Annotated in this window: 193 protein-coding genes and 10 pseudogenes (2 of these 203 running past the window's edge); 118 read left to right on the top strand and 85 right to left on the bottom strand. The window is 41.4% G+C overall.

The features are described 5' to 3' along the window. Both ANSO36C_RS03090 and ANSO36C_RS03085 read left to right on the top strand, forming a co-directional pair. A protein-coding gene (locus ANSO36C_RS03090) for a helicase HerA domain-containing protein (RefSeq protein WP_251960237.1) crosses the window boundary here: on the top strand, positions 1 to 240 show its 3' portion. Its footprint begins 1,491 nt before the window's first position; 240 of the gene's 1,731 nt are visible here — the last part of the coding sequence; the start codon falls outside the window, past its left edge; the stop codon is at positions 238 to 240. A gap of 817 nt (positions 241 to 1,057) precedes the next feature. Further along, positions 1,058 to 2,041: an RNA polymerase sigma factor, RpoD/SigA family gene (locus ANSO36C_RS03085; RefSeq protein WP_251958338.1), complete on the top strand. Its 984-nt coding sequence runs from the start codon at positions 1,058 to 1,060 to the stop codon at positions 2,039 to 2,041. A gap of 280 nt (positions 2,042 to 2,321) precedes the next feature. Here ANSO36C_RS03085 and ANSO36C_RS03080 read toward each other — a convergent pair whose 3' ends face one another. Then, the gene (locus ANSO36C_RS03080; RefSeq protein ID WP_251958337.1) at positions 2,322 to 2,780 is read right to left on the bottom strand and encodes a hypothetical protein; all 459 of its coding nucleotides are present in this window, start codon (positions 2,778 to 2,780) and stop codon (positions 2,322 to 2,324) included. A gap of 251 nt (positions 2,781 to 3,031) precedes the next feature. On the opposite strand from ANSO36C_RS03080, the gene ANSO36C_RS03075 reads away from it, so the two are divergent. Next, the gene (locus ANSO36C_RS03075; RefSeq protein ID WP_251958336.1) at positions 3,032 to 3,178 is read left to right on the top strand and encodes a hypothetical protein; all 147 of its coding nucleotides are present in this window, start codon (positions 3,032 to 3,034) and stop codon (positions 3,176 to 3,178) included. Between the two features lie 152 nt (positions 3,179 to 3,330). On the opposite strand, the pseudogene ANSO36C_RS03070 reads toward ANSO36C_RS03075, so the two are convergent. The 6 genes and pseudogenes from ANSO36C_RS03070 to ANSO36C_RS03045 form a co-directional block, all read right to left on the bottom strand. Continuing rightward, positions 3,331 to 5,527, bottom strand: a pseudogene (locus ANSO36C_RS03070) (CHASE2 domain-containing protein). A 249-nt stretch (positions 5,528 to 5,776) separates the two neighbouring features. Beyond that, a pseudogene (locus ANSO36C_RS03065) lies at positions 5,777 to 6,062 on the bottom strand (hypothetical protein). 286 nt (positions 6,063 to 6,348) lie between these two features. After that, positions 6,349 to 6,534 (bottom strand): hypothetical protein, encoded by a 186-nt coding sequence (locus ANSO36C_RS03060; protein WP_251958335.1) that lies wholly within the window; start codon positions 6,532 to 6,534, stop codon positions 6,349 to 6,351. Beyond that, positions 6,495 to 6,734 carry an acyl-CoA dehydrogenase family protein gene (locus tag ANSO36C_RS03055; protein ID WP_251960236.1) on the bottom strand — a complete coding sequence of 80 codons (240 nt, stop codon included), beginning with the start codon at positions 6,732 to 6,734 and terminating at the stop codon, positions 6,495 to 6,497. Before ANSO36C_RS03055 ends, ANSO36C_RS03060 begins: the two co-directional genes overlap by 40 nt. Beyond that, positions 6,730 to 7,401 carry an acyl-CoA dehydrogenase family protein gene (locus ANSO36C_RS03050; RefSeq protein WP_251958334.1) on the bottom strand — a complete coding sequence of 224 codons (672 nt, stop codon included), beginning with the start codon at positions 7,399 to 7,401 and terminating at the stop codon, positions 6,730 to 6,732. The genes ANSO36C_RS03055 and ANSO36C_RS03050 overlap by 5 nt, the downstream gene beginning before the upstream one ends. 45 nt (positions 7,402 to 7,446) lie before the next feature. Continuing rightward, the gene (locus ANSO36C_RS03045; RefSeq protein WP_251958333.1) at positions 7,447 to 7,692 is read right to left on the bottom strand and encodes an acyl-CoA dehydrogenase family protein; all 246 of its coding nucleotides are present in this window, start codon (positions 7,690 to 7,692) and stop codon (positions 7,447 to 7,449) included. A 2,084-nt stretch (positions 7,693 to 9,776) separates the two neighbouring features. On the opposite strand from ANSO36C_RS03045, the gene ANSO36C_RS03040 reads away from it, so the two are divergent. The 17 genes from ANSO36C_RS03040 to ANSO36C_RS02960 all read left to right on the top strand — a co-directional run bounded on the left by ANSO36C_RS03040 (position 9,777) and on the right by ANSO36C_RS02960 (position 32,305). After that, positions 9,777 to 12,860 carry a peptidase domain-containing ABC transporter gene (locus tag ANSO36C_RS03040; RefSeq protein WP_251958332.1) on the top strand — a complete coding sequence of 1,028 codons (3,084 nt, stop codon included), beginning with the start codon at positions 9,777 to 9,779 and terminating at the stop codon, positions 12,858 to 12,860. Between the two features lie 109 nt (positions 12,861 to 12,969). Continuing rightward, positions 12,970 to 14,517, top strand: a complete 1,548-nt coding sequence (locus ANSO36C_RS03035) for an HlyD family efflux transporter periplasmic adaptor subunit (protein ID WP_251958331.1) — start codon at positions 12,970 to 12,972, stop codon at positions 14,515 to 14,517. Between the two features lie 90 nt (positions 14,518 to 14,607). Beyond that, complete coding sequence (locus tag ANSO36C_RS03030; protein WP_251958330.1) at positions 14,608 to 15,390, top strand: peptidylprolyl isomerase; 783 nt, start codon at positions 14,608 to 14,610, stop codon at positions 15,388 to 15,390. A gap of 458 nt (positions 15,391 to 15,848) precedes the next feature. Further along, positions 15,849 to 16,124, top strand: coding sequence for a hypothetical protein (locus ANSO36C_RS03025; RefSeq protein ID WP_251958329.1), 276 nt, complete (start codon positions 15,849 to 15,851; stop codon positions 16,122 to 16,124). Between the two features lie 1,051 nt (positions 16,125 to 17,175). Beyond that, complete coding sequence (locus tag ANSO36C_RS03020; protein ID WP_251958328.1) at positions 17,176 to 20,142, top strand: tetratricopeptide repeat protein; 2,967 nt, start codon at positions 17,176 to 17,178, stop codon at positions 20,140 to 20,142. A 293-nt stretch (positions 20,143 to 20,435) separates the two neighbouring features. After that, the gene (locus ANSO36C_RS03015) at positions 20,436 to 20,810 is read left to right on the top strand and encodes a hypothetical protein (RefSeq protein WP_251958327.1); all 375 of its coding nucleotides are present in this window, start codon (positions 20,436 to 20,438) and stop codon (positions 20,808 to 20,810) included. Then, positions 20,785 to 21,699 (top strand): calcium-binding protein, encoded by a 915-nt coding sequence (locus ANSO36C_RS03010; RefSeq protein WP_251958326.1) that lies wholly within the window; start codon positions 20,785 to 20,787, stop codon positions 21,697 to 21,699. The genes ANSO36C_RS03015 and ANSO36C_RS03010 overlap by 26 nt, the downstream gene beginning before the upstream one ends. Before the next feature lie 391 nt (positions 21,700 to 22,090). Beyond that, the gene (locus ANSO36C_RS03005; RefSeq protein WP_251958325.1) at positions 22,091 to 23,914 is read left to right on the top strand and encodes a tetratricopeptide repeat protein; all 1,824 of its coding nucleotides are present in this window, start codon (positions 22,091 to 22,093) and stop codon (positions 23,912 to 23,914) included. Positions 23,915 to 24,287: 373 nt separating this feature from the next. Then, entirely contained in the window at positions 24,288 to 24,458 is a 171-nt protein-coding gene (locus ANSO36C_RS03000) for a hypothetical protein (RefSeq protein WP_251958324.1), read from the top strand. A gap of 199 nt (positions 24,459 to 24,657) precedes the next feature. Then, positions 24,658 to 25,824 (top strand): tetratricopeptide repeat protein, encoded by a 1,167-nt coding sequence (locus tag ANSO36C_RS02995; protein WP_251958323.1) that lies wholly within the window; start codon positions 24,658 to 24,660, stop codon positions 25,822 to 25,824. A gap of 29 nt (positions 25,825 to 25,853) precedes the next feature. Further along, positions 25,854 to 26,882, top strand: coding sequence for an NAD-dependent epimerase/dehydratase family protein (locus ANSO36C_RS02990; RefSeq protein WP_251958322.1), 1,029 nt, complete (start codon positions 25,854 to 25,856; stop codon positions 26,880 to 26,882). Between the two features lie 35 nt (positions 26,883 to 26,917). Continuing rightward, complete coding sequence (locus ANSO36C_RS02985) at positions 26,918 to 28,183, top strand: class I SAM-dependent methyltransferase (protein ID WP_251958321.1); 1,266 nt, start codon at positions 26,918 to 26,920, stop codon at positions 28,181 to 28,183. Positions 28,184 to 28,222: 39 nt separating this feature from the next. Beyond that, on the top strand, positions 28,223 to 29,020 hold the full coding sequence (locus ANSO36C_RS02980) for a sugar phosphate nucleotidyltransferase (protein ID WP_251958320.1): 798 nt from the start codon (positions 28,223 to 28,225) through the stop codon (positions 29,018 to 29,020). Beyond that, positions 29,017 to 29,670, top strand: coding sequence for a PIG-L deacetylase family protein (locus ANSO36C_RS02975; protein ID WP_251958319.1), 654 nt, complete (start codon positions 29,017 to 29,019; stop codon positions 29,668 to 29,670). The genes ANSO36C_RS02980 and ANSO36C_RS02975 overlap by 4 nt, the downstream gene beginning before the upstream one ends. Positions 29,671 to 29,711: 41 nt before the next feature. After that, the gene (rfbC, locus tag ANSO36C_RS02970; RefSeq protein ID WP_251958318.1) at positions 29,712 to 30,251 is read left to right on the top strand and encodes a dTDP-4-dehydrorhamnose 3,5-epimerase; all 540 of its coding nucleotides are present in this window, start codon (positions 29,712 to 29,714) and stop codon (positions 30,249 to 30,251) included. 49 nt (positions 30,252 to 30,300) lie between these two features. After that, positions 30,301 to 31,632: a DUF4910 domain-containing protein gene (locus ANSO36C_RS02965; protein ID WP_251958317.1), complete on the top strand. Its 1,332-nt coding sequence runs from the start codon at positions 30,301 to 30,303 to the stop codon at positions 31,630 to 31,632. A 505-nt stretch (positions 31,633 to 32,137) separates the two neighbouring features. Further along, positions 32,138 to 32,305, top strand: a complete 168-nt coding sequence (locus ANSO36C_RS02960) for a CopG family transcriptional regulator (RefSeq protein WP_190943171.1) — start codon at positions 32,138 to 32,140, stop codon at positions 32,303 to 32,305. A gap of 577 nt (positions 32,306 to 32,882) precedes the next feature. Here the strand turns inward: ANSO36C_RS02960 and rpsU are convergent. The 3 genes from rpsU to ANSO36C_RS02945 all read right to left on the bottom strand — a co-directional run bounded on the left by rpsU (position 32,883) and on the right by ANSO36C_RS02945 (position 34,478). Beyond that, positions 32,883 to 33,074, bottom strand: coding sequence for a 30S ribosomal protein S21 (rpsU, locus tag ANSO36C_RS02955; RefSeq protein WP_109007426.1), 192 nt, complete (start codon positions 33,072 to 33,074; stop codon positions 32,883 to 32,885). Between the two features lie 229 nt (positions 33,075 to 33,303). Beyond that, positions 33,304 to 33,624 carry an RNA recognition motif domain-containing protein gene (locus ANSO36C_RS02950; RefSeq protein WP_190943173.1) on the bottom strand — a complete coding sequence of 107 codons (321 nt, stop codon included), beginning with the start codon at positions 33,622 to 33,624 and terminating at the stop codon, positions 33,304 to 33,306. A 368-nt stretch (positions 33,625 to 33,992) separates the two neighbouring features. After that, a complete protein-coding gene (locus ANSO36C_RS02945; protein ID WP_251960235.1) occupies positions 33,993 to 34,478 on the bottom strand; it encodes a gluconokinase in 486 nt (161 codons plus the stop codon). Positions 34,479 to 34,847: 369 nt separating this feature from the next. On the opposite strand from ANSO36C_RS02945, the gene tmk reads away from it, so the two are divergent. From tmk to ANSO36C_RS02910, 7 genes and pseudogenes are all read left to right on the top strand, one after another. Continuing rightward, positions 34,848 to 35,483 carry a dTMP kinase gene (tmk, locus tag ANSO36C_RS02940; protein WP_251958316.1) on the top strand — a complete coding sequence of 212 codons (636 nt, stop codon included), beginning with the start codon at positions 34,848 to 34,850 and terminating at the stop codon, positions 35,481 to 35,483. Positions 35,484 to 35,650: 167 nt separating this feature from the next. Beyond that, a pseudogene (gene recJ / locus ANSO36C_RS02935) lies at positions 35,651 to 38,003 on the top strand (single-stranded-DNA-specific exonuclease RecJ). A 41-nt stretch (positions 38,004 to 38,044) separates the two neighbouring features. After that, positions 38,045 to 38,230 carry a hypothetical protein gene (locus tag ANSO36C_RS02930; protein WP_251958315.1) on the top strand — a complete coding sequence of 62 codons (186 nt, stop codon included), beginning with the start codon at positions 38,045 to 38,047 and terminating at the stop codon, positions 38,228 to 38,230. A gap of 346 nt (positions 38,231 to 38,576) precedes the next feature. Further along, complete coding sequence (locus ANSO36C_RS02925; protein ID WP_251958314.1) at positions 38,577 to 40,454, top strand: NAD(P)H-quinone oxidoreductase subunit F; 1,878 nt, start codon at positions 38,577 to 38,579, stop codon at positions 40,452 to 40,454. 51 nt (positions 40,455 to 40,505) lie between these two features. Beyond that, complete coding sequence (locus ANSO36C_RS02920; RefSeq protein WP_251958313.1) at positions 40,506 to 41,222, top strand: carbonic anhydrase; 717 nt, start codon at positions 40,506 to 40,508, stop codon at positions 41,220 to 41,222. A gap of 112 nt (positions 41,223 to 41,334) precedes the next feature. Further along, positions 41,335 to 42,831 carry an NADH-quinone oxidoreductase subunit M gene (locus ANSO36C_RS02915; protein ID WP_251958312.1) on the top strand — a complete coding sequence of 499 codons (1,497 nt, stop codon included), beginning with the start codon at positions 41,335 to 41,337 and terminating at the stop codon, positions 42,829 to 42,831. A 44-nt stretch (positions 42,832 to 42,875) separates the two neighbouring features. Beyond that, positions 42,876 to 44,183 (top strand): CO2 hydration protein, encoded by a 1,308-nt coding sequence (locus ANSO36C_RS02910; protein WP_251958311.1) that lies wholly within the window; start codon positions 42,876 to 42,878, stop codon positions 44,181 to 44,183. An 81-nt stretch (positions 44,184 to 44,264) separates the two neighbouring features. On the opposite strand, the gene ANSO36C_RS02905 is transcribed toward ANSO36C_RS02910, so the two are convergent. Then, positions 44,265 to 44,651, bottom strand: coding sequence for a hypothetical protein (locus ANSO36C_RS02905; protein WP_251958310.1), 387 nt, complete (start codon positions 44,649 to 44,651; stop codon positions 44,265 to 44,267). Positions 44,652 to 44,936: 285 nt separating this feature from the next. On the opposite strand from ANSO36C_RS02905, the gene ANSO36C_RS02900 reads away from it, so the two are divergent. From ANSO36C_RS02900 to ANSO36C_RS02880, 5 genes are all read left to right on the top strand, one after another. Further along, positions 44,937 to 46,796, top strand: a complete 1,860-nt coding sequence (locus ANSO36C_RS02900; RefSeq protein ID WP_251958309.1) for a response regulator — start codon at positions 44,937 to 44,939, stop codon at positions 46,794 to 46,796. Continuing rightward, on the top strand, positions 46,787 to 47,287 hold the full coding sequence (locus ANSO36C_RS02895; RefSeq protein ID WP_251958308.1) for a DUF4118 domain-containing protein: 501 nt from the start codon (positions 46,787 to 46,789) through the stop codon (positions 47,285 to 47,287). Before ANSO36C_RS02900 ends, ANSO36C_RS02895 begins: the two co-directional genes overlap by 10 nt. Beyond that, entirely contained in the window at positions 47,217 to 49,655 is a 2,439-nt protein-coding gene (locus ANSO36C_RS02890; protein WP_251958307.1) for a PAS domain-containing protein, read from the top strand. Before ANSO36C_RS02895 ends, ANSO36C_RS02890 begins: the two co-directional genes overlap by 71 nt. Positions 49,656 to 49,719: 64 nt before the next feature. Beyond that, positions 49,720 to 50,097, top strand: a complete 378-nt coding sequence (locus ANSO36C_RS02885; RefSeq protein WP_251958306.1) for a response regulator — start codon at positions 49,720 to 49,722, stop codon at positions 50,095 to 50,097. Between the two features lie 120 nt (positions 50,098 to 50,217). After that, entirely contained in the window at positions 50,218 to 50,631 is a 414-nt protein-coding gene (locus tag ANSO36C_RS02880; RefSeq protein ID WP_251958305.1) for a response regulator, read from the top strand. Between the two features lie 638 nt (positions 50,632 to 51,269). Here the strand turns inward: ANSO36C_RS02880 and ANSO36C_RS02870 are convergent. After that, the gene (locus ANSO36C_RS02870; RefSeq protein WP_251958304.1) at positions 51,270 to 56,939 is read right to left on the bottom strand and encodes a PAS domain S-box protein; all 5,670 of its coding nucleotides are present in this window, start codon (positions 56,937 to 56,939) and stop codon (positions 51,270 to 51,272) included. 489 nt (positions 56,940 to 57,428) lie between these two features. Between ANSO36C_RS02870 and ANSO36C_RS02865 the strand changes: the two genes are divergently transcribed. Further along, positions 57,429 to 57,626: an Hsp20 family protein gene (locus ANSO36C_RS02865; RefSeq protein ID WP_410174705.1), complete on the top strand. Its 198-nt coding sequence runs from the start codon at positions 57,429 to 57,431 to the stop codon at positions 57,624 to 57,626. 168 nt (positions 57,627 to 57,794) lie between these two features. Here the strand turns inward: ANSO36C_RS02865 and ANSO36C_RS02860 are convergent, their stop codons facing one another. Next, a complete protein-coding gene (locus tag ANSO36C_RS02860; RefSeq protein WP_251958303.1) occupies positions 57,795 to 58,154 on the bottom strand; it encodes a Rieske (2Fe-2S) protein in 360 nt (119 codons plus the stop codon). Between the two features lie 279 nt (positions 58,155 to 58,433). Here ANSO36C_RS02860 and ANSO36C_RS02855 point away from each other — a divergent pair, with 279 nt between their 5' ends. The 4 genes from ANSO36C_RS02855 (at position 58,434) to ANSO36C_RS02840 (ending at position 64,560) form a co-directional block, all read left to right on the top strand. Further along, on the top strand, positions 58,434 to 60,272 hold the full coding sequence (locus ANSO36C_RS02855) for a vWA domain-containing protein (RefSeq protein WP_251958302.1): 1,839 nt from the start codon (positions 58,434 to 58,436) through the stop codon (positions 60,270 to 60,272). Between the two features lie 185 nt (positions 60,273 to 60,457). After that, complete coding sequence (gene gap / locus ANSO36C_RS02850; RefSeq protein WP_251958301.1) at positions 60,458 to 61,501, top strand: type I glyceraldehyde-3-phosphate dehydrogenase; 1,044 nt, start codon at positions 60,458 to 60,460, stop codon at positions 61,499 to 61,501. A 242-nt stretch (positions 61,502 to 61,743) separates the two neighbouring features. Then, complete coding sequence (pyk, locus tag ANSO36C_RS02845) at positions 61,744 to 63,174, top strand: pyruvate kinase (RefSeq protein ID WP_251958300.1); 1,431 nt, start codon at positions 61,744 to 61,746, stop codon at positions 63,172 to 63,174. A 381-nt stretch (positions 63,175 to 63,555) separates the two neighbouring features. Further along, positions 63,556 to 64,560 (top strand): transaldolase, encoded by a 1,005-nt coding sequence (locus tag ANSO36C_RS02840; RefSeq protein WP_251958299.1) that lies wholly within the window; start codon positions 63,556 to 63,558, stop codon positions 64,558 to 64,560. Positions 64,561 to 64,740: 180 nt separating this feature from the next. Here the strand turns inward: ANSO36C_RS02840 and ANSO36C_RS02835 are convergent, their stop codons facing one another. From ANSO36C_RS02835 to gyrA, 4 genes and pseudogenes are all read right to left on the bottom strand, one after another. Further along, positions 64,741 to 65,118 (bottom strand): hypothetical protein, encoded by a 378-nt coding sequence (locus ANSO36C_RS02835; RefSeq protein ID WP_251958298.1) that lies wholly within the window; start codon positions 65,116 to 65,118, stop codon positions 64,741 to 64,743. A gap of 255 nt (positions 65,119 to 65,373) precedes the next feature. Continuing rightward, positions 65,374 to 65,511, bottom strand: coding sequence for a hypothetical protein (locus ANSO36C_RS02830; protein ID WP_251958297.1), 138 nt, complete (start codon positions 65,509 to 65,511; stop codon positions 65,374 to 65,376). Between the two features lie 37 nt (positions 65,512 to 65,548). Beyond that, positions 65,549 to 67,053, bottom strand: a pseudogene (lnt, locus tag ANSO36C_RS02825) (apolipoprotein N-acyltransferase). A gap of 92 nt (positions 67,054 to 67,145) precedes the next feature. Next, positions 67,146 to 69,737, bottom strand: a complete 2,592-nt coding sequence (gyrA, locus tag ANSO36C_RS02820) for a DNA gyrase subunit A (RefSeq protein ID WP_251958296.1) — start codon at positions 69,735 to 69,737, stop codon at positions 67,146 to 67,148. Positions 69,738 to 70,195: 458 nt separating this feature from the next. Here gyrA and ANSO36C_RS02815 point away from each other — a divergent pair, with 458 nt between their 5' ends. Beyond that, a complete protein-coding gene (locus ANSO36C_RS02815) occupies positions 70,196 to 70,408 on the top strand; it encodes a hypothetical protein (RefSeq protein ID WP_096581555.1) in 213 nt (70 codons plus the stop codon). 24 nt (positions 70,409 to 70,432) lie between these two features. On the opposite strand, the gene ANSO36C_RS02810 is transcribed toward ANSO36C_RS02815, so the two are convergent. Then, the gene (locus ANSO36C_RS02810; protein WP_251958295.1) at positions 70,433 to 71,728 is read right to left on the bottom strand and encodes a chloride channel protein; all 1,296 of its coding nucleotides are present in this window, start codon (positions 71,726 to 71,728) and stop codon (positions 70,433 to 70,435) included. A 213-nt stretch (positions 71,729 to 71,941) separates the two neighbouring features. Between ANSO36C_RS02810 and ANSO36C_RS02805 the strand changes: the two genes are divergently transcribed. From ANSO36C_RS02805 to hisD, 3 genes and pseudogenes are all read left to right on the top strand, one after another. Further along, a complete protein-coding gene (locus ANSO36C_RS02805; RefSeq protein ID WP_118166258.1) occupies positions 71,942 to 72,139 on the top strand; it encodes a hypothetical protein in 198 nt (65 codons plus the stop codon). 445 nt (positions 72,140 to 72,584) lie between these two features. Further along, on the top strand, positions 72,585 to 73,442 hold the full coding sequence (locus ANSO36C_RS02800) for a sulfurtransferase (protein WP_251958294.1): 858 nt from the start codon (positions 72,585 to 72,587) through the stop codon (positions 73,440 to 73,442). 86 nt (positions 73,443 to 73,528) lie between these two features. Then, positions 73,529 to 74,810: pseudogene (gene hisD, locus ANSO36C_RS02795) on the top strand (histidinol dehydrogenase). 190 nt (positions 74,811 to 75,000) lie between these two features. Here the strand turns inward: hisD and ANSO36C_RS02790 are convergent. The 3 genes from ANSO36C_RS02790 to ANSO36C_RS02780 form a co-directional block, all read right to left on the bottom strand. Further along, positions 75,001 to 75,687, bottom strand: coding sequence for a class I SAM-dependent methyltransferase (locus ANSO36C_RS02790; protein WP_251958293.1), 687 nt, complete (start codon positions 75,685 to 75,687; stop codon positions 75,001 to 75,003). Positions 75,688 to 75,705: 18 nt separating this feature from the next. Further along, positions 75,706 to 75,915: a hypothetical protein gene (locus ANSO36C_RS33800; protein ID WP_267145374.1), complete on the bottom strand. Its 210-nt coding sequence runs from the start codon at positions 75,913 to 75,915 to the stop codon at positions 75,706 to 75,708. 154 nt (positions 75,916 to 76,069) lie between these two features. Continuing rightward, positions 76,070 to 77,704 carry an alpha-D-glucose phosphate-specific phosphoglucomutase gene (locus ANSO36C_RS02780; protein WP_251958292.1) on the bottom strand — a complete coding sequence of 545 codons (1,635 nt, stop codon included), beginning with the start codon at positions 77,702 to 77,704 and terminating at the stop codon, positions 76,070 to 76,072. Between the two features lie 810 nt (positions 77,705 to 78,514). On the opposite strand from ANSO36C_RS02780, the gene ANSO36C_RS02775 reads away from it, so the two are divergent. The 3 genes from ANSO36C_RS02775 to ANSO36C_RS02765 all read left to right on the top strand — a co-directional run bounded on the left by ANSO36C_RS02775 (position 78,515) and on the right by ANSO36C_RS02765 (position 83,175). Further along, a complete protein-coding gene (locus ANSO36C_RS02775; RefSeq protein WP_251958291.1) occupies positions 78,515 to 80,263 on the top strand; it encodes an endonuclease in 1,749 nt (582 codons plus the stop codon). A 1,315-nt stretch (positions 80,264 to 81,578) separates the two neighbouring features. After that, positions 81,579 to 82,514 carry a M23 family metallopeptidase gene (locus ANSO36C_RS02770; RefSeq protein ID WP_251958290.1) on the top strand — a complete coding sequence of 312 codons (936 nt, stop codon included), beginning with the start codon at positions 81,579 to 81,581 and terminating at the stop codon, positions 82,512 to 82,514. A gap of 121 nt (positions 82,515 to 82,635) precedes the next feature. Further along, positions 82,636 to 83,175: a late competence development ComFB family protein gene (locus ANSO36C_RS02765; protein ID WP_251958289.1), complete on the top strand. Its 540-nt coding sequence runs from the start codon at positions 82,636 to 82,638 to the stop codon at positions 83,173 to 83,175. 86 nt (positions 83,176 to 83,261) lie between these two features. Here ANSO36C_RS02765 and ANSO36C_RS02760 read toward each other — a convergent pair whose 3' ends face one another. Further along, positions 83,262 to 83,918 carry a L,D-transpeptidase gene (locus ANSO36C_RS02760; RefSeq protein WP_410174704.1) on the bottom strand — a complete coding sequence of 219 codons (657 nt, stop codon included), beginning with the start codon at positions 83,916 to 83,918 and terminating at the stop codon, positions 83,262 to 83,264. A 657-nt stretch (positions 83,919 to 84,575) separates the two neighbouring features. Here ANSO36C_RS02760 and ANSO36C_RS02755 point away from each other — a divergent pair. From ANSO36C_RS02755 to ANSO36C_RS02745, 3 genes and pseudogenes are all read left to right on the top strand, one after another. Further along, positions 84,576 to 84,728, top strand: coding sequence for a hypothetical protein (locus ANSO36C_RS02755; RefSeq protein WP_251958288.1), 153 nt, complete (start codon positions 84,576 to 84,578; stop codon positions 84,726 to 84,728). A gap of 366 nt (positions 84,729 to 85,094) precedes the next feature. Further along, positions 85,095 to 85,752: pseudogene (locus tag ANSO36C_RS02750) on the top strand (sigma-70 family RNA polymerase sigma factor). Between the two features lie 157 nt (positions 85,753 to 85,909). Then, a complete protein-coding gene (locus ANSO36C_RS02745) occupies positions 85,910 to 86,524 on the top strand; it encodes an anti-sigma factor family protein (RefSeq protein WP_251958287.1) in 615 nt (204 codons plus the stop codon). Positions 86,525 to 86,544: 20 nt separating this feature from the next. Here ANSO36C_RS02745 and ANSO36C_RS02740 read toward each other — a convergent pair whose 3' ends face one another. Further along, positions 86,545 to 86,991: a gamma-glutamylcyclotransferase family protein gene (locus tag ANSO36C_RS02740; RefSeq protein ID WP_251958286.1), complete on the bottom strand. Its 447-nt coding sequence runs from the start codon at positions 86,989 to 86,991 to the stop codon at positions 86,545 to 86,547. A 501-nt stretch (positions 86,992 to 87,492) separates the two neighbouring features. Here ANSO36C_RS02740 and ANSO36C_RS02735 point away from each other — a divergent pair. The 5 genes from ANSO36C_RS02735 (at position 87,493) to ANSO36C_RS02725 (ending at position 93,417) form a co-directional block, all read left to right on the top strand. Continuing rightward, positions 87,493 to 87,651 carry a hypothetical protein gene (locus ANSO36C_RS02735; RefSeq protein ID WP_251958285.1) on the top strand — a complete coding sequence of 53 codons (159 nt, stop codon included), beginning with the start codon at positions 87,493 to 87,495 and terminating at the stop codon, positions 87,649 to 87,651. Beyond that, the gene (locus ANSO36C_RS34115) at positions 87,618 to 87,716 is read left to right on the top strand and encodes an alpha-ketoglutarate-dependent dioxygenase AlkB (RefSeq protein WP_323374593.1); all 99 of its coding nucleotides are present in this window, start codon (positions 87,618 to 87,620) and stop codon (positions 87,714 to 87,716) included. The genes ANSO36C_RS02735 and ANSO36C_RS34115 overlap by 34 nt, the downstream gene beginning before the upstream one ends. Before the next feature lie 184 nt (positions 87,717 to 87,900). After that, the gene (gene leuS / locus ANSO36C_RS02730; protein ID WP_251958284.1) at positions 87,901 to 90,543 is read left to right on the top strand and encodes a leucine--tRNA ligase; all 2,643 of its coding nucleotides are present in this window, start codon (positions 87,901 to 87,903) and stop codon (positions 90,541 to 90,543) included. Between the two features lie 271 nt (positions 90,544 to 90,814). Continuing rightward, positions 90,815 to 90,958 (top strand): DUF5615 family PIN-like protein, encoded by a 144-nt coding sequence (locus ANSO36C_RS34705; protein WP_410174670.1) that lies wholly within the window; start codon positions 90,815 to 90,817, stop codon positions 90,956 to 90,958. Positions 90,959 to 92,262: 1,304 nt separating this feature from the next. Further along, a complete protein-coding gene (locus ANSO36C_RS02725) occupies positions 92,263 to 93,417 on the top strand; it encodes a pyridoxal-phosphate-dependent aminotransferase family protein (protein ID WP_251958283.1) in 1,155 nt (384 codons plus the stop codon). Between the two features lie 411 nt (positions 93,418 to 93,828). Here ANSO36C_RS02725 and ANSO36C_RS02720 read toward each other — a convergent pair whose 3' ends face one another. The 6 genes from ANSO36C_RS02720 to petM form a co-directional block, all read right to left on the bottom strand. Further along, a complete protein-coding gene (locus ANSO36C_RS02720) occupies positions 93,829 to 94,056 on the bottom strand; it encodes a DUF2949 domain-containing protein (RefSeq protein WP_251958282.1) in 228 nt (75 codons plus the stop codon). A 510-nt stretch (positions 94,057 to 94,566) separates the two neighbouring features. Then, entirely contained in the window at positions 94,567 to 95,073 is a 507-nt protein-coding gene (locus tag ANSO36C_RS02715) for a DUF192 domain-containing protein (protein ID WP_251958281.1), read from the bottom strand. A 236-nt stretch (positions 95,074 to 95,309) separates the two neighbouring features. After that, positions 95,310 to 95,996, bottom strand: coding sequence for a response regulator transcription factor NblR (nblR, locus tag ANSO36C_RS02710; protein WP_251958280.1), 687 nt, complete (start codon positions 95,994 to 95,996; stop codon positions 95,310 to 95,312). A 344-nt stretch (positions 95,997 to 96,340) separates the two neighbouring features. After that, positions 96,341 to 97,258 (bottom strand): NAD(+) kinase, encoded by a 918-nt coding sequence (locus ANSO36C_RS02705; protein WP_251958279.1) that lies wholly within the window; start codon positions 97,256 to 97,258, stop codon positions 96,341 to 96,343. Positions 97,259 to 97,824: 566 nt separating this feature from the next. Next, entirely contained in the window at positions 97,825 to 98,823 is a 999-nt protein-coding gene (locus ANSO36C_RS02700) for an SDR family oxidoreductase (RefSeq protein ID WP_251958278.1), read from the bottom strand. Positions 98,824 to 99,078: 255 nt separating this feature from the next. Next, positions 99,079 to 99,183, bottom strand: coding sequence for a cytochrome b6-f complex subunit PetM (petM, locus tag ANSO36C_RS02695; RefSeq protein ID WP_094344256.1), 105 nt, complete (start codon positions 99,181 to 99,183; stop codon positions 99,079 to 99,081). A gap of 207 nt (positions 99,184 to 99,390) precedes the next feature. Here petM and pdxA point away from each other — a divergent pair, with 207 nt between their 5' ends. After that, entirely contained in the window at positions 99,391 to 100,479 is a 1,089-nt protein-coding gene (gene pdxA, locus ANSO36C_RS02690) for a 4-hydroxythreonine-4-phosphate dehydrogenase PdxA (protein WP_251958277.1), read from the top strand. Between the two features lie 394 nt (positions 100,480 to 100,873). Here pdxA and ANSO36C_RS02685 read toward each other — a convergent pair whose 3' ends face one another. Further along, positions 100,874 to 101,539: a phosphoribosyltransferase gene (locus ANSO36C_RS02685; RefSeq protein ID WP_251958276.1), complete on the bottom strand. Its 666-nt coding sequence runs from the start codon at positions 101,537 to 101,539 to the stop codon at positions 100,874 to 100,876. A 988-nt stretch (positions 101,540 to 102,527) separates the two neighbouring features. Here ANSO36C_RS02685 and ANSO36C_RS02680 point away from each other — a divergent pair. From ANSO36C_RS02680 to ANSO36C_RS02670, 3 genes are all read left to right on the top strand, one after another. Further along, a complete protein-coding gene (locus ANSO36C_RS02680; RefSeq protein ID WP_251958275.1) occupies positions 102,528 to 103,031 on the top strand; it encodes a hypothetical protein in 504 nt (167 codons plus the stop codon). An 811-nt stretch (positions 103,032 to 103,842) separates the two neighbouring features. After that, positions 103,843 to 104,976 (top strand): hypothetical protein, encoded by a 1,134-nt coding sequence (locus tag ANSO36C_RS02675; protein ID WP_251958274.1) that lies wholly within the window; start codon positions 103,843 to 103,845, stop codon positions 104,974 to 104,976. A gap of 266 nt (positions 104,977 to 105,242) precedes the next feature. Continuing rightward, positions 105,243 to 107,144, top strand: a complete 1,902-nt coding sequence (locus ANSO36C_RS02670; protein WP_251958273.1) for an adenylate/guanylate cyclase domain-containing protein — start codon at positions 105,243 to 105,245, stop codon at positions 107,142 to 107,144. A 100-nt stretch (positions 107,145 to 107,244) separates the two neighbouring features. Here the strand turns inward: ANSO36C_RS02670 and ANSO36C_RS02665 are convergent, their stop codons facing one another. After that, positions 107,245 to 109,458 (bottom strand): GumC family protein, encoded by a 2,214-nt coding sequence (locus ANSO36C_RS02665; protein WP_251958272.1) that lies wholly within the window; start codon positions 109,456 to 109,458, stop codon positions 107,245 to 107,247. A 683-nt stretch (positions 109,459 to 110,141) separates the two neighbouring features. Beyond that, on the bottom strand, positions 110,142 to 111,101 hold the full coding sequence (locus ANSO36C_RS02660) for a ribonuclease Z (RefSeq protein ID WP_251958271.1): 960 nt from the start codon (positions 111,099 to 111,101) through the stop codon (positions 110,142 to 110,144). A gap of 83 nt (positions 111,102 to 111,184) precedes the next feature. Here ANSO36C_RS02660 and ANSO36C_RS02655 point away from each other — a divergent pair, with 83 nt between their 5' ends. Next, complete coding sequence (locus tag ANSO36C_RS02655; RefSeq protein WP_251958270.1) at positions 111,185 to 111,370, top strand: hypothetical protein; 186 nt, start codon at positions 111,185 to 111,187, stop codon at positions 111,368 to 111,370. Between the two features lie 155 nt (positions 111,371 to 111,525). Here ANSO36C_RS02655 and ANSO36C_RS02650 read toward each other — a convergent pair whose 3' ends face one another. Further along, positions 111,526 to 111,717, bottom strand: a complete 192-nt coding sequence (locus ANSO36C_RS02650) for a hypothetical protein (protein WP_251958269.1) — start codon at positions 111,715 to 111,717, stop codon at positions 111,526 to 111,528. Between the two features lie 589 nt (positions 111,718 to 112,306). On the opposite strand from ANSO36C_RS02650, the gene ANSO36C_RS02645 reads away from it, so the two are divergent. Both ANSO36C_RS02645 and dxs read left to right on the top strand, forming a co-directional pair. Further along, a complete protein-coding gene (locus tag ANSO36C_RS02645) occupies positions 112,307 to 112,753 on the top strand; it encodes a hypothetical protein (RefSeq protein WP_251958268.1) in 447 nt (148 codons plus the stop codon). A gap of 602 nt (positions 112,754 to 113,355) precedes the next feature. Continuing rightward, the gene (gene dxs, locus ANSO36C_RS02640; protein ID WP_251958267.1) at positions 113,356 to 115,263 is read left to right on the top strand and encodes a 1-deoxy-D-xylulose-5-phosphate synthase; all 1,908 of its coding nucleotides are present in this window, start codon (positions 113,356 to 113,358) and stop codon (positions 115,261 to 115,263) included. Between the two features lie 370 nt (positions 115,264 to 115,633). On the opposite strand, the gene ANSO36C_RS02635 is transcribed toward dxs, so the two are convergent. The 4 genes from ANSO36C_RS02635 to ANSO36C_RS02620 all read right to left on the bottom strand — a co-directional run bounded on the left by ANSO36C_RS02635 (position 115,634) and on the right by ANSO36C_RS02620 (position 119,116). Continuing rightward, complete coding sequence (locus tag ANSO36C_RS02635) at positions 115,634 to 115,984, bottom strand: DUF1257 domain-containing protein (RefSeq protein WP_012407317.1); 351 nt, start codon at positions 115,982 to 115,984, stop codon at positions 115,634 to 115,636. Positions 115,985 to 116,124: 140 nt separating this feature from the next. Then, positions 116,125 to 117,636 carry a stress-responsive protein Ycf46 gene (gene ycf46, locus ANSO36C_RS02630; RefSeq protein ID WP_251958266.1) on the bottom strand — a complete coding sequence of 504 codons (1,512 nt, stop codon included), beginning with the start codon at positions 117,634 to 117,636 and terminating at the stop codon, positions 116,125 to 116,127. 92 nt (positions 117,637 to 117,728) lie between these two features. Next, on the bottom strand, positions 117,729 to 118,082 hold the full coding sequence (locus ANSO36C_RS02625; RefSeq protein WP_251958265.1) for a hypothetical protein: 354 nt from the start codon (positions 118,080 to 118,082) through the stop codon (positions 117,729 to 117,731). Positions 118,083 to 118,327: 245 nt separating this feature from the next. Further along, the gene (locus ANSO36C_RS02620; RefSeq protein WP_251958264.1) at positions 118,328 to 119,116 is read right to left on the bottom strand and encodes an FHA domain-containing protein; all 789 of its coding nucleotides are present in this window, start codon (positions 119,114 to 119,116) and stop codon (positions 118,328 to 118,330) included. 174 nt (positions 119,117 to 119,290) lie between these two features. Here ANSO36C_RS02620 and ANSO36C_RS02615 point away from each other — a divergent pair, with 174 nt between their 5' ends. The 7 genes and pseudogenes from ANSO36C_RS02615 to ANSO36C_RS02585 all read left to right on the top strand — a co-directional run. Further along, a complete protein-coding gene (locus ANSO36C_RS02615; RefSeq protein ID WP_251958263.1) occupies positions 119,291 to 119,809 on the top strand; it encodes a hypothetical protein in 519 nt (172 codons plus the stop codon). Between the two features lie 26 nt (positions 119,810 to 119,835). After that, positions 119,836 to 120,024 (top strand): hypothetical protein, encoded by a 189-nt coding sequence (locus tag ANSO36C_RS02610; protein WP_251958262.1) that lies wholly within the window; start codon positions 119,836 to 119,838, stop codon positions 120,022 to 120,024. Then, on the top strand, positions 119,999 to 121,153 hold the full coding sequence (locus tag ANSO36C_RS02605; protein WP_251958261.1) for an NAD-dependent epimerase/dehydratase family protein: 1,155 nt from the start codon (positions 119,999 to 120,001) through the stop codon (positions 121,151 to 121,153). The genes ANSO36C_RS02610 and ANSO36C_RS02605 overlap by 26 nt, the downstream gene beginning before the upstream one ends. Positions 121,154 to 121,388: 235 nt before the next feature. Beyond that, on the top strand, positions 121,389 to 122,534 hold the full coding sequence (locus ANSO36C_RS02600) for a glycosyltransferase family 4 protein (RefSeq protein ID WP_251958260.1): 1,146 nt from the start codon (positions 121,389 to 121,391) through the stop codon (positions 122,532 to 122,534). A gap of 61 nt (positions 122,535 to 122,595) precedes the next feature. After that, the gene (locus ANSO36C_RS02595) at positions 122,596 to 122,745 is read left to right on the top strand and encodes a hypothetical protein (protein ID WP_251958259.1); all 150 of its coding nucleotides are present in this window, start codon (positions 122,596 to 122,598) and stop codon (positions 122,743 to 122,745) included. A 260-nt stretch (positions 122,746 to 123,005) separates the two neighbouring features. After that, positions 123,006 to 124,235 carry an RNA-guided endonuclease InsQ/TnpB family protein gene (locus ANSO36C_RS02590; RefSeq protein WP_251958258.1) on the top strand — a complete coding sequence of 410 codons (1,230 nt, stop codon included), beginning with the start codon at positions 123,006 to 123,008 and terminating at the stop codon, positions 124,233 to 124,235. Position 124,236: 1 nt separating this feature from the next. Then, a pseudogene (locus ANSO36C_RS02585) lies at positions 124,237 to 124,596 on the top strand (adenylate/guanylate cyclase domain-containing protein); the annotation flags it as partial. A gap of 82 nt (positions 124,597 to 124,678) precedes the next feature. Here ANSO36C_RS02585 and ANSO36C_RS02580 read toward each other — a convergent pair. Further along, the gene (locus tag ANSO36C_RS02580; protein ID WP_251958257.1) at positions 124,679 to 124,954 is read right to left on the bottom strand and encodes a DUF7219 family protein; all 276 of its coding nucleotides are present in this window, start codon (positions 124,952 to 124,954) and stop codon (positions 124,679 to 124,681) included. Between the two features lie 581 nt (positions 124,955 to 125,535). On the opposite strand from ANSO36C_RS02580, the gene purC reads away from it, so the two are divergent. The 12 genes from purC (at position 125,536) to ANSO36C_RS02520 (ending at position 141,139) form a co-directional block, all read left to right on the top strand. After that, a complete protein-coding gene (purC, locus tag ANSO36C_RS02575; RefSeq protein ID WP_251958256.1) occupies positions 125,536 to 126,273 on the top strand; it encodes a phosphoribosylaminoimidazolesuccinocarboxamide synthase in 738 nt (245 codons plus the stop codon). 134 nt (positions 126,274 to 126,407) lie between these two features. Next, a complete protein-coding gene (locus ANSO36C_RS02570; RefSeq protein ID WP_251958255.1) occupies positions 126,408 to 128,939 on the top strand; it encodes a BamA/TamA family outer membrane protein in 2,532 nt (843 codons plus the stop codon). Between the two features lie 204 nt (positions 128,940 to 129,143). Then, positions 129,144 to 129,992 (top strand): UDP-3-O-acyl-N-acetylglucosamine deacetylase, encoded by an 849-nt coding sequence (gene lpxC / locus ANSO36C_RS02565; RefSeq protein ID WP_251958254.1) that lies wholly within the window; start codon positions 129,144 to 129,146, stop codon positions 129,990 to 129,992. A 99-nt stretch (positions 129,993 to 130,091) separates the two neighbouring features. Beyond that, a complete protein-coding gene (fabZ, locus tag ANSO36C_RS02560; RefSeq protein ID WP_251958253.1) occupies positions 130,092 to 130,622 on the top strand; it encodes a 3-hydroxyacyl-ACP dehydratase FabZ in 531 nt (176 codons plus the stop codon). A gap of 310 nt (positions 130,623 to 130,932) precedes the next feature. Beyond that, positions 130,933 to 131,751 (top strand): acyl-ACP--UDP-N-acetylglucosamine O-acyltransferase, encoded by an 819-nt coding sequence (gene lpxA / locus ANSO36C_RS02555; RefSeq protein ID WP_251960233.1) that lies wholly within the window; start codon positions 130,933 to 130,935, stop codon positions 131,749 to 131,751. A gap of 112 nt (positions 131,752 to 131,863) precedes the next feature. After that, a complete protein-coding gene (lpxB, locus tag ANSO36C_RS02550) occupies positions 131,864 to 133,033 on the top strand; it encodes a lipid-A-disaccharide synthase (protein WP_251958252.1) in 1,170 nt (389 codons plus the stop codon). Between the two features lie 75 nt (positions 133,034 to 133,108). Continuing rightward, positions 133,109 to 134,371, top strand: a complete 1,263-nt coding sequence (locus tag ANSO36C_RS02545) for a DNA cytosine methyltransferase (RefSeq protein ID WP_251958251.1) — start codon at positions 133,109 to 133,111, stop codon at positions 134,369 to 134,371. Between the two features lie 106 nt (positions 134,372 to 134,477). Next, complete coding sequence (locus ANSO36C_RS02540; protein ID WP_251958250.1) at positions 134,478 to 134,909, top strand: VOC family protein; 432 nt, start codon at positions 134,478 to 134,480, stop codon at positions 134,907 to 134,909. 31 nt (positions 134,910 to 134,940) lie between these two features. Further along, positions 134,941 to 135,822: a ribosome biogenesis GTPase YlqF gene (gene ylqF, locus ANSO36C_RS02535; protein ID WP_251958249.1), complete on the top strand. Its 882-nt coding sequence runs from the start codon at positions 134,941 to 134,943 to the stop codon at positions 135,820 to 135,822. A 291-nt stretch (positions 135,823 to 136,113) separates the two neighbouring features. Further along, positions 136,114 to 137,760, top strand: coding sequence for an adenylate/guanylate cyclase domain-containing protein (locus tag ANSO36C_RS02530; RefSeq protein WP_251958248.1), 1,647 nt, complete (start codon positions 136,114 to 136,116; stop codon positions 137,758 to 137,760). A gap of 244 nt (positions 137,761 to 138,004) precedes the next feature. Continuing rightward, on the top strand, positions 138,005 to 139,372 hold the full coding sequence (locus ANSO36C_RS02525) for an NAD-dependent succinate-semialdehyde dehydrogenase (protein WP_251958247.1): 1,368 nt from the start codon (positions 138,005 to 138,007) through the stop codon (positions 139,370 to 139,372). A gap of 123 nt (positions 139,373 to 139,495) precedes the next feature. Beyond that, entirely contained in the window at positions 139,496 to 141,139 is a 1,644-nt protein-coding gene (locus ANSO36C_RS02520; protein WP_251960232.1) for an acetolactate synthase large subunit, read from the top strand. A 266-nt stretch (positions 141,140 to 141,405) separates the two neighbouring features. Here the strand turns inward: ANSO36C_RS02520 and ANSO36C_RS02515 are convergent, their stop codons facing one another. After that, a complete protein-coding gene (locus tag ANSO36C_RS02515; RefSeq protein ID WP_251958246.1) occupies positions 141,406 to 141,648 on the bottom strand; it encodes a hypothetical protein in 243 nt (80 codons plus the stop codon). 215 nt (positions 141,649 to 141,863) lie between these two features. On the opposite strand from ANSO36C_RS02515, the gene ANSO36C_RS02510 reads away from it, so the two are divergent. From ANSO36C_RS02510 to ANSO36C_RS02500, 3 genes are all read left to right on the top strand, one after another. Further along, a complete protein-coding gene (locus ANSO36C_RS02510; protein ID WP_251958245.1) occupies positions 141,864 to 142,961 on the top strand; it encodes an ATP-binding protein in 1,098 nt (365 codons plus the stop codon). Positions 142,962 to 142,975: 14 nt separating this feature from the next. Beyond that, positions 142,976 to 143,197, top strand: coding sequence for a hypothetical protein (locus ANSO36C_RS02505; protein WP_251958244.1), 222 nt, complete (start codon positions 142,976 to 142,978; stop codon positions 143,195 to 143,197). Between the two features lie 262 nt (positions 143,198 to 143,459). Then, the gene (locus ANSO36C_RS02500; RefSeq protein ID WP_251958243.1) at positions 143,460 to 145,490 is read left to right on the top strand and encodes an nSTAND1 domain-containing NTPase; all 2,031 of its coding nucleotides are present in this window, start codon (positions 143,460 to 143,462) and stop codon (positions 145,488 to 145,490) included. A 523-nt stretch (positions 145,491 to 146,013) separates the two neighbouring features. Here ANSO36C_RS02500 and ANSO36C_RS02495 read toward each other — a convergent pair. Further along, positions 146,014 to 146,328 carry a hypothetical protein gene (locus ANSO36C_RS02495; protein ID WP_251958242.1) on the bottom strand — a complete coding sequence of 105 codons (315 nt, stop codon included), beginning with the start codon at positions 146,326 to 146,328 and terminating at the stop codon, positions 146,014 to 146,016. 348 nt (positions 146,329 to 146,676) lie between these two features. Here ANSO36C_RS02495 and ANSO36C_RS02490 point away from each other — a divergent pair, with 348 nt between their 5' ends. Continuing rightward, the gene (locus ANSO36C_RS02490; protein WP_251958241.1) at positions 146,677 to 147,759 is read left to right on the top strand and encodes a class I fructose-bisphosphate aldolase; all 1,083 of its coding nucleotides are present in this window, start codon (positions 146,677 to 146,679) and stop codon (positions 147,757 to 147,759) included. Positions 147,760 to 147,845: 86 nt separating this feature from the next. Here ANSO36C_RS02490 and ANSO36C_RS02485 read toward each other — a convergent pair whose 3' ends face one another. Next, positions 147,846 to 148,514, bottom strand: a complete 669-nt coding sequence (locus tag ANSO36C_RS02485) for a ribonuclease T2 family protein (protein ID WP_251958240.1) — start codon at positions 148,512 to 148,514, stop codon at positions 147,846 to 147,848. A gap of 239 nt (positions 148,515 to 148,753) precedes the next feature. On the opposite strand from ANSO36C_RS02485, the gene ANSO36C_RS02480 reads away from it, so the two are divergent. Then, positions 148,754 to 149,920, top strand: a complete 1,167-nt coding sequence (locus ANSO36C_RS02480) for a pyridoxal phosphate-dependent aminotransferase (protein WP_251958239.1) — start codon at positions 148,754 to 148,756, stop codon at positions 149,918 to 149,920. Positions 149,921 to 150,364: 444 nt separating this feature from the next. Here the strand turns inward: ANSO36C_RS02480 and ANSO36C_RS02475 are convergent, their stop codons facing one another. From ANSO36C_RS02475 to ANSO36C_RS02460, 4 genes are all read right to left on the bottom strand, one after another. After that, positions 150,365 to 150,622 (bottom strand): helix-turn-helix domain-containing protein, encoded by a 258-nt coding sequence (locus tag ANSO36C_RS02475; RefSeq protein ID WP_251958238.1) that lies wholly within the window; start codon positions 150,620 to 150,622, stop codon positions 150,365 to 150,367. 470 nt (positions 150,623 to 151,092) lie between these two features. Further along, positions 151,093 to 152,280, bottom strand: a complete 1,188-nt coding sequence (locus ANSO36C_RS02470) for a glycosyltransferase (protein WP_251958237.1) — start codon at positions 152,278 to 152,280, stop codon at positions 151,093 to 151,095. A 103-nt stretch (positions 152,281 to 152,383) separates the two neighbouring features. Beyond that, entirely contained in the window at positions 152,384 to 152,605 is a 222-nt protein-coding gene (locus ANSO36C_RS02465; protein WP_251958236.1) for a hypothetical protein, read from the bottom strand. A gap of 143 nt (positions 152,606 to 152,748) precedes the next feature. Beyond that, positions 152,749 to 153,270: a hypothetical protein gene (locus tag ANSO36C_RS02460; protein WP_251958235.1), complete on the bottom strand. Its 522-nt coding sequence runs from the start codon at positions 153,268 to 153,270 to the stop codon at positions 152,749 to 152,751. A 246-nt stretch (positions 153,271 to 153,516) separates the two neighbouring features. Here ANSO36C_RS02460 and nfi point away from each other — a divergent pair, with 246 nt between their 5' ends. The 3 genes and pseudogenes from nfi (at position 153,517) to ANSO36C_RS02445 (ending at position 156,834) form a co-directional block, all read left to right on the top strand. Then, positions 153,517 to 154,182: a deoxyribonuclease V gene (nfi, locus tag ANSO36C_RS02455; protein WP_251958234.1), complete on the top strand. Its 666-nt coding sequence runs from the start codon at positions 153,517 to 153,519 to the stop codon at positions 154,180 to 154,182. 83 nt (positions 154,183 to 154,265) lie between these two features. After that, on the top strand, positions 154,266 to 154,817 hold the full coding sequence (locus ANSO36C_RS02450; protein WP_251958233.1) for an FHA domain-containing protein: 552 nt from the start codon (positions 154,266 to 154,268) through the stop codon (positions 154,815 to 154,817). A gap of 63 nt (positions 154,818 to 154,880) precedes the next feature. Next, positions 154,881 to 156,834 (top strand): annotated as a pseudogene (locus ANSO36C_RS02445) (FHA domain-containing protein). Between the two features lie 432 nt (positions 156,835 to 157,266). Here ANSO36C_RS02445 and ANSO36C_RS02440 read toward each other — a convergent pair. Beyond that, positions 157,267 to 158,567, bottom strand: a pseudogene (locus ANSO36C_RS02440) (dihydrolipoamide acetyltransferase family protein). A 484-nt stretch (positions 158,568 to 159,051) separates the two neighbouring features. On the opposite strand from ANSO36C_RS02440, the gene ANSO36C_RS02435 reads away from it, so the two are divergent. After that, positions 159,052 to 159,570 (top strand): hypothetical protein, encoded by a 519-nt coding sequence (locus ANSO36C_RS02435; protein WP_251958232.1) that lies wholly within the window; start codon positions 159,052 to 159,054, stop codon positions 159,568 to 159,570. A gap of 55 nt (positions 159,571 to 159,625) precedes the next feature. Here the strand turns inward: ANSO36C_RS02435 and ANSO36C_RS02430 are convergent, their stop codons facing one another. Both ANSO36C_RS02430 and ANSO36C_RS02425 read right to left on the bottom strand, forming a co-directional pair. Continuing rightward, the gene (locus ANSO36C_RS02430; protein WP_251958231.1) at positions 159,626 to 160,075 is read right to left on the bottom strand and encodes a YlqD family protein; all 450 of its coding nucleotides are present in this window, start codon (positions 160,073 to 160,075) and stop codon (positions 159,626 to 159,628) included. A 42-nt stretch (positions 160,076 to 160,117) separates the two neighbouring features. After that, positions 160,118 to 162,094 (bottom strand): AMP-dependent synthetase/ligase, encoded by a 1,977-nt coding sequence (locus ANSO36C_RS02425; protein WP_251958230.1) that lies wholly within the window; start codon positions 162,092 to 162,094, stop codon positions 160,118 to 160,120. A 252-nt stretch (positions 162,095 to 162,346) separates the two neighbouring features. Between ANSO36C_RS02425 and ANSO36C_RS02420 the strand changes: the two genes are divergently transcribed. After that, the gene (locus ANSO36C_RS02420; protein ID WP_251958229.1) at positions 162,347 to 162,592 is read left to right on the top strand and encodes a hypothetical protein; all 246 of its coding nucleotides are present in this window, start codon (positions 162,347 to 162,349) and stop codon (positions 162,590 to 162,592) included. A 308-nt stretch (positions 162,593 to 162,900) separates the two neighbouring features. On the opposite strand, the gene ANSO36C_RS02415 is transcribed toward ANSO36C_RS02420, so the two are convergent. Next, positions 162,901 to 163,860 (bottom strand): RsmB/NOP family class I SAM-dependent RNA methyltransferase, encoded by a 960-nt coding sequence (locus ANSO36C_RS02415; RefSeq protein WP_251958228.1) that lies wholly within the window; start codon positions 163,858 to 163,860, stop codon positions 162,901 to 162,903. A gap of 231 nt (positions 163,861 to 164,091) precedes the next feature. On the opposite strand from ANSO36C_RS02415, the gene ANSO36C_RS02410 reads away from it, so the two are divergent. The 5 genes from ANSO36C_RS02410 to ANSO36C_RS02395 all read left to right on the top strand — a co-directional run bounded on the left by ANSO36C_RS02410 (position 164,092) and on the right by ANSO36C_RS02395 (position 169,210). After that, positions 164,092 to 164,664, top strand: a complete 573-nt coding sequence (locus ANSO36C_RS02410) for a DUF2157 domain-containing protein (RefSeq protein ID WP_251958227.1) — start codon at positions 164,092 to 164,094, stop codon at positions 164,662 to 164,664. Beyond that, the gene (locus tag ANSO36C_RS02405; RefSeq protein ID WP_251958226.1) at positions 164,609 to 165,511 is read left to right on the top strand and encodes a DUF2157 domain-containing protein; all 903 of its coding nucleotides are present in this window, start codon (positions 164,609 to 164,611) and stop codon (positions 165,509 to 165,511) included. The genes ANSO36C_RS02410 and ANSO36C_RS02405 overlap by 56 nt, the downstream gene beginning before the upstream one ends. Positions 165,512 to 165,673: 162 nt before the next feature. Next, positions 165,674 to 166,384 (top strand): GDYXXLXY domain-containing protein, encoded by a 711-nt coding sequence (locus tag ANSO36C_RS02400; protein ID WP_251958225.1) that lies wholly within the window; start codon positions 165,674 to 165,676, stop codon positions 166,382 to 166,384. Positions 166,385 to 166,668: 284 nt separating this feature from the next. Next, positions 166,669 to 167,463, top strand: a complete 795-nt coding sequence (locus tag ANSO36C_RS34110) for a hypothetical protein (RefSeq protein ID WP_323374555.1) — start codon at positions 166,669 to 166,671, stop codon at positions 167,461 to 167,463. Further along, a complete protein-coding gene (locus ANSO36C_RS02395; protein WP_323374554.1) occupies positions 167,396 to 169,210 on the top strand; it encodes a CPBP family glutamic-type intramembrane protease in 1,815 nt (604 codons plus the stop codon). Before ANSO36C_RS34110 ends, ANSO36C_RS02395 begins: the two co-directional genes overlap by 68 nt. Before the next feature lie 38 nt (positions 169,211 to 169,248). Here ANSO36C_RS02395 and ANSO36C_RS33795 read toward each other — a convergent pair whose 3' ends face one another. Beyond that, the gene (locus ANSO36C_RS33795) at positions 169,249 to 169,374 is read right to left on the bottom strand and encodes a hypothetical protein (RefSeq protein WP_267145352.1); all 126 of its coding nucleotides are present in this window, start codon (positions 169,372 to 169,374) and stop codon (positions 169,249 to 169,251) included. Positions 169,375 to 169,378: 4 nt separating this feature from the next. Next, entirely contained in the window at positions 169,379 to 169,786 is a 408-nt protein-coding gene (locus ANSO36C_RS02390; protein ID WP_190940529.1) for a universal stress protein, read from the bottom strand. Positions 169,787 to 169,874: 88 nt separating this feature from the next. On the opposite strand from ANSO36C_RS02390, the gene ANSO36C_RS02385 reads away from it, so the two are divergent. The 4 genes from ANSO36C_RS02385 to ANSO36C_RS02370 all read left to right on the top strand — a co-directional run bounded on the left by ANSO36C_RS02385 (position 169,875) and on the right by ANSO36C_RS02370 (position 173,282). After that, entirely contained in the window at positions 169,875 to 171,077 is a 1,203-nt protein-coding gene (locus ANSO36C_RS02385) for a phosphoglycerate kinase (RefSeq protein WP_251958224.1), read from the top strand. A 136-nt stretch (positions 171,078 to 171,213) separates the two neighbouring features. Further along, a complete protein-coding gene (locus ANSO36C_RS02380; RefSeq protein ID WP_251958223.1) occupies positions 171,214 to 172,386 on the top strand; it encodes an AAA family ATPase in 1,173 nt (390 codons plus the stop codon). A gap of 11 nt (positions 172,387 to 172,397) precedes the next feature. Continuing rightward, positions 172,398 to 172,982 (top strand): DUF4276 family protein, encoded by a 585-nt coding sequence (locus tag ANSO36C_RS02375; RefSeq protein ID WP_251958222.1) that lies wholly within the window; start codon positions 172,398 to 172,400, stop codon positions 172,980 to 172,982. Between the two features lie 132 nt (positions 172,983 to 173,114). Next, on the top strand, positions 173,115 to 173,282 hold the full coding sequence (locus tag ANSO36C_RS02370; protein ID WP_410174669.1) for an NUDIX hydrolase N-terminal domain-containing protein: 168 nt from the start codon (positions 173,115 to 173,117) through the stop codon (positions 173,280 to 173,282). On the opposite strand, the gene ANSO36C_RS02365 is transcribed toward ANSO36C_RS02370, so the two are convergent. The 3 genes from ANSO36C_RS02365 to ANSO36C_RS02355 all read right to left on the bottom strand — a co-directional run bounded on the left by ANSO36C_RS02365 (position 173,272) and on the right by ANSO36C_RS02355 (position 178,117). Then, positions 173,272 to 174,009 carry a hypothetical protein gene (locus ANSO36C_RS02365; protein ID WP_251958221.1) on the bottom strand — a complete coding sequence of 246 codons (738 nt, stop codon included), beginning with the start codon at positions 174,007 to 174,009 and terminating at the stop codon, positions 173,272 to 173,274. The genes ANSO36C_RS02370 and ANSO36C_RS02365 overlap by 11 nt on opposite strands. Before the next feature lie 194 nt (positions 174,010 to 174,203). Beyond that, positions 174,204 to 176,372, bottom strand: a complete 2,169-nt coding sequence (locus ANSO36C_RS02360) for a serine/threonine-protein kinase (RefSeq protein ID WP_251958220.1) — start codon at positions 176,370 to 176,372, stop codon at positions 174,204 to 174,206. A 50-nt stretch (positions 176,373 to 176,422) separates the two neighbouring features. Further along, positions 176,423 to 178,117 (bottom strand): serine/threonine-protein kinase, encoded by a 1,695-nt coding sequence (locus ANSO36C_RS02355; RefSeq protein ID WP_251958219.1) that lies wholly within the window; start codon positions 178,115 to 178,117, stop codon positions 176,423 to 176,425. A gap of 153 nt (positions 178,118 to 178,270) precedes the next feature. On the opposite strand from ANSO36C_RS02355, the gene ANSO36C_RS02350 reads away from it, so the two are divergent. From ANSO36C_RS02350 to ANSO36C_RS02345, 3 genes are all read left to right on the top strand, one after another. Further along, entirely contained in the window at positions 178,271 to 179,794 is a 1,524-nt protein-coding gene (locus ANSO36C_RS02350; protein ID WP_251958218.1) for a phenylacetate--CoA ligase family protein, read from the top strand. 227 nt (positions 179,795 to 180,021) lie between these two features. Further along, complete coding sequence (locus ANSO36C_RS34700; RefSeq protein WP_410174703.1) at positions 180,022 to 180,336, top strand: transposase; 315 nt, start codon at positions 180,022 to 180,024, stop codon at positions 180,334 to 180,336. A 167-nt stretch (positions 180,337 to 180,503) separates the two neighbouring features. Then, the gene (locus ANSO36C_RS02345; protein ID WP_251958217.1) at positions 180,504 to 181,154 is read left to right on the top strand and encodes a hypothetical protein; all 651 of its coding nucleotides are present in this window, start codon (positions 180,504 to 180,506) and stop codon (positions 181,152 to 181,154) included. Positions 181,155 to 181,205: 51 nt separating this feature from the next. On the opposite strand, the gene cax is transcribed toward ANSO36C_RS02345, so the two are convergent. Next, positions 181,206 to 182,327 carry a calcium/proton exchanger gene (gene cax / locus ANSO36C_RS02340; RefSeq protein ID WP_251958216.1) on the bottom strand — a complete coding sequence of 374 codons (1,122 nt, stop codon included), beginning with the start codon at positions 182,325 to 182,327 and terminating at the stop codon, positions 181,206 to 181,208. 389 nt (positions 182,328 to 182,716) lie between these two features. On the opposite strand from cax, the gene ANSO36C_RS02335 reads away from it, so the two are divergent. Both ANSO36C_RS02335 and ANSO36C_RS02330 read left to right on the top strand, forming a co-directional pair. Beyond that, positions 182,717 to 182,995, top strand: coding sequence for a hypothetical protein (locus ANSO36C_RS02335; protein WP_251958215.1), 279 nt, complete (start codon positions 182,717 to 182,719; stop codon positions 182,993 to 182,995). Continuing rightward, the gene (locus tag ANSO36C_RS02330) at positions 182,988 to 183,251 is read left to right on the top strand and encodes a type II toxin-antitoxin system RelE family toxin (RefSeq protein ID WP_190959222.1); all 264 of its coding nucleotides are present in this window, start codon (positions 182,988 to 182,990) and stop codon (positions 183,249 to 183,251) included. Before ANSO36C_RS02335 ends, ANSO36C_RS02330 begins: the two co-directional genes overlap by 8 nt. 316 nt (positions 183,252 to 183,567) lie before the next feature. Here ANSO36C_RS02330 and ANSO36C_RS02325 read toward each other — a convergent pair whose 3' ends face one another. Continuing rightward, positions 183,568 to 187,266: a HEAT repeat domain-containing protein gene (locus ANSO36C_RS02325; protein ID WP_251958214.1), complete on the bottom strand. Its 3,699-nt coding sequence runs from the start codon at positions 187,264 to 187,266 to the stop codon at positions 183,568 to 183,570. Between the two features lie 160 nt (positions 187,267 to 187,426). Here ANSO36C_RS02325 and ANSO36C_RS02320 point away from each other — a divergent pair, with 160 nt between their 5' ends. Continuing rightward, positions 187,427 to 187,681 (top strand): hypothetical protein, encoded by a 255-nt coding sequence (locus tag ANSO36C_RS02320; protein WP_251958213.1) that lies wholly within the window; start codon positions 187,427 to 187,429, stop codon positions 187,679 to 187,681. Between the two features lie 123 nt (positions 187,682 to 187,804). After that, positions 187,805 to 188,047 carry a hypothetical protein gene (locus ANSO36C_RS02315; RefSeq protein ID WP_251958212.1) on the top strand — a complete coding sequence of 81 codons (243 nt, stop codon included), beginning with the start codon at positions 187,805 to 187,807 and terminating at the stop codon, positions 188,045 to 188,047. Positions 188,048 to 188,710: 663 nt separating this feature from the next. Here the strand turns inward: ANSO36C_RS02315 and ANSO36C_RS02310 are convergent. Beyond that, complete coding sequence (locus ANSO36C_RS02310) at positions 188,711 to 189,106, bottom strand: hypothetical protein (protein ID WP_251958211.1); 396 nt, start codon at positions 189,104 to 189,106, stop codon at positions 188,711 to 188,713. 407 nt (positions 189,107 to 189,513) lie between these two features. On the opposite strand from ANSO36C_RS02310, the gene ANSO36C_RS02305 reads away from it, so the two are divergent. After that, positions 189,514 to 190,113 carry a ubiquinone biosynthesis protein COQ4 gene (locus tag ANSO36C_RS02305; protein WP_251958210.1) on the top strand — a complete coding sequence of 200 codons (600 nt, stop codon included), beginning with the start codon at positions 189,514 to 189,516 and terminating at the stop codon, positions 190,111 to 190,113. Between the two features lie 500 nt (positions 190,114 to 190,613). Next, positions 190,614 to 193,400, top strand: a complete 2,787-nt coding sequence (locus tag ANSO36C_RS02300; protein WP_251958209.1) for a zinc-dependent metalloprotease — start codon at positions 190,614 to 190,616, stop codon at positions 193,398 to 193,400. Positions 193,401 to 193,429: 29 nt separating this feature from the next. On the opposite strand, the gene ANSO36C_RS02295 is transcribed toward ANSO36C_RS02300, so the two are convergent. Both ANSO36C_RS02295 and ANSO36C_RS02290 read right to left on the bottom strand, forming a co-directional pair. Continuing rightward, positions 193,430 to 194,329 carry an alpha/beta fold hydrolase gene (locus tag ANSO36C_RS02295; RefSeq protein WP_251958208.1) on the bottom strand — a complete coding sequence of 300 codons (900 nt, stop codon included), beginning with the start codon at positions 194,327 to 194,329 and terminating at the stop codon, positions 193,430 to 193,432. A gap of 118 nt (positions 194,330 to 194,447) precedes the next feature. Further along, entirely contained in the window at positions 194,448 to 194,957 is a 510-nt protein-coding gene (locus ANSO36C_RS02290) for a HugZ family pyridoxamine 5'-phosphate oxidase (RefSeq protein WP_251958207.1), read from the bottom strand. Between the two features lie 295 nt (positions 194,958 to 195,252). On the opposite strand from ANSO36C_RS02290, the gene ANSO36C_RS33790 reads away from it, so the two are divergent. Further along, entirely contained in the window at positions 195,253 to 195,381 is a 129-nt protein-coding gene (locus tag ANSO36C_RS33790) for a hypothetical protein (RefSeq protein ID WP_267145351.1), read from the top strand. Positions 195,382 to 195,727: 346 nt separating this feature from the next. Here ANSO36C_RS33790 and ANSO36C_RS02285 read toward each other — a convergent pair whose 3' ends face one another. After that, a complete protein-coding gene (locus ANSO36C_RS02285; RefSeq protein WP_251958206.1) occupies positions 195,728 to 196,384 on the bottom strand; it encodes a DUF3386 domain-containing protein in 657 nt (218 codons plus the stop codon). A gap of 101 nt (positions 196,385 to 196,485) precedes the next feature. Here ANSO36C_RS02285 and ANSO36C_RS02280 point away from each other — a divergent pair, with 101 nt between their 5' ends. Further along, positions 196,486 to 197,157: a LuxR C-terminal-related transcriptional regulator gene (locus tag ANSO36C_RS02280; RefSeq protein ID WP_251958205.1), complete on the top strand. Its 672-nt coding sequence runs from the start codon at positions 196,486 to 196,488 to the stop codon at positions 197,155 to 197,157. A 377-nt stretch (positions 197,158 to 197,534) separates the two neighbouring features. Beyond that, positions 197,535 to 198,245 (top strand): hypothetical protein, encoded by a 711-nt coding sequence (locus ANSO36C_RS02275; protein WP_251958204.1) that lies wholly within the window; start codon positions 197,535 to 197,537, stop codon positions 198,243 to 198,245. A gap of 259 nt (positions 198,246 to 198,504) precedes the next feature. On the opposite strand, the gene ANSO36C_RS02270 is transcribed toward ANSO36C_RS02275, so the two are convergent. Next, positions 198,505 to 198,957 carry a hypothetical protein gene (locus ANSO36C_RS02270; RefSeq protein WP_251958203.1) on the bottom strand — a complete coding sequence of 151 codons (453 nt, stop codon included), beginning with the start codon at positions 198,955 to 198,957 and terminating at the stop codon, positions 198,505 to 198,507. A 377-nt stretch (positions 198,958 to 199,334) separates the two neighbouring features. On the opposite strand from ANSO36C_RS02270, the gene cobS reads away from it, so the two are divergent. Further along, positions 199,335 to 200,108 (top strand): adenosylcobinamide-GDP ribazoletransferase, encoded by a 774-nt coding sequence (gene cobS / locus ANSO36C_RS02265; protein WP_251958202.1) that lies wholly within the window; start codon positions 199,335 to 199,337, stop codon positions 200,106 to 200,108. Between the two features lie 102 nt (positions 200,109 to 200,210). On the opposite strand, the gene ANSO36C_RS02260 is transcribed toward cobS, so the two are convergent. The 4 genes from ANSO36C_RS02260 to ANSO36C_RS02245 all read right to left on the bottom strand — a co-directional run bounded on the left by ANSO36C_RS02260 (position 200,211) and on the right by ANSO36C_RS02245 (position 203,671). After that, entirely contained in the window at positions 200,211 to 200,666 is a 456-nt protein-coding gene (locus ANSO36C_RS02260; protein ID WP_251958201.1) for a PPC domain-containing protein, read from the bottom strand. An 86-nt stretch (positions 200,667 to 200,752) separates the two neighbouring features. Next, positions 200,753 to 201,430: a ComF family protein gene (locus tag ANSO36C_RS02255; protein ID WP_251958200.1), complete on the bottom strand. Its 678-nt coding sequence runs from the start codon at positions 201,428 to 201,430 to the stop codon at positions 200,753 to 200,755. 66 nt (positions 201,431 to 201,496) lie between these two features. After that, positions 201,497 to 201,988: a GNAT family N-acetyltransferase gene (locus ANSO36C_RS02250; RefSeq protein ID WP_251958199.1), complete on the bottom strand. Its 492-nt coding sequence runs from the start codon at positions 201,986 to 201,988 to the stop codon at positions 201,497 to 201,499. A 354-nt stretch (positions 201,989 to 202,342) separates the two neighbouring features. Next, positions 202,343 to 203,671 (bottom strand): alkaline phosphatase PhoX, encoded by a 1,329-nt coding sequence (locus tag ANSO36C_RS02245; RefSeq protein ID WP_251958198.1) that lies wholly within the window; start codon positions 203,669 to 203,671, stop codon positions 202,343 to 202,345. A gap of 616 nt (positions 203,672 to 204,287) precedes the next feature. Here ANSO36C_RS02245 and ANSO36C_RS02240 point away from each other — a divergent pair. Beyond that, positions 204,288 to 204,902, top strand: coding sequence for a PEP-CTERM sorting domain-containing protein (locus tag ANSO36C_RS02240; protein ID WP_251958197.1), 615 nt, complete (start codon positions 204,288 to 204,290; stop codon positions 204,900 to 204,902). Between the two features lie 212 nt (positions 204,903 to 205,114). Here the strand turns inward: ANSO36C_RS02240 and ANSO36C_RS02235 are convergent, their stop codons facing one another. From ANSO36C_RS02235 to ANSO36C_RS02210, 6 genes are all read right to left on the bottom strand, one after another. Further along, the gene (locus tag ANSO36C_RS02235; protein ID WP_251958196.1) at positions 205,115 to 205,519 is read right to left on the bottom strand and encodes a VOC family protein; all 405 of its coding nucleotides are present in this window, start codon (positions 205,517 to 205,519) and stop codon (positions 205,115 to 205,117) included. A gap of 18 nt (positions 205,520 to 205,537) precedes the next feature. Next, a complete protein-coding gene (gene miaE / locus ANSO36C_RS02230) occupies positions 205,538 to 206,134 on the bottom strand; it encodes a tRNA-(ms[2]io[6]A)-hydroxylase (protein ID WP_251958195.1) in 597 nt (198 codons plus the stop codon). Positions 206,135 to 206,242: 108 nt separating this feature from the next. Next, a complete protein-coding gene (locus tag ANSO36C_RS02225; RefSeq protein ID WP_323374552.1) occupies positions 206,243 to 206,389 on the bottom strand; it encodes a hypothetical protein in 147 nt (48 codons plus the stop codon). A gap of 68 nt (positions 206,390 to 206,457) precedes the next feature. Continuing rightward, complete coding sequence (locus tag ANSO36C_RS02220) at positions 206,458 to 207,327, bottom strand: polyphosphate kinase 2 family protein (protein WP_251958194.1); 870 nt, start codon at positions 207,325 to 207,327, stop codon at positions 206,458 to 206,460. A gap of 175 nt (positions 207,328 to 207,502) precedes the next feature. Then, positions 207,503 to 207,979, bottom strand: coding sequence for a hypothetical protein (locus ANSO36C_RS02215; RefSeq protein ID WP_251958193.1), 477 nt, complete (start codon positions 207,977 to 207,979; stop codon positions 207,503 to 207,505). Between the two features lie 205 nt (positions 207,980 to 208,184). Beyond that, positions 208,185 to 209,444, bottom strand: a complete 1,260-nt coding sequence (locus ANSO36C_RS02210) for a proton extrusion protein PcxA (protein WP_323374551.1) — start codon at positions 209,442 to 209,444, stop codon at positions 208,185 to 208,187. A 540-nt stretch (positions 209,445 to 209,984) separates the two neighbouring features. Here ANSO36C_RS02210 and ANSO36C_RS02205 point away from each other — a divergent pair. Then, positions 209,985 to 210,308, top strand: coding sequence for a thioredoxin family protein (locus tag ANSO36C_RS02205; protein ID WP_094347267.1), 324 nt, complete (start codon positions 209,985 to 209,987; stop codon positions 210,306 to 210,308). Here the strand turns inward: ANSO36C_RS02205 and ANSO36C_RS02200 are convergent. After that, a complete protein-coding gene (locus ANSO36C_RS02200; protein WP_190944208.1) occupies positions 210,295 to 210,528 on the bottom strand; it encodes a hypothetical protein in 234 nt (77 codons plus the stop codon). The two genes, ANSO36C_RS02205 and ANSO36C_RS02200, sit on opposite strands and share 14 nt — an antisense overlap. 82 nt (positions 210,529 to 210,610) lie before the next feature. Further along, positions 210,611 to 212,461, bottom strand: coding sequence for a S8 family peptidase (locus tag ANSO36C_RS02195; protein ID WP_251958191.1), 1,851 nt, complete (start codon positions 212,459 to 212,461; stop codon positions 210,611 to 210,613). Between the two features lie 120 nt (positions 212,462 to 212,581). Between ANSO36C_RS02195 and ANSO36C_RS02190 the strand changes: the two genes are divergently transcribed. Further along, positions 212,582 to 213,016 (top strand): hypothetical protein, encoded by a 435-nt coding sequence (locus tag ANSO36C_RS02190; protein WP_251958190.1) that lies wholly within the window; start codon positions 212,582 to 212,584, stop codon positions 213,014 to 213,016. Between the two features lie 65 nt (positions 213,017 to 213,081). On the opposite strand, the gene ANSO36C_RS02185 is transcribed toward ANSO36C_RS02190, so the two are convergent. From ANSO36C_RS02185 to ANSO36C_RS02175, 3 genes are all read right to left on the bottom strand, one after another. Further along, the gene (locus tag ANSO36C_RS02185; protein ID WP_251958189.1) at positions 213,082 to 213,537 is read right to left on the bottom strand and encodes an EVE domain-containing protein; all 456 of its coding nucleotides are present in this window, start codon (positions 213,535 to 213,537) and stop codon (positions 213,082 to 213,084) included. Between the two features lie 365 nt (positions 213,538 to 213,902). Next, positions 213,903 to 215,372 carry an NYN domain-containing protein gene (locus ANSO36C_RS02180; RefSeq protein WP_251958188.1) on the bottom strand — a complete coding sequence of 490 codons (1,470 nt, stop codon included), beginning with the start codon at positions 215,370 to 215,372 and terminating at the stop codon, positions 213,903 to 213,905. A gap of 63 nt (positions 215,373 to 215,435) precedes the next feature. After that, entirely contained in the window at positions 215,436 to 216,305 is an 870-nt protein-coding gene (locus tag ANSO36C_RS02175) for a M15 family metallopeptidase (RefSeq protein WP_251958187.1), read from the bottom strand. A gap of 545 nt (positions 216,306 to 216,850) precedes the next feature. Here ANSO36C_RS02175 and mnmG point away from each other — a divergent pair. The 3 genes from mnmG to ANSO36C_RS02160 all read left to right on the top strand — a co-directional run bounded on the left by mnmG (position 216,851) and on the right by ANSO36C_RS02160 (position 220,513). After that, complete coding sequence (gene mnmG, locus ANSO36C_RS02170; protein WP_251960231.1) at positions 216,851 to 218,773, top strand: tRNA uridine-5-carboxymethylaminomethyl(34) synthesis enzyme MnmG; 1,923 nt, start codon at positions 216,851 to 216,853, stop codon at positions 218,771 to 218,773. A 47-nt stretch (positions 218,774 to 218,820) separates the two neighbouring features. Further along, a complete protein-coding gene (locus ANSO36C_RS02165; RefSeq protein ID WP_251958186.1) occupies positions 218,821 to 219,012 on the top strand; it encodes a hypothetical protein in 192 nt (63 codons plus the stop codon). Positions 219,013 to 219,154: 142 nt separating this feature from the next. Next, positions 219,155 to 220,513 (top strand): hypothetical protein, encoded by a 1,359-nt coding sequence (locus ANSO36C_RS02160; protein WP_251958185.1) that lies wholly within the window; start codon positions 219,155 to 219,157, stop codon positions 220,511 to 220,513. Between the two features lie 19 nt (positions 220,514 to 220,532). Here ANSO36C_RS02160 and ANSO36C_RS02155 read toward each other — a convergent pair whose 3' ends face one another. From ANSO36C_RS02155 to ANSO36C_RS02125, 7 genes and pseudogenes are all read right to left on the bottom strand, one after another. Next, entirely contained in the window at positions 220,533 to 222,098 is a 1,566-nt protein-coding gene (locus ANSO36C_RS02155) for a glucosaminidase domain-containing protein (protein WP_251958184.1), read from the bottom strand. A gap of 280 nt (positions 222,099 to 222,378) precedes the next feature. Continuing rightward, the gene (locus ANSO36C_RS02150; protein ID WP_251958183.1) at positions 222,379 to 223,143 is read right to left on the bottom strand and encodes an N-acetylmuramoyl-L-alanine amidase; all 765 of its coding nucleotides are present in this window, start codon (positions 223,141 to 223,143) and stop codon (positions 222,379 to 222,381) included. 403 nt (positions 223,144 to 223,546) lie between these two features. Continuing rightward, positions 223,547 to 224,167 carry a hypothetical protein gene (locus ANSO36C_RS02145; RefSeq protein WP_251958182.1) on the bottom strand — a complete coding sequence of 207 codons (621 nt, stop codon included), beginning with the start codon at positions 224,165 to 224,167 and terminating at the stop codon, positions 223,547 to 223,549. Between the two features lie 33 nt (positions 224,168 to 224,200). Then, complete coding sequence (gene miaB, locus ANSO36C_RS02140; protein WP_251958181.1) at positions 224,201 to 225,565, bottom strand: tRNA (N6-isopentenyl adenosine(37)-C2)-methylthiotransferase MiaB; 1,365 nt, start codon at positions 225,563 to 225,565, stop codon at positions 224,201 to 224,203. A 103-nt stretch (positions 225,566 to 225,668) separates the two neighbouring features. Further along, positions 225,669 to 226,232, bottom strand: coding sequence for a retropepsin-like aspartic protease family protein (locus ANSO36C_RS02135; RefSeq protein ID WP_251958180.1), 564 nt, complete (start codon positions 226,230 to 226,232; stop codon positions 225,669 to 225,671). 714 nt (positions 226,233 to 226,946) lie between these two features. Further along, a pseudogene (locus ANSO36C_RS02130) lies at positions 226,947 to 227,102 on the bottom strand (IS4 family transposase); the annotation flags it as partial. Positions 227,103 to 227,264: 162 nt separating this feature from the next. Beyond that, positions 227,265 to 227,843 (bottom strand): NADPH-dependent FMN reductase, encoded by a 579-nt coding sequence (locus ANSO36C_RS02125; protein ID WP_251958179.1) that lies wholly within the window; start codon positions 227,841 to 227,843, stop codon positions 227,265 to 227,267. A gap of 227 nt (positions 227,844 to 228,070) precedes the next feature. Between ANSO36C_RS02125 and ANSO36C_RS02120 the strand changes: the two genes are divergently transcribed. Together ANSO36C_RS02120 and ANSO36C_RS02115 are read left to right on the top strand one after the other, a co-directional pair. Then, a complete protein-coding gene (locus ANSO36C_RS02120; protein ID WP_251958178.1) occupies positions 228,071 to 228,313 on the top strand; it encodes an AbrB/MazE/SpoVT family DNA-binding domain-containing protein in 243 nt (80 codons plus the stop codon). Continuing rightward, on the top strand, positions 228,307 to 228,750 hold the full coding sequence (locus ANSO36C_RS02115; RefSeq protein ID WP_251958177.1) for a type II toxin-antitoxin system PemK/MazF family toxin: 444 nt from the start codon (positions 228,307 to 228,309) through the stop codon (positions 228,748 to 228,750). The genes ANSO36C_RS02120 and ANSO36C_RS02115 overlap by 7 nt, the downstream gene beginning before the upstream one ends. Positions 228,751 to 228,830: 80 nt before the next feature. On the opposite strand, the gene ANSO36C_RS02110 is transcribed toward ANSO36C_RS02115, so the two are convergent. Next, positions 228,831 to 229,565 (bottom strand): amino acid ABC transporter ATP-binding protein, encoded by a 735-nt coding sequence (locus tag ANSO36C_RS02110; protein ID WP_251958176.1) that lies wholly within the window; start codon positions 229,563 to 229,565, stop codon positions 228,831 to 228,833. Further along, positions 229,558 to 230,686 carry the 3' portion of an ABC transporter permease subunit gene (locus tag ANSO36C_RS02105; RefSeq protein WP_251958175.1) on the bottom strand. Its footprint extends 362 nt past the window's final position, so the window shows 1,129 of its 1,491 coding nt (coding positions 363-1,491); the start codon falls outside the window, past its right edge; the stop codon is at positions 229,558 to 229,560. Before ANSO36C_RS02105 ends, ANSO36C_RS02110 begins: the two co-directional genes overlap by 8 nt.

The following is a 230,686-nucleotide window of genomic DNA, read 5'->3' as shown; positions in this document are numbered from 1 at the left end:
ATTGAGGCAATTTTTACGGGTGTATCTGGTGGTAGCGGACTGCGATCGGTTTTGGCAAAGCTAGACTCGAAGCAACAAGCTTTAATATTGGGTCACGCTGTTCCCATGCCAGTAGTAGTACGTACCCGACCTTACGACGCAACTTTTTACGAAGAAATTGGTGAGCCAGCCTGGGAAGAAAAACCTGATGCAGAAGTATTTGCTGCTGCTGAACTAGCCAAAGCCGACCTGGGATTTTAGATTGTCATTGGTTATTGGTCATTTGTCATTTGTTATTCTCCTCCCAATGCCCCTACGGTGTACACACAAGTCGAAAAAAGCTTGATTTTCCATTGTTATCAAAGCAGAATTCAGGAGCCAGAATGGGCTAAACCTTTTCCCATGAAGAGTATGGGAATGCTCCTCGTTGGGGCTGCTGCCTCCAATCTGGCATTGAGTCAGAGATTCAATGAATTCATTCCCAGCCTTCGACTAAGAACGAAGAAAGTCTTATCAAGCTAGGTTTGGTTTTTAGGAGTTGTGTGTACACCGTACCCAATGCCCGATGCCCCATGCCCCATGCCCCAATTCGTAACATCCCTCCATTGTCAGAGCAAATTAAGTTCGGTTATCCGGCTACTTTTTGGCAACAGAAGAGGGGTTTTTCGCGTCACTATAGATGTAATCAGTAATTTAAAGGAAATTTAATTTTTTTTATCTAACAACCGCTTTTGAACTATAATTAGAAGTTTTATCTTAAGATAGTTTACTATTTCCCTGATTTATCGTAATATAAAACTAAGTAGAACTCATACCGACTTCGGATTTGTCATCTGCTGTCAGTAAAAGCCCTAAAAAATAAAGAATTATCAAAAACAACCAGTGTTCTTATAAGAGATTGAAAATTTAGGGAAGAAGGGAACCTATCATTTGGCGCTTACCGTCTTAAAAACGGCTATATCAATTGATAATTACTTCTGTTAGCTTCCAATATTTTGTGATAGATGTACTACCTTTTTCAATCCATTGTTAGTAAGAAAATATACATTTTGCTTAGAAAGTAGAGGACATCGCACCAATGCCTACTGTCAATACCCAAACTGAAAACCTCAACACCAAATTCACGGCTGATATGGTGCGAACCTATCTGCGAGAAATTGGTCGTGTACCACTGCTAACCCGTGAACAAGAAATTGTCTTCGGGAAGCAGGTGCAACAAATGATGACGCTTCTCGATGCTAAGGATGCTTTAGCGAAGAAGCTACAACGCGAACCGAGTTCACAAGAGTGGGCTGACCACGTTCAGCAACCGGAAACCGAGGTGAAACAAACGGTGGCGCAAGGTAAGCGGGCAAAGCAAAAAATGATCGAAGCGAATTTGCGCTTAGTGGTTGCTATTGCTAAAAAGTATCAAAAGCGGAATATGGAGTTTCTGGATTTAATTCAGGAAGGAACACTAGGATTAGAGCGCGGTGTGGAGAAATTTGACCCAATGAGGGGTTATAAGTTCTCAACCTATGCTTACTGGTGGATTCGCCAAGCAATTACCCGCGCGATCGCTCAACAAGGTCGTACCATCCGCTTACCGATTCACATTACCGAGAAGCTGAACAAAATCAAAAAAGTGCAACGCGAGTTGGCTCAAACCTTGGGGCGATCGCCGACTCCAGCCGAAATTGCTAAAGAACTGGAAATAGAACCGGCTCAGATCCGCGAGTATCTGAATATGGCGCGTCAGCCAGTGTCTTTGGATGTTAAAGTTGGTGAGAACCAGGATACTGAGTTGCAAGAAATGCTCGAAGATGATGGCCCATCACCAGAGTATTACACTAACCAGGAATTCTTACGCCAAGACTTGAACAACCTGTTAGCAGAACTAACCCCGCAACAGCGAGAAGTTGTCGCCCTACGCTTTGGTTTAGAAGATGGTAATGAAATGTCATTGGCGAAAGTTGGTGAGAGATTGAATCTCAGCCGTGAACGCGTCCGTCAGTTAGAGCATCAAGCTTTGGCTCATCTGCGTCGCCGTCGTGCCAATGTCAAAGAGTACATTGCTAGCTAAAACTAGAGACGCGTTAGCGTAGCGGGACGAAGTACAATTCCGCGTCTCTACACCACCTTGGTGATGCGCCTCCTAAATTTAGGGGGCGATTTTTTTTTGCTGAAAACTTAGCGGCGAAAGCGGAGGCCAATAAAGATTAGCACAGCAAAGAAAACACCGATGCCCACACTCAAGCCAAAAACTTCAGCCCGAAAGCGGAGATGTTGTTGATAATCGTTAGGCTGGGCGAGAATGACGGCGGAGGCTATTTGGCTGGTGGCGAGTCCAACACCTGCGATCGCTATAGTTGTATTGAGAGTGCGATCGCTTCTTCAACTTGATCTTCTTCCTCTGTGTCCTCTGCACCTCTGCGGTTCGTTTCTTTTTCCCTCAACCGCTTCCCAAAATCATAAGCAACAACACTAACTTCCCCAATACTCAACTCACCCAGCCGCACCATTCGCGTTGCTAACTCATCATTTAGTGTAGGTAAAGCTAACAATCTTTCGCCAAAACCCCGCAACCACTCCATCAAATGAGCCTCATTGATGCGGTTTGCAGCCAAGAAACCTTTTGCTCCTCCTCTACTCAAACCATCATTGACTTCTGCTAACAACTTAAGAAACAACGATTCATACTCCGCATCTGTTAGCTGTTTTGGTGGTTCTACTTTCCTCGTTTTTTCTAGCGGAGGAGTTTGCTTGTTACCAAATAAGCGCTGAAAAGAGCTTTTGAGCCACCGCCAAAGCCGCTTGAGCATTTGCTGCAACCATGTTTGTAGTGTATTTTAGCAGTTTGACGGTAAGCAAAGTTGGGCGCCCAAGACAATAGCATTGTTAGTCGATGCGATCGCAATCTAACTCAAGACAATGGCGTTGTTAGTCGATGCGATCGCAATCTAACCTAAGACAATGGCGTTGTTAGTCGATGTGATCGCAATCTAACCCAAGACAATGGCGTTGTTAGTCGATGCGATCGCAATCTAACCCAAGACAATGGCATTGTTAGTCGATGCGATCGCATCTAACCCAAGACAATGGCGTTGTTAGTCGATGCGATCGCAATCTAACCCAAGAAAATAGCGTTGTTAGTCGATGCGATCGCAATCTAACCCAAGAAAATAGCGTTGTTAGTCGATGCGATCGCAATCTAACCTAAGACAATAGCATTGTCAGCTTATAGTTTAGATAAACAAAAATATTTACAGTCATTGCGGGCAGAGCGAAGTAATCTCAGGCTTTGCGATTGCTTCGCTTCGCTCGCAATGACATTGTGTAATTAATTATAGCCGCGATTTTTAATCACCAGCGCTACATCCGTTTCAAATCTTGTAAAACTGCGGTGGCTGATTGATAGCGATCGCTAAAATGATAACAAACCATTTTATCTAAAATTGCTGCTAATTCTTCACTCACTTGCACCGTTTGTTGCCACATAATATTACCCGTTTCTGGATCTGGGTGAAGTTCTTGCGGTGGTATCCCAGTTATGGCTTGAATAGCAATCATTCCTAAAGCGTAAATGTCACTGCATAAGCGGGGATGACCGGCAAATTGTTCTGGAGGTGCATAACCCCGCGTCCCGATGGCTACTGTGGCTAATTCTGTTTGCTCACTACTCGGCGGTTGCATCAATTTCACAGCCCCAAAGTCAATCAACACCAGCCGATTATCTTGAGCGCATCTAATAATATTAGTCGGTTGATATCACGATGAATCACTCGATGCTGATGAACAAATTCGAGAACTTCTAAAACTTGTTTGAGCATTTCAATTACAAATGATTCATTCTGCACATTCTGCACAGGTGGTAATTCTTCACTGAGGGTATGTCCCTCAATATATTGTTGAATTAAATAAAATTCTTGATCATCTTCAAAATAAGCAAGTAGTTCAGGAATTTGATGATGTTTACCCAAAGATTCTAAAATTTCAGCTTCACTATTAAACAACCTACGAGCAACTTGCAAAAATCTTGTATCTTGACGGGCTGGCATTAACTTTTTAACTACACAAGTAGGATTACCCGGTCGTTGAGTATCCTGTGCTAAATAAGTACGGCCAAATCCACCAGCACCGAGAGTTTGAGAGATTTTGTAGCGTCCGCCCAAAAGCAAATCACCTGATTTTGTTTCTTGTGAATCAATTGGGGGAAGAAAATCAACAGACGAGTCAGGAATTGCTGTTTTGTCTTCTAAGAGTACATTTAACTGTGCGATCGCTTCTTGTTGTTTTTCAACTTGCAAAATAATCACCTGAGTTTGTCGCTGATTTTGGTAGCTAGTATAAGCAATCACAGAGATACTACTAAACACCAAAGCTAGCGCAGAAGGGATTAACGGCACCCATCCGGCTTGCAAAAATAAAGCAACGCAGATTAATACTAAGCAAAGTAGAGTTATCGTTTCCGCCACTAACAACAGCAACGGATTTTGCCAGCGCCATGCCAAAACAGTACCTAAAAGCGACCAGCCCGATATCCAAATAAGTTCTACCCAGTCGGGCCAATACCAAATTAGCGATCGCCCATCCAACACTGTACTGATGAGTTGACTTGCTATCTGTGCATGAATAAACAAAGCAGGCATTTTAGCTGGTTGGTCTGGCAAAGCGCTGTAAGGCGTATAAAAGCCAGCTGGAGGGAGATTAGCTGCTGTAGTGCCAATAATTACCAGACGGTCTTTAAATAAACTGGGGTTAACTTGTCCACTCAGGACTTCTGTGAGGGTTACTTGGTTGGCGAGGCTGTCAGGCTGACGGTAATTTAATAATATTTGATAGCCATCTGCATCCAGATGTTGGTAGCCACCAGAATTAGCTTGTAAACGCGGAAACAAGGTTTTACCTAACTGGAAATCTCCTTTATTAGTGAACTGGTATTCAATCCCTTGTTTTCCAAGATAATTAATTGCAACTAGAGCGCCAAAGGCAAATGGTGTTGTACATTTTTTGTCTGTAGAGTAAGCGAATAACAAACTACGGCGAAGAATTTGGTCGTTTTCATTATCAGCAGTCACATCGCTAAATCCAACATTCTCTATCGGGAAGTTGGGTGGTGGTGGTATTTCATCTCTACCCAAGCTGCTGAATAAACAAGTGCTGATGATGTGATCTTGATTTGGGGAATTAGCCGCCAAATTATTGTTTTCTGGTTGAAAAAGATATAAACCAACAATTCGCGGTTGATAAGACTCTATTTTCTTTAACAGTTGATTGATTGTACGATTTGATAGAGTCCATTTCTCTCGGTTGAGATCCTCTTCAGTGATTTTTACTAGCAAAATCCGCCGATCGGGTGCTTGTATAGGACGCGATCGCAACATCTGGTCATAAACTCTTAATTCCCAGGCTGCAACCATTTGAGTTCTCGAATTCCCCAGATGAAGGCAGTAACTCCTACACTGGTAACAAAAATAATTTGCAGCCAGCTTTTACTCTTAGAAGTTTCACGGGAATCCTGAACTTTGACAAAGGGGAGACGGAGTTTTTTTAAAAGTCCACTAATCACGGTGTTGTGGCGGTAGCCTGAATTGGGTAGATGTTGCAGGCGCAGAAATTAATTTTCGCACTCTAGGTTAAAAGTTAGTTAACCTGAAGCTTCTATTAATGTAGCAATTTACTTGCTGGTCAGAAGTCTTTGGGTACTACTACTTTTAAAGCTAGCTTGGTGCAGCATCAACTATAAAATAAAACAAGCGATTCATCTAGACTATACCTCCAAGATTTGTCCTGGTTGTCCAGTTTTACCCACTGCTTGCTAATCATCTGTTTGAGAAGCTGGAGCATCTTCAACATGGCTGGCAATTGGGAAAGAAATAGGATTAGTAGATGGAGTTAGTAAATCTAACTGGGCTTGTTCTAGTGATGCTTCAATGCTTGAATCAGCAAAATAAGAGTCGAATATCTTATCATAGTTAGAAGCGACAGCTAAAAAAGCGCCACCCAAAATATAGATAGGTAATGGCAAATTAAATTTTTGCAAACCAGTCAAACAGTTCCGCCAAGGCAAACAGCACTAAAAAGCAGGCAAGCCAAACTCTCATATTCTCATCCCCTGGATTGAAACAACTCTATTACTAGCTTAAATAGCTTGCATAATAAGTTGATGTAGTACATAATCACCAACTTACAACCTCTATAAATCTAGATAGATGTAGTGAGAGTTATAGCATCTGCTATATTCCAATATCTACTAGAAAAATAAAAATATATTTAGCTTATGCTTGCAATCGAACAGCTAAGGATTGCATTGTGGGCATTGGGATTAGGGGAGAGGTTACAGGGTATACATTATTTCCTATAACCTGTCACCTGTAACCTGTCACCTCTTTACTCCCTAGTCCCTTTCGCAGCCAAAAATTCATCTGCGGTTTTCTCCACAGCCGTACCCTTAAAAAAGTCACGATTTAGGCTGGTGTATAACTCCAAAGGATGAATCGATAGGAAATATTGCAATCTTCTTCCCCAATCTCCAATTACTTGACATTCAGCACCGACTTCCCCAATGACTGGCAAATAACATCATTTTGCGGTGTATGGATACGGCTACACAGAACATCACGGTAGTGTCGCTCTAAAGGATTCTTTTTTGATAAACCAGGATTACCTATTAGTTCTAAGGCAATCTCCACTGCACGTATCGAGTTAGTTGTAGTGAGATATTTAACAGCTTGTGCCTGTAATCCTACGTTAAACTCATACTCGCCCTTGTCAATATCTTGAGCCCAAGCTATAAATCAATCTATTGTTAGCAAACAGCAGTGCTTCTATCTCACCCACAGCAGTTTGGAAGCGTGGCAGAGTTGCCAGTGGTTCTTTGAGATTAGAAGGCGATCGCTCCCAAAGATATTTAGTAAGCCAGTCTCGCGCACTAGTAGCAACACCAAGATATAAAGCACTCACTGTCAAACTGCCCCAAGTGGAAATCAACGGATCAAAGGATGGCGCAGCAGATATAGGGCCGATATTTAGAGCATACTCTGAGGGAATGAATACATTCTCTAAAATTAAATCATGGCTGCCCGTAGCTCTCATTCCCAAGTGATCCCAAGTTTCGACAATTCGCAAACCTGGCAGAGTCGCGCGGAACCAAAAAACTTCCACTTGTGGTTCATCCTCTGTTGTCCGTGCCCATACAACAAAGTAGCTGAGGATGGGACTGCCCGTGGTGTACTGCTTATGTCCTGTTAAACGCCAGCCTTCTGTTGTTCGTTCGGCAATTGTAGCAGGTAATCCGCCTCTAGCTGGCGTTCCTAACTCTGGTTCAACACGGGCAGCATTTAGCAGAGATATGCCTTCGATTGATTCACGACACAGCCGCTTATATATTTCTGGATGCCAGCGACGGCTACGAGCCGCATGAGCATGTTGAAGATAGTGCATTGTTAGTACTACGCGGTTGAAGCATCGCCACGCGCTATCCCTTCATCACCTGACAGATTGTTGACAGCCCCAAACCCTGGCACCGAATTCACGCGGGATGGTGAGGTTGAGCAATTCTGCGTCATGCAAAGCTATAAAATTCTCGAAGGGAAAGGAACCATCTTTGTCGTGCGCCCCTGCACGGGTGGCACAGTCCTTGGCTAAAGCCTCAACCCGGTCGTGAATATTGGGTAGAGTTTCTAAGCCTTTAGCTACAAAGGTGTCTGGCACTGTTTGCTCTAACTGTGACATAAATACTCTTCACAACTCACTTGACTACTTAATCAGAGATGTTTTTCATATAAAAGCATCTCAAGTTTGCAGGGACATCAATTTTTTGCATGACGGGAGTCTTGCCTCACTCTGATCACCTGTAGAGGTCTTGATTGCCCACTTCCTCATCTCCCTCTGCCTCTGCCAACAGATAATTTCTTTTTGTGAACTGTATTGTTTCTAGTAAAAAACAATTATACTACTCAAAGTCTATCGTAATTTAGTAAATATTTTTTTGCAAGTATGACACAAAAAGCTTTCATAGAGCAAGCCAAGCAGAGGGTTTAGCGATCGCTCCAAAGTTTAACGAATCGCTAAATTTGCGTTAATTATAGATGTTCTAGTAGACTAATATGCAGCAACAGGATTACTGATTTGAAGAAAAATAACACTGTTTGTTTTTGGAGAATTTTCTACGTTTAATTAAACCTATAATGTAACACTTTGGTCAGGTAACTGGCTCTAAAAGCATTACTAAATTTATACATTACAATATTTTACTTGGTAACATCGCAATTTTAAAGTTTTAAAAGACTAAATTGCAATTTATTGTCATTTTTTAACTAAATACTGATTTAAGCACAACGAATATTTCTCAACTTAACCAAGCTCTAATACCTATCGTTACCATACCCTTGCATAGTGAAAATACTATGGTTGTGGTAATTTAGCCAGTTGTGTTATGGATCACAGCGTTAACGTGTTTGATCTCACTGCTAATTCAAATAACTTAGTATACTGGTTAAAGAAACAATGTGGGTCGTCATAATTTCCATCATAGTATGTCGCTTAGCTATTTAAAGATTTAATGTATAAATGGGGTTTAAATATATTTTTTTTGTTAAAAATTATCTATTAGGCGATTTTTAAACAATTTACATTAAGAAAGTCCTAAATTCCTCAAATTTCAACTTGAACAGTGTAAGCTAATTGTAACCTAATGATGTAAGTATGCTGTTAGTCGAGTCTATTTTAATCACTTGCATTTGTTACACGATAGGAGGTATAATACAAACGTTAAATGACTGGCTAGATGTTCCATTAAAAACAATGGATATATACCACTGGGAAGGATTCGCTCTCGAATATTCCTACCCCCCTTAGGCAGTCTTGTCTAAGTGAAATTTTGCTTTTTTAGCAAAATATCCAAAAATTATGATGTGCTTTTATACTTTTCCTAGCCCTATCCTCTCTGTAGCCTAACCAAAGCTAGATTTTTAGTGATAGAGGTTGCTTTTCTTGCGACTGAGGCTATCCTGGTCACTCTCCCCTAGACTCGCAAAACCCTAGGCGAATAACACGGGGCGTTAATTGCACATTGTGTAAATCTATGATCAACCTTGCTGGTTAATCATAAGTGTGATTGTGTTCTTTTTGCTGTCAGGCTTTAGTCACACAACTACAATAGACTACGTTTAACCATCATTTACGACTCAATGCAATTTCTACAATTATGTCACACCATTTTAGTGAAGACAAGGCTATTAATGAAGTTTGGAATGTATTAAATCATTCTATTATGCTTTTTTCCAAGTCAGGTCTTATTTAAAAATCTGAAAGCCAATTTTCTTCTAATACATCTTCTTTCCAACCATTATCCAGAAACAATTTCGATAGTTGGTGATTGAAAAGTCAAATAAATAATTCCACGTAATTATCACTGCACCCAGATAATTTGGCTCTAATACTGATTTTTCTTAATCATCAATTACGGACACTGCTGATTGTCGAAATGTGCCAGCCATATTCGTGCCGAGTCTGTTGATGTAATTAGTTGATGTTTCACTTAAATTATAGCCAAACAAAGGTCTGGCTCAATATCTTGACAATCACTAATGTGATTGTCACAATCAAAAATTTGGTACAACCAGTAGGGCTGTCCAGCAAATAAAAAATGCCTTGTAGGTAAAAGAGAGATAGTAACTACCATGTTCTTTCCTCCCAACAATACTCTAAAGAAGCTTATAGTTTCTCCGGTGAAAATACGGTATTTAATAATATTTTTAATTAATTTTTGAATCTGATTCAGACTAATAACTAAATTTGGTTGTGGAGTTAAGAAAATGCCACCAGTGCTTTTTGAACGAAATGTAGGTGAAAGACTGTTGTCCACTTTAGGTGCAAAGCTTTCTGAAAAAGAATTACAAAACTTTTTGGCACAAATGGAGATTGTAGAGCCACCAGCAGCAAAGGAGTTCTGGCAATCTGCACAGACTAGTCCTGGTATCTACATTATTCTTACAGGTAAAGTCCGACTGTTAGATAGCTCTGAAAATTTAATTACTACCTTTGGTGCATGGTCTTTTTTCGGCGAATTGACTCTGTTTCCCGAAGCTAACTTTAGTCCTTATGTAGTTAGAGCTTCGACAAGCTTAAAACTTGGCTATTTCCGGCAAGAAGCATTGCAGATGTTGATAGACAAGTATCCTAACATTAGCGATCGCCTTTTTGCCCGTGCAGAACTTTGGGATTTGTTGTTGTTATGTCGCCAAATCTCACAATTTCCGTGCCACACATCACAAGTTCCAGGAATGCTCAAAGCTTTATCTCTATTTGAGCGACACCAGTTAGAAAGTGGCTCTGTAAATCCACAAATATCTCAAGATTCACAATTATGGCTATTGTACAAAGGACATCTCCAGCATTCTGAAGGCGATTCTTTGACAGCAGGGACAATCTTTGCCCAACCAAAACAAGGAGATTGGCAAGCAACGCAACCAACGATTGCTTACATTCTGAAAGACGAGCAGATGCAAACAGCACTAGAATACTTCCCGGAGTTGAGGGAGTGGGCTTTTGCCATGAACGTCAGCGAAACGGGATTGGAGACTGAGGACTGGGGAGTGGGGACTAGAGAAAAAACTTTCCCATCTCCAAAATCTAAAATTATTCCTTTTCCGCAAAGAGAGAAGCAGTCACAACAACAGCCCAAAAAATCGCGTTTGTACTTTCCCAGCCCGAAAATCCAAGTGGGGCATTGGTGGAAACGCGTCACCAAGAGGTATCCCTTTTATGCCCAACAAAGTTCAGCTGATTGTGGCTCTGCTTGCTTGGTGATGATTGGTAACTATTGGGGCAAACATTTTAGTATGAATCGCCTGCGGGATATGACCAATGTCAGCCGCAACGGTGCATCTCTGAAGGCGATGGCAGCAACAGCAGAAAACCTGGGTTTTGCCACCCGTCCAGTGAAAGCTACTCTTGATAAATTAGCAGAACAACCTTTACCTGCAATTGTCCACTGGGAAGGTAAACATTTTATTGTTGTCTATGAAATCACCAAAAAGCGGGTGATTGTATGTGACCCAGCTATTGGCCAACGCAACCTGACAAGAGCAGAATTTCAAGTCGGTTGGAGTGGTTATGCATTGTTACTCGAACCTACAGGTCTACTCAAAAATGCTAAAGACGAAAGCAGAAGCTTCTGGAAATTTTTTGAGTTAATTAAACCTCACTATCGAACGCTCCTAGAAATTTTTATAGCTTCGGTAGTAATTCAATTATTTGGGCTGGTAACGCCAGTATTTACCCAGTTGTTGCTCGACAGAGTACTTGTGCAACGCAGTGTTCCAACCTTAAACGCTATTGGTTTGGGAATGGTTGTTTTTGGGTTGTTTAGTGTTGCTGTCAATGGTGTAAGGCAATATCTGTTATTTCATACTGCTAACCGCATTAGTGTTGCCTTACTCGTAGGCTTTATCAAACATACTTTCCGTTTACCCCTTGCTTATTTTGAGTCGCGTTACGTTGGGGATATAGTCTCTCGCATCCAAGAAAACCAGAAAATTCAGAACTTCCTTACTGGTCAAACACTGTCCATTGTGTTGGATATGCTGACATTAGTGGTTTATATAGCCTTGATGTTTTCTTATAGCTGGAAGATGGCATTATTCGTGCTGTGTATTGTACCGCCATTTTTTATCTTGGCGCTTGCTAGCACAAGTATTTTGCGCCGCATCTCCAGAGAGATTTTTAATGCAGGTACTAAAGAAAATAGCTATCTTATAGAATCCTTAACTGGAATTCGTACCGTCCGCTCATTATCAATTGAACAGACAGTGCGTTGGCGTTGGGAGGAACTGCTGAATGATGTAATCAAAAAAGAATTTAATGCTCAAATAATTGGCAATCGCCTGCAAATTATCAGTGGTGTCATCCAAACTTTTGTGAATACTTCATTGCTGTGGTATGGAGCAACCCAGGTAATTAATGGCGAACTGACTATTGGACAATTAATTGCTTTCAATATGTTGGTGGGTAGCGTCTTAGATCCTTTTCAGCGACTGGCTCTGCTGTGGAATGAATTACAGGAAATTGTGATTTCTACCGAACGCATTAATGATGTGTTGGAGGCGAAACCAGAAGAAGACTTAGAAACTAAACCCCGCAAGTCGTTGGGTAAGCTTCGCGGTAATATTTGTTTTCAGAATGTTACCTTTCGTTATCACTCAGAAAGTGAGACTAACGTATTAGAAAATCTCAACTTTGAAATTAAGCCAGAACAAATGGTTGCAGTTGTGGGGCGCAGCGGTTCTGGAAAAACAACCCTGAGTAAGTTGATTTTAGGTTTATACCCGCCGACAGATGGAAAAGTACTTATTGATGGTTGTGATATAACTACTGTTGCCTTGCGATCGCTCCGTTCTCAAATCGGCGTTGTTGACCAAGATACTTTTCTGTTTGGTGGGAGTGTTCGGGAAAACATTGGGATCGCTTATCCAAATGCTTCTCTAGAAGAAATTATCCAAGCAGCAAAATATGCTGGAGCGGATGAATTTATTCAAAAACTACCGATGGGTTACGAATCCGAAATTGGTGAAAGCGGCGGTATGCTCTCTGGTGGACAGCGCCAACGCCTAGCTATTGCTCGTGCTTTGCTCGGAAATCCTCGGTTATTACTGTTTGATGAAGCCACTAGTCACCTAGATTCGGAATCAGAACGAATTATTCAAAACAACCTCAAAACAATTCTTAAAGGACGCACAAGTGTAATTATTGCCCATCGCCTCTCTACAGTCCGCAACGCTGACTTAATCCTGGTTTTAGACCAAGGCATTTTGATAGAAAGCGGTACTCACGACGATTTAATCGCTAAAAAAGGTCATTATTACTACCTGAATCAACAACAACTGGCTCAAGTTAGTTGAGGTTGGGCATGGGGCATTAGGTATTGGACATTGCTTATTTCTCCCTTATCTCCAGTCCCTAGTCCTCAGTCCTTACTCCCCAGTCCCCAGTGTTATCGGAAATAGAACCATGCCAAATCCCAATAGATCATTGCCACTTCCCCAAGATGAGCAAGATAAGTATCAAGGTTACACACAGCAAGAGGAATCAGTAGAATTCGACGAGCAGACAGAGGCAGAAAATGAGAGTCAAGATTTGTACTACGGTACAGAAGGATTGCTCAATGCCTTACCTCAAGTTTGGACTCGTGGTTTGTTGTATGCGCTCATTGGCTTTACTGGTCTATTCTTGCCTTGGGCAACACTCTCGAAAGTAGATGAAACTGGTAGCGCCAGAGGACGTATAGAACCTAAAGGCGCAACTCAAAAATTAGACGCTCAAGCTAGTGGGAGTGTCAAAGCAGTTCCGGTCAGAGAAGGAGATACAGTTAGAGCCGGTCAGATTTTACTGGAACTGGATTCTGAACTGCTGCAAACGGAACTGCAACAAGTCCAGAGCAAATTGCAAGGGCTACAAAATCGGCAATCTCAACTGGAATTGCTGAAAAATCAACTCCTAATGTCAACTAGCCTCTTAGAGCAACAAAATAAATCCCAAGAATTAGAAAAAATGGCTCAAGTCAACCAGGTGCAGCAAGACCTGGATGCGAAACTGAGTAGCTATAACCTGCAAAAGTTAGAAAAGCAATCATTAGTTAACCAAGCAGAGCAGCAGATTGACACCAGTCGTGAAGATCAGGAATCGGCTAAAACCCGTTGGAGTATAGATTCTAAGCAAGTTGAACGCTTTAGCAAGCTGGTTAACGATGGCGCGGTTTCTGCAACCCAAGTTGATGAACTAAAAAAAGAAGAGCAAGAAAGCAAACGACTCTATAACAAGTCTGTATCAGAGATTAAACAAGCTGAATTTCGTTTGGCGGAAGAGATAAATCGTTACCAAGTAACTATCAAAACGTTAGAGTCTGATATCAAACAAGCAAAACTCCGACTGCAAGGAGAACAAAATAGCTATAAAAGCGTCATGCAAGCCGGAGAACTGGCTGTCATGAAAAATCAGGAGCAGCTAAAAGACGTACAGGCACAAATAACAGCAACACAATCAGAAATCGCTCAGACTAAAAGCCAGCTTATATCTACAAGGTTGCAAATTCAGCAACGAGTGGTGCGATCGCCAATTAATGGGGTGATTTTTGAATTACCCACCACTAAGGCAGGAGCAGTGGTACAAGTCGGTCAAAGGATTGCCCAAATCGCACCGAAGCAAGCAGAGTTTGTACTTAGAGCAAGTATGCCTAATCAAGATAGCGGTTTCTTGAAGCTAGGAATGCCAGTAAAAGTCAAATTTGATGCTTATCCCTTCCAAGAGTATGGCATCGTGCAAGGTAAAGTTGCTTGGATCTCGCCTGACTCGAAAATTACCCAAACACCCCAAGGCAATATCGAAAACTATGAATTAGAAATCACCTTAGACCAGCAGTATGTCCAAACTGGCAACAAACGTATTCTGTTAGGTGCCGGACAGACAGCGAATGCTGAAGTCATCATTCGTCAACGACGGGTAATTGACTTTGTTCTAGATCCGTTTAAGAAACTGCAAAAAAACGGTTTAGAGATGTAGTCAAAGCGAGGAAATAAAACAAGGGAGAGAAGAGGAATAATCAATGCCCTATATATACCCAATTCCCTTAATTATTGGAGATATCGTGTTATGCCCCATAATCTGACCATTTCTACTTCAGATATCATTCATAGTCTTAAACTCTCCTGTCATATACCTGCTGTGGTGAAAGCGATCGCATCGCAAAGCATTATTGCCGAAACAGCTCAAGCAGCAGGAATAACAGTCACATCAGAAGAATTACAGCAAGAAGGAGATGACTTACGGCTTGCCAAGAAGCTTGTTAAAGCTAAAGACACTTGGGCATGGCTAGAAAAACACCACCTGTCTGTGGATCAGTTTGAAGAATTAGCCTACAACAACATCCTTGCGCGGAAGTTAGCGAATCATCTATTTTCCCATCAACTCGAAAAGCACTTTTATGAACACCAGCTGGATTATGTCGCCTCCATTACCTACGAAGTCGTCTTCGAGGATCGAGACTTGGCTTTAGAGTTTTTTTATGCCCTAGAAGAAGGCGAAATCAGTTTTCCAGAAATTGCTCGTTTATATATTTCAGAACCAGAAGCCCGACGTACTTATGGATACCAAGGACTTCGATATCGTAAAGATTTTCGTCCAGAGATTGCAGCCGCTGTATTTGCTGCTGCACCACCACAAGCTCTCAAACCGATTACGACTCTTAAGGGAGTGCATTTAATTTGGGTGGAAGAAGTCATTCAACCCCAATTAGATGAACAATTGCGCCAGAAAATTATTACAGAATTATTTGCTGATTGGTTAGAGCAACAAATCGACAGGGTGAAAATAGTTACTCAAATAGACTCGGATACAAATATGCGATCGCAGGAGGAATTGCTAGAGAAGATTTAAGCCTGTTATTCACCAATACTAAATAGTTCATTAAATCCAAATGTTTTTGTAGCTAACTATCTCCCCTTGATTTAGGGTAGATGCCCTAGTTTTCAAGAATGTTGTTAACACTAATTTTATTTACTTAAAAACTGAATATTTTTTGTTATTAGCGTTTTGTAAATGTATTCATAAAACTGCTGCTTTAGGGTAATTAAAAACTAAGCTTAATAGCTGTAATTCTTGCTGAGCAATAAATTTTTTTATTTTTACTAACTTTGTTATGCAATTATTTTTAAAGTAACTTAACACTATATATGATTATTTTCGTACTTGAATATATTAGTTTTATTAATCAAAAATTTCTCAAAAAAGTATTGACTTTTTTGAGAAATAAACTATAGTAAAGATGTGGTCAAAAAAAGTTTGTTCCACCGAAAGATTCCCAACAATAATTGCAACTCTTAGGAGAAATTCAAATGATTATTTCTGATCTAAACTACTTGGAAGTTAGCGTTTCCGTCGAAGGCGTAGTTGGTGGTGCTGGTTCTAAGAACCGCCGTCCTCGTTATAATCGCCCTGTTAAACCCCCAGTTGTTGTTACACCCCCACCAGCGGTTACCCCCAACACCGCTACTGCAAGTGCTAACGCTAGTGCAACCGGTCCTTCGACAAGCACTAATGCCAGTACTACTACTAATGCAACTCCTACAAGTTCTAACTCTACCTCAAATTCATCATCTGCTAGCGCCTGATAGTAATTAAGTAGGTCGACGCAATTAAAGCTAACTGGCGATGGCTGTACTTTGTCGTTAGCAATTCGTAAGGGTTTTAAGCCTGTTTACTTTTCTTAAGATAACTTGGTTTATTCCCACTGAATGACTTAATTAATAATAAAACTCTACTTACATAAGGTATTAACTTTTGTAAGTAGAGTTAGGTTGAACCTAGTAGATTCATAAATTGCCGAAGGCTCTTAGCTCATTTGAACCTTCGGCTTTCACCTAAAATACATTGTTTGTTCTCAAATAACTGCTTTCGCAATAAAACTTTACAACATATAGTCCTATAACCCAGGCTAGTCTCCTTGCTGTCTGCTCCCTCTAAATTGAGACTGTGGGTTAATAGTCATAAGTGAAATACTTTCTCGTAGCCTTAAGAGGATGTTTGAAAAGTCCTTTTCTCGGTAACAAAACTTTTAGATCCCCCTAAATCCACGCCAGTTGCTCATGGGGGAAACCCCCAAGATCGCACTGGCTCCCCTTAAAAAGGGGGACTTTGACTCCGGGTTCCCCCCCTTTTTAAGGCTACGGTGTACACACAAGTCGTGAAATCCCACCTGACAATTGGTTTCGTCCTCTAGCAATAGGATTGTGCGATCGCTCTGAAAGTCTGTCATTGGGAGGAGGAACGACGTTCGCAAGAGCGTGTCGTAGACAAGCAATCGCAAAAACTCACGGGATTATGTGATTACTTCGTTATCACTGCGCTCGTAATGACAATTTAAGGGGTCTATAACGCCTGAAACCTTTTCAGATGGTGCTTGTGTGTACACCGTAGCTTTTTAAGGGGGGTTAGGGGGGATCAATGAGTGCCTCAAATTACAGTCAACTACTTTTGAAACAACCTCTAAGCCTTTCGTAGATCCCCGAAAGGTAAAACTTGTTTTAACTAAGTTTAGTAAGTAGTTAAGTGGACATAAATATTAGTTGATTTTAAGCGAGTTCAGTTATAAGTTTCAGAAACTTGAGTTCCTTGCAGATATGAGAATAAAAGGAATATTAATTGAATTTGGAGGAAAGCGACATGACTACAATTCCTGAGGCTCTCCAACTCGCAAGTAAATATCAACGAGCCAAGCGCTTCATCCAAGCCGAAGAGGTTTATCGTCAAATTATAGATATAAATCCCCAGCAGTCAGAGGCATTATATGGATTAGGTATGCTGGCGCAGCAGCAGGAAAAATATCAAAATGCAGAACAATTTTTTCAAGCAGCTCTGCAATTAGAGCCACAAGCAGCGGCAATACACAACAGCTTGGGGTTTACTCTCCAACAACAGGGTAAGCTAGAAGAAGCGATCGCCTCTTATAAAAAAGCACTAGAAATTCTCCCCGACTGCATAGAAGTGCAAGTCAACATTAGTAATGTTCTTCACATTCAAGGCAAGCTCTCACCAGAAGAACAAGTCCACTACGCAGACTTAAATCATCAGTTTGCTTTCAGTAAGCAGCAAACAGGCGATTTCAAGATAGCAGAGTTATATTATCGTCAAGCGATCGCATTGCAGCCAGATTTCGTATTAGCTCATAGTAATTTGGGAGAGGTACTCCAAAAACAAGGGCGATTAAATGAGGCGATAAATTGTCAGCAACAAGCAATAAAAATTAAACCAGACTATCATTACGCCTATCACAACTTAGGGTATATTTTCGAAGAACAAGGAAAATTTGAAGAAGCAATAGAAGCTTACAAAAATGCCCTAAAGATTAAACCTGATTTTGCAATCAGCCATAACAACTTAGGAAATGTTCTGAGGGAACTAAATCAATTTGATGCCGCTATAGAATCCTATCAACAAGCTATTAAAGTCCAACCTGATATTGATTACATCTATTTCAACTTAGGATTAGTATTTACACAAATTAACAAAATGCAAGCAGCAGTAGAGGCGTTTGAACAAGTTGTCAAACTTACGCCAAACCATGCTTTTGCTAAATTGGGTATTTGTATCAGCCAACTGCCAATTATTTATTCTAGTGTTGATGAAATTACATTTAGACGAAATCAATATCAACAGCATTTGCAAAATTTAGCTAAAACTTGTGAATTAAGTAATCAACAAGAACGGGCAAAAGCAGCCGAGGGTGTGGGAACATTCCAGCCTTTTTATTTAGCATATCAAGGCTTCAATGACCGAGATTTACAGCAGACTTATGGGGAAATGATTTGCCAGATGATGTCGAGTCGCTATCCCCAATATAGCCAGCCGCTTTTGATGCCAAGTTTAGATAAAAATCAAAAGATTCGGGTTGGTATTATCTCGGCATTTTTCTATAATCATTCTAATTGGAAAATTCCTATTAAAGGTTGGATAGAAAATCTAGATAGAAGTGAATTTGAACTATTTGGTTATCAGCCTGGGATACAACAAGACGATTCAACAATCAGTGCCAACAAAACTTTTGATAAATTTATTCATGGTGCTTACTCAGTTGAACAATTGTGTGAAACAATAGCACACGATAAATTACATATCCTAATTTACCCAGAATTTGGCATGGACATAATGACAACCCAACTGGGTTGTCTTCGATTAGCGCCTATTCAAATGACATCTTGGGGACACCCTGATACCAGTGGCTTACCGACTATTGACTATTACTTGAGCAGTGATTTAATGGAACCAGAAAATGCTCAAGAACATTACACAGAAAAAATAGTTAAATTACCAAATTTATCTACTCATTACATACCTTTAGAAATTCTACCCGAAGAAATTAAGAAACCAGATATAGGTTTAAAAGAGGATGATATTTTCTTCTGGTGTTGTCAGTCATTATATAAATATTTGCCCAATCATGATGATGTTTTTCCTTCCATTGCGAAAGAGCTAGAGAATTCTAAATTTGTATTTATCAAGCACACAAGTGAAGAGACTACAGAAGTATTTCGCCAGCGCTTAAATCATGCTTTTGCAGCATTAGGGTTGGATTATCAAAATCACTGTTTATTTTTGTCTTCTCTGAGTGAGACTAAATTTGCGGGGACTACAGCTTTAGCAGATGTCTTTTTAGATAGTATTGGTTGGTCTGGATGTAACTCTACCCTCGAATCTATTGCCCACAATATTCCGGTTGTCACTTTACCAGGAGAACTGATGCGGGGACGGCATTCTCTGGCAATTTTGAAGATGATGGGTATAGAAGAGACGATCGCTTCGAGTAAAGCAGAATATGTGCAAATAGCCATCCGTCTGGGGAAAGATGCGAAGTATCGGCAATATATCTCCCAGCAAGTTGGAGAAAATAAACATAAATTATATGGCGATTTAAAGCCAGTCAGAGCGCTGGAAGATTTTATTTTGCAGCTGGTTAATAAACCAAGACAATTTGATGCTCAAGATATTGCTGAACTCTTTCAACTTGCAGTTCAACATCATCGAGCTAATCGTTTAGACGAAGCTGAAGAACTATATAGTCAGATAATAGAAGAACAACCAGACTATTCAGAAGCATTATATGGCTTAGGGATGCTGGCACAGCAAAAAGGTGCATTCCCGGAAGCGGAGAAATTTTTGAGTGCAGCTTCGCAAGTTCAGCCTAACGCCGTGAAAATTTGGTTTAGTTTAGGCAACTTGCGTCAAGCCCAAGGACAGTTACCAGAAGCTGAAGACGCTTACCAAAGAGCTATTACTTTGCGGCCAGATGCAGGGACAATTTACAATAATTTGGGCTACACCCTGCAACAACAAGGTAAGTGGCACGAAGCGATCTTATCTTATCAAAAAGCTCTGGAATTTCAGCCCAACTGCATAGAAGCGGAAGTCAATTTAGGGAATGCACTTTTTGCCCAAGGGAAACTATCAACAGAGAAACAAGCCTATTACGCTGAATTAAATTATCATTTGGGCGTTGCCCGCCAAGAAGCAGGTGATTGGCAAACTGCTGTTATTTACTATCGAGCTGCGATCGCACTACAGCCCGACTTAGCAAAAGCTCATTATAACTTGGGGGTGGTACTGCAAGAACAGGGAAAGATGGAAGAAGCTTAGGCGTAGCCCGTCGTAGACATCGTTTGTTATCAAAAAACTGACAGGTTCATAAGGATATCGAGAAACTTAGATTGTAAAATATGAGACAATTAGTTTCCGACTTTTTACGCCTAGAACTCGGAAAGCCATTTTCAATTCGGTGAGGTACAGGTATGCAGACAGACCTACTAACCCCCTTCCTCCCAGTGGAAGGGTGATAAATTCGAAGCTTTTCTCCTTTTAGGAGAGATGTCAAAACTGTACCTCACCCAATAGAGAATCGGTATAACTAAATAAAATCAACAGAGGTTTTGATGTCAAAAGCAGAACGAAGAGGTCTACGTGCATCCTTAAGTACTTTCAAGGGCAAGTCTAAGCTTGATCTCAATCCTAAGCCAGTACCCAATCCTACCCCCGATCCCAATCCTAATTTTGCTACTGCTCAAGGGGATGCTATTTTTTCAAACTATAGTCAAAGTGCCTTAGAAGCTTTGACTGATACCGAGGTGAACTTATTAATTAAAGGTGGCGTAATTAATGCTCTTGCTACTGCTGAAGCGAGTTTTAAGAATGACCCAACTTTTTCATCACTCTTCACTGATACTAAAGTCATTGGATTAGATGGTCAGTTTACAGGTAATTCCAACAGCGAAACAAAGGTACTTGCTAATTTTGCGGTTAGGACGTAATCAAAACTTCTCTTTTGATTTTTCAGCAGATTTAGCACTAAAAGCTAAAGAAATTGAAAATCCTGACGTTGAATATAACAAGGCTAAGTCTACAACCACTTTTTTGGTGTTAGATACGACAAACCCCAACAGGGCCAGAGTTTTAGATTATTTTGGCATCCAGGGTAAATTAATCTCCTCTGATCAAATTGGGAATGTAACTTTTGGTCGTAGTAGCAATGTCAAGCTCAATAGTCGTAATAAAAGTTCTGATATTGATGGCAACAATGGTAGTGACTTCGTGAATGGTCGCGCTGTTGGGACTTATGAGCGGAATTTTAAGCGCAATACTAATCTAACTATAGTCCAAATTAATACCAGTGACGTTGAAGTAACAGGGGATACTTTAATCGGCAACCTGGGTGGAGATTTTATCTATGGCACGATTCGGAACGATAAGCTGAGGGGAACCAACGGTGCAGACAAAATTTATGCCAGCTTAGGGAATGATACGCTAAATGGAAATAGAGGTGATGATATCCTTGACGCAGGTCAAGGTAAGGATGTCCTGAATGGTGGTAATGGCAATGATACACTCTATGGTGGTTTGAGTAATGATGTCCTAGATGGTGGTTTGGGTGATGATGTCTTGATTGGTGGCGATGGTAATGACACATTTCTTTTCAAACGTAGCGATACCTTGTTGAAAAATGACTTTGATACCATTCAAGATTTCCAGATTGGTATTGATAAGATTATATTAGATGGCTGGGTAGAGCTAGGTAGTATAACAGATACTACAAATGGTGCTTTACTCACATTAGATTCTTCATTTTATCAACAAACAATACTAATTTCCGGTGTGAGTACCAGTCAGATTGATAGCCCTCAATCAATATTTTTTGCTTAAGGCTAATTACTTGTTTCATTCCCTAAAAGGCCCTGATTTACAAGCGTCTAAGTTAAAAGAATCAGATTTTTTCATAATCTGATTATACGATAAGATGGTGATTCCTTTTGTGTGAAAGGCTTTGTTAACCGGAAACTCCATCATGTCGTTGAGTTAGTAATTTTGATTACTAACTCAAGACTTATTTTTCAGCTATACTGTTAATAACATCTCTCTTGTCAAATGAAACATACTTGTTCGCTCTAGTCTTAGTCTCTGACTCATTGCCAATTTACAAGAATTTGGGCTATTCTCTGCACCAACAAGGATTATTAAAAGTAATTTCCACAATTTCAAGTTAAGTTTTTGTCTAACTGATTTAAATCTATCGAACAGTTACAACATATAAATCATGGCTATTCTTCAAGATTACTCAACCTCAGAAAGCTTTAAATTCACAATCATAACACCTCTGTATAATCGAATCACTTATTTAGAAGATTGGCTGCAAGGTTTATTGCGCCAAAATCATCAGGGAAGCACTGAAATTCTGTTAATGGATGATGGCAGTACCAGTATAAATCGTCATGATATTGAAGCCATAATATCGAAATATGAGCAACAAATAACTCAGAAAAAATATGTATTTCATTATTTTTGCCAAGAAAAAAATCAAGGAGAATTTAAAAATGTAAACATGGGTTTACAAATGGCAAACGGGGAATGGATATATTTACTTCATGATGATGATTGGGTGATAGAGAATGCATTTATAGAATGGGAAAATATAGTTGAGAAATATCCCGATGCTGATTTAATTACTGCACAGTTTTTTAATGTTAATAGCAAGAATGAAGTTACCTTTGAATCTCCAGCATTAGAATCAGAAGGATGGGTTGGAGATGAATTTAGAAACAACTTTATCTATGACAATCCTCTCCATATCCATAGCACAATTTTTCATAAAGAAGTTTTTGACAAAATTGGTAATTTTGCAGACGATATTCGTTTTTATGCCGACTGGGAATATTGGAGACGGGCAAGCAAAGCTGAGTTGAAATGGTATTATCTGCCAAAAGTTTTATCCTATTATCGTGAGCATAGTAATACAGAAAGTTTTAAAAGAGAACAAGAATTTTTTGGGAAAGATTTTTGGAAAATAATAGAAAGAGGAAAGAATTATTATACAGATGATGAATTTTATGAATCTAAAATTTATCAGTATGAGAATATTTTTCAAAAACTAGATATCTTTTGGGAAAATCGTCAGTTAAGCAACTCACTGAAGATCATAAACAATATGATTTTATTTTCCCAAATGGAAGATGGGATAGGATTAGAATGTCTAATAAAACTACCAATTAAATATAAAGAAGAAATTATAAAAATGTTTGAGGTTATTCCTCAAATAAATCCAGGAATTGACAAAAAGAGTTACATAGATGCTATTCCTGTAGCTCTCGAACTTGCTGTTGAACATCATCAAGCTAATCGTTTAACTGAAGCCCAGCAGGTTTATCATCAGATTCTGGAAGCACAACCAGATCACACTGATGCCTTATACGGCTTAGGTATGTTAGCGCAACAGTTACTTCAGCCTCAAGAGGCAGAGGATTTCCTGAATGCAGCCGTTCGGGTTAAGCCAGATTTTGTTAAGGCTTGGTTCAGTTTAGGCAATTTGCATCAAGCTCAAGGCCAGTTAACAGCAGCACAAGCAGCTTATCAACAAGCTTTATCCCTACAGCCAAATCTGGTAGCGATACACAACAATCTAGGCTACACACTGCAACAACAAGGTAAATTAGAAGAAGCGATCGCTTGTTATGAAAAAGCCTTGGAATTACAGCCCAACTGTATTGAAGCTGAGGTAAATTTAGGTAATATTCTTTACGAACAAGGTAAGCTTTCTAGCGAGCAAAAACTCGACTATGCAGAATTAAATTACAAATTAGGTTTGGCTCGGAAAAAAGTCGGGGATTTGAAGACTGCTATTGTTTATTATAAGCAAGCGATCGCACTACAGCCAGATTTGGTAGAAGCTCATTATAACTTGGCGTTGGCGCTACAAGAACAAGGGGAATTAGAAGAGGCGATCGTCTGTTATCAAAAACTCTTGGAACTTAATGCCAACTACGGAGAAATTCACCTCAACTTAGGCAAAATTTCTCAACAGCAGAACCACCAACAAAGCTATACTATCAGGATCTCAGGATCTATGCCTGCAACGTGCGATTAAGATTTACAAAGATTATATTTCTGTAAAAATCACAGCAAAATCTTGTAGCCATTACTTTAAATATTGTTGATGGCAAGCTCATATTGCTTTGCAGTTTGATAAAGTTGCAGGATCGCTTCGCATGGTTCAAAAAGCTCTTAAAATTGTAATGCGATCGCTCTTCTGGTGCAGTGGCAAATTTATTTACCTGGTTGCAAATCAAGCGGCATTCTTGCAAAATTAAATTATTTCAAAATTGTTCTAGATTATGAATTAAGTCATAATTTTTAGTTAATCAGCCACTAGATTTTAATATAAAATAGAGCAGGAATAATTTATTTTAAATCATAAAAACATCACCTCCTTATAACTTAAACACAGAGGTATAAAAGCTATGGCAATTATCCAAGTTGAGCATCCAGTCATTGATAAATCTTCCTTTGAGCCACAAAACCGACAAGATGGTATCAGTGGCGTGATGCTAATTCATAATGAGGAAGAATTTTTGGCACAAGTGATTGACACTTGGATTGATGCCATAGATGAATTAGTTATTGTTTTTTAATGACTGCACAGATAATTCACCTCAAATTATTGAAGAATATGAGAGGAAGTATTATCCTAAAATCAGAGCTTTTAATTACTTGCAACGGGTATATTCACCCAATACAAAAGAGCAATTAGAATTAGATGTAAACAATGTCAATTCTTTTACCTTTTATGCTAATTTTAACCTCAGCCTAACGCGATACAAAACATGCGTCGTGATTAATGGAGATCATGTTGGTATTCCTGAATACCTTAAGGATATTTATAATTTGTTGAAGAAAAATCCGCTTCAAAATACTGCTTTGCTTTTTTCTGGACTTAATCTTTGGAAAAACCCAGACGATAACCAGTATTGCATTAATTTAAATGACATTGCTCTGGGTGATGGAGACCTAGTATATTGGACTGTTTCACCCAATCATATATTTGTGAAAAATCCCAACGATCCGCTATTCAGTATAATTGGATGGCATGGACTAGAATACTATTATTTAGGTTTTATTTTCTGGCATACACGTTTTCTAAAAAAAGACAGTGGTCTAGGTAACTATGGTACCCATTCAGAAAACCTTAACCAATTTTTTGAAGATAAATTCAAGGAAGTAGAACTGGTTCCATTATCTCCAGAATTCAAAGAAAACAACAAAGGTTTTCAATATATTGATGAAGAACAATTTTCACTTTATTTTGATTTTGGATCTTTGCCTGAAGTTGTAGGTGTTGACAGTGTAATTGAACTCCTGCAACAAGGTGTTCAACATTACCAAGCTAATCGTTTTACTCAAGCAGAACAGGCTTACCGTGAAGTTTTAGATATTCAGCCCGAACACCCGGAAGCATTGTACAGATTAGGTATTCTGACTGAACAGATGGGGAATCCTCAGAGGGCTGAGGAGTTTCTGAGTAGGGCATTACAAGTCCAGCCAAACTCAGTGAAAATCTGGTTTAGTTTAGCTAATTTACGGCAATCACAAGGAGAATTGACCGCAGCTGTAGATGCATATCATCAAGCGCTGGAACTGCGTCCAGATTCAGCCCCAATCTACAACAACCTGGGCTATGCTTTTTATCAACAAGGTGAGTGGGATAAAGCTATCACCTGTTATAAAAAGGCTTTAGAGCTAAAACCTCAATTTATTGAAGCCGATGTGAATTTGGGCAATGCCCTCCATGCCCAGGGAAAACTCTTACCGGAACAGCAGGCTTACTATGGGATGTTAAACTGCCAATTGGGAGAAAGTAGCTCTCAAGTAGGTGACTGGCAGACTGCGATCGCTTACTATCGTCAGGCAATTGTTCTTCAGCCTGATCTTACAGAAGCACACAATTATCTAGCTGTTGCACTACAACAAAGCATTCCTACTGAATTGAAAACCTCATAAAGTGCGATCGCACCATAAAATAATAGGATATGAAAGTACTTGTAACTGGAACTGAAGGTTATATCGGCTCGTTATTGGCTCCCCTAATGATCCAACAAGGTCATGAAGTAATTGGTTTGGATACTGGCTTTTATAAAGTGGGTTGGCTATATAACGGCACTAAGTTAACTGCCAAAACCCTCAACAAAGACATCCGTCACATCACAACAGAAGACCTAGAAGGGGTAGAAGCAGTAGTTCACATGGCAGAACTCTCCAACGACCCTTTAGGTCAGTTAGCGCCTAATATCACTTATGATATCAACCACAAAGGTTCAGTACATTTGGCAAAGCTGGCAAAAGCAGCTGGAATCCAGCGCTTTGTCTATACTTCATCATGCAGTGTCTATGGTTTTGCCACTGAGGATTATGTTCACGAAGAGTCTACCATCAATCCCCAAACAGCTTATGCCAAATGCAAAGCACTTGTTGAACAGGATGTGAAACTTCTTGCTGATGATGGCTTTTCTCCCACCTTTTTGCGAAATGCCACAGCCTATGGAGCCTCACCGAGAATGCGCTTTGATATTGTCTTAAATAATTTAGCAGGTTGGGCATGGACAATTAAAGAAATCAAGATGAACAGCGACGGTACACCTTGGCGGCCTCTAGTGCATCTCTTAGATATCTGCAAAGCAATTATCTGTACCTTAGAAGCTCCGCATGATGTAATTCACAACCAAATTTTTAATGTGGGTAATACAAATAGCAACTATCAAGTCAAGCAAATTGCTCAAATAGTTGCAGATGTCTTTACAGGTTGTCAATTAAGCTTTGGTAAACATGATCCTGACAACCGCAGCTATCGGGTTTCATTTGATAAAATTAATCAAAATTTACCAGGATTTAAATGTGAGTGGGACGTTCAAAGCGGTGCCCAACAACTCTATAATGTCTTCCAGCAAATTGATATGGACAGAGAAACATTTGAATCTAGACGCTTTACTCGCCTGAAACAACTGGAATATCTTATTCGCACTCAGCAAATCGATCAAGATTTCTTCTGGCGGACTGTTTAGATTAAAAATCTGCATTTGGCAAAAGAATATAAAATATGAATTTACTAAAACTAACAAATAATCAACCAATAACTGGTAACTGTATGTTCTGTGGGACAGGATTGCAGCATACATTCGTAGATTTAGGTATGTCTCCTCCCTGTGAAAGCTATCGGAGCCGGAAACAACTTAATGAAGTAGAGCCTTTTTATCCTCTACATGTCTATGTTTGCGAGGAATGTTTTTTAGTTCAACTGCAAGAATATATTAGCCCAGAAAATATTTTTAGTGACTATGCTTATTTCTCTTCCTACTCTGATAGCTGGTTGCAACACGCCAAGAATTACGTAGATTTAGTAGTAGAACGTTTTCAATTAAACTCCAAAAGTCAGGTAATAGAAATTGCTAGCAATGATGGCTACCTACTACAATACTTTGTTGGCAAAGACATCCCGGCGCTGGGAATAGAACCAGCAGCAAATGTTGCTGAGGTAGCAATAAACAAAGGTGTTCCTACAGTTGTCAAATTTTTTGGACAGGAGACAGCCAAAGAACAGGTTACTCAGGGTAAACAAGCAGATTTATTACTAGGAAATAATGTCCTTGCCCACACACCCTATCTCAATGATTTTGTCAAAGGGATGAAAATTATCCTCAAACCGCATGGTGTAATTACTATGGAATTTCCTCACTTAATGCGGTTAATTGAGGAAAATCAGTTTGATACTATTTACCATGAACATTTCTCTTATTTTTCGTTTATCACCGTAGAAAAGATTTTTGCTGCTCATGGCTTGACAATTTTTGATGTAGAAGAATTAGCTACTCATGGCGGTTCCTTGAGAATTTATGCTCGCCACAGCGAAGGCTCTTCTAAACCTGTTAGCCACCAAGTATCAGAACTGAAATATAGAGAAGAAGCGGCTGGCTTTACGAAATTAGAATACTATTTTTCATTTGGTGAACAAGTCAAGGAAACCAAACGTAAGTTATTAGATTTCTTGATCAAAATTAAACGAGAGGGAAAAACGATTGTTGGGTATGGCGCTCCGGGTAAGGGAAATACTCTCTTAAACTATTGTGGTATTCGCACAGATTTTATTGATTATACAGTAGACCGTAACCCTTACAAACAAGGTCAATTTTTACCAGGTACTCATATTCCGATTTTTCATCCAGACAAAATTGTAGAAACAAAGCCTGACTATGTACTAATTTTGCCCTGGAATTTGAAAAATGAAATTATGAAACAAATAGCTTACATTCGGGATTGGGGTGGTAAATTTGTTGTTCCCATTCCTGAAGTTAATATCTACTCTTAAAAATTTGATATTTTTTATTATTAAAAAGGGGAGAGTGAGATGAAAGTAGTTTTATTTTGTGGCGGTTTAGGAGCCAGAATGAGGGAGTATTCAGAAAGTATTCCTAAACCAATGGTGACTATTGGTTATAGACCCATATTATGGCACGTAATGAAATACTACGCTCACTATGGGCACAAAGATTTTATCTTATGTCTTGGTTACAAGGCTGACCTCATTAAAAGCTATTTTTTGAATTACAATGAATGGCTTTCTAATAATTTTAGCCTTTCCAATGGGAGCAAAATTGAGTTATTTAATCGGGATATTCAAGATTGGAATATCACATTTGTAGATACAGGTTTAACTGCCAATATTGGACAAAGATTTAAGGCAGTAGAAAAGTATTTAGAAGGAGAAGAAGTATTTTTAGCTAACTACAGCGATGGTTTGACAGATTTGCATCTACCAACATACATTAATCATTTTTATCAGCGTGATAAAATCGGTAGTTTCTTATGCGTAAGACCAAGCCAAACTTTTCACCTAGTTGACATGCATGAGGATGGCTTGGTGAAGGATATCCAAGAGGTCAAGAAACGTGATATTTGGATTAATGGAGGGTATTTTATCTTTAAAAAAGAGATTTTTAACTATATTAATCGTGGCGAAGAACTTGTTCTTGAGCCTTTTCAAAGACTGATTGCGAAAAAAGAACTTTTTGCGTATAGATACACTGGCTTTTTTGGGGTAATGGATACGTTTAAAGAGAAGCAACAGTTGGATGATATGTATGCTCAAGGCGAAAGACCTTGGGAAGTATGGAGAGATAAAGAACTAGAAGTAACTGATGTATGATCCAACTTAGCTTCAATAAAACAGAAGAATCTGAGTATAGAATCCTTTGTTTAGGTTCTCATTGCGATGATATAGAAATTGGTTGTGGGGGCACAATCTTAAAACTGATAGAGAATTACCAATATGTTGTTATCTATTGGGTTGTCTTTAGTTCCAACGAACAAAGAGCGCAAGAAGCAACTATAAGTGCCAATCTTTTCTTAAAAGAAATTCCCGTCAAGAAAATTATCATTAAAAGTTTTCGAGATGGCTTTTTACCTTTTGAAGGGATAAAAGTGAAGGAATGCTTTGAGCAGTTGAAGCAGGAATTTGCACCAGATATAATCTTTACTCATCATCGAGACGATCGCCACCAAGATCACCGCTTAATTTCTGATTTGACTTGGAATACCTTTAGAAACCATTTAATTTTGGAATATGAGATACCAAAATATGATGGTGATTTGGGTATTCCTAACTTCTTTGTGCATTTAGATGAGGAATTTTGCCGCCGAAAAATTCAATATATTCTAGAGGCTTTTCACACCCAAAATACTAAGCAGTGGTTTACAGAAGATACTTTTCGCTCGATTCTCCGAATTCGCGGAATTGAATCTAACTCACCGAGTAAATATGCTGAGGCATTTTACTGTCGAAAAATATTTTTCTAAAAAACTAGATTCTTATAATTTTATCCCAAATTTGCAAATTCATGATATTCACCGAAACTAAAATAAAAGGGGCATTTATTGTTGATTTAGAGTTGCAGCGAGATAGCCGAGGTTTTTTTGCTCGGAGTTTCTGCATTCAGGAATTTAAAGATCGTGGTTTAAAACCTACTATTGCCCAATGCAATTTATCTTTTAACTATAAAAAAGGCACGTTGCGGGGTATGCATTATCAAAAACCTCCTTCTCAGGAAACAAAATTGGTGCGTTGTATTAAGGGAGGTATTTATGATGTAATAATCGATTTGCGTCCAGAATCTTCTAGCTATTTATCTCATATTGGTATAAAATTGACTGCTGAAAATCGCCTTGCTCTCTATATCCCAGAGAGGTGTGCTCATGGGTTCCAAACGCTTACCGACGAAACCGAAGTGAATTATCAAATGGGTGACTTATACGCCCCAGAATATGCAAATGGCTATCGCTATGATGACCCAGCTTTTGGGATTGAATGGCCTCTACCTGTGACTGAAATTTCGGAAAAAGATAGAGCTTGGAGTTTATTTGAATCGAAAAAAATGTAATAAAACATCAACAATAGATTGAATACATCAGGTAACAAGGATTCTACTTATGGTTGCAGATGGACTTCAGAATATTAATTTACTTGACCTAAAAAACTCTTTTAACCTCAAGGATATTAGTCTAGAACTTTACCAACTAGTTTCTGATTTATATCCCCTTTGCCGTAGTATTACAGGTGATGGTTTTAGAGAAACCTTAAAAATTCTCCAGCAGCATATTCCTTTATCAGTTCATGAAGTGCCAACAGGAACAGAGGTATTTGATTGGACAATCCCTAAAGAATGGAATATTAAAGATGCTTATATTAAAAACTCTCAAGGTAAAAAAATTGTAGATTTTACCAATTCAAATTTACACGTTGTTAACTATAGTATTCCCGTACATCAAAAATTATCTCTTCAAGAACTTAAATTACATCTATTTACACTTCCAGAACACCCTGATTGGATTCCTTACCGAACTTCATATTACAAGGAAAGTTGGGGTTTTTGCCTCAGTCACAATCAGTATTTACAATTAAATGATGAAGAATATGAAGTATGTATTGATTCTTCCCTCGAACCTGGTTATCTGACTTATGGTGAGTATTTTATCCCTGGAGAAAGTAGTGATGAAGTCTTAATTTCTTGCCACACCTGTCATCCTTCACTTTGTAATGATAATCTTTCGGGGATTGCGATCGCTACTTTTATCGCTAAATACTTAAGTCAAACTACATCAAGATATTCCTATCGATTTCTCTGGATTCCCGGAACCATTGGCTCAATTACGTGGTTGGCTCTCAACGAAGCTAAAGTCAATAATATTAAACACGGCTTAGTATTAACTTGTTTAGGAGATTCAGGCAAGTTTACTTACAAAAAAAGCCGTAAAGCTAACACTGAAATTGATAAAGTTGCTGCTTATGTACTCACAAACTCAAAACAAGATTACGAAATTATAGATTTTTTCCCCTATGGCTACGATGAGCGACAATATTGCTCACCTGGGTTTAATTTAGCTGTAGGTTGCTTGATGCGATCGCCTCATGGTAGTTTTCCTGAATACCATACCTCAGCAGATGATTTAAATTTCGTTCAACCCCAATATCTTGCCGAGTCATTCTTGCAATGTCATTCAATGTTGTATATCCTCAACAATAACGAAATCTACTACAACAAGAACCCTAAATGTGAGCCACAGTTAGGTAAAAGAGGAATATATCGGGTAACTGGTGGTCATAAAGATAGCGAACTAAATCAAATGGCAATATTGTGGGTTTTAAATTTATCTGATGGCGACCATACTCTCTTAGATATTGCACAAAGGTCAGGAATATCATTTGATCTGATTAAAAATGCTGCGGATATATTATTAGCACATGACTTATTAAAAAAATAAAGGGCAATGACTCAGAACTGAATGGCACTAAGAAAACGCGAAAGGCTTATTTAACCTCGTTCCCAGTCTGAAGACTGGGAATGTATTCCAAATGGGCTGCCGCCTCTCGTAAAGAAAGAGGAGGCAGAGCCTCCCAGAATGCGTTCCCAGGCTGGAGCCTGGGAACGAGGCAACACAAGACTTTGGACTTATCTTAGTGCCATTCGACTCAGAACTAAAGTTTTTGTACTTCTGCCCCCTGCCTTTCTTTGTAAGGTATTGTAAAAATACTTATTCTGTATTGATATAATTTAATACTACTTTTACATTCTATTTATAATTGCTGCCTGTAAAGTAGCTAAACTTTATGCTTTAAAATATACTTAGCTTTTTCACTATTGTTTAGAAAAATATCCTATCCAACTTCATGATTACTTAAAATAAATGTCATTGATTATACCATTGTAATAGCAGCTTAGATGATTGATATTAGAAAAGTAGTTTAAAAACATACCTTGTCTAATACATGAATAAAAAATGGGCTGCTAAACGACTGACAATCAATCTCACCTCAAGTGAAGCACAAAAGCTTGAACAATACTGTTCAATAACGGGAAGACCAGCAACTGATGTAATTCGGGAGTTAATTCGCTCTCTTTCTTCTCAGGGGGAAAAAAGCTCTGAAAGCTCGTAAATCAGACTGTACAAAAAATAAAATTAGGGCAAGTACATCTCTATTTACGAGTGAAATATAGTGCTTAAGGGTTATCAGCTAACAGTGAATCCCCATAACTAAAGTTAGGAGATTTAAGGGACTTACAAAAAATAAATTATCCCAAATTATTTGTAGACTTGTAAGGTTACAAGGTCTTGCGCTCCTAAGATGGGATGTTTTTTAAGTGGAAATCTCTTAAATAAGGACATTCTTTTACAAAGTTCAGAGCAGAGGAAGCCTCAGCTCTGACTTTTGCTTTAGATTTCGTGCAATCATTTTGATACAATTATTTAATAGTGAAGTTAATGGCAGTGAAGAGTAGTAAACTATCACTAATTTTTATTATTAATTCATTTAGTTATCAACTCTTTTGACTCATTTTCTATCTACTTATCCCTGTAACCTTTGATTGATGCAGAAAGGCGGGAAAGGTTGCCGAAGGTCAAAACCTACTCATTAGATTCTACTTCAGAGTATAGCAGCGATCGCCTCTTCGACAGCTAAGAATCTAATGAGAGAGTGCGTTAGCGTAGCTCACCGTAGGTATTGCTAATTATCAATTAGCACGGAAATTTCTCTTGCGTTGTTTGTGCCTTGCCACTTCTTTGCGCTTGTGTTTTTCTAAAGGCGTTTCAAAGTGACGATGCTTTCTCATGTCTGGAAAAATTCCTGCTTTGGAAACTTCCCTTTTAAATCGACGTAAGGCTGACTCAATTCCTTCATTTTCGCCCACAAATACTTGGGTCATCTTCATCTCCTACTTAATTGGTACTGGGCAATTTTAAGCCATCCAGTAGACCGGAGTGCAAAAAGGGCAGATAATGATTCTGCCCTTAAGACGTTAAAACTTAATTTTTGATCTTGAATTACCAAACACTATCCGCTAGGCGGTATAGTATGAGCTACTCCAATTCATAGACAATAGCCTCTAGAACTCCGTAGCCCGATTGAGAGACTTTTGCTGTTTTAATTAAAGTTTAGTAGCGTGAGCGATTGTATCCACCGCCACCACCACTGTTGCCTCGGTTGCCACCACCAAAGGAACCACCTCTATCTTCCTTGGGTTTAGCCTTATTAACTTTAAGGTCGCGTCCCATCCATTCAGCCCCATCAAGAGCATCAATGGCAGCTGTTTCTTCAGCTTCTGTACCCATCTCTACAAAAGCAAAGCCGCGTGGACGTCCTGTTTCACGGTCAGTAGGCAACTGAACCCGTTTTACAGTACCGTGTTCGGCAAAGACAGAATTGAGGTCTTCTTGTGTGACCTCGTAGGATAGATTACCTACATAAATTGACATGCGTTATCTCCAAAATCATAGGTGTGTAGAGATTTAGATTTCGGAGACAAGCTTGTTAAGACCAAAGGGAAAAGCCTGTCAATACTAAAAACAAACGCTGTACCGAATTTTATTCTCACTTAATTACCTTAGCACATCATTTAGTTCTTACCCACCGTAACTGAGAAGTACTAAAGATTGGTGATTATTATCGATGGTGGCAGATAAAGATAAGCCAGCGCCGTGGGCGGGTTTCCCGACTTGAGGCGACTGGCGTTGCCATTCCCAGGCTTGGCATATCAGGGTTAAATCTAGCTTTATAAGTCAGCCATAACAAACGCCTTGGTTCCAAAGTGATTAATTTGAATCTTACCTCTGTCACCAATAAGCTAAATTTCCAAAGCTGTTCTAATGTTTTGGACAATTATCTGGGGTGGCTGTGCAACATCTATAGATATGGTATCTAATGGTTCTTCAAGAGTATAAAACTGGCTGTTGAGAAGTTTTTCACCCATGTAATGATTGCTGCGCTCTTGCAACCGCTTTTGAATCAACTCATAAGACCCTTTGAGGTAAACTAGCTTGATGCGTTCGCTATCCAATACCAAAAATTGCCGATAGCTATCTTTTAAAGCCGAACATGCCAGCACTACATTTTTACTTTCTTGCAACCAATGGTTTATGGCTGTTTGCAAATCTTGCAACCAAGGTATCCTATCAGCTTCACTTAGAGGGATACCGCGCCGCATTTTGTCAGTATTCTCTGAGGAGTGAAAAGTATCAGCGTCGCTAAACTCCCACGATAACGAGTCTGCTAGCAGTTTTCCTATGGTGGTTTTACCAGAACCCGACACACCCATGACGATAATAATCATTGACTGCTGAATCATATTTTTATTAAGAAAATAGGACTTACGCATTGACAGAAAAGCCGAAATGACAGGTATGCTTTTCAAAGCTTTTAGCTAAATTTTTCAACTATCTTTTTGCGATCGCAACTAATAAAGGGTGGTTTGGAAAAGGCTGAAACGACCTATTTACGTTAATACACAAGATCATTCGTTTGTACAGTGCGTAAGTCCTAGAAAAGTTAAAATAATTCCTAATTTGTAGTTCGTAGTTGTGACTATGGGCGGTGATATAAATCATCGGCAGCGATCGCAATTGCAGGTTAAGATTTTACACTTCGCGCTATTCTTGATAAAACATCAGCGAATCAGTTTATTGCGGCGAACACAAAAAGCATGGGTGGCAAATTAATCGTATTTGAAGGGGTGGAAGGCTGTGGCAAAACCAGCCAAATGCAGCTTTGTTCTGAGTGGTTGGAAAATCTAGGGGTTTCTGTGGTGGTAACTCGTGAACCAGGAGGAACAGAGTTAGGTTCACATCTTCGCCGCTTGCTACTAGAAAAGGCAGAGGATAAACCAGTTGCTGAAGTCACAGAACTTTTGTTGTATGCTGCTGATCGATCGCAACACATTGAACAAGAACTTAAACCAAATCTCGCTGCCGGAAAATATATTTTATGCGATCGCTACACTGACTCTACCATTGCCTACCAAGGATATGGTCGAGGTCTTAACATGAGTTTAATCAATCAGCTTAACTATATTGCTACTGGTGGTTTAGAGAGCGATTTAACTATTTGGCTAGATGTTGATGTTGAAGTAGGACTATCCCGCAAACTCTTAGATAATGTAGGATTAGACCGCATTGAACAGGAGACAATCGCTTTTCATCGGCGCGTTCAACAAGGATACGCACATTTAGCAGCATCTCATCCCTCACGAATTGTCCGGGTAGATGGCAGCTTGAGTCAAGAAGCTGTACAACAGGTAATTCAAGAAATTTTGCGCGTACACCTGAAGGAGTTGCCATAGGCATCGCCTCAAATCATACTTAGAATTATTTTGACCAACCCCTTCTACAGACGCGATGAATCGTGTCTCTCTTAATTCTTATACAGACGCGATGAATCGTGTCTCTCTTAATTCTTATACAGACGCGATGAATCGCGTCTCTACAACTAACTCCTAACTTTCTTTGTATGCCAGAACAACAGCAGTGGATTATAACAACAACCGAACAACCGCCAGAGTGGTTTATCCAAGCAGTGAAACAGCATACACCCGCATCAAGTGGACTGTATGCAGCGCAATTGTTGTGGCAACGGGGAATAAAAGATCATCAACAATTAACAGCTTTTATTAACTATAAAGATTATCAACCAAAAAGTCCCTTTGAGTTTGGGCAAGAAATGCATCTAGCGATCGCACGGTTGCAACAAGCATATAATACTAGAGAAAAAATTGCTATTTGGGGAGACTTTGATGCCGATGGCATTACCGCCACATCTGTACTTTGGGATGGATTGGGACAGTTTTTTGCTCAAAATACCCAGTTAATTTACTATATTCCCAATCGCTTAAAAGAATCCCACGGACTTAATCAGCAAGGGATTGATAATTTAGCAAAACAATGTTGCAAATTAATAGTTACTTGCGACACAGGTAGCACAAATGTTGAGGAAATTATCTATGCAAAACAGCTAGGCATAGATACAATCATTACAGACCATCATACCTTACCCAGCGAACGCCCACCCGTCGCCGCGATTATCAATCCCCGCTATTTGCCAAGAGAACATCAGTTATTTAATCTTTCTGGGGTGGCGGTAGCTTATAAGTTAGTGGAAGCGCTATATCAAACCCTGCCTAATATTGCCAAACATCCATTAGAAGATTTATTAGATTTAGTTGCAATTGGATTAATTGCCGACTTAGTGCAGTTGAGTGGAGATTGCCGCTACTTAGCACAGATGGGAATTCAACGACTGCAAGAAGATTTTAAACAGCCACCAGCAGGGCGGCGACGGCCAGGGGTAGGGCGATTATTAGAATTGTGCCAGAAAAGTGGCGATCGCCCCACAGATATTTCTTTTGGTTTGGGGCCAAGAATTAACGCCGTCAGCCGCATCCAAGGTGATGCCAGTTTCTGCGTGGAATTATTAACTAGTCGTGATGTTAGACGTTGTAACGAACTAGCCGAAGTTACAGAACTCGCCAACGCCCGCCGGAAATCTTTACAAAAAGATGTGCAAGCGCAAGTAGCACAAAAACTGACTCAATTAGACTTATCAACCACCAGCGTCATAGTCTTAGAAGATGCCCAATGGCCTGCGGGTGTATTGGGCTTAGTCGCTGGACAAGTAGCACAAGAAACAGGCCGCCCAACTATCTTGTTAAGCACTGAGGGATTGGCTACTGGAGAAGACTCTTCCCAATCTCTTGCCCGTGGTTCTGCCCGTTCGGTGAATTCTGTGGATTTATACCAACTGGTGAAAGACCAAGCACATTTGTTACATCGCTTTGGGGGACATCCCTTTGCAGCAGGTTTAAGTTTGTTGGTGGAGAACATTCCTTTGTTTGCGGCGGCGATTAATCAGCAACTACGGCTATCTTTAGGTAGTACAACCCTAACGCCAACCGTACAAGCAGACTTGACAGTAACAGTGGCAGACTTAGGGAAAGAGTTATTTTTGGAATTGAAACTGCTAGAACCTTGTGGAATGGGCAATCCTGTGCCGAAATTGCTAATTCAAAACTGCTGGTTTGAAAATGCTTGGCATCGCAATCAGCAGGATTGGCAAGGGAAAAAGGTACAGTATATTAAAACCGAGTTTGACATTCGGGATGATTCTACTAAAAGCGCTTTTCCTGGCTTATGGTGGGGACATTATAAAGATGAATTGCCTGTAGGAAGGTGTGATTGCATCGCCGAACTAGACTACAACAGCTTCAAAAAACGTTATGAAATCAGATTAATTGCTGTGCGTCCGAGTATTAACTCAGCACTCAGTACTCAGTATTCACCGCTTATTTTAGACTGGCGTAAATTCCCGACTCCCCATTCTCTCTCGACTCCCCCAGTTTTGCTTGAAGATTGTCCCACAAATTGGGATGATTTACGCGCTCTTTTGCGGCGATGTCTAAATACAAATCGTTCTGCATCTGGGCTTGACAATCAGCCACAATTAGCCATTGCTTGGTCTAAACCAGCTACCAACCACCCAAACAAATTTGGCTAACTCTTGTCGGAATTGCCAATATCTCAGTCGCACAAATCAACTAGTTACCCGTGTACAACTTTTAGAGAAAATCGGCATCAGCGACCAAACTTTACTTGTAGGAATCAAAGCTTTAAAATATTTAGGTTTCACGGTTAAACGACAAGACCGTTATTTGCAAATCACCTGGAATCCAAGCGATAGTGCAGAAAACGTTGCTGAGGCAGCAGTTGCCCAATTTTTAGCTGCTGTCCGAGAAGAACAATTTCAGCAACAATACTTTGCAGAAGTGCCATTATCTACTATTGTTGCAATCGCAGTTTTGCCTGTTTGAATTCGCCAAAAAAAACATAACTTCTATTACAGGAAATACTAATGAACCGCTCAAAAATAATTGCCATTCTTACCGGTGCGATTTCTATCATTTTAGCGATCGCCTATCTGATCTTAGTCCAACTATTGGACTACCGCGACATGAAACCCGCACCCATCAGCCAATTTGACCAATCACCTGCGATTATTTCTGTTTTTTCGCAGATTGACAAAATTAACGAAGTGTGAATCACATTTAGCTTAATTGTAGAGACGCAAAAGGCTTGCGTCTTTTGTGATTTATGTCAATAAGTAAAAACTCATGATGAACAGATAAAAAAACAATATCCATTATTCATTACTCAAATAGTTTTTTATATAAGATTTCTTTAGAGTAGTTATCTCAAATTTGTTTAGATAAAGTAATACCATTTTGACAAAGATAACGGTAAGCTGTTTTTAAGAACATTAAATAAAGATAAAATTGTCTGATCTGCTTAGGCGTAGCCCATCGTACACATCGCTGGGTTAACGGGGATCAACGCGAGTTGACTCAAAACCCCAAATTTTTAATAATTAAGATAGAGGTAAGTTAATGGCTCAGTTTCTACTTGAGACTGTTTGGCTAGTTCCGTGTTATGCCTTAATAGGTGGCTTGTTAGCCGTACCTTGGTCGCCGGGGATCATTCGGAAAACGGGGCCAAGACCGGCGGGTTATGTCAACTTGGTAATGACATTTTTGGCGTTTGTACATAGTGCGATCGCTTTACAAGCAACTTGGAATCAGCCAGCCCAAGAAGTATTTATTCCTTGGTTATCTACAGCTGGTTTAGACCTGACCATTGCTTTAGAAATATCCTCGGTGAGTGTAGGCGCTTTAGTTGTGATTAGTGGCTTGAATTTGCTGGCGCAGATTTATGCCATCGGTTACATGGAAATGGATTGGGGTTGGGGACGCTTCTATTCCTTATTAGGGTTGTTTGAAGCGGGACTATGTGCCCTTGTTCTGTGTAATAACTTGTTCTTCAGCTATGTAATTTTGGAAGTCCTGACACTGGGAACCTACCTACTAGTTGGCTTATGGTTTAGCCAGCCGTTAGTAGTCTCAGGTGCGAGAGATGCTTTCTTAACTAAGCGGGTGGGAGACTTATTCTTGCTGGTGGGCGTGTTGGCATTATGGCCCCTAGCCGGAACTTGGAGTTATCCAGAATTAGCTAAGTGGGCGGCTACTGGTAACGTCAACCCGACAACCATGACACTGGTAGGTTTAGCCTTAATTGCCGGGCCAATGGGTAAATGTGCCCAGTTCCCCCTGCATTTGTGGTTAGATGAAGCGATGGAAGGCCCTGTTCCCAGTACAATTTTGCGGAATTCGGTAGTAGTCGCCAGTGGTGCATGGGTGTTGATTAAACTGCAACCTGTGTTAACCATCTCGCCCGTAGTTTCCTCGGCTATGGTGGCCATTGGCGTAGTGACAGCGTTGGGTGCTTCTTTAATAGCGATCGCTCAAATTGATCTTAAACGCTGCCAATCCTATTCTGTAAGCGCATACATGGGTTTAGTATTCATTGCTGTGGGAACGCAACAAAATGAAGCAGCGTTATTGTTAGTACTCACCCATGCCATATCAGCAGCCTTATTGGTAATGAGTACTGGCGGAATTATCTGGAATAGCATCACCCAAGATGTCACCCAATTAGGCGGATTGTGGACACGTCGCCCGATTTCAGCAATAGCTTTTATCGTCGGGACTTTGGGATTAATTGGTTTTCCGCCACTGGGTAGCTTTTGGGCGTTAGTAAAACTAGCAGATGGCTTGTGGGAAACCCAACCTTGGTTAGTGGGAGTAGTGATAGCGGTAAATGCTTTAACAGCCGTGAGTTTAACCAGAGAATTTGGTTTAATTTTTGGTGGTAAAGCTACACAAATGAGTCAGCGATCGCCTGAAGCTCACTGGCCAATGATTCTGCCAATGATGATTTTACTTGGTGTCAGTCTACATCTTCCTTTAGTGTTGCAAAGCTTATCACTTTTACCAGATTGGGCAACTCTAAACAAAGATGTCGTACTACTTTTAATTTGGTCGAGTATTTCCGGTTGCACCATCACTGGCGTGGTTTATTTAGGCAATATTCCTAAACCAATTCGCCTCCCTTGGCAAGGTTTGCAAGACTTGTTTGCATACGACTTTTACACTCCCAAACTCTATAAAATGACCGTAATTTTCGGAGTTGCCAAAATTTCCCAACTTGCCGATATGATTGACCGCTTTGTAGTCGATGGCATCGTTAATTTCGTTGGTTTATTTTCGCTATTAGGTGGCGAAGGTCTTAAATACAGCACCTCTGGTCAAACCCAGTTTTATGCCTTAACCGTTCTTTTAGGAGTAGGTGTTTTAGGAATGTGGGTAACTTGGCAATTTTGGGGATTACAGTTTTTAAATTTGATTTTCCCAATTTCGACACTTTGGTAGTAGTAACTATCTTACTAAAAGTTAACAGTTTAATATTTGGAAAATAATTTCATGAGCAGACAATATTCCCACTTCAATCTTTCCAGAAGAAGTTTATTCAAGTTTGGTGCAGGTGCGATCGGTACAGGTGTATTGACAGCCGGACTTAGCTCAAGCTTACTTGCAGCCGAAAAAAAAGCTCCAGTAGAAGATGATATTACCCCTGACAAGGCATTGCAAGAATTATTAGAGGGTAATGAAAGATTTGTCAAAGCAAAACGTCGCAATCCCCACCAAACTCGTTCGCGCTTAGTTGAAGTTGCTAAAGGTCAAAAGCCCTTTGCTTCTGTTCTCGGCTGTGCAGATTCACGAGTGCCTTCAGAGATTGTTTTTGACCAAGGACTTGGAGATTTATTTGTCTGCCGTGTAGCTGGTAATATTGCCACGCGAGAAGAAATTGGTAGCCTAGAATTTGGCAGCTTAGTATTAGGTGCTAAAGTCATCATGGTGGTGGGGCATGAAAGATGTGGTGCTGTAGATGCCGCAATCAAAGGCGCTCAAGTACCAGGACAAATTGGAAGTTTGCTTGAAGCAATTAAACCAAGCGTAGAAAGTTCAAAAGAACAATCAGGAGATAAGTTAGAAAATGCTTGTAAAGCCAATGTCTTAGCACAAATTGAAAAATTGAAATCATCATCAGTTTTATCTGAATTAATCAAGGCAGAAAAGCTGAAAATAGTCGGTGGTTATTACGATTTAGATACTGGCAGAATCAGTTTAGTTAGTTAGATTTTTTAAATCTCGTTTCCAGGTTTCACCTGGAAATGTACTTTGTTACTATGCTGCCGCGAATTCAGAGACATTTATAACAATTACCAATTTTCTAAAATCCCCAATTGCCATGTTAAGTGTTTTGATTTGGCTGCCAATTTTCGCTGCTATTGCTATAGCAATATTACCTGCAAGTTTCCCTAAACACCGTATTCGTTTAACAGCATTAATTTTTTCTGGGATAGTTCTTTTCTGGAACCTTTTTATCCTCCTAAAATTTGACATCAGCAATCCAGGGATGCAATTTAAAGAGTATTTACCCTGGAACGAAACCCTTGGCTTGAGCTATCAAATAGGTGTTGATGGGCTTTCTATATTAATGTTGGTGTTAAATAGCCTGCTCACCTGGATTTCCATTTACAGCAGCAGTAAAGAAACTGAACGCCCCCGGCTGTTCTACTCCCTGGTTTTATTAGTTAGTGGAGGAGTAGCAGGCGCTTTCCTCGCTGAAAATTTGCTGTTATTCTTCCTATTCTACGAACTAGAGTTAATCCCTTTCTACTTACTAATTTCCATTTGGGGAGGGGAAAAACGGGCTTATGCTGGAATTAAATTCCTGATTTATACTGCTGTTTCGGGAGCATTAATTCTGGCAACATTCTTGGGTATGGTGTGGCTGAGTGGTTCTACCAATTTTGCATTTGATGCATTCTCTACAGAAAACCTCTCAACAGCCAAACAAATCCTGTTACTAGCAGGGATAGTGTTAGGTTTTGGCATTAAAATTCCCTTAGTTCCCTTCCATACTTGGCTACCCGATGCTTACGTTGAGGCTTCAGCACCAATTGCCATTCTTCTCGGTGGCGTGTTAGCAAAACTGGGAACTTATGGATTGTTGCGATTTGGGTTGGGGATGTTTCCCGATGCTTGGAGTATTATTGCACCGACTTTGGCAATTTGGGGAGCAGTCAGCGCTATTTATGGGGCAGTAGTTGCGATCGCTCAAAAAGATATCAAGCGCATGGTAGCATACAGTTCCGTCGGTCACATGGGCTATATCTTGCTAGCTGGTGCTGCTAGTACTCCTTTAGCACTTGTGGGTGCAGTCGCCCAAATGTTTAGTCACGGTATCATCCTGGCGATTCTCTTCCACTTGGTAGGAGTCGTGGAAGCGAAAGTTGGCACTCGTGAATTAGATAAACTCAATGGCTTGATGAGTCCCATACGCGGCTTACCTCTAATTAGTGCCTTACTAGTTTTAGGTGGAATGGCTAGTGCAGGTATTCCCGGTTTAACAGGATTTATCGCGGAATTTATCGTCTTTCAAGGTAGTTTCTCTGCCTTTCCCATTCCGACAATTTTGTGTGTAGTAGCTAGTGGATTAACCGCAGTTTATTTTGTCATTCTCCTCAACCGCACTTGTTTTGGCAAACTAGATAACATCGCCTACTATCCCAAAGTTCTTTGGGCTGAAAAAATACCAGCTTTAATTTTGGCAGCTTTCATCATCTTTTTGGGAGTACAACCCACTTGGCTAGTGCGTTGGAGTGAATCCACAACTACAACAATGGTAGCTGCAATTCCCGCTTTAGAAAAAACCGTAATCTCTGAAGTCGCGCTGAAATAGGGTTACAGTTTCTTCCCCATTCCCCATTCCCCATTTCTCATAACATGACAGCAATTAAAACAGCAATTAAATTACCTCCTTCAACGCACGAATTTGCTGATGTAATTCACCGCTTAGAAGCAGGCGGTGCAATGTTACCCGATACTCCAGAAAATTTGATGCAAATCATCGGTTTATATAAAGCTTATGCTGTGCCAATGGATTTTTACTGGCGCGACCTACTTTATATTGCCGAACGCGAATTTTTAAACCCGCTTCCCTTCTTTAAATACTTCTTACCCAAAGAGTATTTAGAACTGCATAATCATTACGCTGGCGATGACGCCGATTTGCGAATTTGGCGTGGCGAAGCTACTGCACATCCAGAACTTTTGGCATTTATTGAAAAAGGTGAAACTTTCAAAATGCCGAAGTTGTTGCATCACTTGTTTCACGATCGCATTAACATGGAATTTGCAGAAGCTTGTATGCGGGCGATGTTGTGGCACAGAGGGATGGGTGGACAATTTGACCCTTACCTAGATTCCGACGAATACAAAGCCAACGCTGACAAGGCAATTAAAGCTTACTTTCAAGGGAACCCAGTAATGCTGGGGCTTTACAAGCTGTTCCCCGATCTGTTTTTGGAACAGTGCCGCCAGATGTCATACTACGCTAATCTAGGCTTATTCTGGGAAATCATGGCCCCAGTATTCTTTGAAATGTCCGATCGCTATGACGAAGGTACCATTAGCAGCGTCCCAGAGGCAATGAGTTTCTTAGTTAATGGTATATTTGCGATCGCAGGTCGTCCTATTTACCATCACGTTTATATTCGTGGTGAATGCTACGAAATTATCCCCAAATCCAAGGGTTTCATGTGGCTGTACGAAGCAGCGTTACCTTATGTAGAGGCTGTTTTCTACCGTACCGCACCCTTCCGGGGAACAAAATCTTATAATGCTCAAGCGCGTCAAGTACCAGCAGACCAGAAAGACTTTCACTATGGTATTCTTTACGCTGATGTATTTCCAGTGGGTACTGCTGGCATTCCTCCCACACTATTAATGCAAGATATGTTGCACTTTTTGCCCCCATATCTTGTTGATTACTACAGCCAACATTGCCGGGGTGAAGAAGATATGTTGATTCAGTTAGGAGTTAGTTTCCAACGGTCAATGTACTGTGTAACTTCTGCGGTAATTCAAGCCTTGCGAATGGCACTTTTATATCCTTTAGATGACCCAAATCCCAAGCATTTACAAGCCAATCGAGACTTTTTTGAAATGCAACTAAATCGCTTTACTCGACCCGAATATAACATCCGTGATGCTGCTCGTTTGGGGAGTATTCAAAGTCAAGATTATAGATAAATGCACTCACCCCTACCCACGCAACAGTGAGGGTAGGGGGATTTTGTACCTTACAAACTTAAAATTTGCTGTAATTTGCAGTCAAGCTAAGTTTTGTGGACAGTAGCCCAATCCGCGGATATAAGTTTGTCGGAATACTTCAATCTCTTCGGGCTGCGGTCTACCGTGAGAAACTACCACCACCTTATAGCGTACCATAACTTTAATTGCTGATTGTCCAGCCTCCAAACTGCTCAAAACCTGACTAATCAAATCAGATGGTGAGTAAATAATTCCTAATTCACTCAAGAAAGCTCTAATATCTTTATCCCTTTCTACAGAAATAAAGGATTTCATTTTGACCTTGATTATCCAACCATCATATTGATTAATTACAGTCACAAATTTAATCGGAAAGTCACTCCTCTTAAAATATTCAACAACCCGCAGTGTCAGACTAGCATTGGGCAGATAGTAGAGGTATTGCATAATCTCTAAAACATAATTGAGACTTTCAAAAAAATAATCTCTAAATCTAAAGATTTGATGAGGATTCTAGGTTTTTACAGAAAAAATAATTAAATTAACTTTTGATAATCAAAGTAAAGAAAAATATGACTTTTTTATCAATATTTGTAAAAAAATATTGATAAACTTAAATTAAATTGTTGTAACATTTGTAACAATATATTAAAATTACACAAGAGCTTAACCACGCAGATGTAAGCGCTGTGATAGCGAAGGTGTCATAAGCATCTTTTTTGGATGCAACTTATGAAAATTTTGTTGGTAGAGGATGACATATTACTGAGTACAGCACTTTTCGAGTTGTTGAGTGCAAATCGTTATACTATCGACATAGCCAGCAATGGACAAGCTGGATTAGAACTAGCGATATCGGCTGAATATGATTTAATTTTGCTGGACTGGCTAATTCCAAAATTGGATGGCATTAGCTTGTGCCGACAACTACGAAAGCAAGGCTACCGTAAATCTATTCTCTTGTTAACAGGGAAAAATTCTAATGCAGATATTATCGCCGGGTTAGATGCCGGGGCAGATGATTATGTCATTAAGCCATTCGACCCAGAAGCATTACTAGCAAGAATTCGCTCTTTATTACGACGTAATGAAGCAATCTCACCATCCAAGTTAACCTGGGGAAATCTCTGTTTGAATGCAAGTGCCGGTAGAGTAACTTGTAATGACCAAGAAATTCCCCTGACAGCAACAGAATATAATCTGCTGGAATTATTTTTGCAAAATCGAGATCGTATCTTTAGCCGTTCAGCGATTTTAGACCGACTTTGGGGATTTGATGATGCACCGACTGAAAGTGCTGTGACGACTCATATTAAAGACTTGCGAAAGAAACTGAAAGCAGGAGGTCTGACAGAAGAAATTCTCGAAACAGTATATGGCATGGGCTATCGCATCAAGCCTGCACCTAATCATTCCATCTCTGCTGTAGAAAAGAATCAAGATGGCAAGAAAAAACCTGGTGCTAAAGATATGGCTTCTGTAAATCGGGTGCTGGAGAGATTCCGTAATTCTTTTGGCGGACAGGTTGTAGTGCTGGAGCAGGCAAAAACTGCGCTCTTTGCAGGGAATTTAAATCAAGAGTTACAGCAGCAGGCATTGGGTGAAGCCCATAAATTAGCAGGCTCGATGGGATCATTCGGTTATCCAGAGGGTTCTCGGCTAGCACGGAAAATAGAGCATTTGCTGCTTAAATATTCCTCCCTATCTCCAGAGCAAATCTCTGATTTTTCGCAACTGGTAACAGCATTACGGCAAGAGTTAACCAAGCCTGCTGTCACTTCCACTGCTCAAAGCTTCTCAATAAACCAAACTTATCGTGTGTTAGTAATTGATGATGATGCGACGCTAACAGAGCAGTTGCAGGCAGAAGCCGAGTCATGGAAAATCAGGATGAAGGTTGCACCAAACTTAGCAACAGCCCGATCGCTTTTTTCCTTAGCAACTCCTGACGCTGTTTTACTGGATTTAAGTTTTCCGACAACAGAGGAAGACGGGTTAATTCTATTGAGCGAGATAACACAGCGATCGCCAAATACCCCTGTGATTGTCTTTACAGGAAGAGATACCCTAACAGATAGACTGACAGTATCGCGTTTAGGGGCTAAACAATTTTTGCATAAACCTGCCACAACCGAGCAGATTTTTCAGGCGATCGCTCGTGTCTTAACTCAACCGAAAACTTCAGAAGCCAAAGTCTTAATCGTAGACGATGACCCTGTAATACTGGCTGGATTATCGGCGTTACTAACTCCTTGGGGGCTGGAAGTAACAACTCTCTCGCAACCACAGCAATTTTGGGAGGTGCTGATTGCCACATCTCCAGACTTGGTGGTATTAGATTTAGAAATGCCGATAGTTAACGGCTTAGAATTGTGTCAGGTTGTGCGCCAGGATGCCCAGTGGGGAGATTTACCTATTTTGGTGGTGACAGCCCATACTGATGCCGAATCTCTCCAGCAAGCCTTTGCTGCCGGAGCCGATGATTTTATCAGCAAGCCAGTGCTAGGGCCAGAACTTGTGACACGGGTATTGAGCCGCATTCAAAGAATGCGCTGGCGCTCTCAGGCATGGAAAAGTAAAGAATGCTCATAGTTTATCAGCGATTATTGGCCTACGGTGTTGCTGTTGGATCAACTGCGATCGCCCTGCCGCTATCACTCTGGCTAGAACCGCTTATTTCTCGAACAATTGGTGGATTTTTCTACATCGCGATCATTGTAAGTACTTGGTATGGTGGCTTTCGGCCAGGGATTGTTACAGTTCTCCTTTCGACACTGGCAATTGATTATTTATTTATCCCTCCGCGATCTCAATTCTGGATCAATTCACCACAAGAATTATTGCGGTTAAGTATTTTCTTACTGGTTGCCTTAGTGATTAACCTGCTCACTAGCAATCTTCAGCACAGCAGACAAAAAATTAAACAACTTAGTCAAAAATTGGCTCAAGAAAATGCCAAGCAATTGCGGATGGCTCTATCGGCAGCGCACATGGGAATGTGGGGACTGGGATATGGTGACAGGAGAAATCAAGTGGTCGCCAGAACACGAACAGTTATTCGGCTTGGCTGTTGGAAGTTTTGATGGTAAGTATGAAACATATAATGCCTGCCTGCATCCTGAAGATCGCCAAACGGTCAAACAAGCAATCCAACAGGCATTGCAATCTCATAGCATCTATCAGCATGAGTATCGCATTATTTGGGCAGATGATAGCATTCACTGGGTTGAAGGACGGGGAAACGCATTTTATAACCAAGCAGGTCAGCCTATTCGCATGACGGGAACTATTATGGATATTGAAGAGCGCAAACAAGCACAACATAAGCTGCAACAGCAATTTGAGCAACAGCGCTTAGTGATGGAGATGAGCCAGCGCATCCGGCGATCGCTCAATTTACAAGATATCTTGCAAACTACTGTTGATGAAGTGCGGCAGTTTCTGAAGTGCGATCGCGTCATCATTTTCCAGTTTTCTCATGGCTGGGGTGGAACTACCATTGTTGAGTCTGTTGCACCAGAATGGATGCCCATTTTACCACTCCAGATTAGTGACCCTTGCATTGGTGAAGATAGCGTCAAACTTTTTAAAGGGGGCTTAGTCACTGCAAAAGCTGATATTTATACTGCCGGAATTAGTTCCTGTCACTTTAAATTTTTAGCAAGTCTCCAGGTGAGGGCAAATCTGGTCGTTCCGGTTTTTTTAGGAGATGAATTATGGGGGCTACTGGCGGCTCATCACTGTGCGGCTCCTCGTGAGTGGCAATCTTCAGAAATTGCTCTGTTGCAGCAGTTAGGAACGCAGGTAAGCATTGCTATTCAGCAAGCTGCTTTGTTTGAACAGTTACAGACTGAACTGACAGAGCGCAAAGAAGCACAAATTGCCCTGCAACAACTGAATGCCGAACTTGAGCAACGGGTGCAAGAACGCACTGCCCAACTCACACAGATGAACGATCGCCTGCAAAAAACAGTCATAGAGCAGCAACAAACCCAACTCAAACTTTTAGAACAGGCGCAAATGCTGGAGCTTCAGGCTGTAATCACCCGGAATATGGGGGAAGGCATTTGCTTGGTGAGAGCTGATAATGCAGTTATTGTCTATGCCAATCCAAAATTTGAACAGATGTTTGGCTATGACTCTGGTGAACTCACTGGTCAGCACGTTTCGGTTGTGAACTATGTCACCGAATCGGTAACTACTAAAGATGTAAATCAAGCCACTCTATCTGCGGTCTTACGAAATACTGAAGCTACCGATGAAGTCCAGAATGTTAAAAAAGATGGTACACCATTTTGGTGTAATGTGACGACTTCTGTATTCAGGCATCCCGACTACGGCGACGTTCTGGTTGCGGTTCACCAAGATATCACTGAGCGCAAAGGCATCGAAGAAGCTTTACGCGAGAGCGAAGAAAAGTTTCGTCAGCTGACAGAAAATATCCAAGCAGTATTTTGGATGACCGATAATCAAAGTCAGCAAGTTCTATATGTGAGCAATGCTTATGAAACCATCTGGCAAAGAAGTTGTAAAGACTTGTATAACAACTATTCGGGTTGGTTAGATGCAATTCACCCAGAAGATCGCCAGCGCATCGAAATTGAAAAGATCACAACAGGACAATGGGATAAGAAATATCGCATTATCCGTGCTGATGGTTCAATCCGTTGGATTCGCGATCGCGCATTCCCGATCAAAAATGAACTAGGAGAGTTACTTCGGATTGGTGGTATTGCCGAAGATATCACTGAACTACAGCAGATTGATCTGATCAAGAGTGAGTTTATTGGCATCGTTAGTCACGAACTCCGCACTCCTTTAACTGCAATTCGGGCGGCACTGGGTTTACTACAAACTGGTATCTACGACAAAAAACCAGACAAGTTTAAGCGGATGATTGAAATTGCAGCCATCGACAGCGATCGCTTAGTGCGTCTTGTCAACGATATTCTCGATTTGGAACGCTTAGAATCGGATCGAACTGTCTTAGAAAAGACAACCTGCAATGCAGCTGATTTAATTCAACAAGCAGTCGCAGGAGTGCAAGCGATCGCCAATCAGCAAAATATCACCTTTAATATCCACCCTGGCAATGCTCAAGTTTGGGCAGATGCTGATGCCATTGTGCAAACACTCACCAATCTGTTAGGTAATGCGATTAAATTCTCGCCTGCCAATTCTACTATTTCCCTGAATGTCCAGAAGCAAACAGATCGCGTACTCTTCCAGATCGCAGATCGAGGGCGAGGTATCCCAGCAGAGAAATTAGAAACAATCTTTGGACGATTTCAGCAAGTAGATGCCTCTGATTCTCGCACCAAAGGCGGCACGGGCTTGGGATTGGCAATCTGCCGTAGTATTATTGATCAGCACGGTGGGCAAATCTGGGCTGAAAGTACTGTTAGTGTCGGCAGTACGTTTTTCTTCACTCTGCCATTGCCGGGAAATTAGGCAGGGGGCAGGGGGAGAAAGAATAATTAATGACAAATGACAAATGACAAATGACAAATGACAAATGACTAAAAGATTGTTGATTGTGGATGATGAAGAACGAATCCGCGAATTAGTACAAGCTTGTTTAGAAGACTTGGGAGGATGGGACACTCTGACAGCTGCATCAGGGGAAGAAGGATTAAAAATCGCCCAGACAGAACCTATTGCCGCTATTTTGCTTGATGTGTCGATGCCTGACATGGACGGCTTTGCAGTATACGAGCAACTTCAAGCAAATTCTGTAACGCAAGCAATACCAGTGATTTTGTTAACAGCAAAAGTCCAAGCGAGCGATCGCGCCCGTTTCGCCCAGATGGGAATTGCTGGGGTGATTACTAAACCCTTTGAACCCACCTCTATTTGCAACGAAGTTACCAAGATTCTTGGCTGGGACGCTTAATTATTAAGTTTTGTAACAAAATTTATATCTTTATTAGTTTTTTATTTTTGTAAACTATATTTTTTCCTTACAGATAAAAATATTTTATACCACCCGAAAGGTATACAAAATGAAATGAATATGCTAGGAGAGGTAAATATAAGCGGCAAAACGATATTGCTCATTGATGATGAACTGAATGTACGTGAGATAGTAAAATTTTGCCTCCAAGATTTAGCTGGTTGGAATGTGATGACAGCAGATTCTCCATTAGAAGGATTGGAGAATGCAGTCCGCCATAGTCCTGATGCAATTGTATTAGATATCTCAATCCATGATGTGGATAGTTTTAAGTTGATGAATAAACTCAGAAATAATCCAGAAACTCAAACTATTCCTGTAGTCTTGCTCAGTGCTAAAGCGCGATGGTTAGATTCACAAGTTCTGCGACAATATCAAGTCGCAGGTGTCATCTCCAAACCTTTTGATCCTGTTACCCTCCCTGCTCAGGTTGCTCAATTGCTGGGTTGGGATTTTACTTCACTAATGGATTAAACAAAAGTGGGTAAAATAGGGAGTGAGCAATGCTTGTGGATATTTTTAAAATTTGTTAACTACTTTCATTTCTTTATTAGTTCTTTATTTTCTGCTTATAAATTAAAAGTGTTGGTAGTGAAGCCAAAAGCAAATTACCTGTTTGTGTTTAACTTTTTTAATAAAACAATAATTTTATGGCAAACTGCCCTTGCTGCTCAACCAAATGCTTCGTCACATTCGTTCACAAGAAACCTACTGGTTCTGTCGTCAGTGCTGGCAAGAAATGCCTAACCTGAGTTCAGAAATCAACAGGAGTAGTTTAAGTTTGACTAGAAAAAGCACATCATTAGTTAGACAGCCAATTTACTCATTTTGAAGTAGGCATCACCGTGGTCGGATAGCATTACTGTATCCCTTATCCTGCTGCTCAACCACAGTAACCCTGAGAATGTTAGTCAATCCCTTATAGTAAAGGTTTCAAGTAGCCATAGAAATTTATTTATCCAGCACTACTCAGTTTGATTAGCATAGTAGGGGCACACAAAAGCATTTTCAGCCCAGAGGCTGGAAACGAGCTTTTAAAGGGATTTAGGCTGAAATTGACACCAATGCACAAATGTGCGCCCCTACTATGTATCTCATTAAAATGAGAATTGCTATAATGCTTCGGAAATACTCGTTAATTCCATAATTTTTTCAAACTGAAAATCATGGGCTAAATTCTTAATAGTATTTTGCAATACGGCATTTTCTGAAGGGATTTGCTCAATTAATTCTAAAATTAGGTCATCACTACATTGAGCTGCGGCATTACACAATTTCTTCACCCATTCAGGTGACATTGCAGATAATAAAGGAGCTAAATCTATGAGCGTCAATATTGATTTTTTTCCTTGTTGCTCTGCGTTTGTTAGCTGATAGCTTTCTTCTTGATAAATATATTGAGCTCCTAAATATTTGCTCAATTTTTCTAGTAATTGTTCTTCACGGAAAGGCTTGTTAATATAATCATCGCAACCCGCTTTCAGCATTGCCTCGCGTTGTTCCTCAAAGGCATTAGCAGTTAAGGCAATAATAATAGTCTGCCGATTTTGCATATTAGGTTGCACCTCTGCTGTGCTGGAAGCGCAACTGAGATTTTGGATTGAGGTTTCTCTAGTTTTAATAACTTTTGTGGCTTCGTAGCCATCCATAATCGGCATCCGCATATCCATTAAAATTAGGTGTGGTTGCCATGTCTGCCAAAGTGCGATCGCTTCGCTGCCATTTGCCGCTTCCTGGACTGCAAAACCGATGGATGTCAGAATTTTCACTAGCACTAAACGGCTGTCTATAGCGTCATCAACCACTAAAATGCGGTATTCGCTTTGATCGGGCGTTAAACTAATAACTTGGCGGCTAGTTTTTTTGACCTGGATTTCGCTTGCTGTGGCTAGACCAATTTGAATATCAAAAGCAAATTTACTTCCTTCGTTAATAGTGCTAGTAACACTAATATCTCCCCCCATTAGTTGCACGTATTTACGGCTAATTGCTAAACCTAACCCTGTTCCCTGTTGCGATTTTCTTCCGGTTTCAGTTTGCCCAAAAGCTTCAAACAGCAAGTCAATTTCTTGTGCGGCAATACCGCAACCAGTGTCTTGTACCTCGAACATTAGGGGTTGGGAATTGAGGATTGGAAATTGAGGATTAATTATTCTCCTCTGCTCCCCTGCTCCCCCTACTCCCATCCCCACCCGCAGCGTTACCCTCCCAGTATCAGTAAATTTGATTGCATTTCCTAAGAGGTTAAGTAAAACTTGACGCAGCTTACTTTCATCAGCTTGGATGTACTGCGGGAGGTAAGATGTATATTCAAAAACTAATTCTAATCCTTTGGAGATGGCACGGAAGCGTAACATCTCTTCGAGGTTTTCTAAGAGGCGAATTAAGTCAAAACTGTTGAGATTTAATGTGATTCTGCCGGCTTCAATTTTAGACATTTCTAAAATGTCGTTAATTAAGTTGAGGAGATGTTCGCCAGCACGATTAATGATTGCTAGATTTTGCTGATGTTCAGTAGATAAATCATGATCGTGGCTCATGACTTGGGTAAAACCGAGGATAGCGTTGAGTGGGGTACGCAATTCGTGGCTCATGTTGGCAAGAAATTCGCTTTTGGCGCGGTTAGCAGTATCAGCAACGATCACAGCTTCTTGCAACGCTTGTGACTGCCTTTGAGTTTGCGCTAGCAATTGTGCCTGCTGTAAAGCAACACCCAACTGATTGCCAATTTGAACTACAATGTTGATTTCTTCTGGTTTCCATTGGCGGGGATCGGAATTTTGATAACTCGCTAGTAATCCCCAAAGCTGACTACCATACAAAATGGGGACAATAATATAGGCTTTTGCCTGAAAGCGCTCTAAGAGTTTGATATAAACAGGATCAAACTCAGCGTTGTAAATGTCTGGGACACTGCGGAAACCTGCACCTGGGGTTGCTTGCACATAATAATCTTCCACCTGGTTATCCACAATATTCAAAATTTTTGCTAGGCAACGGCCATCTTGTAAAATACCCTCTGTCAGATAGGGATCATTGTTGTGTTCTTCTATTAAAGAAATCCAACCGTTAGCCACCGACTCAGAGACAAATTCGCCACTCCAGTGGGGATTGAAACGATAGACAACAACCCGATCGCAGTTGAGTACTTGCCGTAATTCTTCGGTGGTAGCCGCGAATATTGTTTCTAAATCGAGGGTTTGGCGCATCCTTTGAATTACTTGAGCGATCGCTCTTTCTCGTTCTGCACTCTCACGCAAGGCTTCTTCTGCCAATTTTCTCTCGGTAATATCTGTAATTGTACCGATGTAGCCTTTAATTTCGCCATTGTCTCTGAATTCTGGCAAAGCCTGACAAATTACCCAAACGATGGTACTATCATCACGTAAAATACGATTTTCGTATTTATACATTGATTTAGCAACTCTTGCTTGACTCCATGTAAACAATAGCTGCTCACGGTCATCTGGATGTACAGCATTTACCCAACCTCTTCCCAGTGATTCTTCTAAACTGCATCCAGTAATTTCACTCCAACGTTGATTAAAATATAAGACATTGCCATCTGCATCAGTGTGAAATATACAAGCTGGCGAGGCTTCTGCTAAAAGTTGATATTGCTGTTGACCTGACTGCAAAGCTAATTCTGCCAATTTGCGATCGTTAATGTCTGCCCAATAACCAACGCACTCTATTGGGTAGTTAGCTTCGTCATAAATTAACCTCATCTTTTCGTAGAACCAGTGATAAGTTCCATCAGCATGTAACCAACGGTATTCGTAAGCAATGTACTCCTGCTCAATCAGATGGGAAAATTTTTCCGAGATAAGTTCAATATCGTGTGGGTGGACGTGATGGAGCCAGAAACTGGAATTTTCGATAAATTCCCGCGCTTCGTAGCCCACCATTTCTTTAACGTTTTCACTAATAAAGGTAGTATTAAAATCCTCTGATGTTTTGCTGCTATAAATTACTACAGGGCTTGAGGTGAGTAGATATTGAAGGCGTTCGTTTGCTAAACCCAGTTCTTGTTCAATATGTTTGCGATAGCTAATTTCTACTAAAACTGTACCGACACCAGAGGGGCGATCGCCTTCACCAGGAATCGGAAAATAAGAAGCTAAGAAGTGGCGGATAATATCTGGTTGTTTAATTGATACGCCGCTTAATTCTTGATTAAGAATGGGTTCACCAGTCAAGAGAACCTGTTGATAAATTGGTTCTATTTCGAGGGCGATGTGGGGTAAAACTTCATAGATAGTCTTGCCAATATGATCTTGCTGGGGTAGTCCATTTATCTCCGCTAGCAGTTGGTTGATTTGCACAAACCGCAACTGGCTGTCTACAATGTTCATGCCGACGGGAGCGCTGCTAAAAAAGGCATTGAGGCGAGCTTCTCTGAGTGCTAGTTCTTGTTCTAAAGTTTTGCGCTCAATCAACCCACCTAACTGAGCAGCAACAGCGCTGACTAGCAAGAGCAAACGCCGATCTTCTACTACTGAGCTACGTTTAAAAAATACTAAAACAGCTAATACTTGGTTCCCAGCTAGTATGGGAACACCAAAAACAGCTTTTAATCCCGCCTTTGCTGCTTGGTGCGATCGCAAAAAAACTGGCTCTGTAACTTGAGAAACATCTTCTATCCATTCTGGCTCCTGGCTCTGCCAAATTCTTCCTGGTAGTCCCAATCCCAGAGCAAATTTCACAGTTTGGCTTTGGCTGGAAAATTCGGCTAAACTATTCTCTTCTCCGTACCAGCCAAGATTGTGTTCTAAAACAGTCCCATCTTTATTAGATATCCACGCCTCACCAAAATCCCAGCCAATGGTGTGACAAATTAAGCGCAAGACTACTGCTAAGGCGCTGTTGACATCATTAGCGCGAGTGATGGCTTGGGTTGTCAACAGTAACAAGCGGCTTTCATTTTCTGCCTGCTTGCGTTCGGTAATATCTTTCGTTGTACCCAGTACGTACCATTGCTCATCAATCTTGATCATTTCTGCACTCAACAGTGTTGTCCTGATTTCTCCTGTTGAAGTGCAGACATCAATCTCATAGTTACGGATGGCTTTTTTTTGTTGCAGGATGTGAGTGAAAAAATTATATTCTTCTGGATTCACCCAAAGATTCAATTCTTCATTGGTGCGATCGATCACCTGAGAACGAGAATAACCAAAAAACCGACAAAAGCTGTCGTTAACTTCGATGTAGCGTTTGTTGCCAACAGTAATTAAGGCAATTGGATCGGGAGATGACCGAAAAGCTGATGCTAACTTTTCTTCAGAAGCTCTTCGTGCTGCTTCTGCGCGTTGGCGTTCTTTTGCCTCCAACGCCAAAGATGTTAAATTGCCCAAAGAGCGAGCGAAATTTTGGTCTTCTAGCGTCCAATGATGAGTAACTCCCACTGCCTCCAGACATAAAACTCCTACGGTTTTTCCCTCTAATCTAATAGGTGTATCGAGTATGGAGATAATGTTTAATCTTGAGTAAGACGCAGAAAACTCTTTAGTTCTAGGATCGGAATGAGCATCATTGGCGGCGATTGGTTGGTCTTGCTGCAAAGCTGCAAAATAAGCTGGATAGTCTACTGCTGAAAAGGATAGTCCTTCACTATGTTGATTGTGACTACCCTCAAATAGGTCAAAGCACTGGATTCTAATGCTTGTTTCGTCATACAGCCAGACACTAGCTCGTTCCACGCCAATATTCTTAACAGCCGTTTCTGTGATTATACTCAAGGCTGCTTTCAAGTCACCCTGATAAAGCGTCTTATTTTGTGCCAATTGTGTTAGCACGAGGTTATGATTGCGGAGCTTAATTGCCTTTTTTCCCAGTAATCTTTCTGCACGTCGGCGTTGAGTAATATTACTAGCAGTGCCTGTCATACCTATAACCTGACCTTCTTGGTTGTGTAATGCGATCGCATTAAACATTAAATAAAGTAAACTACCATCTTTAGCGACACAAGTAGTTTCATGTTGGAAGATAGATTTTCCCTGAAAAACACCCTTAAAAGCTACTTTATCTTGAGCAACTTGTGTCGGTGAGATAAAATCAGTCAAAGCACGCCCGATCATTTCATGGGGTTCGTAGCCATAAATCTGTTTAACTGCTGGATTAACAAAAGTAATTAGTCCATCAATATCCACCGACCAGATCATATCCTGGGATGTCTCCACTAGGTGGCGATACTGTCTTTCACTCTTCTTCAGGGCAGCTTCCACTAAAAGGTGTTCGCTTTGGTAAACTTCTCTACAAATTGTTTTGCTAACGTGAATAGGAATTTCTTTGAAAATTTCTTCTATTTGTCTGTCACGAATACTTAACTCAACTGCAACCCGTTGGCGCTCTTTAATCTCCTGTTGAAGTTGGGTATCTTTTTGTTTTAACTGTTTTTTTAGACTTAGGAGAGTGAGTTGATTTTGTACACGTAATAAAGCTTCTTTAGTTTGGAATGGTTGAGTAATATAGTCAATCTCACCTAAATTAAAAATATTTATTATTTCAGAGATTTTATCTAAAATTCCGAAAACAATTATGGGAATCTCTTGAGTTTTATAATTAGCTTTCAAGCTTTGATAAAGTGCGTAACAATCTATCTCTAGTATGAGAACGTTGACTAAAAACAAATCAGGGGTAGAAGCCAGTGCCGTATTAATTGCCAATTCACTAGAAACAACACTTTGCACCTGATAACCTTGGTTTTGAAAGATGCCTGATAAAAAATGTAAATTCTCTAAGTTGTCATCAACTAATAAAATTTTTATTTTTTGAGCATCCATATCAGTTACTAAGTTAATTTTTTATCAGAAATAATTTTTTAATCAAACTGAACATTAAATCAGAAAGCAAAACTCTGTTACAAAATTTTAAATAAAACCATTGTTGTTTAGAGGTTGTTTGAAAAGTGTTTCGCTGTGACTTTAGCGTGCTGATTCGATCAGATTGACAATAGCATCAACTATCGAGCCATTAAAGCCGCGATGCTGCGACACTAGAGTTCATGATACAACCACCTCAATGTCCAAGAACGTTCTTGGTTCAAGTTTAACTACACCTTCTACAATAGTTCTGTCCGTGTCAAGAACACGGCTCTCAAGAAACACACAGTACAGGCGGTTATACACTCCTACGATTTATTTATACCCAGGCTGCAAACCGCTATATGTATTATTGCCTACTTACTTTGACATTCTCAAGCTTTTCATCCTTTTTTTGTTTGATACGGTAAATCCAACTTATGTCTGTACAGTTTACCCAACTAGTTTTAGATTTTTCTTTTATTAAATTACTTACAGAATCAACAAGTTAAAGCAGACCTGAAAGATGGGATTTTAATGTTGACTTTACCTAAACTGGAGCAAGAGCAGAACAAGGTATTCAAAGTTAATTTAGGTCAATCTCAAAGTGCTACAGCTTCTATAGAAGCTGGCAATGGTAACGCACAAAACAACATTACACCACAGTAAAGCGTTCAAACTCCTTGAGAAAATATAATATTTTCTCATTCAATAGTTGCTCTATCTCTGTATTAGCTAAATATTAATAGAAACCCCAGCTAAACTAATTAGCTGGGGTTTTTGCTTACTTGCAACTTCAGATATTTGCCCAATAGCAGTAAATTGAGCCAGAGGGTGCTATTCCTCTTGTACATCAACCCAAATACTGCCTTCTTCTACACGAATAGGAAATACTGGTAATGCTTTTTGTTGTGAAACCAACGAGAGTACCTTACCTACACCAGGCGGCCAGGAACACCATTCTTGTACCTCACCAGTCCGCAGGTCAAAAGCACTGCGATGGAAGGTACAAACAATTGCCCCGCTTTCAGTGATTTTCCCACTTTTCAAGGGTAATTTTAAGTGAGGACAGTTGTTATCTACAGCATAAAGCTGATTTTCGTGATTCAAAACCAGAATTTTCCGGTTGCCAACTTTCACCACTTGTCGCGCACCTGGGGAAAGTGCTTCGACTGCAAGAACTTTAGTCCAGCTCATTAGGTTCTCCTTTCCTAATAGATATGCTTTCAGTTTCCCGCAATTGTGACCAGTGCGATCGCTTTTGAGTATGGGGGAATCAGCAAGGAATTTCCTGAAAGAGCGATGTTTACAACGGGCTTTACCTACGCTGGCGAGAGACAACAACTATAAAATATTGCATAAAATATACTTTTTACACTGAAAACTTTTATTTCTGGATAAACTAAATAAACCACTGATTGTCCAAGCATCGTAAGGCTCGTAGCTTATAACAGGCAATTTCAAGGAATATAAAAAATGATTAAGACAAGTTACGAATTTGACCAGTCTATCCTCCCCGCAGGATCTTCATTAAAGACTAATATTCTGCTACGTTTTCGTGCTGACATAGCTAAATCTCCCCGACGTAACCTTAACCTTTCTCTTGTAATTGACCGTTCCGGCTCTATGGCAGGCGCTCCCTTGCATCACGCACTCAAAGCCGCTGAGTCTGTGGTAGATCAACTTGAGTCTGATGACATTCTCTCAGTAGTTGTTTACGACGATGAAGTAGACAGTGTTGTGCCACCCCAGGCTGTGACTAACAAAGCCGCACTGAAAAATTCTATTCGCAAAGTGAGAGCAGGCGGTATTACCAACTTATCGGGGGGATGGCTCAAAGGCTGCGAACACGTAAAAACGCAACTCGATCCGCAAAAAATCAACCGTGTTCTCCTGCTTACCGATGGTCACGCCAATATGGGCATTCAAGACCCCAAAATACTGACGGCGACATCGGCGCAAAAAGCTGAGGAAGGCATTATCACAACTACGTTAGGTTTTGCTCAGGGTTTCAATGAAGACCTGCTCATTGGTATGGCAAGAGCCGCCACGGGCAACTTCTACTTCATTCAGAGCATCGACGAAGCAACTGAAGTGTTTAGCATTGAGTTAGACAGTCTTAGAGCAGTAGTGGGACAAAACCTCAAGGTGACACTTGAATTGGCTGATGGTGTCAGCCTGGTTGATACTTTAAGTCTGGCTAAAGTTAGCCAGAATGACGCTGGTCAAGCTGTCATCACCTTGGGAGAGCTTTACGAGGGCGAAGACAAACTCCTCGGTTTAAGTCTGCTGATCTCAAGCGCTCAAATTGGTGATTTACCTGTGATGAAGTTGCATTACAGCGCCGATGTTGTGCAAGATGACGTTATTCAAAGCGTTTCAGGTACAGTCGATGTCGTTGCCAAAGTTAGCACCGTTGAGGAAGCAGCTTTTGCTGCTACAAGCCATATCATTCTGGAACTGAGCCGCCTTACCATTGCTAAAGCTAAAGAGACTAGCCTTAATCTCGCTGAACATGGCAAGCATCAGGAAGCTGAACAAACCCTGCGGGCGCTTGTGAAAGATTTGCGAGATAAAGGGTTGAACGAGAATTTTGAAATTGCTGAAGAAATCGATCAGCTTGAGTATTTTGCAGGTCGGATTGCCCAAAAAGCTCTAGGCAATGCCGGACGGAAAGAGATGCGGGATCAGACTTACCAAACAATGACGCGTAATCGCAGCGATTTGGTGGGTCGCGGTGTCACTACTGGCGATGAAGTGTACGCCATGTCGATTGTGAATGAAGTCGGTTCCGGTGTTGAATTGTACTGCGTTCGTGAAGGGGGTAAACTGCGGGTGAAAGTCGTGTCTAAAGGCTACGATTCAACCAAGAACATCCAGTTTCCTCGGGCCATTCGTGCCGAGGGGGCACGCTATGTTGTTGAAGGATTGGAACTTTCAAGCGATGCCACTTTCTATCGGGTACGTGGTAACATTACCCGTTTTGCTCAACCCGGTGAAACAGATATCTTCGTTGCCCCTAGACAATCCAATCGAGCTAACACAGGTAAAGCTTCCAAAGGCCCTGCCAGTGCTGCTGATCTTCCCACATCTGACAGTGTAGGGGACAGCATTTTAGTTCAGTGTGTTAAAGATGGCAGCAAGCTCCGTGCAAGGGTAGTTTCCGACGGATATGAACCGGATTGGAATATGCGTTTTCCGCGATCGGTGCGCGAGGAAGGTATGCTTTACGTCGTTGATGAAGTCAAAACCGCACCTGACGGCAAGTCTTATATTGCCTGTGGTGAAATTAAGCGATTTGTCCAACCCACTTGAATTGTGGGGAGCAGGGAAGAATAATTAATGCCCCATGCCCAACGTCCCAATCCTTAAAATATGCCAAGTAAATATCCCTTAGCTGACTGAGACTGTCAGGATCAAAGAGTAAAGAGTAAAAGGCAATCTATTTTGACTTTTAACTTTCTCCTTTTGTTCAACTTTCCACAACGGTAGGTTTAATCTTGACTAAATTGAAGGTTGGTATCAATGGCTTCGGTCGAATCGGGCGACTTGTGCTTCGCGCTGGCATCGATAATCCCAACATTGAGTTTATAGGTATTAACGACCTAGTACCACCAGATAACCTCGCTTACCTATTAAAGTACGACTCAACCCACGGCAGATTAAAGCACAAGGTTGAAGCTAAGGAAGATGGTATCCTCATTGACGGCCACTTCATTCCTTGCGTGTCGATGAGAAATCCAGCAGAGTTACCTTGGGGGAAATTAGGTGCAGATTATGTGGTGGAAGCTACCGGACTCTTCACTGACCACGAAGGAGCCGCAAACCACCTGAAAGCAGGTGCAAAGCGAGTGGTAATTTCTGCTCCCACCAAAGATCCAGATAGAGTTACTACCCTGTTAATGGGTGTCAATCATCACCTATTTGATCCCAGCAAGGATATCATTGTCTCCAATGCTAGCTGCACTACAAACTGTCTAGCTCCCATAGCTAAGGTCATCAATGATAACTTTGGGTTGACCGAAGGGTTAATGACCACAGTCCATGCCATGACCGCCACTCAGCCAACTGTAGACGGCCCCAGTAAGAAAGACTGGCGGGGTGGTAGAGGTGCAAGCCAGAATATTATTCCCTCTTCGACAGGCGCAGCTAAAGCTGTAGCATTGGTTTTACCAGAATTGAAGGGCAGGTTGACTGGTATGGCATTGCGAGTTCCGACTCCCGATGTCTCTGTAGTTGATTTAACTTTCAAAACTGCCAAAGCTACTACTTATAAAGAAATCTGTGCTGCCATGAAGGAGGCTGCCGGAGGTTCACTAGCAGGTATTTTGGGTTACACAGATGAAGAAGTAGTTTCTACAGATTTTCAAGGCGATACCCATTCTAGTATCTTCGACGCAGGGGCTGGGATTGAGTTGAACTCTAACTTCTTTAAGGTAATTGCCTGGTATGACAACGAATGGGGCTACTCGAATCGCGTGATTGACCTGATGTTGTCTATGTCACAAAAGGAAAAACTCGCACCGACAGATGCTGTGGTTTGATTGGTCATTAGTCATTTGTCATTGGTCATTGGTCATTAACTTTTGACTTTTGACCCTTGGCTTTTAGGATTTGGGTTGAATGGTAAATATGCTGAAAAGAAAACCTCATTTAGTATCTTTATTTACAAAACCAGTGATATAAAGCACATGTTAATTTGGATGGCTTAGGCGATGTCTACGACGGGCTACGCCTACGCTCAAACTATCCAAATTTGCAGGTTACTCCTCAACCCCTAATCCCTATGCGTCGAACCAAAATCATTTGTACTGTTGGCCCGGCTACATCTGCACCCGAAAAGCTGCAAGCTTTAGTAAAAGCTGGAATGAATGTGGCGCGGCTGAATTTTTCTCACGGGGCTTATGAATTCCACGCCCAAACTGCTCACTATCTTAGACAAATTAGTAATGAGCAGCAAAAGCCGATCGCAATTATGCAAGACTTGTGTGGCCCCAAGATTCGTTTGGGAACTTTACCACCGGAAGGGTTAAATTTAGAAGCTGGTACTGAAGTCACCTTTGTTTTGCAAGAAAAGGGTGACAGTATCGACGAACTACCTCTACCATTGCCGACTTTGTTCGCAATGGTGCGACCAGGCGAACCGATTTTGATTAATGATGGCCGCGTCAAGTTGATTGTTACTGCTCGCGATGCCGATCACATTCGCGCCCAAGTAAAAATTGGCGGGTTAATTTCTACGCACAAAGGAGTAAACCTACCACAAACTCCTTTACCTGTTAGTTCTATTACCGAAAAAGACTTGCTGGATCTGCGCTTTGGCATTCAGTTGGGTGTAGACTGGGTGGCTGTATCCTTTGTGCGATCGCCACAAGACTTAGAACCCGCACGACGGATGATTGAAGCTGCTGGCGCTTCCATCCGCTTAATTGCCAAAATCGAAAGGGCAGAGGCAGTAGAGAATTTTGACTCCATTCTAAAAGTTGCCGACGCAATTATGATTGCTCGTGGCGATTTAGGGGTAGAAGTACCAATTCACGAAGTACCCTTAATTCAAAAAGATATTATTCGTCGCTGCAATCGTGCTGGCAAACCGGTGATTACAGCCACCCAAATGCTAGAGTCGATGATTAGCGCCCCCGATCCCACCCGCGCCGAAGCAACCGATGTTGCCAACTCTATCTTAGATGGTACGGATGCAGTAATGCTTTCTGGTGAAACAGCTGTCGGGCAATATCCCATCGCTGCCGTCGAGATGATGCACAACATCGCTGTGCGGACAGAACAGGCTCTAGATGAGGGTAGCAAACATGCTTGGTGTCATGAAGCAGGCAGTCTCAGTGTTACTGAATCTGTAGCAGAATCCGTGTGTCGCATCGCTTATGAAACAGGTTCACGGGCAATTCTCTGTAACACTTCATCAGGAAATACGGCGAGAATGGTGTCTAAATATCGCCCTACTTCTCCGATTATTGCCCTTACCCCTGACATCACCGCTTATCGCCAACTAGCGCTTTCTTGGGGTGTAGAAGCTTTGCTGATCCCACCAGTCCACAATGCCGAAGAGATGTTTACCAATGTGGTGAACACAGTTGTAGATATGGGTCTAGCGAATAAGGGCGATAAAGTAGTGATTACCTCTGGTGTTCCAATTGGTAAATCAGGAACAACTAGCTTAATCAAAGTGCATTCCATTGGACAGCCAATTTCTGCATAAGGCACTTAGAATAGGGCTGTGGCTGAAGATAGTAAGCAAAATTGGGCAATGATTAAGAAAAATTGCCAGAATCAGAATTGAAGGAAGAGTAAAGAGTGTAAAGAACTGGGGAATAAATGAGAAGGAGTCAGAAGACAGAATGAGAAGGAGTCAGAAGACAGAATTCAGAATTCAGAATACCCCACGTCTGAAGTCAGTACAAAGAGTCACGGAAAGAATTTTTTCTTCTCCATGATTAAAATTGCTTGCTCTAAACCTGGATTCTCCATCCAGTACTTCGACAAGCTCAGTAACCATCACACAAAATCCATTCTGAATTCTGGCTCCTGAATTCTGAATTCTTCTTCGGTAAATCCTGTAACATTCATCACGGAGTATTTTATGTCTAAGAATTTACTAGAACAACTGCGACAAGTGACTGTTGTGGTCGCAGACACAGGGGATATCCAGGCAATTGAAAAGTTCACACCCCGAGATGCCACCACCAATCCTTCGCTGATTACTGCTGCGGCGCAAATGCCAGAATATCAGGGAATTGTCGATCAAACTTTACTCCAAGCGAAGAAAGATGCTGGAGCCGGAGCCAACCAAGCACAGATTGTTTCTCTAGCTTTTGACCGTTTGGCAGTTGCCTTTGGATTAAAGATTTTGCAAATTATTCCCGGTCGCGTATCTACGGAAGTCGATGCTCGTTTGTCCTACGATACCGAAGCTACCCTGACTAAGGCACGGGACTTAATTGCTCAGTATAAAGCTGCTGGAATTGGCCGCGATCGCGTTTTAATTAAAATCGCCAGCACTTGGGAAGGTATTCGCGCTGCGGAAATTCTCGAAAAAGAAGGTATTCACTGTAACCTTACCTTGTTGTTTGGTCTTCACCAAGCGATCGCCTGTGCAGAAGCTGGCATTACCCTAATTTCTCCCTTCGTCGGCCGGATTCTCGACTGGTACAAAAAAGATACCGGACGCGATAGCTACCCAGCAACTGAAGATCCAGGAGTTTTGTCCGTCACCAAAATCTACAACTACTACAAGAAATTCGGCTATAAAACCGAAGTTATGGGAGCTAGCTTCCGCAACCTTGGTGAAATAACTGAACTTGCAGGTAGCGATTTGTTGACAATTTCACCATCCCTTTTGACTGAATTGCAGTCAACTATTGGAGAATTGCCACGCAAACTTGACCCCGCCAAAGCAGCAAGCTTGGAAATTGAAAAGATATCCGTTGACAAAGCTACTTATGACAAGATGCACGCCGCAGACCGTATGGCAACCGACAAACTAGATGAGGGCATCAAAGGTTTCACCAAGGCATTAGAAGACCTTGAAAAACTTTTAGCAGACCGACTAGTTCGCCTTGAAGGAGAGGTAGTAGCAAGTCATTAGGGACTTCCAATTAAAAAATATCCCATTGCAGGGGCGCAAGACCTTGCGCCCCTGCAAATTTAGAAATAATTTGGGATAATTTGTTTTTTGCAAGTCCCTTAGAACGCAATACGCTGGGTTGAGGAACAAAACCCAAACGTATTGCAATAATTAGTGGTTAGTTAGTTGCATTAGCGGTCGTCAATAACGACGTCGGATATTTTGGTATCTTCCGTAACGCTGCCGTCGTTGGTTAATCGGCCGTTGTCTTAACTGTTGCCGTCGTCGGATATTTTGGTATCGTCCGTAGCGCTGTCGGGGTCGAATATTTTGGTAGCGTCCAAAGGGTTGCCGACGTCGGATGATCTGCCGGCGTCGAATAATTCGGTATCGCCCTGGCCGCCGTTGAGCAATTAAAAGCTCTCCGGTTTGATCTCCAACTAGGGTAGCCTCTGGTGCAGCGCTTTGTTCATTGCGAGCATTACTTAAAGAAATATCCTTTGCTTCAGCTAATGAGGGCGGATACACAAAGGCACATAGCAATAGCGCTATTGAGGATAACTTCCTGAAACCTTTCATGTTTTTGCTTCTACTAGACTTGTGATAATAACCTTATTAAAACACTTTAAAGTCAGCAAATTATCGTTCATCCAGCTTTTGTTTTACTTAACTTGGAATGAAATTCTGATCCAAAATTTCATTCTTATGAATGATTGTTAATTTGATAAGAATATGCAGTTAAATATTATGTTTTCAACCTACTTATTTATTTTTGAAAAGATACATAGGGTGGGTTAGGCTGTTGCCACGCCACTAGAAATACTTACATTTTGTTCAAGAATAAAACCGAATTCCTGTATATCCCGCTAATAAGTCTCTGGCTTGTTGGTTATTTGGATCATGTTGTAAAACTTTGTGTAATAGCAACTTTGCCTGTTCATGCTGTTTCAAAAATTCATAACACACTACCATTGGAAAATGGTTTTTGGTTTTCTAAGAAATAATCTTTTCAGTTTTCAGCTTTCACTTTCACAAACAGCCAAAATCCTCCAGAAAATATTAATAACAACGGTGTCAACCAATCACCCCAACGCACATATAAAGTTTGTGTCTGTCGCCGATAAATTGTTTCAGCATGAGTTTCGTAGGTATTATATCCAGATATCCACAAGGTTCTACCGTGAGGATCTAGAAATGCTGAATATCCCGTATTGGTTGCTCGTGCTGACCATCGATCAGTTTCAATAGCCCGCATGATATCCTGTGCATGGTGCTGAAATGGCATCGATGCCCTGTAATGGGCATCGTTAGAAGAACTGAGAATAAATTGCCCACCCGCCGCAGCTTGACGACGAAATTGTTCAGGAAAAGCAGATTCGTAACATATACTAGCGATCGCCCGACCAAATGGAGTGTCAAATATCTGATTTGCTGAACCGGGAACTTGGTGTGCTTCCAAAGGCGACAACCGTTGAACTAGTCCGCCAAAAATTTCTTCAAAGGGAATATATTCTCCCAAAGGTACTAGTTTTGATTTATCGTAGCGGCTGACAATTTCACCCTCACTGTCGAAGGTAAACAAGCTAATTGTATAACTGTCTCCGCGATCGCCAAAAGCCCCAATCCAAGCAACTACGCCTTTTTCCTTCACAGCTGCGACTAAAGCAGTTCCCAACAAGTTGCGTTGGAAAATAGGTAAGGCTCCTTCTGGGGTGAGGACTGCATCTACACCTTGGTCTGCTAAAGTCAGATATCCAGTCGTGTAATTTTCTTGGGCGCGACGAAATCCTTCGGAACTTCGTAAAAGTCGGTTTGGAATATTACCCTGAATAATCCCCACTTTTAACGCTGCTTCTGGTGGTTGGGCGATGGGACGGCTATATAAGATAAAACCAATCAGGTGTAAGGTAATTAATAATCCTGTGGCGATAACCCAGTATTTATTAACGAACCGCCAAGCCGCCAAGGATGCAGAGGAAATCTTGGCGTACTTGGTGTCTTGGCGGTTCGTCCATCCTTCAGCAATTAAACCATTAATGGCAACGATCGCAGCTGTCACAGTATTAGGCCCAGAGAGTTGCCCCAGATGTACAATTACAAGATTGTGTGGGCTTTGGGTGTAAGCAAGTGAACTCCACCACAAAGGGCCAGCACTCCAAAGGCTCTCTAAACCGCACCATACGGCTGTACCAATAAGTACACGCAACCACGGTTGTCCGCCCAGGCGAACCATTACAGCCGCCCAAATACTAAGGAATACCCCACCCAAAGCACTGATAAATCCCCAACAAAAAAGCGTGATTGCCAAACTAGGCAACCAGGGAACGCCCAACCATGTCATCGGATGAATTCCGGTAATCCAGAATAGGGCGACACCGTGAAAACCAATACCCCAGAGGAAAGCTGGGGGGAATTGTTTTTTGCCTTTGCCTGAAGTGAGAATTATTACCCATAAAGGAACTATGGCAACCCAAGCCAAGAACCATGCACCCACTGGGCTACGGTTAGCCCCATTAAAATGCCACTAGCTAAGGAAACTAAGCAAGGTAGCAAAGAGATAAACCTCTCCCCCTTGCTCCCGAAGCCTCCCCTGCTCCCCCTGCTTTTTACTCTGCTTCTTCTGCATCGACAGCATCAGGTGGAACTATTGCCACTCCAGTAATAGCGTCGTCTTCATCTAAACGCTGCACTCTTACCCCAGTCGCCGATCGCGATTGGATAGAAATCGCATTTACGGCTTGACGGATGATAATACCGCGATTTGTCACCATCATGATTTCATCATCATCATTGTTGACAATGCGTAGGGTTGCCAGCTTGTCTTTAGTTTTGCGGTTTTTGAACTTCGTCGCCATTAAACCCTGACCAGCACGGTTTTGCAGGCGGAACTGGGCAACTGGGACGCGCTTACCATATCCTCCCATTGTAATTACCAACACCCAAGGGCCGACAATACCTGTTACTTCTACTTCTGTGGTTTCTTCCACATTTTCGATATCTTCGGTTTCGATTTCTTCTATTTCTGACTCTTCCGTTCCCGTGTCGAGTGTGTCTAAAATAGCGGCGGGAATAATATCCATCCCTACGAGTTCATCACCCTTTTTGAGTTTCATCGATTTCACACCCCGCGTCGCCCTACCAAGAGGCCGCAGTTGTTCGTGGGTACATCTAAAGTGTATTGCCATCCCCAGACGGGAACCAATGATGATACTGTCTTCAACTCTAGCGCGGCGTACCCACCGCAGTTGATCCCCTTCTTCTAAGGAAATAGCAATTAAACCGTTAGCCCGAATATTACTAAAAGCGGCTAAGGCCGTTTTCTTAATATTGCCACCTTTGGTGAGCATGACTAAATATTCGTCGTCGCTGAATTCGTCAACGGGGACAATGGAGGTGATTTTTTCTTCTTTGGGAATGGGTAGCATTTGGACAATGGGTGTACCTCGACTGGTGCGGGAACCCACGGGAATTTGATAGGCTTTGAGGCAGTAAACTACGCCGCGATCGCTAAAGAATAAAACACTATCGTGATCACAACAAGTTAAGAAATGTTCTACGGTGTCATCGTCTTTGACCTTGGCGGCGGCTTTACCTCTGGTGGCGCGGCTTTGCGCCTCGAAGGTGTTGACGGGCATCCGTTTGATGTAACCTTGCTGTGTTAACAGAATAATTGCTTTTTCGTTGGCAATTAGGTCACGTTCATCGATTTCCCCTTCGGCGTGGGTAATAATTGTGCGTCTGGGTGTGGCAAAGTTAGTTTTTAGTTGCGCGACTTCGGTTTCAATAATTTCTAGCACTCTCTCCCGACGTGCCAAAATATCTTGCAAGTCGGTGATTTTCGCTTGTAATTCATCGTGTTCTAGACGAATTTTATCTGCTTCGAGGGCAGTCAAGCGGCGCAGTTGCATTTGCAAAATTGCGTCGGCTTGCACTTCGGAGAGTCCGTAGTTTGTAATCAATTCACCTTTGGCTGTGGGTGCGTCAGGGGCATGGCGAATTAAGTTAATAATGGTATCTAAATGGGCTAAAGCAATCAATAACCCTTGTAAAAGATGGTCGCGTTCCTCGGCTTTTCGCAGTTCGTAGCGGGTGCGTCTGGCAATGGATTCGATGCGGAAATCTAAGAAGACGGTTAAGAACTGCTTGAGGGTGAGGACTTGGGGTTCGCTATTCACCAACGCCAGCATATTGGCCCCGAAGTTGGCTTGCAGTGGCGTTTGCTTGTAGAGGTTGTTCAGCACGACGCGAGGATAAGCATCACGCTTAAGTTCGATGACAACTCGCATCCCGTCGCGATCGCTTTCATCGCGGATATCTGCAATGCCCTCTAGCCGCTTCTCATTCACCATTTCGGCGATTTTTTCAATCAGCGCCGCTTTATTGGTTTGATAGGGCAATTCGGTGATGATAATTGCTTCTCTATCTGGTCTTCCCCGTTGTTCAACGGTTTCAATGTTAGCGACACCACGCATGGTAATAGAACCGCGCCCAGTAGTGTAAGCTTCTCGAATGGCAGATGTGCCTAAAATTTGCGCCCCAGTTGGAAAATCTGGGCCGTGGACATACTGCATTAATTCGAGATCGGTGATTTCGGGATTATGGATTACAGCCACCAAAGCATCAATCAATTCGCCCAAATTGTGCGGCGGAATGTTGGTAGCCATACCCACGGCAATCCCAGAGGAACCGTTGAGCAATAATTGGGGAATCCGTGCTGGTAATACTGTAGGTTCTTGCTGGGAGCCGTCGAAGTTATCGGCGAAATCTACGGTTTCATACTCGATGTCGTGCAGTAGACCAGCACTAGTTAAAGCTTGTAAACGGCATTCGGTGTAACGCATCGAGGCGGGCATATCGCCGTCGACCGAACCGAAGTTGCCCTGGCCGTCGACCAGCATCAGCCCCATCGAGAACGGCTGCGCCATCCGCACCAGGGCCATATAGACCGAGGCGTCGCCATGAGGGTGGAACCGGCCCAGTACGTCACCGACCACGCGGGCGCATTTCGAATAGCTGCGCTCGGGCGTCATGTTCAGGTCGTGCATCGAATACAGGATGCGACGGTGAACCGGCTTCAGCCCGTCCCGGGCGTCGGGAAGCGCGCGCGAGACGATCACGCTCATGGCGTAGTCGAGGTACGACTGCGACATTTCGGTTCGCAAGTCTATCGGGATAATCCTCTCCTGTGAGGTTGTCATAACCTAAAAATCTCCAAAAATCGTAGGATTTAGCCTTTAAAGTTGGCAAAGCGTAAAATTATTCCAAATTACTCTTGAATAATTGACATATTTTGATACAATTCTAGCACGTATTGTTTTTTTTTGCCCGAAAAACTCACCTAAAGTAACTAGACAAACGCCTCTTTTAGACGCGATAAATAAGATTTAACGAAGATAGTTTGAGTTAAAAAGATTAATTTAGTAAATTTCCCCCAAACTAAAGCTAATTTGCCTAATTACAAGTTATGACTGAGCCTGCATCAGTAATAAGTAGGACATAGCATTTAGTTATGGATTGAGATAGAAACGGTAAGCAAAAAAAGTGGCAATCTAAAGGTAGTTGGATAAAATCTTGGGTTCTTAGTTTATCCGGCTTATCATGGTTAAGTTCGTCAATCAATTGTGATTTTCCCTGTCGTTATTCATCTGAGGCTCTGATGACATTTCAACAATTAGCCATAGGTAGCTATTTCCGTCTGCCTGGTGTAAGTTATGCTTGCGTGTATCGCAAGGCTAGTCATTCTTGTGGCAGCCTAAACGCATTGTTACAGACAATACGCCCAACAACAAAAGTGATTCCGTTGAATGCCGCAGCGATCGCTAAATATTTGGCAGCCAAACAAGAATCCCAAAATCATCTGAAGATGTAAAGAATTGATTGACTGTTTTTTGAGTTAATCAATCGCTTCTTGTTGAGACTTCAGTTGAGATGCAATCAAAGGAACTTTGGGAGCGAGAAAAAATCCAATCAAACTGGCAAAAAGGATTGGTGTCAAGGGACTCAAATTAGTTAGTTTTGAGATTAGCAAAGTCGTACTTATAGGTGTGCGGGTTACGGCTGCGTTGATGGCCGCCATTGTACAAATCATGGCAAGGGCAGGATTAAGCCCAGGAATTAAGACTGCTACTGCTTTACCAATGCAAGCACCAGTGAAAAACAGGGGAATGATGAATCCACCGCGCCATCCACCTGTTACCGTAATGCTAATGGTAGCCATTTTCCCAAGAGCGAGAGTTAAGAGAAAAATAGCACCAAAACTAGTAGTGAGGACTGAATCTAACTCTTCATGTCCAAAATAACGCGTAAGGGGTAATAAAACTGCTAAACTGCCAAGTGCCAATCCTGCTAGTGTTGTGCGTACATAAATGGGGGCAGGAATTCGGGCAAACAAGTAATCGCAGCCCCGAAAAATGGCCATAAAAATCCATCCGGCCACTGCGCCGATAATTCCAAACATAATCGCGATCGCAAAATCATCAATTTTTTCTAGGTGATACTGGGGAAAATGCCAAGTTGGCGCAATTCCTAAATGTGTAATTGCTGCAAATACCAAATAACTAGCACAACTCGAAACAATGGCTGGCATCAAAGCTTCGTAATATTCCACAATATGCTCATGGTGCAAAATTTCCAGTGCGAACATTGCACCGCCAAGAGGTGCGCCAAACAAGGCGGTAAAGCCAGCCGCCATTGCTGCTAAACTTATGGTTCTGAGGTCTTCACCTTGGAGTTTTAAGCGATCGCCAACCCAAGTACCAAAAGAACCTGTTACCTGTACCAGTGGTGCTTCTGGGCCAGCACTACCGCCTGCCGATATGCTGATTAGAGAAGCAAGAACCATTGAGGGATTCTTACGAGCATCTAGGCGTCCGCCACGAAAATGGATATTATCAACAATCACGGCGATTTCACCGGGATTTCCTAAAAAATGAATTACCAGCCCGATAAATAAACCAGCTAGTGGCATCACTATCAGGAGGCTAAAACCTTCAAATTTCTGCAACTGGTGAGTTAAAAATTCTAAAATATTCCAGTACAACGCAGCAAATAGACCACCAGCAATGCCTACAACTACCCAGCAGATCACCCACCGCGAAATCATCAAGGGATTACGTTTTACCAGTCCGAAAAGTTGAGCAAATGTCCGGCGTTGAGTTTGATTGGTAGCGGGGGGCTTTTTTGGTAACACTGCTTATTTCCTATTTGTGATACAGAGAATACAGAATATTTACGTTTTTTATAGTAAAGGCTATTTAATCATCTTTGGTCTACAAGAGGCCATGTCTTTGACGGGCAACGCTTACGCTTTTTTACTTATTGCTGTGTGAAATTAAGTCTCCAGATAGTGTGAAGCTGACTACAAAACAATTTAAGCTTGACGTATAAGTTTGGGGAAATAGTGATGAATAAGGAAACAGTTCCTAGTCAAGCTGAAAAGTCTAGTCCAGAAGGCGATCCATCGCAACTAGATCCAGAGGTACTGGACAAAATTAAACACCCTGCAAGAATAGACGATGTTATTCGGGAGCAATCACCAGAAGAACGTAAAAGTAACCCAGCTTTAGTACCAGAAATGATCGATGATCCAACTGATGATTGATTGGGTTTGCAAAAGAGTAATCGAAATGCTCTGATTCCCGACTTCTCTAATAGTCGGGAATCTTGTTAGTCTTGTTAGTAATTTGTCGCTACCCAAAATTATGCAGCTCTTCCTGATGTACTTCTGGCATGTTGATGTTTAATGAGTAGTCAGACAGAAAAAATTACACAATGACTGTAAATATTTTTGTCCGATTACTTAGCACAATTTAATGTAGAGACGTTGCATTGCAACGTCTCCACAAGGGTTTCAGGTAACGCATAATTAATTTCTGGAGATATCTATTGGTGAGACGATAAACACGAGCGAAAGACAGAGTGCATTGTATTAGCCATAAAAGTTATCTTGTAACATTCAACATCCATTGTTTTGTGATTTGGATTCCCAAACAAAAATTTACCAAGCACGATAATGGCTAATGGGACGATAACATCAGCATGAAAGCGTGAATACAAAACTCCTCATTTCTCCTCAACAACTCACGTCTCTATTAGCGCAAAAGTCATCAAAAACTGTCATTGTCGATACGCGAAGTCCAGAAGATTATGCTATTTCTCATATTCCTCAATCCATAAATATTAGAGATTTCTTCACCTATCTTTTAGATAATTCTTACCCAGCAGGATTAAAGAAATTGCAAGAGTATTTTGCAGAAATTCTGAGCAGGGTAGGAATATCTGGTACAGAATGGTTAATTGTTTATGAAGATACTTTAAATAAAGGTTATGGCCAATCTTGTCGGGCAGCTTTCTTACTGAAATATTTGGGTTGCGCTCAGGTATCTATCTTACACGGAGGATATAAAGCATGGCTCAGGGCGGGATTACCTACTACCGATGAAGTACCATTGTATGAAAGCAGCATATTTAGATTGCATCCCAACGCTGATATGATGGTGACTACCGCCGAGATGTTGCAAGCAATCGACAATCCAGCAATTATTAAATTAGATGTGCGCGATCGCCAAGAATGGCTTGGGTTGAGTTCTTCTCCCTACACCGTTGATTTTTGTCCTCGCAAAGGCAGAATCCCTAACGCTGTATGGCTAGAATGGCATCGTCTGATGACATCTGATTCGGATATTCCCACGTTTCGTTCGCCAGATGAAATCCGAGAAATTTGTCACTCAGTAGGTATTACTTCTGAGTCCATTGTGTATATTTACTGTTTTAAAGGTTCCAGGGCTGCCAATACATTGATAGCACTAGAAGAGGCAGGAATTTCTGGCAGAAATTATTTTGGCTCTTGGAATGAATGGTCTTGCGACTTTTCATTACCGATTGATAGCAGAGTCATGCAATGAGCGTGTAAGCCTACGGATAATTAGCGTATATAGCAGTTCTCAACGTTAAACTAATTATTGACCTCACTGCTTTTAAGATACTGTCCATGCAGCTACTTCAAACTACCGACAAAGATTTTTCTGTCAAATTCAAAACCCTTGTAAGCGATCGCCGGGAAGTTACAGTTGATGTTAGCGGGACAGTACGCGAGATTCTAGCTGATGTCAAAGTGCGTGGTGATGCCGCAGTTAAGGACTATACTAGCCGCTTTGATCGCAACAATCTTCAGTCTTTGCATCTAAGCGAAACCTTTATTGCCGAACACGCAACGCAATGTCCTGCCGATGTCTTGGCGGCGCTGGAATTTGCTGCTGAAAGGATTGTGGCTTTCCATGAAAAACAACTACCGCCAGATATTGGCTACACCGATACAGTCGGCGTAAAACTGGGATTGAATTGGGTAGCGTTGTCGCAAGTGGGAATTTATGTACCAGGAGGACGGGCTAGCTATCCGAGTTCTTTGTTGATGAATGCCTTACCAGCCAAAATTGCTGGTGTTGAAAGAATTGTCATGACAGTACCGATGCCTGGCGGTGAGATTAATCCCGCCGTATTGGCTGCTGCTCAAGTTGCTGGTGTTACAGAAATATATGGCATTGGTGGGGCGCAAGCGATCGCAGCATTAGCTTATGGTACAGAAAGCATTGCCCCGGTAGATAAAATTGTTGGCCCTGGTAATGCTTATGTTGCTGAAGCCAAGCGTCAAGTCTTTGGCACTGTTGGCATTGATAGCATCGCTGGCCCTTCAGAAATTTTAGTGGTAGCTGACGGACAGAACAACCCAGATTGGATTGCCTGGGATTTACTATCGCAAGCAGAACACGATCCTAGTGCCCAGTCAATCTTAATTACTGATTCAGAAATTTTCGCGCAACAAGTAATAAAGGCTGTTGAGAAAATTCTTGCCGATCTACCCACCACAAAAGTTGCCAGTGCTAGTTGGCAAAAATTATGCAGCCGTCATTCTGGTCAGCGATTTAGCCGAGAGTATACCACTGCTTAATCAACTAGCTCCAGAACATGTGGAATTATGTGTAGACAACCCACAACTGCTTGCCAATCAAATTAAGTGTGCCGGGAGCGTGTTTTTAGGACGTTATACTCCAGAAGCGATTGGCGATTATTTAGGAGGCCCCAACCATGTACTGCCAACTGCCCGTTCTGCCCGCTTTGCCTCTGGTTTGAGTGTCTACGACTTTCTCAAACGAATTACTTATTTAGAATGTGATAAACAAGCATTACAGACAATAGGCAAAGCAGCTATCACCTTAGCAGAGGCAGAAGGTTTGCCAGCCCATGCAGGTAGTGTATCTGTACGCTTGCAATAAAAAGCTAAGATAATTTGTGAAATTGTGCAGATTCTAAAACGCTTGCAAGACCGTCTCCAAAGTTTAGAAAAACTCATCGAACAACGTAATCAACACCGAAAGGAATGTTACCTTGGCTTTCTACCCTCCCGTATGGCTAACAGTACAAGTGGATAACTTGCCGATGCTCCACTGCGATTAAACGAACTTTTTAAGGTTGAATTGGTCGATACCCACCAAATACTGCAAAGCTAAAATTTTTGTACCAGCAGTCTACATTTTGAAAACCTGCGGCTTCTAACCAACTAAGTTGAACATCAAGGGGTGTCATGCAATCGTATTCCATACGTTTTTGTGCGCTCTTGAGATCCTCCGGTGAAACACCCAAAGCAAGTACAGAATTCAGCCAGTGTTGACGATAGAGTTTTTCTAAATCGGTAGTTTTGCCTAACACCTGATCAGCGTTAACAAACATCCCTCCTGGATTGAGAATATTATAAATTTTTTGATATAGAAGTTTCTTATTACAATCAGGCAAATGGTGAATGGATAAGGCTGATATCACAAGGTCATAGGAATCACACAAATCAACTTCTACATAGTTACCAATTAAAAGATGGGGAAATTTCCCCATCTTTCTAAATCTAAACTCAGCTTTCTCTAGCATTTCAAAAGCTAAATCCAGTAAGGTGAATTCTGCATTAGGAAAGACTGATTGAACCATACCTGAGTAAAGTCCAGTACCAGCGCCCAAATCTAAAACCTTCAGGGATGCCTGGCGATTACTTGGGATAATTTCAACTGCTGTTTTATAAAACTCATCAAAACAGGGTATTAAAATGCGACGCAAATTATCATAATCTGCGGCAGCGTTATTAAAAGCTTCTTGAATGTTCATTGTTTTAATAATCCTTACTTAGAGAGTGATTTTTCTCAAGGAAAGCAAATACTTGCCGAAATTGACGCTCGTAGAGCATCGAATGCCTGCTTGGAGATTTCTTTGCCAGCGAAAAGGAAATAAACCAAAGTAGCACAGCGATCGCTGTGCTACTTTGAGAGCATCACGAAACATCTGTCCGATGGCAGTAACTTCCAGCGCACTAGAACGAACGATCGCCAGGGTCAATATGTCTTAATCTACGTAGGTTCATTTTTGTCTAATATCTAGGCTTCACCAACTAATGGCAATGGTAAGCAAGTTCGTAGTAAGCACAAAGCGTTGTTATTTTCTAATCACTAAAATGCTTACTACAAACCTCAAAACTAGCGGGAGCAAAGTATTAGGTGATCACAGTTGGCTGTTCCCGTCCTGTCAGTTCGCGGATTTGGGCTATCTCCTGGGCAATAGTGATTAAAGAAGCAAGTGCTTCCTGTGGTTCAAGGTCATGTTTGGCGGGATCTTGCTCGTAGCTTTCTAGATAAACTCTCAGAGTCGCCCCTTGAGTACCCGTACCAGAAAGTCTTACCACAATGCGGGAGCCATCGGTAAAGCCAATGCGAACACCCTGTTTCTCGCTAATGCTGCCATCAACAGGGTCGGTATAACTAAAGTCATCGCTGTATTCAACTTCATAGTTACCGAATTGCTTACCTTTAAGGGTTGGCAATAAGGAACGCAGTCTTTCTATTAAAGTATTGGCTGGCCCTGTTTCTATTTCTTCATAGTCATGGCGGGAGTAATAATTGCGCCCATAGGTTTGCCAGTGTTCCCGTACAATCTGCTCAACAGATTGTTGCCGGACTGCTATGATATTCAGCCAGAACAGAACAGCCCATAGCCCGTCTTTTTCGCGGATATGGTTAGAGCCTGTTCCAAAACTTTCTTCACCGCAAAGAGTAGCTTTACCCGCGTCTAAGAGATTGCCGAAAAACTTCCAGCCAGTAGGTGTTTCATAGCATTCAATCCCAATCTGAGCAGCAACTCGATCTACTGCTTGGCTAGTAGGCATTGATCGCGCTACCCCGGCTAAACCCTCACTATAACCAGGAACTAGCTTGGCATTTGCGGCTAACACTGCGAGGCTATCGCTAGGGGTGACAAAGAACTTATGCCCTAAGATCATATTGCGATCGCCATCTCCATCAAAAGCTGCCCCAAAATCTGGCGCATCGTCTCCGTACAAAATATCCACCAACTCATGGGCATAAACCAGATTTGGGTCAGGGTGTCCGCCCCCAAAGTCTTCTAAGGGTGTACCATTTTGCACAGTTCCCACTGGTGCGCCCAAACGTTGCTCAAAAATGGCATGAGCATAAGGCCCAGCCACCGCGTGTAAGGCATCAATACTGAACCGAAAATTTCCTTTTGCTAACAGTTGCTGAATCCGTTCAAAATCAAACAGGGACTCCATTAACTCTTCATAATCCTGTACGGAGTCAATCACCTCAACTACCGTCTCTCCCAAATGTGACTCACTTAAAGTTTCTAAATCTACGTCTGGTGCTTCCAGAATTTGGTAGTTATCAATCACTTTACTGCGATCGTAGATCGCCTCTGTCACCTTTTCCGGCGCTGGGCCACCGTTGCTAATGTTATATTTCACACCAAAGTCACCATTTGGGCCGCCCGGATTATGGCTAGCAGACAAGATGATGCCACCAATAGCCTGATACTTGCGAATAATCGCAGAAGTCGCAGGAGTAGACAAAATCCCCTGTTGACCGACTTTAATTCGCTCAATGCCATTGGCCGCAGCCATTTTCAAAATGATTTGAATAGCTTGGCGATTGTAATAACGACCATCACCACCTAAGACTAAGGTTTGTCCTCGCAAGTCCCCCACGGAATCGAAGGTGGATTGGATAAAATTTTCCAGGTAGTGGGGCTGCTGAAAAACTCTAACTGCTTTCCGTAGCCCAGAAGTACCAGGCTTTTGGTCGTTTAAGGGAGTCGTAGAGACTTTATGGATATTCATAGATAATGTTTAACAAAGCATTTTTCTTTTACAGCTTTGCATAAGTTCGTGACAAAAAAATTCCCACTAAAGAGGAATGGTCAATCTTTAACACACTATAGCGGTTCTCACTTGAGTGGAATGCAGTGTGGAAGGATGGAGTATATCAAGAACTATGTGCATCGATATGAAAGCTTACTCCACCGATCTACGCCAAAAAGTCATTGATGCCCACAAAAATGAAGATAGTATATTTTATCAATCCTTAACCTTGAGTTAATTAAATTTTGTATTCTTAAATAATTACTAAATATTATTTTTTATTTATACTTATATCTTGCTGAAAATTGCACTTATTTATTATAGCCCTGCAAGCGAAGCTCGTACCTCGCTAATACTGCGCTAACAGCAGTCGCAATTTAATATTGAAAATTTAATAACAAGTTGATAAATATCAAATAACTGCTGTATTATTGCTATGACATCTTTTGGCAAATCTCAGTACACTTCATCATCAAAAAGCAAACTGGCACTCAATACTTAATTGTGAGTTAAACAAATAGATTGTTTTTCTTAGCTAATGACTTGAGAAAAATTCAGAGGTTGTGTAAAAAATGGCTGGCTGTAATTTTAGGTAATTATTTATCCCGCCTATCCTCCCTTTTGAAAGTGGAACTAGAATTAAATTCCTCAATAAGTTAGGGGTATTTAGAATGTTTTGCTACCCATAAGGGAACTTTGAAAACATCCTCTAGATTTATTTGTTTCTCATATCTTTGGGATAATGCTCCAACTGAATTTAGTCTCTATTTACAATTAAGGACAATGTTCATGAGTTCTATCCGAAAAGTCTTACAGACACTATGCCTTATTGTTTTTCTTGCATTCTGCCTTCCTTCAGGAATCGCTCATGGTGTACAAGTTACATCTTTGGTAGGAAGTCCTACGCAACTAACGGTTGCTACTTTTAATGTCGAAAATCTTGATCCTAAAAAGGAAAGCGTCTCTAAGGTTGATGGTAATACGCGCAGAAACGTCGATGATGATGTGACAAGCGGTAAGTTTACAGCTTTGGCAAACCAGATTGTTAATAATCTTGAAGCACCAGATATTATTGCTTTGCAAGAAGTACAAGACAATGATGGGGCTGAGTTGAGTTCAGTAGTTGATGCTGTTCTGACTGCTGACACTCTAATCGATTCTATTCAATCTGTAGGAGGCCCAGCTTATGAATATCAAGAAATTCCGCCTCAAAACGGACTTGATGGAGGCCAACCAGGTGGCAATATCCGCGTAGGCTTTTTGTTCAATCCTCAACGAGTTAAACTACAGAACCTTGAACGCTTTGCAAACGATCCAGCTTTTTTAGAAAGTCGCAAACCTTTAGTGGGTGAATTTACTTTCAACGATATTCCCATTACCCTGATAAACAATCACTTTGCTTCTAAAAGCGGCGGAGCGGCTTCTAACCCAAAACGGATAAAACAGGCAACAATTGTTAACGAATTTGTTGTAAATCGCTTAACTACTGACCCAAATGCAAATATTGTCGTTCTTGGCGATCTGAACGATACTCCAGATTCCCAAGCGATAAAAACCCTTGAAGGAAATAAGCTGGAAAATTTGGTAAACAAAATTCCTCAAGATGACCGCTTTTCTTTTATCTTTCGAGGAAGTAAAGAACAAATTGACCAGATCCTCGTTACCGCAAATTTGTTTAACAAAGCAAATCCTGAGATAAATGCTGTTCACGTTAACGCAGGGTTTTCTAGGTCAGCCAGCGATCACGATCCTATGATTGCTCGGTTTACTCTATCAGCTGTTGGTGAGACTACTCCTATTCCATCAATCCCAGATACCACTTCTGAACCACCGATTACATCAAGCACAATTCTTTCTGGTGTTACAGGAGACGATTTACTGAAAAAACTAGATAGCGTTTACTCTCCTCGTATTAGCCTGGGATATGGTAGCGCTCGTGATTTGCTCTACACCAAAATAGATAACCAAGGCGGTATAGTAACAGACATCTACGCTGGTTACAGTGTTCCGATCAACCCAAATTCAGATAAACCCAGAGAAGAAGCTGCACAACGCAGAATCAATGCAGAACACGTTTGGCCGCAGAGTATGGGAGCTGAAGGCCCAGCAAAAAGCGATTTGCATAACCTCTTTGCTTCACGCGTGGAAGTTAACAGCGATCGCGCAAACTTTCCATTTGCAGATATTCCTGATAATCAAACTACGTCTTGGTATCTTGACGATGATGAACTAAGTTTCAAACCGAGTCCGCAGGATATTGACAAATACAGCGAATCCAAACGGGGATTCTTTGAACCACGGGAGGCAAAGAAAGGAGACGTTGCTCGAGTAATTTTCTATTTCCGCACAGTCTACCCAGAACTGGCAAATGCAAGCTTCTTTGAAGCACAAAAGGATACTCTTTGTAAGTGGCAAGCAGACGATCCAATTGATGCTGGTGAAGTAGCACGCAGTCAGGCGATCGCTAAAACACCCCAAAGTAATGAAAATCCCTTTGTGTTAGATCCTAGTCTGCCACAACGAACCTACTGCAAGTAATATACTCCTACACTGTATTCTTCTCTAAGAGACGCTCGACGAATGATTACAGTGTAGGTTGCTAGAGTCGGGGATTACTCCCGGATTTCTCACCACACCTCTTAAAGCCTGTGCAAGTGCCGGGGAGAAGTAATAAGTAAGAAGTAAGAAGTTTTTACTCATTACTCATTACTTCTCTTCTGCTCCATCAAACGCCTTGAGCTTGTGAGAAATGCGGGTACTTACGACGTTGTTGCATGAATAGGGAAAATGGTAAATTTTACTTATCGCCTATATTCTCTTGCCGCCTAGCCCAAAGATGAAGACGAAAGCCCAGTATAAAGTTCGGAATTGGAACGCAAATGAAGCAGCACTAAAGCAACGAGGCAGTATCACCTTCTGGGTAAATGAAGAGATAATCGAGTAGTGGCGCAACCAGCAGAAAACTGGGAGAAAGGGAGCATCGAATTATTACTCTGATACGGCGATCCTTGATAGCCATTTCATAATAATCTACGGTTTGTAGGCGATCGCTAATTAACTTGTTCAGCCAAAATTAAATTGTGAACAATTAATAAGCCTGCTGCTCCCTGCTCATACTGCTCAAATTTTTGGCTATGTATGTCTGATTTTATTCTTGCTTGACTTTTTTGTTTCAGTAATTACCGCTTGTGACACTTCAAAGTGCGGAATCTGGGTTAGAAGGTTATTTAGTAACTATTACGTAATTGCAACACCATCAATCGGGGTTAGGTGGTTTAGCTTCCGATATGAGGATAGGCAAAACTAAAATCTTGACAATTGTAAGAAAAGATAATCCCCGACTCAGCTTTTTGAGGGTATTAAGTAAATCTGCTCAAGCATCTCAGCGTAGGCGTAGCCTGCAAACATCAATGCACTTCACAGATTAATTTATCCTTGCCGACTTTTTTACCTAGTTTAAGTAATTTCCCTATACCGATTTTAACTTAACAGTGTAATATTAGTGTCCAGTTGATTCCCATATTTTATTTAAGTATTATTATGTAATTACTGTAACCACAATGAGTTTCCTTTGTTGCTTAACAAGTGACACTTATAGCAAGCCATAAGAGAGTTTTTGCCATCAATCTAGTTAAATTTTATGCTCATTGTCAATTTCACCACACCTTAGTTATTAGAGCTTAAGCCAATTCACTACAAATTAGAAATAAAGTGATTTACCCTTGCAATCCATAAATACCTGGAGAATTTCCTAAAATTTATGGTTATCAACAACATTGGCTTCAAACAGGAAACACTAGCGATAATAAGCTAGTCTATTTTCCAACACAAGCAAGGGATCTTTTGTAGTTCTATGATTATTGAGAATAGCGCTAGTAGTTCAAACAAAAAGTTGCTCGGTTTTGATGTCAAAAATTTGACAGTCAATCGCTTTGCAATGAATGTGTTCAAGGGAATATTTGCTGTTCTACCCATCACCTTGGCACTACCCGTAGATGCCCTACAAGTAAAGGTGACTCCAATTAATCCGAAATTAGGGGATACACTCTCGGTGGAGATTAATCTAGATAATCCAGACAATAGTACAAATCCGACAGTAGCTAGTGGTAAAAATACATATCCAGCCTTTGAAATTGCACCCAATCAATATCGGGCTTTTATTCCCACAACTCCATTAGAAAAAGCTGGAACTAGAACAGTTCGGGTTGTAGGAGATGGTCAAGTACAAAACTTGGCAGTGAATGTGCTTAATCGCAAATTCCCCGTACAACGCATTACTTTACCACCTGGCAAAGCCGGAGTGAATGCCACAGAATATGAACTGAAGCGCGTGGCAGCTTTTAAGACACTACAAACACCAGAAAAGTATTGGAATGGGGTATTCTTGAAGCCAAATGCAGGGCGGATGACTACAACCTATGGTGTTCGTCGCTACTATAATGGTACATTTGCAAAGGAATACTATCATCGTGGTCTTGACTACGCTGGTGCTGCCGGTTCACCAGTGATTGCCCCAGCTGCTGGGCGAGTTGCTTTGGTAGGTAGGGTATCCCAAGGGTTTCGGGTACATGGTAACGTAGTTGGCATTGACCACGGTCAAGGAGTAACCAGTATTTTCATGCACCTGAGTCGTATTAACGTTAAAGAAGGTGATTTTGTGAAAGCTGGTCAACGAATTGGTGCAGTGGGTTCAACGGGCGCTTCTACGGGGCCGCACTTACACTGGGGTTTATATGTCAACGGACAATCTGTTGATCCAACACCTTGGCGAACTAAGGCTGTTAACTAGTAGAGGCGGATTGGTCGCGTCTTTGCATAATTTGTGTTTTTTTTTGCTGATAATTGGGCAAGATAAATTGGATTGATACCGTCCCTACCAAGCTTTGCTAACATAAATGATGATAAGCGTTATGAGCATCGAAAAAATTGTAGAACAAGCTCTCCAGGATGGTTATTTAACACCAGCAATGGAAGCAGAAGTCGGTAGAATCTGTGATAACGCCTCGGAACTCTCAATTGAAGAGTATATGGCGCTGGATCGGTTGATGGGTGCGCTATTGACTGGTGAGGTAGTGGCGGTACCTCGCAAACAATTCATTAACGTTATGGAAGAATTGGTACTTACGGAAGCGATCGCCCGAGTCGCAGAAATTGAAGCCACCAGCGAAAGTTCTCTAGATGTTGGGGATATTGCTGCTTACGCTCTCAATCGCCTACCACCTTTGTATGCGACTACAGAAGAAGGTGCTAGCTTCCAACGCCAAAACGCTCAGGCACAATTGCAAGACTTAATTTCTCAGCAAGTAAGTGAAGCGATTAACCGTTACCTAGATCGACCCAATTTCTTTCCAGAACGGCAAGCCTTGGGTAAAAACACTGGTAATGAGGTTGTACGCCAAGTTAGTGCTTTACTCCAGGCATACGCACCTAACTTTGAGCAAAAATTATAATGTTAAGAGTCATTAGTCATTGGTCATTGGTCATTTGCAAAGAATAACTGACAAGGGACAAATGACAAATGACAAAGGACTCTTAATTAATCACGTACTAACACTGTTGTTCCTAAACTTACTTGTTCATACAACAATCGCACATCAGAATTACGCATTCTTAAGCAGCCGTGGGATACAGCAGTTCCCACTAGGTCAATCTCTGGCGTGCCATGAAAGCCAATTTCATTCCGTCCATCTGACCAAAAACCAATCCATCTATCTCCTAAGGGACTATCAGTACCAGCTTCAAAAACTTTGCCCGTAATTGGGTGACGCCAGATTGGATAGTGTCGCATGTGGATCACCTGGAAAGAACCTGTAGGTGTTTCCCAACCTTTCTTACCGATAGCAATTGGGTAGCTGGCTATCACCTCGTCTCCTGCATATACATAAGTGCGGCGATCGCTTAAATCAACTACAACTTGCGTCTTGGCATCTGCCAGCCGATTAGATGCTACTTGTTGGGCTGAAGCCTTAGACCATAAAGCTTTTGGCCAACTATCCGCAATTGGATTTTGTCTTTCTACTTGTGCTACCAGCCGTGTCTGAGTTGGTAGATCGGTTACTTTAGCTACATTTTTCTTAATAGTTTGGGGCTGAGTTTGCGGCTTAATAGTAGAAGGCTTAAGTGTAGAAACCCTAGGAATAGTTGCTTTGGCTACATTCTTCTTAATTATTTTTGACTTTGTTTGAGACTTAATAGTAGAAAACTTGAGTGTAGAAGTCCTACGAGTATTTGCTTTGGCTACATTCTTCTTAATTATTTTTGACTTCTTGATAGCAGAGGACTTTGGTGTAGACGTCCTCTGGGCAGTTGAGCCTTGGTCAACTTCATCAGGTGGCACAGATGCACCCAGTGCAATTTCCCCTAAACTCACTTGGGAAAGATTTTTGTAGACTCCCTCTGGGCGGCTTCCCTTTGGATTGGTTAGGGTAGAATCTCGCCGCATTGAAGTAGATACAGGCTTCTCAGACTGCCGTTCCGCCGTAGTAATGCGCCAATGGACAGCTAAAGATAAAAATGCTGTGCCGAAACAAAGCAACATTACCATACGCCCTACAGATTCGTTTCTTACCATTACCATCGCCTATTGTTTATCCCTGACATATCCAGCCGAGTAATTGGATGAGTTCATCATTCGATTACCAAAAATTTATCAATACTTATCATTTCTGATATAAATCTGCCAACACCTCTGGGCAAACTAAGACTATGCAAATTGTCCCAGTGGCAAAACTTTATGTGAGCAACCTTATTCTTCAAAGGTTCTGGGCATCGTAAGTCAATACTGAGACTTTCTGATAAAGCTTTTGAAATGTAGGAATCAATCATTAATGGTGTAGGTGGAAGAAAAACCATGTTTGAAAAACTATTGCTAGCAGTCACAATTACATTTTCCCTCAATTTCTTTTTTCAAGTTCGCATCCCAGAGCAACATAACTCTGGTGCTGCTTACGGGCCACAGCCAGAACAATCAGCAACTATTCTGGTCACAAAAGCAAAAAAATAAATCATCATCTTAACAACTACAGCCACCCAACTTCCAGAAATTATTACCTGAATTTAAAAAGTCTCAAGAAGTTAGAATTACAAAATTTTATCTTCATCCTTATAACTAGATTTAATTATTTTTATCAAGCGTATATACCCAGTTGCTAAAAATGCTAAAATGTGCATATTACTGCGCCTTTGTTCGTTGAAGGGTCTTGGGCAACTATGCGAGCAGTATAAGGAAAAAGTGGCTCTCCTTATTGCTATAAATGTATCCAAAATTGTTTGCCTCAGTGTTCCAGTCATAAATCCGTCACCTTAGCATGGAACTTCTGTCCCATTAGCGGGTCTAATAGATAGGGATGATTTAGAGCCAGTACGATCTATGAATCAATCGATCACTGTATCCTGGTCAACGGTTGATGCAAAGTATCCAGAAGCATCAGTGCAAGTTGACAAACTCCCTAACCACGATTTAATTTTGCGCGCTCAAGCGGGACTGCGACCAGATCGTGTTGCGTTTGCAGAACTATTACGCCGCTATCAAAGTCAAGTTGATAGAGTTCTATACCACCTGGCTCCAGATTGGGCTGACAGAGCTGATTTGGCTCAAGAAGTTTGGATTCGAGTGTATCGGAATATTAACCGATTACAAGAGCCTGCCAAATTTCGGGGCTGGTTAAGCCGCATTGCCACCAACTTGTTTTACGACGAGTTACGGAAACGCAAGCGGGTTATGAGTCCTTTGTCACTCGATGCTCCCCGTTCGTTAGAAGATGGTGAGATGGATTGGGAAATCGCTGGCGATACTCCCGGCCCTGAAGAAGAACTGACAACTAGAGAATTTTACGAGCAATTGCGAGAAGCGATCGCGGATTTACCAGAAGTTTTTCGTACTACCATTGTCCTGAGAGAAATTGAAGGCATGGCTTATGAAGAAATTGCTGAAATCATCTGGGGTTTCCTTAGGAACTGTGAAGTCAAGAATAGCCAGAGCTAGAACGAGGCTGCAAGCTCACTTGCAGAATTATCTAGATTCCTAATTTACAGTATCTTGCCTCTGCCCAATAGCAGAATTTAAGCATAGATTAAGAATTCCCAAAAAGACGTAGATCGCTTGTGCCCTTAGGAGGAAAATTGGCTAATTTCTCCGAAATTTGCGCCCAGTTTACCCGTGTATGAGTTGGTAATAATGTTAAGATGACTACTGATTCTCAGTTTTACGACCGTTCTCCTTTGCAACTTCCTCAAGATTTGTCAGATGGAATGGCCAATCATACCAATGAATCAACGGGTCTTATGGATATGGTGAAGCGCGATCGCTTCGAGTTATTGAGTGCTTACCTGGATGGTGAAGTCACAGCCACCGAACGCAGGCAAGTAGAAGAATGGCTGGCAAATGATGCCTCAGTTCAATGTTTATATGCTCGATTGTTAAAGCTGCGGCAAGGCTTGCGGACGCTCCCAGTGCCAGCAGCCCAACAGTCGCCAGAAGAAACAGTTCAGCAAGTATTGACACGTTTGCGCCGTCGCTCCCGTTTAAACTGGATGGTGGGAGGTGCAGCTGTTGCTGCTTGTGTAATCGGCGCAGTATCTGGCTTAGTAAGTGGTGGTTCGACGGCGCCACAACTGGCACAACGACCACAAAGAGAACCGATACAAACGTCCTCAGCGTCTATAATTCCACCTTCCCCTTTGATGGTGGGACTAAATAACCCGGTAATTGAAATTCCTAAAGCAGCAGTAGCCTCTCCAGAAAATTCAATTTATCCGGTACAGCCGCAACAGCACGACTCCAAACAGGATATAAACTAATTGCATTGACAGTTTACTCATTAACTATGTTTTGCGGTTAAACCACAGCCGCTCCACCAGCCATCAGGTTGGAGAAAGCCTCCTAATTGCTCAACTCGGTCTAGAGTCATTAAATAAACCCAAGCCCAACTATAAGAGAGCGACTGTGCCTCGTAAACCTCAATAATTTGTCGATTATAGAGGTTTTCTGGCGTTTGTCTATTGGGCTGGTAATCTTCCAGCACGTCTAGCTCATTTAAAATCCTTGGGTCGGAAAAAGAGAGTAAATATCCGTGAACTTGGCTATCCCCTAGTGTCATCGCTGGGTAGCCCATTGGCAGAGCAAACAATTTGCCTTGTACAAAGACTCTTTTAACATCAACTACTTTGCCAGCACAGTATCTTTGATAATTAGTTTCACCTGGTTTGAGCGTGCCGTAGACAAAAACCTGCACTAAATCAGAAAATTTTATATTTGATTCAACCATCACCTATTTTAACCATCTAAATTTATTTTCCTACCACAGGACTGAGTATTGTAAACGCGTGGTGTGAGCATAGCCAAAAAGTGAGCGAGTCTCATTACAGAGACACAAAAATAATGTAGATAGGAATATCATAAGTTTCACCAATAATCCCCTCCTCACATCATACATAGAAAAACAGGTATAATAAGTAGCTAACTAGCATCAGTTATTTGGGCAACTTAAGAGAGTAGTTAGATCCACTCTTAAGCTTTCTCATGATTATTTCTAGCCCAATACGGTTCAGTTAAGGCTAAAACTCTTTATCAAAGTCATCAAAGTCAAATTTTTTAACGTAGACGCTTCTCTACGAGACGCTACGCGAACGGCTTGCCGCAGGCTACCGCAGAGGCACAGAGAAGCCAGTGCGTTGGGCGGGTTCCCCGACTTGTTCGCTCTTAGCGTTCCCGCAGGGTAGCAACTGGCGCGGAACAGAGAGAAGAAAAAATGCCTAACTGAACCGTATTGATTTCTAGCCCACAGGAAGCACAGATACAAGTTAGATTTTTTGAAAATATTTACAAATCCAAAATAGAAAAACTTCCATTTCTGCGAGATATCGATATCTTTGCCGAGATGGAAACGATGGAATCTCGTGGCACACCGATTCTGAACCGGAGCTAGGTAAAAATCCTGTAATTGCTTCTATTAGCTTGGGCGGAGCAAGAAGGTTTATGTTTAGACAATAAACATGTAGATTTAAAATATTACTTCAATAACTTTAGGCAAATAAGGGAGATAGAAAGATAATGACAAGGAAGTGAGCATTTGTTGAGCATTGTTTTTCGATACGAAAATAGACTGATAGTTCAGGTTAAAATGCTGAAAACAAGTGTTTCGAGTATTATTTGAGCATTCATTATAGAAATAAACATGGCTGATAGCACTAATTTTTCTTTATCTAGATATAACCCAGCAGCAATTGAGGAAAAATGGCAAAAAACATGGGTAGAACTTGGCTTAGACAAAACACCGACAGCTACTAACAAGCCAAAATTTTACGCTCTTTCCATGTTCCCTTATCCATCGGGCAGCCTACACATGGGTCACGTCCGTAATTATACGATTACCGACGTAATTGCCCGCCTCAAGCGAATGCAAGGGTATCGGGTAATACATCCAATGGGTTGGGATGCTTTTGGCTTGCCAGCAGAAAATGCCGCCATTGACCGTGGTGTACCGCCAGCAAAGTGGACTTATCAAAATATGGCGCAGATGCGGCAACAATTGCAGCGTCTTGGTTTATCCATTGATTGGGAATGCGAACTTGCTACCTGTTCACCAGATTATTATAAGTGGACACAATGGATTTTTTTGCAGTTTTTGCAAGCAGGGTTAGCTTATCAAAAAGAAGCAGCTGTAAACTGGGATCCTATTGACCAAACTGTACTGGCAAATGAGCAAGTCGATAACGAAGGACGTTCTTGGCGCAGTGGGGCAATAGTTGAGCGTAAATTATTGCGGCAGTGGTTTTTCAAGATTACCGACTACGCCGAAGAATTACTCAATGACTTGGATAAATTGACAGGTTGGCCGGAACGCGTCAAATTGATGCAGGCAAACTGGATTGGTAAATCCACAGGCGCTTACTTAGAATTTCCCATCATTGGGATAGATGAAAGAATCGGCGTGTACACCACACGCCCAGATACCGTTTATGGTGTCAGCTACCTAGTGTTAGCACCAGAACATCCCTTGACAAAACGTGTCACCTCAAAAGAACAGCAAGCAGCCGTAGAAGCCTTTATTAAAGAGGTTTCCAATCAAAGTGAGTTAGAACGTACCTCTGAAGACAAACCGAAGCGGGGTATCCCTACAGGTGGTAAGGCAATTAACCCATTTACAGGGGAAGAAGTGCCGATTTGGATTGCTGACTATGTACTGTATGAGTATGGTACTGGGGCGGTGATGGGTGTACCAGCACACGATGTCCGAGATTTTAAGTTTGCCAAAAATTACGATTTGCCAGTTGATTTTGTCATCGTTTCCCCGGATGATGTTGCAGGTTTTGACTTAACTCCAACATCAGAGATTGATGAAGTCACACAACTCATCCAAATTGAATATAACCAGGCATACACTGAACCAGGAATTTTAATTAATTCTGGGCTTTTTACTGGTATGACTTCCACAGATGCTAAACAAGCAATAATTGAATACGCCGAACAACAGGGTTTTGGTAAAGTGCGGGTGCAATATCGCTTGCGGGATTGGTTAATTTCGCGGCAGCGTTACTGGGGCGCACCAATACCTGTAATTCACTGCCCCAACTGTGGGATAGTGCCAGTGCCTGATAAAGATTTACCAGTACAGTTACCGGAAGAGGTGGAATTTACTGGACGTGGCGGTTCACCTTTGACTCAGCTGGAAAGTTGGGTAAATGTGCCTTGTCCAACTTGCAGCACTCCAGCGAAGCGGGAAACTGACACGATGGATACTTTTATTGATTCGTCGTGGTATTTCTTGCGCTTCCCTGACGCTAAAAATGAACAACAGGTTTTTGATTCCAGTAAAATTAATGACTGGATGCCAGTTGATCAGTATGTAGGTGGAATTGAACACGCAATTTTACATTTGTTATATTCGCGGTTCTTTACCAAGGTTCTGCGAGACAGAGGGTTACTGAATTTTGATGAACCCTTCCAACGCCTGTTAACTCAAGGTATGGTACAGGGTTTAACTTACCTAAATCCCAACAAGGGTGGTAAAGATAAATGGATTCCTTCTGAGCTGGTAAATTCAGCTGACCCCCGCGACCCCCAGACAGGCGAACCACTACAACGTCTCTACGCTACCATGTCTAAATCAAAGGGCAACGGTGTAGCTCCAGAAGATGTAATTTCCAAATACGGTATAGATACAGCGCGGATGTTCATCTTGTTCAAAGCGCCGCCAGAAAAAGATTTGGAATGGGATGAAGCTGATGTGGAAGGACAATTCCGCTTTTTAAATCGGGTTTGGCGTTTGGTGACAGATTATGTTGCGGCTGGGGTATCCCGTAAGCAAGCCCAACTCGCTAATTTAACTAAAGCAGAAAAGGAGTTGCGACGGGCAATTCATACGGCTATTGAAGCAGTCACAGAAGACGTTGAAGACGAATATCAATTCAACACAGCTATTTCAGAATTGATGAAGTTGAGCAACGCCCTAACTGATGCCGACGGGAAAAATTCACCAATTTATGCAGAAGGTATTCGGACTTTGGTAGTATTGCTAGCACCATTTGCACCACACATTGCTGATGAATTGTGGCATTTATTGGGTGAAAGTGATTCAGTCCACACTCAAACTTGGCCATCATTTGATCCTGCTGCTTTGATTGCGGATGAAATCACTTTAGTGATTCAAGTTATGGGTAAAACTCGCGGCTCGATTCAAGTCTCAGCACAAGCAGATAAAGCAGCACAGGAGAAGTATGCCCGTGAATCAGAAATTGCCCAGCGTTATATCGAAGGCAAAGAGATTAAAAAGGTAATTGTAGTGCCTGGAAAGTTGGTGAATTTTGTAGTCAGCTAAGTACAGCTTTAGGTAAAATCGTTGCGAATTGAGGGTTGAAATTTAAATGTAGATGTAGATGCACTTCGCCTTACCACAGGGTAGGGGCGCAAATATTTGGCTACGAATTATTAATGAAATGTTGTACTTAGCAATCGATAAAATTGTAAATGTAGCCTGACAAAACATCAGAGGATTTACATCCGTGACACTCAAAGAGTTAGAACAACAACTTCTTGCCCTCAGACAAGCGTGAAAAATTGCAGGCTATAAAGGTATACCTGATAAGGAAGTGCTGGCATTTGCTACAAGTCAAAAACGCTCGATATTAACTATCAACAGGAATGATTTTATCCGTTTGCATCGTCGTGATTATAGCCACTTCGGTATTATTGTTTGTACAAACAATCGTAATTGGAACAGTTTGGAGCACTGATAGATGAAGTTGTGACAACAGAAGAACCGTTGCAAGGAAAACTAATTCGTGTGGTACGTCCAGTCACTTAGAAAGGTTTTGATGGAACGTACAAATGCTAGAGTCATCAAGTATATGTTGCAACAATTTTTCTAATAGTAGTTTCCTTCTCTGGTATATGTGTATTTAAAAACATTTTTAATTATTGTCCAGAGAGTTGGACTGTTTTATTTATACACGAAAAAGCGCTTGAGGTTTTGCTCACTCAAGCGCTTTCTCGTAAAAGCTTATACCAACTCACTCGTTTGATGCAACATTTGAAATCTGCAACACTCCCTAAGGAGAGAGAATTGCGGGGATAACTTGTGACAAACATGTGGTGAAATGGTATCACTCCTTGCACTAACTAAGAATATCTCTTTTGCAAGAATACCGGGGATCTAGTGAGTGACAGTTTATGAACTGAACACTAGTTAAAAACGACTCACCATGAATAGTAACTAAGAAGACTAAGCACGATTGTAGCAATTTTGTAAGCTTAGTATAAAAACTTATAGTTTATTAGCGTAAGTGTAGCCTATCGTAGGCATCGCTTACTACTGAGTGTAGTTTTATAATGTGCAGCAATTAGTAGCATAAATCTCTCAACTTCGGCGGCAAATGCATCGCCATTGAGTCAGCCAAAGAAAGCTTGGATATTGGCATCGAAGCGATTTTGAATTAAATAAATCATCATCTCCTCTATAGATAAAAATATTCTTTGGAGAATGGCAACCCAAGAACAAATCATCGACTCAAGCACATTGAAAAGTTTGAGTTGGGTATCTTCTATCTCTTAGCAAACGGTGACATCCATGTCTTCCGCATAGTGTAGGTGGTTACTTCCTTCGTGGAAGCAAAACATCTCTTTTTCACTGATGATTCCCGCGATATTCAAGACGATTTCGCGTGTTTTTATAAAAACAATAGGAAGGGATTACGGGTAAATTTAAAAATTTATTATTCCTGTGCCTTATCTAGATAGACGTTTCGCCTTTGGCTAAAATAGCCACTCTCCTACGAGCAAACGCCTTAACCTAGTGTCTAGGTGTGTGGTAAGATTGCCTGGAACAGGGGTTTTATCTGAGTTGAAGTCTCGTATAAATTGCAAAGGTCAAGCTGACCGATCATTAACTCCCACGATACTTTTCCTATGAATTTGGAAAATATACAACAAGGCTGGTGACGAACTGAGTGGAATTTGTAGATGAATATCTAGAATTTGCTATCAGACTTAACCAACTTCTCACAATTTTGACTTTTATTTGATTTTGTAGGATACACACATGAACGATAAGCTGATGCTGATGATTCCAGGCCCTACCCCGGTGCCAGAAGCTGCTTTACTGGCATTAGCCAAGCATCCGATTGGGCACAGGACTAGTGAGTTTAGCAACATCTTGGCAGAGGTGACAGAAAACCTCAAGTGGCTGCACCAAACTCAAAGTGATGTGCTGACGCTGAATGTTAGTGGTACGGGTGCTGTAGAAGCGGGAATAATTAATTTTCTCTCTCCAGGCGATCGCATTTTAGTTGGCTCTAATGGTAAATTTGGCGAACGCTGGGTAGAAGTTGGCCAAGCCTACGGTTTGAATGTAGAAGAAGTTAAGGTGGAATGGGGAAAACCTTTAGACCCCGCAGTATTTGCCGAAAAACTCCAAGCAGATACCCAAAAGCAAATTAAAGCTGTAATCATTACCCACAGCGAAACTTCGACAGGTGTGTTGAATGACCTAGAAAGCATCAATCGCCACGTCAAAGAACACGGTGAAGCTTTAATTATCGTTGATGCCGTCACTAGCTTGGGTGCATTCAATCTACCCGTAGATGCTTGGGGCTTGGATATCGTCGCCTCTGGTTCCCAAAAAGGTTATATGATTCCGCCAGGATTGGGTTTTGTCTCTGTCAGTCCCAAAGCTTGGGAAGCTTACAAAACTGCGAAGCTACCGAAATATTATTTGGATTTAGGCAAATATCGTAAAGCCACAGCCAAAAATACAACTCCATTTACTCCACCTGTAAATTTGATCGTAGCGCTACACACCACGTTGCGAATCATGAAAGAGGAAGGCTTGGAGTCAATATTTGCTCGACATGAACGGCTGAAGAATGCTACCCGCGCCGCGATTCAAGGCTTAAATTTACCCCTGTTTGCAGCAGATAGTTCCGCTAGTCCGGCAATTACGGCTGTAGCACCACAAGGAATTGAATCGGATAAGATTCGGTCATTAATGAAAAAACGCTTTGATATTGCCCTAGCGGGTGGTCAAGATCATTTGAGTAACAAGATTTTCCGCATTGGTCACTTGGGTTTTGTGAGCGATCGCGATATCCTCAGTTGTATAGCATCTCTAGAAGTTACCCTCTCAGAACTTGGTCACGAAAACTTTACCCCTGGGTCTGGTGTAGCAGCAGCAGTTAGAGTGTTTAATAATTCCTGAATACTAAGCCGTGAGTGATGAGTATGATTTTTACTCATTACTGAGTACTAAATTAAAAGAGCGAGTTAAATTATCAACTCGCTCTTTTAATTTGGATATAAATGAGTAGAAACCGTCAGAGTTAAGACTAGATACGAACCTTTGCAGAAGATAAAGTGGATGTGACATACCTCAATTCTCCTAAATCATACCAAGTTGCCCTAGATAGTATTATTTGCCTAGAAGACAGTCGCACAAAGTCTTTTACGTCAAACAAGAGTAACTTTGGCAACTTAGTATGATACCAAATTGGTACAAGTAGTGTTGTTTGAGATTCTGGTAATAGTCTTTTGGTAGAGACTTTTAATCCAAAACCCAACTTGGGCTGAAAGCGCATCAAAGGCGCGACCTAAAATCCAAAATTGGGATAATCTATGCTGTTTCAAGCCAATCATAAATTTGTTCTAACTGGTCTAAAGTAATCAACCCATACTGCCAGAGAATCATTGCCAAAGGGCCTGGGTCTTGCTCCCGATGGCGAAGCGCCAGCGCTAGTGATGCTGTGGAAATTGCCAAATCTTCTTGCAAAAAATGAATCAGTCGAGAATATTTTGATGGTGACACTTGTATCTCACCTCCTTGTACAGAATGTATTGTCATATATCAGTTCACCATTTCTTGCTAGCCAGTAGCCAGTATTTTATTTGTCACTGTGCCGTTATCGGCTATACACCCCGGCACAGTTTTTTTGATTTCCCTTCAAAAGAGGCTTTTCATAAAGCGTCTGAGAAATAGGAATTTTCGTACAAATCACCTGCTCGATTTTTCAGCAGTATTTTTACTTAGTTAAATTGGCTCCATTTTGTTTACTTTTCTGCTTTATTTAATTACACAGGTAGTAACAAAGATTCCATAGCCTATACTCTCTTATTGGCGACTATTTACACTTACGCCCAAGGGAATATTTTTGCGACCAAACCTTAAGACTGCGATTTTAGGTTGGAGACAGGCGAGTTTTATATTATTACCACAGTTTTTAAATAGTAGCGTTACAGATGACTTTTTTGCCACAATACGTGACATTTTTTACAAAAAAAACATATATTTCGACCGTGTAGGTTTTCAACCGAGTAACCACTCAAATATGTATCCCCACAAAGCACCGAAGTCTCAAAATTCAATTTTGACAATATCGCCCACTTTCAACTTCAATTCGGCAGCTCTTCCAGAGCGAAGTTCAATCACCTTATCGATTGGTGTCTTGGGGCCATAGGTAGGACAAGGTTCAGCTGCACAAGGAGCCGCAGATGCTTGAATATATTTAACTACACCGTTATGTAAAAATACCATATCCAATGGCACTGGTACATTCTTCATCCAGAAGCTGACTGGTCGTGCAGAAGGGAACCCAAACAGCATCCCCCGGTCATCTGGCAACGCTGGTCGATACATCAACCCCATTGCCTGTTGTTGGGGAGTTTCCGCTACCTCTAATTGAATTATTGTGCCATTAGGAATAATGGCTTTAGCAGAAATTGGTAGTGTTTGACCTAAACTCTCTGGTGCTGGAGTTTGAGAAGCAGAGGTGGGCATGGGAGGGTTAGCTGTTGTTGGCACAGAACAGCCCATTAGGAACATACTGAGCAACATCGAAAGCAAAGCTAGCCGACGAGTCATATAGTTTTTCCATTTTGTAATTTAGATATCAATTTTACAGTGTTGTCAGCAGAAAAAGATGGCAGCAGCCCCCAAGTGTGCATTCCCAGTCTGATACTGGAAACGAGGTAACGAAGTAGGCAAACTTCCACCACAGTCTATTAATGGTCTGTCAAGTTTAAATTGATGCGTAAGCAAGTTTGTAGTCAGGACTTTAGTGCTGGCTACAAACCCTCAAAACTAGCTTAGACATTGTATTAAGATTCTCTTAAAACGTACCCTACGCCGCGCACCGTTTGAATGAGGCGCTTTTGACCTTCATCTTCAATTTTTAACCGCAAGTAACGGATGTATACTTCAATTACATTCGACTCACCCAGAAAGTCGTAACCCCAAACATTTTCGAGAATTTGTTCGCGGGTTAATACCTCACGAGGATGTTCCATTAAGAATTTTAAGAGTTCAAATTCCTTCATTGTCAAGTCAATTGCCCGTCCGTTGTGTATTGCACGGCGAGTTGATATATCTAAAATTAAATCTCCAAAGCGTAATTGCTCTGTGGTATCGATATCGGGTTTTAAGTAGAGGCGAATTAATTTCAAAAAGTCTTCTGAACGATAAGGCTTGAGGATGTAATCATCTGCTCCAGCTTCTAGACAAGCTACCCGATCATCGACTGTATCTCTTGCCATTAAAATCAATACAGGCGATCGCAGACCAGTGCCTCTCAGATTTTTGCACAATGAGAGTCCTGATTCTCCTGCTAGCATTCGGTCTAAAACAATTAAAGCAGGCTGGCGATCGCGACAGTGTTCTAAACCACTAGTCGCATCATGAACCACAATTGATTCATAGCCGGCTTCTTGCAAGTCGCAAGAAAGTTGATTTGCTAGGCTCTCATCGGTTTCAACCACCAAAACACAAGGACTTTGAGCAACTGTCATAACAATTTGGGATATTAGATTTGGGATTGTAAAGGTATTCGAGTGAAAATCTTTACATCAGTTATAAAGTGCAACTACGAATTTTTCTTGATGGAGCAATCCTGATTCGACATCCTGTTAAGGATCTTTTAGCACGTTCAGGTGTCAGCTATCTAATTCTCCGATGCAATCTTAATAACTAGGGCATTGGGCATGGGGCGTGGGGCATGGGTAAAGAACAATCACTAATACCCAATAGACTTATCCGCCAATTAAATTAACCTCTAAATCTTATAAATTAGAGGGTCCAAATGTAATTTACGGATAGGTTTAATCCCCAATGCCCAATGCCCAATGCCCAATGCCTATGGCAATTCTACCGAAGTTGGTTTGGCGATATGTGGCAAACCCCAACCTAATTTTTCTCGCAAAATTCGGAAAAACTCAGGGGTTTGCAGGCGAATAAATCGGGCACTATATTGCGATCGCTCCATGTATACTCGATCTTCTGGTAGGATGTAGCACCCTCCATTGCCATCTACCACCATCACCAGGCGAGGAATATTGACTGGGTAGATGTTGACTGATTCAGTATCTGGAAACACTAATGCTCTAGAAGCTAGAGAATGGGGACAAATGGGTACTAACTGTAAAACAGGTACGCCAGGAGTCACCACCGGGCCGCCAGCACTCAATGAGTAAGCTGTAGAACCAGTAGGCGTAGAAACAATCACACCATCCGCCGCAATATCTACTGGCGCATGCCGCCCTATAACTATTTCAAAATGGCACATAGAGGTTAAAGGTTCCCGATGCAATACCATTTCATTCAAGCAGAGGGCTTCCCATAGTACTGAATCTCCCCGAAACACTTTGACGGTGAGCATGACTCGTTCTTCAATTTCATACTCACCCGCCATCACCTGTTCTAATGCTTGCGGCAATTGATTTAGGAAAGTTTCTGTCAAAAAGCCCATGTGGCCGGTATTCACTGTTAGCAGTGGAATACCACAGGGGGCGACCTGACGAGACGCCGCTAAAACAGTGCCGTCTCCCCCTAATACCACTGCAAACTTCATATCTGAGTCAAAACCAGGGGGTGTCAGACCGTCAATGGGGGTGTGGCATACAGAACTCTCTGGGGTAGAGTAGCCCAATATTCCACCGATACTCGATGTGATACATACATTCCAACCGGCTGCGGTTAGCTTGTCTTTTAACTCGATAGCGACACGGCCCGCTATCGGTTTAACGTCATTGTAGATAATGCCTGCTTTCGGCACACTCAAATATCCAAATTTAGGCGATGCTCTGTATTATTTGACACTCCCCAGACTAAAAGCATAGGGATTCTTGGTTCATTGATACACCTTTAAACTGCCTAGCCTTTCGGCATTACTTAAACCAAAAACCCATTCAATTGAACCAAGTTTCGAGCCTAATTTAGACAGCCCCAGAGGGCTTATCTCCCCAAGCTTTAGAGGATTTCTCCCCCTGTTTCCGTGTGCCCCACGGTACGCTTAATTAACAAGTTTTTGACTTTTCTGGTATGGGTGCGCCTTGGCTACCCCAGCTATGTTTATCGTGGTTTTCGCCGCCCACTAACCATTATTATTTCCTAGCCAGTCGTATTGGGGTTGGTTATCCATTTGTGCTAGCGGTTATTCTACCTGTGATATTGTTTTAGTATACCAATCACCGGAAACTTTCAAGACAAATTTAGAAAATTAAAGCCGTCCTAGAAGGACGGGGCTTTTACCTAAATTTTCGGTAATCCTTACACATTTTTGGTCATTTAGTCATTAATCTAGAGTCTAGAATTTTACGACTAATGTCTGTTTTGTAATAACTATTGACTGTTGGCTTTTGAAGACTGTTTAAAAGGAGTTTTTTTAGGTTTCTGCTTTTTATTTTTATTTTTCTGGTAGTCTACCTCTTTAAGCTTCTTCATTATTCGGCTGAAGTACTCTTGTAGATAGCTTTCTAGGGTTGTGGTTTGTTGCTGATCTAAACCAAACACTGTATATACATCATCCATTGAAGCATTTAACTGTTTACCACTAGCCAATACTTCTGTAAACGCCAGCCTGTCTGCTACGTTCCATCCCCACTGAAAGAATCGCATTATGCCCCGTACAGCACGCAGTAAGGTTATTGGCATCCGCGTTACTCTGGCATCTTTTCCAGATAAGCGTTCGCACAGGTTGATAATTTCTTCTGCACTCCATGCACGAGTACCAACTACAGGAAAAGCTTTGTTTTCCGTTTCGGGCACACTCAATGCACGGATTGCAAACTTAGCAATGTCCTGAGTGTCCATATAGGCGATAGGAGAAGAATTACCTGTTACCCAAACTGGTTGTCCTTCTAAAATAGGAATCCCATACTGACCGATTAACCCTTGCATAAAACCAGCTAGCCGCAAGATGGTATAATTCAGGCCTGACTCAGCCAAGAAGAGTTCTGTACATCGCTTAATTTCCATTAGCGGCACTTCTGGGTATTTATCAGCATCTAAAATCGAAAAGAAGATAAAACGCTCTACACCCGCTGCTTTTGCTGCTTGAATCAATGCTACTTTGCCTTCCCAGTCCACTTGTTTGATGCTCAGTGAATCTGTAGGGCGAGATGTTGACGCATCAATAAGTTGGGTTACACCCTCTAATGCTTCCGCTAGGGTATCGGGGTAACGTAAATTTCCGGGGACGAGTTCTGCACCCCATTCTTTGAGAAAAGCTGCTTTTTTACTGCTGCGGACAAGACAGCGTACTTTATACCCTTCATCGATTGCACGACGAGCCACTTGTCTTCCTAAGGTGCCAGTGGCACCGACGATTAATAATGTCATGAGGGTTGTAATAAATTTTAATGTTTTATGAAAAGAATGTTATCAGAATAACCTATGCAAACAAAACTTTACATATTTTCTCAGAAAATCTATTTATTTGGATAGACTTATGACAGAATCACTGTCCGGTTAACGGACAAGCTTTTTTTAATTTCGCTCAAACAGGGAATGGGGAGAGACGCGATTAATCGCGTCTGTACTAGAGAGTGGGGAGAATAATAACTCTTAACTCAGTACTAAGGACTCAGTACTCAATTATTCTTCTGTGCCCTGAATTTTCAGTAACAACGCGCCTAAGCCCCAGCCTACGAAGATTAAACCGAAAGACAATAGAGCTGCATTCAAAATTTCGCCGCCCATTAGTGTGATTCTCCTTATGCAAAGTGGTGTGTAAACTAGGTCTACCAGAAGCTTTTCAATAGTTGCTGTAGGATTAGACCTGTGTAAATAATTTTAAACTAGTTTAGCAGGTTATCCCTACTGGTTTGGGGGGCAATCCCTACTGTTGAAGCAGGGAGAGATGGGTAAATTGAGAAAATTTGATAATAATAATTATGAAGAGATTTTATGTATCAAAATTATCAAAGTAATTTAATCAATTTTGGCAAAGAAAATCGTCCGCATTTGGCGCTGACGCTGGGTGATCCGGCGGGGATTGGGCCAGAGGTGATTTTGAAAGCTTTAACAGATTCGGAAATTAGTCAAAAATATGAGATTACAGTGGTGGGAAACCGGGATTTGCTGGCACAAATTTATCACAAACTGAATTTAATCGAGAATTTAGCAGCTTTGGCAAATCCAGACGAGTTGTCAGTTACTGATGTGCAGTTGGATGGGGAAATTAAAGGTCAAATTATCCCCGGAATAGGTAATGCGGCTAGTGGTGCGGCTAGTTTTGCGTATATGGAATATGCGATCGCACAAACACTGGCTGGTAAATTTGATGCTATTGTCACAGGGCCGATCGCTAAATCTGCTTGGAAAGCCGCAGGATATAATTATCCAGGGCAAACGGAACTTTTGGCGCAAAAGTCAGGTGTTGACCGTTTTGGGATGTTATTTGTGGCGCGATCGCCTCATACTGGTTGGATACTCCGCACTTTATTAGCTACCACACATATACCCCTGCGTCAAGTAGCTGATACGTTGACACCGCAGTTGTTAACACAAAAACTAGATTTGCTGGTGGAATGTTTGGAAAGAGATTTTGGGATAGAAAATGGGAGAATTGCGATCGCAGGTTTAAATCCCCACAGTGGCGAACAGGGACAATTAGGACATGAAGAACAGGATTGGTTAATTCCCTGGTTGGAGGAAGAAAGGCAAAAACGCCCACAATTGCACTTAGATGGGCCGATACCGCCAGATACGATGTGGGTTAAACCTGGTCAAGCTTGGTATGGAAATTCTTTAGTACAAAATCCAGCTGATGGCTACTTGGCACTTTATCACGACCAAGGCTTAATTCCTGTGAAGCTGATGGCATTCGATCGGGCAGTTAATACTTCTATTGGTCTTCCTTTCGTTCGGACTTCACCAGATCACGGAACAGCATTTGATATTGCAGGTAAAGGAATTGCTGATGCTACGAGTATGAAAGCGGCAATACATTTGGCGGGTGAGTTAGTTAGTCAAAAGCTAGCACAGAAAAAGTAATGAATTAGGAGAATTCAGGAGTCAGAATTCAGAATTCAGAATGGGGCGTTGCTGATTAGATATATGAATCTTGGTGTAGAGACGTTGCATTGCAACGTCTCTACAAGGGTTTTGAAATCACACAAAATCATTTTCATACCTGAATTCAGCAACGCCCAGAATGGGCTATGTCTCGCTATGCTAACAGGAATAAAACACGCTTTATAGCTCAATATGGTTCAGTTAACGCTAAAACCTTTGTCAAGTCAATTTTTTGAACGAACCGCCAAGGACGCAAAGGACGCAAAGAGAAGAAAGAAGGAAAGAAAGAAATACTTAACTGAACTGTATTGCTTTATAGCTGGCTTTGAGACTCTACTTCACTTTTCCTGAAATCTGCTGTATGTAGCGGTTCTCACTGGGGTAGGGGCGCAAAGTTTTGTGCCTCTAATGCTTTGGCGAGTAAGTCGCGCACTTCTTCATCCGTAGTTTGAGGAAAATCTTCGTACCAAAGGCCAACGCTATTGAAAGGGCTGGGTGTCGAGACATAAACAATTTTGTCTACCTGAGTTTCTAACTTTTGGCAACTTTCAAGGGCAGCGACAGGCACAGCAATCACAATCTGAGCCGGTTGCTGTTTTCGCACAGGCGCAACAGCAGCCCACATAGTTGCACCCGTGGCTAAACCATCATCTACCAAAATAACAGTGCGTCCTTGTAAATCTCTTAAGGGGCGATTTGCCCGATAAAGCCGTTCCCGCCGCTCTAACTCCCGTTCTTCTTGCAGTGCAACCCTGGCAATTACTTCATCGGATATCTTCATCAGACTGATAATATATTCATTGACTATCCGCACACTACCAGAAGCGATCGCTCCCATAGCTAATTCTTTTTGCTCAGGTACACCCAATTTACGTACTACCAAAATATCTAAGGGAGCATTTAAAGCTTTGGCAACTTCAAAGGCAACGGGTACGCCACCCCTTGGTAGCCCCAATACCACAACATCTGGGCGGTTAGCATAAGCGTCTAACTCCCTAGCCAAAACTTGACCTGCAAACCTCCGATCTTTGAATAGCATGGTGTAACATCCTGAATTGGTTTCCAAAAAATTAAAAAAATTAATTATTATTTACACACGTTTTTTCTTCGCTATCCACCTCAAACAATGGATTAAATTCCAAACTTGGTGTTATGTTCAAATCTTCTGAACTAATCTTAGAAAGCTAAATATTCCCTGTCCTCTGACTAACGGAACGACATCTTCTATCTCAAGTTCTATCAAAAGAATGAGTTAGCTTTAATGGACAAAGATTTTTGCATCTTAGGCTGATATCATTTCACTACCGGGCACTCAACAATTAATTAAGAATTGTTAATAACCGTCTCAAACTGGCTGGGTGAGAAGACACGATGACGCGGTAAATCAGCCTTATAGGTGAGTGATATTAACGTAAAGCAAAACTATAACGAGGTAAGGAGCGCGTCACTCATACCGCTGCTCTTAAAGCCTGCTACGCGCAACGACGACAATAAGAGAAGCTTAATCCAAAGAAACCCGTGTCTAATAACATTTTCAAAAATCTATCTAACACAATGAATCAGCTTTGCATAGGTACATTTGTACTGTATGTCCTTACCTATATATTTGTATCAGCTATTTAGTGAAGTGGTGCGATTACAAGCACAATTTAACACTGCCATAACTTTTTTTCCCACTTCCTAGTCTTTACTGTTAGACTTTTACTGAGCATTTTTTTAACCGCATTTTTGAAAACAATTACTTAATTGGGAGCAGATACGAAAATTTATAAAAATATAGTGATAATTCAATTGCTAATTTTTTACCTGCACTCTTTTACTTCCATTGTGTTGACAAAAACTTTACATTATCCTTTGATTGTAAATATGAGATAATACATTTTATGATTATTTGTCATATAATACCTAGTATTACAGAGAAAAAGGTCATCAAAGTTACCCGTTTAACACCTTTGAATAAAAATTAATAGGGTAGAATCACTGAATATTGCTAAACCATTCTTTAAAATCAAAAGTAGGATTTTTTAATGATCAGTTTAAGTAATTCGGAAAATAGCACAGTTGGCAGCATAGCAGCCACCAAGAGGTTGGCAAGAGCGATGATGGTTTCTGGTGGACAGTTCTCACTGTTATTAGCGTGTTGTAACTGTGTTCAAAGGCAGCAGCAAGTGCTGAATTTGCTAACAGAATTTTCATCAGCAGATATCCACGAAGTTTTTCTCTCACCTGCGGCTGAGAAATTGTATACAGCCATTACAACTGAAATTGATACTACTCAGCCTGAAGCTTTGATGGTACGGGGGTTAGAATCTGTGGTAGCAATTAACCAACTAATCATCAGTACCAATATCATGCGAGATGAGTTTCGGAAGCAGTTTCGGTTTCCCTTGGTGTTGTGGGTAAATGATGAAATCCTTCGCAAGCTAGTCTGGCTAGCACCCGATTTCAAAGACTGGGCAGCTACTACTATTAGATTTGATCTACCTAATAGTCAGTTAGTTGAATCTGAACAACAAGCTATCAGCGCCTAATATTGCCTAAGATGACTTTTAAAATCTTGGATACTTTAAGTTGAGCCGAGCAGTAGCATTCTTTTTAAAATTAATTTTATAGAGCCTTCCCTTACCATACCAAAGTGAAGCAAAAACTGTTGCAATACTTTGCTTACAATCTATTTTCTAAGACAACTGTGTGGATTGTCTTTAAGAGAACTCCAAAAAATAAATCATCCAATTTCTTGACTCAAAACGATTTTTCCTCCTGCTACCCTCAAAGCAATGCGATATTTTTTTATTTGGAAGTCTTTAATGAAGCCTTAGCTTCTAAGTTATTAATTGATTGTCGCAAGGTTACAGGGCATTTTGATTGACTGCATCTGCATAAAAAATTTGTATAAGGAACAAACAATCAGTTTGTTAACGTCTGTCTTTATATATGTTTCAAAAACAGATCATAAAGTAATTCCAACTGGCGAAGTTATGGAATTCTATACTTTATAGAAACAGAATTCAGGAGTCAGAAGTCAGAATGCAAGAAGAGTATTCTGTACAAATGGTGGATAGCGCACCGTTAGCGAGTCTGCATACTCCTTTGGAGAAGCAGGTTACGCACAGCGTCTCGTAAAGAGCATTTTAATTCTGACTCATGAATTCTTCTTTAATATCTATTAGTGATTAAATTCTATTTCTAAGGGAGCATCCCAATTTTGCAAATTTACCAATTAGAACTAGTCATTGCGAATGGAGCGTTCGCAATGACAAAATATGTTTTTACACATTTGGGATGCTTCCATTTCTAAGCTATGTAACTCTTGGCTAAGATCATTACATTTTTAAGAAAAATATGTTGAAAAAGTACTTAAACAACAATCAAAGGCGAATTTTAACTGCTTTGATTTTGACTGGGATTTTGTCTGTTGCTAGTGGTTTAACAGTTGTGCAAAATGCTACGGGTGCTTCTGCAAACTTATCACTAGAAACAAGCAATGAAGTTATCAAAGACAATATTAAACTAAACCGCTTGCCACGTCCAGTAGCTAAAGCGGTACTGCGAGATTTAGCCCGCAGACAAGGAATTTTAACCAGACAGTTGCAAATTATTGATTATAATCAACAGACTTGGCGCAATGGTTGCTTAGAACTACCTCAACCTGATGAATTCTGTAGCCAAGCATTAATTCCGGGTTGGCGAATTGTGGTATCTGATGGCAAAGAAAACTGGATTTATCATACCAATAACAATGGGCGATCGCTACGTTTGGCTTCGGCAAAAAATCCCTCAGACAATCTGCCAGCTAAGTTACCCCCATCTGTGAAAAACGCTGTTTTGCAAGCTGCCTCCAAACGTTTGCAACAGCCAATTTCTCAGCTAACTATCATTCAGGCTGAACAGCAAACTTGGAGTAATGGTTGTTTGAGCCTACCACGCCCTGATGAAAACTGTACTGAGGCTATAGATAGTGGCTGGCGGGTAGTTGTCGGCGCGGTTGACCAAACCTTGGTTTATCATACCAATCAAACAGGTTCCGCAGTTAGGCTAAATGAAAAAGCTAGCAACAGTACACTGTCCCCTGTGCAAATTCCAGCCAGCGAGTTACCACCACCCTTAGATCGGGATATAGTATTTCGGCAAATCTCCAGTGGTGGTTTTACTGGGAGAACCTACGAGACTGTTTTACTTAAAGATGGACGACTGATTCGCGTGCGGATTGGTGATGCCAATGATTCTGAACGTAGTGTTCGCCGCGTTTCTGCGCAACAGGTACAACAATTTGTGCGATCGCTAGAACGTTTTAAGTTTAGTAAATTTCAGAATTTGAGTTACCCAGCCCCCAGTGGTGCTGCTGACTATATCACCTACACTCTCACCAGCCAAGAGGGTACGGTTCGATACAACGATATTTCTCAAAATAACCTGCCCAAAAATTTACAGACAGTAGTCAAAGCCTGGAATCAGATCGTAGTCAGCGCTCAATAATAAACCTTAGTTGATAAGACTTGAAGATATCCTGAAAACTATACTAATAGGGGAGAAACAACTGTTTGAATTAGAACCAATTGAAGGAAATTCAGAGAAGAAACCCCATGTATTATGATATATATGTTAACGGTTCACAGTAGGAAAATAAATTAATAGTCCTGATAGAAGATGTTACCGATAGGCTTGTTTTAAAGTAAAAGTTATTAAAGCAAGCCAAGAAAACTAATCTGCTATCAATTGCTTTAATCTCGTGCGAGAATTACATGGAACAAGTAATTACTTCAATGGCAGATGCTTTATTAGTAACTAGTAATACAGGAAAAATAAAAAAAGTTAATCGTGCTGCTCAAGAGTTATTTGGTTTTCGAGAAGAAGAATTAATTAATCAACCAATATCACTGATAATTGATAACGATCAAGTATTAATAGAAGCTATTTATCAACATTTGTATTTGAAGCAAAACTTACAGAATTTAGAAGTAGTTTGTCGAACAAAAAATAGAGAGAAGCTGTTGATTGCTTTTTCTTGTTCGGTAATTGCGAAAAAAACAGAAGAACTAGAAGATATTGTCTACATTGGTCGTGATATTACTGCTTGGCAGCGACGGGAACAGCGTACAAGTGCCCAGTATGCTATCACTCGCATATTATCAGAATCCCAAAACGTAAAACAGGGAATTCCCCAAATTTTGCAGTCGATTTGTCAAAACTTGGGATGGGATCTAGGCGAACTTTGGACACCAAGCCAGTATATTGGCACTTCCGTACAAGGAGACAGCCTGAATGCAGTATTAAGGTGTGTGGAAATTTGGTCAAGTCGATTAATTTCTGGCCGAGAGTTTAAAGCAATTACCTGGCAAACTACCTATACACCTGGTATTGGCTTACCTGGTCGAATTTGGATCAGACGTTTGCCCTTATGGATTAAAGATATCACAGAAGATGGAGATAAAAGGCGATCGCTACCTGCTGCTGAGGCTGGGTTACATGCAGCTTTTGGCTTCCCGATCTTAGATGATAGTGAAATCTTAGGAGTGATGGTTTTCTTTAATCGGGACATACTACCAAAAGATAAAGACTTATTACAAATGATGGGTTCTATAGGTAGCCAAATTGCCCAATTTATCAAACGCAAACAAGCAGAAGACGCTCTTGTAGAAAGCGAAGAACGATATCGTGATTTATTTGAAAATGCTAATGACTTGATTCAATCTGTCAATCCATCTGGCCATTTTTTGTATGTCAATCGTGCATGGCGAGAAACTTTGGGATATAGCGAAGCTGAAATTGCGAATATGAATCTTTTCGATATTATACATCCAGACTTTAAACAACACTGTTTGCAAAGGTTTTATCGCGTCTTATCTGGAGAAAAGCTTGGGCAAGTAAAAGCCGCATTCGTTACTAAAGATGGTCAAACAATTTTTTTAGAAGGTAACATTAATTGTAAATTTGTTGAAGGTCATCCAGTTGCGACTCGTGGCATTTTTCGCAATGTAACCCAGCGACTAGCCGCAGAAAAAGCGTTGCGTCATCAGCAGGAAGAAACTGAACGCTTATTATTGAATATTTTGCCAGCCGCAATTTCTAAAGAACTGAAAGAAGAACCAGCCAGTATTTCTGAAGAATTTGTTGATGTCACAGTTTTATTTGCAGATATCGTCGGCTTGAAAGAAATTGCTGCTTCTATAAGTGCAATTCAACTAGTAAACTTACTCAACCCAATTTTATCAGCTTTCGATCGCCTCACTCAACAACATGGTTTAAAGAGAATTAAGACCATTAACGATGCTTATATGGTGGTTGGTGGCTTGCACACACGCCGCCCAGATCATGCTCAAGCGATCGCTCTTATGGCACTGGATATGCAAACTGCGATCGCTCTATTTAATACTGATAACAATCAAAATTTCAGCACCCATATCGGCATCCATACTGGTTCTGTAGCGGCGAGAGTAATCGACCTCAAAAAGTTTACTAATATCTGGGGAGACACGGTAAACATCGCTAGCTGCATAGAATCCCAAGGTGTTGCTGGCAAAATCCAGGTTTCAGAAGATACTTATAAGTGCTTGTGTAATGAATTTTTATTTGAAAAACAAGGCGAAATCGAAGTTAAAGACAAAGGGAAGATGACAACTTATTTGTTGATTGGACGGAAGTAAAATGCTACAACCTTCTTGCAGAAGTGGGGTAAAGGGATGGAATTTCCCTTTCCCCTTTTTCCAACACCTCCAATGCCCAATGTCCCCTTGCGTCTTTAATCTACGATGCCAATACCTTTTGAGAATCACTCACTTCATTAGCGATAATCCCAATTAAATTCAACTTACTCAAAATTTCTATAGCTTGAGTCAGTTCAGTTTTAGTCACTTTTCCCATGCGCTCTACCATTACAATACCATTACAAAAAGAGGCTACAATCCTGGCATCAACTGTGCCCAAAATAGGTGGAGCATCTATCAGTACTAGATCGTAACTTTGCTCAAACAATTTTATTAGTTCTTTCATCCGTTGAGAACTGAGCAACTTTACCGTGTCTTCTGGTTCCGGCCCAGCAGTCAAAATATCAATGGAAGGGTGAATGGGCTGGATGTAATCTTGAAAATCAGTAGTTGTCTCATCAACTAATAATAGAGATAGTCCCCAGTCATTGGATAGTTCTAAGATTTTGTGCAAGCTTGGATTGTGCAAATTAGCATCAATAACTAATACTCGTCGATGCATCCGGGTAGCGCTAGCCACAAGCCCTAATACTAAGGTTGTCTTCCCTTCCCCTGGTAAGGCTGAAGTAAACATCAGAGACTTAAAAGGCAAAGGATATTTTAATATTTGAATATTTTGATAGATCATGTCCAGGGTTTCATGGACAGGCAATTTAGTTGTGGCTTCTATTACAGAAGTATTAGACCTTCTTTGCCCATTCCAAGGCAGTCCCAGCCGCCGCTTTTTCACATTACGCAATGGTAGTTTTGGTACTGACCCTAGTACACGTAAATTCGTTAATTTATTTAAATCTCCCGCAGAATAAATAGCGTCATTAAACTTTTCTAAAATCAGCGCTAATAAGATACCTAAAATTGGGCTAATTACGGCTCCCCCAAACAAAAACAATAATCTGTTGTTTCCCATATAAGTACCCAGATTAGGTTCTGCCAAAACTTGCCAGTTATATCCTTCCTGAGCAATTTTTAGCCCCAAAAACTGTTGTGTTTGGAGCAGTTGCTCAAGGGTTTTGCGGCTAGTTTCTACCTTTGGCAACAGACGGCTGTATTCTGCTATTAAGCTTGGGTATGTGTTTAGTTCGGAGCGAAGTCTTTGTTCTGATTCAGCTAGATTCTTTTCATTAGCAGTTAGTCCTAAGACAGTTGTTTGTACCAGAATTAACTCGTCTACTAGCTTTGGCTCAACTCCTAGCATTTGACCTTTTAATAGTGGTTCTCCATTACTGCTAGTAGTAATCTCTGTCACCTCTTTTCTTAATAGCGACAGTTGACTTTGACGTTGCTGCTTTAGTTTTTGTACCGATGGGTAATCTTCTGTATAACGCAGCCGCTCCTTAGCTAATGCTAGTTCAGTCTTTTGAATTTCACTTAATAATGCTTGGTAGCGGTTTGACTTATTTAAACGAGAAGAAATTAGTGCATTCTGCTGTGACGAAGATGCGATTTGTTGCTCTAAATTACTGTAGCGAGCGTTGACATCTTGAAGGTTAGCACGAGTGGTTTGTAACTGTTGTTGAATACCTGCTAGAGATTCTAGCAGAATTTTACTTTGGATTTCGGGATCGAGTAATTTATGTTTCTTGCGAAACTGTTCCAAATTTTTCTCGGCTTTACTTACCTCTTTTTTTATCTCAGGTAGACGAGCATTTACAAAAGCCATCCCCTGATTCAGACGTTCTTTTTGTTGCTGTTTATTGTAATTTTGATAAACTTTCTGTAAAGCTTGAAGTACTCTTTGTGCTTTCACCGGATCGTCATCATTAAAAGAAACTTCAAATACTTGATTAAAAACTTTATTAGCTCCTATGCCTCCTTCTTCTGGGGTCACTTTCAAAGGAGTTTTTTTGCTCGGTTGTTTTTGACCATTGATATCTTCTAAGGTAATATCAGGATAATCAGAATGAAGTAAATCTACAGCTTTCTGGAGCAATTTAGAACTCAGCATTAGTCTCATCTGAGTCGTAGAATTAACAACTTGAGAATTGGAATCAGTAACCTGAGTATTTGCCCCTACTGGGATTTTATTTGACTTTGCTCCTTCAGATAAATTGGCACTCACCAATATCTGCATATTGCTCTGGTAAGTAGGTTTAGAAATAATAGCCAAGAGGCTAGCAGCTGACATGACTACGCAGGAAACCCCGAAGATGAGAAAGCGTCGGCGAAGCAAAATAGTAGATAGTTGTCTCATGCCACTTACGCTTTGTACTGAAGTAGTAACCTGTTGCTCTTGATTCAGACTAGTCTTAGCCACTATCAAACTCCTCTAATATCGAAACAGTATATTTATTTGGAAGATTTATGATAAATGTGGAATGTTTTTACACCTATAGCTGCAATAGCATACTTAATTATTCTTCCAAAAATGACAAGATTACTTGGCAAAATCTTATGCCAACTACCCCTTTCATGTTCATCAATTCATGCATATAAATTCTTAATCAGTATTGGAAGAATAAATTTTTAATAAATATTTTATTGAAGGAAAAAAAATCTTGACGGAAAATTAATTATTTTTCTTAAATATTTCAGTAAAAAATTATCTGATTCACAACATAACTATATATTAAAGTTATTTTGCTAACTTATATCTAAAAAACACATTGAGAAAAATTATTTAAATCATAATACTTGTACATTCTTGATACACTTAGTTAACCGTAAATTATTGGTTAGCGAGTTGACTTACTCGTGAAACTAAACTGCTGTCTATTTGCTAGACGCTATAATTTGGATTAGTGAACTCTAAGATAAAGCTTAATTAATTTTAGATTTTAGATTAGAAGGGTAAAATTAAAAATCTCTTTTGGAAAGTTCTGATCGGACAGCGCCGCGTAAAGTCTTCTGTTCTTCTTTGGAGATGCTAACGCAAATGCCAACCGCATAGCTACGCGAGCATTAGAAACCTCCGATCAGACTTTCCGTGAAATTTAAAATTTAAACGCCTACCTTACTTAACTCTACTTCCCGTCTTCTAGGTACGTCATAAATCATGAAGTCAAAAGCCATATCAGTACGCGGAAAAATTGCCCGGGCTTCCTTGAGGAGATCCTTCAACTCCAAGGTATTGCCGGGAGCATAGCGGGGACTAAAATGACTCATAATCAGCCGATGTGCCCCAGCCGTTAAAGCTGTTTGTGCTGCCATTGTGGTTGTGGAATGCAACCGTTGAAAAGCCATATCTGCATCTTGATGGGCAAAGGTTGCTTCATGAATTAGTACATCTGCATCTTTTGCTAATTCCACTGCACCATCACAATAAATTGTGTCTGTACAATAGGCAATCTTTCGACCAATTTCTGTAGGGCCGCATAATTGCGTGCCATCAATCACCCGTCCGTCAGTAAGGGTAACAGTTTCACCGCGCTTGAGTTGACCGTAAACCCGACCGGGAGGAATTTGCAACTCTTTGGCTTTGTCTATGTCAAAGCGTCCTGCTCGGTCTTTTTCGGCTACGCGATAGCCGAAAGCTGTAATGCGGTGATGCAAATTACCGCAGCTAACGGTGAAGTCCTCGTCTTCATAAATTACCCCTGGACGGATGGCGTGAACTTTGATCGGGTAAGAAAAGTGCGTGTAGGAGTAACGTGAGGCGGTTTGAATGTAATCATTTAATCCAGGTGGCCCATAGATATCAATTCGCTGCACATTGCCAGCCAAGCCGCAAGTAGCAAGAAGCCCCATCAAGCCAAAGATATGGTCGCCGTGCATGTGGGTAATAAAAATTCTGGAGAGTTGACTGATTTTCAGTTCACTCCGCATAATTTGATGCTGGGTGCCTTCGCCACAGTCGAATAACCACAGTTCTGCCCTTTGGGGTAGTCTCAGGGCGACGCTGGAAACATTGCGCGATCGCGTGGGTACACCGGAACTCGTCCCTAAGAATGTTATCTGCACAATGTTCTTTAGTCTTCCTATTGCTCAATTTGCAGCTCTATTTTCTATAGTGGCACGGTTAATGAGCAAAATACCTAGGACTTATGCAGATCAAGCAAAAAGCAGGGCATTTCGAGATCAAGCGGCTTAAGGCATTTACGGCTGCTACTGTACCTCATAACAGCCGTAAATGCTGTATTATCGCAGCTATCTCTTTGTTTCTCCTGCAAAATGCTGATGGCGATCGCCATTTAACAAAGAGAACAGGGAACGAGGGGGCAGCCTTTTAGGTCAGATGGCTCACTTGTTTTTTAAAAGTGGAGATAATACCGTACCACTTCCCTACGGGACGCTATGCGAACGTGGAGGCAAGCTACGCAGAGCGTCTCCAAGAGTTGGCGAGCGAATAGCCATCGCATTCCAATGTTTTTACTCAAAATTTTAACTAGACATCAATATTTATCTGTTCTATCTGTCTAGCAGCTTTATCCCAAAGCTTTGCAGAAGTCTCATCTTTCCAATGATTTCTGAGCTTTTCTGCTTTTTTATGACTGATTCGTTCTAACATTTCTAGAACTGCGGCTAATGTTAATTGATCAACAATTGCCTCTAAAGACTCCATATATTCTTTTGTCATAACTAACCTCTTGAAGAACTTTTAACGTTTTTCTTACTTTTACATATTCAGATAGCTAATCTATATTATTACATTTAACAATTAGATTAGGTGAAAAATGACAACGAAATTTGTCGCAATCTGACAAGTCCACATACTGCCATTATTACCCGATTAGAGCGATGACGAGATAAACTAAATTTCTCACTCGCTACTCGAAATATTTTCACTTTTTATTCCTTTGAAAAAAGCCTGAAGTAGTAAATGCGATTTTTTACATATTGCGTCATGCAGGTTATTCGTGGCGAATGATGCTTTACGATTTTACGGTATATTGATATTTCCGACACTGGAATCAAGGTCTTGCGCCCTTACAAATCTATAAATAATTTGGGATAATTGTAAGTGCGATCGCCCATACTGAGAATTTATGAATTCTTTAATTCGCTCCTTGATTACCAGGGAAAACAATTTTTGTTAAAAACTCAATCTATCAAAATAGTGAATTAATTTCATTCTAATGATGCAAGAAATTCTATCTAGGGATCGATATGGCTCATAAGCAAAATGAAGTAGAAATAGTATACCAAATCACATGAGATTGTATTCTATGAAATCGAATTATGTTACAAAACAGCTTTCTACAGTAAAACGCTGGATGGCTACAACGCTGTTTTGTATGTTAGCGATGGCTTTCGTTTGGCAAGGTGCATTTTTCTCGAACACTTCAGCAATGGCTGCTCCTAGCGCAACCTTGATCGCATCATCAGACGCAGGCGATAAAATTCAAGAAAAAACCAGTAAAGATGCTGGACGAGCCAAAAATTTCATCGAAGATACGAAAGATAAAGTTAAGCAAGCTGCAAAGAGCAACGCCAGTAAAGTTGATCAAGCAACAGACAACGGTAGTTTTATTGAGCGCAAAGCAAAGGAAGATGCAGCTACAATTCAGAAAAGAGCAAACGAAGATGCAGCTCGGACTGAAAAAGCAGTAGATAAAACAAAAAATGCTGTTGAACGTACTGTTGATAACATCAAGGATGCTTTTGGTCAATAGAGCATAGATATATAGCAGCAATCCTATTTGATTTGTAAAAATCAAAAGCTTAGATTCCCGATTTGTTATAGAAGTCGGGAATCTTGTTGTTACTGAGTCCGCGAACATCGGGCAGTTTTCCTCCGGCCTCCTGCCTTCATCAATAACTAAGTAAATCTTTATGGTACTACATAAAATAGCAAAATTAGCTGCTATTAACGAACAAGAGAAGAAACTATTGCTAAATATTTACCATCAATTATGTTAGATATATAGTTAGAAATAAAATATTTAACTTTTCTTCTACTAAACTTTAGAGGCTGAAATTGAGTAATCTGCTTAGGAAATTTCCGCAAGTTTCTCCTGAAAAACTTGCTTTTGTATACGGGCTACAATTTATTGTTAAGTAGCATTACTTATTGACAAATGTGCTACATATTTAACCGATTGGAACCTGATTTGACAAATTGTCAATAAATAACATATTTTCCACCATTATCAATTACGAAGTTATAATTTCCACTACAACTTAGTAACAATGTAAGAGTTTGATTCTGTGGACAACCCGACCGTGGGAAAATCAAAATACCGAAACTCGAAGTTAGAGAGGAAAACCCTATAATATGCATCTGAGCGAAATCACCCATCCTAATCAGTTGCACGGTTTATCTGTTCGCCAACTGCAACAGATTGCCCGTCAGATTCGAGATAAGCATCTCCAAACGGTAGCAGTTAATGGTGGACACCTAGGTCCAGGATTGGGTGTTGTCGAATTAACACTAGGACTCTACCAAACACTAGACTTAGATCGGGATAAAGTGATTTGGGATGTAGGACATCAGGCTTATCCCCACAAACTGCTTACAGGACGCTACGATCGCTTCCACACCCTTAGACAAAAAGACGGAGTTGCCGGTTATCTCAAACGCGGTGAAAACAAATTTGACCATTTTGGGGCTGGACATGCTTCTACAAGTATTTCGGCAGCATTGGGAATGGCTTTAGCACGAGACTTGAAAGGGGAAAAATTTAAAGCCGTTGCTGTTATTGGTGATGGGGCGCTGACTGGGGGTATGGCTTTAGAAGCTATCAACCACGCGGGACACATGCCCAAAACCAACCTATTGGTTGTTCTCAACGACAACGATATGTCTATATCTCGCAACGTCGGCGCAATTCCCCGCTATCTCAACAAAATGCGCCTCAGCCAACCAGTGCAATTTATTAAAGATAATTTTGAAGAACAGTTTAAGCAAATTCCCTTCGTTGGCGAATCCCTCTCTCCTGAACTCGGACGCATCAAAGAAAGTATGAAGCGCTTGGCGGTTCCTAAAGTCGGCGCAGTTTTTGAAGAACTCGGCTTTACCTACATTGGGCCTGTGGATGGGCATAACCTCGAAGAATTGATTGCCACCTTCCAACAAGCACATCAGATACAAGGCCCAGTCTTAGTACATGTGGCAACGGTGAAAGGCAAAGGCTATGAAATTGCCGAACTAGATCAAGTTGGCTACCACGCCCAAAGCCCCTTCAGCGTAGCAACTGGCAAAGCCATTCCTTCTACTAAACCCAAACCCCCAGCTTATGCCAAAGTCTTTTCTCACACTTTAGTGAAACTTGCCGAACAAAACCCGAAAATTGTTGGGATTACTGCGGCGATGGCAACAGGCACAGGCTTAGATAAACTTCAAGCAAAACTACCCAATCAATATGTTGATGTTGGCATTGCTGAACAACACGCAATCACCTTAGCCGCAGGACTTGCAACCGAAGGAATGCGCCCCGTTGCTGTTATTTATTCTACCTTCTTGCAACGCGCCTACGACCAGATAATCCACGATGTCTGCATCCAAAACCTGCCAGTATTTTTCTGTTTGGATAGGGCAGGAATTGTTGGAGCTGATGGCCCTACCCACCAAGGTATGTATGATATTGCCTATCTGCGTTGCATTCCCAACATGGCAATTATGGCGCCCAAAGACGAAGCAGAACTGCAACGTATGATAGTAACTGGCGTTAATCATACTGCTGGCCCGATCGCTATGCGTTACCCTCGTGGTAATGGCTATGGTGTTCCCTTGATGGAAGAAGGTTGGGAACCTTTGGAAATCGGCAAAGGCGAAATTCTGCGTACAGGCGACGACGTTCTAATCGTCGGCTATGGCACAATGGTCTATCCAGGAATGCAAGCTGCGGAAATTCTCAGTGAACACGGCATTGAAGCAACTGTAATTAATGCCCGTTTCGTTAAGCCTTTGGATACCGAGTTGATTTTGCCTTTAGCGAAGAAAATCGGTCGCGTTGTCACCTTAGAAGAAGGCTGTGTCATGGGTGGCTTTGGTAGTGCGATCGCGGAAGCGTTAATGGATGCAGATATTCTCGTTCCTGTCAAGCGATTTGGTGTTCCAGATGTGTTAGTAGATCATGCTGAACCCAATGAATCTAAAACAGAACTAGGTTTAACTAGCCATCAAATAGCAGAGAGAGTTTTGCAAGCTTTCTTTAAACAACAAGTATCTGCTGTTGTTTAGTTAATTTTTAGTCAGAATAATTTATCAAAATAACCCCAAAGGCTGGGGTTATTTTGATGTAAGGGCAATTAGTTTATACACAGCAGAAGAGGGCTAAACCTCATCCATCTTGAAAACTGAAGTTTTTCTAGAAAAGGTATTACTGTGAATAAGTGGGTGTAGAGAATGAAACAGGGATGCTTAAAGTAGAATGCGATCGCTGGAATGAAAATGCCTCTGTATTTTGAAATACTTTAATCTAAATGCATAGTCCAGTTCTAACTTTGAAAAAATCGGGACTGAGAAATACATCTCAGTCCCGATAAAAAAGCGGGCTAACCGCTATTTATATGGTTAACCCGTGCAGCTTTGGGAACGCGCAGAGAAATTGTTATTGCAATACCAACTTCACATTGGCGTTTTGCAGACCGCGCTGTTTTACTTCAGCCAAAGTTTTGTTAACGGCATACTTTTGGTTGATTGAGTTGATCAACTCGGTTTGGTTGTGCTTCTTAGCAACGCCCCACAGGTCAGCGATTAGGTCAAAGGAACCATCGCTGTTGCGAGACCAGCCGAGGTCATATTCGCCATCTAACATAGCAACGATGTCAGAACGGACGCGCTGACCGTTATAACCACGGACATCAGCTTCAGTCTTTACGCTGATACCGAGGTCGCGCAAAGAAGCTTTGAGGATTTCGGCATCGGTGATCTTGGTACGCAGGGTGCTAAAGTGAGACATTTGGGTTTCCTCCAATGAGAAGATTGAGAAAAACGACAACGGTTTGTTTTGAGCGAAGCCGCGTTAGCAGGATGCGGCTTTTTTTTAAACTGCTAGCATTGGGAGCTAGCCTTTCCCCCTGGGATGGCAGAGGAAAGCTTTTAAAACTCCATTCGCTGATATTCAGCTACGGAGGATGCTGCGGGGCGTGCGCGCTGTCTGGCCCAATCTCTCAGAGCCGTTACTTGTTCTTGCATCGTTCGAGACAGCGGCAATGTTGCCTTCAGTGCAGCAATAATATCTAGTTGGGTGAACTCCCGATCTTGGGCAAAAGCTTCATACATTGCCGCAACGATCGCTTGCTCAACTTCTGCCCCAGAAAAGCCATCAGACATCTTAGCTAGTTGCTCAAGATCGAATCGGGAGATGTCTTCACGGCGCTTGGTCAGATGAATATTAAAAATGTGTTGCCGTTCTTCCGGTGTTGGCAGATCGACAAAGAAAATTTCATCAAAGCGTCCTTTCCTCAAGAACTCGCCAGGTAAGCGTTCTACTCGGTTGGCAGTTGCCATCACGAACACTGGTGATTTCTTATCTTGCATCCATGTCAGGAAGGAGCCGAAGATTCTGCTTGATGTTCCCCCATCAGAATCAGAAGAACCTCCACTACCAGCAAAGGATTTATCCAATTCATCGATAAACAAAATCGCTGGGGAAATAGATTCTGCTGTTTTCAGGGCGTTTCGCAGATTTGCTTCACTTCGTCCCACCATTGAGCCGTCGTAGACTCGGCCCATATCCAACCGCAGCAGTGGTAAACCCCACAACCGGGAAGTCGTTTTGGCAATTAGTGACTTACCGCAACCAGGAACACCGAGAATCAACATCCCCTTTGGTTGAGGCAAACCATACTCTCTCGCTCTTTCTGTGAAAGCGTTAGAGCGTTGCTTGAGCCATCTTTTTAACTCTTCTAAGCCACCTACAGCATCAATGGTTTCATCTTCTTCAATGTATTCTAAGATGCCATTGCGCCGAATTAGTTGCTTTTTCTCAGATAAAACGATGTCTACTTCATCTTCCGTCAAACGCCCTGTAGTTACCTGCGCCTTTCGGTAGACTTTCTCAGCTTCATCTTTAGTTAGACCTAAAGCTGCTCTCAGAAGCTTTTCTCTAGCTTCTGTAGTCAACCGCCGACCACGATTTTGGTCTACGTGCTGAGTTAGTACTTTATTCAACTCTGCCATATCTGGCAGTGTAAAATCTATAACAACAACTTCTTTCTCTAACTCTATAGGTACTTGTTGCATTGGGGACATCAAAATGATGTTCTTTTGCGTACCTTTAAAGCTAGCGATCGCATCACGTAACGATCTGTTTGTTGCAGGCGCATCAATAAAGGGGTGTAAATCTTTAAGAATAAATATACTTGGTTCTTTCTGCCGGATAATCCACTCAATCGCCGCCTCTGGAGACACCGTATTATGTTGAGTAACATTCCGGGGTTGACCATACTCCACAATCCCGTGTGTTACTGTCCAAACAAATACTCGGCGCTGGGGCTTTAACAACTGGGCGATGGTAGAAACTGCTAGCTCGGCCCGCTCTTCCTCGGAGGTCACAAGGTAGATTAAAGGGTATTGAGCTTGAATTAGGATATTGAGCTCTTCTTTCATACTTCGACCTACTTGAGACCTTATAGAGACAGTAGAGACATTGCTTCTGGTAAAGACAACCGAATCATGAATAATTCATAACTCCAATCTATTTAGCAAGGAACTAACTCTTCCTCGCCCTTGGGATGGGTTCCATCTTCATCCATTTCATCAATAGAAAGATGTTGCTGACCGACTACTCCTGGTTGATTGCCCAAAGTAACCAGTTCCCCATCACGTAAGACTAATGAGCTATCACAAGTTGGGCATGAATAAACTCTATGAGTCCGCCCAAAAGAAGAGTCTTCTAACTCGTCAACCAATTCTTGATTAGACAGGTAAAAACCAAGGGCACGTTCGGCAAGTTCTGACATTGGTTCGGAATCTACTGCTGAACGAATCTTCAGTTTTCTGTGCAACTCTGGCGATAAATACAAAGTGACCTTTTGCTTAGTTTGCGTTTGCATATAACTCTTTAACGGTCTTACCCGGGTATGTATATCAAGGTATCGGTTCTTTTCTTGCTTGTCAAGACAGCAAAGCGTTTTGACGCTAGTTTTGTTACATTTGTTTACATTTGAGGCTGAAATGCTGATTATTGAGTGATAAATCCCTCATGACAAACCTCTGAGAATTAATCAGGGTTTAGGATTCAAATCCTGAAACCTGAATGGCAATTAGCGATCGCTAATTCATGATTGCCTGATTTGGCTTACTTTTTAACTATTTGGAGCGTAAGCGGGTTAAAGTTGAACACCTTTCCGGTTGTAAACAACTGATATCCACAAGAGATGCCAGCGAATGACACCAGCAGAGAAAAAAGTGATACTGAGCCGATTACAACACCACTGGCGATGAATAGAGCAATTCCGATGCCAATCAAAACCCATCCTAGCTTTCGATTATCGCGCCCACCCCAATTTAGAGCTACTACACCTCCCATACACAGCAAAATTCCAGGTGTGCTGCGTAAGTAGACGCTCACATAAATACTTGTACTTAAAAAAGTAATGCCTGCGAGGATTAGCCCTAAGCCAATAAGCTTACTAGCAAAGATTACTTGTTCCTCTTCTTTACTGGTGGTAGGCGCTGTAATTTTTGTGGGCGCGGAATTTGGTGTAGGATTTTTTGCGGCAGATGCAGAGTGTTGCTGCACCTTAAACATAAAACTTATTTTGTCTCCCTGCCCAAGGGAAACTCTGTCTCCTGGATGCAGTGGACAAAAAACTTTAGATTGAAGTTTTACACCGTTAATGTATGTACCATTAGAACTGCCCAAATCGGTAATATGGTATTCGTCTCCATTCACCCAAATTTGTGCGTGGATGCGAGATGCCACATCTGAATCTGGTAAGCCAGAGATATCAATATCTGGTGGTTTTTGGTCGTTTGGCTTACCAATGGAAATTACAGAAAGATTTGGTGGAAATTGCAAAGATGTGTTGGTTTGGAAGTGAAAAAGCTCCAAAGTTAGCTCGGCTGTCTGAGATGCACTGTACATAAATTGTGTGATAAAGCACTCTTTATAAGCTTCTCTACCGAGGAGTCAAAAGAGAATGGTAAATATCCTGAATATTATGGAATTTTTTAACGAGCGCTCTTTCAGTGCAAGGTATTAATCTGAATTTCTGGCACTTCTATAAAATCAGTGACTTTGGCAAAATGTGTAATGTAAATGGCTACTGCGAATAAAATCTGTAGTTTGGGGCGAAGAATTTATCGGTTTGCTGCCAGCATTAGCACGGTTATTGCCCTGTTAGTAATTTTGTGGGGTTGTACTGCAAATGATTTTAACGCTGGAGCGATCGCCTGGAAAACTTATAGCAACTCGCGTTATGGCTTTGAATTTCCATATCCTAGTAACTGGACTTCTTTAGCAGCGCCAGCAAATGATGATGGAATTGCGTTTCTTTCACCACAGGATAACTCAGTGGAAATTCGCGGGTGGGCAAGTCAGCAGTTACCGAATGATCGAGAGTCGGTAAAAAAGATAAAATCCAACTTTCAGACAGCCCAAGGAGTATCTGGGGTGCTGGTTGTAGAAGTTGATCAACAAATAGGTTCAATGACACTGACACTAACTCAGAGTCAAGTGAAGTACTGTTTGCAGGGACGAAGCAAAAGCCAAGATTTTCAAAATTACTATCGTTTGTTTTATTACATTGCCCAGCAGTATCGGATTTTCAAGTTTTAATTGGGCATCGGGGATGGGGAGATGAGGTGAATGAGGGAGCAGGGGAAGAAGAACTATTGATTATTGACCAATTCCCAATGCCCCATGCCCAATGCCCAATGCCCAAAATCCACATCTCTCCCAGAATAATGATTAAGAGGGTACAGAAACCTGATAGATTTAGCTATCAGCGAGTAAAAACTGGTGAAGATGAAAGTCCTGGTTATTGGTGGTGATGGATATTGCGGTTGGGCAACTGCTCTTTACCTTTCCAATCGAGGTTATGAAGTTGGAATTTTAGATAGTTTAGTGCGGCGGCATTGGGATAATGAACTTGGTGTCGAAACTCTCACTCCGATCGCACTAATTCAACAACGTCTCCAGCGCTGGCAAGATTTGACGGGTAAATCTATTGATTTGTTCATCGGCGATATTACAAATTACGAATTTCTCCATAAAACATTACAGCAATTTCAGCCAAATGCTCTGGTGCATTTTGGTGAACAGCGTTCGGCCCCATTTTCCATGATTGACCGAGAACACGCAGTTCTCACCCAGGTCAATAATGTAGTGGGTACGTTGAACTTACTGTACGCCATGCGGGAAGATTTCCCCGACTGTCATTTAGTGAAGCTGGGAACGATGGGCGAATACGGTACACCCAACATCGACATCGAAGAAGGGTATATCACCATTGAACACAATGGCCGCAAGGATACCCTACCTTATCCCAAGCAGCCCGGTTCGATGTACCATTTAAGCAAAGTCCATGATAGTCATAACATCCACTTTGCTTGCCGGATTTGGGGATTACGGGCAACTGATTTAAATCAGGGTGTAGTTTATGGTGTCTTAACCGAAGAAACGGGGATGGACGAACTATTGATTAATCGGCTGGATTATGATGGTGTGTTTGGTACTGCACTAAACCGCTTTTGTATTCAAGCAGCGATTGGACATCCGTTAACTGTCTACGGTAAAGGTGGACAAACTCGCGGATTTTTGGATATTCGGGATACAGTACGATGTGTGGAATTAGCGATCGCTAACCCTGCCGAAGCTGGTGAATTCCGCGTATTTAACCAATTTACCGAACAATTCAGCGTCGGTGACTTAGCATTGATGGTGAAAAATGCTGGTAACGCTATGGGATTGAATGTAGAAATCAATCATTTAGATAATCCCAGAGTCGAGAAAGAAGAACATTACTTCAACGCTAAAAACACTAAATTGCTCGATTTAGGTTTACAGCCTCACTTGCTTTCTGATTCTTTACTCGATTCTCTGTTAAACTTTGCCATCAAGTATCAGACGCGAGTTGATCACAAACAAATTCTGCCCAAAGTCTCCTGGCACAGAAATTAGGGTAAACTCCAGTAAATCGTGGGTTTAAAACTGGTCGTCATGTCTTAGCACAATATGACGACCAATTAGTTGTTTTTTATCAGGCGTATCATTCAGCTATTACTAAATTTGCCGTTTAGCACAGTTATTTTGACTGTGCATAATTGATTGCAGCACACGAGACAGTTTACTCTGTCTTTAAATAGCAAAATGCACTCTTAAGCTGAGATTATCTGCCTGTACTGAATAGTTTTTTATGAGAATTGCCCTATTTACGGAAACCTTTTTACCCAAGGTTGACGGCATTGTAACGCGTCTGCGCCATACTGTTGACCATTTACAGCGCAGTGGTAATCAAGTGTTGGTGATTGCCCCTGATGGAGGCATCACAGAACACAAAGGCGCTAAAGTTTACGGCGTTACTGGCTTTCCTTTGCCATTGTATCCAGAATTGAAAATGGCACTTCCCCGCCCAGCCATTGGTTACGCTTTGGAAGAGTTCAAGCCAGATATTATTCATGTTGTGAATCCAGCAGTTTTAGGTTTGTCTGGGATATTTTATAGCAAAATTCTCAAAATACCCTTAGTAGCGTCTTACCATACGCATTTACCCCAATATCTCCAGCATTACGGCTTGGGGATGCTGGAAGGTTTTCTTTGGGAGCTGCTCAAAGGCGCTCATAATCAAGCAGCTTTGAATCTATGTACTTCCACAGCAATGGTGGAGGAACTAACAGCACATGGTATCGAACGTGTAGATTTATGGCAACGCGGGGTGGATACGGAACTATTTCACCCCGATTTAGCTAGTGTAGAGATGCGATCGCGTCTATCAAAAAATCATCCAGAAAGTCCATTGCTACTTTACGTTGGGCGGCTTTCAGCTGAAAAAGAAATTGAGCGTATCAAACCAATTTTAGAAGCAATTCCCGAAGCGCGGTTAGCATTGGTTGGGGATGGGCCACACCGTCAAGCACTAGAAAAACACTTTGCTGGTACAAATACTTATTTTGTTGGGTATCTCATGGGGCAAGAATTAGGTTCTGCCTTTGCTAGTGCTGATGCCTTCATCTTCCCTTCCCGTACAGAAACACTAGGCTTAGTACTACTAGAAGCGATGGCTGCTGGCTGTCCGGTAGTAGCAGCCCGTTCTGGGGGCATTCCTGATATTGTCACAGATGGGGTAAATGGATATCTTTTTGAGCCTACAGCAAATGTTCAAGGAGCCTTAGCTGCGACAGTTCGCCTGTTAGAACAAAAAGAACAACGAGACATCATGCGTCAAAATGCTCGCCAGGAGGCAGAAAGTTGGGGTTGGCCATCTGCCACCAGACAGCTAGTAGATTACTATCAAAAGGTAATATTTTCTGAAAAGTTGGCAAAATCAGGGAGTAGGGAGTAGAGGGGCAGGGGGGGCAGGGGAGGCAGGGGAGGCAGGGGGAGCATGGGAAGAAGAACTATTATTGACTTTTGACTATATTGGTTCCCGCAAACGCATAGATTACACCGTAATTGGAGATGGCGTAAATTTGAGTTCGCGTTTAGCTAGAGCAGAAGAAGCCCCACGTCTCACCCTGTACTCAGGGGAGCGTGGGATGAATTCTGGGCAATAAGGAATTGACCAACGAGAAATAGTGAACGCAGTTCACTGGGCAATGCTGGTCGATGACGAATTGCCTATCTCTGAAGTTGGTAATGAATCAATGAGTTCTTCAATCACCTGGGTCATAGTCTTGTCAGTATGAACTGCATACAACCGTACTTTATTGAGTCTACGCTCACTAATCCGTATCTTTAACTCTTTATTCTTCATTTGTCCCCCCGTTGTTCCCTCATTCATGCTAACATGATGGAACGAGGAGAAGGCAAACAAGTGAGAACGGCATACCAATACAAGCTACGACCAACAACAAAACAAGCCATTGAAATAGATAGATGGTTATCCATGCTTTGCGCCCAATACAATTTTCTGTTGGCTGATAGATTTGACTGGTACGAACGCAATCGTTCACCGATAAATGCGTGTTCGCTCGTGTGTCACATACCGGAATTGCGGGACAACCCAGACTATTATTCACAAAAGAAAACGCTGCCACGACTGAAAAAAACTCATCCTTGGTACGGTAAAATTTATTCGCAAGTACTACAGGATATAGTCAAGCGAGTTAAGGGAACGTTTGATCGGTTTTTAAAGGGTGATAGCAATGGTAAGCGAAGTGGACGACCTCGGTTTAAATCACGCGACCGATACAGAACTTTTACTTATCCACAGATGAAGGATGAGTGTCTGCAAGGCAACCTAATTACCTTGCCGATGTTTGGTATAGTCAGGGTTATTTTGCATCGTCCAATACCAGATGGATTTAAAATCAAAACTGCATCTGTTACTAAAAAAGCTGATGGTTATTATTTAACTTTAAGCCTTGAAGATACGACAGTCCCAAGTATTAAGCCCGATTTCAATGCAGACTCAATTACAGGTATTGACCTCGGTTTAAAAGATTTTTTGACAACTTCCGATGGTGATGTTGTTTCAATTCCTCAACACTATCGCAAGGATCAATTGCGATTGCGTGTAATCCAAAAACGTATCTCACGGCGGCATATTGGAAGCAATCGACGCAAAAAAGCTATTAAACAAGTCGCTAAACAACATAAAAAAGTAGCTGACAAGCGCAAAGACTTTCATTTTAAAACAGCGAACAATCTACTGAAAAAATATGATGTTGTAGTTCACGAAGATTTAAACGTTAAAGGTATTTCCCGTTCGATGCTAGCTAAGTCTGTGCATGACGCTGGGTGGTCAAACTTCCTGTCAATTCTAAGCACCAAAGCCGAAAATGCTGGGTTATTGGTAATTGCAGTGAATCCATCAGGCACATCACAAGATTGTTCTAGCTGTGGTGTGAAAGTTCCTAAAAAACTGCATGAAAGGTGGCACGACTGCCCTAATTGTAAATGCAGTCTTGACCGTGATCATAATGCGGCGTTGAATATAAAAAATAGAGCGGCAGGGCATTCCGTTCTTAAAGCTCATCGAGTATCCGAAGCAATAGCTGGATTTGGTGAGAAGCCTACACTGTACTGTACTCAGTCAGTGTAGGAGTATGTCACAAGCGGTAACTAAGGATTACGGGTGTGATATAATTCTAAGTGAATTTGCTTATCAGCTTTGCAGCGATCGCATTTGGGTGCGCCAGTTAGAAAAAATTCGAGTCAAAGGGAAACACTAGGCTGTAAATATCTACGAGTTAATTGGCGATCGCACCATCCCTCTAGATGCCAACACTCAAGAATTTTTATTTCACTATCATACTGGACGCTCGGCTTATTTATCGCGCAACTTCTCACAAGCGATCGCCTGTTTTGAAGCCGCCAAATGTATCCAACCCCAAGACCAAGCTGTTGATATCCACCTAGAATCGGCGCGTAATTACCAACAAACGCTACCCCCAGAATCCTAAGATGGTGTTTGTACAATGCTTACTAAGTAGTCATTTAGCATTCGTCATGGGGTATGGTTCTTCCCCTTGTCCCTTTCAACCTTCAACCTTCAACCTCTCCCTGGTCATCCTGAAACGGGTCTTCGCCGATTCTTAGCTCTTTTTTTGAGCGTTTCAACTGCTTCCATAAATCCTTTATTTGTTCATAAGCTGCATCTGGAGGTAGTTTTCCACCTGTTTCTAAGTTGCAAATATAACTAACGCGTTGGGCAAATTCTTGTAGATTTGCATTAAAAACCAGGTTTTCTGGCTTTACCTGACCGTAGTAGCGACCGCGAGGGTAGAGAAAATCATCTTTATTCACTATTTTTTTTTCCATTTATTCAATTCATCTTCTGTTTGATGTCCGACTGGGGTAAATCAAATCATTCAACTCCTTTGCTAATGAGTGATCCAGGAATTAGTTGATTTAAATTTTGAGACTAAAGGATAAAGCTGGAAATACTTTAGTCGCAAATGCTACAAAAATAATTTGCCAAAGTAAATAAAGAGAATATTCGATTTTCCTTCTGGTTGTCAATTTATCTGATCTCAATTTATGAAGTTTAAAGTGTAATCAACTTCAGTCGAAACCCTGACTTACAAACTATTAAAACATACTCATCTGTCTTAGTTAAATCTTCTCTGCAAGAATAATAACAAATGTGTCAGTAAAACTACTTAGCAAAACATACTATATCTCTACGCCAATTGTCTTCTATTAAAAGTTAGAGATTAAGTTCTGCATTTTTGGCAGCTGACTACTGAGAAATGAACAATCAGAAGGCATTGGTTATTCTCCTCTCCTACCCCTGTTTTCTCTTAAATAATCACCAATGGCTAATAGTTAATAACTAAAGATAAAATGGTGAAGCCTCAAAGGACAACTTTTGTCCATCGCCTAAAACTTTACCTGCCACCATGTCTGTTAATACCAAGTTATACGAAGGCAAAGCAAAAATTCTTTATACAACGGACGATCCAGAAGTCTTGTTGGCCGATTTTAAGGACGATGCCACGGCGTTTAACGCCCAAAAGCGTGGCAGCATCCAAGGGAAAGGAAAAATCAATTGTATCATTTCCAGCCAGCTTTTTAAGCAGCTAGAAGCTCATGGTATAAAAACTCACTTTATCGACAGCCCTACCCCGAATCAGATGCGGGTGAGGGCGGTAAAGATTTTACCCTTAGAAGTGGTTATCAGAAATATTGCTGCTGGCAGTTTGTGTCAGCAAACAGGATTACCAGTGGGTACAATTCTAAAACAGCCTTTAGTTGAGTTTTATTACAAAAACGATCAGTTAGGAGATCCTTTGTTGACACGCGATCGCCTGTACCTGCTGGAACTAGCTACTGCGGAACAAGTGGATGCAATTACACATCTTGCATTGCAAATCAACGAATTTCTCAATAACTTTTGGCTACAGTGCGGCATTACCCTAGTAGACTTCAAGCTAGAGTTTGGTTTGGACTCACAACAGCAGTTGCTCTTGGCAGACGAAATTAGCCCCGACACCTGCCGTTTGTGGGATACCGCAGAAAAGGACTCAAACCGTCGGGTAATGGACAAAGACCGCTTTCGCCGAGACTTAGGAAATGTAGAGGATGCCTACCAGGAGGTTTTACAAAGAGTGCTAAAAGCAGTAGAGAGTAATAGTTAAGTGGGTAAAAATCAATTAAACTCGTGTGGATTGTCCTTTGTCAGTTATCTTTTGTAATTGATAGGCAATAAATAATGACAAATGACTAATTTGTGATGGTGTGTGTGTGGTCGTGAAGAGGAATCATAAGTAAAATGCGTTTATCTCCCGTATTGCTGGCAGCAATAGCAATTGCAGCGCCTTTGGGCGGCTCATTGAGTGCGAATGCAGAAACCGCCAACAGTTCAAAACAGACAACAGAAGTTTTGACATTAGAAACAAATCAGCAGCCAGAAAAGGATACTGATCAAGCTAACTCTAGTAAAAGTCTAGAATCTCCAGCTAAACCCACAAAGGTTATAGAAGCGGAGCGTCTGCAATCCCGTGTTGTTGCAATTTACCCTGCCAATCCAGCAGCGATGCCTGCGGCGGGCTACGCCACGACTCCAGAGGTAGTAGTACCAACCTCCACAACGCCAAAAACTGCACAAACGCCCCCAATCAATCCTAGCCCTACTCAACAGCCGTCTCCCGCTCCAGACATTCCACCGCCAGAAATTCAACAATTTACTCCTGAGACTACTCCTGAGACTACTCCAGCCCCACAAAATGTCGAGCCATCGACAACGGAACCTCTATTACCCACAACTCCAGAACCATCAGCCGCTCCAGACGTTCCATTCCCAGATAGTCAACAAAGAACACCTGCCCCAGTCCCAGGCGCTACTCCCAGTCCGCAGAATGTTAACCCGCCGACAACAACTCCGGGAGATACTCAACCCAGCGCAGCCCCTGAAGCCAATGATCCCCGGGTATTGGTGTCGGAAGTAGTAATTAGATCACAAGCTGGGCAACTAACACCAGAACTAGAAGCCCAAGTTTACAGAGTAATTCGTACCCAACCAGGACAAACCACAACCCGCAGTCAACTCCAAGAAGATATTAACGCCATCTTTGGTACTGGCTTTTTCTCCAACGTCCAAGCATCGCCAGAAGATACCCCCTTGGGAGTGCGAGTCAGCTTTGTTGTGCAGCCTAACCCTGTTTTAAGCAAGGTAGAAGTGCAAGCCAACCCTGGCACTGGTGTTGCTTCTGTACTCCCAGCTAATACTGTAGATGAAGTATTTAAGGAGCAGTATGGTAAGATTCTAAACTTGCGTGACTTGCAAGAAGGCATCAAGCAGTTAAACAAGCGGTATCAAGACCAAGGTTACGTACTAGCCAACGTGATTGGAGCGCCCCAAGTCTCCGAAAACGGAGTTGTTAGCTTGCAAGTAGCAGAAGGGGTAGTAGAAAACATTAGAGTCCGGTTCCGCAATAAAGATGGTCAGGAGACAGACGAGAAGGGACAACCAATTCGGGGACGGACACAAGATTACATCATTACGCGAGAAGTGGAGTTAAAGCCAGGACAAGTATTCAATCGCAACACAGTGCAAAGAGACTTACAGCGAGTGTATGGACTAGGACTGTTTGAAGATGTGAATGTCTCCCTTGACCCTGGTACTGACCCCAGCAAGGTGGATGTAGTCGTGAATGTAGCTGAACGCAGTAGTGGTTCGATTGCGGCTGGGGCAGGTATTAGTTCTGCTAGCGGACTTTTTGGAACAGTAAGCTATCAACAGCAAAACCTGAACGGTAGAAACCAAAAACTGGGAGCAGAAGTGCAGGTGGGAGAAAGGGAACTGCTATTTGATGTGCGGTTTACAGACCCCTGGATTGCCGGAGATCCTTATCGGACTTCCTACACAACCAATCTTTTCCGCCGCAGTTCGATTTCGTTAATTTTTGATGGTAAAGATCAAGATATTAGGACGTTTGATCAAAACAACGTCACGATTGAAGATTCTCAGGATCGCCCCCGCATTCTCCGGCTAGGTGGTGGTGTCACCTTCACCCGTCCTCTATCAGCTAATCCTTACAAAAGTTCCGTCTGGACTGCTTCAGCAGGTATACAGTATCAACGAGTTTCTGCCCGTGATGCTGATGGCAATCTTAGACCAACAGGGGGGCTATTCAATGATGATGGAATTCCCATCGACGAAAATGGAAACCCTACCAGCAACGGTCAACCAATCACAATTCCACTGACCGAATCTCCAGGAGGGCAAGACGATTTACTACTATTGCAAGTCGGTCTACAGCGCGATCTCCGTAATAACCCGTTGCAACCCACTAGCGGTTCTTATCTGCGTTTTGGGGTTGATCAGTCAGTTCCCATCGGACTAGGCAACATTTTTCTTACCAGATTACGGGGTAGCTACAGTCAATATTTACCCATCAAGCTGATTAGCCTTAGCAAAGGGCCACAAACCCTAGCATTTAACCTCCAAGGAGGAACCGTCCTTGGCGACTTGCCCCCCTACGAAGCCTTTACCATTGGCGGTAGCAATTCCGTCCGGGGTTATGAAGAAGGAGCATTAGCTAGTGGGCGCTCTTATGTGCAAGCATCAGTTGAGTATCGGTTTCCAGTTTTTTCAGTAGTTAGCGGCGCACTATTTTTTGATCTCGGCAGTGACCTGGGAACTAGCACTAGGGCGGCTGAAGTGTTGAACAAAAATGGTAGCGGTTATGGTTATGGTCTTGGCGTTCGCGTCCAGTCTCCACTGGGGCCAATTCGCATTGACTACGGTATCAACGATGACGGTGATAGTCGGATTAATTTCGGTATTGGCGAAAGGTTTTAATTTGTCATTAGTTATTGGTCATTGGTCATTAGTGAATCACAAAGGACAAAGGACAATTAACTTTGCTGGATTAGCTTGCTAATTTTTACATTTACCTCAATACTGTTCCGATAAAGGGATTAATGACATTTTTAGGGGAATATCAGGGACTTTACCAAAACAGACAATGAACAATACTAAAGGAAATATATTGACTTTTCGGCTATGCAACAACACACTCTAGCAGCCGAAATCACCCAAATAGGGGTGGGATTGCATAGCGGTGTGAGTACTCAGGTGCGGATACTACCAGCCGAGGCGGGAAGTGGACGCTACTTTGTGCGGGTAGATTTACCGGATTTACCGATAATTCCAGCCCAAGTTGCGGCAGTTAGTCACACTGTTCTCTCAACTCAGTTGGGTAAGGGTGAGGTATCGGTTCGCACGGTAGAGCATTTGTTGGCAGCCCTTTCGGGTATGGGTGTGGATAATGCCCGTATTGAAATTGACGGCCCTGAACTACCACTTTTAGATGGTTCAGCAAGTGTGTGGACAGCTAACATTGCCCAAGTTGGCTTAGTATCACAACCCGTTAATAACCAAGTTCCCTTGGTTGTTACAGAACCAATATCGGTCTATCAAGGAGATGCCTTTGTATCTGCCCTCCCAGCACCAGAAACCCGCTTTAGTTACGGTATTGATTTTGACCTACCCGCCATTGGTAATCAATGGCATAGTTGGTCACTAACCGCAGAACAAGGAACAACTTCTGCTAGCTTTGCTGCGGAAATTGCTCCGGCGCGTACTTTTGGGTTACTGCATCAAATTGAACACTTACAAAAAACAGGGTTAATTAAAGGTGGCAGTTTAGATAATGCACTCGTTTGTGGCCCAGAAGGCTGGCTAAATCCACCATTGAGATTTGCAAATGAGCCAGTCCGTCATAAAATCTTGGATTTAGTAGGAGATTTGAGTTTACTAGGAACTTTTCCGATCGCTCATTTTTTAGCGTATAAAGCCAGTCATAATTTACACATTCAACTGGCTCAAAAAATTTTAGATTGGGGATTTTAGATTCGGGATTGCTTCTCAAGTCTATAATCCACGATGATTAAGGCTTTTGATATACGCTTGCCTACTCAACTTTCAGATGAAAAATCAACTATACGGCCAATGTCAATCCTCACTGAAGTGAATACAATCGATACGACTACACCTACATCTACCGAACCACAGGCTATAAATGAAACTACAATCAGTTCTGAAATTAAAACAACTTTCACATCTGAAGAAATTCAGAAATTGTTACCCCACCGCTACCCATTTTTACTTGTAGACAAAATCATTGACTACGTTCCAGGTAAAAAAGCTGTTGGCGTTAAAAATGTTACTATCAACGAACCCCATTTTCAAGGACATTTCCCTGAACGCCCACTGATGCCAGGAGTGCTAATTGTTGAAGCAATGGCACAAGTTGGGGGCATTGTCCTAACTCAAATGTCATCGGTAGAAGGCGGACTCTTTGTCTTTGCTGGTATCGATAAAGTTCGCTTTCGCCGCCAGGTTGTACCGGGGGATCAACTAGTCATGACGGTGGAACTGTTATGGGTAAAACAACGTCGTTTCGGTAAGATGCAAAGTCGTGCCGAAGTTGACGGTCAACTTGCTTGTGAAGGGGAATTAATGTTTTCTCTAGTTAACTAAAAGTTTGCTTTCGTGGTATGGGCATAGCCGTGAAATGCCTCTACTGAATCCCGAAAAAGGATAACAGTAAAAAAAATCCACAACAGCATTTAATAATTTCTTGATTTTCGACACCCTCTGTACGAGACGCACTCACAAACACATTTAACTTGCTTTGCCCGACACTTTCGTTCACTGAAATACTTCACGCTCAACAATGCCAGCCGCCTCGATGGACGGTAGTCAGTATAACTCTCTTAACCAGAGTAACGCGCTGCCTCAGAAACTCGGCCCGGCATTGGCTTATCAAGACAGTTCTGGAGATTCACCCTTGAAAACGCTAATTCATCCAACTGCTGTAATTCATCCGAAATCGGAACTTCACCATACAGTGCAAGTCGGTGCCTATGCTGTGATTGGAGCGCATGTCAAAGTGGGCCCCGAAACAATAATCGGCGCTCATGCAGTGCTAGAGGGGCCTTGTGAAATTGGGGCGCAAAATCAGATTTTTACAGGTGCAGCCATCGGCATGGAACCCCAGGATCTCAAGTTTGTGGGAGAACCAACCTGGGTCAAAATTGGTGATAACAACTTAATTCGTGAGTACGTTACGATTAACCGCGCTACCGGTGCTGGTGAAGCGACGGTAATTGGTGACGGCAATCTGTTGATGGCTTATGTCCATGTGGCTCATAACTGCGTGATTGAAGACCAGGTAGTGATTGCTAACTCTGTGGCGTTAGCTGGTCATGTCCATATAGAGTCACGCGCTAGGCTGAGTGGGGTTTTAGGTGTCCATCAATTTGTACGTATTGGTAGACACGCAATGGTGGGAGGCATGGCACGTATTGACCGGGATGTGGCCCCATATATGCTGGTGGAGGGAAATCCCGCGCGGGTGCGAACTCTGAATATTGTGGGACTCAAACGGTCTGGTATGGATTCAGCAGATTTGCAAATACTGAAAAAAGCTTTCCGCATTCTCTACCGTTCTGATTTGTCCTTTAAGGATGCTTTGGAAAAGTTGGAATTGTTAGGGGATAGCGAACAGTTGCAGCATTTACGCCGTTTTCTGCTACTTTCCCAAATGCCTGGAAGACGTGGCTTGATTCCTGGTAAAGGCAAAAAAGGCGTTAGTGATGAATCGTGAATTATAAGTTAGGAGTTATGAGTTGATGGCTTAAATTTTTAAATCTTCACTCCTAACTCCTCACTCCTAACTATTTATTGGCTAACTACTAACTATTCACTCCAATTATCAAATGCGGATATTTATCAGCACTGGCGAAGTATCTGGCGATTTACAAGGATCGCTGCTAATTACAGCGCTGAAGCGTCAAGCTGTGGCGATTGGGTTGGAATTAGAGATTGTGGCACTAGGTGGCGAAAAAATGGCCGAGGCTGGGGCCATTCTGCTGGGAAATACCAGTAGTATTGGCTCGATGGGTATTCTAGAAGGGCTACCTTATGTTTTACCGACTCTCCAAGTGCAACGTCAAGCGATCGCTTCGCTAAAAGAAAATCCACCAGATTTAGTGGTGCTGATCGATTACATGACTCCCAATCTGGAAATTGGGACTTATATGAAACGGCAGTTACCAGATGTGCCTGTGGTATATTACATCGCTCCCCAAGAGTGGGCTTGGTCAATAAGTTTGCGTAGAACTAACCGGATTGTCGGTTTTACAGATAAGCTGTTGGCAATTTTCCCACAAGAAGCCCGTTACTTTCTCGAGAGAGGGGCAAAAGTTACTTGGGTAGGGCATCCTTTAGTTGACCGAATGCAAGACGCTCCTAGTCGCCAAGCAGCCCGTGCAACACTGGGCATTGCACCAGAAGAAATTGCGATCGCACTGCTCCCCGCCTCTCGTCGCCAAGAACTAAAATATCTTTTACCAATTATTTTTCAAGCTGCTCAAACTATTCAAGCTAAATTACCTGAAGTTCGTTTCTGGATTCCCCTGTCGCTGGAAGTCTATAGACAGCCAATTGAAGAGGCTATTGAGCGTTACGGTTTACGGGCGACAGTTATATCAGGTCAACAAATGGAAGTTTTTGCTGCGGCTGATTTAGCCATTAGTAAATCTGGTACTGTCAATTTAGAACTTGCTCTGTTCAAAGTGCCGCAAGTTGTAGTTTACCGCCTAAGTTCCCTGACTGCTTGGATAGCTCGTAAAATCCTCAAAGGTTCTATAACCTTTGCATCGCCACCTAATTTAGTAGTGATGAAGCTGATTGTGCCAGAATTTTTACAAGAACAAGCCACACCAGAGAATATTATCCAAGCAGCGATGGAACTGCTAGTCAATCCCCATCGTAGAGAGCAAACTTTGCTAGATTATGAGGAAATGCGGCGAAGTTTGGGAGAAGTTGGAGTGTGTGATCGCGCTGCTCAAGAAATTTTACAAATGCGATCAGGCACTGGGGATTAAAATCTGGGGGCTGGGGAAATTTTGTATATTTAATATTTAACGCAATATTCAATACCTAACCCCTTTACAGGTGTCATGGCTTATGAGATGAAAAAACAAAGAGCGATCGCAGTTGACTTATTTGCTGGCGCGGGCGGTATGACTCTTGGCTTTGAGCAAGCTGGTTTTGATGTGCTAGCGTCTGTAGAAATCGACCCTATACACTGTGCAACACATGAGTTTAACTTCCCTTATTGCTCAGTGTTATGTAAAAGTGTTGTGGATACAACGGGGGAAGAAATTAGGAATCGGTCTGAAATTGGCGATCGCGAAATTGATGTAGTAATTTGTGGCTCGCCATGTCAAGGATTTTCCCTAATTGGTAAGAGGGCTGTTGACGATCCACGAAACTCTTTGGTTTTTCACTTTCATCGGCTGGTTTTTGAGTTAAAACCGAAATTTTTTGTGATGGAAAATGTTCGGGGGATCACAGTTGGTAAACATAAACAAATCCTTCAAAGCTTGATTAGCGAATTTAGAATTAATGGCTATAAAGTAGAAGAGAATTACCAAATTCTCAACGCTGCCAGTTATGGAGTACCACAGTCCCGTGAGAGATTATTTCTTATAGGTGCAAGGGAAGATGTAGAATTACCAAAATACCCTCAGCCGATTACTAAACAGGCGCTAATAAATAACTTAACTTCTAAAAAAATCTCGGATATTCCATTGAGTCCTACAGTATCGGATGCAATTATAGATTTACCTGAAATAGAAAAATATCCTGAGTTACTAACAAGCGATTGGGTTGTAGCAGAATATGGAAAGCCTAGTAAATATGCTCTTGTACTTCGTGGTATCAAACGTCTAGATGATGATTATTCTTACAAACGAGAAGATGATTTGCGAATACTTTCTTCAAGTTTAAGAACAAAACATTCGGCGGAAACTATTAAACGTTTTCAGGATACTCAACAAGGTGAGAGAGAAAAAATTAGTCGTTTTTATAAGCTGCATCCTGCTGGTGTCTGTAATACTTTAAGAGCCGGAACAGACAAGTATAGGGGTTCTTTCACATCTCCTAGACCGATTCATCCATCCACACCTCGCTGTATCACAGTTAGGGAAGCGGCAAGATTACATTCTTACCCAGATTGGTTTAGGTTTCATGTAACCAAATGGCACGGATTTAGGCAAGTTGGTAACTCTGTACCGCCTCTACTAGCAAAGGCTGTGGCAGCAGAAATTATTCGCAGTTTAGATATTTCGCCCTTCAAGCCCAGTTTACGATACAAGTTGGGAGAGGAGAGATTATTACAATTTAATCTGTCGCAAGCAGCGCAATATTATCAGCTTTGATAAGAGTATTTTATCTGAAAATACCTGTAAAATAAAATTTCTCTAAGGTTGACATCTTGCCCGCCTATGCTGTGTAGATTAAAAGTTTAAAAGACAATAGGCAAATATGGTTTTCCAGTACACTAACGCATTTATCACCATAGCATCGGTTAATTTTGATAAGTTAGTAAATTTCTATACTAAATTGCTAGAGGAAAAGCCAGTTATTTTGATTCCGAATGTCTATGCTGAGTTTAATTTAGGTAGTACGCGATTAGGTATTTTTAAACCAAAGAAGACAAACGAGTCGGAATTTGAAGCCAGATCCAAGAACAAGCAACTTCTTGACGATACGCTTTGCGAATCTGTGTATACCAAAAGTAAGATAAGTTTGTGTTTAGAGGTGAGTAACTTAGAAGATGCGATCGCTCACCTAACTACTTTGGGCTATCCTCGACCAGGAGACATTTCCATTGCTTCCCACGGCAGAGAAATTTATGCCTATGACCCTGATGGCAACCGTCTAATTCTACATCAAGACTCAGTGAATGATAATTAATAAGTGATAATAATTTATTTGGTAATTGATTATGGCTATAACTCAAAACTATAGATTAAACCTGATTCAATGGTATCCAGGTCACATTGCGAAAGCTGAAAGGAAGCTCAAAGAACAGCTGAAGCGGGTAGATGTGGTGTTTGAAGTACGAGACGCCCGGATTCCTTTAGCGACTCACCATCCCCAAATAGGTGAGTGGGTGGAGGGTAAGGCACGGGTGTTGATACTGAACCGAGTAGATATGATTACGCCGCAAATGCGATCGCTATGGATAGATTGGTTTAAACGTCAAGGAGAAGTCCCTTATTTTACCAACGCTCAACATGGTAAAGGTATAGCAGAAGTGGCACGGGCAGCGCAAGCTGCTGGAGTAGAACTCAATCAAAGAAGAAGCGATCGCGGGATGTTACCTCGTCCAGTCCGGGCTGTGGTGATTGGTTTTCCTAATGTCGGTAAATCGGCTTTGATTAACCGCCTGTTGGGAAAGCGAGTCGTGGAAAGTGCAGCGCGTCCTGGGGTGACTCGCCAATTGCGCTGGGTGCGAATTTCCGAACATTTGGAATTGCTAGATGCTCCTGGTGTCATCCCTTTAAGATTGGAAGACCAAGATGCAGCATTGAAATTAGCCATTTGTGATGATATCGGTGAAGCATCTTACGATAATCAGCTAGTAGCAGCAGCCTTAGTGGATTTACTCAACTATTTGGAAGCAGTAGCCGCAGATTTATTACCAAAGAAACCATTGCAGTCCCGTTACCAACTCGATTCGACATCAGACACCGGAGATACCTATTTACACGCCTTAGCAGAGCATCGTTACAAAGGTGATATAGAGCGAGCTGCAAGGCAACTTTTAACAGATTTTCGCAAGGGGTTATTGGGTGAGATGAGTTTGGAATTACCACCTAACTAGATTTCAAGCACTTTCAGCCCGTTTTTGAGTAGCGGGTGAGGAGCGTTCAAAAATCTGGACGCTCGGCTTTAGTGAGTTTGAATGTTATCGCCAATCCAACATATTATATTTTCAGGCGATGCTCCAGACGCGATCGCTCCAGCATAATTACCTCCTTTGATGTAATATATGTAACATACAGTTGTCGGAATGCAGTTAACAGTGTCATAAAGAAAAGGTGAAGGTTAACCTGTAGGGTATAACTTACCTTAGAGTTGCTTGACCTCTAGCTTCGATGGATCTATCACACTCATGACTGAACTCACGCTACGCCTACAAGAGGGAGATACCGAGACAACGATCGCAGTTGACCAAAATGTATTTACAATTGGTCGTTTGCCGGAATGTAACTTGTACTTACCTTTTGCTGGAGTATCCCGCAACCATGCTCGCCTGGTGAAAACGGCTGAAGGTGTGTGGACTATTGAGGATCTTGGCAGCAAAAACGGGACGCAGGTTAATAAATATCTTGTTAACTCTCCCCAAGAGTTATATCACGGCGATATCCTTTGGCTAGGCAATGTTAGCCTGGTAGTATTGATCACAAATCCTGTTTCCCAACCGGAGTATCCCGGAATTTCGGATATTAATGAGCAAAGAACAATCCTTCACAATGTTGAACAATTACAACAGCAATGGATTGCAGCTGATAGTAAGGATGGGAACATCAGCAATAAAGACCAAACCATCGCCCGTCTCAAAGACTTAGTAGACATAGCGAAAAATCTCTGTGCGGCAGCATCCATAGAAGAGATTTTTTCTCAAGTCCAGCAAGTAGTTTTTCGTTACCTTGATAGTATCGAACGCTTGGCATTATTAATTGATGTCAATGGTTGCGGCCAGTTGGAACTAATGAATGCCGCCACTAGAAACGTTTCCCAACAGAAACATCTTCCCTCTGATGGTAGTTGGATTAGTCGTAGTATCTGTCAAAAGGTATTTGAGGAAAAAGTCGTCATTCAAACAGCCGATACCCAACAGGATGAACGGTTTGCTAGTGAACAGAGTATTTTGGTCAAAGGCATTCGCAGCGCGATGGCAGTGCCTTTATGGGATGAGAATAAAGTTGTGGGCGTACTGTATGCCGATGCCAATCTTTCTTCTTACCATTGGGCAAATGAAGGCGAGGAAGAATTGAGCTTTTTTTCAGCTTTAGCAAACCTTGTGGCTTCTAGTGTGCAACGTTGGTTATTGGTAGAAAAACTTAAAACTGAAGAAATGATTCGTCACCGACTAGAACGTTATCATTCTCCAGCAGTTGTACAGCAGTTGATCTCTGTAGGCGGATTACCGGGTGGTCGTTTAGCTCCCACCGAGAGCGAAATCAGTATTTTGTTTGCAGATTTAGTTGGCTTTACGGCAATTTCTGAAAGATTAACACCAACTGCGATCGCTCAACTATTAAATAATTTATTTGAAGAGATGCTAAAAGAAGTTTTTACTTGTGGCGGCACTTTAGATAAGTATATTGGCGATTGTATTATGGCATTTTTTGGCGCTCCAGAAGCGCAAACAGATCACGCCGATCGCGCTGTTACTGCTGCCAAGGGAATGCTTACTCGTCTCGAACATCTGAATGCCAATGGTTTTTGGCACGAACCTCTGCAATTACGCATTGCGATTAATAGCGGTAAAGCTGTGGTGGGAGATGTCGGTAGTTCCCAAAGGGTCGATTATACGGCATTAGGCGCGACAATTAATCTTGCTGCTCGTATGGAAGCAGTTTGTCCCCCTAGTGAATGTGTGATTAGTCAAGCCACCCATAAAATGCTTTCACAACCCTCAGACTTCCAAGAAATGGGAGATTATCGTTTCAAAGGTATTGAGCGATTAGTTAAGATTTATCAGACAAAATTGCAGCCAGTGCTAACAATCGTTGCTCCAATCATTAATTTTTAGCGATTTGGCAGGGAGTAGGGGGCAGGGGGAAAAGAATAATTAATGACCAATGACTAATGACAAATATATCAAGATAAATACGTAGTTAGGTTGTATATTTTATTTAAAATAAAATTGCGAAGTTGTAATACTAAGCAACTAATTCTTAGCTAAAAGACTAGAATTTGGGTGGTAGCTTCCTCAAATTATATGTATAACACTAGGAAGCCTACTTGAAGCTATTTATTTAACGGGAGGTCAGGTAATGGCGATCGCCACCATTAATCCCGCCACTGGGGAGACGCTCAAAACCTTTGAGGCGCTCAATGATGAAGAGATTGTTGCTAAACTCGATTTGGCTAATCAGACTTTTGAAAAGTATCGTCAGACTAGTTTCTCTGAGCGATCGCACTGGCTACAAAAGGCTGCTGATATATTAGAGCAAGACAAAGCAGAATTTGCGAAGTTGATGACTCTAGAAATGGGTAAGCCATTTAAAGCTGCGATCGCAGAAGTCGAAAAATGCGCCGCCGTCTGTCGCTACTATGCCGAACACGCCCCTAGTTTTCTAGCTGATGTCAGTGTAAAAACTGATGCCAGCCAGAGTTTTGTACGTTATCAACCAATGGGTGCAATTCTCGCGGTGATGCCGTGGAATTTTCCCTTCTGGCAAGTGTTCCGCTTTGCTGCACCAGCACTAATGGCGGGAAATGTCGGCTTACTCAAACACGCTTCCAACGTGCCGCAGTGCGCCTTGGCAATTGAAGATATTATCCGACGAGCAGGTTTTCCTAAAGGTGCGTTTCAAACTCTATTAATAGGCGCTGCCAAAGTTGCCGATTTAATGGCTGATGACCGCGTAAAAGCTGCCACCTTGACCGGAAGCGAACCAGCAGGTGCATCCCTCGCTGTCGCTGCCGGGAAACAAATCAAAAAAACAGTTTTGGAATTAGGAGGAAGTGACCCGTTTATTGTGTTAGAAAGTGCTGACTTAGAGACAGCAGTTGTCACAGCTACTACAGCGCGGATGTTAAATAACGGGCAATCATGTATTGCAGCGAAACGTTTTATTGTCGCAGATGCGATCGCAGATAAATTTGAAAAATTGCTTTTAGAAAAATTTGAGGCGCTAAAAGTAGGCGATCCTATGCAACCGGATACCGATTTAGGCCCCCTGGCAACACCTGGTATTCTCCAGGATTTAGATCAACAAGTGCAAAATGCTATTAGCAGTGGTGGTAAAGTCCTCACCGGTGGACATCCTTTATCAGATCGTCCTGGAAACTTTTATCCGCCAACGATTATCGTAGACATCCCCACCGACACACCAATTGCCAAAGAAGAATTCTTTGGCCCAGTAGCCTTGTTATTCCGGGTTCCAAATATCGATGCTGCCGTTAAACTCGCTAATGACTCACCCTTTGGATTAGGTGCAAGTGCTTGGACAACCAACGACCAAGAGAGCGATCGCTTGGTTGAGGAAATTGAAGCAGGTGCCGTGTTTATCAACAGTATGGTCAAATCCGATCCTCGGTTGCCCTTTGGTGGCATCAAGCGTTCTGGATATGGCAGAGAATTGAGTATCCAAGGTATACATGAGTTTGTCAATGTTAAAACCGTGTGGGTTAAATGATTATGGGTAGCGCATGGGGCATGGGGAATAGGGCATAGGTAATGCAAATAAAACTTAAATTACCAATGCCCAATGCCCAATGCCCAAGCCCCAATATTTATCGTCAGTAAGTTAGGAAATAAAATGAATACAGCAGAATTATTGGTGCAGTGCCTAGAAAATGAAGGAGTGCAATACATTTTTGGACTTCCTGGTGAAGAAAACCTGCACGTTTTGGAAGCGTTAAAACATTCTTCGATTAAATTTATTACGACTCGTCATGAACAAGGTGCAGCATTCATGGCCGATGTTTATGGACGCCTAACAGGAAAAGCCGGAGTGTGTCTTTCTACCCTTGGCCCTGGGGCAACCAACTTGATGACTGGGGTAGCAGATGCTAACCTCGATGGTGCGCCCTTAGTGGCGATTACCGGTCAAGTAGGAACAGATAGAATGCATATTGAATCCCACCAATATTTAGATTTGGTGGCAATGTTTGCACCTGTTACCAAGTGGAATAAGCAGATTGTGCGACCAAGTATTACACCAGAAGTAGTACGAAAAGCATTCAAGCGATCGCAATCCGAAAAACCTGGTGCAGTTCACATCGATTTACCAGAAAATATTGCTGCCATGCCCGTCGAAGGCAAACCTTTGCGTAAGGATAATAGCGAAAAAACTTATGCATCTTTTGCTAGCATTCGGGCAGCCGCCGCCGCAATTTCCCAAGCAGTTAACCCATTAATCTTAGTCGGAAATGGGGCAATTCGCGCTCAAGCAAGTGATGCAGTAACGCAATTTGCCACCTTGCTGAATATCCCTGTTGCCAATACCTTCATGGGTAAAGGCATTATTCCCTACACACATCAATTAGCTTTGTGGTCAGTGGGATTACAGCAAAGAGACTTTATTACCTGTGGCTTTGATAACACAGATTTAGTAATTGCGATCGGCTATGATTTAATTGAGTTTTCCCCCAAGAAATGGAATCGTAATGGTGAAATTCCCATTGTGCATATTGGGGTAAGTCCGGCGGAGATTGATAGTAGTTATATTCCCAACGCCGAAGTCGTGGGAGATATTTCAGATTCCCTCTATGAAATTTTAAAATTAGCAGACCGACAAGGTAAACCCGATCCTTTTGCCATTAGCTTAAGGTCAGAGATTCGGGCTGATTACGAACAGTATGCCCATGATGACGGATTTCCCATTAAGCCGCAAAAGTTAATTTATGACTTACGCCAAGTGATGGGCCCAGATGATATCGTCATTTCTGATGTTGGCGCACATAAAATGTGGATGGCTCGTCATTATCATTGCCATAGCCCCAATACTTGCATAATTTCCAACGGCTTCGCAGCTATGGGTATTGCTATTCCTGGCGCTTTAGCAGCAAAACTCGTTTATCCCAACCGCAAAGTCGTGGCTGTAACAGGTGATGGCGGCTTTATGATGAATTCTCAAGAATTAGAAACAGCCTTGCGTGTTGGTACACCCTTTGTCACCATAATTTTCAATGATGGCGGCTATGGGTTAATTGAGTGGAAGCAAGAAAATCAATTTGGCAAAGGAAATTCATCTTTTGTGCATTTTAGCAATCCTGATTTCGTCAAATTCGCCGAAAGTATGGGTTTAAAAGGCTACCGAGTTGAATCGGCTTTAGATTTGATTCCCACTTTGAAAGAAGCCCTCGCTCAAGATGTACCCGCAGTGATAGATTGTCCCGTAGACTATCGGGAGAATCACCGCTTTAGTCAAAAAGCCGGCGAGTTGAGTTGCCCGGTGTAAAAATTAGAGACGCCATTAATCGCGTCTGTACAAGAGTTAGGAGTTAGGAGTTATTTATTCCTAACTCCTTTAGTGTTTTGGTAGAGTGCGTTATGCCAAAGGCTAATGCACCGCTTTACCATAGACATATTTCTTCTCTTTCTTTGCGTCCTTCTCTACGAGACGCTACGCGAATGCGTCCTTTGCGGTTCGTAAAAAAAACCATGAAGTTCAAAGGTTCATTCACAATGAGTTAGAATCAATAACTTCTAGCTCATTACTGATTTTTACTCATAATTAATTGTCTTCTGCTCTAAATTTGTGCTTTCCTGCTTTTGGGCAATATCTTCTACTGGTTTGCATTGCCTTTTGTCAATATCTGACTTAATAATGAGTCCCTTAGTATTGAGCGATATTTCAACTTGGTATTGACCATTCACCATATTAATAGCGGCGTAAATTACTGTACCAAACATCATCACTCCGCAAAGTGATAAAGTAATTTGCAGAATTCCCAATTCTCGTTTCATTCTCAAAGCCCTTAATCCCTTACATTCTCATTACAACTTGGTGCTGGTTGAGAACGGAGTTGAGAAATAGTCACCCATTAGACGAGTTGTTAGTTGATTATTCGTTAAGTTCAGGATGACTATAATTTCTAGAGTGCAAGAAGTTATGGTTCAACAGCTTTGCTATTTAGCGAGTATAAAAACCTGATATACTCACAGCAGTTTCTCGATGAGGAATGATGGCGCGATCGCTCCGAGTAGCCCCTGAGTATATTGAAAAAGTAAAGTCAGCACCTCAGTTTAACGGCTATCCCAGCCAGCAGTCTTTGGCTACAGATATAGGATTTTCTCTTTCCACAGTCAAAAGCTTTCTCACTGGTAAACCTGTTGACTATCTAAATTTTGTAGAACTTAGCAAAAAACTGGGGTTAGAGTGGCAAGACATTGCATACAAAGAACCAGAAACTCAGCCAAATCAACCTCAGCCACCTAACGGGGAAGCATCACCCTTCATCACTGGCGCACCCATCACCCAGCCGCGTTACTTTTTTGGACGAGAGAAAGAATTAAAACGCCTCTTCAATCTACTCAAACGCCATCCTCTACAAAACGCCGCCATTATTGGCAAAAAGCGTAGTGGTAAAACATCCCTGCTGCACTACCTCAGAAATATCACCATTACCCCAGCAGAACAGCTGCGTCCTGCTCAAAAATCTGACTGGCTACCGCATCCAGAAAATTACTGTTGGATTTTTGTAGACTTGCAAGACGCACGAATGCAAAGCCGAGAAGGTTTACTAAAGTACATCCTAGAATCACTGAAGATGCAAGTGCCTACACCTTGCGATTTAGATCGTTTCATGCAGGTAGTCAGCGATAATTTGCATTTTCCCACAGTCATCTTACTGGATGAGATTAGTGTTGGATTGGAACGCTGTCCAGAATTAGATGATGGCTTTTGGGAATGTTTGCGGTCTTTAGCAACTAACCATACAGGAGGGAATCTAGCATTTGTCTTGGCTACTCCCGAATCACCGATTGAAATGGTGCGAAACACAGGACACAGTTCACCCTTTTTCAATATTTTCGGCTACACCGCATATCTGGGAGCATTGACTGAGAAAGAAGTGCGGGAATTGATAGCTAGTTCGCCCATTGCCTTCACTGATGAAGATGTAGAGTGGATTTTGACACAAAGTTGCTGCTGGCCACTGTTGTTACAAATTCTGTGTAGAGAAAAATTATTTAACTTAGAAGAAGGGGAGAATGATGATAACTGGCGTGAGGAAGGATTACAACAAATCAAACCATTTACTCATTTATTAGATTCATAACTAGCAGAGTAACCATGAAAGCACACCGAATTGAAACAAAGTTAACTAAAAACGGAACCTTGATTCTTGAGGATTTACCGTTTCAGGCTGGGGAAGCTGTTGAAATTATCATTCTAGAAACTCAGACTCGTCCCCAAGAAGAGAATTTGTATCCTTTGCGTGGCAAACAGCCTTACCGTTATGATGATCCTTTTGAACCTGCTGTGCCTCTGGAAGATTGGGAAGTCTTACAATGATAAATCTAAATAGTCATTGCGATCACATTAAGGTAAAGCACAGTAAGCTAATCATCATTCATTTTTCCAGAATGATTCGCTTGTAGTAAAAGCTTCAGCCTTACTTTTATGCAACTTAAATGCCGATTAGCTTAATCTTAGACTTTGCGATTGCTCCCCTTCTCCTAACGGAGACGCTACGCGAATGGGAACGCCAAAGGCGAACATTCCACTAGCGCTGCATTCGCAATGACATAGAGTTTTAAACAGGAGTGCAGAAACGTTGACTTCACCACAACTTCCCCCCAACGCCTACACCAACGCACCCCAACAGCACCCCAACTTAATCATCGGGAGCCTGCAACTGTTTTTCTGGCTCATTTTCCGCCCCTCAGCTTGGCGTAACCACCTTAAGCGCATTGACCTTAATCTAGAATCAAACTCCTCTCTGAGTATCTTGTTAGGACAAGGCCGATGGCGAAATCTGGCTTTGTGGAGATTTTTCATCCAGGCATACTTTATATTACCTATCCTAGCTAACTTACTGCTGGGCTTAGTGTTATGGGTGTTGGGTGAACCAATCGCAAATATAGCTTTTTGCGTGGGATTAGGTGTGGCGATAGGTGTGGTAATAGGAGTGAATTTCAGCATGGAGAGAAGCGTAGGAGTAACTATTAATTCATGGCAGACTGTTCTATTCTTTCCATTTATCACTGTTTGGAATCATCTACTTTATAGATTAGAAAAAATACGTAATGCTAAAAGCCCTTGTTTATTTCGCTACCACTCTGCTTTCTGGGATGAGTTGCAGTATTTACACCTGCGTGGCTTGGATAAATACCTCCTTTTTGTCATTGAACATAACCCAGTTGAAGGAGAAGCAGCCTTAGGATACTTGAGTATTACTCCCCAAAGTTGGGCTGTTCAAGCTGCTCAAATTGAACTAGATTTACGCAGTTTAGAAGGCTGTAAGAATATGAAAGATATTCGTCAGGTTAATTGCAATCTAATATTTGGTGAAAGCCTTATTAGCCAGTTTTTAGACGATGCATTTAATCATGCTGGTATTCACAATCAGCGCATAGCTCTTAGGGTTTTTGTAGAGCATTTGAATGAATACTTGCCGAGCTTTGGTGAACAATATGATTTTCGTTTCCGTTCAATTGCCAAAAGTTGGCGTGAGATAATACTCAACTATGTAGAAGAATTAGCTAAAGTTACTGAACTGCGCCAAGAAATTGACTCGCCTTACATTATCGGTGTACCCCTCACTGAGGAGCAAAAAATTTTCATGGGGCGTAATGACATTGGCACACGCATCGAGCAACTACTGCGCGATCGCCGTCGCCCACCTTTGCTACTATATGGTCAGCGACGCATGGGTAAAACTTCCCTCCTCAACAACATCGGAAAGTTACTACCCAATTCCATCATCCCCATGTTTGTAGACTTACAAGGCGCACCTTCATCAGCCAGTGACCATGCAGGTTTTCTCTATAATCTGGCTAGAGATATGGAGAAGTCAGCGAAAAAGCAAGGTGTAACTCTACCGTCCCTAGCCCGCGAAATGCTACAATCTGACCCTTTCACCTATTTCGATGAATGGCTAGATAAAGTAGAACAGGCTCTAGAACAAAATACCGCCTTACTAGCGTTAGATGAATTCGAGGTGCTAGACAACGCCATAGCCAAAGGTCGCTTTGATGAACAGGATGTTTTGGGAATGCTGCGTCACCTCATCCAACATCGTCCCCGCTTCAAGGTGTTACTGGCTGGCTCTCATACTATCGAAGAATATCAGCGCTGGGCTAGTTATCTAATTAATGTCCAAGTGGTGCATATCTCCTACCTCAAAGAAGCGGAAGCACGACAATTAATTGAACGTCCCGTCAAAGATTTTACCCTGCGCTATGAACCTGACGCGGTTGAGCGAGTGTTGCAACTCACCCGTTGTCACCCATTCTTAGTACAACTACTCTGTGCGGAAATTGTCGTACTCAAAAACGAGCAAGACCCCTCTATCCGGCGATTGGCAACCTTAGCCAATGTCGAAGCAGCGATACCAGAAGCTTTGCAAAGTGGGGGCTTTTTCTTTGCTGATATTCAAAACAACCAAGTAGACGCTACTGGACAAGCTATTCTACGTTTTATTGCCGCTCAAGGGGAAGGGGCTATAGTTAGCCGCCAAACTCTATTGCAAGAGTTTCCTGATGCTGATATTACTTTCCACTTGCTGTTACAACGTGAGTTAATTGAGGAAGTTGACGACGGCTATGGCTTCCAGGTGGAGTTGATTCGCCGTTGGTTTGTTTGAATCATGTTTGGTAAATATGTCATTACGAGCGGAGCGAAGCAATCGCAAGGGCTGGGATTGCTTCGCTCTGCTCGCAATGACTGTAATTATTTTTGTCCGACTACTTCTCAAAAACTCGTTAACGGAGTTCAAAGGCTCGTTCACGAGTATAAAAGACTCGTTAACGGAGTTCAAAGCCTCATTCACGAGTATAAAAGACTCGTTCACGAGTATAAAAGACTCATTCACGAGTATAAAAGACTCGTTCACGGAGTTCAAAGGCTCGTTCACGAGTATAAAAGGCTCATTCACGAGTATAAAAGACTCGCTGACGGAGTTCAAAGCCTCGTTCACGAGTATAAAAGACTCGTTCACGGAGTTCAAAGACTCGTTCACGAATATCAAACACGTAAAGGCTACAATGATTTTGAATACTACAATTTAGTAAAGTAGTGCGTTACGCCAAGGGCTAACACACCCTACTAAAACTACTGCTAAAAATAGAAGTTGGAATACAAGTACATCAAGCTTAGGTTGATTTTTACTATTTGTGCTGGCGTAATTGCTCTACTATATATTCTTCTAGTTCTTGTTTTTCTCTATTACTAGCATTTCGTTGATAAGTTCTGCCTGTTTCTTGCATAAACCTACGTTTCTCACTAGGAGAAGATTTGAGCTTACTTCCCGATGCTTGCAGTTTTTGCTGTAATTCTTCCCAAGTCTTCTCACCGACACTTTCACCTAGTTTTACCAGTGCCTTGGGTAGTAATGTTTTTGCCTCTCTTTGAAAATCTTCTTCTGTTTCAAGGGAAGTGAAATCTATTTTGCTGAAGTCGAGATCGATTTGAAATTTACTCATAGAATTGTATTTGTTCCTTTAACGATTATTGCCACAATGGGAATCTGCGAAGATTGCTTCTCGACATTTTTGTTGTCAAATGATGAGTATCAGAATTGAAATATATCAAATTATCAGTGTGCAATCCACCAAAACCCTCAAAAGCACGATTCTTTCTTTGTGCATCTTGGCTAAAATAATGGTTATATCTCAGATAATCATTGATTTTAGCGATTTTTAAAGAATAATTTAAGGCTTTTATATCAAAAGGAATATATATCTAATTAATACAAGCCTAAGCAGGTTAGGAGTGTTAAAAATGCTATCTTAAAAGCAAAGGTCATTTGCTCAATTTTTCAGGAAAACGCTATGACTACAACGCTCAGAGAACCTAATTCTATTGAGTCATTGCTAGGTAAAGAGGCTGAAGACCTGCTTACCTACAAAGCAAAGGTTTCTCAAGATTTAATACATTTACCGGGGCCTGATTTTGTAGAGCGAATCTGGCTCAACAGCGATCGCAATCCTCAAGTATTGCGTAATATCCATTTACTTTACTCTAGCGGTCGTCTGGCAAACACAGGTTATCTGTCGATTTTACCAGTAGACCAAGGGATTGAACACTCAGCAGGTGCGTCTTTTGCACCCAATCCGATTTACTTTGACCCGGAAAATATTGTTAAGCTAGCGATCGCCGCAGATTGCAATGCCGTTGCTACTACTTTGGGAACATTAGGTATAGTTTCGCGCAAGTATGCCCATAAAATTCCCTTTATTGCCAAAATTAATCACAACGAATTGCTGACTTTCCCCAATCAATTTGACCAAGTATTGTTTGCTGATGTGGAACAAGCTTGGAATTTAGGGGCTGCTGCTGTAGGTGCGACAATTTACTTTGGTTCAGAGCATTCTACCAGACAAATTCAAGAAATCAGCAAAGCTTTTAAACGCGCTCACGAACTAGGTTTGGCGACGATTCTCTGGTGTTATCTGCGGAATAACGCTTTTAAACAAGATAAAGATTACCACCTTGCGGCTGACCTCACCGGACAGGCGAATCATTTGGGTGTGACGATTGAAGCCGACATCATCAAACAAAAGTTACCTGAAAATAACAATGGTTACGGTGCAATTGCCAAAGCTACTGGTAAGAGTTACGGCAAAACTGATGAGCGGATTTACACAGAGTTGACAACTGATCACCCAATTGATTTAACTCGTTACCAAGTACTAAATTGTTACTCTGGGCGTGTGGGGTTGATTAATTCTGGTGGCGCGACTGGTAAAAATGACTTCGCTGAAGCAATACGCACTGCCGTAATCAACAAACGCGCTGGTGGTTCAGGATTAATTTCTGGGCGAAAGACCTTCCAACGTCCCTTTGAAGAAGGCGTGAAGCTATTCCACACCATTCAAGATGTTTATTTGTCGCCGGATGTGACGATAGCTTAGGGAATGGGAAAGTGAGGGAGCAAGGGGAGCAGGGGAAGTAGAGGAGAATAACCAATACCCAATGCCCCATGCCCCATGCCCCCTTTTTATCTAACGTTTCTCAATAAAAAATCTGGTTGACCACAACTTTTTTGCGATCGCTTCAAAATCTCGGCGCTACAAATTCCAGGTTCACCATTTTTGGAATGGCAAAAGAAAACTTCTCGCAAAAATCTTCCCGAACCAGAACAAAAAGGTGCTATACCATCAGCAGTAATTTTATTATTAGCACTCACAAATGAATTTTTAAAATTTGTAATTGTGGTACGCAAGGGTTTATTAGGGCGATTGTAAGCTGCGGGAATAGCGATCGCATCTTTTAATTTTTTACTCGATGCCAAATATTCCGCAGGCGTTTTCCCCGAACAAGTACCATGTTTTTCCCATTCATGATCGTAAAGTTTAGCGCTAGGAAACAAATTAGGAAACCGCCGCTTTACTTCCAACGGTAATTTCTGCGTGGAACAATTAACAGGATAACCAACTTGGTACTGTGGCCACAAACCATGTAGTACAAAACCAAGTTTCCTTGCAGAAGCGCACTGCTGCGGATCAGGGGTACTATTTGTTGCACAATAATCCGGCGACCAAGAAAGTGTCAGTATATAAAAATCAAATTTCCCCGGAGTACCGCGATTTTGAGCAATGGCCGCATTAGGTATAAAAATACCAGTAATTAGCAGAGAAGACGCAATTAAAAGTTTCTTAATCTGCATATAAACAGTTAGTTTCCTGTAAAATTCAAGTTATATACAATACATTGTTAACAGTCAAGAATCAAACCGCTTTGCGAAGTCATTAGTCATTGGCATTGGGCATTAGTTATTCTCCTCTGCTCCTCCCCCTACTCCCCACTCCCCACTCCCCAGTTCCCAACAAATTCAGAAAAGCAAATCTTGGTAGGGATTCTGAGATATCCTTAGATAAGTGAAAGATTTGCCAAAAAATAGTAAGAATGAAGCTGGCAGCAAGAGTAAGTCAGGTAACACCTTCATTAACCTTAGCGATCGCAGCCAAGGCTAAGGCACTGAAGGCGGAAGGAATAGATGTTTGTAGTTTTAGCGCTGGAGAACCAGATTTTGATACCCCAGCGCATATTAAAGCCGCAGCAGTCAAAGCTTTGGATGAAGGCAAAACCAAGTATGGTGCAGCAGCCGGAGAACCAAAGTTAAGGGAAGCGATCGCCCATAAGCTTAAAATTGATAACGGTCTTGATTACAAGTCTGAAAATGTCATCGTCACCAATGGCGGTAAGCATTCTCTGTACAACTTAATGGTGGCGCTGATCGATCCAGGTGATGAGGTAATTATCCCTGCACCCTACTGGCTAAGTTATCCCGAAATGGTGACTTTGGTCGGTGGAGTTTCGGTAATTGTGCCCACAGATGCAACGACGGGTTATAAAATTACTCCCGAACAACTCCGTAAAGCAATCACGCCGAAGACAAAGTTATTTATCCTCAACTCTCCATCTAATCCTACGGGGATGGTTTACACGCCAGATGAAATTAAAGCACTGGCGCAAGTAGTAGTTGATGCAGATATCTTTGTCGTCTCCGATGAGATTTACGAAAAGATTCTCTACGACGGTGCAGAACATATCAGCATCGGTTCTCTTGGGAAGGAAATTTTTGACCGGACTTTGATTAGTAATGGGTTTGCGAAGGCTTATTCTATGACTGGGTGGAGACTCGGTTATTTAGCGGGGCCAGTGGAAATCATTAAAGCAGCGAGTACCATCCAAGGACATAGTACATCTAACGTGTGTACCTTTGCTCAATATGGTGCGATCGCAGCGCTGCAAAGTTCTCAAGATTGCGTCGAAGAAATGCGCCAAGCCTTCGCCAAACGCCGCCAGGTGATGTTAGACAGACTCAACGCCATTCCCGGATTGAGTACCGCAAAACCAGATGGCGCTTTTTATCTGTTCCCTGATATCAGCAAAACCGGTCTAAAATCTTTAGAATTTTGTGACGCTTTGCTAGAAAAACATCAAGTTGCAGTTATTCCCGGAATTGCTTTTGGCGCTGATGACAACATTCGCCTTTCCTACGCCACAGATATGGCGACGATTGAAAAGGGAATGGATAGATTAGAGAAATTTGTCAAGTCGCGTATTTAGTTAGTTGTTATTTGTCAGTTGTCATTTGTCATTTGTGAGGAGAATTTATCAACTCTTCAACTTTTTAACTCCACCTTTTCGACTCGAAGGGGTGGAGTTCATTTTTAAACTCTCAAGTTCCGAGTTCCGAAGCTGAAGTTTCGTGTTCCAAAGCTCAAGTTCCGAGTTTTGATGCTCAAGTTTCGTGTTCCGATGCTCAAGTTTCGTGTTCCGATGCTCAAGTTCCGAGTTCCGATGCTCAAGTTTCGTGTTCCGAAGTTCAAGTTCCGAGTTCCGAAGTTCAAGTTCCGAGTTCCGAAGTTCAAGTTCCGAGTTCCGAAGTTCAAGTTTCGTGTTCTGAAGCTCAAGTTTCGTGTTCTGAAGTTCAAGTTTCGTGTTCTGAAGTTCAAGTTCCGAGTTCTGAAGTTCAAGATTCGTGTTCCGAAGTTCAAGTTCCAGAGCTTTTTAGTAAAACATCGCTTGTTTCATTGGCTCTATATCATCTAGAGATAACCCACGAGATTCAAGATAATATAAGATTGCTTCAATAGGATCTCGTGCTTCGATTGGGTAATACCTTTGCTCGTATGCTTTCACAAGCCTAGTTAAAACTTCCAAGCGGTCAAACTCTGGTGTATTTAGTTCTGCATCAAATAATCTTTCAATTTCATCAAGTGCAGCACGATAATCAGCTTCGGTGTGGATAAGATGGGTTTCAAGCATAGGTATTACTCCTTCAAACATTTATTGCATCTAGGTTGTCGTATTCTTTAAAGAATTATGCCCGTGAAGGCAGTTATTGCTGCCAAGACCACCGGATATGAACAAAATACACGAAAAAAGTTTGTCTCTTTATTCATAAAATATTAAAAAGTTTGATACCGCCAAAAGTTTTGATTCAACTTTTGGGTTGATATTTTTAGATTAGGTAACAATCGGGGAGAACTAGGGGAGGCAAGTCTTGAGACTATAAATCAATACAGCTAACTTAATTGTATTGAACTATACTCCAGTCCCATGTTTTGTGTTTATAGCTTAAATTTTTTGAAGTTCTATGTATTTAAGTAGGTAGGCAAGCCCTAAATATAAGATGTCATTGCGTGTGAAGCGAAGCAATCGCAAAGTCTCTGGGATTGCTTCGCTTCACTCGCAATGACGGATATTATTCTCCTCCATACCCTATGCCTTATGCCCTACATCAACTCCATCTCTCGCAAACCTTGGCGCAGTCTCTTCGCCTCTTCGGGATTATATCTTTCATGAAGGGCGATCGCTTTTTTAAAAGCTGCTAAACTATCTTGATGATTGCCAATTTTGAGCAACACTACCCCTAAATTTTGATACGCTTCGGCATAGTTGGGATTTAAGGTGATTGCATGTTGATAATATACGATCGCATCTGCAAATAAACCCAAAGCCTTAAATGTCATCGCCAAATTATAATGTCCAAAAACAAAAGTAGGGTCAATTTTCAAAGCTGTGGTATAAGCAGTTTTCGCACCGTTTAAATCTCCTGCTGCTTTGAGTAAGTTACCCAAGTTGTTGTATGCTCCTAGTTTGAGCATGGGATAAATTGGCAATTTGATGGCAGCTTGATAGTGAGAAATAGCCTGTGGAGATTTTTGCAACCGACTGTAGGCAATGCCTAAATGATAGTGGAGTTCATATAAAATATCGTAGTTTTCTTGAGCAAATGTGATTCCTCGTCTCAGCAACTCCATACCTTGGGTAATTTTCCCAGTTTCCACATACAATGCCCCTAATTTGCTGCAAACATAGGGGTCATCAGGATGAGTCGCAAAAAACCCTTCCATCGCCGTAGCTGCTTTGGCATATTTGTTATTTTGAGCGATCGCACTTTTTTGATATCCTGTGTGTACAAGTGCTACTCCAGGTAAATAACCTATTTGCCAATGGGGTTCTTTAGTTAAAATTGCTGCCACGCTATCATCTACTAAGGCATGGTAAGGACGGTCAAAACGAATATCTGGATGATTGCGAAATAGCCTGGAAACCAGAGAATAAGGAGATTGTTCTGCGCCAACTTCCTGGCGGACGAGGTTGATGAGCAGGTATTCATCTGTAGCGATCGCCTCTCGTAACTGCGGTACAATTGCTGGTGCTAGAGTTTCATCAGCATCTAATACCAAAATCCAATCACTAGTAACATATTTTAAAGCTGCATTACGGGCAGCACTGAAGTCATTACACCATTTAAAATGATAGACTTTTGCACCAAGTTGTTGGGCAATATTGGGAGTGCGATCGATTGAGCCTGTGTCTAATACTACCATTTCATCCACCACTTTTCTTACACTGTTTAGGCATTTAGGTAGTGTTGCGGCTTCATTTTTCACAATCATACACAGACTCAAACTCATAATTTAAAAATTGGGAGTGGGGAATAAGTTCGCTTGTAATTGACGGTTGATCGCATCTGCGATCGCACTACTTTTTCTAGTGTAACTTTGAGGTGCGATCGCTTTACTTATTAACAAAGGAATTTTTTTCAGCATAGTCGAAATTTTTTTGATATTCTTTAATTTTTTGTTGAGCCACTAGATAATTTGGGCTAGAAGATGGCACACTTTTCATAAGTGCGATCGCAGCTTCCCAGTGAGCTACAACTATTTTCCACTCATCTGGAGATTTTGCTGATTGAGTAAGATTGTAGAACGTTTTACTACCATGAATATGACTTTTCAAACATCCTCTAAGATTCTCTATTTACAGGCAAAAGCAACATTTTCAAAAATTATTGATAATTATATATTGAAAATCACATTTAATTTATTATGTTTCTGGCAAAAATTCTATTTTAGACTACTTATCTGCACGGTAAGTAAAATCTAACGTTCCTTTGTAATCACAGAACTTCCATTACTAATACTTACTTTTTGAATAAAGACATCATAACAAGATGATAAAATATCAGCGCTGATTTGATTAGCAATTGTTTCAAAATCTTGACTTGTTAATCCCTGTGCGCTGTCACCGCTTAAGTTAATACAAATAGTTAAGGGTTGAGGATTACTGGAAGAGTCTTCATCATTTACCGCTTCTAGTTCAGCTTCTGCTATCCCTAAATTAAACTCTTTACTCCAAGCCGGAAACTCCTTACCCGTTTGTTGCCCATAAACTTGCACTGTTTCAATAGATGCAGCCCCTAAAGCCGTTAACCCTTTACGGATAAATGGAACTAAAATTTGTTGATTTGGTACTTCGGCAGATTCTAGCATTACCTCCAAGCAAGCATCTTGGAAAGTAACCTTTGCAGTGATCCCTTTCGGGTGTAGGTGGCGATTCATCAGAGATGCGATTGCCTGGGTATCTCCCTGTTTAGCAAGTTGTAGAATATTTGGCTGTGTCATAACCAGTAAAAGAGAAAATCTGGGAAAATAAACTTATATTCTCAGGGTTCCCTTTTGACAGCCTTAAGTAACATTATGATGCAAAATATTAAATAACTGGAGTTAAAACATTTAGTATAAAGATAGTCTTTTATAGACTTTTGCAAAAAATGCTTTTTTTGCATCAATATCAAAAATTACTGTTTCTTTTCTTTGCTTGCTAAATTACTAATATTTATATTAATCAATTTAATTCCCAATCAAAATATGAATATTTCTCAAGATTATGCTTGGCCCTTGACAGTGGCAGAAGCCATAGTTATCCAAGAAAAACTGCGAGATCAAGTAATTACGTCCGATCAACTGCCAGAACCTATCCAGTACGTTGCTGGAGTAGATATGGGTTTTGAAGCTAATGGAACAATTAGCCGTGCAGCTGTCGTAGTACTGAGTTTTCCTGATTTGCAAGTAATCGAGACAAGCCTAGCACACCGTCCTACAACATTTCCCTATGTTCCTGGGTTCCTCTCATTTCGGGAAATTCCCGCTGTCCTCGATGCTCTAGAAAAGATTAAAACAACACCAGATATCATTTTATGTGATGGTCAAGGAATTGCTCATCCCCGCAGATTAGGTATAGCTAGCCATTTAGGGCTACTTATAGATATGCCGACAATTGGGGTAGCTAAGTCAAAATTGGTAGGAAAGAATGAGGAAGTGCCAGAAACAAAAGGCAGCAGACAACCACTGATATATAAGGGTGAAACCATTGGGGCAGTTTTGCGATCGCGCACAGGAGTAAAACCTCTGTACATTTCCAGTGGTCATCGAGTTAGTTTACCGACGGCGATTGACTATGTGTTACGCTGCACAACTAAATATCGGCTGCCAGAAACCACACGCCTTGCTGATAAATTAGCGTCGGCAAAATAAAGCTTGTTGAAGTTTTTTCTAAATACTTGCTTGCACCGACTAAATCATGTTAGGAATCGCACAGAAAGAAGTTGAAGTAGCTAATGAACGCACTAACTTTACAGTGGCATGATGCAGGTCAACATAAAACTCAGGACATTTACGAACAACAGTCAAGTCAAAATCCTGGCACTGTCCGCATCGGTCGTGACCCCCTCCGGTGCGACATTGTTCTGAGTAATCTCACTGTCTCTGGTCTGCACGTTGAAATTTTTTTTCATCACCAGCAACAACGCTTTTATATCAGGAATTTGCGATCGCAAAATCCCCCCATTGTCGATGGACGGCAATTAGTCCAAGGTGAAATGCCTTTAACTGAGGGTAGTAGTATCTCTTTGGGGCAAATAAAACTCAATGTTACTAAGGTTTCGATGGCTAACATTCCAGCAACAATTTTGCTGCCACCCCATCCACCAATACATATCGGACATCACCAATATTCACCGACACCCCCTGCACCACCGCCGGGAGTTTATGGCTTAGAATGCCCCAAATGTCATAAAGTTTCCCCAGCAGAAAATCTACAAATTGGCTGTCGTTGGTGTGGAACATCTTTAGCTGCGGCTGTGAGTGTGTTGGTAGCACCGAGTAATTAGGGAGTGCAGAGGGAGCAGGGGAAGAAAAATAACTAATGTCCAATGACAAATGACAAATGACAAATGACAAATGAACAAATCCAATTGAATTGGGACGATCCGGCGACGGGTGAACGGCGAGAACCAAGGTTGAATATGCCGATCGCTTTTGGTCGAGAATTCGCTCGCTTACCTCCTGAATTTAATGGACAGCGCGTTTCTAGAATGCTGCTTAACAGCAATGAAGTTTCTCGCTACCATGCCCTAATTGACTGGGAACAAGACCATTTAGTAGTGATTGACCAAGGTAGCGTTAACGGTGTGTATGTTAATGGTCAACCACAAACGCGCAGTGTCTTGGCTAATGGCGATACATGCAAATTGGCCCCTATTTAATAACGGTGACATTTGCTGCTAACGTACCCGCACCAGATACCAGCCCTCCTTCAACAATTTTTTTCAACCCAAATACCAATCTCCCAGACCCCAGGTTGGCTGTAGTCCAGCCGCTAACGCCTTTGGCAAGTAATTTCCCGCCATTAGCGTTTCAGGCACAAAAGGTCGCTGTACAAGCACTTCATGCTACGGGATTACCAGTAGATGAATCTGATTATCTAGCAATCGGGGCGGGATTGGGTAGCTTTGTTTGGGCTGATTTATTGCGAATTAGCGGTGTACCTACTGAAAAAATTATAGCTTTGGGATTAGAGGCGGAACCTTATGCTCGTTACAAGCGCCTGTGTTTGAATTCGCAAATTCCCTTATATGAGAGACTACGTTCTAATTCTGATTCTTGTCCTGATAATATTTGGGGCTGGCCTAGTTATGCCTTACGTGAAGCTTGGCACGATTTCAGCAAGGGACAAATAAACCCAGCATTTAAGTATTTGTGGCAAGTGTTTGCTGAACCAACATTTGCAGAAACTTATACTCCGCGTGCGGGTAACGTCTTTGATTCCATAGATAGAGAAGCGAAGCGCATTAGCTGGAATCAAATTTATCGCTATGGACGGGTTAGGGGAATTCGCAAAACTGATGATGGGAGATATTGCGTAGCCTATTCTCGCGGCCCAGGAAATTATGCTTTTTTAGTTAGTCGTTATTTACATTTAGCTACTGGATATCCAGCCATTCAATTTTTGCCAGATTTGCAAGCTTATAGGGAAAAATATCAAGATTTTCAATCTGTAGTTAATGCTTATGAAGCTCACGATCATGTTTATGAGCAACTAGAGCAACAAGGTGGTACGGTGTTGATTCGGGGGCGGGGAATTGTGGCTTCGCGGATTGTGCAGCGCATTTATGAAGCCAGAAAGCGAAATCCGAATATTGCAGTTTTGCATTTAATGCGATCGCCTAAACCTCAAGGTAACAAATTTCAAAATACCCAGCGCCTAGTCAAAAATCATTACGAATTTCAACCCTTTAACTGGCCCAAAGCTTGCTGGGGCGGCGAACTCCGGGCAATGTTAGAAAAAGCCACTCCCGATGAACGCAAACGTTTATTAGCAGACTGGGGTGGAACTACCACCGCCGACCGTCACGACTGGCAGCAAATTACCGCCCAAGGGTTAAGCGAAGGCTGGTATCAAATTACATTCGGTGAGGTGCTGGATGTGGAGCGAGATGCCCAAAACCGAACTATTACCCATATTCGAGAACAAAGCTTGGGGGAAATGAAATTACTAGCTGACTTTATTGTTGATGCTACTGGACTGGATGCCAAGGTTGATGCCAATCCCTTACTAGCAGATTTGGTAAAACATTACACCTCCCAGTTAACCACTTGGGGCGACTGACTGTAGCGAACAATTTTGAACTAGTAGAAATGCGTAGTGATAGAGGTCAAATGTATGCTGCGGGTGCTATTACTTTGGGTGGCCCTTATGCAGCAGTTGATAGTTTCTTGGGCTTGCAGTATGCCGCATTAGTTGCCGTTGATGGACTGGCCTCTGCCCGTGCGCCTGGAGTCCATCGTTTGAATATTATAAGTTCCTTTAGGCAGTGGTTGAAGTGGGTGTTAAATCAGTCACCTTAGTATTGGCAGGGGGCAGGACGCAGGAGGCAGAGGGGAATCCCGATAAATAAATTTAGTATTTGGTTGACAGTTTGCAAAAATGTTACTGAGTTGGCATAAATTGCTTTGACACTCGCCGCCAATTTATTTAGGACTTACGCAAAATCTCTCTCAAACTCTTATTTCTCCGTGTACTCTGCGCCTCTGTGGTTCGTTATTCCGTAACTCTTGCGTAAGTCCTATATTGACAGCGATTCTAGCGATTGTCTTAGCGAGGGATAAATCCACTCGCTAACGATGCTTTACCAGAACGTAATTGCGTTAGCGTAGTGGGGCGTAGCCCATTGCGAATTGGTTTAATTGGTATTAGGGGTTGTTTTTTGTTAGCGCTACTCTACGATAAACTGCTATTCGCTGATAGCGCTAACACTTAAATTTGGTGTCTTCTCAAAACTATAGTGTCAAAGATTGAGGATTTGTCTCAATCAGTTTTGCTAAATCTTGCAAGAACGCCGCAGCATGGGCACCGTATATAATGCGGTGGTCAGAAGTAATATTGACTTGCATTTGTTGCCGCACGCCAAATAAACCGTCGGGTGTTGCTACCACTTGCGGACGAGATGCCCCGATCGCTAAAATTGAACCTTGTCCAGGTGGCAAAATCGCATCAAATTTATCGACACCAAACATCCCCAAATTAGACAGGGTAAAAGTACCACTGTTATATTCTTGGGGCTGTAATTGTTTTGCCCTCGCACGTTCTACCAAAGACTTCCAATTACGCGATAGAGAATATATATCCACTGCGTCTGCATTTTGCAGCACAGGTGTAATTAATCCGCCATCATCCATCGCTACTGCTACAGAAATGTTGATATCAGAATGATAAACAATACCTTGGTCTGAGTAGCTAGCATTTAACAATGGGTGTTTTTGCAACGTCACTGCTACAGCTTTTGCCAGTAGCGCTGTCATTGTCACGCCTTTGGATTTAATTTGTTTATAAAGTTTGTCTAATCCATCGGTGGTAATTGTATAACCGACACGGAAGACGGGCACGGATATGGTAGCTACCATGTTCCGCACTACGGCATTTTGGAAGGTTGTTAAAGGCACTATTTGACCAGGAACAACCGCCGCTACTGGTGCGGGTGCTGGTGTGCGAGGTGCTGGGGGTGCAACTGGGGCGCTGGTTGGTACAGGTGCTGGTGGGGCAACTGAGGCAGGGGCGGGTTGTTTGCCCTTATTAGACAATGCTTCTACATCTTCGGCGACAATGCGACCGTAGGGGCCACTGCCTTGGAGTGTAGTTAAATCTACTTTGAGTTCTTTAGCTAACTTGCGGGCACGGGGTGAAGCTACGAGCCTTCCTTCTTTGTGGTTAGACCCGTTTTGAGACGCTAAGGCAGGTGTTGCGGCTGTAGCTGTGGGAGGGATTGGTTCAGGGGAAGAGGCAGTTGTAGCCGCCGCGCCGCCAGAATTGGCAAGAGATTTCGCCTGTTCAATTTCAGCTTCCGTTTCGGCGATGAAGGCGATCGCAGATCCTACCGGCGCAGTTCACCAGCTTCAACTATGATATGGGCAAGAAAGCCTTCGTAAAAGGTTTCTACATCCATATCTGCCTTATCTGACTCTACAACCACCACTGTTTCGCCTTTTTCCACTTTGTCCCCTGGCGATTTCACCCAGGAGACGATTTTGCCTTCCGTCATGGTGGAACTCAGCGCCGGCATAAATACTTCGTGAATGCTCATAGGGTGGTTAGGAAATCAATGGTTTATGGACTTTAACAGCTTTTGTCAGATCGAATTGTATCTTGGTAGGAGAGTTTTAGGCTGTTTATATTTAGGTTGGGGGTTGCGAATCGGATTTTGACAATTGACAAATATTCTAGGAACCTAAATACCGCTTAGAAGTCTATAATACACAGCTATCCTCAATGGTTAGCCAATATCTCGATTTCGTTTTATCGGACTGCTACTTGATTTTTGAACAAAACTCAGTACTATTCCCTGTTCGCTCTCTCTACGAGTGATTCAGGAATAAATCGGAATCCTATAGTCGTTGACTTGCAAAAACTACCACGAGTTTCTCACAGATTAAATGGGATTGCTATTTATATTCCTCATAACTACTACTTAAGATACAAGTGCTTCTCACAGGTAGAGGATGTACAATCCAGTTCAATCTAGAATTCGAAATTGGTAATAAACCTATTTGAAATTCCTGTTTACTTTTATGTCGGCAAAGTTGAAATTCTTTTTAATTGTGATAATAAGTATCTTTGCCACAACTGGCGCTGGAGTTTATATGATTCAGCACCAGCCATCTGCACCAATTGTTGAGATTAATGATGGGCAAACCCAGCAGATGGGAGCAATACATCAGTCTCAAGAGGTTGTGGCATACTCAGAGCGTTCCGATTATAAAACTATACCTTTAGAAAAGATAAACTCATCTCTCCAAGGTAGCGATCCTGCTACCCTCGCCCTGAATGCCTTGGAGGAGATAACAGTGGAAGGAACGCGAAAGGTAGAGGTAGCTTATCCGCAGCGAAATCAGGCCCTTGTGACGATTACGCAAATCAAGCCGGGTGATGCAGTTGATACAGTTAAATATCGAGTTGAGATGACTACCTTTGGGCGATCGCTTTTTGTTAGCTCTCCTCCAGTGTGGCAAATTGTTTGGGCTGGCTCCCAGGTAGAATGTTGGGCTGGGAGCCGCCCCCAAACAAAGTTAAATCACATTTGTAATTAGTCATTGGTCATTAGTCATAAAACAAATGACAAAGGACAAATGACAAATGACAAAGTTAAATGTCGCCGCGAATTTCTTCGACAACGCCATCACGCAGAAGGATTTCAACCTGCATTTTGCTAATTAAGTTATCACCGGTTTCTACCCGGAAAAAGCCTTCCATTTGGAATTGGTTGACTTCTTGATCCTGTTGAAGAAATTGCACTTGCTGGAGGTTTTGCAGCAATTGATTTTTCTGTTCTAGAAATTCACTTTTCTTTTGATTGACTTGGAGTTGGATATTGTCAATTTGTTGGAGAGTCTGGGGGCCAGGTGGTTGCAGACTCTGCTTTTGAATTGCTGCGATCGCTCTTTGTCCTTCAACGTCTAGCTGTTGCAATTGCTGATCGAGTTGATTAATCTGCGTTTGCAACTGCTGTTGTACTTCCTCTTTCCAGAGAGGAGTCACAATGACTTTGACGTTGACGACGCGTTTCAGGAGCAAATTAGATTTGGAGACATCCATAAATATTTCACGTTCACTCTTTACAGTTAGCAGGTGGAATCATCAGGCAAACATGCCGTCAATAATATCGCGATAACGTTCCGTGACGACATGTCGGCGAACTTTCAGGGTTTGTGTCATCAAACCATTTTCTATTGAAAACGGTTCCAGAATGAGTTTGAACGTTCCGATGCGGTCATCCGGTCGATAACCTGGACGATTTTGCACTTCCCGATTCAATTCTTGGCGAAATAAATCCTGGATTATTCTACTCTCCAAGTCAATTTTTTGACTATCTGAGGAAATCACCTGATTATTTTGCGTATCCAGTATCAGATTCTGGCTTGCTGCCCATTTTTCTAAGGCTTCGACATTGGGGACGATTAAGGCTCCCAGGTTGCGCTGATCTTGGCCGATGAGCATAATTTGATCGATGTATGGCGATCGCACACAGGCATCTTCAATTGGCTGCGGTTCGATGTTTTCTCCGTTAGTCAATACAATCGTATCCTTCGCCCTGCCAGTCAGCACTAAGTCATCTTGTGGTGTCAGCCAACCCAAATCGCCGCTATCAAACCAACCTTCAGCATCAATTGCTTTCGCTGTCGCTTCGGGATTTTGGTAATAGCCTTGCATAATCTGCGGCCCCCTCAACAATACTAAGCCTCGCTTCTCTATTGGTAAAGGCGTTTTTGTTTCTGGATCGACAATTTTAGCTTCTGTAGCCGGAAGTGGTAGCCCTGATGCGCCAATCAAATTCCGCCAAGGACGCCGTACATGAGTAACAGGAGAGGTTTCTGTCAAGCCATAGCCTTGCAAAATTTGCACACCAATAATTTCAAAGAAGTTATCTATGTGTCTGGGAAGCGCACCACCGCCACTAATCATCTGCTTAACTTGTCCTCCTGTGGCTTCCCGCACTTTGGCATAAACCAGTCGTTCTCCCAAGGCATGGAGGGGTAATAAAGCCGATGCTTGTATCCTCGCTGCTAATCGTTCGGCAGCTGAAGCATGAAGATGATTTAAACTCAACCCTTGAGCAACTCGCCGCGCTTTGATATATTTCTCACTAATGCCCAATAAAAAGTTAATTAGGCGTTGCTTATTCGCTGGTTGTTCGCGGAACTGCTTTTGCACTCCTTCATAAATGGATTCCCACAGCCGGGGTACACCCACCATGTAGTTGGGTTTAAATTGTCTCAAATCCGCTTTTACGGAGCGCAAGTTAGTATAAACTTGCGTACAACCTTGAGATAGTAGGTAATATTCAACAGTTCGTTCGTAGCTATGCCACGAAGGTAGAATACTGAGAACCATATCGCCCGCATTTGGTTGCAATACTGTGCCAAAGGTTATTACTTGGTGCATCAAGTTGCTATAAGACAGCATTACACCCTTGGGTTTGCCCGTAGTGCCAGAGGTGTAAATTAGGGTTGCTAGGGCATCACGATTTTGCTTGACTGGCACAAAATTATGATTTTTCCCAATTTCCAGCAACTGTGTAAAGTTCAGTACCTTTAAGCTTCCGTCCGTTGGTGGTGCTTCATCGGAAAGTAAGATTAGCGCTTGAATTGGTAAATCTTTGAGGCGGTCTTCTAGTTTTTTAAGTGTTTTTAAATCTTCAACTACGATCGCTGTACTGCCGCTATTAGCGATGATAAACAGCAGTTCTTCTTTTTCCGCTTGCGAACTACGCACCGCATCAACGCCTCCAGCAGTCATGATGCCTTGATCGGCAATAAACCAACGAGGGCTATTGTCAGCAATTAGGGAAATGCGATCGCTTACCTTCACTCCCAACACCTGTAACCCAGAAGCAAATAGTTGTATTTGCTTGGCTAGCTGGGCATAAGTAATCACTACTTCTGGTTTACTGTGAGGACTGCGGAGGGCGACAACATCACCAAATCGTTGAGCTGCCAAAGGCCAAATTTCTGGCAGCGATTCCACATTTGTGTAATCTACCACCCGCTTTAATAACTGCCGTTCTTGATCGCTGATGTTAGCTAAAAAAGAAGATGCGGATTGGGTTTTTGACATAACACCTTAGTTTAAATATTGTAGACTGATCGTTTTCTAGTTTATTTTGTTATTCCGCTACAATAACTGTCCTTATTATCCACATTCCCCTCGGTATATGATAATTCCAGGAAATCCACGTTTATATTTACAAAAATTTATGTTAAAGTTGATTTACATAGATTGCAAGCAATGATTGTCTTTGCATCTAATAACAGCGATGTCTACGACGGGCTATGCCTACGCCTATTTTTCACAGGATGATGATTACCTATGAATTTTATAGACGCTATACTGCTAACGTTACTGAATATTGCTGCTTGCATAGCCTTGCCTAAGCTTTTAGCTATCTTTCTGGCTAATAAAATCAAACTTACTGAAGCGTTGCCCAATGTTTCCCATTTACAGGCAACCAAAGTTGAAATTACCAGTTTTCCTTATTGTACAGTTTACGGATTGACAGGTAAACAATACTGTAAATTCAGCCCTGATTTTTGTCCCAAATGTTCTCCGAATTAAAGGACTGTTTGCAAGTAAACACTCCTTAGTATTTGTAACAACTATCTATCTATTTAAAGTAGTTGGCTGTGATTTTTGAAATGCCGTTCCTGGTGTCGTCGAAGATTTGATACATCACTAAGAACTTTTTAAACATCCTCTATGATTGCGAGATGCTTCCAAAGATAACTAACTTGACTTTTTGATAAGTAAATGGGCGTAAATAAATATAATATGTTCCGTCATTGCGAGTGAAGCGAAGCAATCGCAAAGTCTCTGGGATTGCTTCGCTGCACTCGCAATGACATCTTATATTTAATCATGCCTACCTACTTATTTTGGTAAATATACAGCGAAGATATTGTACTTAAATCTACTTCTTCAGGCTCATATTTATCATCGTTAGTATTTTTAAACAGGGCTGTAAACGCACCAGCACCTAACCTATCTTGAGGGAACATCCGATAACAAGGCATCGTAGTTAAATGCGATTGATATTTTGCAAAATCACTAATTTTGATTGCCTGAAACTGGGGAAATCGTTCTAAAAACCATTCACAAACTTGCTCATTTTCTTCTGGCGAATATGTGCAAGTCATATAGGCAAGATAACCTTGTGGTGAAACAAGTTTAGCAGAGTTAGCTATAATGCGCTTTTGCCGATTTGCACTCTTATTAATAGCAGTTGGGTGAAAACATCCGGGAGCTTTTTCACCTTTAGCAAGTAACGATTGCCCAGTACAAGGAGCATCTACTATTACTAGATTACTAGAGCCGGGAAACATTTCCGCAAATATACTCGAATCTCTGTTAACCACTGCACTAGAGCTAATCTGGCAACGCTTCAAATTAGAAATTAGCATTCCTAGACGTTTGCCAATAACTTCATTACTGATGAGTAAGTCAGGTTGTAAAGCTTTCCAAGCGAAGATACTTTTACCTCCTGGTGCAGCACACATATCAAAAATTGAACTCACTGGCTGAGGAATTGCTAACAAAATAGTAGCTGCAAACACCGAAGAGAAATCTAAACAATAAAAATATCCTTGTTGATGCAACGGATGCTGACCGGGTTTTTCTCCCAGAGATAAGCGGTCTATAAATTTTGGTTGCCAAAAGGTTGGTGTTTCTACTGCCAAAGATAAAATTTCTGGCTTTGCTTGACACCAAAGAATACTGGGTAAAAAAGGCTGAGGATTGATTAAAGCCTCAATAAACTTTTCTTGTTCATCTACATTAGTGAACAAACGCCGTGAGACTTTAAGTAATAAATTAGAAGGTTTTTCCATTTGAATAAATTTAATATTAATTGTCAATTATCTGTAAGCTGACTTTCTTAATTACGTTAGCGTAGCGGGGCGTAGCCCATTACAAATTACTAATTAGTACGTTGTATCAGAATCGAAATCAAACTGTTACACAAGAACAATGTAATTAAGGCTTTTGGCTTCATACTCAAAATATAATGACCGCCATTGGGATCGCAATGGCCAAGCTACCCCACTGCACCGGAGAAGGTCATGATCTTAGAAAACTTTCCGCAAAAATTACGCAAAGAAGCACAATTATGGAGGGATGAAGGATTAATTAGCTCTTCGCAATATGAGCAAATAGCAGAACGTTACAAATTTAAAAACCTGGAAGCTGCTGCACGCGATCGCAATAAAGCGATCGCCATCGCAATTGGCAGCATCCTTTTGTGCTTAGGCATAACTACCTTTGTAGCAGGAAACTGGCAGGGAGGATCGCGAGAAGTCAAATTTATTCTAATGATGAGTTTGTTTTTTGCGATCGCAATCACTGGCTTTTACAGTTGGAGACAACCTGAAGGTAAAAAAGTAGAACAGAGTAAACGTTTGCTGGGAGAGGGTTTGCTAATTTTAAGCGCCTTCATTTTCGGTGCAAAATTTACTGCTGATGGCCCAGATGTTCAATATTACCGGTTCAGCTTCCCAACTTTTTCTCGCTTGGGGGTTTGGTGTTGTGGTGATGGCCTTCAGTTTGTGCTTGAATTCTTTAGGAATTCTATCAATTGTCTTGGTGGAAATCGGCTATTGGACTGGACTAGAAGACTTGTGGTACGCTTCAGGTGAGCTAACTTGGTCGCGGTTAGTGGTACAGCATCTACCTTTGTTAGCATGGCTAGTGTTTGTGCCCTTAGCCTACTTCTGTCGATCGCGTTGGATTTTTGGTCTAGCAGCCTTTGTTTTTGCTAGTTCCCTACAAGCCAACCTTAATCCTCTACCACTGCTGAATTATGCTGATATAGCCCCTTGGGTGGCATCTTTTGCTTTTGCACTCCCACCTGCATTATTCTGGAGTTATGATGATCTGCTATTTCCAACCATAAATTACAGGTTGTTTCAATCTCTGGCCCGTAATTTAGCCTTGGTTAGCTTTGGCATTGTCTTTTACGTTCTATCTTTTAGTTGGGTCTGGGAATCTCCAAATTATGGCTATAATCAGCCAACGAATGTGACTAACTTATTCCAGTCTCTGCCGATCATCGATTTAGGGATTCTCAGTGGTTTGGCGGTATTGCAATGGTTGTTTCTACTGCGTCAAAGGAATAACCCTCCACGCCGCGAAGTGATTTTCACGACTGCTGTTATTGGTACTTTTCTTGCCTTTATTGCCGTAGTACCTTTTTGGCATCAAACTATCAGCCGCATTGATGAACTTGGTGTTTTTATTTTCAATGTACTTCTAGCAACATTAGCCTGGGGACTAATTCAAGAAGGATTGAAATTAGGCAACAGAAGTTCCTTTTGGGGCGGTATGCTGTTAGTAACACTGCAAATTATCAGTCGAGTGCAAGAGTACGATACTGATTTACTTTTCAAGTCCCTAGTCTTTATTTTGTGCGGTTCTGCTTTAATTAGCGCTGGACTCTGGTTTGAACGCCGCTTACCTGGTGGTAGCTCTACAAGTAAAAAGTAGGGCAAATTTTAGATTTTGAATTTTGGATTCAATAAAAATCTAAAATCTAAAATCCAAAATTCTGAAATCTCTGTGCGTCGAAGTTTTTAAAGTTTCTCTGCGTCAGTCCTAATCTCGTTACTTTTAACCTCTTCAAGACCTCTGCTTTTTAGGACTACGCTCATGACTAATAGTTCTTCTGAATCTAAAAATAAACCCTTGTCTCCCGAAGCTGAATTCTCCAGTAAGGTGACTTTTCGGGATTACTTGATTGCTAGTGAACAAAAATCGAATAAGTCCTTACCTTTTTGGCGGTTACTAGCTCCCCTGGCGCTGCAAACAGGGCTAATTATGGCAGTACCAGCCCAAGCGGTTTATACAGATGTCACAGGTAAAACGGTGATTTTGCAAACCGTACCTGTAGACCCTAACAATGTGCTAAACGGTAACACCTTAGCGTTAGATTACAATATATCCCGTACCTCAAATTTGAGCAGACTACCTGGTTGGCAAACATTAGTCAGCAAAGGTCGTGGAAGTGGCAGAAGATTGCCTGAAGGAACTAACATCTACGTGACTTTGCAAGAGCAACTATCCACTGGTCGCGGTGTTCCTAGAGCTTGGAGACCGTTACGAGTAAGTAGCGATCGCCCCACTACTCTAAGAGCCAATCAGGCAGCCTTAAAAGGTGTTTATCAAGATGGCTCTGTTAACTACGGCTTAGAAACATATTACATCCCAGAAAACCAACGGCAGCAAATTAGGAGCGACTTACAAACCCAACGCGCCCGTAGAGGACAAGTACCGCCCATTGTAGTTAAGGCGAAAGTAGATCCTCAAGGTAAAGCAGTACCAGTTAGTATGTGGGTGCGCGATCGCAACTATCGCTTTTAAGCTGTTAGGCAAATAAACATTGCATATTTACACCCCAAGTTTGTCTCCAAAGTTCTGAGCGTCGGAAGTCCGCGCTCAGAATTTTCTGTTTGTCATTATTTGGTGAAAAAGAGAGAAGTAGCAATTCTACGTCTTTACAAGGGTTATAGATAAGGCATATTTATTTTCTGGATATGTCTCATATATGGCCTACATTTAGAATGAAATAGCCGGGGATTACAGCAGAGACTCAGAACATTATATTTAGAGTAAGATTATCAGCAAGTTTGAATTGCTGATCATATATGATTTTTCGCGGATTGAGTCAAAAAGCAAGGCTACTATTTACAAGATTTTTACTGCTAGCCTTCATAGCAGTAATTGCAGTGTGGCAACTCTCGCCAGCACAACCCCAGTTAGTACAGCAAGAAAGCAATTACGCAATACATATTCGACAAAAATTTAATCAATCTAGTTTTTATCCCCTGACACAAATTCCCTCTACAAACCTTTATAAACCTATTGGCGATTGGGTAGGAAGGTTGATTTTACCAACGAAACAGCAATTGCAAGATGGTTTGGATTGGGTATGGATGGAAGTACAATATGCGCCACCTACAGCACAACATTTGGTAGGAAATATTGTGCGTTTGGAGTGGAAAAAGAATCAAGATTTGCTTGCTTTTGCTAAAGTGGTAACGCGAGATATAAATTTCACTTCAGAAGTGATTAAAAGTCAAAAGCAAGGAAACATTCATCCTTTTCGACTAAATGGAGTTCGTCAGGTAGGCTTTTTACGCTCTTTAGCTGGTGCAAATCCTGATGATAATGTAATTGTTGCTTTGGATTCAACTGCAATCATTGATGCAACTAAAGAAAAATCTATTTTGCAAATTGAACGCGAACCTGTTTTAGCATCTGGTAGATTTTATGGGTTGGTAAAAATAGTTAAACCGATTAAATCTAGCGAAAAAAGTATTTTATTTTCCAACGCAAAGCAGGATAGTGATTATTTTTTGGTACAGCATTATAATGCTAATTCAAATAAATTTGATGGTCTTCAAGAAACTATTCGTATTCCCCAACAAGTACATAGATAAGCGAAATTTTGCTCCTTCAAGTTCGCAGCAAATCGAACAATCACCTGCGGGTGAGGATGGGTGGTATATTTATGGCGCTGCCGATGCAAAGGGCGTATTTACGGTAGTAGCACTTGCACCTCGTTCTCTGCTGCAAATTCAACCCCGTCAAATCATTACTGGTGATGAATTAGGAATAAATTACATCCAAGAAGTAAATTGGCAAAATACCGAGAGAAATAAAGGTAAATTCAATACTGTATTATTAAAACCTGTAGAAACACAAAATTCACTTAATCAATCTATATCAAAATGGCAAGAAGGCAATAAAGCTATTGTATTACACCTATTTGGTGGAATTGGCGGACGTAAAGCTGAAACATTGGGAGTACCTTATACTATTACTGGACATTTTGCTTTTGGAATTGCAGAAGTTGTCCGCGATGAGTTTACTAAGGAATTGCGCTTCGAGACTAAATACTACCAAATTTATGCCCATAACCCTGATGGAATTATTGCCGGGACGCATACATGGGCTGATTATATGGGTAATTTGCAACGTGGTTGGCTGGCAACGCGTCCAGTATCAGATATTCTGATCAAATTCGACCCTGTAACGCAGGATTATGATTTTGATGGTGTTAAACTTTCCCCTTTAAAGCAATTCCAGCAACAATTACAAATAACAATGGCACGTTATCGGGTTGGTGATGGAACTGGTGGCGCAATGGTATCACCTGCTACCTCATGTATCCAAGACTCAAGCCAAGCGCTTTATGCGGCGATACTGGCAATTAAAAACCAAGTTGCTACAACTCCTAAAATTCAAGCTTGGGTACGCGCAAACCCTAATCACCCGCAAACATTACGCTTTCAGCAGCTAGTTGAATTAGGTAAATCTTTAGAACGACAATTAGCACCCTTGGGTATAGTTCGCGCTGATTGGCAAAGTCAAGCAGGGATACTCGCAGGTACGGGCATAGGAAAAACCACGAAACCATTTCAAGATATTAGTATTTGGGCTGGTTTGACAACATGGCGAACAATTATGCCTAGACTTGCACATGACGACCTCGCTGCAATATTTTTAAAACATGGTGCAACTATGCAAGTGTTGCGAACTAATCAAGTAGGTGGTTGGCAACCCAATATTACACCCATTGCACCAACAGTACTTTTGGGACAAATCAAAATTCCCTTTACTAATATTTCACCACTTTCAATTCTTTTAAATCGGACTTTCGCATCCTTAGCAGTTCCGACGCTAAAAGATTGGTTAGTTAGTGTTGTATTGCTAATAATTTATAGTATTATCGCTCTACCTTATGGTTGGAAATTGGGATTTTTACAGATGGAGATTTGGTCTGTAAGTTGGATTGATAAATGCTTGTTAATATTGCGTTGCTTATTTTTACCTGCAATTCTGGAAGAACTCTTATTTCGCGTTTTTTTGCTTCCTCATCCTAGTGAAATCACCAATTGGTTCCAATGGTCTTTGTGGGCAATAGTGAGTTTATTATTATTTGTTTTGTATCATCCATTGAATGCTAAAACATTTTTTAAAGCTGGAATCCCCACATTTTATAATTATGTTTTTCTTGTTTTAGCTGCATTTTTAGGAATTGTCTGTACTATTGCATATACCCTAACAGGATCTTTGTTTGTAATAGTTTTAATTCACTGGGTTGTTGTAGTAGTTTGGTTAATTGTTTTTGGAGGAATCACAAAATTAAATAATAATCAAAAAATTTATAACACGAAGATTTAAGGCGGCAGGAGGCAGGAGTCAATAATGCTCGGTTAAAGCTAAAACTTGATGCCCGTATTTAGCACCACCGAATCTAGGACAACCTTCCCCAGCCGCCTTGTTGTAACAACCGTAGAACTTTTGACTAGCGATCGCACCACAAATTTACCAGTATTCGGCAACACACTGCTAAGGCACAATCAGCACTGGACAAGGGGAAAGGTTAATCACGCGAGTGGTAACACTATCATCCGCTCCCTCTTCAGTCAAGCCTAGTCCCCGACAGCCCATGATAATTAAATCTGCCCCAATCTCATCAGCGACATCGCAGATAGTAAAAGCCGGTTTACCTTGCTTTTCCAAGATTTCAGCTTGAATTCCTTGCTCAGAAAATAACGATTGGGCATTTTCTAGCAGTTTTGCAACTACCTGTGGTGACACCATCGGATCTGCACTAGGCGCATCTGGAGACGGTTCTTCTACCACAGACAGCAGCACCAAGCGACTGCTGTACTTTTTGACTACGTTGGTAACTACGTCAGCAGCTTCCCGCGTTTCCCGGCTTTGATCAATAGGAAATAGTACTGTTTTAAACATTTCTGTCACCTGGGCACCCCTGACTCCGGTAAAATCTGGATGGTTCTATTTCAAAACAATAACAAAAAGGCAATCAGGAGAGTTTGGTGTGTCCAAAAAAAGTTTAGCAAGTTTATCTTCGGCTGATATTTCTGGGAAACGTGCCTTAGTGCGGGTTGACTTTAATGTGCCTGTGGACGATCAAGGCAACATTACCGACGATACTCGCATTCGCGCCGCTCTACCAACCATCAGAGATTTGACGCAGAAGGGTGCTAAGGTCATTCTCGCCAGCCATTTTGGCCGTCCTAAAGGTGTGGATGACAAATTACGCCTAACTCCCGTTGCCAAGCGTCTGTCGGAGTTACTGGGGCAAGAAGTTATTAAAACTGATGACTCCATTGGTGATGAAGTTGCAGCTAAAGTTGGCGCACTGCAAAATGGTCAAGTGCTGTTACTCGAAAATGTCCGTTTTTACAAAGAAGAAGAAAAGAACGATCCAGAATTTGCGAAAAAATTAGCAGCTAACGCTGATTTTTATGTCAATGATGCTTTTGGTACTGCACACCGCGCCCATGCTTCTACTGAAGGTGTGACTAAATTCCTCAGCCCTTCTGTGGCTGGATATTTGGTTGAGAAGGAATTGCAATATCTCCAAAACGCCATTGAAAATCCCCAACGTCCTTTGGCAGCAATTATTGGCGGTTCCAAAGTTTCCAGCAAAATTGGTGTGATTGAAACACTGCTAGAGAAGTGCGACAAGCTGATCATTGGCGGTGGGATGATTTTCACCTTCTACAAAGCCCGTGGTTTGAATGTTGGTAAGTCTTTGGTAGAAGAAGACAAGCTGGAACTAGCGAAGTCTTTGGAAGCTAAGGCTAAAGAACGTGGTGTTGCTTTATTGCTGCCCACAGATGTGGTATTGGCAGATAACTTTGCCCCTGACGCCAATTCTCAAACCGTTAGCATTGAGAATATCCCCGATGGTTGGATGGGTTTGGATATTGGGCCAGACTCAGTGAAATTTTTCCAAGAAGCTCTTGCAGATACCAAAACGGTAATTTGGAACGGGCCAATGGGTGTGTTTGAGTTTGATAAGTTTGCGGCAGGTACGGAAGCGATCGCTCATACCCTCGCTGAAATCGGTAAAACTGGCACAACTACCATCATTGGCGGCGGTGACTCGGTAGCGGCTGTGGAAAAGGTTGGTTTAGCTGACCAAATGAGCCACATCTCTACCGGTGGCGGCGCTAGTTTGGAGTTACTTGAAGGTAAGGTGTTGCCTGGAATTGCAGCTTTAGATGATGCGTAAGAAAGTTAGCTCTTAAGCTATTGTTAACATCAACTAATTGATTGCAAATTTAGTAGGGGCACAGTGTACTGTGCCCTTGCTATTTTTGTTAATATTTCTGCAACCATGCGACCAAAGTTATGGAAGTGATTTTTTAATGGCAAGAATTGAAGAAATTTCAGTTAAAAACTATAGAGTTCTCCAAGATGTCACCCTAAAAGATATCAAACCTTTTTCCGTTTTTCTTGGCCCTAATGGTAGTGGCAAGACTACTTTTTTTGATGTGATTGGTTTTCTTTCAGATTGCCTTACTACTAATGTTCGCAAAGCATTAGAAAAGCGAGGGAGATTTCAAGAAGTTATCTCCCGTGATTGTCAAGGTAAAGAAATTAAAATTGTAATTCAGTATCGTGAAGATAATAACTCTCCTAAAATCACCTATACAGTTGCTATCGCTTTACAAAATGGAGCGCCAATTGTTTCAAGAGAAACTCTCAAATGGAGACGTGGATCTCATGGACAACCATTTGATTTTCTTAAATTTGAAAATGGTGGAGGTGAAGTAATTAGTGGTGAAAATCCCGAAATTAATGATAAAAGAATTCACTATCAAATGGATGACCCCAGTTCCTTAGCTATTAAAACTATAGGTCAATTATCAGATAACCCACGTATTGCTAGTTTGCGCCGTTTTATTGAGGGATGGTTTCTCTCTTATTTCATACCAGATCAAGCTCGTCAGCTAGCAACTGCTGGTGCAATGGAACATCTTTCTCGTGAAGGGGACAATATAGCGAATGTAGTTCAATACCTTGCTGATGAACATCCAGAAACTTTATCCAAAATTTTGAAGTTACTGGCTAGCCGTGTTCCCCAGTTAGAAAAAGTGGAATCAGAGCCAACAATTGATGGGAGACTGGCTCTTCTATTTAAAGATGCACCATTTAATAAACCATTTTTAGCAAGGTTTTCCTCAGATGGGACACTAAAACTACTAGCATATTTAATATTATTAAATGACCCTAATCCTCCTCAGTTACTTTGCATTGAAGAACCAGAGAATGGACTGCACCATAGACTTCTTGATTCTTTGAGTGAGGAAGCTCAGGCTTACTCGCAACGCGCACAAGTATTTGTCTCTACCCACTCGCCATTTTTTGTGAACACAATAAAAGATGCTAGACAACTCTGGATTTTCCAACGCGATGAGAAGGGTTATGCAACTGTTACAAGGGCTGACCAAATCCATGATGCCAAATATTTTATAGAATCCCAAGCAGGCTTAGGTGATCTCTGGTCTGAGGGATATCTTAGAGGATTACCTTACTAGTAGTAGCAATTATGCATATAGAGTTTTTAGTAGAAGAGCCTTCAACTGAAGTTGCTTTAAATTTTATTGTACCTAAAATCATAGGTAATACTCATACGCTGAAAATTCATAACTTTCAAAATAAAGATAGACTTTTAAAAAGACTGCCTGAGCGGATGAAAGCTTATGCTAACTTTGTGCCAGATGACTGGCGGATTGTAATTTTAGTAGATGAAGATAGATGTGATTGCCAAGAATTAAAGAGAAAACTTTGCGATGCTAGCAGTGTTGTGACTAAACAGAAAGGAAATATTGTTCTCCATAGAATTGCTGTAGAAGAACTGGAGTCATGGTTTATAGGTGATGTGACAGCAATTAGGGCTGAATATGAAAAGATTCCTATTTCTTTATGCCAACAAGCCAAATTTCGGAATCCAGATACTATCAAAGGTGGTACATGGGAGCAACTAGATAAGATCCTCAAAAAATATGGCTATCAGACAGGTTTACAAAAAATCGACTTTGCTGAGAAAGTTTCTCCCCACATGGATGTAGAAAACAACCTCTCTAAAAGTTTTCAGATTTTTCGAGATGGACTAAGAAGCATCATCAAATAAAATTTATTAATCAGTTACTTGTTTGCACTAACTTATACAAAATGAGAAAAAACTGTGGAAACCAAATGGTTGGAATGGGCGCAAAAGTTACAAGCGTAGATGCGTTGGCGAAGCCTCTCGAAGAGAAGCAGCTTGTCGTCAGACATCGCTCAAAATGGTTTGACTTATTCTGAGGGCGTTTATGATATTGAACGTTACAAACAATTACGAGCGATCGCCACACAAATGATGGCGACTTATTCAAATGTAAAACACAACTATATCCTCGATTTATTTAGCCATATAACCACTAAAGATTAGTTTTCCATTGAATTTCAGGTAAGGCTAACGGCGACTGATTGCTTTTTGACTGTGCCCAAACATCATTCAATATAAAATTTAGTGAGTTTGCTTGATTGCTAATTGGGGCAGACAAAATGTAATTGATTTTGACTTGACCTTGTGGAAGTATAGTTTTGCTAAGACCCGTGCCATACATCGCTAAACGGTCTAAATCATAAATGTTTCCAGAATCATCAGAAATATCAAGGTCGTGGATAGAAATATTAACAGATTGAGCTGCGGTATTATTAGTAAGCAAAAGCGTAAACTTATTACTGCCACGCTCTAAGTCTGTTATTGTTGCTTGCAGCTGAATATTTGAAGTAGTTTTTTCTAAAGAAGGCGGCTGTAGAAATGATCTACTGCCAAAAGGGGTATTAAGCTTAGGAGAACAAATAATTGTGGCTTCTTTACCTTTAACCACAATATTCTTACAATCACCGTCTGCTGATTTTTGAGAAACATCAAAACTAAGTTGATTACCATTTGCTATTTCCGCAGGACTTGGTTTAGGGGTTTCCGTTTCCGAAAGACTTGACGAAGTAGTTACCTGCGGGTTTGTCTTATCTGGAGAACTTTGCATAACTTTGAGCGAGTCGGATACCCTACCCGTCCCCCAAATAGCAGTTAAGATACCTGCTACAGCTATAAGAAAGGCGGTAACTCCCACCAATAATTTAGCTGTGTTGCTTGGTTTTAATGACATAAAAATATGCTGGTAAAGAAGCAGAAAGATAACTAATCCCCATCGGGAAACTGCACATTTCTAAAAATGATTCTTTTTACTGGCTTAAAGCTGCGATCGCAACGCCAATTATTCATAGTATTTATAGCAAATTCCTCTCCGATTTAGGTAAAATTTTTTAGATCGGTACGTACAGCATCGCGTTTGCAGAATTTTTAATTATTCTGGGGAGTTGTCTCAGCAGTAGGTGTCGCTGTAGGTTCAGGTGTAGGGGTTTCTATAGGAGTGGGCGTAAAAGTAGGGGTGGGAGTTGGTGTCGGCGTGGATGTTTCCGTAGGCGTAGGTGTTGGTGATGGGGGAAGTGTGAGATTTTCTGCTGTAATGCTGAGTTGATAATCTACTGGTTTTGATGCTTTGGAAACCACGACAAACTCGTAAAATCCGTTTTCTGATAATTTAGTTGACAAACTACGCTGGGTAGAATCTTCTAACAAGCGAATTTTGCCAGAGGGTGAATAGACTGATAACAAAATTTGGGAATTTGCTTGTAGTTTCAAGTCCAGAGATTGGTCTTTGGCTAGTTCAGCAATAAATACTTTGCCGCCACCAGGTTGGAGAGTACCGCTGACTGTTTTACCAGTAGCCCCCGCATCAAAAACAAGTTTCTGGAAAGCGCTACCGGCGAGGATAGCATTGAGTTGATCGCTAACAAATCCGTACCAAACTTGGCCAATGGGCTGATCCTGGAAATTTTTACCTTGTTGCTCCGGGAATACACTTAAAAAAGCTGCATCTCCTAAATCATATAAAGAACGACTACCAACGTTGATTTTGTTGACTTCCACTTTCCAGCGATCGCGTTCAGCAGTTGTGTAAGTACCCAGTTGTCGGCGTGCATTAGAACTCAGTGGCGCTAGCTTTTCTAGTAATTCTGAGGCTGTTTTATCCCATTCTGCCCGCAAACCCTCATCTTCTAGGCCATCGCTGAGAGTGCGTCCCCGTAAACTGGGATTTCTATCCCAAAAAACTTGATTCACTAAGTTCACATAGAAGTTAGAGTTAATACCCAATTGTTCACGGCGATCGCTCAATCTTTCTTTACGCTGCCGTTCTGCTGGCGAATATTGCGCTAAAGGATCAGTCGGTTGTTCACTGGTTGGAATGGGGCTAGCTGTAGGATTCGGTTCGACTTCCCCAACATTGCGGCTGTTATTTACTCCCCACAAAATTAATCCAACACTACTCGCTGCTAGTGCCGCCACAAGAAAGGTTTTTGTTGGTGTCCACCAAGAAGGAGGGGGGGGAGACGAAGGATATGTAGCTTTAGCTTCCTGCTGTCTGGGGGCTGGGGCAGGTGGGGAGATGGCAATGGTAGCGGATGTAGGTTGTGGCGGAGTGGGGTATTGAGTTGGGGGAAAATTAGCTGGGGGCTGGTTAATAGCTTGGAGGACTTGACGGGCTGATTGATAGCGATCGCTTGGTCTAGCAGATAGCATTTTATCTAATACTTGCCCCAAAATTGGACTTAGACTTATTTCCCGTCGCCACTGCCAGGTGAGATTGTAGGTATCAATTAGTTCTTGCGGTTGCTTTCCTGTCAGTAAAACCAACATTGTTGCAGCCAAAGCATACAAGTCGCTGTGAGGAGACACTAACCCAGTTTGCATCTGTTCTGCGGGAGCGAATCCTATTTTACCCAATAGGGTTGGCGATGGTGAAGATGCAACTACGCCGGGTTGATAATATTCGGAAGCAACGGTTGCTGCTACTTGTTTGACACCGCCAAAATCAATTAACACTGGCACTTTGTCAACGGTGCGAAGCATTAAGTTATCTGGAGAAATATCTCGATGAATTACTCCCAGAGAGTGTATATATTCCAATACTGGCAAAATTTGCTGCAACAGTTGGCGCACTTCTGCTTCTGTAAAGCGCAAACCCTGCTTTATCCGAGCATCTAACAAAGAATTGTAAGTTTCCCCTTCGACATAATCTTGCACCAAAAATAGATATTCTTTGCCCCCTAAGTTCAGCCGCAGCAGTTCCCGGAAGCGGGGAATTTGCGGATGTTGCAGTTTATAAAGAACACTCGCTTCTCTCTCAAACAGTTCTTCAGCTTTTTGGACAACGTAAGCGGTTTGAACTTGGGGGGAAAATTCTTTTAAAACGCAAAGTTCGCGGAAACGGTTGATATCCTCAGCTAAATAAGTGCGTCCAAAGCCACCTTGGCCAATTTGACGCACAATCACATAGCGATCGCTTAAAGTTAGTCCCGGTTGGATACTATAACTCATGGACGTATCCAACAATTTTTCACCGCACTGGAGACAAAAGCGACTACCTGGGGAATTTTCATGTCCTTTAGAACAATATAATTTTGTCATTTGTCATTTGTTATTAGTTACTCTTCCCCAGTCTCCAGTCCCCAGTCCCCTTATTTGCCAGATCGTACATTACTGACTTGATCAGCAGCGATCGCATACCAAATTTGACCGAAAGTCTGTTGATTGAGTTTATTACGCTGCTGATCGGGAAACAAACGATCAAATTTTTCGTTTGTGTCTTTTGTCAGCTGATCAATTGTATACTTCCCAAACTCACCCGATCGCGCAAGTCGTCTCCATGTTTCGTAATCTTGTTCAGTATACTTACCCAACTTCCGACGAGATGCTGTACTGAGGTTAGCCTGTTCTAGTTTATTCAATAAATCGTTAGCGATACCAGACCATTCATTTCGTAAACCAGCATCTTCAGGTTTAGATGTCAGGCTACGCCCCTTTAATTGCGGTTTTTTTGTATAAAATAAATTATCTACGAAGGGAATAAAAAATCCTTCAGTAATTTCTAGCTCTTGACGACGATTAATAATTTTCTGGAGATCGCTATTTTTTCCTTTTTCCCCGTCTGGCTTACCGCCCGGCAATTGGGGAATTTGCGGTAATGAAATTGAGGGAATGGTGATTGAAGTTACACCCCGAATGACTGCATTTACTACTGCCCAAGCACCTGCGCCAGTTAAGACAACTAAAGCCGTCCCTCCTAAACTCATCACAAAAGGGCGAATCCAAACAGGGAAAGATATCGGTTTAGATATGGCTTGCGTTTTGCTCTGAAATTTACTCATAACAGCACTGGCGCGTTGTCTTCCTGGAGCAACTACCATCGTGTTGATCTTGCTAGTAATATAATTACCTGGGGATTTCGCCGCACTTGCCGATGGTAAATCTCTGAGGATTTGCTCGGCTCGTTGGTAGCGATCGCTCGGTTTATAAGCCAGCATCTTTTTTAACACAGCCTCCAATTGGGGACTAACTCGGATTTCCTTTCCCCAACCCCAAATTCCCTGATAGCTGTCGTATAATTTTTGCGGTTCTTTGCCAGTTAGCAACACCAATGCCGTCACTGCCAAAGAGTATAAATCACTACTAAAAAATGCTTTACCTTGCCGTAGCTGTTCCTCTGGAGCGTAGCCCTTTTTACCCAGCAAGGTGTTATTTCCAACTAACTTAGTGCGCCAAAAACCTTGAGAAGCTGGCAATTGTTTGACACCACCAAAATCAATCAGCACTGGTAGATTATCAGAACGCCGCCAAATCAGATTATCGGGAGAGATATCACGGTGAACTACATCTCGTGAGTGGATGTAGGATAAAACAGGTAAAATCTGTTGCAACAGAGTGATGACTTCCTCTTCACTAAAAGTTTTTCCTTGAGTTTCACGCTGTTCTAATAATTGGTAGTAATTATCACCATCCACATAATCTTGCACTAGAAAGAAAAAATCTTTAGTGCCTATATTCACTTGTAGCGAGGCGTGAAAACGCGGAATTTGTGGATGCTGGAGTTTTTTCAGAACATTTGCTTCTCGCTCAAATAACTCTTTAGCTTTTTGTAAATCTTGATGTTCTTGTACTTGGGGTGCAAATTCTTTCAGCACACAGGTTTGATGAGCTTTATTTCTATCCTCCGCCAAATAGGTGCGTCCAAAGCCACCCTGCCCTAAATGACGGATAATTTGATAGCGATTATCAACCACCTGTCCCACAGCAAGAGGTAATGGCTCACCACAATGCGTGCAAAAGCGGTTCCCACCATTATTTGTGTGTTGTTTACTGCAATAGAGCTGCATGGTGCCCAAGGATAAATTAAGGTTTTATTGAATAACTACAACGCGTATACCCTCATTTTCGGATATCCTACGAATTACGTTAGCGACGCGTCATTACGAATTACGAATTATTTTAACGGTGTTGGTTTTACTTCAGGATAAACAACAAGCGTCATGAACCCGAAATCAAGACAGCAGCAAGTAATTAAAGCATTTGAAGATTTTTTGTCTACCCCCCTAGAAACGCTACTGCAACGGCATCTCAACACTCAAACTTCGACAGCTTTGAGTTTATTTCACGATGTGGCGGCTAATGTACCAGCCTACAAGGCTTTTTTAGCAGAAAGGGAAATTGATCCCGCGACTATTCAAAGCTTAGAGGAGTTTCAAAAACTACCAGCGATCGCTAAACAAAATTATATACTGCGCTATCCTTTGGCTGACTTGTGCCGCAACGGACAATTAGAAGCGTGCGATATGATAGCTGCTTCTTCCGGTTCTAGTGGTAAACCGACATTTTGGCCTCGTTTTTTCACAGATGAACTCCAAATCGCCACACGCTTTGAACAGATTTTTCACGATAGTTTTTACACAGATACCAGACGTACCCTAGCAGTGATTTGTTTCACTTTGGGCACTTGGGTAGGTGGAATGTTTACCACTAATTGCTGTCGTTATCTTGCTAGCAAAGGTTATCCCATCACCGTAATTACTCCTGGTAACAACAAAGAAGAAATCTTGCGAGTTGTCCAAGAATTAGGTTCAGCTTTTGAACAAGTGGTGTTATTGGGATACCCGCCATTTTTGAAAGATGTGATTGATAGTGGTATCGCTCGCGGTGTGGAGTGGCAGCAATATCAGATTAAATTAGTGATGGCGGGAGAAGTATTTAGTGAAGAATGGCGGAGTTTGGTTGGTGAAAGAGTCGGTTCACAAAATCCTTGCTATGATTTTGCATCACTCTACGGCACTGCGGATGCGGGAGTTTTAGGCAATGAAACACCGTTAAGTATCTGCATTCGCCGTTTTTTGGCAGAAAATCCCGATGCAGCTAGAGCTTTATTTGGGGAATCGCGTTTACCCACCTTAGTACAATACGATCCCTTCACTCGCTTTTTTGAAGTTCAAGATGGCGGATTGCTGTTTTCAGGAGATAACGGTATTCCCTTAGTGCGTTATGACATCTTGGATACTGGTGGGATAATTAGTTATGATGCCATGCTGCAATTTTTAGCAGAATGGGGATTTGATCCTGTTGCAGCGTTAGAAAACTCCCCACTCCCCACTCCCCACTCCCCTAGAGGTATTCATCAGCTACCTTTCGTTTATGTCTTCGGTCGTTCTAACTTTACAGTTTCCTACTTTGGCGCAAATATCTATCCCGAAAATGTGACGGTGGGATTAGAACAACCAGGAATTCAAGAATGGGTGACGGGTAAATTTGTATTGCAAGTGAAGGAAGATGCAGACAAGAACCGATTTTTATCCGTGGTTGTGGAATTAGGAGCAGGGGTAGAGGGTAGTGAAGATCGAAGAATTGCGATCGCATCTTCTATTCTTTCACAACTGCTCCGCCTAAATAGCGAGTTTGCTAATTATGTTCCCGCAGAATATCAAACACCACAAGTTACATTAGTCCCAATGGGTGATTTTGAATATTTCCCGATTGGGGTAAAACATCGTTATACCCGTCAATAGAGTTTGCTTTATAGTGTCATCAAGCTTTAGGCACTTCCATTTAAAAAAATATCTAATTTAGTAGGGTGTATTAGCGCAGTTGACAAATAAAATCCGGTATGAGTGATGTAAACTTCTCAGGATACTAGAGTCCCCATTCGTTCGTGCAAACGCCACAGATGTGGAAGGGAGCAGTCGTAGTAATGGATAATTTGTCGGTACATCAAGCCCAGGCAATTTGAGATGTCATTGACGCTCTCGGTGCAAGGGTTGTCTTTCTACCCCCTTATTCACCGGATTTGTCCCCGATTGAATTGTGTTGGTCAAAACTCAAACAGTTAGAACTTACGCAAAATATCTCTCAAACTCTGATTTCTCCGTGTCCTCTGTGCCTCTGTGGTTCGTTATTCCATAACTCGTGCGTAAGTCCTAACAGTGTTTGCGTGCTGCTTTCATCTCGAACCTACGAGTCACTTAATCAAGTTTTAACGCAAATTGTTACTGAGCAAATTTCGTCCGATGATGCTTGGGGCTGGTTTGCTCACTGTAGTCTATTCATTTGAAAACCGCTGTAACCCAAATCTAGAATACTACCTGAATTTGCAGCTTGTAAACTTGTCTCTACGTGTGAAGAATTATTACCTGTTTTCATAGATATACGTGGATTGCTATATACTCCCTGTGAATTCGTTGTTTAACAAGTAATACTTACAATTAGAATTGAAACGCAATGATTAAGAGTCCATCTACTACATGGTTATCCTGTGCAGCTCTTACGCTACTCGGTTTTGCAGCCGATGTTCCAGAAGCGATCGCACAGACTATCTACCCATTTGAGGCTGTCTACAATGTTGAAATTACAAATATACCAATTGCCCCAAATATTTTCGAGTCAACGGATGTAGGCAAAAGTGTTGATGCCCCATATGGTTTAACTAACCTGACGAATCTAACCTACGCTGAATTTGACCCTGCGACTAGTGTATTTAGATTCAGTTCAGACCCAGCAGCGTTTAATTTAGAAGGCTTACCAGTTAGCACTTTCTCTTTATTTAGTAGTGGAAGCGATCGAGTTTTTGGAAGCATTGTTGGTAGTGCTTCGCTTGACTTTGAAAATTTTGTCGGAACAGGTTCTTCTACCATAACTATCACTGGTGGTGAAGGTAGATTCATTGGTGCTACTGGCATACTAAACTTATCAGAGAGTGATACTTTTACTTCAGACCCAACTGCTCCTATAAACTCCAAGTTTACAATCAGTGGTTCGTTCCAAACACCTCAAGCAGTGCCAGAACCGGAAACTAATGCAACACTCATTGGTATAGGTGCAGTCTCTGTTGGTTTTCTGTTAAGCCGACGCAACAACAAAGCTGCTGCATAAAGAAGCAAAAGTAATCTGCCATCCATAACAGCGCCATTGCCCAATTAGTACTCAAACTGGATGGAAGTAGAAGGCAGCACCCAATATAGCATAGGTTGCTAACAGCAACATCCCCTCTAACCAGTTAGAGCGACCATCCAAACTAATTAAGTTGGCAATGACCACTGCAATGATCACTGCAACAACCTCAAACAAGTTAAAGTTTAAATCCATTGGTTGTCCAATTACCAGCCCAACTAGCACAAGGAGCGGTGCAACCAACAAAGCAACTAGTAGACTCGATCCCATTGCTACAGATACAGCCAAATCCATATTGTTCTTAATCGCCACTCGGACAGCAGTTACATATTCGGCTGCACCTCCAACTAGTGGTAATAAAATTACTCCGGTAAACAAAGGTGTCAATCCTAGTCCTTTTGTTGCTTCTTCAACCGCACCGACAAAAATCTCAGACACGAACGCTATACCAATTGTTGCCACAAGCAAAACACCAACCCAAAGGCTTAAGTTTGGCTTTGAATGTTTATCTTGGTCTGTGGCAGCCTCGTCTTCAGAAGCACCTTCTAGTTCTACAACCCCAACATCGTAAAGGTAGCTGTGAGTCTTCAGCGAGAATAACAGCGTAAAACCATAAACTACAATTAAAATGACTGCTACAAAAATCGACAGATTAGTAATAGCGCTTGGCTCGACGACATTAGATGTAGCAATCACCATTGCAGGCAGGACAATTGCAGTTACTGCTAGTGTCATTGTCGAGCCATTGACTCGCGCTGCCATTGGCTGAAAAGTCTGCTCCTTATAGCGTAACCCTCCTAGCAACATAGATAGCCCCATTACTAGCAGTAGATTACTGATAATAGTCCCAGTTATGCTGGCTTTAACAATATCTACCAAGCCTGCTTTAAGAGCTACTAGAGCAATAATTAGCTCAGTTGCATTACCGAAGACTGCATTTAACAACCCTCCTATAGAAGGCCCTAAAACCACAGCAATTTCTTCTGTCGCCTGACTCAGCCAAACTGCTAACGGAATAATTGCAACTGCTGAAAGTCCAAATACTAGTAATGCATCCCATTCTAACTTTTCTGCGACAATGGCAATAGGAACAAAAACTAGCAAACCAATTGAAATTAGGTTTTTAGTTTGTATATTTTTGAGTGCGATTGACATAAGTATATAACTCTAATAATGGTAACTATCGTTTAATTCATTGAAATAATTGCACATTATAAGCAATTTTCCTTGTCTGTAACAGTTACTAAAGAACTTACAGTATATAGTTTCTTTTTCCTAAAGAATTTTATCTGCTGCGAAAAACTTTGCTAACTGGCTAAAGATGGATGAGGCTGGTAAATAAATTAATCCCTTTGACTGCTGTAATTGCTACTTAGGCAATTAACGATGCCTGCGGCGGGCTACGCCTACGCATTCTCATTCTGATTGCAATATCTGTTTTATTAGGTGCGATCGCCTCTGCCACAGTTTCCTCTAAGATAACCAAAGCACCTGGAAGATTTGATGCATAATAAAAACTAAACCTTGAAATTATGAAGTAGGCAATGAATACTACCGATAATTCTCCGATGGATGATGAATCATCAGCAGATTTGATCACTGTCGCAGAGTTACAGCAACAGCTTAATGACTTACTCCAGCAACTATCTCCAGAGCGATTACAGGCGCTGACTGATTTTGCTGCTTATTTGGCAAATGCTGAAAGCGAAGCTGCAACCCAAGAACTTTTGGCAATTCCTGGATTGTTAGAGCGAGTTAAGCAAAATCAAGTAACGCCTAAAGCCGAATACACCGCCTGGAGAACTCTTCGCTCTGATGTATGAAGTTATTCTTCATCCCGATGTCCAGGAAGTTTATGTCAATGCTGACAAAGCTTTTGCTAAGAAAATTGCTCGATGTTTGCAGCAGTTAGAACAAACTCCTCGATCGCACCCCAACATTAAAGCCTTAAAGGGAGATTATGCAGGTTACTATCGCTACCGAATCGGAGATTACAGGGTAATTTATTCTATAGACGATGAAGTTGTGCAGGTACTTGTTGTGGCGATTGCTCATCGCAGTGAGGTATATAAACCGTAAAGGCGATCGCATTTCCATTCTGTTTACAATATCTCTTTTACTAGGGGCATCGCATTTCTTGGATTGGGGAAATATCAGACGCGATAGATTTACGAGACGTTTACAAGATGCAATGTATCATACCAATTCATTAAAATTATTAAACAGATGTAAACCCTGAAAGGCTAGCTATCTCTAAATTTTTTAATTGCGAATTGCGAATTGCGAATTGCGAATTGGTATCACGTCTTTACAAGGGATTGCTGCTTCCACATTTCGCTTATGTTTTGGCTGGAGGAAGTATTTTTCTTTCCTACTCTCCATCTTTCACTTTCTCTTATTGATGCCAAGCTTGATAAAAAGCTGAGTAGGGCATACTTTGGGCGCACTTCCAGATAACGTTGTAGCACTTATCAAATCGCTCAAAGTCATTTTTGTAAGTTTCAGGTGATAAGTAATCCTTCAATACACTCACAACACTCGCCATCTGTTGCTCTAATATAATTTTCCCTAAGCTTGATGCCGTTTGCATTCGGGTAGAATCATCCAGTTTTGGTTTGCCGATTAACTCCACCAAAGCTGCGATCGCTTTTTCGTTGCCAGAGCCAATTTTCCCTAAGCTTGATACCGCTTCCCATCGGGTATGATAATACAGTTTTGGTTTGCCGATTAACTCTACCAAAGCTGCGATCGCTTTTTCGTTGCCAGAGCCAATTTTTCCTAAGCTTGATGCCGTTTGCATTCGGGTATAATCATCCAGTTTTGGTTTGCCGATTAACTTCACCAAAGCTGCGATCGCTTTTTCGTTGCCAGAGCCAATTTTCCCTAAGCTTGATACCGCTAGCCATCGGATATAATAATCCAGTTTTGATTTGCCGATTAACTTCACCAAATCATCAATCGCTTTTTCGTTGCCAGAGCCAATTTTCTCTAAGCTTGATGCCGCTTCCCATCGGGTAGAATCATCCAGTTGTGGATTGCCGATTAACTCCACCAAAGCTGTGATCGCTTTTTCGTTGCCAAGGTCAATTGCCCCTAAGCTTGATACCGCTAGCCATCGGGTATAATCATCCAGTTCTGGATTGCCGATTAACTCCACCAAAGCTGTGATCGCTTTTTGGTTGCCAGAGCCAATTTTCCCTAAGCTTGATACCGCTTGCCATCGGGTAAAATCATCCAGTTTAGGTTTGCCGATTAACTCCACCAAAGCATCAATCGCTTTTTCGTTGCCAGAGCCAATTTCCCCTAAGCTATATGCTACTTGCCATTGGGTATGATCATTGAGTTGTGGTTTGTCGATTAACTCCACCAAAGCTGTGATCGCTTTTTCGTAGCCAGGGTCAATTTTCCCTAAGCTTGATACCGCTTCCCATCGGGTAGAATCATCCAGGTCTGGATTGCCGATAAACTTCACCAAAGCTGTGATCGCTTTTTCGTTGCCAGAGCCAATTTCCCCTAAGCTTGATGCCGCTTGCATTCGGGTAAAATCATCCAGTTCTGGATTGTCGATTAACTCCACCAAAGCATCAATCGCTTTTTGGTTGCCAGAGCCAATTTTCCCTAAGCTATATGCTACTTGCCATTGGGTATGATCATTGAGTTGTGGTTGGCCGATTAACTCCACCAAAGCTGTGATCGCTTTTTCGTTGCCAGGGTCAATTGCCCCTAAGCTTGATGCCGCTTGCATTCGGGTAGAATGATCCAGTTGTGGATTGCCGATTAACTCCACCAAATCTGCGATCGCTTTTTCGTTGCCAGAGCCAATTTCCCCTAAGCTTGATGCCGCTTCCGTTCGGGTATAATCAGCCAGTTCTGAATTGCGGATTAACTCCACCAAAGCATCAATCGCTTTTTGGTTGCCAGAGCCAATTTTCCCTAAGCTATATGCTACTTGCCATTGGGTATGATCATTGAGTTGTGGTTGGCCGATTAACTCCACCAAGGCAGCGATCGCTTTTATGCGATTTGTCTGAGGTAGTGCTGTCCTTGCTCCCTCTGCGATTGATCTGAGAAATTCTACCCACTCGTTTTGTTCAACCTTAAACTCGCCAAAGCCCCATTTAACAATTTCCGCCACAATAGCATCTGCGTTGACAGAATTTTTCAACTCATCAACCCCCGCAGCAGCGAGAAAATAAGCGCGAAACTCGTAAAATCCCCTTCTGACTCTATCAATAGCTCTGTATTCTCCACACCCATCATCAAATTCCACCAACGCCTGAATAAACTCTTCTTTCTCCTCACTCTCCACATCTTCACATCCCAACCACAGCAAAATCACCTCTTTCCACTGCGGGGCAAAAATGCGATAAACGCCTAGCATGGGGTTGTCGGGAACATGATTCAGAAACTCGTGCCAATCATCGATCGCTAACGCTGCAAAATATTCCTCAAATGTGGGATGGTAGAAGGCGTAAACTTTCTCTATCGTTGCTGATTCCGCAGCCACTCCAACTTCATTTAGCCATCCCAACTTTAACGCTAACCAAAATAAAGAATTTTGCTGTTTTGCATCACCTAATTCCTCACGCACTAACTTATGTGGTAGCCGAAACCGTGACGTTTCTTGGTCGATTGCCCGTTTTGCTAAACGTCCCAACGCTGCGTTTAATTCCTCTTGCTGCTCTTCGGTGGTAGGGAAGCGGTTTTCTTTCCACTTGTAAAACTCTTCCACAAACTGCTGATAAAGTCCGGCTTTAGTTTCCGGTAAACCTTTATCGGAACCTTGCCAAGTGCTACACAACAGCGCTAACCGCAAAGGATTTTTAACTAAATCTTGGATGCGCTGACGTTCAGCTTTATCTAATTCCTGCCATAATCTTTTGCCTTTGTCTACGTCCTTGTTGTGAAACCAACGCCGAATAAACTCTTGCACTTGTTGCGGATATTCAAAATTGAGTAACCGATACGTCTTGAAATCTAACTGATCTAAAGCGCCGCCGTTTACTTCCCAAACATTCATCCGACAAGTCAGCACAACTCGCGCATTTTCGATCCATCCCTCTAACTGCTGGGAAATCTCAGTTAATGGTTGGAATGAAGACATTTCATCTGCTGCATCCAACAACAACCACACACGATTATTCTTATTCTTGAATAATTTTTCTAAAGCGTTTTTGTGTTCTTCTTGTACATCCCTCAATTTTAAAGCATTCTTCAGCCAATCTTGCAGCAGATAATTTTCTACACTCTTTCCTTGCAAGTCTGCCAAAGAAATCCAAATTGGTAAACCCAGATTATTGTTTAATATCCAAAAAGCTATAGTTTGCAACTGAGTAGTTTTTCCCGCACCCGGTTCCCCAATTAAAGCGATGCGGTGTCCTTGAGTTTTACCAACACCATCACGGATAATTTGCTCTAAAAAAGCCTCATGTTCAAATCGCTGCTTCTCTTCATAACTCGGTTCGTAAAGTCGTGAACCTTGTTCTGCGGAAATATCCTCGCTGCACTTCTTCGGTTTGTTACGCTCCACCAATGCTAAAGGTACATGAATTGCCTCTAGCTCAAATTTCATCTCATCATCAGCAAATAGCAACTCATTTGTGGTGAGACGCTTGTGCTTTTCCAGCATGGCGCCGCAGATGTCTTGCCAGTAAGACTCGTCTGATTTCTGGGAATTCGCCTGTAAAGCTTTAGATTTTTCTGGTCTACTGGTTTCCCATGCCTGTTCAACTTGATCCAGGTTCTTTTTTTTATCCTTTGACCACAGTTTCAGCGTGAAGTGCCAAATATCAACACCCTTAGTTTGGGTGCGATTGTCCTCCAGAATCTTTAAAAAGTCTTTTAGCCGACTCAGCGCTTCTCGAATTTGCGTTTTGCTTAACTTGCTTGGATATTTATCTTTTTCTGTCAGATATTCCAAAGCTACCAGGGTTGTCTCAATTATCAGCTTCGGGTTGGTACTATCTTCTGCTTCCCACTTGAACTTAATATCAAATTTACTGTCTTCAAATTCCCAATTAGCGAAATCAAGCAAAGCCTCTAAAAGGCGCTTCACCCGTGCTTTTACCTGAGAACCGTAAGTCTTTTTCGGCATGACAGTCGAAAACAAATTCCAAAAAGTTTGGGGCTACCCCTAATTGAATCTACCACCCCAAACCCATGTATTCCTGATTTTAACGAGATTTTATCCGCCTTGATTGCGTTCACCACCCCAAAGAGATGCTGTATTCAACAACTCACTCACGGGGTACGAAATGAAAAACAAGCGTCAAAATGCAAGTCAAAGGGCGATGTCTACGACGGGCTACGCCTACGCATTCTTGCTAATTCTGCAAACAATGTTAATTGGCGTAAGTGCCGAAAACCGCATTCAGCAAGGAGACTCCCCAATCGAGGTTTTAATCTGGATGATTAACCAGTGTATCCCAGTCTTGAAACAAGCCAGTAGTTTGCAAGAAAAACAGAAAAAGAGCCTGTTACGCACACATCGCCGTTCTGAGGATCAATAATATCACAAGCCCCTCTTTGCTTGCAGAGAAGGGCTGTAGCTATATCTAATTAGTCTAATAAAAAGACCTCTCCCTGGTTTTACTACGCAAAACCGTCCCTCTCCGAATCGGAGAGGGACAGACTTGAACTTTAGTTCAAGGCAGAGAGAGGTTAATCAAACTCACGTTCATTCAGAACACAAGTTCATTCGTCCAGAACACAAGTCCATTCGTCCAGAACACAAGTCCATTCGTCCAGAACACAAGTCCATTCGTCCAGAACACAAGTTCATTCGTCCAGAACACAAGTTCATTTGTTCAGAACACAAGTCCATTCGTTCAGAACACAAGTCCATTCGTTCAGAACACAAGTTTTTTATCGTGTAATTACTGAGTCAGCAATCTAATCTTATTACAAAAAATACCTTAATTTGCAAGATTTACTGAACCATTATACTGTCCCATTGAGACAGTCTAGAAAGATAAAGTTAGGTTTCTAGTTTGTATATTTTTGAGTGCGGTTGGCATAAGTATATAACTCTAATAATAATAACTATCGTTTAATTCATTGAAATAATTGTACAATAGAAGCAGTTTTCTTTGTCTGTAACACTTACTAAATAACTTATAGTATATAAGTTTCCTTTTCCTAAAAAATTTTATCTGCTGCGAAAAACTTTGCTAACTGGCTAAAGATGGATGAGGCTGGTAAATAAATTAATCCCTTTGACTGCTCTTTTTATCCAACAGAAATGAAAGCATACTCACTCGATGTCAAAAAATCATCGATGCCTACCTTGAAGTAAAATATCTCAGCGTCAGAATATTTCTTGACGAAGCAGTAGAGGCGCATAGTTAACTATGCGCCCCTATTAAAAACCTATATTTTAGGCAACTGAGAAACGCTACAATCTTTCATCAAGAAGAGTAAGCGCGTTACCCAAGAAGTATTTGAAGACTTTGTTGATTTAATACCAACTTCTCTATGGGTAACTCATTTATTGGCGAAAAGTTATTACTACTTGCTGCCAATGGGATATTCTGACGCATTTAGCGTGCAACTTTGTTTGAGATATTTCTGCCTGCCTCTGCCGCACTATCCCCTACATCACTAGCGGTTTCTTGAGCGCCCTCTACATACCCAGATCCAAATTCTTTAAAGGCTTCTCCTGATTGTTGTCCAATCTTCTGAAGTCGTTCGCCAGGAGAAGCTTCTGTTTCACGAGCATCTTTAAACCACTGCCCTACTGTTTTCGGTCTTTGAGCATCATTCTGCTCTACCTTTTCACGAACTCTTTCTTTTAAGCCTTTGTCATTTTGCCCATCGCTAACATTCGTTGTCAGCATTAGAAAACCAACTAAGACAACAGCCAAAAAACCTTTTACCTGAAGTCCTTTAAGCAGGGAATTGATGTGACTAATCGTCCTAGAAATTAAATTTATCATGCCAATTAACTTATTTTTTGGGGGTACTAGTAAAGACTAACTATAAAAAGGCAATTATCCTTCTAGCAAAAGGCATATCTTAGTTATAAAAAAGAAAGGGTTCTTCAACCCTGAGGAAGAGAGAACTTATTTACGATCCTTTGTGGCTCTGAAAAAATACAATATTTGTAGATTGGGTTGAACAGGGTGAAACCCAACAAAATCAAGGATTCTTGGTGTTGGGGTACTCTGCGGTAAGCCTCTTTGTGTCTACATCCCTCAACTAAAGCTACATCTATATTTATGGTCTATTATTTTGCCTACCACCTAACTGTCTTCTTAATAGTTATTCGATATTAGATAACTTTGTATCAAAGTCTATACCTGGCGATGGATCAATTTTTGTTAGCCCATTACGTAAAAGTATTATGCTCAAAAAACTACAACAGCTAAAAGCAATTATGGCTTACAAAAACTCAGAAAATTTGGGCGATATTGCCATTCTTAAATCTGAGTTGTTTGGGACTAAAGTTTCTCCAACAGTCGCTTCTAAACTAGAACCAGTAGTAGGATATTATCCCGCAATTGATTTGAACCAATTAAGCCAATATCCTCAAGGCTCTTTTGGACGAGAATATGCCAATTATATGCAGGTAAATCAACTAAAACCATTAAACATCAGCCCAGAACTAGAAGACATTGCCAAACGTAATCTATTTGCTCTGCGATATTTAGTCACCCATGATATTTTTCATGTCTTGCTTGATTTTGATACCACCTACGCAGGAGAAATTGGTGTACTTGCTTTTGTTGCTACACAAAACTACAGTAAATCACTGCAAATCGGTTTGTGGTTGGCGAGATTGCTCTATCCAATTTTGGCTCCCCAACAAATCAAAGCGATTTTCGTCAATTTGGCGAAAGGGCAAGAACTAGGCAAAAAAGCTGATTTTTTGTTGGGCTACCGTTTTGAAGAACATTGGGAAGAACCAATTGACTATGTGAGAAAAAAGTTGAGATTAGCATAAACTTCCACAATTAGTCCAAAAAAAGCGTTTAACTGATTAATAACAGTTTTTTGAGAAGTCTCGCTCTTTGTTTATAAACCATGCTTGAGATTTCTTCGGCTGCCAAATGTAGCACTAAATACATTTTTAATGCTACATTTGGTTTTTAATACAGATAGAAGCAAAAAAACATATATCTTTAGTTCTAAAAACTATCTATCTTAAGGCATAGATTGTTAATGAGTAATTTCTCAAGAGTTATTTATAACAATCAAATAGTCACGCGATTTTTAGGCTAGTACACTGTAATGGAAGTTTGCCTAATTTTTACAAATTGCTCGATCAACTTGTCTGGTTAATCGAGATAGTAGCTGGATTTCCACCATGCTGTACTAGAGGTATTGTTTATCTGACTGAGTGGATTTATATCGTAATCCCTAGATATTTGAAGGGCTTACAGAGGACAAATTAATCCACATTTTTCCTTAACACGATAACTGCTTCAGGTGAAAAGCCCAAGGATGAAATACTGGATAACTAAATTAGCAATCTGTATAGTATTTTTGTATAACTTGTTCCTATCAGCTGATTACGCAGGAGCAAACGAGCTTTCAAATATTTCTAATATTGATGTGCAGCAATTAAATGCACTCCCAGCAGTTGAAAACTTAGCAAGTGCTGACAAAAATTTTTCTGAGATTAAAAAGGAAGATTTTTGTCGATTTAATGGCATTCTTAATAAGATAGATAAACTAGAGGGACTCTTCACACTTTATTGCAGTGAAGATTTGGGGAAAATTTACTTAGAAATTAAACCAGAGCAGCTAAATAAAAATTACCTAGCTATAGTTACATTAGAATCGGGCGTTGGGGAAAGCGGGATTTATAGTGGATTACCTATTTCTGATTTTCTCTTCTACTTCCGACGAATAAATAACAGATTGCATTTTGTTGTACGTAATGTTAAATTCCGTACAGAAAGTCAAGCAGAACAGCGATCGCTCGCTCGTTCATTTAGTGATTCGGTTCTTTATTCACTCCAAATTGCCACTATTGATCCAAACAGTAAAAATATTCTGATCAGTCTGGATGAACTGCTAATGCAGGATTTTCCCGGATTAAGTTCTTTGTTGAAATACTCTTTACAGGCTGATTACCGCTTAGATGAACGCAAGTCATATTTTGGTGATGTTAACAGCTTCCCAGAAAATGTAGAAATTGATTCGATTTACGGTTTTTCATCGTTAGAAGGAGCAAATTTAGTAACCGTACCCGATAGCAGGGCACTCACCCTAAAAGTCCACTACAGTTTTTCTCGGCTGAGAGAAAACAATGGTTATATTCCCAGACTTGCCGATGACAGAGTGGGATATTTTATTACTGCTTTTCAAAATTTCTCTAATAATAATGCTCATGAGTCATTTGTACGTTACATCAATCGCTGGCATTTAGAACCATCCGATCCTAATGCTCGCTTATCTCCACCCAAAAAGCCAATTGTGTATTGGATTGAGAATGCTGTGCCATTAGAATACCGCGATGCGATTCGTGAAGGCGTTTTGATGTGGAATAAGGCATTTGAAAAAGCTGGATTTCAAAATGCCATTGAAGTACAGCAAATGCCAGATGATGCTGATTGGAAACCAGCAGATGTACATTACAATACTATTCGTTGGTTCAATTCTTTGGATGCAGGTTTTGCCAGAGGGCCAATGCGCGTCAACCCATTTACCGGGGAAATATTGGACGCAGATATCATTGTGGATGCCAATATGATGCTATCAATTCAGCAAGAATATCAAGCGTTGATGGAAGCAAATTCATCACTGAGTACAAACCCATGTCAAGAAAAAGCAGAAGGACAGAAGGACGCGGGGAAGTTGCTGGATAGATTCTCCGCGTCTCCCAATCTTCCCGTCACCGCATCATCTTCCCCTGCTCTCTTTTTCTCCTCTGAGTTTTGCTATGATATGGAGTCTTCAAACCAAGCAGCTATAGGGGCGCTAGCGTTGTCAATTTTGCCAAATACTACAGCGAGTAGTGAAACGATGAAGGAATATGTGCATCAATATTTGCGTTCTCTCATCGCTCACGAAGTCGGACACACTCTTGGTTTGCGCCATAACTTTCATGGCAGCACCATGTTAGCGCCTGAAGAATTAAATAACACTGAAATTACTCACAGCAAAGGTTTAGTGGGTTCGGTGATGGACTATCTACCTGTGAATATAGCGCCACAGGGAATACAGCAAGGTGACTATTTCCCAAGAGTTATTGGGCCTTATGACGAATGGGCAATTGAGTATGGTTATAAAAGATCCCCACCAACAGCATTTGAGGCAATTATTCCAGAATCAGAAAAAAGTTTTTTAGATCAGATTGCCCTAGCGTCGCCTCAACCAGAATTATCTTACGCAACTGATGAAGATATTTGGGACATTAATCCTTTGGCAAATGTCTGGGATATGAGTAGTGATGTGCTACTTTATTCGCAGTGGCAGATGGATAATGCTCGTTTTATATGGCAACGTCTTGACAAGGGTTATCTATCGAAAGGAGAAAGTTATAGTAACCTGCGCCTGAAATTCAATAGAGTACTGAAATATTATTTTCGGAACGCCATTTTGCTTTCTAAATACATTGGTGGGCAATCGTTTCGGCGTCTCCATGCTAGTGATGATGCTGCTTGGGCATTTGTACCAGTTTCACTTTTAAAACAACGTCAAGCATTGATAAAGCTACAAGAGTATGTATTTGCTGAGGATGCTTTTAGTTTTTCACCAGAATTGCTCAATCAACTAGCACCATCGCGTTGGGAACACTGGGGTAGTTCTGCACGGAACAACCGCCTTGATTATCCAATCCACGATCGCATTCTGAATTTCCAAAGTGCGATATTGCGATCGCTATTAGACAGTGATCGCCTGAATCGTTTACAAGATATAGAATTAAAAACTCTGCCTAGTCAAGCACTTTCCATTCCCGAATTATTCGATACCTTGCAAACAGGGATTTGGACAGAAGTTTTGCTCCCAGGAGAACCAAAGCCAATTTCAAGCATCCGCCGTTCGTTACAGCGAGAATATCTGAATATTTTGCTTGAAATGATGTTGGGTACTACTAATACACCTGAAGATGGTCGTACATTGGCTTGGTATAAATTGCGTCAACTGCAACAAGCTATTGATATCAGACTTAAACAACTAAGTGGGCTTCCGCCACTTAATGATATTTATACCCTAGCCCACTTAGAAGCCTCTGGCGATCGCATTACTAAAGCATTGAACGCGCATTTAATTTCTCGGTAGACATTAAGATAATTCGTAATTATTCTTCCTCATCTCCCCAATTTCCCAATATACTGCTGCAATAAACCAATGAAAACTTCCGGTATTTCCAAATGAGGTAATATTCCGGCATCTGCGATCGCATAAAAATCTCGAATTGCACTTGGATTTAAATTTGCCAAGCGTTGCCCTAATTTGATGTTGGTAAATTGTGCCTTTTCTCCCCAAAAAATAAATGTGGGAATTGTCAGTTGTTGAATATATAAACTCAGATCAAAGTAAAGATCGCCCCGCAAAAATGCCAAAGCAGCAAACTTGGCATTAGGTTGTTGTGCCGAGGTTAAATAAGCCTCCACCATCTCTTGGGATACTCTTTGTGACTTCGCAAACAGAAAACTTTGTAAAAAATTGCGGACTGCAATTTCATTTTCAGCACCAAGGATGTAAATAAAATTATCTAACAGAGGTGCATTAATTACCGAAAGCGGAAGTCTGCGTCCAGCACCCTGTCCAAAATCATCAAATCCAGACGGGGAAACCAAAAACAATGCTTTGAATAAGTTGGGTTGAACAATAGCTAGGCGGATAGCAAAAGCGGCTGTCAGAGATGAGGCTACCACCGTCACTGGTTGGCGACAAGTTTGGATGATAAACTCTGCGATCGTGCTGAGATAATCCTTAATTTGATAATCCCGGACTGGATGGGCCGATTCTCCCCAGCCGATGAGATCGGGGGCTAAAATATGGTAATCAGAAGCAAATGCTGGGTAAACTTTAGACCATTCATAGGCAGATGCCCCACCACCAAAGTTATGGAGAAACAGTAGTGGGGGTAAATCTTCAGTGTCACCAATTGCCCAAGGTGCATGCGTTTGGGTATAGTAGACCATTGCCCCCAAGGATGTATGGATGACTTTATGTCCAAAGCCAGGAGGTTGAAACTGAAGCATAAAATTAAAAAGTTTAGTTTAAGTTTAAATAAGAGCCTGAAACTTTCTTCTTTACGAGACGCTGCGCGTAGCTTGCTACTCTGCAAGGGTACAACTTTGAATTTTAAATTTTGAATTTCTAACCTTGCTTTTTGTCACCATCTCCTGTGATTTGAACAAGTTGATGGAGGTTATCACCACTGATTTGATATGCTGCCCCAAAACCAACTACAAAACGACCTTCACTCGGAGTTAGCTGGAAAATCCGAAAGTCAGACAAGCCGCGCAAAACTTCGACAATTTCACCAAAACGCCCTTGAAATTGCTCAACAATTTGATTCCACTTGTCAGTTTCACGCTCTATCAGAGTTGCCGTACAATCAAAACTCAAACGACGACGGGCAAAAATTAGATTACTCTTAGCTTCATCCTCGATAAACAAGACACTAACATGAGGATTGGCATAAATATTTTTGGTATGAGTCGAAAGACCACTGACGTAAATGTAGATATTTTTGGAATCATCCATTACAAAGGGAGCATAACTAGCATTGGGTATTGCCTGTGCGCTCACGGTGCTAATGATTACACTCTCAAATGCTTCCGGAAACTTTTCGTACTCAGCTTGAATGTTTTCAAGTTGACTCATAAATAAATTACCACTTGATTAGGAACACCTAATTAAGTATCCTAACGTGATTTTCAAACTCCTTTAAAACCTAATACGGTTCAGTTAAGGCTAAAACTCTGTTATCAAAGTCAACTTTTTAACGTAGACGCTTCGGCTTGCCGCAGGCTACCGCCAAGGCACAGAGAAGCCAGTGCGTTGGGCGGGTTTCCCGACTTGAAGCAACTGGCGCGACGCAGAGAGAAGAAAGAGAAGGAAAAAATTGCTTAACTGAACTGTATTGCTTTAAAACCTCGTTTCCAGCCTCTGGCTGAAAATGCTGCTCGTAGCCGTGCCGCAAGTCTTGAGGCTACCGCCTCTAGAATGGCATTCCCAAGCAGAGATTGGGAAGATGGTACAAGCTAGCTGTATGCCCCTACTAAAAGCGATCGCTCCTTTTAACTAAGAGCGATCGCTAATGATATTACAGATTGAAGAAGAATTCAGAAGTCAGAATTCAGGAGTCAGAATCAAGACGCTCGTTCGCCTTTGGCGTCTCCCCTTGGGAGAAGACTCGCTAACGCAACTCTTAGAGACGCTACGCGAACGCTATCAGTCAGGGATTCAGACCGCGCAGGAATTGTTCGCGCTTGCGTCTCGTAGAGAAGACCACCAAACTTTCAATTTGGTGGGGGTGCAAAAACGCCGATTATTCAGACGCTCGAGTACTCGCTAACGCTGCGCTATCCACCAGTCGTACAGAATTCATTCTGAATTCTGACTCCTGACTCCTGAATTCTGTTCGATAAAGTTTAAGCAGCAACAGGTTCCAACAATTTGATGTCAGAGAAAACAAATTCTTGAGTAGAAAATTGTCCTGCTGTCTCAGTGCGAATCTCCCGACGATTGAGGATGAAATAGTCACCAACTTTTTCATACTCATCAACAAATTCGCTTCTACCGCCCTTTTGTTCCCCAGTTTTAGGGTCATGGTACACAGAGTCATAACGGTGGGACAGGTAGCCTTCCCCAGTGTCATGACTGCTGAAGGTGTCTATGGTTACATAAGTACCGTGGATTAGACGGTGAACATGACATACTTCATTATTGCGGACTTTGTATTTATCGCCCTCAGCCTTACCACCCATTAAAAGCTCAACCGCACCAGTTTCGTCAGTTTTTCCATAGCTAAAGGTATTGGCGCTGTGGGTGTCTTCAAAGCTGCGGCGGACGCGGTGAATTGCTATCTCCCATGCTTGACCATGAATTGCTTTCTGTGCTGACTCGTCATCTACATCCAAGACTTCGGCTTTCAGATTGGCAGTAATGATAACTTTGCCTGTAAACACTTTATCATCATGCTTAAAGGTAATATTTGCGGTATAACCGGGAAAATTCTTGTCCCAAGTATAGCGGTTTTCATAAGCAGCCCGGAAAAGTTCCTGAGCAGAGAGTTGTGTAACTGTCATGTGCTTCTCCTAGTCGCTACTGTTAATTAGCGTTTTAGTTTCCTTGGTATTAGCATAGAAGTAATTGTTGAGGCTTGGATAGTCCCCAACTGGGTACACTTATGACTAATTCTCTCCACGCTGTATTTCATGCGATCGCCAATGTCCAGAATGAGCAAGAATTAAGACTAGCTCTCACGGATAAAATTGGTGAGCATTTTAGCGTGCAAAATTGGGGCATTTATCTTCTAGATGAGCAGCCAAGCACTGAGATTAATGTTTCAGGCATCCCAGCAGTATGCTTAGAAAGCAATCCAGTGGGGCGCTACGTGGTTGAACGTCATGCTCCCGCTCATGAGCAGTTATTATTATCACCAGCAGCCTGGAAGCATTTTTGCTCGCGTTCAGATCACGAACACGTAATGACTGGGCCTATTGTTTACGATGGTCGTCTTGTCGGAACCTTGAACTTAGCTCGTGACAAGGGAAATCCTGCCTTTAATGGCAACGATTTAGCTGATTTAAGCGCTTTATGTATTCATTTATCAGCGAAAATGGCAACCCTACGGACAAAACCCAAAATATCCAATTCACTTTTAACAAGTCCTCTAACAGCCCGTGAGTTAGAAATTGCTGAATTGGTGGCACAGGGGTTAACGAATGCCGAAATCGGGGAAAAACTGTGGATTACGCAAAATTCTGTCAAACAAGCTTTGAAGAGGATGTTTCGCAAGTTAAAGGTTTCGGCGCGTGCAGAAATGGTGGCCAAGCTACAAGATATACAAGTTTCATAAATACGGCAGAATTCAGGAGGCAGGATTCAGGAGTAAAATAGGGTTTATATCTAAATCTAGCTAAATGTCGAAACTTAGCTTCTGTACTTCACCTTCCTGGAAATCTGCTGTATATAGCAATCTTTGCAGCAGTTACGAACAAAAATATACAGAATTTATTCAAGAAGTCCGGTATCTTAACCTCTCAGTATTTGCAAATCAAATAGGATTACTATAATATTATTGGGCTGAATTAAATAAAAACTTTATTTTTTGACAGTTTTGTTTTTTGGACAATAGTAATATAAGTCTTTAACAAAGTCTTAGGCAATTAAGACTCAGCTATACTTTGAGTAAGTTCTAAAGAACTTAGTTAGTTTTGTAACAGGAGAAGTAGGGTGCTTAACAACCTTCATCAGTTATTATCTCCCCGGCAGTGGGGAATTTCCCTCGCGGGCTTAGGCTTACTTCTCGGTTTGGGCTTTCTAGCCAAGCAGACTCAAGTAATATCAGTTAAAGATTCTTCATTATCATCATCGGCTCAGATTCAGAAAACTAAAACTTCCGAAAACTCTCTTTTAGCGCAACTAAGAAAAGTTCGAGAGCAGAGAAGTCAACTTAATGCGGCTTCTGGAGATAGAGGAGTTTTCTCTCATCAGAGCGGAAAAACAATACCTACAACCACAGCGCTGGTTCCAAATAGTCAGGGAGCCACAAAAAGCACAGGAGTTTTACCAAAAGCAAATTTTCCTGCAAAAGATGGGATTTACCTCTATGGTCAATCTCCAAAACCAAATGAGCTTGGTCAAGGTTATATCATATTTCAAAAGCAGCAGGCCAAGATAACGGGTGCATTGTATATGCCCCAATCAGAGTTTAATTGTTTTCAAGGTTCAATCAATCCATCAGGAGAGTTGGTGATGACGGTTAATGGTTCATCAACTCAAGCTAGCTCTGAGCAGTCGAATCAGGTAGCTACAAGTAATAGACTACCCAAGGTTGGTGAGGATGAGTTAAACTCTTACGCTTACTCACTGGCTCTGCAAGACTTTTATCGGTTAAATTCTATCACTGCTAGCGATCGCCGCACGCTGCAAATGTGTAAATAATCTTCAAACTCTTGGTGATGAATTTTTGAGTGTTTTCATAACTTATCATCCAAAAACCAGCAGTTTGCTTTTTAAGTAAGGTAGAAAATGCAGGACTCACGCATCATATATAAAGAGTTTCTGCCTTTTGCCTCTGGTAGTTGGGCAATCAAACCAAATAATAGCAAAACTATACAAACTAGGGGCAATTCAGGAATTGCCCCTAGTTCAATAAAGTACAGTGTTAGATAAATTTGGTATAGTTGTAGTTGTAGGTCTTTTAGAAAGAATCAGAACAGTCATCGTCGATTTCGGCATCCCACCTCGCTGAGAGTACTTGCTCCATCATCGCTTCTATAGCGCTGACATTGAAGTTTCGCTCTCGTCGCTCTTGTAGGGGGGTTGAGCGGGGAATCAACCGCAGACACACCCCTTCTTGCATCAAATCGAAATAGGTTTCTTGTTGTGAGGACTGTTTTAGTTCCAAGTAATCAAAACTACAAACATTCAAATATAGGGCATGGTTAGCCACTAAGGTAGACCTTTGCGGATTGGCAAAAACCTCCATCACATCCCCTTCACCCTCGCTCAGTACCTTATCTTCTTGGGTGTAGATGTAGTGGACTCGACCTAAATCTGTCAGCAATCGCCGTATGTCGAGCTTATTCACAATGATGCCCGTGTTAATAATGCACGGAGCTGGTATCCTGGTGTCGGGTAGATGGTGACTCATAGGAAAATAGCGATTGAGCTAAGGAGAGTGGCAACATAGCTAAACAGTCATAATTGAGTAGCTTGTTTACTTCCTATATTTAAAAAAATATCAATTTTGTGGAACAATCGTCTAACAATTTAGAGTAAGTTTTTAGTTAGCGAATACAAAATACAAATTTTGCTCCCTGATGGAATTTTAACTTCCCAAAATCAATGGATTTTTGTATAAAAATTGCCTACTAGTATTTGCTTACCACTTAGACAAGCATAACAAAATTTTGAAGGAGAATGTTTAATAGAAGTAAATCTTATCTAAAGTTTTAAAGTCTGCTCATGTAGATTTTACCTATATCAAGACAATTATCCAGCCATTTACCAAATATTAATGTAATTCAGATGACGAAACAGCAACAGTGGTGGGAAAAGCTGCTGTTAAAGCTGGCAGCTAGTATTATATTTTACACAATTATTCCACTACCGTATTTGAACGGATTGGACTTTCGGGGAGTGGCAAGCCTTGCTTCGTTTATAGGGTTGATAATTGGGGGAATTTTAGGATTAGTAGATACGGGAATGGATTATCTTGGTATGCCCGTGTTAACTCGTAGTGCTTTGGTAGTAAGTGTTTGGATTGGCATCACTGGAGGATTGCACTTAGATGGGGCAATGGATACTGCCGATGGTTTGGCAGTGGGCGACCCAGATCGGCGATTGGAGGTGATGGCAGATAGTGCTACAGGTGCTTTCGGAGCAATGGCTGCGATCGCCTTGGTGATATTAAAAATAGCAGCTTTGACAGATATAGCAGAAAGCCGTTGGTTGTTGCTAATGGCTGCTTGTGGCTGGGGACGTTGGGGACAACAGCTAGCGATCGCCCGATATCCTTACCTGAAACCAACTGGCAAAGGTGCATTTCACAAACAAGCCATTCGTTCTTACAAGGATTTGTTACCGGGGCTGTTGTTGTTATTCGGTTTAAGTGGTTTACTTTGGCTGATAGATAAACAGCAACTATTTCTCACACTGGCAATGATAGTTGTTGGCAGTGCGATCGCCACTTTAACTGGTGCATGGTTCAACCACAAACTAGGTGGACACACCGGAGATACCTACGGCGCAGTCGTTGAGTGGACTGAAGCCTTATTTCTCTGCGTATTGACCGCCTTTTAATAAATCAGGGAGATGAGGGAGCAGGGGAGGCAGGGGAAGTAGGGGAGAATAATAATTTTTAAATCCTGACTAATGACCAATGACCAATGACCAATGACTAATTCATTTAATCGGTTGCAGCTTTGTCACCTTGAGTTTAAAAACCCCAACCCCAGTTTCCCCAAAAGACCGGACACGAATAACATAATTCCCTGTCTCTACGATGCGAGTAAACAGTAAGGAATTGCTACTACCATCAGGGCCATCATCATTTTCTGCCAGAGTTGAACCATTAGGTGCTAATAATGTGATAATACTGTCAAAGTTTTCCGATGACAGGTCAACCGCTAAATTATCGCCCTTATCTAACTTCACCGTGTAATCACGGGCAAACCCACCTTGACCTGTGGGTATATCTTTATCTGAGAGACTATCACTAATTTCAGTACTGTTAGATAAAGGAATTGGACTATACAACTTATTTTGAGCAAAAGCCGCACTTGTACTTATGCCTATTCCCAGCAACATGGCAGGAATAATGATGAGTTGTTTTAAACCCGCCGCAAAAACTTTATTCATAATACTTCAAGAAATTTTTCCACGAGAATAGGGTAAGTTGGTCAATTAATGCGCTTTTAAGTCCAAGATTGCCATTAATTCTTGATTTATCCGTCTTTGACGGCGGTGGCTACAGCTACTAATCCTAAGACCACAATTCCATTCTGACGAAGTGTTTGCACAGCAGACCTGGCAGTAGCACCAGTAGTATAAATGTCATCTACTAACAGCACTGGGGCATTTGGGGGACGATGACGAAATTCTTGCCCAACAGCAAAAGCTTGAGCCAAGTTTTTTTCTCGTTTCGATACCGATAATCCAAATTGGGCTTCCGTTTCTCGCACTCTTGCTAAACCGTTTAGTTTTAATTTTAATCCAGTTACTTCGCAGAAGCTTTGTGCTATCAGTGCGGCTTGATTATATTTACGTTGCTTTTGTTTGCTAGCGTGCAGTGGGATGGGAACTACCACAGGTTGGCTATCTCGCTTCGGTGAATTTAACAACCATGCTTCTCCTAACCATTGACCCAAAGGACGAGCTATTTGGGGTTGATTTTCGTATTTCATTGCTGCGATCGCTCGTTTCACTGGGCCACCATATTCCCCCCAACCAAATACTGGTATAGGCTCTTGCCATAAAGAAATCGGGTCTTGGCGTTGACATTTTTGCAGTTGTCTGGTGCAGTTTTGACAGAATTCTTGGGAAGTTGCACGTTGACATAAGGGGCAATGGGATTGGAGAAAAAGATTGAGTAAGCCTGCGAGATTTTTAATCCAAGTGTGCATTTGTCATTTGTCCTTTGTCCTTTGTTTTTAGCTAGTGATTCTTGATCAATGACCAATGACCAATGACTAATCACCATTGACCAATGACTTAACATAGACGCGATCGCACCTTGTTGTTTCTACGCCCGTTGCTGGAGTGTAGCCGTTGCTTTCATACAGCTTGACTGCTTCTACCAAAACGCTGGAGGTTTCAATCCAAATTTGCTTAAAACCACGCTCTGCGATCGCTGCTTCTAGCTGTTGTAACAAATATTTCCCTAATCCTAAACCCCTGATGCTGGGCAAAAGATACATTTTGCGTATTTCTACAGCTTTTTCGCCTCGGTGTATGGGGTAGTATGCCCCAGTACCTACTAACTGGCTTTGGTGTTCAATTACCCAAAACTCTCCCCCAGTAGCTAAATAACATTCTTCTACTCGCAGCACATCTTGGTCAGCGCCCTTTGGTTCCCAACCCAGACCGTATTCTGATAATACATAACTGATAACCTCGGCGGCTCTGGTGCGATCGCTTTGCACCCAATCACGAATTAAAAAATCTTGATAATAGTTTTTCATTACTATTTGCTGGTCAAGTTTACACAGAAAAATTTTCCGCATCTATATCCCAATTTACCCAGCAAATAGCTTTTATGGCAGAGTCCGTTTCAGGCGGTACTCTCAAGGTGTCAATGAAAAGACTTGGGGAGGGAAATGATCTTCCCCTCCCCAAGTCTTTTTACCAAGGATAATTCAACGATATAGTAGCGATGCCTGCGGTGGATCTACGCCTACGCTGACATTGATATAGGACTCATATTTGATTTTTGAAAAAACTCCGTACACTCAAAAAGTCTTTTTTCCTACTCCCCACTCCCAGCCTACGCAAATAATTTCAGTAATCAAACCGGATTCCTATACTACAATTTGATATCAGTCTCTATGACTTGTCCAAGGGCCCCAAATTGCGAAAGTAATACCAGAAAAGATATTGACAAACAAAGTCTTACCATCTGGCGAAAAACATGCCCCAGCCAGTTCACTGGTATTGAAAGCGTTACGTGCAAAATTATAAAGTTCGCCGTCAGGGGTCACACCTCTTAAGTATTGTTCACCACCTCCATCTTCGCAGAGGATGAGATCACCATACGGTGTCACAACTATGTTGTCGGGAGCATCGAGTTCATCTCTAGATGTAGACTCTACAAATAATTCAATTGTCTCTTTCCCTGGAATGTAGCGCCAAACCTGACCAAACCCATTCGGATTACCACTTGAGTTAGTAGAACCACCATTCGTACAGCAAAAATAAAACTCACCTTTGCCATACCAGATACCTTCCCCACGAGCAAACTGGGCTGCTCCTTTTGCAAAACCTTCTACTCGTATAGTATCTTCAGGCGGATTGGGATCAGTAATCGTCACCCACTCTACTTTCATCGGCTTTTGCTTGGGAAAACCAGTAAAGGTTTTTGCTTGATAGATATCTTTTATTTTTAAGGCTTGAAGGGTTCCTCCTGCTTTTAAATTGCCACGTTCTTTTGGGATAAAACGGTAAAAGAGGCTATCTCCCCGGTCTTCTGTCTCATAGACAATTCCAGTTTTGGGGTCTATAGCAACAGCTTCATGGTTAAAGCGTCCCATAGCTATTAGAGGCTCAGGGTTTACAGGAGAAGTGGCGCTAGCTGGAACCTCAAAGTTATAACCGTGGGAAGTTGAGACATTATTGGTGGGATTTGCTGGGTTATTTGTAGCCACAGTGGAGGTGTTTTCTTCACAGGTAATCCATGAACCCCAAGGAGTTGGCCCACCTGCACAGTTACGATAGGTTCCACTTAGGGAAGTAAAGTGTTTGATTAACTGACGATTAGGCCCAATAACTAAGTTTGTTGTACCACCTTTACAAAGTGGATCATAGGGTCTTGGCCCGATGACTTGTGTAGTTGAACCAGGGCTAAGTTCGTGGTTGCGAACTAAAATTACTGTGTTTTTGGGGCCTGGGAAAGCCGCCATCCCATCAAGATTACCTGGCACTAAAGTGCCATCGTTCATGAGTTCGCCTGTTAGAGAGAAAGTTCGATACTGAAATCCGGCTGGTAAATCTAACAAACCATTGGGATCTGGTACAAGTGGCCCATATCCTTTACCAAATTTTCGACCAAAGGTTTGTCTGGCTAGAAGACCTTCCAAAGGAGACACCATCAAAGTGCCGACAGCAGTTGTACCTGCTACTGCAAAGAATTTACGTCTTGAGAATGTCATGAGGATGGTTTGGTTACTTAAAAAAGACTGCTGAAGCAAAAATATTTGATCTTGATTAAACTTGGGTAATGCTTTATTTAATTTATGGTTAGTAAATAAAAGGTGAATTTATATTAAATCTGCCTGATTTTTGGTCTGCCTGATTTTTGGCAAATTGATGTATTCAAACAAACCAGCTATCTAAGGTTTAGGGCTATATACAAACAAGTAAATAAAAGAATAGATTTTATCAATTGTTGAGTTTTAATATCTTAATTCAGCACAAGTAATTATTGAAATAATGTAATAAAAATCAGCGTGAATAAAACATTATTTGTTTAAGACGAGTTAAAGAATTGCTTAAAGTATATAGCGTAATACTATTAGTATAAATTATATATTTCTGGCTTGTATTAGAAAAAACAATCAGCAGATGTCAGCAGATTTTTGACTGTGAGTGATACAATTTTTCTAACCTAATTTCAGTGATTAATGCTGTGTTTAATCTCACTATTTAGGTAGATGAATTCACTTTATATAGTTCATCTTTTAAAGAATAATCAGTATTGGCTTCCATACTGATGAAAAGTTTACAGACGAATACAACATTAGAATCTATTACTGTTATCAAAAAAAAATGAAAAGCATTCGTAACCAAATCAAAGCTACTCTAGCCGTTGCCGCTTTCAGTTCTATAGCTACTTTAATTAATGTTTCCAGTGCTGATGCTGCTTCTTATAATCTTGATTGGCTAGGAGATAAAGGTTATTCAGCTAAGGGTCAGTTCAGCTATGATGATAGTTTTCTGGGAAACCTCGTCACACAGGATCAACTGACAGATTTTGCCATTTCTTTCTTCAACCCCCAGGGAAGTTTGTTGCAAAATTTTAACTACGATTTTCCTCAATCGGACAGTAGTTTCAATTTCAACTTTGATACAATCACGAAGACTGTTTTACAAACTGGCAATTTTGACACATCTAATGGTTTTGATTTGGGAATTGACTTTGCAAAAGATGTGACGGGGTTAGCTTTTTATACTTACCTAAATCCTGAACAAGGATTGCCAACAGCTAAGATATTCTTGAAAGATGACCTTTCACCAGAAGTATGCGCCACATACCCAAACTGTAGGTTGGATCTTGGTGGTAATTTGACAGCAACTGCTATTCCTGAACCTGGCGCAATTCTTGGTCTGGTGGTAGTTGGTTTAATGAATAGAGTTCTCAAGAAAAAGCCAGCATCTACATAGCCAGTAAATCTGAATAGTTGAAGCTAGCCTGATTAGAACTGTAATCAAATATTATTCTAGCTTTAATAACTAAGAAATTTGTCAGGCTAGAAATGCCTAATAATTGTAGGGGAACGTATCACAAATATGTCCCCTATTTATTGTGTAATACCGTTGGTGTTAGAGCCAAGTTTGTAGTTTAGATATTGGATAGTTGTGTTAGCAACAAACTTTTAACTGACAATTCCGAGATTATTGTAGATTTCGATGAGATTGCCATCAGGATCGCGGAAATGAGCTGTGCGAATTCCCCAATCGGGGCGATCTTGTGGTTCAGTCACAATGATCGCATTATGATTTTTTACTTGCTCATAGACTTCATCCACGTTATCGACTGCGAAAATCAAGGCAATTTTATCTCGATTGACAACATAAGAAGGCTGTTCGATTCTGGGGACTACTTCAGCCATTAATTCTTTTCGGAACAAACCGAGCTTGAGATATCCGGTATTTAACTCAGCATATCCGCTATCTTCATCGCCCCAATCGACATCAAATTTCAGCAGATCCCGGTAGAACAGAAAAGAATCTTTGTAGTTGGAGACAAGCAGTCTCAGGTGTGTTAGCTGAAGCTTCATATCTGTTGCCTTAGTCTACTAACTGTGAATTCTAGGTTCTGGGTGCAAATTCGCCAACAACTCACTTTCGACAATTGCCAATTCATCAAGCCGTTGCATGACAATTTCTTTGTCGAAATAAGTAGCAGCTAAAACCCAATATATACCGTAGTGACGCGCTTCGGATGCCATTAGCCCACGATAAAATTTTGCTAACTCTGGCTCTGGACAGTGAGCAGCTAATAATCCCAGGCGTTCGTGAGAGCGAGCTTCGATTAAACCAGTGACTAGCAAGGAATCCAAAAATCGCTCAGGTTCTTTGGGGCGGACTTGAGCTTTTAAACCCGCGCCATAAGGAGGCGGTGGTAAGGGAGCCAGGGGAATATTCCGGCGTTCTAACCATTGGTTAACTAGCTCAAAGTGTTCTAGTTCTTCGCGGGCGATCGCAGTTAGCTCCCGAACCATTTTAGTATTGGAAGGGTAGCGAAACATCATGTTCAAGGCCACGCCTGCTGCTTTGCGTTCACAGTGGGAGTGGTCGAGTAAGATGATGTCTAAGTTAGCGATCGCTTGTTCAACCCAAGCAGAGCTAGTGGGTTGTTTCAGGGCGTTGATAGTCGGTAACTGAGTAAGCACAGAGTCAATCAATTTTGGATTTTGAGTTTTTCCATAGTTTAAACTAATAGTCCACCATAGCGCTTTACATTTGTCAGGCTGATGGGGCGACGTTCATTATAAGCCTGTTCAATTAGCGATCGCGGCGGGGAATTTTGCGGGTATTGATAGCACTTTAACTAGAGCAGTCACACCGCCTGCTGAGGCTGCGATCGCCACTATATCAAAGGCAGCATCATTAAAGTGAGGTGGATGATTTTTGGCATTTTCTGCCATCTGAATTATGATTTTTTGCTTATGATAATCTGCATAGCTTCTTTAGTGCATTGCAAAAAAATGATCAGTTAATCTTCCTGCTCTAAAATTAGTTTTGCCTGCAAAAGTTGCTGCCTATGTTCCTCATTAAATATTGGGTATTGCAAATTTAGCTCTTGTAATTTTGTGCAGATAATATTAGCCACTACTAGACGTGTAAACCATTTGCGATCGGCAGGAATAATATACCACGGTGCCCATTTAGTACTAGTATAGTTAAAAACCTCTTCATAAGCATTCATGTAATCATCCCAAAAAGCTCGTTCTCGGACATCATTATCTGAAAACTTCCAATTTTTTTCAGGAGAGTTAATCCGTTCTAAAAAGCGTTTTTTCTGCTCTGATTTCGAGACATTTAGAAAAAACTTGAGGATAATTACACCATTATTTACCAAATATTTTTCAAAATTATTAATTTCTCCAAAGCGCTGTTTCCATATCTTTTTTCCATCAGGGAAGTGAGGAAGCTGTTGTTTCTGAAGCATTTCTGGATGGACACGAACTACTAGCACTTCTTCATAGTAGGAGCGGTTGAATATCCCAATTCGACCTCGTTCTGGCAAAGCTCTCATTGAGCGCCAGAGATAATCATGGTCTAATTCTTCCGCACTGGGTCCCTTAAAACTAAACACCTGAAATCCTTGGGGATTAACACCAGAGGTAACGTGTTTAATAGTGCTATCTTTACCAGCAGCATCCATTGCTTGAAAAATAATTAACAAGGAATATGTATTTTGAGCGTAGAGAATATTTTGGTAATTAGCTAGTCGTTCAACATCTTCCTGTAATTTAATTGCAGCATCAGCTTTTTCATGAAAATCATTCTTATAAGCTGGGTCATAGTTTTTTTTCAAAGAAATCTTTGAACCTGGCGGAACAATGAAAGCATCATGATCCATATATAAATCTCCTTTGCCAGCTAACAGTTAATTAATACACAAGCACATTTTTAACTATTAATTACTCAATTTTCTATTGTAATTATTAAATTACAATACCTTTGTAGAGACGCAGCACTGCTACATCTCTACAATCTTTTTCACTGATATTTCGATCACAAAACTTAATTACAAATTACTTGCGTCGCTTTGGCATAGGACGCATTGCTTCTCGACCCAAGATAAACATCCCTGTGATACCTAAGCTGACAAACCAAACATATTGATACCAATATAGCTGAATCTGTTCAACTGTATTAAATTTTGGATGCAATGTGTTTAAGTATAGCAGCAGCAACAATATCATGAGCGCCCCAAAACCAACAAAGCTCAAGCCAACAAGAATTCGTACAGGACGCAGTTCAAAATCACTAATACTGTCTAAGTCAATTTCTGCCAGTTCTTTAAAGGAGTCGTCTGCCAAAGATGAGGTTGCTTGGAATCTATTACTCAGTTTTGGTGGCAAAATCGGCGATAGTGTTGCTACCGTTGGACGACGTAGCAAAGCTTCAGTATCTCGTAGCAATTCCAGTGGTTTACGAGTACTACTTGGTTGAGCAAACTCTATGTTGTCTGTAGGAGTTGGGGCATTGGCTTTGCTTTCAAAATCCATAGCACACTTTGAAAAAACTAGGATATACATAGCCTAGCGAATCAGGAAACAAAAGCGCCAAAATAATTCATAATGATACTCACGGACTCGCTACACAAGACTTCTTCCTTAAAAGTAAAGCAGTGAGAATAATTCAAACTAGGTTAAGTAATGTAAAAAATATTTTAGATTAGTTTTTAGTGTACCCCTTTAGGGATCTTGCTACTCATGCATCATCCATCTCTTTTAATGTAGCTAATGCCGACGGAGATAAACGGCTGAGATAGCGGAAAATCCAGTATTTAAAAATAGTGTTTAAAATCACAGGAAATGTAGCAATAAAGAAAAAGATTAAGTTTCTACTGGCTGGCAAACCTAAATGTTCGGCCAATCCTGCAAGAAGAACTTCCCACCCTTCTGGTGAGTGAAATCCTACAAACATATCTGTAAATAGAATAATTAAAAAAGCTTTAGCGCTATCGCTAAGACCATAGACAATAGTATCCATAAAAGACTTGATAATCCAAATTTCTCTTTTGCTAAGAGCGATAACCATACCAAAAGAAAATAGTGAGATTAAATCAGCAAAAACATTACTAATTTCATTGTTACTTTTTATCCTAAATTCTTCAGACATTGCAACTGCTTTATTTTTCAGCTTTTGTTGTGTTAGCTCTGAAGAAAGTGGTGGCGCTTTATCTAGCAAATATTCAAATCTTAGCTTTTCTTGAAAGTTATGTAATTCATGGAGAGCTTCTTTTTCCATGTCAGAATTGACAAAAACTTTAGTTGCATCATTTCCTCTAACTCTTTGTAATATGGGGATTACTAAAAACTCTTTAGATAATTGCTGAGTCAAAAATGGTACAATAATTAGAGTTATCAAAAATCTCAAGGCAATTTTTGTTCTATTTCTAGAAAATCGATAATTTCGGATAAAATCTTCTTCTGCCTGTGGTGCAAAATCTGCTCTAACTCTATTAAGAGTTTTACTTATAGACATCCAAAACGCTCTAGGATTTGGAGATGGAGATGTTGCTTTAATATTATTAATATTAGATGAATCTGGCTGTTTGTTAATTTCTATGGGTTGAGAAGTTGATCCTAATGTGCTGCTACTAATTAGCTGAACTTTGATAGCATACTTTTCTACAACTTCATCAATAACTTTAAGTTGATCTAAGAGAATAGAGTTAGATATATTTATAAATCCCCGACTTAATTGGAACTCTGCAAGTCTTAGCTTGATAATAGTTAAATTTTTATCAAGGTATACTTGCCAGTATGACATGACATTTTCAGTATATTTTACTGATTCTGAAGATATTTTTTTATTATCAAAATGTTCTAGCTCGATGTTTTTAATTCTCTCAGCTGCTTGGTAAGCTTCTAAGAGTGCCCTTTCTGGTGTATTTAAAAACCAATGGTTAAGCGATCGCCAGTATTTTTTCAGCTTTTTGCGAAGTAATTTTGCTGTTTTGGGCAATGAATATTTCATTATATATTATGACTATTTATACAATTTGTATTATTTTATATAACCATGAAAAATAATTAACAACTAGTTTAAAATATTGTTAACTATTACGGTAAACCAAGGAAGTGGGTGAAAATAAATTAAACTAGATTAAGTAATGTAAAAAATATAGAAATTAGTTTTTAGTCAGCGGCTCTAGCCCTCATTTGTAGACTAAAGTCCTCTCTCCAAGATGCTAGGCAAACACTACAAACTTTTAATTATTTACGTAGTTAGATTGAGTTATGAACTCAGTATGCCACTATTTTGGAAACAAATACTTAAGCTATATGTGATTTAAATAACGCTAAAGATGAGCTAAATAGCGAGTCCAATTTAGATTCAAGGTAATTAACCACGGGGCGATCGCGAGTAATTTCATATTATCTGTAAACTCAGATGAATTGGCATAAGTTTCAGCCTTAAGTTGACATTAATGACCAGCTATATGGTAATATTTCATGGAAATATGCTAAAAAACTTTGCTTAAAATCAAAAAGTAGCCAACCCATGAGTTTAGCTGTAATTAAGTTCTCTTCAGAAGAGTGCGGCATCTGCCATAAAATGTCTTTTTATGACAAAAAGGTGGCTGAAGAACTGGGTTTAGAATTTATCGATGTAAAAATGCAAGATACGACTGCTTACCGCAAGTATCGCAAGATTTTATTGACTCAATATCCTGATAAATCAGAAATGGGATGGCCTACTTACATCCTCTGCAATTCTCCAGAAGGGGAATTTCAGATTGTGGGTGAGGTAAAAGGAGGTCATCCCAAAGGAGAGTTTAGAAGCCGTCTGCAAGAAGTTCTGGATTCTACAGCTAATCAGAACTAATTACCTCAAAAGATTTAATCTCCAGGACAGGGCCAATCATGGCAATAGTCATGATATCTTCGCGCACCTGTCCTTTAACTTTTGCTTTTTGTCCGGTTTTGAGTAAATCTTTGTCAGCCCCTCGGAGGATTTCGTAAGTAACGCCCTCTTCTGTAACTAACGCCCATGCGCCTGTACCAATATCACGGCGTTCGATTGTACCTGTAAGTGTAATGCTCATAAAAAGTGCTGAGTTGGGGATTGGGAACTGAAGAATAGAGACTGGGGATTGGGGAATAATTTTCCTAGTCCCCAATCACTTTTTATGCCGTTTTTTCTTCGTTTTTCAATGCTAAACGAGCAAGTCCATAACAGATTAGGGCATTGGCAATGAGGAAGAGGCGTGCTAAATTACCACTTCCCAACCCCCAAACTGCCGAATCAAAAAACGCACTTGTAGTTAAGCATGCTGCTACACCTAAAGTTGAACCAATAGCAAACCATTTCCAACTAGGATGTCCCAGCAGCAATGCCATTAACACAACGGGAATAAGTACACTCGCAAACAGGGGATTCAAGGCATCAGTTCCCTGGAGGGTATTGCCTAATTCGGGAATTGAACTGCCCAAAACCCGCAAAGGCCATTGGGGAAGATCAAAAATATAGATTCCCTTGAGGAAGAATAACCCAGAACTGCCGGCAATTAGTCCACTAGATAAAGACCAACTCCAAGTGAAGGGGAAGTAAACCCGTAAAAACCAAGCCAGTAGATAAGAACCAACTACCATTAAAACCTTAGGTAACAGTGCCACTGCACCACCATCAATCCAAAAGCCGGCGTTAAGATAGCCGTTATCGCGTAACCAACGAAAGAAATCTGGAAAACTGATTTGTCCGCTAAAGGCTAGTTTGACTGCTGCTTCTGCATTAAGTTGTCCAGCGCCATAATAGTTCAAGCCATCATCTTGGATAACTCGCGCTGATTGCTTGAGGACTTTTAAAACTTCATCTGGTTCTTTGATGCCAGCAGCTCTGATTAATGCCGCAACACCAGCAACGTGGGGAGCAGCCATGCTTGTACCCTGGAAGCCCAGAAATACTCCTTCGCCCTTTTCATCGATGGTTTCTTGGAGAATTTTACCAGCTTCACTGCCACCAGGAGCCGATATATCTACTCCTGCGCCAAAGTTAGAATAAGGCGCTCTTTCGCCATCTGGGCCAATTGCCGAAACGCCAATGACGTAAGGATAGCGGGCTGGATAGCTTGCCCCATTAGTGTTTTCATTGCCTGCTGCGGCAATAATAACTACATCTTTTCTATGGGCATACTCGATCGCTTCTTTCATTAACTTGCTTTCACCGACACCGCCCAAGCTCATATTGATCACATCTGCGCCTTTATCAGCAGCAAATTTAATCGCTTCAGCAATATCGGCAACGGTACCACCGCCATAAGAACTGAGTACCTTTAGCGGCATCAAACTGGCTTCGTAGGCAATTCCAGCTACGCCATATTTGTTATTTGTCGCTTGGGCAATAGTTCCGGCAACATGAGTACCGTGACCGTTATCGTCTGTGGCTTCTTCTCGGTCGTTAACAAAATCATAGCCCTTGACGAATTTTGTCTCATACAAGTCACGAACCTTGGTAATCCCAGTGTCAATCACTGCAACTGTGATACCGCTACCTTTGGTTTGACTCCATGCGCCTTCAATACCGATTTTGTGCAAGTTCCACTGCTTGCTGTAATATTGGTCATTGGGGCCAGTTAATGAGGGGCTTGTCTCATCATCTTCTTGGGGTCTTAAAAATTCTCCTAGCCAAGCGGCTTTGCCCGGTTGGGGAATCTTGTTGTAGATATAATTTGGTTCAATGAATTCTGTCGCTTGGGCAAACTGAGATTTTTTCAGTTCTTTGAGCCGTTGACGATCGCCCTTGATAATATACACATTATCTTTTTTAGAAAACTTGTTGTCTAATTGGGGTGTAACATTGTATTGTTTGGCGATCGCTTGCAAATTCTGTTCCACTACAAGTGATGGAATATCTTCCCGAAAATCAAGCAAAATCGTCTCAAACTCTCCTTTAGCTGCCAATCCCTGAAAATTCAGGAAACCAAATATGGCAGATCCCAGCCCAATGACAAACAAGCACAATAATATAAGCTTTCTCATATTAACTCATCACCGCTTTTTGCCAGTTTGCTCACTACCATAACTTATCTCCATCCTTTAGTGGTGGATTCTGCACTTTTAGTTACAAGTTTCAATTCATTACTCAGGATTTCTTAAACGATGGAACGTGGTCTTTTGTGGTTGCCCCTGTTAGTAATGTTTTTCTGGTTGGCTTGGCAAGGTTCGAGGGAGTATCAAAAAGTTGAAGCCTATCGCACCTGGGCAGAGCAATTTGAACGGGCTAAGTATGATATTTATGCTGTACTAGGTCAAAAAGGCAACAATATAACTTGGGGTAAACCCACGCCTAAAGGGCCTATTAAACTAGAAACATTCTCTTTGCTTGATGTGAAACAAATACACTTATTGATAGATGACAAAGAAGTAGATATAGACAATATACCGGAAAAAGGTCGTTCTATAGAATTAGAATTTCTATTTTCCGAATCTACTGGCTCAGTGCGGGTTCCGTTTACAGAAATCCCTTTGGCGGCAGAATGGGGTAAATTTTTGCAGAGAGTATTGCAAGAGTTGCGATCGCAATCACAGGAGTAGTTATACTCAAATAGATGGACTGATAATTCGTAATTCGTAATTTTGAGTGCTGCTATGATTTTCAACTAGGAGATTTTCATCGCCAGAATCTTCAAAGCTACTGCTTCAGGGACAGGCATCACCGATAATCGATTTCCTTGTCTTACCAGCATCAGCTCTTCGGCGCTAAACTTCTCTTTAAGTATTGATAGCAAGATCGGGTTAGAAAAAGTCTCAACAAATTCTACTACAACTGTTTGCCACCGAGGAGATTCGGAACTTGATTTTGGATCGTAGTATTTACTTTCTGGCTCAAACTGAGTTGGGTCAGCAATATCTTTTTTTACCACACGCATTAAACCAGCAATGCCGGGAAAATTAGTGTTGGAATGATAGAAAAAAGCTAAGTCTCTTTCATGCATTTGGCGTAAAAAATTGCGAGCTTGATAATTGCGAACACCGTCCCAAATAGTCTCGCTCTGCCGTTGAAGGTCAACAATGCTATAGACTTCTGGTTCTGATTTCATTAGCCAATAATTCATCTAAACAAGTTATCGATATATTACAAGAGTATTTCAGACGAAGGTAATTATTTCAAGACTCTTTAGAGCAAGACATAGGAGCTTACTGTCATCTTTTAGATAAATTCCAAGCAAGGCACAACCCTCAACTATTGCCACGGCTCTGGCGGAGTATTCGACGGCTACAGCTTATTAGTGAGAAAAATTGCTGGAACGAGTCACAGAAAACCAGTGAACAATGCAGACATGGGTACACCACGCACCCATGAATTATTTGCACAAATTTGAGATGGTAAAAGCCGAAGAATCTCGAGTGTTAGGACAAATGGGGCAGGCAGTGGATCTCTACGAGCGCTCACTTCTAAATGTAAATTAAGTTTCAAGTCTCAATTTGATGCTTTAGAAGTTCTATTCGATAATCCATTAGAGCCTATAGTTAACATTTCTCTCAACATTAATTTGTTATTGTCAATCGATAGACAAATATCTGTTCCTTTAATAACTTTACTCAAAAAAACTGTTAAATTTTTACCGTGATTTTTTCTTTTTTGATCAAAGCATGGGATATTATTTCTCAATATTTTGTGAATTTCAGGTAAATGAATGCCACCTTTTTGCAGCTGACTTAATTGCCCAACATCCTTCTTCAAATCCTGCAAAGCTTTCTTAGTTACTACTAAAATATCATCATTTAATTGACTCTCGCTAGCTACTTCCTTAATTGGAATATCCTCTATTTTCGGTTGGGGAGTAGGTATAGGTATAAAGCAATCGCAAACAGACTTCAGAATACGATTAATTTGTCCTTCATAAGCACATCCGATTACAGTTTTTCCATATTCATGGAGCTTTTTAGCTAAAGCGGCGAATGCACCATCACCTGAGATAATAACAAAAACTTGCAATGTAGGACGGCTTTGAGCTAATTCCATAACATCAATTGCCAATTGCATATCTGCTGCGTTTCGTTTGTGACTATAATCAAAAATTTGAATTGCTTCAATACCAAGCTCTTGAATTTCATTCTTTAGTAGTCTTAATCGAGAATCACTCCAGTCAGCATAAGCACATTGGATAGCAATTTTATTAACTAGGGTAGTTTTTTCTAAATTGGTTTGAATTTGCTTGAGAGAGAAATTTAACAATGGGTTACTTCTACCCATTGTTAAATTTTCGATATCATAAAAGATAGCTGTATTGAATTGCTCAGTGTTGGATGAAACATTCGCCGTGTTAGCAAACTTTTCTAAACGCATCTGGCGCTGTTTTAAATCTTGAAACTCAGCTATTAAAGATATTGTTTCATGCGCTGAATCGGAACTAGATACTTCTTGTTTTAGCTGCGTAATTCTTGTTCTTAAATCATTAAATTGTAGCTTTGCTTCCTGTAATTCCTGCTGTAGTTGCTCAGTTACTATATTGATTTGATTTTGAGTTTGCACAGTTTTCTCACGCAGTTTGCCAAGAGTTTTGGAGAGTATATTTTGGCGTTGCTGATAAGCTTTTACTAAAGCTTGCTGGGCAATATTCCATTCTTTAGGAAAATCTTCACGGATACACACTTGTAAAACTGCTTCATAACCTGCGATCGCAATTTCCAAATTACTCGCAGGGTTTCCTTGTTCAAAGCCTTGAATAATGGTACTCAGCTTGATAATGACTCCAACTATATTAGTAGCATTGGCAGGTTCTTTCGCAAAGCGATCGCTTACCCATTTTCGCAACATTAAAGCTAAATTATCATTGAGTTTACTTAAGTTCTGTTGCAAAAATGGAGATATTTCTTGATTTTGATAAGTTGCTCTTAATAAATCAATCAGGAAGGTTTGCTCCTGGTTAGCAGTTTCATTTGGCATAGCTAAATCCCTGACAATACATATTTTATATTAGTATTCCCAAGTTTTCATGCTATCTAACAATCATAGTGGCGTAGTCCAATAAGTAATACCTCGAATAGCTTTTTTCTTAAAACCAAACAGAGGTAAACTTTCTTCAGATAAACCTACATAAGTCCAATGTGGCATATCGTTTTCTACAGTTTGAAACCAACCATTTTGATTAAGAGCTTTTCTTTGTTCTTTACTGCCAACGCGTAAATCAATGGCTAATCCCCAGAGATGTTGTGAAGTTCCTGGAGGTGCAACTAGACCAAGAATTTTTGTTTCTTTACCCTGTTGAACTTTTGCTAAAACTTGATTATTAGCATATTTATGCCAAAATCTTAAATTGGTGTTGAAAGTGCGAGTACAATCACCAGAACCATAACCAGATTTTAGCGGAATCTGTTGCTGGATTCGTGCTTTATTCAAAGCATCAGCAGCCGATTTTTGTAAGTAACAGTCGTTAGTGCCATCAACATGACCCATTGTTAAACCAGCTTGAAAATCTTGGGTTTCTTGTTCATTAGTAAAGATATTTCTTGGCGGTAGTTTAATTCCAATATCTGGATTTACGAATACTGCGCCATACATCCGCAGCAAAATATATTCATAAGTACCAAGCTGGGGAATTGTGGATAAATTTCTAGCGATCGCAGATAAAAAACGCTGTTGAGCATTTAATTTTGTATCAGGAATAAATGGGTCTAATTTTATATTTTTAGAGGTATCTGTACAAGGTAATGAATCAGTAATCAAGCATCCGTTTAATGGTTGGGCAGTTATAGCAATTTTGTGGTTAGTAATTTCATTGCTAGCTACTAAAACAAAAATCATCAAGATAACTATAATGATGAAAGTTGCTTTTCTAAGAAATTTGGTAATATTTTTCTTCTTGATGCTGAGTTTCATTTTTAAATAATTTCTTAGTTAATTCAAGAATAAAATCAATAAGCTTTTGGCAAATATCTGTTATTTATGGTTTAGCAGACAGATAATTAATCGAAGTAAAATTATCTAAACAGAATTCAGGAGTCAGGAGTCAGAATTCAGTATTAATTCTGTACGAGTGGTGGATAGCGTAGCGTTAGCGAGTATTCGAGCGTCGCGTCTGAACAAACGGGTTTAAAACCCCACCAAATTGAAAATTTGGTGGTCTTAAATCAGTGGTGGGTCTGCATCCCCCACTGATTTATTCTGACTCCTGAATTCTGACTTCTGAATTCTTCTTCAATTTTGTAGATGTCCAATTTATATGAACAATAACTGTAATAAATAACCCGGAAATTCGTCACAAATTGTAAAAATATTATATTTTTGATTAAGGTTAAAAGGATAAACTTGCCTTTAATTGAGTCCTAGTAAATTTGATAGCTTTTTTATTAGAAAGATGCATCCATGAAATCACTGGAACAGTTAAAATTGAAAAGAACTCTAAGCTTGCCGATCCTGTAAGTATGACCATGCACAATTCCGTTGAATTCCAAGACGCTTTTGATGTCATAGTCGTCGGTGCAGGTCACTCCGGTTGCGAAGCAGCTCTCGCCTCTGCACGCCTCGGTTGTCGTACCCTGCTATTGACGCTCAACTTGGATAAAATCGCTTGGCAACCTTGTAACCCAGCAGTGGGTGGCCCAGCCAAATCTCAGTTGACCCATGAGGTAGATGCACTCGGCGGAGAAATTGGTAAAGTCGCAGACCGCACCTACCTGCAAAAACGTATCCTCAACTCTTCACGGGGTCCTGCTGTTTGGGCATTACGCGCCCAGACGGACAAGCGCGAATATGCAGCGGTGATGAAAAATATTGTTGAGAATCAAGAAAACTTGACAATCCGCGAAAGTATGACAACAGACTTGGTGCTGGGTGCTAATGGTGAAGTCATCGGCGTTGAAACTTATTTTGGTGTCGGGTTCCAATGTAAAGCAGTCATCTTGACAACTGGCACCTTCCTGGGAGGGAAAATCTGGGTTGGTAACAAATCAATGCCAGCCGGACGTGCTGGGGAATTTGCAGCTGAGGGATTGACACAAACACTAAATCGCCTGGGATTTGAAACCGGCAGACTTAAAACTGGAACTCCAGCAAGAGTAGACAAGCGATCGGTGGATTATAGTAAAATGCTAATCCAGCCAGGGGATGAAGATGTGCGCTGGTTCAGTTTTGACCCGGATGTGTGGGTAGAACGGGAACAAATGCCTTGCTACATTACCCGCACAACTGCCGAAACCCATCGCCTAATTCGGGAAAATTTGCACCTGTCGCCGGTTTATGGCGGTTGGGTGGAAGCTAAAGGGCCGCGCTATTGTCCCAGTATTGAAGATAAGATTGTGCGTTTCGCTGATAAGGAAAGCCATCAAATCTTTATTGAACCGGAAGGAAGAGATATACCCGAACTTTATATTCAAGGTTTTTCTACAGGGTTGCCAGAAAATTTGCAACTGCAAATGTTGCGGACTCTCCCCGGTTTGGAAAAATGTGTGATGCTGCGTCCGGCTTATGCTGTTGAATATGATTATTTACCTGCAACTCAGTGTTACCCCACACTGATGACTAAAAAGATTGCTGGACTATTTTGTGCTGGGCAGATTAACGGCACTACAGGTTATGAAGAAGCTGCTGCTCAAGGGCTGGTAGCGGGAATTAACGCAGCTCGATTTGTTCGTTCTCAAGAAATGATTGTCTTTGCCCGCGAGCAAAGTTACATTGGGACGCTAGTTGATGACTTGTGTACAAAAGACCTGCGGGAACCTTACCGGATGCTCACCAGTAGGTCAGAGTACCGATTGATATTGCGTTCTGACAACGCCGACCAGCGTTTGACACCTTTGGGACGGGAGATTGGTTTAATTGACGATCGCCGATGGGATATGTTTACCAAAAAACAGGGTAACATTACCACAGAAAAACAAAGATTGCAAGTCACACGAGTTAAAGAACATGATGAAATGGGAATAGCGATCGCATCTAATACCCAACAAGCAATTAAAGGTTCAATTACCCTCAACGACTTGCTGCGGCGGCCAGGATTCCATTACGTTGACCTTGATAGGTTTGGATTGGGAAACCCCGACCTCAACCGTGCCGAGAAAGAAGGCGCAGAAATTGAGATTAAGTATTCTGGCTATCTCGCTAGACAACAAAATCAAATTGATCAAATTGCCCGCCAAGCACACCGTCAGTTACCTGCGGATTTAGATTACACAACAATTGATACTCTTTCCAAAGAGGCACGGGAAAAATTGACCCACGTAAAACCACTTACTCTTGGTCAAGCTGCACGTATTGGTGGCGTAAACCCAGCAGATATTAATGCTTTATTATTATATCTAGAATTACGTAGAACCAATAACCAGCAACAGTTTCCGGCGTTAGCTTAACACCAAGTTCATAAAGACTGAGTATAGTAGTAAGAAGGGAGATTGGTATGATAGATGACATAAATATTACTACTGCCATCATCAACAATCCTCAGGTGAAAGTTGAGTTTAATACCAACGCTCAATCAACTCGTCTTAATAGGACGGGGATTGGATGTTTGATTATTCAGGAGGCAGGAGTAACCTACACGCAACTGTGTGGAATTGAAGCAAGAAGCTTTGTATCTCGCGGCACTTGAGGCTCAATACAATTCTTCTTTTAAACTGGGTAATGACCCAAAACTAAAATTTTGATTCATACTTCTTTCCTCCTGCCTCCTGCCTTCTCTGAATAATCGTAGGGGCGGCGTTTCCCCGTCCTAGCAACAACCCAGAACGTCTATGTTACAAGAAGCCAGCACCCGTCTCATAGTACCAGAACCATCAGAAGACTTAATCGCCAACGAGCCTTGGTCGATAGAAAACTATGCTGATGGCCTCATGGATGAACTCTTTGCCGATATCGACTACATTCTGGATGTTAGTGGTAATCTGCCTTCTCAAACTGTTAGGCACAGTAGTCAGAAAAAACCAAGCCAATCTGTTGCTGGGGTTTCTGCCCAAGCCCAACACCAATCGCCTCCAGAATACGTGCCTCCGCAAACGGTTACGATACCACAGATATTACCGAACACATTGAACCAGCCACTACAGTCGGTTGCTCAAGATAATCATAAGCAATTGAGTACCGTTTTATTTGACGGTGCCGCCGTTAAACCAGTTAGTAAAAAGCGTCAGAAAAGTAGTCCTGCTTTGGGCAAACTGCTGATTGTCGGAACAACTTTAGGCGTGGCGATCGCTGGTATGATCTACCTAGTACAGTCTGGAGTTGTGTATCTTTTAAATACCAAATTGCCTGAGTCAGCGCTTCTAATACAGCAACCGCAGTCACAGTTGCCTGTAAAAACAGAAATTGAGGCAGAGTTAGTTGACTATATGCTCCAAGCGCTGGCTGTTATAGACAAGCAAGGAGCAACGCCCCATCAAAAATCTTTCAGTCCTAGATTCTCCAGTCAGGCAAATACTAACCAAATAGCCGTTAGTAACGAACAAACAACTGCTAATCTACCAGCACTTCCACTTTTAGCTAGCAACAATACACTACCAGCCCCCAACCGTTCTGGAAACGTTGTTGAGCGCATTTATGTTCCCGTTTATCAAGCGCCGTCGCCAATGCGCTATGCCCTCCCAGCTATTCCTGGGACTCCCACACTTTTACCACAAGTTGCCAGTGTGTTAAAGGGATCTCAACCTAATGTTGTGAAAAATGCCCTGAATACAGTGCGACAAGCTGGCAAGCCTGTAACCGTCAATATGTTAGCTGCGGCTGTACGAGCCGAACTCCAACCTGTGGCAGCAAAAACTGCACCTATTACCGTGCGGCAAGCACCCAAGCCTCTGCCTGCCTTACCAGTAGTTCCATTACGTGCAGCACTCGCCCCATCAGAACCAACTATTACCCAAGAACAAGTATATCCACCAACTGCGATCGCAGAGGCTCCCAGTAATACCTTAGAGGGATTGCTAGAATTGGGCGACAAATCCGCCGCTTTGTTTAAAATCGATGGTGTGACTCGCCGCATAAATATGGGTGAAAGCATTGGCTCAAGCGGTTGGACACTAGTAGATGTCAGTAATGGCGAAGCTGTTATCCGCCGTAACGGTGAAGTGCGCTCGATTTACGCAGGGCAGAAATTGTAAAAGTTAAACTCACTAACAATTAACTCCTTACTGGTGGGTTAATTTCAAAATGAATGTGATTATCGTGACCACTCAGAGAAACACAAAGTCTCTCTTTAATTAGCTGTTGATCGTTGAAAAAGACTGCCCGTACCAGCTTTTGCTTACCAATAGACTTAAGAATAGCTCGTGCAGCATCTTGATCGTATTCAGAACTTGACCAAACAATGCCACCGAAATTTCCATTTTTTTTGGGTAAGTAAACATCGCACATCATGCCAGTTTCATGCCCTCTATGGTCAGGAGTATCGCCTCCATGAGGAAGGCTAACATCGTTAATTGCGAATCGAGCAGCTGTGGGGTAAGTTTTACGATAACTGTTTTGATAGTCTTGGGCAATTTTTTTGATCACATCAGCTAACCAGTGTGTTCCAAAATCGTGGTTATCTTGAGTGTCTTCTAGTTCACCGTTAACAAAACCATTATCAGGGTCGCTTTTTGGCATCAACTCCCACCGTGGTGCATTAGCTGCTTGCAACCATCGATGAGTTATTCCACCAACATCAACTCGACCATCACCATTAACAGTACTGCGGCCAGCAATAATTGATTGAAATAATTTGATCGCGTCAAATAATCCTCTGTCTCTGTCTGCACTGTTAGGATCGCCTACCCATCTGTAGCCTAGCTCATGCAATCGCGCTTTTATAGCCTTAACATCATCAGCTTTATTGACTCCGCCAATTCCTACACTACCACCGAGTTTAATTACCTTCGCTCCTGGTAAACTGGATGCTGTCGGTTGTTGAGTATTCTCGTCGTCTTTGTTATCGAAAGGAACAATAACTTTAATTTTGATCTCTAGAGTTTGATCATCAATGGCAATTATCATGCGGCGATCGCCTTCTTGTTTAAAGACGAAATCAAATTGCCATTTCCCATCCTCACTAATTGGTACACTTGCAGCCGGAAGTTGATTGTCGATCATAATCGACAAAAGTTTGCCACTGTCGGTTAAACGTGCTACGCCTTCAATCCGAAAATTTTGTCCTAATTCAACTTCTTTTGGAACACGAATTAACTGAAGTTGTTCCACTGAAGCAGGAATGACAACTCCACCCGCATTAGCCAGTAACTTTTGTGCCTCTGGAAGTAAGTCTACAACTTTACTAACATATTTAGGATCAGATGAATAGCCTTTACCCTGAAGAAAGCCAAGAAAGTTTTCTGGCGTATTGGTATGATCTTCTAAGCCTTTATAAGGAGAGCGAGTTAGAAATTTCCAATAACCAACAATAAAGGCATCAATATCTTGGAACTTACAGAATTCCACTTCTACTAGCTCAGAAGGAACTTTGATTTTTAAAGGTTCGGCAAACCCTTTCATATCAGGATTTCGCCATTTTAATCCGGCAAAATTGTTAGCATTGATAGCCAGTTCACTTTTACCTCTAGCAGACTCTAACAACCATTGAGCGAGGGTAACTTCTTTGAGAATTTGCCGATTTATCGCGGTAATTTTTGCACTTTCAACACCAACTTGTGTAAATATTGTTGCTAAATCTTTATTAAAATAGTTTTTGACTAAATCATCTAGTAATGACATAGCTTTGTCCTCTTAAAAGTATTTGTAGATGCCTAACTTCTTAGAAAAGTTGGGAATCTGGTCTAGATGTTATAGCACTTCTGAGTTGAGCGCAATACAGTTTTATATCATGTTGGACTTAATACTTATGTCATTGCGTACCGCCAAGGGCGGAACCCGCAGGGTACGGAGCGCGGTAATCCCAAACCTTTGCGATTGCTTCTCTTCTTAGGCTGCGCCAACGAGACGCTCCGCGAACATTCCACTTCGTTGCATTCGCAATGACATATTATATGATTATTTAATCTTTTTCCTTAACTTTACTATATCCAGCAAAAACAAAATGCTCATCTCTATTTCCTTTACTTTTATCAGGCCACTTAACCCAATAATGGTTTTCCTCAAAACGGACATCTAAAATTGGGTAACTGCCTGGCTCAATATCAATTAGAGAATCTTTTGGCAGTTCTGATGCCTGTTCTGTAGAAGGCTTTAAAACAGTTTGTGTTGTGATTTCCAAAATATAATCTTTATCAGATTTGGGTGCATCATCATCTGATTCACCAATTAATCCATCTTTAATTGCCTCTGCCATTTTTTCGGCATCAAAGCGATTCATATCATCCGTGGAGTCACAAAAACAGCATTCAATTAAAATAGCTGGCATTTGTGTATTCTTCAGAACAAAAAAGCCTGAATTTTTAACCTTTCTGTCATTAAATCCAAGTTTTAGAATCTCTTTTAAAACTGATTGAGCAATACCTTTTGATGTATTACTAATAGCGAAAATCTCTGTACCGTTAACTTTAGTGTTGAATTTATTAAAGTGAATCGAGACAAAGACGTTAACATTATTAACATTCGCTTTATTGACTCGCTGTCTTAGAGAATCATTTATATTGCTAGCACTTGTAGGAGTGCAATCAATAACGGTATGGCCTGCTGCTTTGAGTTTTTGTATCAGTCGCGTACCAACTGCTTTAGTTAAAACGTCTTCTTGTTTAATGCCTGTTGCTCCTGTATCGTGAGGAGGGCAATTGTGTCCAATATCAATACCAAATTTCATCGTGTTGATTTCCTTGTTCGTTTTTCCTAAATATATAAACAAGTTTTACCAGATAGATTCCTGATGAGACGGGAGAAATTTTCCCTTTAGGGACTTCCAGTTAAAAAAATATCCCATCCCTGCGGGACGCTTTGCCTTCGCGTAAGCGTACCCAGGGTACGTAGGGGCGCAAGCTTCATTGGTAGTCAACTTAACGAGAAAGCCAGTCTCAAACAAGCTTTTACATTGTCTCGTTCCCAGGCGGAAGCTGGGAATGCCATCTTAGAGGCTCCGCCTCTCTGACTTGCGGCAGAGCCGCGATGACGAGCATTTCCAGCCTCTGGCTGGAAACGAGATTTGATAATTTATTTTTTGCGAGTCCTTTGTTAATAAAAGATAATATTTGGCTGAACAATGCGATCGCTTAATAAATGTTTCGCCAAGCTTTCACTGTCGCTTTGCCAATTTCGCTATCAACACTTTGGCCTCCTTCCAAGATTAGTCTGATGGTTAAGTTCTGATCTGGAGCATTTTTCAAAGCAGTGGCTAATTCTTGACTGACAGCAAACGTGCCAGTTGACCCATCTAACTGAAAAACTTTTTCTCTGACCTTGAGCAAAAGTTTATCAACTTTTTTGGTAGTGACAAACCTAAGAAAGTCAGGTCTGAAAGATACATTACCTGCGGTGTAAAAAGAAGACCTTGCTTGACTCGAATTTAGTGTTACCAGTACTCGAATACTCGAAGGAGTCCACAAACTAATAACTTGCTTTGAACTCTCACGGTGCAAATTGCCACCTAAGGAGTTACGGTCAAAAACCGCAAGAAACTCTCCTTCAAAAGGGTCAACGATTTTCACGGGTTTCGACCAAGGCACATCCATATCAGGGGACAGTCCTGCTGATTTGACCACTGGCAAATCGCTTGATGTTTGGGCAAGACTAGCTACCTCTTGAACAGTGAAAGCAGCACAAAGTTGAGGGGAAAGTACAGCCAAACTAGCCCCAAAAAGAAGAACTGGAATCGTCTGCGGTAATTTGATCATAAATAAGTCAGGGGTATAATCTTCAACTAGTTTTTAGTGCAAAACGGTTTGCCTCACTTCAACTGGTTCACCTGTCAAGCTAAAGGGGCGAACTTCGGTAATTTTTACCTTCACCAACTGGCCTTTGAGTTCTTTGATGTTGCCGCTAAAAAAGGTCAAACGATTACCGCCAGTGCGTCCCATCACTTGGGTTTGATCTTTAGGATTTTGGTCTTCTACTAAAACTTCTTCAATGCGCCCAAAGTAACGTTGCGATCGCTCTGCTACTTTTGAGTTTCCTAAATGATTGAGCCGTTGCAAGCGATCGCTTTTAACTTCTTCACTCAGTTGATTGTCCCACAAAGCTGCGGGTGTCCCTGGACGCGGCGAATATGCTGCTGTATTCAACATATCAAAGCCAATATCTTCCACCAGTTTCAGAGTATTTTCAAACTGTGCTTCTGTCTCTCCAGGAAAACCAACAATCACATCGGCACTAATGGAGGCATCTGGCATATACCGCCGAATGGTATCGATAATCCGGCGATATTTCTCATGGGTATAACCCCGCGACATTGCCTTTAAAAGGTCATTATCTCCAGATTGAAAGGGAATGTGGAAGTGTTCGCACACTTTGGGCAACTCAGCACAAGCCTGAATTAATCTTTCAGTAAAATAACGGGGGTGGCTAGTAGCAAATCTTAGCCTTTCAATCCCCGGAACATCATGGACGTAATAAAGCAAATCTGTAAAGTTGTGCAGATGTCGGCCTTCTGGTGTCACTCCCGGTAAATCTCTGCCGTAAGCATCAATATTTTGACCGAGTAGAGTAATTTCTTTGTAACCTTGCCGTCCTAATTCTTCCATTTCAGCCCGGATAGCTGACGGCGTGCGAGATTGTTCGACACCTCGCACATTCGGAACCACGCAATAGGTACAGCGTTCGTTACAGCCGTAAATTACATTTACCCAAGCTGTTACTGTACTATCCCGTCGCGGCTGGGTGATATCTTCAATAATATGAACTGCCTCGGTTGCTACAACTTGGTTGCCTTCAAACACCGACTCCAACAAATCTTTCAGACGGTTGGCGTGTTGTGGCCCCATTACCAAGTCTAATTCTGGCACTCGCCGCAACAGCGCTTCCCCTTCTTGCTGGGCAACACAACCAGCAACGATGAGAGTTAAATCAGGCTGCTCATGTTTGCGCTTCGCTTGTCTGCCGAGGTAGGAATATACCTTTTGTTCAGCATTATCCCGAATTGTGCAGGTATTGTAGAGAATCACATCTGCATTATTCGGATCTTCGCACCACTCAAAGCCCATGTCTTCCAAAACGCCAGCCATGCGCTCTGAGTCAGCTTTATTCATCTGACAACCGAAAGTAGTAATGTGATATTGGCGTTTAGAAGTGGTCATGGGCAATTCTGCTGAATCAGCGTAATGTATGTAAGGTTTACTTCTATTCTATAACGCTGTTAACCTGCATCAGGGGTGTTCAGTGCTGAGTAGCTTTTAAGAATTAGCGGTGATGAAATTCGATCTCTTTCTCCAGAATCTTAATATCATAGCTGCCAAAAAAATCGTGGCCTAGTAAGCCGATGTTTGCTTTTGGTGCGATCGCTACTCGAAGATTATTGGCTGTAACTCCACCTACTGCAATATATTTTACCTTACTGGTTGGGAATTCTACTTGACTACCATCGGCAATTTGGGCTTGCATTGTACCTGTAGTTTGGAGTTCAAGTGTATTCGCCATATTGAGAGTAACAATGGTTTCACTAGCACCTGTATCTACGATCATTTCAAAGGTTTTTTTGTCGTTGAAGGTGACATCAATTACAGGAGTTCCACCAAAGCGCCGTTTGATTGGGACTCGAAAAACTTTCTTGTCTGAAGGTTCAGCTATTACATTTCCACAAAGCCTTTCTAACCCAACGGTTTTGCCAGAGGAAGTTATCATGTAACATCCTCCTGGATCGTCAGCTATTGCCCGATGAGAGAATGCTAAAAATATCAGCGTTGGCATGAGTGCGATGGCAGCTAAATTAACGGTCGTAATCCAACGCTTCCAAGCATTATTCATATTATATTTTTCTCCAATTTTGCTAATATTTTTTTAATAACTAAATTATTCATAATAACGTTTCAAATCCAGATTTTTAAAAGTCCTCTTGTTGTTAGCAAAAGGTTTGAGATCGCCCTAAATCCCCCTTGATAAGGGGGACTTTAATTCTAGTCCCCCTTATCAAGGGGGGTTAGGGGGGATAAACAAGTAGCTAAAATCACAGCTAACTACTTTTTAAACAACCTCTAAGATAAAAATGATCAAACCAAAAGCTATTTTCAATAAATATTTTATATTCGTTATTTTACTTCTATTTTCAGTCCTTTATTAAGTTAGCTTTTGATTTTTTAATCGGCACTGTAGTAGTTAATAAAATAAAATAAGTAATTCAGTCTTTAACACGATTTTACTTACAATAAATTTAAACTTAATACATTACTAGTTAATGCACACAAATATTGTATTTTTAATTTAGTTACTAAAGGTTTTTATTTATATGTCTCCCGAAGATGAAACTGCATATTACTCAATACATCTTACCTAGAATTACTAATTGATAAATTAAAGATTAGATAAAGACATGATAAAACTACTTATAGCAGATTAAATTTTGTCTGCTAAGAACTTAAATAGGATAAATTTTTAGCTTATACCATTTCACTTTAATAGTGATACAAATACCTTGGTAGGGGCACAACAATGTTCATTGGTGTCAACTTAAGAAGATAAAGCTCAAATTTGTTGAGTGTAAGCGTCTATCTCTCGATGACGCTTACGCCTGGTTTTGACTAATCCAAACAGCTTTTGACGTTCTACAAGATAAGGAACAGCCTCAGATGTATCACCACGGATAACAGCCTGAGAAAAATGGTATAAACCACGAAAAACCCGCTATATCTTTGTATTAATGATAGGTGTTCGTTATAGCGTTTCCCGGCCTAGTAAGATACACTCGTAGGGGCACGGCACTGCCGTGCCCCTACACCTTGCGATATAATGTTGTACTTCATCTGAATGGGAACCGCTATATTTACTGAACACCTGAAGAGTTTAATTTAGCTTCAGCAATATTTTTGTTAAGCCCTCGCCTAACTTTTCAATAGATTCTTGCTGTTTCGGATCTACTAACGTGCCATCAGGATTAAAGGCTTCATAAGCTTTGCTTACTGCTATTTGATCGGGAAGTACCAAAACTTTGATGTTTCCCAAAATAGAGCGCAGGTGAACCAAACCCCGCAAACCACCAAGAGCGCCTGGAGAAGCGCTCATAATAGTAGCAACCTTACCTGCAAAAGCAGCTAACGGCGCTTCATTTGGGGCTGGACGGGATGCCCAGTCAATGGCGTTCTTCAAAACTGGTGTGAGTGAACTGTTATATTCTGGCGAAGCAACCAGCAATCCTTGATGAGAAATTAGCAAGTCTTTAAAAGTGCGGGCATTGGCTGGTATTCCTTCTTGAGCTTCCAAATCTTCATCATACAAAGGTAGGGGCAAATCGCGGAGGTCTATATAAGTCACTTCTGCGCCTGCTGCCTGAGCGCCAGCCGCCGCGATTTTTACCAATTTTTTGTTGTAAGACTCAATCCGAGTGCTGCCTGCAAAGGCGAGGATCTTAGGTCTAGATGCCATAATTCTAGGATTGGATAGTTCAGCTGCATTATCCTGTTTTCAGGCGATCGCTATTTGCCACCTTTAAATTTTCTTTATATATTCCCTCTTAACGGGGGGTGTTGACACCCGCTAATAAAACCTGTATCTTCAAAGTATATACATAAGACAAGGTTTTAAAAGTGTTTCACTCCAAAAATCTAAAATTCGGGCGTGTAAATCACTAACAAAATATATTGGAGATAGCTATGACGACAGTTGTTGCTAAATGGGGAAATAGTTTAGCTATTCGGATTCCAAGAGCGGTAGCTGAACAAGCACATATAACTGAAGGAACAGGTATAGAGCTTAGTGTGCAAGGTGACAATATTATAATTACACCACGAAAAAGAAAAAAGTATACCCTTGATGAATTGCTTGAAGGTATGACTCCTGATAAATTTCATCCAGAATTTGAAACTGGAAATCCTGTGGGGAATGAGCATTGGTAGTCAATCAATACTTTCCCAAAAGAGGAGACATCATCAAATTAGAATTTGGATCAAAACAGCAGTTTACAGTTGATTCGATTCAGCGTGCATTTGCCCTTTACAACTCAGGAATGTCATTTGATGACATTGCTATGACATTGAACAATGAACTACAACAGGAAGGGCGGGAGCAAAGGGGCTACCGCCCTGCTCTTGTTATATCTCCAGTTCAATACAATCGAAGGGCTTCTTTAGTTTTAACGTGTCCTATAACCAGCAAGGCAAAAGGACTTAGTTTTGAAGTTCCACTTGTTGAAGGAATGCAAACAAAAGGAGTTGTGTTAGCTGACCAAATTAAATCATTCTCTTGGAAAAGTAGAAAGGCAAAATTTGTTGAAAGTGTTTCACAGGATTTAATAGAAGAAGTACAGGCAAAGCTCGAAACATTAATTTTATAAAACTAATTTTAAATAAAAAACGATCGCCCCGTTTTAGAAAAGTTTCAGGAATACAAAAAAAGCGTCGAATTCGTGATGTTTTAAAGCATTTTTTCCAAGAACTGCTTGGCGCGATCGCACTTAGGATTTTGGAAAAACTCGCCAGGAGTAGCATCTTCTGCTAAAATTCCCTGGTCGAGAAACATAATCCGATTGGCAACTTCTCTGGCAAACCCCATTTCATGAGTCACGATCGCCATTGTCATTCCAGATAATGCTAAAGCTTTCATCACTTCCAACACATCCTTAACCATTTCTGGATCTAGCGCAGAGGTGGGTTCATCAAACAAAATCATCTCTGGTTCCATTGCTAATGCCCGCGCGATCGCTACTCGCTGTTTCTGTCCCCCAGATAGTTTGGATGGGTACACAGACACTTTTGACTCTAAACCTACCTTAGCAAGCAATTCTAAACCATGTTCTTGTGCTTTTTGTTTGTTAATTCCTTTCACCTTTATCGGTGCATAAGTGACATTTTGCAGCACATTCATGTGGGGAAACAAATTAAAATGTTGAAATACCATCACCAACTGCTGGCGTACCCTAGCAATGTTTGCTTTAGGCTTGGTGATTTCTTGATCGTGAAAGTAGATTCTGCCTCTGGTGGGTTGTTCTAACAAGTTTATGCACCGCAAAAAGGTAGACTTACCTGAACCAGAAGGGCCTAATATAGCAACCACTTCTCCTTGATAAAACTCAGTGGAAATATCTTTGAGTACGTCGAGTTTGCCAAAGGATTTACACAAGAATTCTGTGCGAATTACTACATTATTCACTTTCCCGTAACCTCCTTTCTAAAGCAGATGCACCCAAGGTCATACCCATTACCAAAACATAGTAGATTAACCCTGCAAATAGCAGTGGTTCAAAATAAATATATTTATTTGCACCAACAATTTGGGCGCTGCGTAATATTTCCACCACGCCAATAGTTGACACTAGCGCGGAATCTTTAAGCAGCCCAATAGTTTCATTTACCAATGCGGGGAGAATGTTCTTCAATGCTTGGGGCAAAATCACATCCCACATCATCAACCAATAGGGAACACCCATAGACATCGCCGCTTCACTTTGCCCTTTATCCACCGCCTGAATTCCACCCCTGATGGTTTCCGACATATAAGCGCCAGAATTCAGGGTAAAAGTTAGCACCCCAGCCTGTAATGCGGAAATATCATAGCCTGTAAGCTGCGGTGTTGCGTAGTAAACCAATGCCAACTGTAATAACAAAGGTGTGCCTCGAAAAACAGAGGTGTAGGCGTTAGCAACCCAAGTAAGCGGTTTGATGCCGAGAATTTTTAATAGAGATAGTATTGTTCCCCAGATTAACCCCAAGGATACAGATAATAGCGTAAACAACAAAGTTAAAGGGATTCCCCGCAGAATAAAGGGAATGTCTGGAAGAATTCTGGTGAAATCGAGATTTAATCCACCTTTGGTAGGAGTTGAAGATGCAGAATTGGTGGTAATGTTTTGTGAAAACCATTTGGCGACAAGTTTATTTAATGTGCCATCGTCCTTCATTTGTTGAAGGACTTTGTTAAACGGTTCTACTAAGGAAGAACCTTTAGGAAAAGCGATCGCCGATCCACTTGCTTCCTCTGAGGGAATAACATTAAATTCTAAATCTGGGTTAGCTTGGGCAAATCCTTTAGCGACGGTATCCTCAATAATTGCGGCATCAATTCGCCCAGATTTGATTTCTTGAACGACTTCCGGCACTCTGTTGAGTTGCTTTAGCTGAATACCTGCAACTTTTTTAGCAATTTTCTGAGCATTTTGTTCTTGTATCGTTCCTAGTTGTACCCCAAGCTTTTTTCCTGATAAGTCTTGGGGTTGTTTCAGGTTACTACCTTTAGGAGCGACAATGGTATCTTTAGCTTCGTAATAAATAATT

It is taken from the genome of Nostoc cf. commune SO-36 (assembly GCF_023734775.1).
GTDB lineage: Bacteria > Cyanobacteriota > Cyanobacteriia > Cyanobacteriales > Nostocaceae > Nostoc > Nostoc commune_A.
This window is presented reverse-complemented; position numbering and strand designations above follow the sequence as displayed.

Bases quoted from the DNA above. Each gene is read 5' to 3' on its own strand.
- ANSO36C_RS03085 (WP_251958338.1), top strand. From the start codon at position 1,058: ATGCCTACTGTCAATACCCAAACTGAAAACCTCAACACCAAATTCACG.
- ANSO36C_RS03080 (WP_251958337.1), bottom strand. From the start codon at position 2,780: ATGCTCAAGCGGCTTTGGCGGTGGCTCAAAAGCTCTTTTCAGCGCTTA.
- ANSO36C_RS03075 (WP_251958336.1), top strand. From the start codon at position 3,032: ATGCGATCGCATCTAACCCAAGACAATGGCGTTGTTAGTCGATGCGAT.
- ANSO36C_RS03050 (WP_251958334.1), bottom strand. From the start codon at position 7,401: ATGCACTATCTTCAACATGCTCATGCGGCTCGTAGCCGTCGCTGGCAT.
- ANSO36C_RS03045 (WP_251958333.1), bottom strand. From the start codon at position 7,692: ATGTCACAGTTAGAGCAAACAGTGCCAGACACCTTTGTAGCTAAAGGC.
- ANSO36C_RS03040 (WP_251958332.1), top strand. From the start codon at position 9,777: ATGCCACCAGTGCTTTTTGAACGAAATGTAGGTGAAAGACTGTTGTCC.
- ANSO36C_RS03035 (WP_251958331.1), top strand. From the start codon at position 12,970: ATGCCAAATCCCAATAGATCATTGCCACTTCCCCAAGATGAGCAAGAT.
- ANSO36C_RS03030 (WP_251958330.1), top strand. From the start codon at position 14,608: ATGCCCCATAATCTGACCATTTCTACTTCAGATATCATTCATAGTCTT.
- ANSO36C_RS03025 (WP_251958329.1), top strand. From the start codon at position 15,849: ATGATTATTTCTGATCTAAACTACTTGGAAGTTAGCGTTTCCGTCGAA.
- ANSO36C_RS03020 (WP_251958328.1), top strand. From the start codon at position 17,176: ATGACTACAATTCCTGAGGCTCTCCAACTCGCAAGTAAATATCAACGA.
- ANSO36C_RS03015 (WP_251958327.1), top strand. From the start codon at position 20,436: ATGTCAAAAGCAGAACGAAGAGGTCTACGTGCATCCTTAAGTACTTTC.
- ANSO36C_RS03005 (WP_251958325.1), top strand. From the start codon at position 22,091: ATGGCTATTCTTCAAGATTACTCAACCTCAGAAAGCTTTAAATTCACA.
- ANSO36C_RS03000 (WP_251958324.1), top strand. From the start codon at position 24,288: ATGGCAATTATCCAAGTTGAGCATCCAGTCATTGATAAATCTTCCTTT.
- ANSO36C_RS02990 (WP_251958322.1), top strand. From the start codon at position 25,854: ATGAAAGTACTTGTAACTGGAACTGAAGGTTATATCGGCTCGTTATTG.
- ANSO36C_RS02985 (WP_251958321.1), top strand. From the start codon at position 26,918: ATGAATTTACTAAAACTAACAAATAATCAACCAATAACTGGTAACTGT.
- ANSO36C_RS02980 (WP_251958320.1), top strand. From the start codon at position 28,223: ATGAAAGTAGTTTTATTTTGTGGCGGTTTAGGAGCCAGAATGAGGGAG.
- ANSO36C_RS02975 (WP_251958319.1), top strand. From the start codon at position 29,017: ATGATCCAACTTAGCTTCAATAAAACAGAAGAATCTGAGTATAGAATC.
- rfbC (WP_251958318.1), top strand. From the start codon at position 29,712: ATGATATTCACCGAAACTAAAATAAAAGGGGCATTTATTGTTGATTTA.
- ANSO36C_RS02965 (WP_251958317.1), top strand. From the start codon at position 30,301: ATGGTTGCAGATGGACTTCAGAATATTAATTTACTTGACCTAAAAAAC.
- ANSO36C_RS02960 (WP_190943171.1), top strand. From the start codon at position 32,138: ATGAATAAAAAATGGGCTGCTAAACGACTGACAATCAATCTCACCTCA.
- rpsU (WP_109007426.1), bottom strand. From the start codon at position 33,074: ATGACCCAAGTATTTGTGGGCGAAAATGAAGGAATTGAGTCAGCCTTA.
- ANSO36C_RS02950 (WP_190943173.1), bottom strand. From the start codon at position 33,624: ATGTCAATTTATGTAGGTAATCTATCCTACGAGGTCACACAAGAAGAC.
- ANSO36C_RS02945 (WP_251960235.1), bottom strand. From the start codon at position 34,478: ATGATTATTATCGTCATGGGTGTGTCGGGTTCTGGTAAAACCACCATA.
- tmk (WP_251958316.1), top strand. From the start codon at position 34,848: ATGGGTGGCAAATTAATCGTATTTGAAGGGGTGGAAGGCTGTGGCAAA.
- ANSO36C_RS02930 (WP_251958315.1), top strand. From the start codon at position 38,045: ATGAACCGCTCAAAAATAATTGCCATTCTTACCGGTGCGATTTCTATC.
- ANSO36C_RS02925 (WP_251958314.1), top strand. From the start codon at position 38,577: ATGGCTCAGTTTCTACTTGAGACTGTTTGGCTAGTTCCGTGTTATGCC.
- ANSO36C_RS02920 (WP_251958313.1), top strand. From the start codon at position 40,506: ATGAGCAGACAATATTCCCACTTCAATCTTTCCAGAAGAAGTTTATTC.
- ANSO36C_RS02915 (WP_251958312.1), top strand. From the start codon at position 41,335: ATGTTAAGTGTTTTGATTTGGCTGCCAATTTTCGCTGCTATTGCTATA.
- ANSO36C_RS02910 (WP_251958311.1), top strand. From the start codon at position 42,876: ATGACAGCAATTAAAACAGCAATTAAATTACCTCCTTCAACGCACGAA.
- ANSO36C_RS02905 (WP_251958310.1), bottom strand. From the start codon at position 44,651: ATGCAATACCTCTACTATCTGCCCAATGCTAGTCTGACACTGCGGGTT.
- ANSO36C_RS02900 (WP_251958309.1), top strand. From the start codon at position 44,937: ATGAAAATTTTGTTGGTAGAGGATGACATATTACTGAGTACAGCACTT.
- ANSO36C_RS02895 (WP_251958308.1), top strand. From the start codon at position 46,787: ATGCTCATAGTTTATCAGCGATTATTGGCCTACGGTGTTGCTGTTGGA.
- ANSO36C_RS02890 (WP_251958307.1), top strand. From the start codon at position 47,217: ATGGTGACAGGAGAAATCAAGTGGTCGCCAGAACACGAACAGTTATTC.
- ANSO36C_RS02885 (WP_251958306.1), top strand. From the start codon at position 49,720: ATGACTAAAAGATTGTTGATTGTGGATGATGAAGAACGAATCCGCGAA.
- ANSO36C_RS02880 (WP_251958305.1), top strand. From the start codon at position 50,218: ATGCTAGGAGAGGTAAATATAAGCGGCAAAACGATATTGCTCATTGAT.
- ANSO36C_RS02870 (WP_251958304.1), bottom strand. From the start codon at position 56,939: ATGGATGCTCAAAAAATAAAAATTTTATTAGTTGATGACAACTTAGAG.
- ANSO36C_RS02860 (WP_251958303.1), bottom strand. From the start codon at position 58,154: ATGAGCTGGACTAAAGTTCTTGCAGTCGAAGCACTTTCCCCAGGTGCG.
- ANSO36C_RS02855 (WP_251958302.1), top strand. From the start codon at position 58,434: ATGATTAAGACAAGTTACGAATTTGACCAGTCTATCCTCCCCGCAGGA.
- pyk (WP_251958300.1), top strand. From the start codon at position 61,744: ATGCGTCGAACCAAAATCATTTGTACTGTTGGCCCGGCTACATCTGCA.
- ANSO36C_RS02840 (WP_251958299.1), top strand. From the start codon at position 63,556: ATGTCTAAGAATTTACTAGAACAACTGCGACAAGTGACTGTTGTGGTC.
- ANSO36C_RS02835 (WP_251958298.1), bottom strand. From the start codon at position 65,118: ATGAAAGGTTTCAGGAAGTTATCCTCAATAGCGCTATTGCTATGTGCC.
- ANSO36C_RS02830 (WP_251958297.1), bottom strand. From the start codon at position 65,511: ATGGTAGTGTGTTATGAATTTTTGAAACAGCATGAACAGGCAAAGTTG.
- gyrA (WP_251958296.1), bottom strand. From the start codon at position 69,737: ATGACAACCTCACAGGAGAGGATTATCCCGATAGACTTGCGAACCGAA.
- ANSO36C_RS02815 (WP_096581555.1), top strand. From the start codon at position 70,196: ATGACATTTCAACAATTAGCCATAGGTAGCTATTTCCGTCTGCCTGGT.
- ANSO36C_RS02805 (WP_118166258.1), top strand. From the start codon at position 71,942: ATGAATAAGGAAACAGTTCCTAGTCAAGCTGAAAAGTCTAGTCCAGAA.
- ANSO36C_RS02790 (WP_251958293.1), bottom strand. From the start codon at position 75,687: ATGAACATTCAAGAAGCTTTTAATAACGCTGCCGCAGATTATGATAAT.
- ANSO36C_RS02780 (WP_251958292.1), bottom strand. From the start codon at position 77,704: ATGAATATCCATAAAGTCTCTACGACTCCCTTAAACGACCAAAAGCCT.
- ANSO36C_RS02775 (WP_251958291.1), top strand. From the start codon at position 78,515: ATGAGTTCTATCCGAAAAGTCTTACAGACACTATGCCTTATTGTTTTT.
- ANSO36C_RS02770 (WP_251958290.1), top strand. From the start codon at position 81,579: ATGATTATTGAGAATAGCGCTAGTAGTTCAAACAAAAAGTTGCTCGGT.
- ANSO36C_RS02765 (WP_251958289.1), top strand. From the start codon at position 82,636: ATGAGCATCGAAAAAATTGTAGAACAAGCTCTCCAGGATGGTTATTTA.
- ANSO36C_RS02755 (WP_251958288.1), top strand. From the start codon at position 84,576: ATGTTTGAAAAACTATTGCTAGCAGTCACAATTACATTTTCCCTCAAT.
- ANSO36C_RS02745 (WP_251958287.1), top strand. From the start codon at position 85,910: ATGACTACTGATTCTCAGTTTTACGACCGTTCTCCTTTGCAACTTCCT.
- ANSO36C_RS02740 (WP_251958286.1), bottom strand. From the start codon at position 86,991: ATGGTTGAATCAAATATAAAATTTTCTGATTTAGTGCAGGTTTTTGTC.
- leuS (WP_251958284.1), top strand. From the start codon at position 87,901: ATGGCTGATAGCACTAATTTTTCTTTATCTAGATATAACCCAGCAGCA.
- ANSO36C_RS02725 (WP_251958283.1), top strand. From the start codon at position 92,263: ATGAACGATAAGCTGATGCTGATGATTCCAGGCCCTACCCCGGTGCCA.
- ANSO36C_RS02720 (WP_251958282.1), bottom strand. From the start codon at position 94,056: ATGACAATACATTCTGTACAAGGAGGTGAGATACAAGTGTCACCATCA.
- ANSO36C_RS02715 (WP_251958281.1), bottom strand. From the start codon at position 95,073: ATGACTCGTCGGCTAGCTTTGCTTTCGATGTTGCTCAGTATGTTCCTA.
- nblR (WP_251958280.1), bottom strand. From the start codon at position 95,996: ATGACAGTTGCTCAAAGTCCTTGTGTTTTGGTGGTTGAAACCGATGAG.
- ANSO36C_RS02700 (WP_251958278.1), bottom strand. From the start codon at position 98,823: ATGACATTATTAATCGTCGGTGCCACTGGCACCTTAGGAAGACAAGTG.
- petM (WP_094344256.1), bottom strand. From the start codon at position 99,183: ATGGGCGGCGAAATTTTGAATGCAGCTCTATTGTCTTTCGGTTTAATC.
- pdxA (WP_251958277.1), top strand. From the start codon at position 99,391: ATGTATCAAAATTATCAAAGTAATTTAATCAATTTTGGCAAAGAAAAT.
- ANSO36C_RS02685 (WP_251958276.1), bottom strand. From the start codon at position 101,539: ATGCTATTCAAAGATCGGAGGTTTGCAGGTCAAGTTTTGGCTAGGGAG.
- ANSO36C_RS02680 (WP_251958275.1), top strand. From the start codon at position 102,528: ATGATCAGTTTAAGTAATTCGGAAAATAGCACAGTTGGCAGCATAGCA.
- ANSO36C_RS02675 (WP_251958274.1), top strand. From the start codon at position 103,843: ATGTTGAAAAAGTACTTAAACAACAATCAAAGGCGAATTTTAACTGCT.
- ANSO36C_RS02670 (WP_251958273.1), top strand. From the start codon at position 105,243: ATGGAACAAGTAATTACTTCAATGGCAGATGCTTTATTAGTAACTAGT.
- ANSO36C_RS02655 (WP_251958270.1), top strand. From the start codon at position 111,185: ATGCAGATCAAGCAAAAAGCAGGGCATTTCGAGATCAAGCGGCTTAAG.
- ANSO36C_RS02650 (WP_251958269.1), bottom strand. From the start codon at position 111,717: ATGACAAAAGAATATATGGAGTCTTTAGAGGCAATTGTTGATCAATTA.
- ANSO36C_RS02645 (WP_251958268.1), top strand. From the start codon at position 112,307: ATGAAATCGAATTATGTTACAAAACAGCTTTCTACAGTAAAACGCTGG.
- dxs (WP_251958267.1), top strand. From the start codon at position 113,356: ATGCATCTGAGCGAAATCACCCATCCTAATCAGTTGCACGGTTTATCT.
- ANSO36C_RS02635 (WP_012407317.1), bottom strand. From the start codon at position 115,984: ATGTCTCACTTTAGCACCCTGCGTACCAAGATCACCGATGCCGAAATC.
- ycf46 (WP_251958266.1), bottom strand. From the start codon at position 117,636: ATGAAAGAAGAGCTCAATATCCTAATTCAAGCTCAATACCCTTTAATC.
- ANSO36C_RS02625 (WP_251958265.1), bottom strand. From the start codon at position 118,082: ATGCAAACGCAAACTAAGCAAAAGGTCACTTTGTATTTATCGCCAGAG.
- ANSO36C_RS02620 (WP_251958264.1), bottom strand. From the start codon at position 119,116: ATGTACAGTGCATCTCAGACAGCCGAGCTAACTTTGGAGCTTTTTCAC.
- ANSO36C_RS02615 (WP_251958263.1), top strand. From the start codon at position 119,291: ATGGCTACTGCGAATAAAATCTGTAGTTTGGGGCGAAGAATTTATCGG.
- ANSO36C_RS02605 (WP_251958261.1), top strand. From the start codon at position 119,999: ATGAAAGTCCTGGTTATTGGTGGTGATGGATATTGCGGTTGGGCAACT.
- ANSO36C_RS02600 (WP_251958260.1), top strand. From the start codon at position 121,389: ATGAGAATTGCCCTATTTACGGAAACCTTTTTACCCAAGGTTGACGGC.
- ANSO36C_RS02580 (WP_251958257.1), bottom strand. From the start codon at position 124,954: ATGGAAAAAAAAATAGTGAATAAAGATGATTTTCTCTACCCTCGCGGT.
- purC (WP_251958256.1), top strand. From the start codon at position 125,536: ATGTCTGTTAATACCAAGTTATACGAAGGCAAAGCAAAAATTCTTTAT.
- ANSO36C_RS02570 (WP_251958255.1), top strand. From the start codon at position 126,408: ATGCGTTTATCTCCCGTATTGCTGGCAGCAATAGCAATTGCAGCGCCT.
- lpxC (WP_251958254.1), top strand. From the start codon at position 129,144: ATGCAACAACACACTCTAGCAGCCGAAATCACCCAAATAGGGGTGGGA.
- fabZ (WP_251958253.1), top strand. From the start codon at position 130,092: ATGTCAATCCTCACTGAAGTGAATACAATCGATACGACTACACCTACA.
- lpxB (WP_251958252.1), top strand. From the start codon at position 131,864: ATGCGGATATTTATCAGCACTGGCGAAGTATCTGGCGATTTACAAGGA.
- ANSO36C_RS02545 (WP_251958251.1), top strand. From the start codon at position 133,109: ATGGCTTATGAGATGAAAAAACAAAGAGCGATCGCAGTTGACTTATTT.
- ANSO36C_RS02540 (WP_251958250.1), top strand. From the start codon at position 134,478: ATGGTTTTCCAGTACACTAACGCATTTATCACCATAGCATCGGTTAAT.
- ylqF (WP_251958249.1), top strand. From the start codon at position 134,941: ATGGCTATAACTCAAAACTATAGATTAAACCTGATTCAATGGTATCCA.
- ANSO36C_RS02530 (WP_251958248.1), top strand. From the start codon at position 136,114: ATGACTGAACTCACGCTACGCCTACAAGAGGGAGATACCGAGACAACG.
- ANSO36C_RS02525 (WP_251958247.1), top strand. From the start codon at position 138,005: ATGGCGATCGCCACCATTAATCCCGCCACTGGGGAGACGCTCAAAACC.
- ANSO36C_RS02520 (WP_251960232.1), top strand. From the start codon at position 139,496: ATGAATACAGCAGAATTATTGGTGCAGTGCCTAGAAAATGAAGGAGTG.
- ANSO36C_RS02515 (WP_251958246.1), bottom strand. From the start codon at position 141,648: ATGAAACGAGAATTGGGAATTCTGCAAATTACTTTATCACTTTGCGGA.
- ANSO36C_RS02510 (WP_251958245.1), top strand. From the start codon at position 141,864: ATGATGGCGCGATCGCTCCGAGTAGCCCCTGAGTATATTGAAAAAGTA.
- ANSO36C_RS02505 (WP_251958244.1), top strand. From the start codon at position 142,976: ATGAAAGCACACCGAATTGAAACAAAGTTAACTAAAAACGGAACCTTG.
- ANSO36C_RS02495 (WP_251958242.1), bottom strand. From the start codon at position 146,328: ATGAGTAAATTTCAAATCGATCTCGACTTCAGCAAAATAGATTTCACT.
- ANSO36C_RS02490 (WP_251958241.1), top strand. From the start codon at position 146,677: ATGACTACAACGCTCAGAGAACCTAATTCTATTGAGTCATTGCTAGGT.
- ANSO36C_RS02485 (WP_251958240.1), bottom strand. From the start codon at position 148,514: ATGCAGATTAAGAAACTTTTAATTGCGTCTTCTCTGCTAATTACTGGT.
- ANSO36C_RS02480 (WP_251958239.1), top strand. From the start codon at position 148,754: ATGAAGCTGGCAGCAAGAGTAAGTCAGGTAACACCTTCATTAACCTTA.
- ANSO36C_RS02475 (WP_251958238.1), bottom strand. From the start codon at position 150,622: ATGCTTGAAACCCATCTTATCCACACCGAAGCTGATTATCGTGCTGCA.
- ANSO36C_RS02470 (WP_251958237.1), bottom strand. From the start codon at position 152,280: ATGAGTTTGAGTCTGTGTATGATTGTGAAAAATGAAGCCGCAACACTA.
- ANSO36C_RS02460 (WP_251958235.1), bottom strand. From the start codon at position 153,270: ATGACACAGCCAAATATTCTACAACTTGCTAAACAGGGAGATACCCAG.
- nfi (WP_251958234.1), top strand. From the start codon at position 153,517: ATGAATATTTCTCAAGATTATGCTTGGCCCTTGACAGTGGCAGAAGCC.
- ANSO36C_RS02450 (WP_251958233.1), top strand. From the start codon at position 154,266: ATGAACGCACTAACTTTACAGTGGCATGATGCAGGTCAACATAAAACT.
- ANSO36C_RS02435 (WP_251958232.1), top strand. From the start codon at position 159,052: ATGTCGGCAAAGTTGAAATTCTTTTTAATTGTGATAATAAGTATCTTT.
- ANSO36C_RS02430 (WP_251958231.1), bottom strand. From the start codon at position 160,075: ATGGATGTCTCCAAATCTAATTTGCTCCTGAAACGCGTCGTCAACGTC.
- ANSO36C_RS02425 (WP_251958230.1), bottom strand. From the start codon at position 162,094: ATGTCAAAAACCCAATCCGCATCTTCTTTTTTAGCTAACATCAGCGAT.
- ANSO36C_RS02420 (WP_251958229.1), top strand. From the start codon at position 162,347: ATGAATTTTATAGACGCTATACTGCTAACGTTACTGAATATTGCTGCT.
- ANSO36C_RS02415 (WP_251958228.1), bottom strand. From the start codon at position 163,860: ATGGAAAAACCTTCTAATTTATTACTTAAAGTCTCACGGCGTTTGTTC.
- ANSO36C_RS02410 (WP_251958227.1), top strand. From the start codon at position 164,092: ATGATCTTAGAAAACTTTCCGCAAAAATTACGCAAAGAAGCACAATTA.
- ANSO36C_RS02400 (WP_251958225.1), top strand. From the start codon at position 165,674: ATGACTAATAGTTCTTCTGAATCTAAAAATAAACCCTTGTCTCCCGAA.
- ANSO36C_RS34110 (WP_323374555.1), top strand. From the start codon at position 166,669: ATGATTTTTCGCGGATTGAGTCAAAAAGCAAGGCTACTATTTACAAGA.
- ANSO36C_RS02395 (WP_323374554.1), top strand. From the start codon at position 167,396: ATGCTAATTCAAATAAATTTGATGGTCTTCAAGAAACTATTCGTATTC.
- ANSO36C_RS02390 (WP_190940529.1), bottom strand. From the start codon at position 169,786: ATGTTTAAAACAGTACTATTTCCTATTGATCAAAGCCGGGAAACGCGG.
- ANSO36C_RS02380 (WP_251958223.1), top strand. From the start codon at position 171,214: ATGGCAAGAATTGAAGAAATTTCAGTTAAAAACTATAGAGTTCTCCAA.
- ANSO36C_RS02375 (WP_251958222.1), top strand. From the start codon at position 172,398: ATGCATATAGAGTTTTTAGTAGAAGAGCCTTCAACTGAAGTTGCTTTA.
- ANSO36C_RS02365 (WP_251958221.1), bottom strand. From the start codon at position 174,009: ATGTCATTAAAACCAAGCAACACAGCTAAATTATTGGTGGGAGTTACC.
- ANSO36C_RS02360 (WP_251958220.1), bottom strand. From the start codon at position 176,372: ATGACAAAATTATATTGTTCTAAAGGACATGAAAATTCCCCAGGTAGT.
- ANSO36C_RS02355 (WP_251958219.1), bottom strand. From the start codon at position 178,117: ATGCAGCTCTATTGCAGTAAACAACACACAAATAATGGTGGGAACCGC.
- ANSO36C_RS02350 (WP_251958218.1), top strand. From the start codon at position 178,271: ATGAACCCGAAATCAAGACAGCAGCAAGTAATTAAAGCATTTGAAGAT.
- ANSO36C_RS02345 (WP_251958217.1), top strand. From the start codon at position 180,504: ATGATTAAGAGTCCATCTACTACATGGTTATCCTGTGCAGCTCTTACG.
- cax (WP_251958216.1), bottom strand. From the start codon at position 182,327: ATGTCAATCGCACTCAAAAATATACAAACTAAAAACCTAATTTCAATT.
- ANSO36C_RS02335 (WP_251958215.1), top strand. From the start codon at position 182,717: ATGAATACTACCGATAATTCTCCGATGGATGATGAATCATCAGCAGAT.
- ANSO36C_RS02330 (WP_190959222.1), top strand. From the start codon at position 182,988: ATGTATGAAGTTATTCTTCATCCCGATGTCCAGGAAGTTTATGTCAAT.
- ANSO36C_RS02325 (WP_251958214.1), bottom strand. From the start codon at position 187,266: ATGCCGAAAAAGACTTACGGTTCTCAGGTAAAAGCACGGGTGAAGCGC.
- ANSO36C_RS02320 (WP_251958213.1), top strand. From the start codon at position 187,427: ATGAAAAACAAGCGTCAAAATGCAAGTCAAAGGGCGATGTCTACGACG.
- ANSO36C_RS02310 (WP_251958211.1), bottom strand. From the start codon at position 189,106: ATGATAAATTTAATTTCTAGGACGATTAGTCACATCAATTCCCTGCTT.
- ANSO36C_RS02305 (WP_251958210.1), top strand. From the start codon at position 189,514: ATGCTCAAAAAACTACAACAGCTAAAAGCAATTATGGCTTACAAAAAC.
- ANSO36C_RS02300 (WP_251958209.1), top strand. From the start codon at position 190,614: ATGAAATACTGGATAACTAAATTAGCAATCTGTATAGTATTTTTGTAT.
- ANSO36C_RS02295 (WP_251958208.1), bottom strand. From the start codon at position 194,329: ATGCTTCAGTTTCAACCTCCTGGCTTTGGACATAAAGTCATCCATACA.
- ANSO36C_RS02290 (WP_251958207.1), bottom strand. From the start codon at position 194,957: ATGAGTCAACTTGAAAACATTCAAGCTGAGTACGAAAAGTTTCCGGAA.
- ANSO36C_RS33790 (WP_267145351.1), top strand. From the start codon at position 195,253: ATGCTGCTCGTAGCCGTGCCGCAAGTCTTGAGGCTACCGCCTCTAGAA.
- ANSO36C_RS02285 (WP_251958206.1), bottom strand. From the start codon at position 196,384: ATGACAGTTACACAACTCTCTGCTCAGGAACTTTTCCGGGCTGCTTAT.
- ANSO36C_RS02280 (WP_251958205.1), top strand. From the start codon at position 196,486: ATGACTAATTCTCTCCACGCTGTATTTCATGCGATCGCCAATGTCCAG.
- ANSO36C_RS02270 (WP_251958203.1), bottom strand. From the start codon at position 198,957: ATGAGTCACCATCTACCCGACACCAGGATACCAGCTCCGTGCATTATT.
- cobS (WP_251958202.1), top strand. From the start codon at position 199,335: ATGACGAAACAGCAACAGTGGTGGGAAAAGCTGCTGTTAAAGCTGGCA.
- ANSO36C_RS02260 (WP_251958201.1), bottom strand. From the start codon at position 200,666: ATGAATAAAGTTTTTGCGGCGGGTTTAAAACAACTCATCATTATTCCT.
- ANSO36C_RS02255 (WP_251958200.1), bottom strand. From the start codon at position 201,430: ATGCACACTTGGATTAAAAATCTCGCAGGCTTACTCAATCTTTTTCTC.
- ANSO36C_RS02250 (WP_251958199.1), bottom strand. From the start codon at position 201,988: ATGAAAAACTATTATCAAGATTTTTTAATTCGTGATTGGGTGCAAAGC.
- ANSO36C_RS02245 (WP_251958198.1), bottom strand. From the start codon at position 203,671: ATGACATTCTCAAGACGTAAATTCTTTGCAGTAGCAGGTACAACTGCT.
- ANSO36C_RS02240 (WP_251958197.1), top strand. From the start codon at position 204,288: ATGAAAAGCATTCGTAACCAAATCAAAGCTACTCTAGCCGTTGCCGCT.
- ANSO36C_RS02235 (WP_251958196.1), bottom strand. From the start codon at position 205,519: ATGAAGCTTCAGCTAACACACCTGAGACTGCTTGTCTCCAACTACAAA.
- ANSO36C_RS02225 (WP_323374552.1), bottom strand. From the start codon at position 206,389: ATGGCAGAAAATGCCAAAAATCATCCACCTCACTTTAATGATGCTGCC.
- ANSO36C_RS02220 (WP_251958194.1), bottom strand. From the start codon at position 207,327: ATGGATCATGATGCTTTCATTGTTCCGCCAGGTTCAAAGATTTCTTTG.
- ANSO36C_RS02215 (WP_251958193.1), bottom strand. From the start codon at position 207,979: ATGGATTTTGAAAGCAAAGCCAATGCCCCAACTCCTACAGACAACATA.
- ANSO36C_RS02205 (WP_094347267.1), top strand. From the start codon at position 209,985: ATGAGTTTAGCTGTAATTAAGTTCTCTTCAGAAGAGTGCGGCATCTGC.
- ANSO36C_RS02200 (WP_190944208.1), bottom strand. From the start codon at position 210,528: ATGAGCATTACACTTACAGGTACAATCGAACGCCGTGATATTGGTACA.
- ANSO36C_RS02195 (WP_251958191.1), bottom strand. From the start codon at position 212,461: ATGAGAAAGCTTATATTATTGTGCTTGTTTGTCATTGGGCTGGGATCT.
- ANSO36C_RS02190 (WP_251958190.1), top strand. From the start codon at position 212,582: ATGGAACGTGGTCTTTTGTGGTTGCCCCTGTTAGTAATGTTTTTCTGG.
- ANSO36C_RS02185 (WP_251958189.1), bottom strand. From the start codon at position 213,537: ATGAATTATTGGCTAATGAAATCAGAACCAGAAGTCTATAGCATTGTT.
- ANSO36C_RS02180 (WP_251958188.1), bottom strand. From the start codon at position 215,372: ATGCCAAATGAAACTGCTAACCAGGAGCAAACCTTCCTGATTGATTTA.
- ANSO36C_RS02175 (WP_251958187.1), bottom strand. From the start codon at position 216,305: ATGAAACTCAGCATCAAGAAGAAAAATATTACCAAATTTCTTAGAAAA.
- mnmG (WP_251960231.1), top strand. From the start codon at position 216,851: ATGACCATGCACAATTCCGTTGAATTCCAAGACGCTTTTGATGTCATA.
- ANSO36C_RS02165 (WP_251958186.1), top strand. From the start codon at position 218,821: ATGATAGATGACATAAATATTACTACTGCCATCATCAACAATCCTCAG.
- ANSO36C_RS02160 (WP_251958185.1), top strand. From the start codon at position 219,155: ATGTTACAAGAAGCCAGCACCCGTCTCATAGTACCAGAACCATCAGAA.
- ANSO36C_RS02155 (WP_251958184.1), bottom strand. From the start codon at position 222,098: ATGTCATTACTAGATGATTTAGTCAAAAACTATTTTAATAAAGATTTA.
- ANSO36C_RS02150 (WP_251958183.1), bottom strand. From the start codon at position 223,143: ATGAAATTTGGTATTGATATTGGACACAATTGCCCTCCTCACGATACA.
- ANSO36C_RS02145 (WP_251958182.1), bottom strand. From the start codon at position 224,167: ATGATCAAATTACCGCAGACGATTCCAGTTCTTCTTTTTGGGGCTAGT.
- miaB (WP_251958181.1), bottom strand. From the start codon at position 225,565: ATGACCACTTCTAAACGCCAATATCACATTACTACTTTCGGTTGTCAG.
- ANSO36C_RS02135 (WP_251958180.1), bottom strand. From the start codon at position 226,232: ATGAATAATGCTTGGAAGCGTTGGATTACGACCGTTAATTTAGCTGCC.
- ANSO36C_RS02125 (WP_251958179.1), bottom strand. From the start codon at position 227,843: ATGGCATCTAGACCTAAGATCCTCGCCTTTGCAGGCAGCACTCGGATT.
- ANSO36C_RS02120 (WP_251958178.1), top strand. From the start codon at position 228,071: ATGACGACAGTTGTTGCTAAATGGGGAAATAGTTTAGCTATTCGGATT.